At 59.3% G+C, this 230,686-nt stretch carries 200 protein-coding genes, 1 tRNA gene, 7 pseudogenes and 1 riboswitch (2 of these 209 only partly in view); of the genes and pseudogenes, 88 read left to right on the top strand and 120 right to left on the bottom strand.

Annotated features, from left to right (window positions below; translation table 11 throughout):
* The 13 genes from QE432_RS06870 to QE432_RS06810 form a co-directional block, all read right to left on the bottom strand.
* Positions 1-408: the start of an ABC transporter ATP-binding protein gene (locus tag QE432_RS06870; RefSeq protein WP_025595614.1), read on the bottom strand. It extends 1,227 nt beyond the left edge of the window; 408 of the gene's 1,635 nt are visible here — the first part of the coding sequence; its start codon is at positions 406-408; the stop codon falls past the left edge of the window.
* Positions 405-1,223, bottom strand: a complete 819-nt coding sequence (locus tag QE432_RS06865; RefSeq protein WP_003511004.1) for an ABC transporter permease — start codon at positions 1,221-1,223, stop codon at positions 405-407. Before QE432_RS06865 ends, QE432_RS06870 begins: the two co-directional genes overlap by 4 nt.
* Positions 1,220-2,164, bottom strand: coding sequence for an ABC transporter permease (locus tag QE432_RS06860; protein ID WP_003511005.1), 945 nt, complete (start codon positions 2,162-2,164; stop codon positions 1,220-1,222). The genes QE432_RS06865 and QE432_RS06860 overlap by 4 nt, the downstream gene beginning before the upstream one ends.
* A 180-nt stretch (positions 2,165-2,344) precedes the next feature.
* Positions 2,345-3,250, bottom strand: a complete 906-nt coding sequence (locus QE432_RS06855) for a LysR family transcriptional regulator (RefSeq protein ID WP_003511007.1) — start codon at positions 3,248-3,250, stop codon at positions 2,345-2,347.
* A gap of 117 nt (positions 3,251-3,367) precedes the next feature.
* Positions 3,368-4,312, bottom strand: a complete 945-nt coding sequence (locus QE432_RS06850) for an isoaspartyl peptidase/L-asparaginase family protein (RefSeq protein WP_065687770.1) — start codon at positions 4,310-4,312, stop codon at positions 3,368-3,370.
* A gap of 45 nt (positions 4,313-4,357) precedes the next feature.
* Positions 4,358-5,896: a hydantoinase/oxoprolinase N-terminal domain-containing protein gene (locus QE432_RS06845; RefSeq protein WP_065687771.1), complete on the bottom strand. Its 1,539-nt coding sequence runs from the start codon at positions 5,894-5,896 to the stop codon at positions 4,358-4,360.
* A complete protein-coding gene (locus tag QE432_RS06840) occupies positions 5,893-6,969 on the bottom strand; it encodes a DUF917 domain-containing protein (protein WP_065687772.1) in 1,077 nt (358 codons plus the stop codon). Before QE432_RS06840 ends, QE432_RS06845 begins: the two co-directional genes overlap by 4 nt.
* A gap of 115 nt (positions 6,970-7,084) precedes the next feature.
* Positions 7,085-8,680 (bottom strand): ABC transporter substrate-binding protein, encoded by a 1,596-nt coding sequence (locus QE432_RS06835; RefSeq protein ID WP_065687773.1) that lies wholly within the window; start codon positions 8,678-8,680, stop codon positions 7,085-7,087.
* Between the two features lie 43 nt (positions 8,681-8,723).
* Complete coding sequence (locus QE432_RS06830; RefSeq protein WP_013761623.1) at positions 8,724-9,857, bottom strand: DUF917 domain-containing protein; 1,134 nt, start codon at positions 9,855-9,857, stop codon at positions 8,724-8,726.
* Positions 9,850-11,406 (bottom strand): hydantoinase/oxoprolinase N-terminal domain-containing protein, encoded by a 1,557-nt coding sequence (locus tag QE432_RS06825; RefSeq protein ID WP_065688002.1) that lies wholly within the window; start codon positions 11,404-11,406, stop codon positions 9,850-9,852. The genes QE432_RS06830 and QE432_RS06825 overlap by 8 nt, the downstream gene beginning before the upstream one ends.
* Before the next feature lie 17 nt (positions 11,407-11,423).
* The gene (locus QE432_RS06820; RefSeq protein WP_035199488.1) at positions 11,424-13,070 is read right to left on the bottom strand and encodes an ATP-binding cassette domain-containing protein; all 1,647 of its coding nucleotides are present in this window, start codon (positions 13,068-13,070) and stop codon (positions 11,424-11,426) included.
* 4 nt (positions 13,071-13,074) lie between these two features.
* Positions 13,075-13,956, bottom strand: a complete 882-nt coding sequence (locus QE432_RS06815) for an ABC transporter permease (RefSeq protein ID WP_019564714.1) — start codon at positions 13,954-13,956, stop codon at positions 13,075-13,077.
* Entirely contained in the window at positions 13,956-14,984 is a 1,029-nt protein-coding gene (locus QE432_RS06810; RefSeq protein WP_111782960.1) for an ABC transporter permease, read from the bottom strand. The genes QE432_RS06815 and QE432_RS06810 overlap by 1 nt, the downstream gene beginning before the upstream one ends.
* A gap of 136 nt (positions 14,985-15,120) precedes the next feature.
* On the opposite strand from QE432_RS06810, the gene QE432_RS06805 reads away from it, so the two are divergent.
* Positions 15,121-17,472 (top strand): helix-turn-helix transcriptional regulator, encoded by a 2,352-nt coding sequence (locus QE432_RS06805; RefSeq protein WP_161986913.1) that lies wholly within the window; start codon positions 15,121-15,123, stop codon positions 17,470-17,472.
* A gap of 33 nt (positions 17,473-17,505) precedes the next feature.
* On the opposite strand, the gene QE432_RS06800 is transcribed toward QE432_RS06805, so the two are convergent.
* From QE432_RS06800 to QE432_RS06755, 10 genes and pseudogenes are all read right to left on the bottom strand, one after another.
* On the bottom strand, positions 17,506-18,819 hold the full coding sequence (locus tag QE432_RS06800) for an HlyD family type I secretion periplasmic adaptor subunit (protein ID WP_065687776.1): 1,314 nt from the start codon (positions 18,817-18,819) through the stop codon (positions 17,506-17,508).
* A pseudogene (locus QE432_RS06795) lies at positions 18,806-20,654 on the bottom strand (type I secretion system permease/ATPase). The gene QE432_RS06800 and the pseudogene QE432_RS06795 overlap by 14 nt, the downstream one beginning before the upstream one ends.
* 14 nt (positions 20,655-20,668) lie before the next feature.
* Positions 20,669-21,424, bottom strand: a complete 756-nt coding sequence (locus QE432_RS06790; protein WP_065687778.1) for a hypothetical protein — start codon at positions 21,422-21,424, stop codon at positions 20,669-20,671.
* Positions 21,425-21,529: 105 nt separating this feature from the next.
* Complete coding sequence (locus QE432_RS06785; RefSeq protein WP_065687779.1) at positions 21,530-24,301, bottom strand: TonB-dependent receptor; 2,772 nt, start codon at positions 24,299-24,301, stop codon at positions 21,530-21,532.
* A gap of 148 nt (positions 24,302-24,449) precedes the next feature.
* Positions 24,450-25,445, bottom strand: coding sequence for a FecR family protein (locus QE432_RS06780; RefSeq protein WP_065687780.1), 996 nt, complete (start codon positions 25,443-25,445; stop codon positions 24,450-24,452).
* A gap of 111 nt (positions 25,446-25,556) precedes the next feature.
* On the bottom strand, positions 25,557-26,057 hold the full coding sequence (locus tag QE432_RS06775; RefSeq protein WP_065687781.1) for an RNA polymerase sigma factor: 501 nt from the start codon (positions 26,055-26,057) through the stop codon (positions 25,557-25,559).
* A gap of 209 nt (positions 26,058-26,266) precedes the next feature.
* On the bottom strand, positions 26,267-27,019 hold the full coding sequence (locus tag QE432_RS06770; RefSeq protein WP_003511038.1) for an ABC transporter ATP-binding protein: 753 nt from the start codon (positions 27,017-27,019) through the stop codon (positions 26,267-26,269).
* Positions 27,013-28,080, bottom strand: coding sequence for a FecCD family ABC transporter permease (locus tag QE432_RS06765; protein WP_065687782.1), 1,068 nt, complete (start codon positions 28,078-28,080; stop codon positions 27,013-27,015). Before QE432_RS06765 ends, QE432_RS06770 begins: the two co-directional genes overlap by 7 nt.
* On the bottom strand, positions 28,077-29,216 hold the full coding sequence (locus tag QE432_RS06760; protein WP_065688003.1) for an ABC transporter substrate-binding protein: 1,140 nt from the start codon (positions 29,214-29,216) through the stop codon (positions 28,077-28,079). The genes QE432_RS06765 and QE432_RS06760 overlap by 4 nt, the downstream gene beginning before the upstream one ends.
* A gap of 94 nt (positions 29,217-29,310) precedes the next feature.
* Complete coding sequence (locus QE432_RS06755) at positions 29,311-30,444, bottom strand: ABC transporter substrate-binding protein (RefSeq protein WP_003511043.1); 1,134 nt, start codon at positions 30,442-30,444, stop codon at positions 29,311-29,313.
* Between the two features lie 113 nt (positions 30,445-30,557).
* Between QE432_RS06755 and QE432_RS06750 the strand changes: the two genes are divergently transcribed.
* Positions 30,558-31,382: a class I SAM-dependent methyltransferase gene (locus QE432_RS06750; protein WP_065687783.1), complete on the top strand. Its 825-nt coding sequence runs from the start codon at positions 30,558-30,560 to the stop codon at positions 31,380-31,382.
* Between the two features lie 173 nt (positions 31,383-31,555).
* Here QE432_RS06750 and QE432_RS06745 read toward each other — a convergent pair whose 3' ends face one another.
* From QE432_RS06745 to QE432_RS06725, 5 genes are all read right to left on the bottom strand, one after another.
* Positions 31,556-32,038 carry a pseudoazurin gene (locus tag QE432_RS06745; protein WP_065687784.1) on the bottom strand — a complete coding sequence of 161 codons (483 nt, stop codon included), beginning with the start codon at positions 32,036-32,038 and terminating at the stop codon, positions 31,556-31,558.
* Positions 32,035-32,835, bottom strand: a complete 801-nt coding sequence (locus tag QE432_RS06740) for an ABC transporter ATP-binding protein (RefSeq protein WP_013761639.1) — start codon at positions 32,833-32,835, stop codon at positions 32,035-32,037. The genes QE432_RS06745 and QE432_RS06740 overlap by 4 nt, the downstream gene beginning before the upstream one ends.
* Positions 32,832-33,860, bottom strand: coding sequence for a FecCD family ABC transporter permease (locus QE432_RS06735; RefSeq protein WP_025595575.1), 1,029 nt, complete (start codon positions 33,858-33,860; stop codon positions 32,832-32,834). The genes QE432_RS06740 and QE432_RS06735 overlap by 4 nt, the downstream gene beginning before the upstream one ends.
* Entirely contained in the window at positions 33,857-34,888 is a 1,032-nt protein-coding gene (locus tag QE432_RS06730; RefSeq protein WP_013761640.1) for an ABC transporter substrate-binding protein, read from the bottom strand. The genes QE432_RS06735 and QE432_RS06730 overlap by 4 nt, the downstream gene beginning before the upstream one ends.
* Positions 34,889-35,053: 165 nt before the next feature.
* Positions 35,054-35,289, bottom strand: a riboswitch (cobalamin riboswitch).
* A gap of 39 nt (positions 35,290-35,328) precedes the next feature.
* Entirely contained in the window at positions 35,329-36,207 is an 879-nt protein-coding gene (locus tag QE432_RS06725) for a GNAT family N-acetyltransferase (protein WP_065687785.1), read from the bottom strand.
* A gap of 211 nt (positions 36,208-36,418) precedes the next feature.
* Between QE432_RS06725 and argE the strand changes: the two genes are divergently transcribed.
* The 6 genes from argE to QE432_RS06695 all read left to right on the top strand — a co-directional run bounded on the left by argE (position 36,419) and on the right by QE432_RS06695 (position 43,175).
* Entirely contained in the window at positions 36,419-37,543 is a 1,125-nt protein-coding gene (gene argE / locus QE432_RS06720) for an acetylornithine deacetylase (RefSeq protein ID WP_065687786.1), read from the top strand.
* A 24-nt stretch (positions 37,544-37,567) separates the two neighbouring features.
* On the top strand, positions 37,568-38,491 hold the full coding sequence (locus QE432_RS06715) for a 2-hydroxyacid dehydrogenase (protein ID WP_065687787.1): 924 nt from the start codon (positions 37,568-37,570) through the stop codon (positions 38,489-38,491).
* Positions 38,492-38,517: 26 nt separating this feature from the next.
* Positions 38,518-38,874 carry a cupin domain-containing protein gene (locus QE432_RS06710; protein WP_013761644.1) on the top strand — a complete coding sequence of 119 codons (357 nt, stop codon included), beginning with the start codon at positions 38,518-38,520 and terminating at the stop codon, positions 38,872-38,874.
* 307 nt (positions 38,875-39,181) lie between these two features.
* Positions 39,182-40,645, top strand: coding sequence for an aldehyde dehydrogenase family protein (locus QE432_RS06705; protein ID WP_065687788.1), 1,464 nt, complete (start codon positions 39,182-39,184; stop codon positions 40,643-40,645).
* A 13-nt stretch (positions 40,646-40,658) separates the two neighbouring features.
* Entirely contained in the window at positions 40,659-41,702 is a 1,044-nt protein-coding gene (locus QE432_RS06700) for a tartrate dehydrogenase (protein ID WP_065687789.1), read from the top strand.
* A 15-nt stretch (positions 41,703-41,717) separates the two neighbouring features.
* Entirely contained in the window at positions 41,718-43,175 is a 1,458-nt protein-coding gene (locus QE432_RS06695; protein WP_065687790.1) for an NAD-dependent succinate-semialdehyde dehydrogenase, read from the top strand.
* A 269-nt stretch (positions 43,176-43,444) separates the two neighbouring features.
* Here the strand turns inward: QE432_RS06695 and QE432_RS06690 are convergent, their stop codons facing one another.
* Together QE432_RS06690 and QE432_RS06685 are read right to left on the bottom strand one after the other, a co-directional pair.
* Positions 43,445-44,719, bottom strand: a complete 1,275-nt coding sequence (locus tag QE432_RS06690; protein ID WP_065687791.1) for an NAD(P)/FAD-dependent oxidoreductase — start codon at positions 44,717-44,719, stop codon at positions 43,445-43,447.
* Between the two features lie 14 nt (positions 44,720-44,733).
* Positions 44,734-45,402 (bottom strand): haloacid dehalogenase type II, encoded by a 669-nt coding sequence (locus QE432_RS06685; RefSeq protein ID WP_003511068.1) that lies wholly within the window; start codon positions 45,400-45,402, stop codon positions 44,734-44,736.
* 324 nt (positions 45,403-45,726) lie between these two features.
* Here QE432_RS06685 and QE432_RS06680 point away from each other — a divergent pair, with 324 nt between their 5' ends.
* From QE432_RS06680 to QE432_RS06650, 7 genes are all read left to right on the top strand, one after another.
* A complete protein-coding gene (locus QE432_RS06680; protein ID WP_065687792.1) occupies positions 45,727-46,563 on the top strand; it encodes a GNAT family N-acetyltransferase in 837 nt (278 codons plus the stop codon).
* Positions 46,564-46,577: 14 nt separating this feature from the next.
* A complete protein-coding gene (locus QE432_RS06675; RefSeq protein WP_025595551.1) occupies positions 46,578-47,951 on the top strand; it encodes an aspartate aminotransferase family protein in 1,374 nt (457 codons plus the stop codon).
* A 256-nt stretch (positions 47,952-48,207) separates the two neighbouring features.
* Positions 48,208-48,921: an HAD-IA family hydrolase gene (locus tag QE432_RS06670; protein ID WP_065687793.1), complete on the top strand. Its 714-nt coding sequence runs from the start codon at positions 48,208-48,210 to the stop codon at positions 48,919-48,921.
* 88 nt (positions 48,922-49,009) lie between these two features.
* A complete protein-coding gene (locus tag QE432_RS06665; protein ID WP_013761652.1) occupies positions 49,010-50,620 on the top strand; it encodes an ABC transporter substrate-binding protein in 1,611 nt (536 codons plus the stop codon).
* Between the two features lie 198 nt (positions 50,621-50,818).
* Positions 50,819-51,769, top strand: coding sequence for an ABC transporter permease (locus tag QE432_RS06660; protein ID WP_003511075.1), 951 nt, complete (start codon positions 50,819-50,821; stop codon positions 51,767-51,769).
* Positions 51,769-52,620, top strand: a complete 852-nt coding sequence (locus QE432_RS06655; protein ID WP_013761653.1) for an ABC transporter permease — start codon at positions 51,769-51,771, stop codon at positions 52,618-52,620. The genes QE432_RS06660 and QE432_RS06655 overlap by 1 nt, the downstream gene beginning before the upstream one ends.
* Entirely contained in the window at positions 52,620-54,275 is a 1,656-nt protein-coding gene (locus QE432_RS06650) for an ABC transporter ATP-binding protein (protein ID WP_065659592.1), read from the top strand. The genes QE432_RS06655 and QE432_RS06650 overlap by 1 nt, the downstream gene beginning before the upstream one ends.
* Positions 54,276-54,378: 103 nt before the next feature.
* Here QE432_RS06650 and QE432_RS06645 read toward each other — a convergent pair whose 3' ends face one another.
* Entirely contained in the window at positions 54,379-54,855 is a 477-nt protein-coding gene (locus QE432_RS06645; protein WP_013761655.1) for an Lrp/AsnC family transcriptional regulator, read from the bottom strand.
* Positions 54,856-55,086: 231 nt separating this feature from the next.
* Here QE432_RS06645 and QE432_RS06640 point away from each other — a divergent pair, with 231 nt between their 5' ends.
* Positions 55,087-56,412, top strand: a complete 1,326-nt coding sequence (locus QE432_RS06640) for an NAD(P)/FAD-dependent oxidoreductase (RefSeq protein ID WP_060642327.1) — start codon at positions 55,087-55,089, stop codon at positions 56,410-56,412.
* Positions 56,413-56,499: 87 nt separating this feature from the next.
* Here the strand turns inward: QE432_RS06640 and QE432_RS06635 are convergent, their stop codons facing one another.
* The 8 genes from QE432_RS06635 to QE432_RS06605 all read right to left on the bottom strand — a co-directional run bounded on the left by QE432_RS06635 (position 56,500) and on the right by QE432_RS06605 (position 64,575).
* Positions 56,500-57,435, bottom strand: coding sequence for an ABC transporter substrate-binding protein (locus tag QE432_RS06635; protein ID WP_035199520.1), 936 nt, complete (start codon positions 57,433-57,435; stop codon positions 56,500-56,502).
* 133 nt (positions 57,436-57,568) lie between these two features.
* A complete protein-coding gene (locus QE432_RS06630; protein ID WP_065662550.1) occupies positions 57,569-58,507 on the bottom strand; it encodes an ABC transporter substrate-binding protein in 939 nt (312 codons plus the stop codon).
* 25 nt (positions 58,508-58,532) lie between these two features.
* Positions 58,533-58,727 carry a hypothetical protein gene (locus QE432_RS26615; protein ID WP_373465108.1) on the bottom strand — a complete coding sequence of 65 codons (195 nt, stop codon included), beginning with the start codon at positions 58,725-58,727 and terminating at the stop codon, positions 58,533-58,535.
* Positions 58,672-60,339 carry an amino acid ABC transporter permease/ATP-binding protein gene (locus QE432_RS06625; protein ID WP_373465107.1) on the bottom strand — a complete coding sequence of 556 codons (1,668 nt, stop codon included), beginning with the start codon at positions 60,337-60,339 and terminating at the stop codon, positions 58,672-58,674. Before QE432_RS06625 ends, QE432_RS26615 begins: the two co-directional genes overlap by 56 nt.
* Positions 60,340-60,352: 13 nt before the next feature.
* A complete protein-coding gene (locus tag QE432_RS06620) occupies positions 60,353-60,910 on the bottom strand; it encodes a GNAT family N-acetyltransferase (RefSeq protein ID WP_003511088.1) in 558 nt (185 codons plus the stop codon).
* A gap of 23 nt (positions 60,911-60,933) precedes the next feature.
* The gene (locus QE432_RS06615; RefSeq protein WP_013761660.1) at positions 60,934-62,121 is read right to left on the bottom strand and encodes a M20 aminoacylase family protein; all 1,188 of its coding nucleotides are present in this window, start codon (positions 62,119-62,121) and stop codon (positions 60,934-60,936) included.
* Positions 62,122-62,206: 85 nt separating this feature from the next.
* Positions 62,207-63,547: an LLM class flavin-dependent oxidoreductase gene (locus tag QE432_RS06610; protein WP_065687795.1), complete on the bottom strand. Its 1,341-nt coding sequence runs from the start codon at positions 63,545-63,547 to the stop codon at positions 62,207-62,209.
* 23 nt (positions 63,548-63,570) lie between these two features.
* Positions 63,571-64,575: an LLM class flavin-dependent oxidoreductase gene (locus QE432_RS06605; protein WP_065687796.1), complete on the bottom strand. Its 1,005-nt coding sequence runs from the start codon at positions 64,573-64,575 to the stop codon at positions 63,571-63,573.
* 304 nt (positions 64,576-64,879) lie between these two features.
* Between QE432_RS06605 and QE432_RS06600 the strand changes: the two genes are divergently transcribed.
* Positions 64,880-65,329, top strand: a complete 450-nt coding sequence (locus QE432_RS06600; protein WP_003511094.1) for an RrF2 family transcriptional regulator — start codon at positions 64,880-64,882, stop codon at positions 65,327-65,329.
* Between the two features lie 7 nt (positions 65,330-65,336).
* Here QE432_RS06600 and QE432_RS06595 read toward each other — a convergent pair whose 3' ends face one another.
* The 5 genes from QE432_RS06595 to QE432_RS06575 form a co-directional block, all read right to left on the bottom strand.
* A complete protein-coding gene (locus QE432_RS06595) occupies positions 65,337-66,281 on the bottom strand; it encodes an acyl-CoA dehydrogenase family protein (protein WP_065687797.1) in 945 nt (314 codons plus the stop codon).
* A gap of 51 nt (positions 66,282-66,332) precedes the next feature.
* Positions 66,333-66,878 (bottom strand): flavin reductase family protein, encoded by a 546-nt coding sequence (locus tag QE432_RS06590; RefSeq protein WP_003511097.1) that lies wholly within the window; start codon positions 66,876-66,878, stop codon positions 66,333-66,335.
* A gap of 195 nt (positions 66,879-67,073) precedes the next feature.
* Positions 67,074-68,243 carry an FMNH2-dependent alkanesulfonate monooxygenase gene (gene ssuD / locus QE432_RS06585; protein ID WP_003511099.1) on the bottom strand — a complete coding sequence of 390 codons (1,170 nt, stop codon included), beginning with the start codon at positions 68,241-68,243 and terminating at the stop codon, positions 67,074-67,076.
* A 171-nt stretch (positions 68,244-68,414) separates the two neighbouring features.
* Positions 68,415-68,612 (bottom strand): hypothetical protein, encoded by a 198-nt coding sequence (locus QE432_RS06580; protein ID WP_003511101.1) that lies wholly within the window; start codon positions 68,610-68,612, stop codon positions 68,415-68,417.
* A gap of 217 nt (positions 68,613-68,829) precedes the next feature.
* Positions 68,830-69,447, bottom strand: coding sequence for an alpha/beta hydrolase (locus QE432_RS06575; RefSeq protein WP_065687798.1), 618 nt, complete (start codon positions 69,445-69,447; stop codon positions 68,830-68,832).
* A 400-nt stretch (positions 69,448-69,847) separates the two neighbouring features.
* Between QE432_RS06575 and QE432_RS06570 the strand changes: the two genes are divergently transcribed.
* Entirely contained in the window at positions 69,848-70,918 is a 1,071-nt protein-coding gene (locus QE432_RS06570) for an LLM class flavin-dependent oxidoreductase (RefSeq protein ID WP_065688004.1), read from the top strand.
* Positions 70,919-70,975: 57 nt separating this feature from the next.
* On the opposite strand, the gene QE432_RS06565 is transcribed toward QE432_RS06570, so the two are convergent.
* From QE432_RS06565 to QE432_RS06555, 3 genes are all read right to left on the bottom strand, one after another.
* Positions 70,976-72,151, bottom strand: coding sequence for an acyl-CoA dehydrogenase family protein (locus tag QE432_RS06565; RefSeq protein WP_065687799.1), 1,176 nt, complete (start codon positions 72,149-72,151; stop codon positions 70,976-70,978).
* Positions 72,148-73,179, bottom strand: a complete 1,032-nt coding sequence (locus QE432_RS06560) for an ABC transporter substrate-binding protein (protein ID WP_065688005.1) — start codon at positions 73,177-73,179, stop codon at positions 72,148-72,150. The genes QE432_RS06565 and QE432_RS06560 overlap by 4 nt, the downstream gene beginning before the upstream one ends.
* Before the next feature lie 112 nt (positions 73,180-73,291).
* A complete protein-coding gene (locus tag QE432_RS06555) occupies positions 73,292-74,899 on the bottom strand; it encodes an ABC transporter substrate-binding protein (protein ID WP_065687800.1) in 1,608 nt (535 codons plus the stop codon).
* A 269-nt stretch (positions 74,900-75,168) separates the two neighbouring features.
* On the opposite strand from QE432_RS06555, the gene QE432_RS06550 reads away from it, so the two are divergent.
* From QE432_RS06550 to QE432_RS06520, 7 genes are all read left to right on the top strand, one after another.
* Positions 75,169-76,158, top strand: coding sequence for an ABC transporter permease (locus tag QE432_RS06550; protein ID WP_065687801.1), 990 nt, complete (start codon positions 75,169-75,171; stop codon positions 76,156-76,158).
* Positions 76,155-77,150: an ABC transporter permease gene (locus tag QE432_RS06545; RefSeq protein WP_003511114.1), complete on the top strand. Its 996-nt coding sequence runs from the start codon at positions 76,155-76,157 to the stop codon at positions 77,148-77,150. Before QE432_RS06550 ends, QE432_RS06545 begins: the two co-directional genes overlap by 4 nt.
* Complete coding sequence (locus QE432_RS06540; protein ID WP_003511115.1) at positions 77,147-78,145, top strand: ABC transporter ATP-binding protein; 999 nt, start codon at positions 77,147-77,149, stop codon at positions 78,143-78,145. Before QE432_RS06545 ends, QE432_RS06540 begins: the two co-directional genes overlap by 4 nt.
* On the top strand, positions 78,123-79,058 hold the full coding sequence (locus QE432_RS06535) for an ABC transporter ATP-binding protein (RefSeq protein ID WP_065687802.1): 936 nt from the start codon (positions 78,123-78,125) through the stop codon (positions 79,056-79,058). Before QE432_RS06540 ends, QE432_RS06535 begins: the two co-directional genes overlap by 23 nt.
* 18 nt (positions 79,059-79,076) lie before the next feature.
* Complete coding sequence (locus QE432_RS06530; RefSeq protein WP_003511118.1) at positions 79,077-80,132, top strand: aldo/keto reductase; 1,056 nt, start codon at positions 79,077-79,079, stop codon at positions 80,130-80,132.
* 70 nt (positions 80,133-80,202) lie between these two features.
* Positions 80,203-81,441 carry an acyl-CoA dehydrogenase family protein gene (locus tag QE432_RS06525; protein ID WP_065687803.1) on the top strand — a complete coding sequence of 413 codons (1,239 nt, stop codon included), beginning with the start codon at positions 80,203-80,205 and terminating at the stop codon, positions 81,439-81,441.
* A gap of 19 nt (positions 81,442-81,460) precedes the next feature.
* Positions 81,461-82,432: a LysR substrate-binding domain-containing protein gene (locus QE432_RS06520; RefSeq protein WP_065687804.1), complete on the top strand. Its 972-nt coding sequence runs from the start codon at positions 81,461-81,463 to the stop codon at positions 82,430-82,432.
* Positions 82,433-82,448: 16 nt separating this feature from the next.
* On the opposite strand, the gene QE432_RS06515 is transcribed toward QE432_RS06520, so the two are convergent.
* The 8 genes from QE432_RS06515 to QE432_RS06480 form a co-directional block, all read right to left on the bottom strand.
* Positions 82,449-83,801, bottom strand: coding sequence for an LLM class flavin-dependent oxidoreductase (locus QE432_RS06515; protein ID WP_065687805.1), 1,353 nt, complete (start codon positions 83,799-83,801; stop codon positions 82,449-82,451).
* A 55-nt stretch (positions 83,802-83,856) separates the two neighbouring features.
* Entirely contained in the window at positions 83,857-85,452 is a 1,596-nt protein-coding gene (locus QE432_RS06510) for an ABC transporter substrate-binding protein (RefSeq protein WP_111788629.1), read from the bottom strand.
* A 41-nt stretch (positions 85,453-85,493) separates the two neighbouring features.
* A complete protein-coding gene (locus tag QE432_RS06505; RefSeq protein ID WP_026330699.1) occupies positions 85,494-85,832 on the bottom strand; it encodes a DUF3088 domain-containing protein in 339 nt (112 codons plus the stop codon).
* A 296-nt stretch (positions 85,833-86,128) separates the two neighbouring features.
* Positions 86,129-87,718 (bottom strand): ABC transporter substrate-binding protein, encoded by a 1,590-nt coding sequence (locus QE432_RS06500; protein ID WP_065687807.1) that lies wholly within the window; start codon positions 87,716-87,718, stop codon positions 86,129-86,131.
* Between the two features lie 34 nt (positions 87,719-87,752).
* On the bottom strand, positions 87,753-88,952 hold the full coding sequence (locus QE432_RS06495) for a M20 aminoacylase family protein (protein ID WP_111782964.1): 1,200 nt from the start codon (positions 88,950-88,952) through the stop codon (positions 87,753-87,755).
* A 93-nt stretch (positions 88,953-89,045) separates the two neighbouring features.
* On the bottom strand, positions 89,046-90,215 hold the full coding sequence (locus tag QE432_RS06490) for an LLM class flavin-dependent oxidoreductase (protein ID WP_111782965.1): 1,170 nt from the start codon (positions 90,213-90,215) through the stop codon (positions 89,046-89,048).
* Positions 90,206-91,102 (bottom strand): NmrA family NAD(P)-binding protein, encoded by an 897-nt coding sequence (locus QE432_RS06485; RefSeq protein WP_065687809.1) that lies wholly within the window; start codon positions 91,100-91,102, stop codon positions 90,206-90,208. The genes QE432_RS06490 and QE432_RS06485 overlap by 10 nt, the downstream gene beginning before the upstream one ends.
* Before the next feature lie 7 nt (positions 91,103-91,109).
* Complete coding sequence (locus QE432_RS06480; protein WP_065687810.1) at positions 91,110-92,165, bottom strand: ABC transporter substrate-binding protein; 1,056 nt, start codon at positions 92,163-92,165, stop codon at positions 91,110-91,112.
* 359 nt (positions 92,166-92,524) lie between these two features.
* Between QE432_RS06480 and QE432_RS06475 the strand changes: the two genes are divergently transcribed.
* Positions 92,525-93,832, top strand: coding sequence for an NtaA/DmoA family FMN-dependent monooxygenase (locus tag QE432_RS06475; protein WP_065687811.1), 1,308 nt, complete (start codon positions 92,525-92,527; stop codon positions 93,830-93,832).
* A gap of 61 nt (positions 93,833-93,893) precedes the next feature.
* Here the strand turns inward: QE432_RS06475 and QE432_RS06470 are convergent, their stop codons facing one another.
* The gene (locus QE432_RS06470; RefSeq protein ID WP_065688006.1) at positions 93,894-94,922 is read right to left on the bottom strand and encodes an LLM class flavin-dependent oxidoreductase; all 1,029 of its coding nucleotides are present in this window, start codon (positions 94,920-94,922) and stop codon (positions 93,894-93,896) included.
* Between the two features lie 385 nt (positions 94,923-95,307).
* Here QE432_RS06470 and QE432_RS06465 point away from each other — a divergent pair, with 385 nt between their 5' ends.
* The 3 genes from QE432_RS06465 to QE432_RS06455 all read left to right on the top strand — a co-directional run bounded on the left by QE432_RS06465 (position 95,308) and on the right by QE432_RS06455 (position 98,767).
* Positions 95,308-96,456 carry a mandelate racemase family protein gene (locus tag QE432_RS06465; RefSeq protein ID WP_065687812.1) on the top strand — a complete coding sequence of 383 codons (1,149 nt, stop codon included), beginning with the start codon at positions 95,308-95,310 and terminating at the stop codon, positions 96,454-96,456.
* Between the two features lie 4 nt (positions 96,457-96,460).
* Entirely contained in the window at positions 96,461-97,090 is a 630-nt protein-coding gene (locus QE432_RS06460; protein ID WP_065687813.1) for an SGNH/GDSL hydrolase family protein, read from the top strand.
* Between the two features lie 78 nt (positions 97,091-97,168).
* Entirely contained in the window at positions 97,169-98,767 is a 1,599-nt protein-coding gene (locus tag QE432_RS06455) for an ABC transporter substrate-binding protein (RefSeq protein ID WP_003511152.1), read from the top strand.
* Between the two features lie 276 nt (positions 98,768-99,043).
* On the opposite strand, the gene QE432_RS06450 is transcribed toward QE432_RS06455, so the two are convergent.
* Genes QE432_RS06450 through QE432_RS06435 form a run of 4 tightly spaced genes read right to left on the bottom strand, consistent with a single transcriptional unit; the run spans position 99,044 to position 102,552 of the window.
* A complete protein-coding gene (locus QE432_RS06450) occupies positions 99,044-99,802 on the bottom strand; it encodes an ABC transporter ATP-binding protein (protein WP_003511153.1) in 759 nt (252 codons plus the stop codon).
* Positions 99,802-100,638, bottom strand: coding sequence for an ABC transporter ATP-binding protein (locus QE432_RS06445; RefSeq protein ID WP_013761686.1), 837 nt, complete (start codon positions 100,636-100,638; stop codon positions 99,802-99,804). The genes QE432_RS06450 and QE432_RS06445 overlap by 1 nt, the downstream gene beginning before the upstream one ends.
* Positions 100,639-100,642: 4 nt before the next feature.
* Positions 100,643-101,530 (bottom strand): ABC transporter permease, encoded by an 888-nt coding sequence (locus QE432_RS06440; RefSeq protein WP_003511156.1) that lies wholly within the window; start codon positions 101,528-101,530, stop codon positions 100,643-100,645.
* Positions 101,530-102,552, bottom strand: coding sequence for an ABC transporter permease (locus tag QE432_RS06435; RefSeq protein ID WP_065687814.1), 1,023 nt, complete (start codon positions 102,550-102,552; stop codon positions 101,530-101,532). Before QE432_RS06435 ends, QE432_RS06440 begins: the two co-directional genes overlap by 1 nt.
* A 331-nt stretch (positions 102,553-102,883) precedes the next feature.
* On the opposite strand from QE432_RS06435, the gene QE432_RS06430 reads away from it, so the two are divergent.
* The gene (locus QE432_RS06430; RefSeq protein ID WP_111783010.1) at positions 102,884-103,519 is read left to right on the top strand and encodes a LysE family translocator; all 636 of its coding nucleotides are present in this window, start codon (positions 102,884-102,886) and stop codon (positions 103,517-103,519) included.
* A gap of 27 nt (positions 103,520-103,546) precedes the next feature.
* Here the strand turns inward: QE432_RS06430 and QE432_RS06425 are convergent, their stop codons facing one another.
* Complete coding sequence (locus QE432_RS06425) at positions 103,547-104,278, bottom strand: FadR/GntR family transcriptional regulator (RefSeq protein WP_003511162.1); 732 nt, start codon at positions 104,276-104,278, stop codon at positions 103,547-103,549.
* A gap of 120 nt (positions 104,279-104,398) precedes the next feature.
* Complete coding sequence (locus QE432_RS06420) at positions 104,399-105,385, bottom strand: GlxA family transcriptional regulator (RefSeq protein ID WP_113291652.1); 987 nt, start codon at positions 105,383-105,385, stop codon at positions 104,399-104,401.
* A gap of 129 nt (positions 105,386-105,514) precedes the next feature.
* Between QE432_RS06420 and QE432_RS06415 the strand changes: the two are divergent.
* From QE432_RS06415 to QE432_RS06385, 7 genes and pseudogenes are all read left to right on the top strand, one after another.
* Positions 105,515-106,342 (top strand): annotated as a pseudogene (locus tag QE432_RS06415) (alpha/beta fold hydrolase).
* A 27-nt stretch (positions 106,343-106,369) separates the two neighbouring features.
* A complete protein-coding gene (locus QE432_RS06410; protein WP_113291588.1) occupies positions 106,370-107,161 on the top strand; it encodes an SDR family NAD(P)-dependent oxidoreductase in 792 nt (263 codons plus the stop codon).
* A gap of 13 nt (positions 107,162-107,174) precedes the next feature.
* On the top strand, positions 107,175-107,660 hold the full coding sequence (locus tag QE432_RS06405) for a hypothetical protein (protein WP_003511169.1): 486 nt from the start codon (positions 107,175-107,177) through the stop codon (positions 107,658-107,660).
* Between the two features lie 193 nt (positions 107,661-107,853).
* Positions 107,854-109,149 (top strand): bifunctional sulfur transferase/dioxygenase Blh, encoded by a 1,296-nt coding sequence (blh, locus tag QE432_RS06400; protein ID WP_065687816.1) that lies wholly within the window; start codon positions 107,854-107,856, stop codon positions 109,147-109,149.
* Positions 109,143-109,496, top strand: a complete 354-nt coding sequence (gene bigR / locus QE432_RS06395; protein WP_065687817.1) for a sulfite-sensing transcriptional repressor BigR — start codon at positions 109,143-109,145, stop codon at positions 109,494-109,496. Before blh ends, bigR begins: the two co-directional genes overlap by 7 nt.
* Positions 109,493-109,900, top strand: a complete 408-nt coding sequence (locus QE432_RS06390; RefSeq protein ID WP_142851168.1) for a YeeE/YedE family protein — start codon at positions 109,493-109,495, stop codon at positions 109,898-109,900. The genes bigR and QE432_RS06390 overlap by 4 nt, the downstream gene beginning before the upstream one ends.
* Positions 109,897-110,331 (top strand): YeeE/YedE family protein, encoded by a 435-nt coding sequence (locus QE432_RS06385; protein ID WP_065687818.1) that lies wholly within the window; start codon positions 109,897-109,899, stop codon positions 110,329-110,331. Before QE432_RS06390 ends, QE432_RS06385 begins: the two co-directional genes overlap by 4 nt.
* A gap of 60 nt (positions 110,332-110,391) precedes the next feature.
* Here QE432_RS06385 and gpmI read toward each other — a convergent pair whose 3' ends face one another.
* The 6 genes from gpmI to QE432_RS06355 all read right to left on the bottom strand — a co-directional run bounded on the left by gpmI (position 110,392) and on the right by QE432_RS06355 (position 117,981).
* Entirely contained in the window at positions 110,392-111,909 is a 1,518-nt protein-coding gene (gpmI, locus tag QE432_RS06380) for a 2,3-bisphosphoglycerate-independent phosphoglycerate mutase (RefSeq protein WP_065687819.1), read from the bottom strand.
* Positions 111,910-112,121: 212 nt separating this feature from the next.
* On the bottom strand, positions 112,122-113,375 hold the full coding sequence (locus QE432_RS06375) for a dihydrolipoamide acetyltransferase family protein (RefSeq protein ID WP_065687820.1): 1,254 nt from the start codon (positions 113,373-113,375) through the stop codon (positions 112,122-112,124).
* A gap of 2 nt (positions 113,376-113,377) precedes the next feature.
* Positions 113,378-114,391, bottom strand: coding sequence for an alpha-ketoacid dehydrogenase subunit beta (locus tag QE432_RS06370; RefSeq protein ID WP_013761697.1), 1,014 nt, complete (start codon positions 114,389-114,391; stop codon positions 113,378-113,380).
* 3 nt (positions 114,392-114,394) lie between these two features.
* Positions 114,395-115,633: a 3-methyl-2-oxobutanoate dehydrogenase (2-methylpropanoyl-transferring) subunit alpha gene (locus QE432_RS06365; protein WP_003511177.1), complete on the bottom strand. Its 1,239-nt coding sequence runs from the start codon at positions 115,631-115,633 to the stop codon at positions 114,395-114,397.
* A 44-nt stretch (positions 115,634-115,677) separates the two neighbouring features.
* A complete protein-coding gene (locus QE432_RS06360; protein WP_060642351.1) occupies positions 115,678-116,805 on the bottom strand; it encodes an acyl-CoA dehydrogenase family protein in 1,128 nt (375 codons plus the stop codon).
* Positions 116,806-116,817: 12 nt separating this feature from the next.
* Complete coding sequence (locus QE432_RS06355) at positions 116,818-117,981, bottom strand: acetyl-CoA C-acyltransferase (RefSeq protein WP_081308483.1); 1,164 nt, start codon at positions 117,979-117,981, stop codon at positions 116,818-116,820.
* A 182-nt stretch (positions 117,982-118,163) separates the two neighbouring features.
* Here QE432_RS06355 and QE432_RS06350 point away from each other — a divergent pair, with 182 nt between their 5' ends.
* From QE432_RS06350 to panB, 8 genes are all read left to right on the top strand, one after another.
* Entirely contained in the window at positions 118,164-118,637 is a 474-nt protein-coding gene (locus tag QE432_RS06350) for an Lrp/AsnC family transcriptional regulator (RefSeq protein ID WP_003500312.1), read from the top strand.
* Positions 118,638-118,718: 81 nt separating this feature from the next.
* Entirely contained in the window at positions 118,719-119,891 is a 1,173-nt protein-coding gene (locus tag QE432_RS06345; RefSeq protein ID WP_035199562.1) for an isovaleryl-CoA dehydrogenase, read from the top strand.
* 8 nt (positions 119,892-119,899) lie between these two features.
* Positions 119,900-121,501, top strand: coding sequence for a carboxyl transferase domain-containing protein (locus QE432_RS06340; protein WP_035199563.1), 1,602 nt, complete (start codon positions 119,900-119,902; stop codon positions 121,499-121,501).
* Between the two features lie 7 nt (positions 121,502-121,508).
* The gene (locus QE432_RS06335; protein ID WP_112674735.1) at positions 121,509-123,494 is read left to right on the top strand and encodes an acetyl/propionyl/methylcrotonyl-CoA carboxylase subunit alpha; all 1,986 of its coding nucleotides are present in this window, start codon (positions 121,509-121,511) and stop codon (positions 123,492-123,494) included.
* Position 123,495: 1 nt separating this feature from the next.
* Positions 123,496-124,422: a hydroxymethylglutaryl-CoA lyase gene (locus QE432_RS06330; protein WP_306623645.1), complete on the top strand. Its 927-nt coding sequence runs from the start codon at positions 123,496-123,498 to the stop codon at positions 124,420-124,422.
* Entirely contained in the window at positions 124,412-125,188 is a 777-nt protein-coding gene (locus QE432_RS06325) for an enoyl-CoA hydratase-related protein (RefSeq protein ID WP_113291591.1), read from the top strand. The genes QE432_RS06330 and QE432_RS06325 overlap by 11 nt, the downstream gene beginning before the upstream one ends.
* A 118-nt stretch (positions 125,189-125,306) precedes the next feature.
* Positions 125,307-126,185, top strand: a complete 879-nt coding sequence (panC, locus tag QE432_RS06320; RefSeq protein ID WP_065687824.1) for a pantoate--beta-alanine ligase — start codon at positions 125,307-125,309, stop codon at positions 126,183-126,185.
* Entirely contained in the window at positions 126,182-127,021 is an 840-nt protein-coding gene (gene panB / locus QE432_RS06315) for a 3-methyl-2-oxobutanoate hydroxymethyltransferase (protein ID WP_065687825.1), read from the top strand. The genes panC and panB overlap by 4 nt, the downstream gene beginning before the upstream one ends.
* Positions 127,022-127,222: 201 nt before the next feature.
* Here the strand turns inward: panB and rhaI are convergent, their stop codons facing one another.
* Positions 127,223-128,515, bottom strand: coding sequence for an L-rhamnose catabolism isomerase (gene rhaI / locus QE432_RS06310; RefSeq protein ID WP_003511194.1), 1,293 nt, complete (start codon positions 128,513-128,515; stop codon positions 127,223-127,225).
* Between the two features lie 100 nt (positions 128,516-128,615).
* The gene (locus QE432_RS06305) at positions 128,616-130,712 is read right to left on the bottom strand and encodes a bifunctional rhamnulose-1-phosphate aldolase/short-chain dehydrogenase (protein ID WP_065687826.1); all 2,097 of its coding nucleotides are present in this window, start codon (positions 130,710-130,712) and stop codon (positions 128,616-128,618) included.
* 201 nt (positions 130,713-130,913) lie between these two features.
* On the opposite strand from QE432_RS06305, the gene QE432_RS06300 reads away from it, so the two are divergent.
* From QE432_RS06300 to QE432_RS06270, 7 genes are all read left to right on the top strand, one after another.
* Positions 130,914-131,744, top strand: a complete 831-nt coding sequence (locus tag QE432_RS06300) for a DeoR/GlpR family DNA-binding transcription regulator (protein ID WP_003511198.1) — start codon at positions 130,914-130,916, stop codon at positions 131,742-131,744.
* A 48-nt stretch (positions 131,745-131,792) separates the two neighbouring features.
* Complete coding sequence (rhaS, locus tag QE432_RS06295) at positions 131,793-132,803, top strand: rhamnose ABC transporter substrate-binding protein (protein WP_003511200.1); 1,011 nt, start codon at positions 131,793-131,795, stop codon at positions 132,801-132,803.
* 208 nt (positions 132,804-133,011) lie between these two features.
* Entirely contained in the window at positions 133,012-134,547 is a 1,536-nt protein-coding gene (locus QE432_RS06290; RefSeq protein WP_161986914.1) for a sugar ABC transporter ATP-binding protein, read from the top strand.
* A 13-nt stretch (positions 134,548-134,560) separates the two neighbouring features.
* The gene (locus tag QE432_RS06285) at positions 134,561-135,562 is read left to right on the top strand and encodes an ABC transporter permease (protein WP_065687828.1); all 1,002 of its coding nucleotides are present in this window, start codon (positions 134,561-134,563) and stop codon (positions 135,560-135,562) included.
* Positions 135,559-136,569: an ABC transporter permease gene (locus QE432_RS06280; protein ID WP_142851170.1), complete on the top strand. Its 1,011-nt coding sequence runs from the start codon at positions 135,559-135,561 to the stop codon at positions 136,567-136,569. The genes QE432_RS06285 and QE432_RS06280 overlap by 4 nt, the downstream gene beginning before the upstream one ends.
* Before the next feature lie 3 nt (positions 136,570-136,572).
* On the top strand, positions 136,573-136,896 hold the full coding sequence (rhaM, locus tag QE432_RS06275) for an L-rhamnose mutarotase (protein ID WP_065687829.1): 324 nt from the start codon (positions 136,573-136,575) through the stop codon (positions 136,894-136,896).
* On the top strand, positions 136,893-138,275 hold the full coding sequence (locus QE432_RS06270; protein ID WP_065687830.1) for an FGGY-family carbohydrate kinase: 1,383 nt from the start codon (positions 136,893-136,895) through the stop codon (positions 138,273-138,275). Before rhaM ends, QE432_RS06270 begins: the two co-directional genes overlap by 4 nt.
* 55 nt (positions 138,276-138,330) lie before the next feature.
* Here QE432_RS06270 and QE432_RS06265 read toward each other — a convergent pair whose 3' ends face one another.
* The 4 genes from QE432_RS06265 to QE432_RS06250 all read right to left on the bottom strand — a co-directional run bounded on the left by QE432_RS06265 (position 138,331) and on the right by QE432_RS06250 (position 142,813).
* On the bottom strand, positions 138,331-139,167 hold the full coding sequence (locus tag QE432_RS06265; RefSeq protein ID WP_112674739.1) for an alpha/beta fold hydrolase: 837 nt from the start codon (positions 139,165-139,167) through the stop codon (positions 138,331-138,333).
* 335 nt (positions 139,168-139,502) lie between these two features.
* Positions 139,503-140,198, bottom strand: coding sequence for an FkbM family methyltransferase (locus QE432_RS06260; protein WP_065687832.1), 696 nt, complete (start codon positions 140,196-140,198; stop codon positions 139,503-139,505).
* 164 nt (positions 140,199-140,362) lie between these two features.
* On the bottom strand, positions 140,363-142,297 hold the full coding sequence (locus QE432_RS06255) for a putative bifunctional diguanylate cyclase/phosphodiesterase (protein ID WP_003511211.1): 1,935 nt from the start codon (positions 142,295-142,297) through the stop codon (positions 140,363-140,365).
* A gap of 9 nt (positions 142,298-142,306) precedes the next feature.
* On the bottom strand, positions 142,307-142,813 hold the full coding sequence (locus QE432_RS06250) for a molybdopterin-dependent oxidoreductase (RefSeq protein ID WP_003511212.1): 507 nt from the start codon (positions 142,811-142,813) through the stop codon (positions 142,307-142,309).
* Positions 142,814-143,438: 625 nt separating this feature from the next.
* On the opposite strand from QE432_RS06250, the gene QE432_RS06245 reads away from it, so the two are divergent.
* On the top strand, positions 143,439-144,875 hold the full coding sequence (locus QE432_RS06245; RefSeq protein WP_003511213.1) for an NAD-dependent succinate-semialdehyde dehydrogenase: 1,437 nt from the start codon (positions 143,439-143,441) through the stop codon (positions 144,873-144,875).
* Positions 144,876-145,200: 325 nt separating this feature from the next.
* Positions 145,201-146,298 (top strand): DNA alkylation repair protein, encoded by a 1,098-nt coding sequence (locus QE432_RS06240; RefSeq protein WP_142851172.1) that lies wholly within the window; start codon positions 145,201-145,203, stop codon positions 146,296-146,298.
* 18 nt (positions 146,299-146,316) lie between these two features.
* On the opposite strand, the gene QE432_RS06235 is transcribed toward QE432_RS06240, so the two are convergent.
* From QE432_RS06235 to QE432_RS06215, 5 genes are all read right to left on the bottom strand, one after another.
* On the bottom strand, positions 146,317-147,342 hold the full coding sequence (locus QE432_RS06235; protein ID WP_013761716.1) for a sulfate/molybdate ABC transporter ATP-binding protein: 1,026 nt from the start codon (positions 147,340-147,342) through the stop codon (positions 146,317-146,319).
* 5 nt (positions 147,343-147,347) lie between these two features.
* Positions 147,348-148,235, bottom strand: coding sequence for a sulfate ABC transporter permease subunit CysW (gene cysW / locus QE432_RS06230; protein WP_065687834.1), 888 nt, complete (start codon positions 148,233-148,235; stop codon positions 147,348-147,350).
* 3 nt (positions 148,236-148,238) lie between these two features.
* Positions 148,239-149,081 carry a sulfate ABC transporter permease subunit CysT gene (gene cysT, locus QE432_RS06225; protein WP_013761717.1) on the bottom strand — a complete coding sequence of 281 codons (843 nt, stop codon included), beginning with the start codon at positions 149,079-149,081 and terminating at the stop codon, positions 148,239-148,241.
* A gap of 54 nt (positions 149,082-149,135) precedes the next feature.
* Positions 149,136-150,122: a thiosulfate ABC transporter substrate-binding protein CysP gene (gene cysP / locus QE432_RS06220; protein ID WP_065659633.1), complete on the bottom strand. Its 987-nt coding sequence runs from the start codon at positions 150,120-150,122 to the stop codon at positions 149,136-149,138.
* Positions 150,123-150,295: 173 nt separating this feature from the next.
* Complete coding sequence (locus tag QE432_RS06215) at positions 150,296-151,366, bottom strand: enoyl-CoA hydratase/isomerase family protein (protein ID WP_142851173.1); 1,071 nt, start codon at positions 151,364-151,366, stop codon at positions 150,296-150,298.
* 281 nt (positions 151,367-151,647) lie between these two features.
* Here QE432_RS06215 and QE432_RS06210 point away from each other — a divergent pair, with 281 nt between their 5' ends.
* Positions 151,648-151,899 (top strand): DUF2934 domain-containing protein, encoded by a 252-nt coding sequence (locus QE432_RS06210; RefSeq protein WP_065687836.1) that lies wholly within the window; start codon positions 151,648-151,650, stop codon positions 151,897-151,899.
* A 68-nt stretch (positions 151,900-151,967) separates the two neighbouring features.
* On the opposite strand, the gene QE432_RS06205 is transcribed toward QE432_RS06210, so the two are convergent.
* Together QE432_RS06205 and QE432_RS06200 are read right to left on the bottom strand one after the other, a co-directional pair.
* Entirely contained in the window at positions 151,968-152,771 is an 804-nt protein-coding gene (locus tag QE432_RS06205) for an SH3 domain-containing protein (RefSeq protein WP_003511225.1), read from the bottom strand.
* Entirely contained in the window at positions 152,772-152,990 is a 219-nt protein-coding gene (locus tag QE432_RS06200; protein WP_139104343.1) for a hypothetical protein, read from the bottom strand.
* A gap of 39 nt (positions 152,991-153,029) precedes the next feature.
* On the opposite strand from QE432_RS06200, the gene ubiG reads away from it, so the two are divergent.
* Positions 153,030-153,776, top strand: a complete 747-nt coding sequence (gene ubiG / locus QE432_RS06195; RefSeq protein ID WP_026330704.1) for a bifunctional 2-polyprenyl-6-hydroxyphenol methylase/3-demethylubiquinol 3-O-methyltransferase UbiG — start codon at positions 153,030-153,032, stop codon at positions 153,774-153,776.
* Positions 153,777-153,858: 82 nt separating this feature from the next.
* Here the strand turns inward: ubiG and QE432_RS06190 are convergent, their stop codons facing one another.
* From QE432_RS06190 to QE432_RS06175, 4 genes are read right to left on the bottom strand one after another with little or no spacing between them, the layout of a single operon-like run.
* Entirely contained in the window at positions 153,859-154,287 is a 429-nt protein-coding gene (locus QE432_RS06190; protein ID WP_003511227.1) for a DUF1178 family protein, read from the bottom strand.
* A complete protein-coding gene (locus QE432_RS06185; RefSeq protein WP_003511228.1) occupies positions 154,284-155,135 on the bottom strand; it encodes a carbon-nitrogen hydrolase family protein in 852 nt (283 codons plus the stop codon). Before QE432_RS06185 ends, QE432_RS06190 begins: the two co-directional genes overlap by 4 nt.
* Positions 155,136-155,164: 29 nt before the next feature.
* Positions 155,165-155,419, bottom strand: coding sequence for a glutaredoxin 3 (grxC, locus tag QE432_RS06180; RefSeq protein ID WP_003511229.1), 255 nt, complete (start codon positions 155,417-155,419; stop codon positions 155,165-155,167).
* A gap of 60 nt (positions 155,420-155,479) precedes the next feature.
* Positions 155,480-156,271 carry a ComF family protein gene (locus QE432_RS06175; protein WP_065662512.1) on the bottom strand — a complete coding sequence of 264 codons (792 nt, stop codon included), beginning with the start codon at positions 156,269-156,271 and terminating at the stop codon, positions 155,480-155,482.
* Positions 156,272-156,415: 144 nt separating this feature from the next.
* Between QE432_RS06175 and QE432_RS06170 the strand changes: the two genes are divergently transcribed.
* Positions 156,416-157,297, top strand: a complete 882-nt coding sequence (locus QE432_RS06170; protein ID WP_003511231.1) for a methyltransferase domain-containing protein — start codon at positions 156,416-156,418, stop codon at positions 157,295-157,297.
* 17 nt (positions 157,298-157,314) lie between these two features.
* Here QE432_RS06170 and QE432_RS06165 read toward each other — a convergent pair whose 3' ends face one another.
* From QE432_RS06165 to QE432_RS06140, 6 genes are all read right to left on the bottom strand, one after another.
* Positions 157,315-157,506 (bottom strand): Flp family type IVb pilin, encoded by a 192-nt coding sequence (locus tag QE432_RS06165; protein ID WP_026330706.1) that lies wholly within the window; start codon positions 157,504-157,506, stop codon positions 157,315-157,317.
* A gap of 94 nt (positions 157,507-157,600) precedes the next feature.
* Entirely contained in the window at positions 157,601-157,915 is a 315-nt protein-coding gene (locus QE432_RS06160) for a hypothetical protein (RefSeq protein ID WP_003511234.1), read from the bottom strand.
* A 162-nt stretch (positions 157,916-158,077) separates the two neighbouring features.
* Complete coding sequence (gene mutT / locus QE432_RS06155; protein WP_003511235.1) at positions 158,078-158,491, bottom strand: 8-oxo-dGTP diphosphatase MutT; 414 nt, start codon at positions 158,489-158,491, stop codon at positions 158,078-158,080.
* Positions 158,488-159,264: a GNAT family N-acetyltransferase gene (locus QE432_RS06150; RefSeq protein ID WP_013761724.1), complete on the bottom strand. Its 777-nt coding sequence runs from the start codon at positions 159,262-159,264 to the stop codon at positions 158,488-158,490. Before QE432_RS06150 ends, mutT begins: the two co-directional genes overlap by 4 nt.
* An 18-nt stretch (positions 159,265-159,282) precedes the next feature.
* Positions 159,283-160,524: a bifunctional glutamate N-acetyltransferase/amino-acid acetyltransferase ArgJ gene (gene argJ / locus QE432_RS06145; RefSeq protein WP_065687837.1), complete on the bottom strand. Its 1,242-nt coding sequence runs from the start codon at positions 160,522-160,524 to the stop codon at positions 159,283-159,285.
* Positions 160,525-160,616: 92 nt separating this feature from the next.
* Positions 160,617-161,480 (bottom strand): peptidylprolyl isomerase, encoded by an 864-nt coding sequence (locus QE432_RS06140; RefSeq protein WP_013761725.1) that lies wholly within the window; start codon positions 161,478-161,480, stop codon positions 160,617-160,619.
* A gap of 243 nt (positions 161,481-161,723) precedes the next feature.
* On the opposite strand from QE432_RS06140, the gene secA reads away from it, so the two are divergent.
* From secA to QE432_RS06115, 5 genes and pseudogenes are all read left to right on the top strand, one after another.
* Positions 161,724-164,432 (top strand): preprotein translocase subunit SecA, encoded by a 2,709-nt coding sequence (gene secA / locus QE432_RS06135; protein ID WP_065688010.1) that lies wholly within the window; start codon positions 161,724-161,726, stop codon positions 164,430-164,432.
* A 149-nt stretch (positions 164,433-164,581) separates the two neighbouring features.
* Positions 164,582-165,477 (top strand): annotated as a pseudogene (locus QE432_RS06130) (DMT family transporter).
* Positions 165,478-165,558: 81 nt separating this feature from the next.
* A complete protein-coding gene (locus tag QE432_RS06125; protein ID WP_081308484.1) occupies positions 165,559-166,761 on the top strand; it encodes an acyltransferase family protein in 1,203 nt (400 codons plus the stop codon).
* 57 nt (positions 166,762-166,818) lie between these two features.
* A pseudogene (gene uppV, locus QE432_RS06120) lies at positions 166,819-168,236 on the top strand (Wzx-type polysaccharide biosynthesis protein UppV).
* An 8-nt stretch (positions 168,237-168,244) separates the two neighbouring features.
* Positions 168,245-169,516 carry a GNAT family N-acetyltransferase gene (locus QE432_RS06115; protein ID WP_003511245.1) on the top strand — a complete coding sequence of 424 codons (1,272 nt, stop codon included), beginning with the start codon at positions 168,245-168,247 and terminating at the stop codon, positions 169,514-169,516.
* 63 nt (positions 169,517-169,579) lie between these two features.
* On the opposite strand, the gene uppQ is transcribed toward QE432_RS06115, so the two are convergent.
* Positions 169,580-170,221: a polysaccharide biosynthesis GNAT family N-acetyltransferase UppQ gene (gene uppQ / locus QE432_RS06110; protein ID WP_003511246.1), complete on the bottom strand. Its 642-nt coding sequence runs from the start codon at positions 170,219-170,221 to the stop codon at positions 169,580-169,582.
* A gap of 296 nt (positions 170,222-170,517) precedes the next feature.
* On the opposite strand from uppQ, the gene QE432_RS06105 reads away from it, so the two are divergent.
* Positions 170,518-170,602 (top strand) — tRNA-Leu (locus tag QE432_RS06105).
* A 266-nt stretch (positions 170,603-170,868) separates the two neighbouring features.
* Positions 170,869-171,384 (top strand): disulfide bond formation protein B, encoded by a 516-nt coding sequence (locus QE432_RS06100; protein WP_013761732.1) that lies wholly within the window; start codon positions 170,869-170,871, stop codon positions 171,382-171,384.
* A 29-nt stretch (positions 171,385-171,413) separates the two neighbouring features.
* On the opposite strand, the gene QE432_RS06095 is transcribed toward QE432_RS06100, so the two are convergent.
* Positions 171,414-171,971 carry an HNH endonuclease gene (locus QE432_RS06095; RefSeq protein WP_003511248.1) on the bottom strand — a complete coding sequence of 186 codons (558 nt, stop codon included), beginning with the start codon at positions 171,969-171,971 and terminating at the stop codon, positions 171,414-171,416.
* Positions 171,972-172,292: 321 nt separating this feature from the next.
* Between QE432_RS06095 and QE432_RS06090 the strand changes: the two genes are divergently transcribed.
* The 3 genes from QE432_RS06090 to QE432_RS06080 all read left to right on the top strand — a co-directional run bounded on the left by QE432_RS06090 (position 172,293) and on the right by QE432_RS06080 (position 174,381).
* Positions 172,293-172,595, top strand: coding sequence for a hypothetical protein (locus QE432_RS06090; RefSeq protein WP_065687882.1), 303 nt, complete (start codon positions 172,293-172,295; stop codon positions 172,593-172,595).
* 148 nt (positions 172,596-172,743) lie between these two features.
* Positions 172,744-173,349: a transglutaminase-like cysteine peptidase gene (locus QE432_RS06085; protein WP_025595463.1), complete on the top strand. Its 606-nt coding sequence runs from the start codon at positions 172,744-172,746 to the stop codon at positions 173,347-173,349.
* A 240-nt stretch (positions 173,350-173,589) separates the two neighbouring features.
* Positions 173,590-174,381: a metallophosphoesterase family protein gene (locus QE432_RS06080; RefSeq protein ID WP_003511251.1), complete on the top strand. Its 792-nt coding sequence runs from the start codon at positions 173,590-173,592 to the stop codon at positions 174,379-174,381.
* 54 nt (positions 174,382-174,435) lie between these two features.
* Here QE432_RS06080 and QE432_RS06075 read toward each other — a convergent pair whose 3' ends face one another.
* From QE432_RS06075 to QE432_RS06060, 4 genes are all read right to left on the bottom strand, one after another.
* Positions 174,436-175,653 carry a glycosyltransferase family 4 protein gene (locus QE432_RS06075; RefSeq protein WP_065687883.1) on the bottom strand — a complete coding sequence of 406 codons (1,218 nt, stop codon included), beginning with the start codon at positions 175,651-175,653 and terminating at the stop codon, positions 174,436-174,438.
* 9 nt (positions 175,654-175,662) lie between these two features.
* Positions 175,663-176,988: a polysaccharide pyruvyl transferase family protein gene (locus QE432_RS06070; protein WP_035199577.1), complete on the bottom strand. Its 1,326-nt coding sequence runs from the start codon at positions 176,986-176,988 to the stop codon at positions 175,663-175,665.
* Positions 176,973-178,460, bottom strand: a complete 1,488-nt coding sequence (locus QE432_RS06065; protein ID WP_065687884.1) for a lipopolysaccharide biosynthesis protein — start codon at positions 178,458-178,460, stop codon at positions 176,973-176,975. Before QE432_RS06065 ends, QE432_RS06070 begins: the two co-directional genes overlap by 16 nt.
* Positions 178,461-178,621: 161 nt before the next feature.
* Positions 178,622-179,857 carry a glycosyltransferase family 4 protein gene (locus tag QE432_RS06060; RefSeq protein WP_019564824.1) on the bottom strand — a complete coding sequence of 412 codons (1,236 nt, stop codon included), beginning with the start codon at positions 179,855-179,857 and terminating at the stop codon, positions 178,622-178,624.
* Between the two features lie 470 nt (positions 179,858-180,327).
* On the opposite strand from QE432_RS06060, the gene QE432_RS06055 reads away from it, so the two are divergent.
* From QE432_RS06055 to QE432_RS06025, 7 genes are all read left to right on the top strand, one after another.
* Complete coding sequence (locus QE432_RS06055; RefSeq protein ID WP_065687886.1) at positions 180,328-181,656, top strand: hypothetical protein; 1,329 nt, start codon at positions 180,328-180,330, stop codon at positions 181,654-181,656.
* A gap of 132 nt (positions 181,657-181,788) precedes the next feature.
* The gene (locus QE432_RS06050; RefSeq protein WP_035199581.1) at positions 181,789-182,907 is read left to right on the top strand and encodes an acyltransferase family protein; all 1,119 of its coding nucleotides are present in this window, start codon (positions 181,789-181,791) and stop codon (positions 182,905-182,907) included.
* Between the two features lie 186 nt (positions 182,908-183,093).
* Entirely contained in the window at positions 183,094-184,002 is a 909-nt protein-coding gene (locus QE432_RS06045) for a hypothetical protein (RefSeq protein ID WP_065687887.1), read from the top strand.
* A 130-nt stretch (positions 184,003-184,132) separates the two neighbouring features.
* Entirely contained in the window at positions 184,133-186,388 is a 2,256-nt protein-coding gene (locus QE432_RS06040; protein ID WP_003511263.1) for a polysaccharide biosynthesis tyrosine autokinase, read from the top strand.
* A 10-nt stretch (positions 186,389-186,398) separates the two neighbouring features.
* Positions 186,399-187,058 (top strand): hypothetical protein, encoded by a 660-nt coding sequence (locus QE432_RS06035; protein ID WP_065687888.1) that lies wholly within the window; start codon positions 186,399-186,401, stop codon positions 187,056-187,058.
* A gap of 70 nt (positions 187,059-187,128) precedes the next feature.
* On the top strand, positions 187,129-188,652 hold the full coding sequence (locus QE432_RS06030) for an O-antigen ligase family protein (protein WP_142851174.1): 1,524 nt from the start codon (positions 187,129-187,131) through the stop codon (positions 188,650-188,652).
* Between the two features lie 89 nt (positions 188,653-188,741).
* On the top strand, positions 188,742-189,947 hold the full coding sequence (locus QE432_RS06025; RefSeq protein WP_065687890.1) for a glycosyltransferase family 4 protein: 1,206 nt from the start codon (positions 188,742-188,744) through the stop codon (positions 189,945-189,947).
* A 37-nt stretch (positions 189,948-189,984) separates the two neighbouring features.
* Here the strand turns inward: QE432_RS06025 and QE432_RS06020 are convergent.
* Both QE432_RS06020 and QE432_RS06015 read right to left on the bottom strand, forming a co-directional pair.
* Positions 189,985-191,080, bottom strand: a pseudogene (locus QE432_RS06020) (glycosyltransferase family 4 protein).
* 55 nt (positions 191,081-191,135) lie between these two features.
* A complete protein-coding gene (locus QE432_RS06015) occupies positions 191,136-192,284 on the bottom strand; it encodes a glycosyltransferase family 4 protein (protein ID WP_026330708.1) in 1,149 nt (382 codons plus the stop codon).
* A 420-nt stretch (positions 192,285-192,704) separates the two neighbouring features.
* Between QE432_RS06015 and QE432_RS06010 the strand changes: the two genes are divergently transcribed.
* Positions 192,705-194,042 (top strand): SGNH/GDSL hydrolase family protein, encoded by a 1,338-nt coding sequence (locus QE432_RS06010; RefSeq protein ID WP_065704386.1) that lies wholly within the window; start codon positions 192,705-192,707, stop codon positions 194,040-194,042.
* 136 nt (positions 194,043-194,178) lie between these two features.
* A complete protein-coding gene (locus QE432_RS06005) occupies positions 194,179-195,561 on the top strand; it encodes an O-antigen ligase family protein (protein WP_065662497.1) in 1,383 nt (460 codons plus the stop codon).
* A gap of 74 nt (positions 195,562-195,635) precedes the next feature.
* Here the strand turns inward: QE432_RS06005 and greA are convergent, their stop codons facing one another.
* Positions 195,636-196,118, bottom strand: coding sequence for a transcription elongation factor GreA (gene greA / locus QE432_RS06000; RefSeq protein ID WP_065687892.1), 483 nt, complete (start codon positions 196,116-196,118; stop codon positions 195,636-195,638).
* A 209-nt stretch (positions 196,119-196,327) separates the two neighbouring features.
* On the opposite strand from greA, the gene QE432_RS05995 reads away from it, so the two are divergent.
* Complete coding sequence (locus QE432_RS05995; RefSeq protein ID WP_065687893.1) at positions 196,328-197,725, top strand: family 16 glycosylhydrolase; 1,398 nt, start codon at positions 196,328-196,330, stop codon at positions 197,723-197,725.
* 78 nt (positions 197,726-197,803) lie between these two features.
* Here QE432_RS05995 and QE432_RS05990 read toward each other — a convergent pair whose 3' ends face one another.
* From QE432_RS05990 to QE432_RS05965, 6 genes and pseudogenes are all read right to left on the bottom strand, one after another.
* A complete protein-coding gene (locus QE432_RS05990) occupies positions 197,804-198,718 on the bottom strand; it encodes a TIM barrel protein (RefSeq protein WP_065687894.1) in 915 nt (304 codons plus the stop codon).
* 26 nt (positions 198,719-198,744) lie between these two features.
* Complete coding sequence (locus tag QE432_RS05985; protein ID WP_065687895.1) at positions 198,745-199,470, bottom strand: glycerophosphodiester phosphodiesterase family protein; 726 nt, start codon at positions 199,468-199,470, stop codon at positions 198,745-198,747.
* An 11-nt stretch (positions 199,471-199,481) separates the two neighbouring features.
* A pseudogene (locus QE432_RS05980) lies at positions 199,482-200,595 on the bottom strand (ABC transporter ATP-binding protein).
* 5 nt (positions 200,596-200,600) lie between these two features.
* Positions 200,601-201,689, bottom strand: coding sequence for a carbohydrate ABC transporter permease (locus tag QE432_RS05975; protein WP_065687896.1), 1,089 nt, complete (start codon positions 201,687-201,689; stop codon positions 200,601-200,603).
* Positions 201,689-202,600 (bottom strand): carbohydrate ABC transporter permease, encoded by a 912-nt coding sequence (locus tag QE432_RS05970; RefSeq protein WP_003511283.1) that lies wholly within the window; start codon positions 202,598-202,600, stop codon positions 201,689-201,691. Before QE432_RS05970 ends, QE432_RS05975 begins: the two co-directional genes overlap by 1 nt.
* Positions 202,601-202,667: 67 nt before the next feature.
* On the bottom strand, positions 202,668-204,041 hold the full coding sequence (locus QE432_RS05965; RefSeq protein WP_065687897.1) for an ABC transporter substrate-binding protein: 1,374 nt from the start codon (positions 204,039-204,041) through the stop codon (positions 202,668-202,670).
* A gap of 94 nt (positions 204,042-204,135) precedes the next feature.
* Here QE432_RS05965 and QE432_RS05960 point away from each other — a divergent pair, with 94 nt between their 5' ends.
* Complete coding sequence (locus QE432_RS05960) at positions 204,136-205,275, top strand: ROK family transcriptional regulator (protein WP_112191711.1); 1,140 nt, start codon at positions 204,136-204,138, stop codon at positions 205,273-205,275.
* 28 nt (positions 205,276-205,303) lie between these two features.
* Here the strand turns inward: QE432_RS05960 and QE432_RS05955 are convergent, their stop codons facing one another.
* Positions 205,304-205,627 (bottom strand): hypothetical protein, encoded by a 324-nt coding sequence (locus QE432_RS05955; RefSeq protein ID WP_162540191.1) that lies wholly within the window; start codon positions 205,625-205,627, stop codon positions 205,304-205,306.
* Positions 205,628-205,815: 188 nt separating this feature from the next.
* Entirely contained in the window at positions 205,816-206,301 is a 486-nt protein-coding gene (locus tag QE432_RS05950; RefSeq protein ID WP_065662490.1) for a hypothetical protein, read from the bottom strand.
* 173 nt (positions 206,302-206,474) lie between these two features.
* Between QE432_RS05950 and QE432_RS05945 the strand changes: the two genes are divergently transcribed.
* The 7 genes from QE432_RS05945 to QE432_RS05915 all read left to right on the top strand — a co-directional run bounded on the left by QE432_RS05945 (position 206,475) and on the right by QE432_RS05915 (position 212,848).
* Entirely contained in the window at positions 206,475-208,427 is a 1,953-nt protein-coding gene (locus tag QE432_RS05945; RefSeq protein WP_161986916.1) for a BTAD domain-containing putative transcriptional regulator, read from the top strand.
* A gap of 8 nt (positions 208,428-208,435) precedes the next feature.
* A complete protein-coding gene (locus tag QE432_RS05940; RefSeq protein ID WP_003511290.1) occupies positions 208,436-208,864 on the top strand; it encodes a hypothetical protein in 429 nt (142 codons plus the stop codon).
* Positions 208,865-208,991: 127 nt separating this feature from the next.
* Positions 208,992-210,098, top strand: coding sequence for a YcaO-like family protein (locus QE432_RS05935; RefSeq protein ID WP_236736221.1), 1,107 nt, complete (start codon positions 208,992-208,994; stop codon positions 210,096-210,098).
* Entirely contained in the window at positions 210,098-210,811 is a 714-nt protein-coding gene (locus tag QE432_RS05930; protein ID WP_142851177.1) for a TfuA-like protein, read from the top strand. The genes QE432_RS05935 and QE432_RS05930 overlap by 1 nt, the downstream gene beginning before the upstream one ends.
* Positions 210,808-212,013 carry a hypothetical protein gene (locus QE432_RS05925; RefSeq protein WP_306623633.1) on the top strand — a complete coding sequence of 402 codons (1,206 nt, stop codon included), beginning with the start codon at positions 210,808-210,810 and terminating at the stop codon, positions 212,011-212,013. Before QE432_RS05930 ends, QE432_RS05925 begins: the two co-directional genes overlap by 4 nt.
* A 69-nt stretch (positions 212,014-212,082) precedes the next feature.
* Positions 212,083-212,520 carry a helix-turn-helix domain-containing protein gene (locus QE432_RS05920; RefSeq protein ID WP_025595440.1) on the top strand — a complete coding sequence of 146 codons (438 nt, stop codon included), beginning with the start codon at positions 212,083-212,085 and terminating at the stop codon, positions 212,518-212,520.
* 94 nt (positions 212,521-212,614) lie between these two features.
* Positions 212,615-212,848, top strand: coding sequence for a hypothetical protein (locus QE432_RS05915; RefSeq protein WP_013761765.1), 234 nt, complete (start codon positions 212,615-212,617; stop codon positions 212,846-212,848).
* A gap of 200 nt (positions 212,849-213,048) precedes the next feature.
* Here the strand turns inward: QE432_RS05915 and QE432_RS05910 are convergent, their stop codons facing one another.
* The 3 genes from QE432_RS05910 to xylF form a co-directional block, all read right to left on the bottom strand.
* Entirely contained in the window at positions 213,049-213,831 is a 783-nt protein-coding gene (locus QE432_RS05910; protein ID WP_003511297.1) for an ATP-binding cassette domain-containing protein, read from the bottom strand.
* A gap of 18 nt (positions 213,832-213,849) precedes the next feature.
* Complete coding sequence (locus QE432_RS05905; protein ID WP_065662488.1) at positions 213,850-215,163, bottom strand: sugar ABC transporter permease; 1,314 nt, start codon at positions 215,161-215,163, stop codon at positions 213,850-213,852.
* Between the two features lie 80 nt (positions 215,164-215,243).
* The gene (xylF, locus tag QE432_RS05900) at positions 215,244-216,284 is read right to left on the bottom strand and encodes a D-xylose ABC transporter substrate-binding protein (protein ID WP_003511300.1); all 1,041 of its coding nucleotides are present in this window, start codon (positions 216,282-216,284) and stop codon (positions 215,244-215,246) included.
* Between the two features lie 242 nt (positions 216,285-216,526).
* Here xylF and QE432_RS05895 point away from each other — a divergent pair, with 242 nt between their 5' ends.
* Positions 216,527-217,759 carry an ROK family transcriptional regulator gene (locus QE432_RS05895; protein WP_065704405.1) on the top strand — a complete coding sequence of 411 codons (1,233 nt, stop codon included), beginning with the start codon at positions 216,527-216,529 and terminating at the stop codon, positions 217,757-217,759.
* A gap of 19 nt (positions 217,760-217,778) precedes the next feature.
* Here the strand turns inward: QE432_RS05895 and QE432_RS05890 are convergent, their stop codons facing one another.
* From QE432_RS05890 to QE432_RS05860, 7 genes and pseudogenes are all read right to left on the bottom strand, one after another.
* Complete coding sequence (locus tag QE432_RS05890; RefSeq protein WP_306623630.1) at positions 217,779-219,323, bottom strand: glycerol-3-phosphate dehydrogenase; 1,545 nt, start codon at positions 219,321-219,323, stop codon at positions 217,779-217,781.
* Positions 219,324-219,512: 189 nt separating this feature from the next.
* Positions 219,513-219,929 (bottom strand): methylmalonyl-CoA epimerase, encoded by a 417-nt coding sequence (gene mce / locus QE432_RS05885; protein ID WP_111782974.1) that lies wholly within the window; start codon positions 219,927-219,929, stop codon positions 219,513-219,515.
* Between the two features lie 13 nt (positions 219,930-219,942).
* Positions 219,943-222,084: a methylmalonyl-CoA mutase gene (gene scpA / locus QE432_RS05880; protein ID WP_065704407.1), complete on the bottom strand. Its 2,142-nt coding sequence runs from the start codon at positions 222,082-222,084 to the stop codon at positions 219,943-219,945.
* Between the two features lie 118 nt (positions 222,085-222,202).
* Positions 222,203-224,207 (bottom strand): annotated as a pseudogene (locus tag QE432_RS05875) (acetyl-CoA carboxylase biotin carboxylase subunit).
* 48 nt (positions 224,208-224,255) lie between these two features.
* Entirely contained in the window at positions 224,256-224,633 is a 378-nt protein-coding gene (locus QE432_RS05870) for a hypothetical protein (RefSeq protein WP_013761770.1), read from the bottom strand.
* Between the two features lie 125 nt (positions 224,634-224,758).
* Complete coding sequence (yghU, locus tag QE432_RS05865; RefSeq protein WP_003511310.1) at positions 224,759-225,655, bottom strand: glutathione-dependent disulfide-bond oxidoreductase; 897 nt, start codon at positions 225,653-225,655, stop codon at positions 224,759-224,761.
* 100 nt (positions 225,656-225,755) lie between these two features.
* Positions 225,756-227,288 (bottom strand): acyl-CoA carboxylase subunit beta, encoded by a 1,533-nt coding sequence (locus tag QE432_RS05860; RefSeq protein ID WP_035199610.1) that lies wholly within the window; start codon positions 227,286-227,288, stop codon positions 225,756-225,758.
* A gap of 117 nt (positions 227,289-227,405) precedes the next feature.
* Here QE432_RS05860 and QE432_RS05855 point away from each other — a divergent pair, with 117 nt between their 5' ends.
* Positions 227,406-228,824, top strand: a complete 1,419-nt coding sequence (locus tag QE432_RS05855; RefSeq protein ID WP_065704413.1) for a helix-turn-helix domain-containing protein — start codon at positions 227,406-227,408, stop codon at positions 228,822-228,824.
* A 15-nt stretch (positions 228,825-228,839) separates the two neighbouring features.
* On the opposite strand, the gene QE432_RS05850 is transcribed toward QE432_RS05855, so the two are convergent.
* Positions 228,840-229,487: a DNA-3-methyladenine glycosylase family protein gene (locus QE432_RS05850; RefSeq protein ID WP_013761773.1), complete on the bottom strand. Its 648-nt coding sequence runs from the start codon at positions 229,485-229,487 to the stop codon at positions 228,840-228,842.
* A gap of 72 nt (positions 229,488-229,559) precedes the next feature.
* Between QE432_RS05850 and gluQRS the strand changes: the two genes are divergently transcribed.
* Entirely contained in the window at positions 229,560-230,444 is an 885-nt protein-coding gene (gene gluQRS / locus QE432_RS05845) for a tRNA glutamyl-Q(34) synthetase GluQRS (protein ID WP_162632826.1), read from the top strand.
* Here gluQRS and QE432_RS05840 read toward each other — a convergent pair.
* Positions 230,412-230,686: the final stretch of a YihY/virulence factor BrkB family protein gene (locus QE432_RS05840; RefSeq protein ID WP_013761775.1), read on the bottom strand. It continues 643 nt past the right edge of the window; 275 of the gene's 918 nt are visible here — the last part of the coding sequence; its start codon lies beyond the right edge, outside the window; it ends in the stop codon at positions 230,412-230,414. The genes gluQRS and QE432_RS05840 overlap by 33 nt on opposite strands.

Genomic DNA, 230,686 nt, shown 5'->3' with positions numbered 1-230,686 from the left:
CAGCATCTCGAGAATTTTCTCGCGGCGCTCTTCCGGCAATAACTTGGTGTGAAGGATCAGGCCTTCTTCCAGCTGCCGGCCAATCGTCATCGACGGATTGAGGGAGGTCATCGGCTCCTGGAAAACGACGCCGATTTCCGCGCCGCGCAGGCGGCGAAGTTCCCTTGCCGGCAGGGACATCACGTCCCTTCCCTTGTAGATGACCGATCCGCCGGTGACGGCAATTGCCGGGGGCAGAAGCGAGATGAGCGCGCGGGTGGCCAGCGTCTTTCCCGATCCGCTTTCGCCGACGATGCCGAAGATTTCGCCAGGCGCAATATCGAAGGAAACATCCTTGACTACCCGGTGGCCGCTTCCCGCGACCTCCAGCGAAAGGCCGCGCACGGTAAGAAGAGTATTGTCCGTCATTTGAGACCTCTCATGCGCGGGTCAAGCCTGTCGCGAAGGGCATCGCCCAGAAGATTGATGCCGAGCAGTGTCAGCGCGATGCAGAGACCGGGGAAAAGCCCGAGCCAGACGGCCTGCTGGATGAAGGGCCGGCCAGCGGCCAGCATGTTGCCCCAAGTGGGGGCCGGCGGCGGCACGCCAAGGCCCAGGAAGGACAGTGCGCTTTCCGAGAGGATTGCCCAGCCGAACATGGACGTGGCAAGCACCGTGATCGGCGCGATGCAATTGGGCAGGATGTGGCGGAACATGGTGTAGATCTCGCCATTGCCCATCACCAGCGATGCCTCGATGAACTCGCGCTCACGCAGCGACAATACCGCGCCACGCACCACGCGGGCCATGGACGGCGTGTAGGCGATGCCGAGCGCAAAGATGATGCCGTACTGGTTGGCACCAAAGACCGCGAGAAGGCCAAGCGCCAGGAGAATGCCGGGAAAAGCGAGAAGCGCATTGTTGATGGCCATGATGACGCCATCAACCCAGCCGCGCGCATAACCACTGACAAGACCGATCAGAGTGCCGCAGATCGTCGCGAAGCTGACCGTCAGGAAGCCGATCCAGACGCTGGCACGCGCGCCGACCATCAGGCGGCTGAGAACATCGCGCCCGAATTCGTCGGTGCCGAGAAGATGGCTGGGACCGGGCGCGGCCAGCCGCGAGGCGAAACCGAGCTTCATCGGATCATAGGGCGTCCAGAACAGGCCGGTAATGGCGGTGATGAGCAGGAGGCCGATGAGAACGCCGCCGATAAGCCCGTTGAGTGTGAACTTTTTCATTCGGCAACCACACGCGGATCGAAGAGGGGATAAAGAAGGTCGACGAAGAGATTGACCAGCACGTAGGACAGGGAAACGAACAGCAGGCAGCCCTGTATGACGGGGTAGTCACGCGCAAAGATACTGTCGACCATCAGCCGCCCGAGCCCCGGAATGGTAAAGACCGTCTCGATGACGGCGATGCCGCCGAGAAGATTGCCGAGGATGAGGCCGATCATCGTCCATGTCGGACCAAAGGCATTCTTGAAGGCGTGCCGCCAGAGGACGGCGCTCTCCGAAAGTCCCTTGGCGCGGGCATGGGTAATGTAATCCAGCCGCAGCACTTCAAGCGTGGAGGCGCGGGCCATGCGGATCAGAACACCCATTTCGTGGATCACCAGCGTCATGACAGGCAGGACGAGATAGAGCATGCCGCCAACGAGATTGTCGCTGATCGACACGTATCCCAGCACCGGCAGCCAGCCGAGCTTTAGGCCGAAGAACAGCAGAAGCAGAAGCCCGAGCCAGAATGTCGGTATGGACAAAAGCAGGGTTGCCGTTCCAACCAGTGCAAGATCGGTCAGGCTGTTCTGTTTCCAGGCGGCGATCACACCCGCCGGAACCGCAATCAGGCTGGCCAGCAGAACGGCGACGACGACGATCTCAGCACTGACGAGGAACCGCGACACGACCAGCGGCAATACTGCCTCGTCGTTGACGATGGACCGGCCGAAATCGCCCTGCACCACATTGCCCGCCCAGATGACGAACTGTTGCGGCATGGACTTGTCGAGACCAAGCTCTGTTCTCATCGCCTCGATCTGTTCCGGTTGCGCCATGTCGCCCAGCATCAGGGCGGCCGGATCACCCGGAATGAAGCGGATGAGCGCAAAGACCGTGATCGACACAAAGGCGATCGTCGGCAGCGCCATCAAAAGACGGCTCAGTATGAATCTTATCATCGGTTCCCCACGATTGATGGCCGGGAACGTGCTCCCGCCTCTATCGGTTTCGTTGCGAATGACTATGACGGATTGATAAATAACGCGCAATATTATGCATAAACGTCATATGCCTATGCAGAATGGTGGCACGTTTCATCCTGACAGGGACAATGAGATTTCTCGTGAAAAACCCTGTTTTCAGTCGATTTTTTGCGAAAGCTGGATTTGCTGCTTCAAGGCGTCGCTGAGTGCCTGCGCCGCGATGGACAGCGGTGCGCCCGATGCCCGGGCAAGACCGAACTCCTGCGTTGATTGCGGAATGAAGGGCAGCGCCACGACGGGGAGGTGCCTGTAGAGGTTAGCATAAAAACTGCTGATGATCGTAACGCCCAGACCATGCGCGACATATGCACATGCGGAACTGTTGGTGTGGGTCTCGATCTTCACCATGGGCTTGACGCCCGCCTTCTTGAAGACCTGCTCGAGCGCCATGCGGTTCGGCCGCTGCCGGCCGATCAGAATGAGCGGAATGTTGCGCAGGTCCTTCACCGTTATCTCGGTAAGCTCGGCTAAAGGGTGATCCTGACGGACCACGCAGACGCTTTTGCCTGTGGCGACACGCTCGACATCAATGCCCGGTCCAATCTCACCTTCCATGCGCAGGAAACCGAGGTCGATCACCCGCTCGCCAACCAGCCTGTTGATGGCGGTGGTCGTTTCAAAAAAAGTCTCGATGCGCACGCCGGGGAAATCCCTGACATAGTCTATCAGCATGGCGGGCGCGAAGTTCTCCCACATGCTGCTCGGCAGGCCGATGCGGACGATTTCCGGACCGGCAGCACCATTGCGCAGATCTTCGGCGTGGCCGGACATGCGATCGACAGCAAGCAGCACATTTTCCGCGTCACGCGCGAGAAGCGCTGCCTCCGGCGTCGGGATCAGCCGCCCCTTGTCACGGGCAAACAGCGTCAGCGACAGGTCCGCCTCGAGCTGAGCCAGAAGCCGGCTGATACCGGACTGGCTTAGCCCCATGGCCTTGGCGGTGGCGATGGTCGAGCCGGTGGAAAGAAGCGTGCGAAGGACTTCGAGCTGCTTGATATTCATGAGGCCAGCACCATGGGATGAAAAGACGAGCCGGTTTCGGTTCAGACCTTTTGCCGCCGATAGGCCTTCATGTCACCGGTTTTTTTAGCATTGTCATTCGGCCCGGTCGGTCGCCGGTTACAATTCCACGTCATAGACCCTGTCGTGGGTGGCAACACGGGCCTCTCCTGTTGGAGTCACCCAGCCCCGGAACATGCCGGGCGTATTATAGGGTGCGGCAATGCCGCCTTCGGCATCGATGGCGACAAGACCCGCACCGATATCGTAGGGCGCCAGATCCTTGTGGACGAGGTTGCCGGCGGCGGTTTCCAGATCCTGCCCGAGATAGGCGACACGGGACGCGATCTCATGGCCGACGACGTAACGGATGAAAAATTCACCCTTGCCGGTGCCGGAAACGGCGCAGGCGCCGTCGCGTGCATAGGTGCCCGCCCCGATCACAGGGCTGTCACCCACCCGGCCGTCAGGCTTGTTGGTGTAGCCGCCGGTGGATGTCGCGGCTGCGAGATGCCCAGCAGCATCGAGTGCCACGGCACCGACGGTTCCGTGTTTTTCGTTTTCCGTCGCTTCCGTACCTGCCGTGGCATGGGCCTTCATGGCCGCCAGCGCCTCGACACGCTTTTGCGTGGTGAAGTAGGATTGAGGCTCCGTGGCAAGCCCCTTCTCCTGCGCAAACCGGTCAGCCGCTTCACCGGTGAGATAGACTGCGCGTTCGTCCTCCATTAGCACCCGGGCCGCCTTCACCGGGTTGCGGATGGCGCGGGAGGCGCTGATTGCGCCTGCCGCAAGGGTCTTGCCATCCATGATCGACGCGTCGAGTTCGTGAATGCCATTCTCGTTGAGCGCCGCCCCATGGCCTGCGTTGAAATGCGGGCTGTCCTCCATAACGACGACTGCCGCCTCAACCGCTTCCAGCGCAGTTCCGCCAGCCTTGAGCACACCATAACCGGCGCGCAGTGCCCCCGCCAGATCGTGGCGCGCCGCTTCCCATTCCTCCGGAGTCATGCTGTCTTCCGGCATAACCCCGCAACCACCGTGAATGGCCAGTGCGATCTTCGTCATATCCTCACTCCACTGTTGCCCCGCCGCAGGCAGGGCCTCTTACCATCAATGAAAGGCTATATCGCCGATAACACGCACGCGGACCCTGCGAGCGCCGCCTGGCAAATAGGCGATGGGAATATCCTCCACCTCAAGCGTCTTGAGGCTCGCGCGCTCCGCTCCCGAAGCGACCGCTGCGTTCTGCGCTTCGGTCTCGGCTTTCGCAAGGGCCTCGTCGCGGCTCAACCCGGAAAAGACCTGATCCACCTCACCGGACACCTGCGCCATCGCTGCGCCGAGCGCATTGGCAACGCCTGCATTTTCCACACGCAGCACCTCGGATGCGCCCGGCACCTGCTCCGGTATCAGGAATGCGCCGCCGCCGACCGCAACCAGCGGCACGTCTTCGGCTGATGTCTTCATCTGGTCGAAACTGTCGGCCACCATGTCGCGGATACGGCCGAGCGTCGCCTGCACGAATGCCGGATCGAGGCCCTTCACACGATCCCTGTCGCCCATCTCGATCAGGCCTGCCGCAACGGCGATATCCGATGCCGTCAGTGTCTCGCCGCCGAAAACGCGGGCTTCGGTCAGGATGCGATACCCAACCGAGCGTGGGCCGATCTTGCCTGTCTGCGGGTCGACAATGGTGCCGCCGCCCAGTGCTACAGGTAGAAGATCGGGCATGCGGAACAGGGTGCGGACCCCGCCAATATGGACAATATTATTTGCCTCACGCGGAAAACCACCGACAAGGCAACCAATATCGGAGGTAGTGCCGCCGACATCCACCACCATGGCATCGGAAAGCCCGGTGAGAAAAGCCGCACCACGCATCGAATTGGTCGGGCCGGAAGCGAAGCTGTGCACGGGGTTTGCGGCAGCCACATCCGCAAGCGCCACGGTGCCGTCATTCTGTGTAAGATAAAACGGCGCCTTCACACCTGCTTCGCGCAGCGCATCCGAAAATGCCTGTACCGTGGTCCTGCCAAGGGTCTGCAAGGCGGCATTCAGAAGTGCAACGTTTTCGCGCTCCAGAAGCCCGATACGGCCCAGCGTATGGGAAAGCGTGATGCGTGCATCGGGGATCACCGAACGGACAATCTCCGCCGCCCTCACCTCGCACTCCGTGGTCAGCGGCGAAAAGGTTGCCGAAATGGCGATCGAGGTAATGCCTGCATCGCGGATTTTCATCGCCGCTTCACGGATTTCATCCGGGATCATCGGCACCAGCGGACTGCCATCGTATTCATGGCCACCATGAACCATGAAGATCAGCGGATCGACAGCCTCGTAGAGATCCTTCGGCCAGTCGCACATGGGCGGCAGTGAAGAGCCGGTCGGCAACGCGATGCGGATGGCCGCAACTCGCTCCAGCCGGGCGCGCTCCACGACAGCATTGGTGAAATGGGTGGTGCCGATCATAACCGCATCGATCGGGCGATCTGCCGTGCCGACATGGCCAGACATGTGAGCGAGGGCCGCCTTCACGCCGGACAGGACATCCTGCGTGGTCGGAACCTTGATCGAGGCAACGATGGCGTCTCCATCGATCAGAACGGCATCCGTATTGGTGCCGCCAACGTCAATACCGATGCGTTTCATGGGAATACCGATCTGAAATCAATGTCATAACCGAAGGCACGCGGGCCAACGGCAGCAATGCCGGCAGGCGTCGTCAAGAGTTCCGGCGCCCGCAGGGCGATAACCGTGACACGCTGGCCATAGCGCACCGATTCCGTGCCGATGGCGCTGCCCGAAACAGTGTCGAGAAGGCAGATCAAATCCGGCGTCATGGCGACCGGCTGGCCGTCGCGGAAGGCGACCGCCCACTCGTTCTGGAAGGCAAGTTCCATGCGTGAGCCGCGATCGGCGTCGATGCCTTCAATGGTCGTACTGCCGCGCAGAAAGCCACCGGTGGTCTCGCGGGCGACATCCACCACCTTGCCGCGGAACAACTGTTTGCCACCCTCATGGTTGAGAACCGCCTGAACCGGGTCATCATGGCGTGCACGCGCCTCCATCACCGCGCGCCCGAGTTCGGTCGCCTTTGTGACGGTGTAATGAATGCCCCATTCCTTCACTTCCTTGCCGGTGCGCGGCGCCTTGCAGGTGGCGGCGGTGGAACCAACTTCGGTGCAGACCTTGCGCGAGATGCGCTCCATCCATTTCCACGATGCAGCGCGTGTCACGATCACCTCATTGTCTCGTACATCGACCAGCGATAATGGAAACATCGGCAGATTGCCGATGGCGAATGAGGTCATCTGCGCTTCGGGATAAGCACGTCCCATGGCATCGGCATTGACGACGGGACGGTCGAGCATGGCGGCGGCGAGGAAGGACGATAACGCATTCGAACCGCCGATTTCCACGCTCATGATCGCCCGGAAAGGCTTGCCGAGATAATCCTCCATGACCTCGACCGCGCGGGCAAGATGAACGGGGTCTCCCAGCCGTTCCTGACCAACAAGCGGTGCACCCATCTTGGAGACGACCGCAACCATGTCGTCATCAGCAAGCGCCATGGGGTCCATGACCTTCACCCGTCTGCCTTCGGCATAAAGACGGCGCAGATTGAGCGTCGAGATATAGGGATTGCCTCCACCGCCCGTTCCCAGAATCCAGGCGCCGGTGGCAAGAGGTTCGATGTCGTCTTCGGAAAATTCCTGGATCATGCGTCATCCTCGGGCATGCCGCAGCCTTTCCGGCGCAAGCGATGCTCCTTCCCTTTATCGTTCCAAGTCTCATCGGCCCCGCCATGCGGCGGGACCGCTTTTCATGGGACGGAGATCACTCCGCCTTGCAGTCCCAATGGAAGTTGGAGAAGTTCAGGTCCCAGCTCTGCATGGGAATGAACTCGTAACCCTGAAGGCACTTGTTCGCCGCATAACGGCGGTTCGGCGCAACCGCCCACACATCCGGTTGAAGATCGGCGATCTTGGTCTGCAGTTCCTTGTAGGTTGCGTTCTGTTCGCTGGTATCGGTCGTGGCACGGACCTTGTCGACCAACCCGTCGATTTCCGCGTTCTGCAGCCATTCCATCGACATCCATGTGCCTGATGCCTTGGAGTGATACTGGTTGTAGAACATCGCATCCGGAGACGGATAGGTCGGCGAGATATTCACCTGCGTCGACGCAGGCGTCGTTTCAGGCTTGGAGGAAAGCTCAACGATACGGTTCCACGGCTCTGGCTTGATATCGAGCGTAATACCGATTTGCTCGAGGCTGGATTGCAAAAGCAGCGCCACTTCCGCCTCGAAGGCCAGCGAAGCGACATAGCTGTTGACCAGCGTGATTTTCTGGCCGGCATATTTCGACTTCGCCAGTTCTTCCTTCGCCTTTTCCAGATCGTAGACGCCGGGCTGAATATCGCCGTTATGCGCGTCCTTGAAAGCGTCGGATAGCGGCCCCTGCATGTCGAAACCGGGATAGATCACTTCCTGGATCGTCTTGTAATCCGTCGCATAGGCAATGGCGCGACGAACGTGAACGTCGTCGGTCGGGTAAACCTTGGTGTTGAGCTTGATGACGAAACCGCCGGCGGTGCGGGTCTGGATGAGCTTGTAACCCTTCATCCGGCCGATGGATTCATAGGTGTCGTTGCCAAGGCCGTGCGAGGAAAGGCCAAGTTCGCCCTTTTCAGCCAGCGCCTTGACGGTAGCGTCGTCGCTCGTCTGGACGAAGCGTACTTCGTCGATCGGCTTGCCCTTGGTCCAGCCAAGGAAATAGTCCGCATTGCGGGCAATGACCATATCGGCAGAACGGTTGTAGCTGACGAGCTTGTATGGGCCGGAACCGGCGGAATGTTCGCCCACATAGGACTCGCCCCACTTGTCTTCGGGCTTGGCATTGGCTTCGATCAACGTCTTGTTCAACGCCATCATCAGCGGCGTGGAGGCCATGAAGGGCGAAAACTGACGCTCGATCTTCATGACGAGCGTCGCATCATCAGGCGCGCTGACGTTTTCGGGCTTCAGCACGCCGACGATGAGGTTCGACGGACCCTTGTTGATGCCGAGCAGGCGCTGCACCGACCAGACGAGATCGGCAGCCTTGACCGCCGTGCCATCCTGGAACTTCGCATCGTCGCGCAGATGGAAGGTATAGGTCAGGCCGTCTTCAGAAATATCCCAGGACTTTGCCAGATGCGGCACGATTTCGCCCTTGGCATTCACCGTGGTCAGGCCGTCATACATGTTCACGATGGCCATGTAGCCGGTATAGTCAGTCACTTTCGCCGGGTCGAGCGAGCTGAATATCTGCATGGTGTTGACCGCGACCGAAACCTTGTCCTCCGCAAAAGCAGCGGAAGAAACAAGCGGCAACGCGATTGCCGTGCCGAGCGCAAGCACGGCAAGGCGGGAAGGAAGTCCTGGCATTTTCATTGTCGTTCTCCTCTTTATTGCGGGTCATTTGCCCCGCTTATGGTTAGGCAGCCTTGCCGACCGGGACGGGCAGCGGTGAGAAAGGAATGTCCGGGTAACCGAAAGCCGCCGGTCCAACGACTTCGAGCGCGCGGGCGCTGCGCAGCAGATCGTGGCAGGGGATCGCGACCACGGCCACGCGCTGGCCGTAACGCAGGACTTCGGTGGTGATCGGGTAACCGGTATCGACATCGAGCAAAACGATCAGATCAGGAACGGTCACTTCCACCTTGCCGTCACGGCGGAACAGCAGGAATTCGTTCTGGATCGCCACGCTCGCCGTCTGACCCGAGCAATCGTCGAAGCCGGAAAGCTCGACATCGCCCACGGCGAAACCGCCGCGCAGATGGCGTTTCAGATCGGTGATCTTGCCGTTGAAGATGCGCCGTCCGCCTTCAAGCGCGCAGACTGCCGCAATCGGGTCTTCCTGCTGCTTGCGGGCACGGATCACCGCCTCGCCGAGCGCGATCGCCTTGGTGTAGGTTTTCGGAATACCATACTGGTGCACGTAGTGCGCCTGCATCGGCGCGGTCGCCAGCATTGCGCCGCCGCCCTGAGAAACGACGCAGGCACGGGCCATGCGCTCGTGCCAGACTTCGGAAACGGCGTGGCTGAAGATCACGGCATTGCCGTGCAGGTCGCACATCACCGATGGCGTCGAACTGTGGCCGTAGATGGAGAAGGTCGTCATCTGCATCTCTGGGAAAGCCCGGCCCATGCCGTCGCAATCGAGGATCGGCAGGCCACCAAGCGCCGCCGTCACCAGCGGGTTCATGGAGTTCGAGCCACCGATTTCCTCGCAGACGATGGCGTCTACCGGCGTGCGGATCAGCTCTTCCATGGCGCGCAGGCAACGCAGACCCTCACGGCCCTCGCGAATGCGCTCCACGCCGACAACGGGGGCGCCAATGCCGCCGATGGACATGCAAAGCGCGTCCGGCTCGATGGCGTCTGTCGCAAGGATCTTCATCTCGTAACCGGCCTTCATGGCCTCGAGTGCAAGCAGCTTGCCCAGATAGGGATTGCCGCCGCCGCCAGTGCCGAGAATGCCCGCACCGATTTCCAGCGCGTCGAGATCTTCCCTCGTCAGCGTACGCAATGCCGCTTCGTCATATTTCAGCTTGCGCGTCTCAGCCATGATTGGCTCCCATTTCTCCAACGACTTTCACATGAATGCGGGTGGCATTGCCGGGCAGATAGGCAAGCGGCATATCCTCGCGCTCGATGACTTCCAGCGTTTCGGCCACTGCACCAGCCGCAATCGCCTTTTCGCGTGCCTCGGCCTCCGCCTCCGCAAGCGCGCTTTCACGCGTGCGCCCCTCGATCAGCGAGAAGACGCGGTCCGTCTCGCCGCTAATCTGCGCGATCGCTGCACCCACGGCATTCGCCACCGCGAAATTCTCGGGGCGGATGACGTCCAGATCACCGATACGGTCAGGCATGAGAATGGAGCCGCCGCCAACGGCGATCACCGGCACCGGTGATGACGAGATGCGGCTGCGTTCCACACAGGACTCGAGCATGTCGTTGATCTTTTTGACTGCGGCATCCACCAGCCGCTTGTCCAGAGTGGAAACCAGAGCCTTCTCGCCCACGTCCGCCTTGCCGGAGGCGACAGCGATATCGGTTGCAGTCAGGGTCGTGCCGCCGAAGCAGAGCGCCTCACGGCGGACGCGGTAACCGACTGATTTCGGGCCAACGGTGAGGCCATGTTCGCCATTGACCACCAGCGAGCCGCCACCGAGACCGATCGAGAACACATCCGGCATGCGGAAATTGGTGCGCACGCCACCAATATCCACCGTCGTGGACGCCTGGCGCGGAAAGCCGTGCGACAGCGAGCCGACATCGGAGGTGGTGCCGCCGACATCCACGACCACGGCATCCTTGAGGCCGGTGAGGAAAGCAGCGCCGCGCATGGAATTCGTCGGGCCGGAGGCGAAGGTGAGCACAGGGAAGCCGCGCACCACATCCGCCGCCATCAGCGTGCCGTCGTTCTGGGTGATGTAGAACGGGCAGGTTATGCCCGCTGCCTTCAGCGCCTCGCCGAAAGCGGCAACGGTGCGGTCCGCAAGCGAAAGAAGGCTGGCATTCATGATCGCAGCACTTTCGCGGGCGAGCAGACCATGCCGTCCGATATCCTTGGACATAACCACCGGCAGGCCGGGGCAGCGCTCCTGCAGGATATCCTTCGCCCGCACTTCCATCGCATCATTGATGCCGCTGAAGACGCAGGTGACGGCCGCGGCCTTCAGGCCCTTTGCGCGGATATCGGCGGCGATGCGGAAGATTTCGTCCTCATCGAGGGCTGAGATTTCGCGACCGTCGAATTCATATCCGCCGCGGACCTGATAACCGTGGTTACCAACGATTTCCCGGAGGTCATCCGGCCAGTCGACCATCGGCGGCAGGCCGGCGCCGGACGGCAGGCCGATCCGGATGGCGGCGACCTCGTCCATATGCCGCCGCTCGATCACCGCATTGGTGAAATGCGTGGTGCCTATCATCACGGCACCGATGTGTGCCCTGTCGATGCCCGACGCCTCGATCACCTTTTCAAGGGCTTCGATGACACCGGACGTCACATCTTCGGTGGTGGAGGCTTTCACCCCCGCCAGAACAGTCTTTTCCTGTAACACAACGGCATCGGTATTTGTGCCGCCGACGTCAATTCCAACGCGATACACGTCAGGCTCCTCTTTTATCAATCGGTCGTTTTTACGAGGAAGCGCATACGCTCTTCCTCTGTCACGGTGGGTTTCAGGCGCTCTTCCTCGTCGGTGACGACGGGGATCGCCGCGATAAGGGCGCGGGTGTAGGGATGCTTCGGCTCGGCGAAAACCGCAGACGTCACCCCTTCCTCGACGATCTCGCCACGCAGCATGATAGCGATGCGCGAACAGAAATTGCGCATCAGCGAGAGGTCGTGCGAGATCATCAGATAGGTCAGGCCAAGCTCTTCCCGCAGCTGCAGCAGAAGGTCGATAACGGTCTTCTGCACGGAGACATCAAGCGCCGCCGTCGGCTCGTCGAGGATGAGGATCTTCGGTTCAGCCGCGAGTGCACGGGCAATGGCGACACGCTGCTTCTGTCCGCCGGAAAGTTCATGCGGATATTTACCGAGATAGGATTGCGGCAATCGCACCAGCCCCATCAGTTCCTGCATCCGGCGTTCGCGCGCCTCACCGTCCATACCGATGGATTTCAACGGCAGGTTAAGCGTCTGCCTGACCGTGCGCTTCGGATTAAGGGAAGTGCCCGGATTTTGATAGACGATCTGCGTCAGCCGCTTGCCACGCCCGGGAGATGGGGCGTCGATGACAAGATTGCCGGAGGTCGGGCGAGAAAGTCCCATGATCATCCGGGCGACCGAGGTTTTTCCAGAACCGGACTCGCCCGCAAGACCGAAAATTTCGCCGTCCTTCAGCGTCAGGTTCACGTCGCGCACGGCGTGGTAACCGTTGCGTCTGCCGTAAATCTTGTTCAGGCCCTCGATGGTAACGATCGGCGAGCGTGTGCTCTGCGCCAGATCGGCGACACGCGGACCGTAGAGCGGCGGCACCGCATCCAGCAGCGAACGCGTGTAGTCCGCAGCGGGAGCGTGCAGGATTTGCGTGCAGGGACCGGTCTCGACGATGTCGCCATGGTGCATAACCACGACCCGATCCGCCACCTTACGTACGACACCGAGATTATGGGTGATCATCAGCAGCGCCATATTTTCTTCGGCAACCAGCTGGTTGATGAGATTGAGAATTTCGTCCTGCGTGGTGACGTCGAGCGCGGTGCCGGGCTCATCCGCGATGAGGAGCTTCGGCTGATGCAGCAACGCAAGCCCGATCAACACGCGCTGGCGCATGCCGCCCGAAAGCTCGGACGGATAGGCATTCATGACCCGCTCGGTATCGCCAAGCTGCACGCGGCGCAGAACCGCTGCGATACGGGTGCGGCGCTCTGCCTTGGACGAGTTGATGCCGTTGCGCTTGTCGGCAAAGCGCATGACATCATCGAGATGCGTGCCGATCTTGAAGACCGGATTGAAGGAAGACAGCGGGTCCTGCATGATCAGCGAAAACGCCGTTCCCTTCAGCGCCTCGCGTTCCCTTCGCGGCATGGCGAGCACATCCCGCCCGTCGATGACAATGGCGCCGGAGGCAATAGTGGCATTCTTCGGCAAAGTGCCGATGATCGCCTTGGCGGTGACCGATTTACCCGATCCGGTTTCGCCGATCAGCGCCACCCGCTCGCCGGCTGAGACTGTGAAGGCGACATCGCGCAGCACCTGGCGCGTGCGACCGTAGTTGGTGAAGGTGACGTTGAGGTTTTCGACTTTAAGAAGCGGTTCAGTCATGGCTTTAGCTTTCCACGTCGAACATGTCACGCAGGCCGTCGCCCAGCAGATTGAAACCCAGCGTCACGTAAAGCACGGCCGCGCCGGGGCAGAGGACTTCCCACCAGAAATCCGGCATGAACTGGCGCCCATCGGCAACCATTGAGCCGAGATCGGGAGTTGGCGGTTTGACGCCGAAACCGAGGAAACTCAGCGTCGCGCCAAAGAGGATGACGAATGCCGCATCCAGCGTCGTCTTGACTGATATGACCGAGACGCAATTGGGCAGAATTTCGCGAAAGAGAATGTGCAGCGGACCCGCACCTGCAAGACGTGCCGCTTCGATGTAGTCCTCGGATGCGATGGATTTCGACACCGAATAGATCAGCCGCGCATGCCAGGTCCACCATAGAAGCGTGATCGCGATCATGGCGTTCATCAAGGTGGGTTCCAGCAGGTTGGAGACCGCCAGCGCCATGACGAGGGGCGGCATGGCCAGCATCACATTCGTCAGGCCACTGATGATTTTCTCGGTCCAGCCGCCGAAATAACCGGCGACCAGGCCAAGCACAGTGCCGACCGGGACCGAGATGCCGAGCACGCCGATGACGAGAAGAAGCGAGACCCTGAGCCCGAAGACAGTACGGGAAAAGATGTCGCGTCCGGCCTTGTCGGTTCCGAACCAGTGCTCCAGATCCGGCGGCATGTGGCGGGCACGGAAATCGACGACCGCGCCGATATGTTTGGGATAGGGTGTAAGCCAGGGCGCAAAGATCGCCAGAACCAGCACCGACAACAGGATCAGCGAACCGATGACCGCTGCCGGATTGCGGCTGAAGCGGTACCACATCATGTAACCGGCGCTTAAGCCCCGATCGGTGGGTTCGAGCATTTTCATATCAGCCATCAGCGAGCCTCCTTGCGGCGCAGGCGCGGGTCGATGATCGAGATCAGGACATCAACGATCAGGTTCGCAACGATGAAGAACAGGCCGGCCACCAGCACCACGGCAGTCACGGCATTGAGGTCTTTCTGAAGGATGGCGTTCAGCCCGTAGGACGCGAATCCGCCCCAGGCGAAGACCATTTCGATCACGAAGGCATTGCCGATCAGCGAGGCGAATTCGAGCCCCATGATCGTCAGCGGCGCGATGGAGGAAAGCTTCAGCAGATAACGGAAGATGATGACCCGCTCCGGCACGCCGAAGCTTTGCAGGGTGAGCACGTGATCCTTGCGCTGGTTCTCGATCATCGAGGAACGCGTGATGCGGGTGATCTGGCCGATACCGGCCATGGAGAGCGCAAAGGCCGGCAGCGCAAGGTGCTTCAGCGCATCCAGCACTACATCGAACCGTCCGGCAAGCGTACCGTCGATCAGGATGAAGCCCGTCGGGCCACCCTGCCAGCCAAGTGAGTGATCGATCCTACCGATGATCGGCCAGCCGGAGAGAAAGCGAGCGGCCAGCAATTGCAGCGTGATGGCAAACAAAAAGCTCGGGATCGTCACGCCGGTGAGCGAGAGGATACGGCCGATATGGTCGAGCGGACGGTCGCGGTAATGCGCCGTGATGACGCCGAGCGGGATGGCGACGGCAAACATGAAGATGACTGAGACCAGAACCAGTTCGACGGTCGCAGGAACGGTCTGGGCCAGATCGGTGGTGACGGGGCGCTGGGAAACCAGCGAGAAGCCCAGGTCACCGTGCAGGGCGTTGCCGATGTAGTCGAGGTATTGGGCGGAGAGCGGCTTATCGAGACCCATCTCGCCGCGCAGCGCATCAACTTGTTCCTGTGTTGCCGCAGGGCCGAGCGCCATGCGGGCGGGATCACCCGGCACCACACGGGCTAGAGCAAAAATCATGATGGACAGGGCGATCATGACCAGTACGAAAGCGCCGAGCCTGTTCAAAATCGCGACCAGCGGATGTTGCTGCATCGGTGGACCGTTCCTTGTGCATCAGTTTCCTGAGCACAAGTTTTCACCACATGTCCTTTTGAACAATCTCAGAAAGGTATAGTTTTTTGATAAATGAGTATAGGTTTTTGAATTAAGATCTCCTATCCCTGTCTGAATGACGCTTCTGCCGCGCACCACACTCTGCCGCCGTATCGCCAGCGAAACCGCAGGCGTGATCTTTCTGCGCGCGCCGGCGGGCGCCGGGAAAAGCGTTCTTATGGACTTGCTGGCACAAGAGCTGGGGACCGAGGTATGCCGGACGCACCAGCCCAGAAGTGATGAGGCGGCAAAAGGCTGTCTGCTATGGGATGTGCCGGTCTTCGCACGCGCGGTCCGCATGCCCGCCCCTATTCTGGAAACCGTGCGTTTCGTGGTCATCGCCTGCCGTCCGGATCAACGTATCAGCGGGCTGGCGCGGCAAATATTGCATCGTGGTTCGCTGACGATCGGAGCAAATGAACTGGCCTTTGGCCAAGATGAGACCGCGGGCCTTCCAACAGAACAGAAGCGTCTGGCGCTCGATGATTATGCGGGGTGGCCGGCCTTTCTGTCTCTCGCTCGCCTCGCCGACGAAAAACTATGCGTTGACTATCTGCGGGAAAATTATCTGCCGCATCTGTCACCGGCCCAGACGGTCGCGCTTTCGCTCTGGCTGGAAAATCCCTCGGCAGAACCCGACGCTGAATGGGCAGAACTTCTGCCGCCCTTCCTGATCGCAAACCCGGAAAAACACGGCACACTGATAAGGCTTCTGACCGTGGCAGCGGGAGAACGTCTCGCCACATTACAGGCTGGCAGGGCAGTGGTAGAGGTCGCTTCCGCATTCGAGAAGGAAGGGCGGGCGCTTGCGGCAATGGCCATGTTGCTTGACCGCGGTTATGAGACCCACGCCGCGCAAATCCTAGAACGCGCCCATGGGCGCGAACTGATCTACCGAAGCAGCGTCGACAGATTTCGCGAGATCATCATGCGGTTTTCGCAGGACATGATCGCGGCGAATGAAACAGTCCTCTTCGCCGTCACCCGCGCATTGCTGAAACAGGGCGAATTGCAACGCGTGCGCCATCTGCTTGGCAAGAGCCTGGGTTCGGATTATCTCGATCCACTCAAGGTGCTTGCCCGCGGTTCGCGTTTTTCCTTTGCCGCCCGCACCTTCCGGCTGAACCTGATGATTGCCGAGGACCTGACCCCCAATGACGCTGTGATAACGCGCCTCGGGGAATTCATGGCCGATTACCCCATGGACGATCACGGCAAATGGGCGGCCTATTACAATGCGTTGCTGGAATTCGAAATCCGCCGCCGTAATTTTCGCGAGGCCGAGGCCGCTGCCGCCCGCGCGCTTATCTATCTGCGCAAGATGGGCGGGCAGCCGCTGCTCGAATTCTTCATCCATCTGCACCAGATCGTCCTGCGACTGATGAGCGGTGATGTGCTCTTGGCCCGTCGCGCGGCACAGGATGCGCGCACGAGGTTGGAACAGGTGCCACACGACGCCGCGCAGGAGTTCCGAATGCTGCGGCTGGCGGAAGCCTGCCTTGCCTATGAGGCGGGAAAACCGCGCGACCTGTTGCACTTCGTCGAGCATGAATTCGACCACTTCGCCGCCTCCGAGATATGGCCGAGCCTGATGCAGTTTGCCCTGCATTATGCCTCGCAGGTGCTGATCGATCATTTTCCGATGACCGTTCGTCCGGGCTTTCTCGACGGCCTGTGGATTCACCTTTCGGAAGGGCTGCAATTCCATGCGATGATGGAGATCAGAACGGCCATCGCCTACCAGAACGCCAACCGCTGGGCGGATGCGGCAGCAACGCTATCGGCAATTCGCATGCCGATGGGTCGCAACTGGGTGGAGAGCGCAAATGAGGACCTTGCCCGGCTCACGCGGCGCGACGAAATCGCCTATGTGATGGCCTGGCTCCGCGACGCGGTACATCTTTTCACGCCGCGCGCCTATCTCGCCCGGCAGATGGATGCAATGATCGCCAACCCCAAGGTCACCAACCGCGAAAAGGTCGCGCTCAGAATATGGCAGAGCTATGCCGCACACCAGCGTCGTGACAGTGCCGGCGCCCGCGCCCATATCCTCAACGCACTTGAATCGGCGACGCGCCTTGGCTGCAACGGCGTCCTGTCGGAGGAGCGCATATTCCTGTCGCCGCTTCTGAACAATCGCCGTATCCGCGGTTTCATCGAAACCTCTTCCGATGTCCGGAACGCGCTGTCGATTTTCGCCGCCTCGGTCAACTCGCCGCAGGCACGCGCCCTGCATGGCGGGCTTTCACAGCGGGAAGCACAGATGCTGCAATTGCTGGCCAGCGGCATGTCGAACAAGAAGATCGCGCAGACCCTCAACATCTCGGAAGTGACGGTAAAATTCCATCTCGGAAACCTGTTCCGCAAGCTGGATTGCAAACGCCGCGCGGAAGCGATCCGCGCAGCGAAAGCGCTGGGCTGGCTTTGATCTCAAGTCGTGACTGCCGATCAGAAAAGCCAGCTACTCTTCCCGGAAGGCGCGGTTGATCTGGTCCGTCAGCGGCTTGGCGATATAGGACAGCGCGGTGCGCTCGCTGGTCTGGATGAAGGCCTCGGCGGGCATGCCCGGCATCAGCGGCGCATTGTTCAGCTTTTCCCGCTCGGCAACCGGTATGGAAATCCGCGCCAGATAATAGGAGAGGCCGGTCCTCTGGTCGGTGGTGATATCGGCGGCGATGCGGCTGACATGGCCTTCCAGTTCCGGCGTGACGCGCTGGTTGAACGCGGTCATCCGCAGCATCGCTTTTTGCCCTACCTGCAACTGGTCTATATCCTTCGGCACAATCTGCACCTCGAGCGCCAGTTCGTCCCCATCAGGCACGATGAGCATGATCGGGTCGGCCGGCGTCACCACGCCGCCCACTGTATGCACCGCCATTTCATGCACCATGCCGGATTGCGGCGCGATGATATCGATGCGCTTCAGCTCGTCCTCCGCAGCGACCTTCCGCTCAACATATTCACCCGTCTGCGCCTGTATCTCGCGCATTTCCCGGCCCACTTCGGTGCGCAATTCCTGATCGATCTGCAGGATCTGCAGTTTCGTTTCGGTGATCCTGCCCGCCGTCTGCGCCTGATAGGCGATTTTTTCGCCACGCTCACCGCCAAATGTCGCGGCCTGGGTCTGCAGGCTGTTCAGCCGCTGCACGGACACGATGCCCTGCTCCCGTAAGGACTTCTGCGAGGTTATCTCAGCCTGCAAAACCGCAAGCCCGTTGTCGTAGGCGACTTCCTGTGCCCTCAACCCTTCGATTTCATGTTCGAACTGGGTGATACGCTCCACAAGCTGCGCTTTGCGCCCCTCACGGTAGGATTTGCGGAATTCGAACAGCCTGGTTTCGCTGCGCATTGCGGAAGCGACATCGGGATCGTCCTTGCGCGCCACCAGAGCCTGTGGAAAAACGAGTTCCGGCAGATCGTCCCGTTCGGCCTCCAGCCTTGCCATGCGCGCGCTCAGCTCATCCAGCCGCTTGGTCACTATGGCGAGATTAGCGCGGGTCTGGGTGGCGTCGAGACGCATGACGACGTCGCCGGCCTTTACCCTGCCACCTTCGCTCACCAGAATTTCACCGACGACGCCACCCTTGGGGTGCTGTACCTTCTTGATATAGGAATCGACCACAAGATGACCGGACGCGACGACCGCGCCAGCAAGATTTGTCGTCGCTGCCCATCCGCCGACGCCGGCCAGCAGTGCGGCGCTTGCGGCAAGACCGGCAAGAAGATGTTTGCGGATAGAGCGGGACACCTGCGTGCGCTGGTCAATTTTTGACATCCGTATCTCCTTCCTGCCTGTTCTCCTCGCCGCTCTCTTCCACCGCCACCGTCTTAGGTTGGGTATTCGCGACGACACGCAATGGTGAAACCGTGTGCGCGGATGCGGTGAAACCTTTCGCCGCTTGAGCATTCGGAGTGCGCAGCACTTTCGAGAGAACCTCGTCGCGCGGACCGAAGGCCTTCATCCGCCCCTCCTCCATCATCAGAATGAAATCGACGGCACCGATCGCGCTGGGCCGATGCGCGACGACGATGGCGATACCGTTGCGCGCCTTGACCGACGCGATCGCCCTGACGACGGCGGCCTCGCCCTCTGCATCGAGATTGGCATTCGGCTCGTCCAGCACGACGATGAAGGGATCGCCATAAAGCGCACGCGCGAGACCGATACGCTGGCGTTGTCCTGCCGAAAGCGCGGAACCGGCCTCACCTATATCGCTGTCATACCCCTTTTCGAAGCGCAGGATCAGGTCGTGCGCACCGGCGGCTTTCGCAGCGGCAATGATTGCGTCGGGATCGGGATTGTCCTCGAAACGGGAAATGTTTTCGCCGATCGTGCCGTCGAAAAGCTCCACGCCCTGCGGCAGATAACCGATATGGCGGCCGAGGGCTTCGCGATCCCATTGATCGAAGCTCGCACCATCAAGCCGCACCTTGCCGGCGGCGGGCGTCCAGGCTCCGGTGAGAATGCGCGAGAGGGTGGATTTTCCCGAGCCGGACGGGCCGATGACACCGAGCGCATTCCCGGCGGTCATGACGAAACCAAGGCCCGCGACGGTCGGTTTTCTCTCTCCCGGCGGAATGATGGTGACGTTTTCGACTTTCAACTCTCTCTCAGGCTTCGGCAGTGCCATTGCGGTCGCCGTTACCGGCATCTGCGCAAAAAAGCTCCCTTAGCCGCGCCCAACTCTGGCGGGCGGCAACAAAGGACTTCCAGTTGGATATTGCAAGATCGACGGGCGCCAAAGCCCGACCCATCATGATCGAACTGGCGATCATCACGCCGCCTGAGGCCTCCTGCTGAATGACCAGCCATGCGCCGACCGCCAAAATGGCCGATTGCAGCACGATCCGCAGGGATTTTGCGATATTGCCGAGGCCGCCGGCCACGTCGCCCGCCTTGCGGTTGGCGGCGAGATAAGCCTCGTTGGAGATTTGCCAGCGTTTGCCAAGCCGGCCGCCGAGCCCCATGGCCTGCACGACTTCGGCGTTGCGGCGCGAGGCTTCCAGCTGCCGGTTGCGCGCCATGTTTTCGACCATGGTGTCGCGGATCGGCTTCTGAGAGAACATATTCGTCAAGATGGTCAGGGATATAAGCAGAACGGCACCGGCAAGAGCCGTCACGCCGATCCAGAAATGGAACAGAAAACATATGCCAAGGTAGAGCGGCATCCAAGGCAGATCGAAAAAGGCGGTGGGCCCCGTGCCGGAAAGAAAACCGCGCACGTTGTCGAGATCGCGCAGCGGCTGCAGGCCGTCCCCCGGCATACGGTTGACGAGCGGCAGGCGCACCACCGCATCATGCACCTTGCCGGAATAGCGCATGTCGAAGTCCTCGCCGATACGGATCAGGACCCGGGCGCGGATGATGTCGAGCAGGCACTGGAAGCCATAGAGGCCGAGCGCAAGAATGGCGATCCCGACAAGTGTCGGCAAACTGCCGCTGGCCAGCACCCGGTCGTAAACCTGAAGCATGAACAGGGGCGACGTCAGCGCCAGGATGTTGACCACACCGCTGACGAGCGCCACACCGAAAAACGTGCTTTTAAGGGGCGAAACAACCGCCGCAGTGAGGGACTGCGGCGGTGTCTGCTGGTGGTTTTGAAAGCCCACAGCCTGATTTTCCTTTAAGCGGCAAGCGCCGATGCGCTGGCGAAAATGAAGTCCGATGCGTCCAGTACGCTTGCATCGACACCGTTGAGCGTGATGGATACGGACGTGTCTGCTGCCGAAAGGATAACGGCATTTCCGTTATCGTTATACCACAACAAATCATTCACCGAAGTTGCACCCCAAGCGGAAACATCAAGCGTATCCGTACCATCCTGATAACCGTAGGTTCCGGTCGGGCCGGCGTTCACGACGTCATTGCCGCCGGAGAATAGGAAGGTGTCCGCGCCGGCAAAGCCCGTCAGGGTATTGGAAGCGGCCGTATCCTCGATCACCGTGCCGGTGGCCGCGAAGTAGTCATAGAAGCCGGACAGAGAGCCGAAACGGGCAAGCTGGTAAACGGCGAGATCGAGAAGATCGCGAGCGCCTGCGAGCGAGTAGGAGCCGTCGGGATCGATCAACAGTTCCTGCTGGCTGACGGCGATGCCGCTAGTGGACTGGCTGTAGCCGGTGCCGAGAACGATGCTGTCGACCGAACCTGTCAGGTTGCCCTGGGAGTATTGCAGGGCACCGCTCATGACAATGCCCTTGCCACCGTTGCTGCCATCGCCCCACGCCTCATAGGTCGTGTTCGGATCGATAGTGGTAGTGGCGAGAGAGCTGGTCTGAGCGTCGTAGAACGCACCATAGGTCGAACCGAAACCGCTCGTCCAACCGTTGAGGTAACCGATCAGGTCGGAGGAAGACTGCGTCAGTTGAATTGTGGTAGCCATAGGTGTACTCCTTTGCTGGCCAATAGGGATACCTTTGTCATGTGACGAAGGCGTTTCATCTCCGGGACGGGCTGCAACCCCAGCCCGGAGAATTTCTTCCGCGCATCAGAACTTCACGTTCATCGTTGCGATAAATGTGCGGCCCGGCGCGGTATAGGCACTGGCTGCCGGGATGTATTTGCGGTCGGTCAGGTTGTTGACCGCGAAACGAAGCGTCGCCTTTTCGTTGAAGGTATAGGAGCCGTATAGGTCCACCGTCGTGTAGGGATCGGTTACCTCCCGCAGATTACCCTCCGTATCGAGCGTCCGCGATTGCGTCGGCGTGACATGGTTGAGCCGTGCGCCCATAGAGAATTTTTCCTCGAAGAAACGCATGCCGCCATCGAGCGTCAGCTTCACCTTGGGTGCAACGTCACCCGGCCATGCGACGATCTCGCCGCTTGTCGTGGTCGTGCCGTTAGAGAAAACCTGGGTTTTGTCCGGCCAATCGGTCTTCAGCAGCGTCGCTGAGCCACCAAGCCAGAAGCTTCGCGCATCGTAATTGCCCTCGAATTCAAGGCCGCGCATATAGGTCGTGCCATCGAGATTGACGAAGCTGGTATAGGTCCGATCCGCCACCTGATCCGTGACGAGATAACCGAGAGCGATGTAATCCTTCACCTCACGGCGAAAGGCGGCCATTTTGATGCGGACGGAATCGTTGTCCAGCAGCACGCCGTCAAAGCTCATATTCGCGCCGATTTCGTAAGTGGTGGCTTTTTCGGCCCGCAGGGATGTGTTCGGGGCATATTCATATCCGGGGCTGTCCCCCGGACGGGCACCGGCAAAGAGAGCCTCGAGAATTGTCGGCGGACGCAGGCTTTGGGAATAGCTCACATAGGGACGGAACCAGTCGACGGGTTTCAGTTCAATCGTGGCGGAGGGTAGCCAGGCACTGTAGGTGCGATCGATATCGACATTGTGCTCCGGGTAGTCGGTAACGGGTATCGGTGGCGTAATTGTGCCAGTTCCAGGCATGCAACCTGCCGAAGCATTAGGCCAGGCACGCGCCAGATAAAGCGCGTAGCGCGCAGTCCAGGACGGGTTGGCGGGAAGGAACACCTGATTGAAATAGTCGAGAGGTGTGTAATGGTTGCCGACTGGATCGCAGGGGACAGAGGTGTCTACGAGATAGCTGCGGGTACTGTAATAAGTCGCCGATCCCTTCAGGCGTGACCAGTCGTAACGCACGCCGCCACTTAGCGTGATCCAATCCGCCGGCTCCAGCTCACCGTTTAAAAACAGGCTCGCGACATCGCGCCGCCCGGCGGGGCTGAAAGCCGTGTAGCTGGTAGCAAAGGAGGGGTTTTCCTTGATCTTGGAGCTCATAGCAACGGATGTGGCTATATCCCGGAAGGCTTCGGCCCCATAATTTAGGCTGAGCGCACCCGCCTTGGTGTCGAAACGACTGGTATTTTCCAAGTTGCCACCGAAGCTGCGCAGGCCCATATCTAGATTGGTCTCCACCGCATAAGTGCGCGCCGATCGCAACTCGTGCGTCATATTGTCGTTCAGCCACAACGACGATTTGAAATCGATGAGTTCGCTTTCGGGGTCCCAGTCCAGCTTCGCGACGACGCTGTCGTTGCGTACACTTTCCCTGTCGACCACGGTGGACGCACCCTGAACAAAATCATTCTGCTGATGCATCCATGACAACGAAGTCTGCACATCCCCGAAGTCACCTTCGCCCTTGAAAAAGGTCGACCAACCGTCCCTGCCGAGCAGATCCTTCATCGTCAAAGCGGTGCTTTGGGCCTCACCCTTGGTTCCGATCTTGTATTCATCCATGATCGTGCGGCTGTAACCGGCAACAAAGGAGAGAGGGCCATTCGGCTCACGAACTGCGGCCAGAACCGAACCCTGAAAATCGTAACCATTGGTGCCACGGGAGACATTCACCTCAGCCCCCTTGTTCGCACCCTCGGGGATCAGATCGGCGGCGCTGACGGTACGGAACTCGACCTTCCCGCCAAGCGAACCCGCGTTACCCGACCTCGCATTGGTTATTTTCTCGATCTCGACAGCACGGATAAAGGCAACATCGACGTAACCCTGCCCGGCGCTCGCGGTGTAACTCGTGGCCCCGCCGAAAGCTGCGCCACGCTGCGCATTCTGCCGCGCACCATCAATGGAGACGACCACGCGGCCGCTTTCCTGCAAGCCACGTATATTGGGCGAAACGGTAGGGAAGCTGCCGTTGCCCTCACCGGCATAGACGCCGGAGACGCGGTTGAAGACATCGCGCGTGTTGCGCACGCCAGCGGACTGGATCGCCTCGCGACTGACGACGCTGACACTGGCGGGTGTTTCATAAACCCAGTCGGGCGTTCCCTGATAACCGGTGCCAGCAATGGAATTGCGTCCGGTTTTTCCGGTCACTGTAATTTCTTCCAGAACGGTAGTGCCTTCCGCCCCGGAAAGATCGGCAGCGGCCTGCCCCGAGCCGATGACGACGGTTCTGCCACTTCCGGTAAACCGGAAATTCACGCCCGTGCCGGCCAGAAGCCGGGACAGCGCATCCCGCACCGTAAAACTGCCGGTAACGGCATTGGTGCGCACATTGCCGGCGGACGGCGTGGCAAGCGTAACCTGCAGACCGGATTGCCGCCCGAAAACGCCGACAACGGAGGACAGCGGCTGGGCGGGAATATTAAAAGGCCGCGTTGCACCCTGCTCGCCACCGGAGCGCTGACCATTGGCGGCATTCGGTCCGCTCTGCGCAAAAGCCGGTACCGACATAGAAACGACCACCGCCGTTGTCGCCAAAAGCACGGTCATACGTGCCGGCTTTGCCGCGTTTTTCCCTGAACCGTTCATACGTATCTGGAGGCGCATACTGCTTTTGTCTTCCTGTCTTCGCTCCGGCTATATCTTGACCGGATTACTCAACAAAAAGACGATTGCCTCGGCAGTTTTTTTCAGGGTTTCGGAGAATTTTTTATAAACGACTGAAAATAAATACGATTTTTTGTTTTATGGCGCTTCAGAAACGGGTGATGATGCGGGCGGTATTGGCAATTGCATGCACCTTGCCCTTATAGGGTTCCACCAATGCTTCCAGCGCACGGTCCGGATCGCGAAGATTGTAGAAGCCAGTCACACGCTGCTCTGCAAGCGTCTTGTCCGCCATCGTCAGCCATGCGGGATGATACCGCTGGATTTGCTCGACGACAGAACCGATCGTCGCATCCACAACGTAAAGCTCGCCGTTGCGCCAGCCACCAATATCCTCGACGGGAACGGTCTCTTTCCGGATTGTACCGGAGGCGTCGACAACCAGCATCTCACCCGGCACCAGCCGCGTTGGTGGCGCGTTGCGGAAGGAAGCTTCCACGGAACCATGCGCAAGCGCGACTTGCGTCACGCCATCCGTCATGTCGACATCGAAAGCCGTGCCAAGCACTTGGACGGTCAGGTTTTTCGCCTCCACGACAAAGGGACGGTCGCTATCCGGCACGACATCAAAAAAAGCTTCGCCCTTCAGCACCTTCACATTACGGCGGCCATTGGCAAAATCAGTGGTAAGCGCACTTGCCGCGGCAAGCTGCACCCTGCTGCCGTCTTCAAGGGTTATGGTGCGGCTCTCTGCGGTACTGGTCTGATATTCGGCCTTGATATGGACGAAAAGCGTGGGAACGAACAGCACCGCAAGACAGAGAGACACTGCTGCCACCGCCATGCCGGCATAATGCCGCAAGGACCAGCGCCGTCGCGATGCCTGTTTTCCGGCAACGCCAGGCAGGTGCTCCGCGTCTTCCCAGAGGCTCTTTAAACCCGGCTCGACCAGACCGAGATTGCGCCAAGTCTTGCATGTCCGCTCCCAGGCCAGACGATTTGCCGGCGAAGCAGCCAACCATCGATCAAATTCCGCCTTCAGCCGCGGTTCCGCCGAACCCGTCTGCAGGCGTATCAGCCAGTCGGCAGCCTCTTCCGCCTTCCCGGTCGGCAATGTTATTTTTTTATCGGGATCAATTGTCATTGAGCCGGTCAGTTCCTTTGACTGGGCGGAGGAGATGCCTCGTCTTCCGTGTTGCTTTAAAGACGTTTGAGGGAGAACTTTTTTTCACAAGATGAAACAATAAAGGCTATTTTACTGCATTTCTTTGGTAATGGCGGCAATACTACTCTTAATCAGACGGTGGGCGCTAGCCACGGATACGCCGAGGTGACGGGCGATCTCTTCCATATTGTAGCCGCCAAATCTATGCATTTCCAATGCCACACGCGCCTGGACCGGCAGAGAGGCCAAAATAGTCTGCATCTGCCGGACCTCGTCGCAGAACAGGGCATGCTCTTCTGGTGTGCCGTGACCCTGCGGTACGCCCCAGAACGGGGTATCGTCGGGCCGCTCCCGCAGGTCCTGCCGGTTGCGGCGGCGATTATCGAGGGCGAGGTTGCGGACGATGCGGAAAAGATAGGATTTGAGGTTGGAAGGATTGCCGGAACCTTCGGGAACGAATTTCAGGAATGCCTCCTGAACCACGTCCTCCGCGTCCGCCCGCGACCCTAAAATAAGCGCGGCGTATTTGATCAGGTCAACCCTGTGCGCGACGTAAGCGTTATAACGCTTGTCATCTTCCCGTATGCCCATGTCTCAACCGAGAGAAATTTCAAGGATAAACGAAACTGCAAGCCCCCAAACGACAAAGCAGTTTTCCCGTCTAAACCTCTAGCACCCAAACTCTCGACCGAACAGCTATTTCATGACTATTATTATCAAGAATTTGTGCGGTCGCGGGCCCTGCAACAGCCAGAGACTCGCAGACCCGGCGGCAGGCGCGGCCGGGTCCTGTGATAGCGTCAGATTGCGCCGTCGACTATTACCATCGGCCTGCCCTGCGAACAGGGTTCGATGCGCGCATCGATGCGGTAGATATCGCGCAGCATGGCCGGGGTTATCACCGTCTCGGTGCTGCCGCTCACCACCATTTCGCCGCGCGCGATCACCATCGTATTCTCGCAATAACGAAGCGCATGATTGAGGTCGTGCAGGGCGATCAGCACGATCATGCCAGTCTTCTGGGCAAGGTCGGTCACAAACCCCAGAACCTCGACCTGCCGGTGGAGGTCGAGAGCAGATGTCGGCTCGTCCATCAACAGCACCTCCGGCTTGCGGGCCAGCGCCTGCGCCAGGGACACAAGCTGCCGCTGACCGCCAGACAATTCGCCGAGCCCCCGGAAGGCGAGATCGTGGATTTTCAGCGCCTTGAGAATGGCGTCGATCTCAAACAGCTCATCGTCGTGAACACGCCACCCGCCGCCCTGCTTGGCGGACAGAAGCACGGATTCGTAAACCGTCAGCACGGCGTTGGCGCCGGTGTCCTGCGGCATGTAGCAGATGGCCCGGTTGCCGCGTGCCGTATCTGACAACTCGACAAGCCCGGGACCGGAGATCAGGCTGGCGATGCGCTTGAAAAGCGTGGACTTGCCGGCAGCGTTCGGGCCAATGACCGCCGTGACACTGCCGCTTTCCAGCGTATCGATGCCGACCTTGGAGAGAACAGTCGTGCGGCCGTAGGCAGCGCCGACATCCTTCAATGCGAGCGCTACCATGCGCGTCTCCTGTTGCCGAAAATGAGCGCGAAAAAGAACGGTACGCCAACCAGCGCCGTGATGACGCCGATTGGCAGAATTGCGCCGGGAATGAGTATCTTGCTGATGACAGAGGTTGCCGACAGCAGCAGCGCCCCGCAGATCACCGAGCCCGGCAGGAAGAACCGCTGATCTTCGCCCACCACCATGCGGGCTATGTGCGGGCCGACAAGCCCGACGAAACCGATGGTACCAACGAAAGAAACCGGAATCGCGGCCAGAAGGCTGACCGTCAGCATGGTCTGCAGCCGCAGCCGACGCACATTGATGCCCATGCTGGCTGCCTTGTCGTCACCCAGCCGAAGCGCAGTCAGCGCCCATGCGTTGCGCATGAACATCGGCACCGTAACGAGAAGAATACCACCGGTGATATAGACCTTTTCCCACGTGGCCTTGGTCAGGCTGCCCATGGTCCAGAAAACGACGGCGGCGAGCGCCTGTTCGGAAGCCAGATATTCAAGCAGCGACAATGCGGCATTGAAGGTGAACACCAGCGCGATGCCGAGAAGGACGATAGTCTCCACGGTTACGCCGCGCATCGTCGAGGCAAAATGAATGAACAGGGCGGCAATCATCGCCATGATGAAGGCGTTGATCGGCACCATGTACTGGACGGCACCGGGAAAGATCGCAACGCCGCCAACAAGGGCCAGCGCGGCGCCGAAACTGGCAGCGGCCGAAATGCCGAGCGTAAACGGGCTGGCGAGAGGATTGGACAGGATGGTCTGCATCTGTGCGCCCGCAACCGAAAGCGACGCGCCGACGGTGACCGCCATCAGCGCAATCGGCATGCGGATATCCCATATCACCACCCGAAGCTGGTTTGCAGCAGCAGCCGGATCGGCAATCGTCGCCAGAACTTCTGATATCGTGTAGCGCGCCGGACCAAGTGCCATGTCGGCAGCCATAGTGAAACAAAGGGCGATGAAAAGCCCGAAGAGAATAACGATCCTTCGTGCGGCAAGGGCGCGATATTGATCGCGCCCACTTACGCCAACGGCGCTTTCATTCAACGAACTCATTCATTCGAACCTTTTTCGAGGGATGCGAAGTATCCCGGCTTGTAGGTGACGGGCAGGAATTTCCGGTGAAATTCCTCAAAATTCTTCTCGGGATCGAGATCGGCGAAGAGCTCGGGATGGAACCACTTGGCGAATTGCTGAATCGGAAAGAACTCGTAGGGCGCGCCGTAGAACTGGTGCCACACGGCATGGACATTGCCCTGTTTGACAGCCTTCAGTTCCGGAAACGGCGTGCGCCTCATCAGGTTTGTCAGTCTTTTCCGGGAAAGAGCCATGTCGGCTCCGCGTCCAACGGGAACGAACTGGTTGATATCGGATTCAGCCGCCCAGTTTGAGCCGGTTACGATGACATGATCCGGATCGGCAACGACGAGCTGCTCGGGATTGAGATCGCCGAACGTCGTCTTGATGATGCCGTCGGCAATATTATCGCCGCCAGCGAGATCGACCATTGCGCCGAAATTGACCGGGCCGAAGGTGCGGCAGCAATTGTCCTCACCGGAAATGCCGGGCGCGCGCTCGATGAAGACGCCGGGACGCTTCAGGTCTTTGACGCTGGCGAGCCGGTCGGTCACGCGGGCGATTTCTGCACGGCGATAGGCGATGAATTCCTTTGCGCGCTCTTGCGCGCCAAACATTTTCCCGAGAATTTCAATCGAGGCTTCGCTGTTCTTTTCGGGATTGATGCGAAAATCGAGATAGACGATCTTGATTCCGGCGGCGGCGGCCTTCTCTTCGAAACCACTTTCCTTGGCGGATTTTTCCGCTTCCAGATTGAGGGTGATCACGTCAGGCGAAAGGGTAATGGCCGTTTCCAGACTGAAATCGCCCTGCGGCACATAACCGAAGCGCGGCAGTTTTTCGATCTGCGGAAAGCGCTCGACATAGGCGGCGTAGCTGTCAGGGTCCTTCTTGAGGAGATCGTCACGCCAGCCGACGATGGTGTCGAAGGTCTGGTCGCCCTTGAGCGCCGCGATGACGTGGATCTGGCGCGCCTCACCGACTATGACACGTTTGACAGGCAGGTCCAGCTCGACCTTGCGTCCGGTGACATCGGTGATTTCTCCGGCATAAGCCGGCAAAGCGAGAAGAGACAAAGCCAGCACCGCAAGATGCCTGAGAGCGTTAAGCCGCATGAGAAGTCCTCTTAGTTCCAAAAGAAAATGATGAAGCCGCATGGCTGCGGCTTCATCCATCGATCGGACGGCGCTCCCCTTCACCGTCCCTGTATTATTTCGTGTCCTTCAGCGACACAAAGTAACCGGGCTTGTAGTCGAGCGGCAGGAAGCGGGCATGCAGCTCCTTGAAGGTCGCCTCGGGGTCGAGATCCTTAAAGAGGTCCGGGTGCAGCCACTTGGCGATTTCCTGAATGGCCACGAACTGATACGGGTTGTTGTAGAACTGGTGCCAGATGGCGTGGACATTGCCGTTCTTGACCGCCTGTACCCCGGTGAAAGCCGGGCGCTTGGTCAGGTTTTCAAGCTTGCGGTGGGCTTCCTTCATATCCGCGCCATAACCGACACCGACCCAGTTACCGCCGGGAACATAACCGTTCCAGTTGCCACCCGTGATGATGATCTGTTCCGGATTGGAGGCGATGATCTGTTCCGGATTGACGTTGCCGAACGTGCCGGGAATGATGTCCTTGGCCATGTTGATGCCGCCGGCGAGTTCGACCATCTTGCCGAAATTCTCGTTGCCGAAGGACATGCAGCAATCGTCGGAATAACCGCCGGCGCGTTCGACGAACACGACGGGCTTCTTCGGATTGGCCTTTTCGAGCGTATCGGTGACCTTGGCGATGGAGTCCGCGCGGAACTTTATGAAGTCCTCGGCGATCTTTTCCTTGCCGGTCAGCTGGCCCATCAGACGCATGCTCGGCTCGGTGTTTTCCATCGGCTTTTCGCGGAAGTCGACGTAAACAAGCGGGATGCCGACCTTTTCGAGCTTCTCGATGTAACCGGCCTCCTGCGTCGCGGTCTTCGCGTCGATGTTCATCAGGATCACGTCTGGCTTCAGCGAAATGGCCTGCTCGATGTCGAAGGTGCCGTCTTTCATGCCGCCAAAGGTCGGCAGCTTGGCAATATCAGGGTACTTGGCAAGATAGGCCGCATAGGTTTCCGGGTCGGCTTTCGCCAGGTCGTCGCGCCAGCCGACAACGTGCTGGAAAGGGTTTTCCTTGTCGAGCGCCGCCAGGAAATAGATCTGACGGCCTTCGCCGAGGATCACATGCGAAACGGGCACATTGACTTCCACGTCGCGGCCGGTCACATCCTTGACGGTGACCTTTTCGGCCAATGCAGGCCACGCTGCGGATACGAGAAGGCCAAGGGCAAGTGCCGCGGATTTGGCTGAGATGCGCATCGGATATTGCTCTCCAGTGTTGACTGGCGCGGCTGTATTATTTTCTGACTATACTAGTCAAGTTTTATGTTTTAGAGCCATTCTTAACTGACCGGTATGTGAGCTGAAGACCGATGATCGACACTATCCACTATGGCAAAAACGACAGTCTGAGAGACGAAATCAAAACCTATTGGTCCGGCCGCGCCGCGACTTTCGACCTTTCCCCGGGTCATGAGATTTTCTCCGAAGAAGAGCGCGAGGCCTGGCACGCGCTGGTTTTGAAGCATCTGGGCCAGGGAGAAGGCCGCAAGGCGCTGGATCTGGCCAGCGGCACCGGCGTTATCTCGCACCTGATGGACGATCTCGGTTTTCAGGTCACCGGCATGGATTGGTCGGAAACCATGCTGGAGCTTGCAAGGGCGAAGGCGAAAACCCGCGGGCGCAATATCCGCTTTTTTGTCGGCGACGCCGAAAACACGATGGAGCCGGACGAAAGCGCCGACGTCATCATCACCCGCCATCTGGTCTGGACGCTGGTTGACCCGAAGGCAAGCTTTGCCGAATGGTTCCGTGTCTTGAAACCCGGCGGACGCCTGCTGATCGTCGATGGCGATTTCGTCAACACCGGCTGGCGCGAAAGACTGGTCAAGAAGCTGGCGGCGGGTCTGGAAAGCATCGGCCTTGTGAAGCCGGACCAGCCGCACAAGCCGGCGGATCCGGAAAACACCTTCAACAGCATTCTATCGCGGGTCTATTTTTCACAGGGTGCAAGAGCTGGTGACGTTGCGGCGCTGTTGCGTGAAACCGGCTTCGAGCCCGTTGCCATCGATCAGGAACTTCAGGCCATTCATCGTGCCCAGGCAAAAAATTTCAGTCTGCTGAAAGGCATCTTGCGGGGATTGCAGCACCGTTATGCAGTATGCGCTGTGAAGCCGCACACGTCCGGCAAGGGATAGGGCGACCAAAGCCACCAAGCTGCCGCCCAGCTCTCCGTCACCCCGGATGTGATCCGGGGTCCAGTGCGACCAAGTCCTTGATCGCTTAATAATAGTTTCTCACGGTGCAGACGCGCCGTGGCTGGATGCCGGATCTAGTCCGGCATGACGCATGAAAACGCGATGCAGGGACCTCATTTTTCCGCCCGCTCGAATAGCTCCTCAAAGCGCGGCTTCGCCCGGCCTGGGACCTCTACCGTCCTGTAGCTCTGCGGCAAAACCGCGTCCCCCACCTTAATCAGCATGACCATGCCCATGCCGTAATGCGGCGAGCATTTGATGCCGTAAAAGCCTGGCTTTTCGAAGCCGGTCTCGAATTCGTCGTTGATCCGGCTTTTGAAACCTTCAATACCTTCGGGAACCATACCATCGATCGTCGCGGCATTATGGCTCTTGTGGCTCGGCACGAAGCGCACGCGGTCGCCGGGAGCGATCTCCAGAAAATCGGGTTCGAACACCATTGAGCCCTTTTCGCCACGGTTCAGCATCTTCACCTCGAAGGTCTCGGCTCCGGCTTGAATGGAAAACCCTGTGGCCACAACCATGGCAAGTCCCGCGGAAACGCAAAGCTGTCGGGCGCAAAAGCGGAGATTTGCAAGTCTTTTCAATTTCATCATCGTGCCGTTGCTTTCCTTGCGTGATCGGCCGCACCGTGGGCCGGCAGAAAACGAATATGTGAAAATCCGCTTTCATCCGTGGTGACGACGGATTGCACCCCGAACACATCGGCGATGGTCGAAGAGGTGAGGACCTCGCGCGGTGGGCCGACAGCGATCATTTCACCGCGATGCATGATGGCGACGCGGTCGCAGAACATGGCGGCATGATTGAGATCATGCAGCGCCGCCACAACCGTCAGTCCCTGCCTGCGCACCAGATCGAGCAGGCCGATCTGGTGGCCGATATCGAGATGGTTGGTCGGTTCGTCCAGCAGCAGAATATGCGGCTCCTGCGCCAATGCGCGGGCAATGTGCAGGCGCTGGCGTTCGCCGCCGGAAAGGTGATGCCAGTTTCGCTCGGCCTTGTCCGCCATATCGACATTTCCGAGCGCCGCATCGACGATGGCGTCGTCCTTTGGCGACCATGCGGAAAGCGGGCCGAGATAGGGCGTGCGCCCCAGTTCCACGGCCTGTCGCGCGCTGATGCGCTCGGTGGTTTCGGCCTGCTGCTCCACAAAGGCCAGCCTGCGGGCAAGTTCGCGCCGCCCGAATGTGGCAAGCCGTTCCTCACCAAGCATGACATGACCCCGACGCGGCATGCGAATGCCGGCCAGCATGGAAAGCAGCGTGCTTTTGCCCGAACCGTTCGGCCCGATGATACCCAGAAACTCGCCCGGGGCGACCTCCAGCGAAACCCCGCGCACGATGTCGAGATTGCCGGCATGAAAATGCAGATCGTGGGCGGATAATTTCATGACCGGCCTCTCTTCTGCCCGAGAATGAAGGCGAAGGCGGGCGCGCCGACCAGCGCAGTGATCACGCCGATCGGCAGCACCTGCCCCGGAATGACGGTGCGCGAGAGGATATCTGCGATGATCATGAAAATTGCACCGGTCAGGGCCGTCACCGGCAGCAACATGCCGTGGCGAACGCCAACGAAGATGCGCGCCGCATGCGGGATGACGAGACCGACGAAGCCGATGGAACCGACCAGCGACACCATGACTGCCGTCATGACCGCCGAAACCGAGATCAGCACCGCATAGACCCGGCGCACCGGAATACCGAGCGAAGCTGCTGCCTGACCGCCGAAAGCGAAAGCATCAAGCGCGCGTGCGTACCAGAGGCACACCCCAAGACCCGCAATACTGACGGGCAAAGCCAGCCAGACATCCGGCCAGCGCACGCCCGAAAGATTGCCCAGCAGCCAGAACATGATGCCGCGCGCCTGTTCGGCATTGGCGGATTTGGTGACGATGAACGACGTCATGGCGTTGAACAGTTGCGAACCGGCGACCCCCGCCAGGATGATGGCGCTGTTGCCGTGCCCTGCCCGCACCGCCAGAAGGCTGACAAGCGAAAAAGCCACAAAAGCCCCGATCAGGGCGCCGGCCGGCATCGTCAGGAACCCCGCCCCTAAGCCCAGAAGCGCCACGGCCACGGCCCCGGTTGAGGCGCCTGCGGAAATACCGAGGATATAGGGATCGGCGAGCGGGTTGCGCAGAAGTGATTGAAGCACCGCACCGGCCAGCGCCAGCGAGGCGCCACAGCACGCGGCAACAACGGCGCGGCTGAGGCGGTAACTCCAGACGATGCCCTCATCCAGCGGCTCCAGCGGATAACCCGCATGGAAGACACGATTGGCAATGGTCTTTGCCACCACGTCGAACGGAATGGCAGTCTCGCCGATGGCCGCACCGGCCATCAGCGCGACGAGCAGCAGGGCGAGTGCGGCAAAAGCCAGACCCGCCCTGCCAAGATTGACGGAAAGACCGTTCACTTGGCGAGACCGGCTGTGGAAATCGCCTCGGCCAGCGTTTCAATGCCTTCGATCGTGCGGATGGTCGGGTTCATCGCCTGCGCGTCCATTTCGAAGACATGGGCCGCCTTGACGGCGGGCATGATGCTGGCAACCGGATCGGTAGCGAGGAACTTGAGCTTGACGGCGACGTCATCGGCGGGGAAACGCCGGCGGTCCATCTTGCCGGCAACGATCACGGACGGATTGGCCTTGGCGATGGTTTCCCAGCCAACAGTCGGCCATTCCTCATCGCTTTCGATAACGTTCTTCAGCCCGAGCGCGGACATGATGTAACCCGGCGCACCATTGCGGCCCGCCACGTAAGGATCGATATCCAGCTCAGCGCTGGAGAACCAGAAGACTGCTGAAATCTTGCCATTCGCCGAAGCGATCTTGGCGCGGGCGGCTTCCTCACGCTTTTTCAGGTCGGCAACGACTTCCTCGCCGCGATCCTGCACGTTGAAAATTTTCGCAAGGTCGCGGACCTCCTGGTAGATCAGGTCCATGGTGAAAACGGACTTGCGCACGCCGTCGCCGCCGCCGGAATTGTCCTTGCCCATGCAATCGGCAGGCGAAGTATAAACGGGAATACCGAGTTCGGCGAATTGCTCCGGTGTTCCGACAACGCCTTCGGGACCGATCTGCCACTGGAACTGCGTCGTCACGAGGTCCGGCCTCTTGCCAACCACCGCCTCGAAGCTCGGATCATTGTCGGCAAGCCGCTCCACCTTGGCATTGGCGTCTTCGTAACCCTTCAGAACCGGGCCGATCCACAGCGCCGTGCCTACCACCTTGTCGGCCACGCCGAGCAGATAGAGAACCTCGGTCGTGCTCTGGCCGACCGATACTGTGCGGGCGGGCGCCTGCTTGAAGGTGATTTCGTGGCCGCAGCTATTGATCGTCAGCGGATAGGCGGTTTCGGCAGCCTGAGCGGCACCGGCGGGCAAGGCCGCTAATGCGACAGCCAGAAGACCGGCGGAAACCGGCAGGCGTTTGAAATGAAACATATGTTCTCCAGTCTAAATAAAGTGGCGTGATCCGCAGGCCGCGCGTCAAAACGCGTAGTGACAGAGCGACAACAAGTGTGGAGATGGAGAACGGGACTCTAAATACGTTTCCGCGGACGGAAAGGTCATAATAAGCTCCTCTTCCGGGCATCCCCGCCCGTAACGATGGTCAATATTATGACGGCAGGTCTCCTGGCTCACGAATATACGCCGTTCATCTGCCTTCCCGCACCTTGAAGGGTGCAGTGGCATGACGCTTTTCAGGCGTCACGAGGATGAACGGCAATCCGCTTACAGTTGCGGGGGCAGCCACGGCATTGGGCGATAGAAATCACCCGCACCATGTTCCCTATTAATCCCTTTGCCCTTCGGCTTCAGGAACCGTCGCTTTCTGACATAAGGGGCAAGCGCCGGGGCGTCAATTGCGATAGTGCTGCAGCTCAACACAAAGACGGACCCGCCAACGCGAAAATTTTTGTAGCGCCGGAAGGCGCCGGTTGCGGCGCGTCTTTGGACATGGTGGTAAGGGTTTCAATCACCACCAAGCCGGATTGCGCAATAAAATCAATAAAGAGATTGTTGTCGCTGATGGTGTCGAGACGCACCAGCTCATCGTCCAGATCGGTAAAATGCCGCCTTACGAGCGCAATCGCATCGATGTCCGCACCCGCAACGACCGGACCGATAATGTGGCCCCGCCCCGCCGCACGGCGCAGCGCAAAAGCGGTAAGACGGTCCGCCTCAAACACACCGTAACCCGCATTCTGCGTCAAAAGTCGCTGCAAAACGTTCCGGCGCGAAACGCCAAAAGCCGCCCGGTCTAGTTCCACCACATCAGTCAGATGACCTGCGGATAACGGCTCTATTCGTTGTTTTCTGCCGGGCGGCGGTATCTCGAAAAGGCAATTCGCCCTTCCCCGGAACAGATATACTTTTTCCGTATCACCGGCAAAACCCAACCTTGAAAACAACCGCCGCGACGCTCCCGTCGCGTTCAACCGCAGGGAGACAGTGGGGAATTTTGCGACAAGTTTCTGCACAAGCCATGGTGCTACGCCATGCCCCTGCAAACGGGGCGAAACAATGACCATGCCGAGCGTCGCAAACCCCTGATCATAGGGAAAGAGCATCGCGGTTGCGACAACACGGTCGATCTCATCGAGCGCGGCGAGACCCACGCCGCATTGCCGCAGAAAACACCATTCATTCGCGTGATATCGCCATCCGACGGCCATGGAGAGTGCATGCAGATGATCGGCATCCACGTCCGCGATATCCACGGTCCGCAGCTCGAAACTATCGACTTTGAGCAGGTCCATAACCAACGGCCCTCATCCCCTACGGCTCACAACCTTCATCCGGTCCCGGCCTAGCCCACGACATCCGACGGTAGCCGGTTACGCCAGCACGAATTTTCTGAAAGCACTGGAAGGTCACAACAATCTACCGAAATCATTCGCATTTCAGCAGATAAACGTCGCAGTCCATTCTAAGCTTTCGGGATGACAATCCGGTCAGCGGAGACGACCATTGAACGCAATCGAAATCCTTGAGCGTCTCGTCGGTTTCCCGTCGGTCGTTGGAACCGCCAATGGCGATATTGCCGGCTGGATCGCCGATTATCTTGAAAGCCACGGCGCGAAAGTATCGCTGCTTGCGGGACCGGAGGGCGACCGCGCCAATCTCTTCGCCACCTTCGGCCCGGCCGATCGCGCCGGCTATGTTTTGTCCGGCCATATGGATGTCGTACCCGCCAGCGAGCCGGAATGGTCTTCCGATCCCTTTACACTGCGGGCGGAAGATGATCGTCTCTACGGGCGCGGAACCACCGACATGAAGGGTTTTCTGGCCACGGTTCTCGCCGCGGCGCCTGCATTTTCGCGCAGGGCGCTGAAACGTCCCGTGCATATCGCCTTTTCCTATGACGAGGAGGCGGGTTGCCGTGGCGTTCCACATCTTCTCGCCAGATTGCCTGAACTTTGCGCCGCACCGGCGGGCGCAATCATCGGCGAGCCCAGCAATTTGCGGGCGGTTCGTGCACACAAGGGCAAAGCAGCAGCTCGCATTACCATCCGTGGCCGTTCCGGCCATTCGTCCCGGCCTGATCAGGGGGTTAATGCCATTCACCTGATGACCGGTATCATGGCAAAGGCCGTGGAGACGGCACATGAGCTGACGAAAGGCCCCTTTGAAGCGACTTTCGAGCCACCCTACTCCTCGCTGCAGATCGGCACGATGAAGGGCGGCCAGGCGATCAACATCATCCCCGATTTCTCGGCCATCGAGCTGGAAGCACGGGCGATTTCCGGCATATCGCCGCTTGAACTGCTCGGGCCGGTTCGCGCAAGCGTCGAGGCTCTTGCAGCAAAGGGTGTCGATATCGAATGGACGCCTATGAGCGATTATCCGGCGCTTTCGCTAGCAGCTAATGCTCCGCTTGTTCTGCTTCTGGAGGAATTGACCGGCACCCCCTGTCTCGCCGCCGTCAGCTACGGCACGGAGGCGGGGCTGTTCCAGGCGGCGGGCATCGACGCCATCATCTGCGGACCAGGGGATATCGGCCGCGCCCACAAGCCGGACGAGTTCATAACGACGGGCGAACTTTCGGCCTGCCAGTCGATGCTGGAAACACTCGCAAGCCGCTGTGCGGCTTGAACCTTCGGGAAGCATAGATTTCAGATGACTTTTCTCTTCAATTCCGACGCCAAGCGCGGCGAGATTTTCCGGCAGGCTCTAGCTGCAGAACTGCCTGATCTGCCGTTTTCGATGGATGCGTCAACTGTCGATCCCGACGCAGTCCGTTACCTCATCACCTGGACGGCACCGCAGGACATTGCCCGGTATCGCAATCTCGAAGTCCTGTTTTCGATCGGCGCGGGTGTCGACCAGTTTCACATCGAGGCGATCCCTGAGACGGTAAAGGTCGTACGCATGGTGGATGAGGGCATCATCCGCATGATGCAGGAATATATCTGCCTCGGCGTACTTTCCCTCCACCGCAACCTGCCGGTCTATTTAAACCAGCAGCGCCAGCAACTGTGGAATGCCCTGCCCCAGCGTCAGGCGGAAGAGTGCCGGGTGGGCGTTCTCGGCCTCGGCATGCTGGGCGTTGCGGCGCTGGAGCGGCTGAAACCCTTCGGCTTTCCGCTTTCCGGCTGGAGCCGCTCACAGCGTCAGATTGATGGCGTCACCTGCCATCATGGCGACGACGGCCTCAAATCCCTTCTCTCCACCAGCGATATTCTCGTCTGCCTGCTGCCTCTCACCGACGAGACCACGGGGCTTCTGAACGCCGAGCGTCTAGGGATGCTTCCCGACGGGGCTGCTCTGGTTCACGCCGGGCGCGGCAAACAGCTCGATCATGACGCTTTGCTCGATGCACTCAACAGCGACAGGCTTTCAGGTGCGGTGATTGACGTTACCGATCCGGAGCCCCTGCCCAAAGACCACCGCTTCTGGACCCATCCGAAAATTCTCCTGACGCCGCATATTGCCAGCGTCACCCAGCCCCATTCCGCTGCCCGCACCGTCGTCGAAAATATCAAACGATACGAATCCGGTCTCGAACCGCTCGGCCTCGTTGACCGTAGCCGCGGATATTGATCCTACCGTTCCAAGAAAGGACACCCATGTCTCTCCTCAAGACCATCGACACCAATCCCGCCTTTGAACCGAAAGCCTCCAAGGCCCTGCCCGAACGCCTCATAGCGGGCGACCCGTCGTTCAAAACCTGGCCTCTAGATGAAGCCCGTGATGGCACCGTACATACTGGCATCTGGGAAGCGACCCCCGGGGAAAGCCGCTCGATCAAAGGCGAGACATTCGAGTTCTGCCACATTCTCGAAGGCGTTATCGAGATCACACCGGAAGGCGGCGCGCCGCTGCGTTACACCGCGGGCGACAGCTTCGTCATGAAGCCCGGTTTCGTTGGCGTCTGGAAGACAATCGAAACCGTGCGCAAGATCTATGTGACCGTGAACGGATGATTTGCCGAACAGCATGCCTGGCATCCCGGCTGATGCAGAGGCATTTTTGAGAACAGCGATGGCTGGCAATCCGCAGGTGGATGCCAGCCATGGTTTACATGGGTATCCTGCCCGGATGCCTTTCGACCGGATTTACGGCCCTCGATCGGACCCGTCGCAAGGTTTTCGGCGCGGTCTTCATGCCCGCCGAAGATTGCGCTGTGGGCCACCAGCAAAACAGGATTTTCGTTCACCGCCCCCGCCGCAGTCGGTCGATGCTGCTTGCCATCAGGGAGTAGCTTTGGCGCATATCCACAGAGGATCATCCATGACGCTCAGCTTCGATCCAGACAGCCTGTCCCTGCCGATCGGCCATTTCATCGGCGACCGGCTGATCCCGGCTAAAAACGGCATTGACATGCATCGTCCTTCGGACGGCATCGAATATGCCGGTTGCCCGAAGGCGGATGCGGCACTTGTCGATGAGGCGGTGCAAACCGCCAAAGCCGCACTGAAGAGCAGTAACTGGGGCGGCGTGCGCCCGCGTGAGCGCACCAGGGTACTGCAACGCTGGGCAGACCTGATCGAGCAGGAAGCCGAGACGCTGGCGAAAATCGAGGCGCTCTCCTCAACCCGGCCCGTGGGCCACCTGATTGCCGGCGATATCGCCGTCACTGCCGAACAGATCCGCTTCTTTGCCGAATTTGCGGACAAGGAGGGCGGTGATCTCGTGCCGACCGACGACACAAGCGTCGGCATGATCATGACCGAGCCCTATGGCGTCGTGGGCGCCATTACGCCTTGGAATTTTCCGGTGTCCATGGCGGGCTGGAAGCTTGGCCCGGCACTCGCAGCCGGCAATGCCGTGGTGCTCAAGCCATCGGAGATGACGCCCTTCTCCAGCATTTTCATGGCGCAACTGGCCATCAAGGCAGGGCTGCCCGCCGGGCTCATCAACATCGTGCTGGGTGACGGGCCTGTGACAGGCAATGCCATCACCGGCCATCCCGAAATTTCAAAGGTCAGCTTCACCGGATCGACGGCAGCAGGTTCGGCCATCATGGCAAATATCGCGCGTACCGGCGTCAAGCCCATGACGCTGGAACTGGGCGGCAAAAGTCCGCAGCTGGTTTTTGCAGACGCCGATATCGAAAAAGCCGCCGCCGCGATCGCCGGCAATATTCTGTCCAATGCCGGGCAAGCCTGCGTTGCCGGCTCGCGCATCATCGTTGAAGAGAGTGTCGCAGAGGCGCTTTCCGCCGCAATTATCGCTCGCATGAAGACAGTGAAGCCCGGCCCGACCTGGGACGAAGCAACACAGTATTCGCCGATCATCTCCGAAGTGCAGCGCCAGCGCATTGACGGCATCGTGCAGGCGGCTGTCGCGCATGGCGGCGAATGCCTGACGGGCGGCGCGATCATGGACGGTCCGGGTTATTTCTACCAGCCGACCTTGATCGCAAATGTCGACCAGACCTCCCCTGCTGTCACAGAGGAGATATTCGGGCCGGTGCTGACCCTGCAAAGCTTCAAGACGGAAGAAGAGGCACTGGCGCTCGCCGATCATCCGACCTACGGTCTTGCCGCGGGTCTTTTCAGCCGCGATATCTCGCGCGTCATGCGCCTGTCTCGCGCCATCCAGGCAGGAACGATCTGGGTCAACCGGTATGGCCGCTCCCGCGACCATATCCTGCCGACCGGCGGTTACAAACGCTCCGGCATCGGCAAGGATCTCGGGCGGGAGGCCTATCTCGCCAACCGCAAGAGCAAAAGCGTCCTGATCGGACTGTAACAGGGGAAACATCTTGAAAACGCATCGCATCGCACTCATTCCCGGAGACGGCATCGGCAAAAGCGTGACTGATGCCGCCTGGCAGGTTCTCAACACCGCAGCAAAAAGCTCCGGTTTTGCGCTTGAAGGCACCGAATTCCCCTGGTCCTGCGCCTTCTACAAGGAGACCGGCGCGATGATGCCGAAGGATGGCATCGAGACCCTGCGCGGCTTCGACGCCATTCTGCTGGGCGCGGTCGGCTGGCCAGCGGAGGTGCCGGATTCGGTATCGTTGCACGGCCTGCTTCTGCCGATCCGCAAGGCATTTGTGCAATACGCCAATATCCGCCCGCACCGGCTTCTGCCCGGCGTGCAGGGACCGTTGAAAGCGGATGGATTCGACATTCTCTGCATCCGCGAAAATACCGAAGGTGAATATTCCGGTGCCGGCGGACGAGTCCATCAGGGCACCGAAGACGAGGTCGCTGTCGAAACCTCCATCTTCACCCGCAAGGGCGTGGAACGCATCCTGCGCTTCGGCTTCGAGCAGGCGCAAAAGCGTCGCGGCAAGTTGGCTTCCGTCACCAAATCCAACGCCCAGAAATATTCGATGGTGTTCTGGGACGAGGTGACGCAAAAGCTCGCCGCCGAATATCCGGATGTTGAAGTTTCCAGTTATCATATCGACGCCATGGCGGCGCGCATGGTGATGGCACCGGAAAGCCTTGATGTCGTGGTCGCCTCAAACCTCTTCGGCGATATCCTGACCGATCTCGGCGCAGCCATTCAGGGCGGCCTCGGTTTTGCCGCCTCCGCCAATATCAATCCCAACCGCACGGCACCCTCCATGTTCGAGCCGGTGCACGGTTCGGCCCCTGACATCGCCCATCTCGGCATTGCCAACCCCATCGCCGCCATCTGGTCCGGCGCCATGATGCTGGAGCATCTGGGTGAGGCGGATACGGCCAGGCGGGTCATGGCGGCGCTGGAAAAGGCGACCGGCCAGGGCATTGGCACCGTGCCGGGCAAGGACAAGACAGACGTAATAACTGCCGCAGTTCTTGCGGCTCTCGACTGATTTCGGAGACAGATAATGCAGGGCTTGAAGGACAAGGAACTCTTTCGCCAAATGGGTTTGATTGGCGGGGAATGGAAAGCGGCCGCATCAGGCAAGACGGTCGACGTGATCGACCCGGCGACGCAGGCGGTGATCGGCACCGTGCCGGATATGGGCAGCGTGGAAACCCGCGCGGCCATCGAAGCCGCCAACGCTGCCTTCGGGCCGTGGAAAAAGAAAACGCACGCGGAGCGCGCGACGCTTCTGGAAAAATGGTTCGCGTTGATGATCGAACACATCGACGATCTCGGCCTGATGTTGACCATCGAACAGGGCAAGCCATTCGAAGAGGCCAAGGGGGAAATCCGTTACGGAGCATCCTTCGTCAAGTGGTTTGCGGAAGAAGGCCGACGCATCAGCGGCGGCACCATTCCCTCCCCGACGCCGGATCGCCGTATCGTAGTGCTGAAGGAGCCAGTCGGTGTCTGCGGCATCATCACACCGTGGAATTTCCCGAACGCCATGATCACCCGCAAGGTCGCACCTGCATTGGCGGCTGGCTGCACCGTGGTCATCAAGCCCTCGGAATTCACGCCCTATTCGGCCCTAGCGCTCGGAGTTCTCGCCGAACGTGCAGGCATTCCGGCTGGCGTCATCAACATCGTCACCGGCATGCCGACGGAGATCGGCAACGAGATCATGGCCAATGAGACGGTGCGGAAAATTTCCTTCACAGGCTCTACCCGTGTCGGTTCGCTGTTGATGCGCGGTGCGGCCGACAGTGTAAAACGACTGTCGCTGGAACTCGGCGGCAATGCCCCTTTCATCGTATTCGACGATGCAGATCTCGATCTCGCCATCGAAGGCGCGCTCGTTTCGAAATTCCGCAATGGCGGTCAGACCTGCGTCTGCGCCAACCGCATTCTCGTTCAGGCGAGCGTTTACGATGCGTTTGCGAAAAAACTGGCTGATCGCGTCGATGCCATGCGTGTCGGACCCGGAACGGAGCTAGGTGTTTCCATCGGTCCGATGATCAACGAGCCGGCAATCGCCAAAATCCGCGCGCATATCGATGACGCCGTTTCCAAGGGCGCCGAGATCATTACCAAGCCTCATGATCTGCCTGAAGGTTCGCAATATACCGCACCGGTGGTGCTGACGGGCGCAACAACCGCCATGCGGCTGGCGAGCGAAGAGACCTTCGGGCCAGTCGCCCCGCTCTTCCGCTTCGAGACGGAAGAGGAGGCGATTGCGATCGCCAACGGTACGCCCTTCGGCCTTGCCGCCTACTTCTACACTGAAAGCCTCAAACGCGCCTGGCGCGTGGGCGAGGCGCTGGAGTTCGGCATGGTCGGCCTCAATACCGGCGCGATCTCCACCGAAGTCGCCCCCTTCGGCGGCGTCAAGCAATCCGGCCTCGGCCGCGAAGGCGCACAGGTCGGCATCGAGGAATATCTGGAAATGAAGACGTTCCACATCGGTGGACTTGCCTGAAGACTGTTTCTTTCTCCCCGCCTAAAGGGCCGCTCTGCGGCCCTTCTTTTTTGGTGCTAAATTGAAAAGCAGCATTCCCAGGGGTGGAAGAAAAATCCGGAGGCATGAATTGGTTTGGCAAAGCCACGGCATTCACGTGTCGCGACCTCCGAATAGATCCGGGGTCCAGCGCGATCACGTCATTGATCGTAAAAGACTATTCACCGTGCAGGAGCGCAGTGGCTGGATGCCAGATCAAGTCCGGCATGATGAAGAAATGAACTAACGCGCTACTGAATCTTATCCAGCATCTTGTAATAAAGCCCCACCAAGGGAAGAAACCAGGGCTTGCCGAAATGGCCAGGCACCGCCGGCCAGTCCATCCCCTTCAGCGGGTTGTTGTCCGGGCGGCCCAGAATGGCGTCAGCCATGATCATGCCCAGATGGGTGGAAAGCTGGGCGCCGTGGCCGGAATAGCCCATGGCGTACCAGACGCCATCATGGAAACCGGCGCGGGGATAACGGTCCTTGGTCATATCAACCAGTCCGCCCCAGCAATAATCGATAGGCACATGCGCAAGCTGCGGGAATATGCGGTGCAGGCTATCCATCAGGATCGCGCCACTTTTGGCATCCGAACGCTGGTCCGATGTCGTGGAAAAGCGCGCGCGGCCGCCGAAGATCAACCGGTTGTCCGGTGCAAGGCGGAAATAATTGCCGATATTCATGGTGTTGACGTAGGTGCGGTTACCCGGGACGGACGCCTTGATCTCGGCATCCGTCAACGGCCGCGTGGCGATGATGAAACTGCCGACCGCGATGATGCGGCGGCGGAAATAGCCGAAACCGGAGGGCGTGTAGGCGCCGGTTGCCACCAGAACATTATCGGCAGTGACCTTGCCGCGCGTCGTTTCCAGCGTGTGTGTCTTGCCGTTCTGAGAATGTTTCGTCACCGCCGCATTTTCGAAGATGACCGCACCATGGCGGCTGGCGGCCTGCGCAAGGCCGGCCACATAGCGGCCCATATGCATCATGGCGCTCTTCTTGGACAGCATGGCGCCATAAAAGGGAGAGCCGATTTCCGCCTTGAGATCGTCAACCGACAGAAGCGCCGTGTCGGGATCCACCTCGGCATGAACAGCCTCGAAATTCTTCGCCAGACTTTCGAAATGCTGCGGTTTCGAAGCCATTTTCAGCTTGCCGGCGCGGCGGAAATTACAGTCGATCCCTTCCACGGCGATCAGGCTTTCCAGCGTGTCGATCGAGGCATCCAGCGCCTTGTAGAGCGCGATGGCGCGCTCCTTGCCGAGTTCCGCCTTGGCGGAGAGGTAGGAGTGGGCCAGCCCGTTGTTGAGGTGGCCGCCATTGCGCCCGGAAGCACCCCAGCCGACGCGCTGTCCTTCAAGAACAACCACGCGCGCGCCCGCTTTTGCCAGCTGGCGCGCAGCACCCAGACCCGTGAAGCCGCCACCAATGACGGCCACATCGTAATGGCCTTCGACAGGACCTTGCGCCGCCCCCGCAAACAGGGGCGCCGTGTCGTGCCAATAGGAGACGAGCTTCATGATCCGGTCCTTCCTTACAGTCCAACGACGCCCGCGAGACCGGAAATATCGGAGATCTCCGTATAACCGTAATAGGGGTTTGCCGGTTCGTGGCCGCGGTTGACCCAGACCTTGTTCTTGATGCCGAGATCGTGCGCGGACATCAGGTCGTAGCGGAAGGAGGACGACACGTGCAGAATATCTTCCGGGCCGCAGCCGAGCATGTCGAACAAATATTCGAAAGCCTTGAAATGCGGCTTGTAGGCCTGCGCCTGTTCGGCGGTATAGACAGCATGGAACGGCGCGCCAAGCTTTGCCACATTCGACATGATCTGCGAATTCATGGCGTTAGACAGAATGACCAGCGGAATTTCCTTGGCAACCTTCGCCAGACCGGCCGGAACGTCCGCATGCGGACCCCATGTCGGAACGCGCTCATACACCATTACCGCATCTTCGTCCTTGAAGGCCACACCGTTGCGCTTGCAGGTGCGCGACAGGGCGTTATGGACAACTTCGGCGTAAGGCTTCCAGTCATGCATGACCTCGTCCAGGCGATAGGCAGAGAAGTCCTTGATGAATTGCTGCATCTCGGCCTCGCCCAGACGATCACCATAGAGATCGCGGGCAGCTTCTGCCATCTGGAAATGAATCAGCGTACCGTGGCAATCGAAAGTGATGTATTTCGGGCGGAAGATGGTCATGTCGTCGTCGTCCTTGCTTGGGGATGGGTGGTGGCTGCAATAACAAGATCATAGAGGCCTTTGCCCGGTCGACGCACTGCAATTGCTATTCGCGAAAGCAGATTGTTGCGTATGCGGCCGCCAGTTTGGCAGAGAGTTGCGTGCGACAAAACCGGAAGCCGCCGCCCACCCCCGTTCTGCGGATGGAAGCAGATGATGTGCGGCATAAGATGCGGCGGCGGGTAAAAGCAACAGTGAAACATATCGAACCTTGCCATTCGTCGGGACAATGTTCTTTTGCCGCCGGTCTATCAATGAACATGAAGAATAAAACGGAGTTGGGCCATGCAAGCCAGCCTCATCGATATCCAGAAATTTGAGCCGCAACACCTCGATGCCGCCGTCGAGCTTTCCCGCCAGGCCGGTTGGCCACACCGCCGGGAAGACTGGGCGCTCGTCCTTTCACTGAGCAAGGGTTTCGTCGCTATCGAAAACGGTCGCGTCGTCGGAACCGCAATGGCCACGCTTCTCGGAGACACCTGCGCCACCGTCAACATGGTGATCGTGGACGAGGCCATGCGCGGCCGTGGTCTCGGACGCAAGCTGATGCAGGCGGTCGTCGATGCTGCGGAAAATCGCGAGTGCCGTCTGACCGCCACCGCTGAAGGCCTCCCCCTATATGAGAAGATGGGGTTCGTCGCATGCGGCGAGGTGCGTCAGCACCAGGGAATTCCTACGGCCGCCGATAAGCCCGATAACGTGGCATGGGCAGAAACGATTGTACCGGCCGAGCTTGCCGCACTCGACGCGCAGGCATTCGGTGCGGATCGTACGGCACTCTTTACCGAGCTTGCGGATAGGGCACGGTTTGCGGTGGTTCAACAGCATGGCGCCATCATGGGCTTTGCAGGCCTTCGCGCCTTTGGCCGTGGTGAAGTCATCGGCCCGATTGTCGCGGAAACTGCTGAAATCGCAAAGGATTTGATTGCCTTCGTCGTTTCCGAGCGCCCCGGCGCATTCCTGCGCGTAGACACCACCACCGAGACGGGCCTCGGTCCCTGGCTTGCCGAATACGGTCTTGCCCATGTCGGTGGCGGCATCGCCATGCGCCGGCCGAAGGCGGAAACCTCTGCCGACAAAAAACTGAAAACATTCGCGTTGACCAGCCAGGCGCTGGGCTGAATCCGGAGAGACCCATGTTAAGCAATTCACTGATCGAGCTCGACCGCGCCCATCTGGTGCACCCTGTCTCTTCCTTCCGCGGCCATGAAAAGCTTGGCGTTCGCGTGCTGAAATCGGCAAAGGGTGCCACGATTACCGACATGACCGGCCACCAGCTGATCGACGGTTTTGCCGGCCTCTGGTGCGTCAATGCAGGCTATGGCCATGACAGCATCGTGGAAGCGGCGGCAAAGCAGATGCGTGAACTGCCCTATGCCACTGCCTATTTCGACATTGGCAGCGAACCCGCCATTCGCCTGGCCTCCGAACTCGCCGACCGCGCGCCCGGCGAACTCAACCACGTCTATTTCACGCTTGGCGGATCCGACGCGGTGGACAGCACCATCCGCTTCATCCGCTATTACTGGCACGCCAAAGGCCAGCCGCAGCGCGACCAGTTCATTTCCATCGAACAGGGTTATCACGGCTCCACCACCGCCGGTTCAGGCCTGACTGCGCTGCCTGCCTTCCATGCAGGTTTCGGCGTGCCTTACGACTGGCAGCACAAAATTCCGTCTCACTATGCCTATCGCAATCCGGTCGGCAGCGACCCCGCCGCCATCATCGCCTCTTCCCTGCAAATCCTGAAGGACAAGATCGAGGCTATCGGCCCGGAGCGGGTCGCCGCCTTTTATGCAGAGCCCATTCAGGGCTCCGGTGGCGTTCTGGTGCCGCCGCCTGGCTGGATCAAGGCCATGCGAGAACTCTGCCGTTCCTACGGCATTCTCTTCGTTGCCGACGAAGTTATTACCGGCTTCGGCCGCACGGGACCACTGTTTGCCTGTGCCGACGAAGATATCGTGCCGGACTTCATCACGGCCGCCAAGGGTCTGACTTCGGGCTATGTGCCGATGGGCGCCGTCTTCATGGCCGACCATGTTTATGATACAATAGCCGACTTCGCTGGCGATGCCGCGGTCGGGCACGGTTATACCTATTCCGCCCATCCCGTCAGTGCCGCCGTTGGTCTCGAAGTGCTGAAACTTTACGAGGGCGGGCTGCTGGAAAACGGCCGGCGCGCCGGTCAGCGGCTGATGGCCGGGCTGGAAGGATTGAGAAGCCATCCGCTGGTTGGCGATGTGCGCGGCCGGGGTATGCTCGCCGCTATCGAACTCGTGACCGACAAAGAGAAGAAAACTCCGCTGCCGGCTGCAGCGGCCCCTGCACGCAAGGTTTTTGACCGCGCCTGGGAAAACGGCCTCATCGTGCGCGCCTTCGCCAACGGCATCCTCGGCTACGCGCCGCCGCTGTGTTGCACCGATGACGAGATCGACGCCATTATAGAGCGGACGCGGAAAACCCTCGACCAGACGCTCGAGGACCCGGCAGTGCGGGCCGCCATGGCCTGAGGCGAACAGTGGATGGCGTTGCGGCACCTTCTCGAAATGTCGCAACGCCGCACATATTCGCAATATTCTGCCGAAGACCCGATCCTTTTCGGAGAATCCGGCGCGCTGGAACTGCCAAACTATCAACAGAAAAAGCACTAAACGCCATAAAAAAGGGCGTTAGCAAGAATGGGAACGGGGCAAGGATCCCGTCCGGGAACAGAATAAAATGCCGCAGCCTTCCCAATGGCTCTGCGCGGCAAAGCGGAGACCGACATTGCCCAAGAAACTGAGCGACTTCAAATATATGAGCTTCGACGTGGTGGGAACTCTCATCGATTTCGAAGGTGGCTTGAAATCGACCCTGATCCAGATCGGCGCTGAAAACGGCGTTGAGGTCGACGGTGAAAAGGCGCTCGGCCTTTACCGCGCGGCGCGTTACTCCGACGCCACCGATCTGTTTCCGGACGATCTCGTCCGCGTCTACCTGATCATCGCTCCGGAACTCGGTTTGCCGGCGGAGCGCGCTCTGGGTGAGCGCCTGCGCGACGCGGCAAAAAACTGGAAAGGCTTTGAAGACAGTCGCGCCGCGATGGCCGAGCTTGCAAAGACGCATCGTCTCATTGCCATGACCAACGCCCAGCGCTGGGCCTTCGAGTATTTCTCGAAGGAACTCGGTAGTCCCTTTTACGCCGCTTTCACAGCGGATGATACCGGCACGGAAAAGCCGGATCCCGCATTCTTCGAGAAGGTTTTCGCCTTCGTTGAAAGCGAAGGCGCATCGAAGGACGACATTCTGCACGTTGCGCAGAGCCAGTACCACGATATCGGCATTTCACGGAAACTCGGGATGACCAATTGCTGGATAGAGCGCCGCCACGCCCAGAAGGGATATGGCGGCACCATCGAGCCGGAGAACTTTACCGAACCGGACTACCACTTCACCTCGATGGCCGGCCTTGCCGAGGCCACGAGACACTCGGGCCGCTGAAGCGCCTGCGGCATGACGCGCACTCGGGCGTGGATGCCGAAAATTACTGCAGATGCCATTTCAACAAATCATACAAAAGGGGAAGACCATGAGTGACAGGATTACAAATTGGACCCGCTCTGACGATGCCGCCGTTGAACAGGCTATCCGTCGCGGCGCGACGCGGCGAGAGCTGCTTCACATGATGCTGGCCGGCGGCGTAGCACTTTCCGCCGGTTCGGCCATTCTCGGCCGCGCCTCGCAGGCTCTGGCGGCCACTCCCGTTTCCGGCGGCACGCTGAAGGCGGCCGGATGGTCCTCCTCCACGGCCGACACGCTCGACCCCGCAAAAGCCTCGCTTTCGACGGATTACGTTCGTTGCTGCGCGCTCTATAACCGGCTGAGCTTCCTCGATGTTTCCGGCACGCCCCAGATGGAGCTGGCCGAATCCATCGAAACGAAGGACGCCAAGACCTGGACCGTGAAGCTGCGTTCCGGCGTCACCTTCCATGACGGCAAGGCACTGACCGCCGATGACGTGGTCTATTCGCTGAAGCGTCACCTTGACCCGGCCGTCGGTTCGAAGGTCGCCAAGATCGCCGCCCAGATGACCGGCTTCAAGGCGATCGACAAGAGCACCGTCGAGATCACGCTGGCAAACGCGAATGCAGACCTGCCGGCCATCCTGGCATTGCATCACTTCATGATCGTTGCCGATGGCGCGACCGATTTCTCCAAGGGGAACGGCACCGGTGCCTTCAAGCTGGAGAAATTCGAACCCGGCGTCCGCTCGATCATGTCGAAAAACACCAATTACTGGAAACAGGGTGGTCCGCACGTCGATAGCTTCGAATTTTTCGCGATTGCCGAAGACAATGCCCGCGTTAACGCCCTCATTTCGGGCGATATCCACCTCGCAGCGGCTATCAATCCGCGTTCGCTGCGCCTGCTCGACAAGCAGGAAGGCATCGTTCTGTCAAAGGGAACGTCCGGCAACTACACCAACCTCAATATGCGGCTGGACCAGACGCCCGGCAACAATGCCGATTTCATCGCCGGCATGAAGTCGATCGTCAACCGCGAGCAGATCGTGAAGGCGGCTTTGCGTGGCCTCGGCGAAGTCGGTAACGACCAGCCCGTGCCGCCAATGAGTCCCTACCACAATCCGGACCTCAAGCCGAAGGCCTTCGATCCTGATAAGGCGAAGTTCCACTTTGAAAAAGCGGGTCTTATCGGTCAGTCCATCCCGGTCATCACCTCAGATGCTGCAAATTCTGCCGTGGACATGGCGATGATCATCCAGGCGTCGGCCGCAGAAATCGGTGTAAAGCTGGATGTGCAGCGCGTTCCCTCGGACGGTTACTGGAGCAATTACTGGCTCAAGGCGCCTATTCACTTCGGCAACATCAACCCGCGCCCGACCCCGGATATTCTGTTCTCGCTGCTTTACGCCTCCGACGCGCCGTGGAACGAAAGCCAGTACAAGTCGCCGAAGTTCGACAAGATGATGCTCGAAGCACGCGGCATGCTGGACATGGACAAGCGCAAGCAGATCTACTTCGAAATGGAAAAGATGATCGCCGACGAAGCCGGCACCATCATTCCCGCCTATATCACCAATGTCGACGCCATCACCTCCAAGCTGAAGGGTCTGGAAGCCAATCCGCTCGGCGGCATGATGGGTTACGCGTTTGCTGAATACGTCTGGCTCGAAGCCTGATAGACCAAGGGGCCGGGCGCCGACGCGCCCGGCAACCTTTCCGCCGGTGCGGGAAGCCTCCACAGCTGGAGCGACACTTTGAAAAACAAGCGGTTTTCGCCTGATATCTCGCTCCAGCCATATAATTTGGATCATGACGATTTCAGGTCGATCGGGCCTGAAATCATCATGATCCAGGCAGGTCGCAGGAGCATGTAAATGAACAGCCGGATACTCTCCCTTATCGCCAGGCGGCTGGTCGTCATGCTGACGACGCTGCTTATCGTATCGTTTATCGTCTTTTCCGCCACCAGCCTGCTGCCCGGCGACACGGCAACGATCCTTCTTGGCCAGTCGGCAACGCCGGAGGCCGTGGCCGGTCTGCGCACCGCCATGCATCTCGACGACCCGGCCCTTCTGCGTTTTGTCCGCTGGCTTTTTGGCCTGCTGCACGGCGAACTTGGCACGTCCTACGCCAACAATATGGCGATCGCCGACCTCATAGGCCCACGTTTCGTCAACTCCATGAAGCTTGCCGGCATCACCACTGTTATCGCCGTGCCGCTGGCCCTGACGCTCGGCATCAGCTCCGCCATGCTGCGTGGAACGCTTTATGATCGCGCCGTCACCATCCTGACCATCGGTGTCATTTCCGTGCCGGAATTCATGATCGCGACGCTCGCGGTTCTGCTGTTCGCCGTATATCTGAAGTGGCTGCCAGCCCTGTCGCTGGTCAGCGAGGTGCATACCGTGTTCGATGTGCTGCGGGTTTACGCCATGCCGGTCATCACGCTCACCTTCGTCGTGTCGGCACAGATGATCCGCATGAGCCGCGCCGCCGTCATCGAGACGCTCGATACGCCTTATGTGGAAATGGCGCTCCTGAAGGGCGCACCGCGCATGCGCATCGTCCTGCGCCACGCACTTCCCAATGCGCTTGGCCCCATCGTCAATGCGGTTGCTTTGTCGCTTTCCTATCTCGTCGGCGGCGTCATCATCGTTGAGACTATCTTCAATTATCCAGGCATCGCCAAGCTGATGGTTGATGGCGTCGCGACCCGTGATCTGCCACTGATCCAGAGCTGCGCAATGATTTTCTGCGTCGGTTATCTCCTCCTCATCACAACCGCCGATATCATCGCCATCATGTCCAATCCGAGGCTGCGCTGATGACCGACAATATCAAAACAACTTCGGGGACCTCGCGTTTGGGTTACAAAATCAACGTCGTCGGCGTTTTCGGCTTTCTCGTCATTTTTCTCTGGGCCATGGTTGCGATCTTTGCGCCCTATCTCATCCCGCATCCCGTCGGTGAAATCGTCGATCTCGATTATTTCGGTCCGATGACCTCCGATCTCTGGCTCGGCTCCGACTATCTCGGCCGCGACGTGTTTTCCCGCATTCTCATGGGCGCGCGTTTCACGGTCGGCATCTCGCTTGCCGCCGTAACGATCGCCTGCGTGTCGGGCGTCGTTCTCGGCATGAGCGCTGCCGTGGTCGGCGGCTGGTTCGATGCGGCACTCAGCCGTTTTCTCGATGCGGTGAACTCCATTCCAAGCAAGCTTTTCGGACTTGTGGTTGTCGCTGCCGTTGGCTCCTCCATTCCTGTGCTGATCGTCACCCTGTCGGTTATCTATACGCCCGGCGCCTATCGCTTTGCCCGGGCGCTCGCCGTCAATGTCAACACCATGGATTTCGTCACCGTGGCCCGCGTGCGCGGCGAGAGCCTCTTGCACCTTATCAGCTCCGAAATCCTGCCCAACATCATCCGTCCCGTGCTGGCCGATCTCGGCGTGCGCTTTGTGTTCATCGTGCTGCTTCTGTCGGGCCTTTCCTTTCTCGGTCTTGGCCTGCAGCCGCCGAATGCAGACTGGGGTGCGCTGGTGCGTGAAAACATCGGCGGCCTGCCCTTTGCCGCGCCAGCCGTGATCTTTCCGTCGTTGGCGATTGCCAGCCTGACGATCAGCGTCAATCTGCTGATCGACAATCTGCCGCAGAAAATCCGCGACAGGAGCGAATAATGACAAATCTTGTTGAAATCCGTGGACTTAAAGTCGAGGCGACTACCGATTCCGGCCGCCGCATCCAAATCATCAGGGGTGTAGACATCGATATCGCCGATGGCGAGATTGTCGCATTGATCGGCGAAAGCGGCTCCGGCAAGACGACCATTGCACTGACATTGATGGGATATGCCCGTCCAGGCTGCCGTATTTCCGGCGGCAGCGTCACGGTGGCAGGCCGCGACATGGTACAGCTTTCCGAAATGGAACGGGCGAAGATCCGCGGTACGAAAATCTCCTACGTCCCTCAAAGCGCCGCAGCCGCCTTCAATCCGGCGCAAAAGATTATCGACCAGGTCATAGAGGTCACCCGCATCCACGATCTGATGCCGCCGCAGGAGGCGCGCCAAAGAGCGGTGGAACTGTTCAAGGCATTGTCGCTGCCCAATCCCGAAACCATCGGCGACCGTTATCCGCACCAGGTTTCCGGCGGCCAGCTTCAGCGTCTCTCCGCCGCCATGGCGCTGATCGGCAACCCGGACCTGGTCATTTTCGACGAACCGACCACAGCACTCGACGTGACGACACAGATCGAGGTTCTCCGCGCTTTCAAATCAGCGATGCGCAAGGGCGGTATCGGCGGCGTTTATGTTTCGCACGATCTCGCAGTCGTCGCCCAGATTGCCGATCGGATCGTGGTGCTGAAAGGCGGCGAGATACAGGAAACCGGCACGACCACGGATATTCTCGAGAATGCACAGCATCCTTATACGCGGGAGTTGCTCACCGCGTTTAACGACAAGGTACGCACCGTAGCGCCGCTAAAACAAAGTGACGCGAAGCCGCTGCTGGATATCGAGAAGCTGATCGCCGGATATGGAACGAAAGGCGAAGACCATATGCCGCTGGTGCGTGCGGTCGATTCCGTCAGCCTTGCAGTCTATCCCGGACGCAATCTCGGCATCATCGGCGAATCCGGTTGCGGAAAATCGACGCTGGCGCGCGCCATTGCCGGCATTCTGCCCGCCGCCAGCGGTCATGTCATCTTCGAAGGTCGGCAGTTGGACGCCGATGCCCGCCAACGCACCAGCGATCAATTGCGCCGCATGCAGATCGTCTTCCAATATGCCGATACGGCGCTCAACCCGGCCAAATCCATCGAGGATATTCTCGGCCGGCCGCTGACCTTTTATCACGGCATGAGAGGCAAGGCGCGCGACGCCCGGATCGACCAGTTGCTGGATATGGTGAAGCTGCCGCGCTCGGTTCGCCACCGCCATCCTTCCGGCCTATCGGGCGGACAGAAGCAACGCGTCAACTTCGCCCGCGCGCTCGCAGCAGAACCGTCGCTCATCATTTGCGATGAAATTACCTCGGCGCTTGATACGGTCGTCGCAGCCGCGATCATCGACCTGCTCGGCGAACTCCAGCGAGAGCTGAACCTCTCCTACATCTTCATCAGCCACGATCTCTCTGTGGTGGAAACCATCTGCGACGAAATCGTCGTGATGTATGGCGGGCAGAAAGTGGAGCATCTGGCAACGGAAGCGATCAAGTCGCCGACCCATCCCTATTCGAAGCTCCTGTTCTCCTCGGTACCGAAGCTCGACCCGAAATGGCTCGACAATCTTCAGCAGGATGCAGAGTTGGTGCGGGCATTTTCCAAGAGGTGACAACATCAGTTTCGTCATCCTCGGGCTCGTCCCCAGGATGACGTTGAGTATGAAGCGACGCGTCTCGACATTCTGGCGCCCCTGCAAAGGGACGTCTTCCACCTCAAAGCGGAAACAGGCTGGTCAGCGGCATATGCGATTTGATGATCGGAGATTTCAGCACAACGAAGCTGAAATATTTGTCGATACCGACATCCATGTCCGTCAGCCGCTCCATGATCGACTGATATTCGACGATGCCGGAGGTGACGAATTTCAGGAGGTAATCGTAACCGCCTGAAACGAGGTGGCATTCTACCACCTGATCGATCTTTTCTATAACGCCGAGAAAACGGGCGAAGTCGATCTGGCGGTGGTTCTTGAGCGTGATCTCGGTGAATACCGTCAGCGTCTGGCCGAGCTTGTTGATGTTGATCTGTGCCGAATAACCTTCGATATAGCCCTCGGCCTGAAGCTTCTTGACGCGCATCAGGCAGGGGCTTGGCGAGAGATTGACAAGCTCCGCCAGCTCGACATTGGTGATGCGACCATTTTTCTGGAGTTCGTAAAGGATCTTGATGTCGATCCGGTCAAGTTTCATCACGTGCGGAACCCCTTTTATATTTTTTCGTGCACGCGGCATAAAATTCTGACGCGGCCATGGAAATCTTATCACATGAGCGTGCCCTGTCGACGCGGGGATGTTTTTTTCATCCAGCATAAAGAGTTGCAGACATGGCTACGAACAGCAGGAGATTCCGGCAATCGGCGCAGTCTGGCAGCGTTTACCCGGCGACCACGGTAAATTAGGACGAATACAAGGAGCCCCACCATGCCTGCGCCGCTGCAACAGATCACGACATCACCGGAACTGCCGAAATCGGCGGACGCCGTCATTATTGGCGGCGGTATCGTCGGCGTGTTCGCAGCCTATTACCTCGCCCGGCGTGGCCTGAAAGTGGCTCTTGTCGAAAAAGGTCTTGTTGGCGCGGAGCAATCCAGCCGCAACTGGGGTTGGTGCCGGCAGCAGAACCGAGACGCCCGCGAATTGCCGATTTCAACGCAGAGCCTGACGCTCTGGGAACGGTTTGCCGCAGAAAGCGGCGAAGACACCGGTTTCCGCCGCTGCGGATTGTTCTACCTGAGCGACAACGAAGCTGAAATTGCCGGCTGGGCGCGCTGGCGCGACTTTGCCATCACCGCAGGCGTGACGACGCATATGTTGAGCGCGGATGAGGCGAGCAACCGCGGACGCGCGACTGGGAAACGCTGGAAAGGTGGCGTCTTTTCGCCAACGGACGGCACCGCCGATCCCTCGATGGCGGCGCCGGCCGTCGCGCGTGCCCTCATGAAACTGGGCGGAACGGTGCACCAGAATTGCGCCGCGCGCGGTCTGGAAACGGAAGGTGGTCGCGTTAGCGCCGTCGTTACCGAAAAAGGCACGATCCGCACCAAAACCGCCATCATGTCCGGCGGCGCCTGGGCCTCGTCCTTCTGCCGCCAGCTCGGAATTCGTTTTCCGCAAGCCGCTGTCCGCTCCTCAATCCTGTCCGTCACAGCAGGTGCGGAAGGACTGCCGGATGCGCTGCATACAAAAGCCGTTTCTGTAACACGCCGGAGCAACGGTGGTTACACGCTCGCCATCAGCGGCCTCGGTCGCATCGACCCGACCGCGCAGCAAATGCGGTTTGCACGCGAATTCGTTCCGATGTTCCTCAAGCGCTGGCGCAGCCTGCGACCGGGTGGATTGGAAGGGATTCGCGGTGGGCACGAAACGCTGAAACACTGGCGGCTCGATGCGCCGACGCCGATGGAGCGGGTTCGTATTCTCGATCCGAAACCGAATGCCGCCGCCATCCGTGAGACCCACAAAAGGGCGCTGGAACTTCTGCCTGCACTCCGCAAAACCCAGATATCCGCTGCCTGGGCCGGCTTCATCGACAGCACGCCGGATGGTGTGCCCGCCATCGGCGAGACCAGCGAATTGCCCGGCTTCATCCTCGCCGCCGGTTTCAGCGGCCACGGTTTCGGCATCGGCCCCGGCGCTGGCCACCTGATCGCCGATATCGTGACGGGTTCAACCCCGATCGTTGACCCGGCCCCGTATCATCCCAGCCGTTTCCTTGACTCGTCATGGGGCAAGGTCGCGGATTTCTGATTGTTCTGCGCAGGCCAACAGACAAATAAAACAGCACCCGCAGGCATGACCTGCAGGTGCTGCCGTCCACCGCATTTATTCGACCGGTCAGCTTTTCGGCAGGCCGGGTGGGTTGGTTCTCGATTCCGGCAAGGCCTCTTCCGAAAGCTGCCAGCGTTCCAGTATCTTCGCGTAAGCGCCGCTCTTGATCAGATCGTTGGTGGCGAGCGTCAGCGCATCGGCCAATCCCGAACCCTTGCGGGTGGTGATGGCGACATCCGAACGTTCCGGCCAGCCGGCGGAGAGTGTTCCGACACGTTTGATGGTCTTGTCACGCGCGGCGATGAAGACCAGCTGCGCATGCGGCTGGACGATCACATCGGCCCGCCCGGCAGAAAGCGCGACAAGCCGGGTGGCCTCGTCGTCATAATATTGCAGCTCGAGCGGCTTTAAACCGGCGGCTACATTCTCGTCATTCCATTTCAGCAGAATACGCTCCTGATTGGTGCCAGCGCCGACGATGATCTTCAGGCCCGCCGCATCCTTCGGCTCATTTATGGCGGTGATGCCGCTGTCGGACTTCACGAAAAAGCCGTGCAGGCCCTGACGATAGGTGGAGAAGTCGAACTTCTCCTTGCGCTGCTCGGTCACCCCGACATTGGAGATGACAGCATCGTATTTGCCGGAGGCAAGCCCCAGCGGCCAGTCGGCCCAGGCGACAGCAACCAGCTCAAGCTCAAGGCCGAGACTATCAGCCACCGCAAGCGCATAGTCCGGATCGGCACCCACCACGGTCTTGGCGTCCGTCGCATAGGTCGCGAGCGGTGGTCCGCCAGGTGCAACCGCGACCGTGAGTTTGCCCGGGGTGATGAACTTGAAATCTTTCGGGATGGCGGCAATCGCTGCGGGGTCTTTTTCTACCCTGATCCGGCCAGGCTGGTCTGGCGAAAGATCGAAGACATCAGTTGCGAAAGCCGACCCGAAAGCGGCGATAGAGAGAAAAACGCCGAACGTGACTGTGGCAAGACGAGAGGTGAGTGCCATTCTGGCTCCCCGATAAAATGGATTGCGGGACGGAGGTAGCGCGGACGGGAGGAGGCCCGCGCTACCGGCTGAGTGATGTCCCACCTTCAACTCAGCTTTGTGGAAACTCAGCTTTCTGGCAGCAAACCAGCACTCAGCTCTTGGGCAGACCGGGCGGATTGGTCCGGGATTCGGTGATGGCTTCCGAACCGAGGTTCCAGCGGGCGAGAACCTTGCCGTAATTGCCGTTCTTGATCTGGGCGTTCAGTGCCGCCGTGATGGCTGCGGCAATTCCGGCATCCTTTTTGGAGGCAACGGCGATTTCCGCCGCTTCGGGCCAACCGCCGGAGAAGGTGCCAACGAGCTTGGTCTTCTTCTGGCTTGCTGCCTGGAAGGCTGACGTCGCATTGGGGCCAAGATAGGCGTCCGCGCGGCCGGATTGCAGGGCGACATCGAGCACGGCCTGATCGTCGTAATATTGCACATCGGTGTCGGCCAGACCCTTGGCCTTGTTGTCCTTGATCCATTTCAGCAGGATCTGCTCCTGATTGGTGGCAGCGCCGACGATAACCTTCAACCCGGCAACATCCTCGGGCTTGCTGATGCTCGTCACCTTGCTGTTGCTGCCCACGTAAAAGCCGAGCAGGTCGTTGCGGTAGCTGGAGAAGTCGAATTTTTCCTTACGGGCTTCCGTCACCGTGATGTTGGAGGTGACGGCATCATATTTGCCGGAGGTGAGGCCCAGCGGCCAATCGGCCCAGGCGATGGGAACTAGCTGAAGTTCAAGGCCAAGACTGTCAGCAACCAGCTGGGCGATATCCGGCTCCACGCCAATAGGCGTTTTTGTATCGCTGGCATAATCGACCAGCGGCAGCCGAAACGGCACGGTCGCGACCGTCAACTTTCCATCCGCGACGAACTTGTGGCCAGCGGGCAGAAGCTTGATCGCTTCTTCCACCTTCTCGGCGCGCACTCGCCCCTTCTGCTCCGGCGACAGGTCGATTTCCTGCGCATGCGCAGCCGGTATCAGCGCGGTGGTAGCGGTGAAAAGACCGCCTGCAAGCAACGACAATAATTTCGATGAAAAAGCCATGCGAGTGTTTCCTTTGTTGTTTTGATTAGAGAACTTTTGCGAGGAATTCGGCGGTGCGGGGATGTTCCGGGCTGTTGAACACCTGGTCCGGCGTGCCTGTTTCGATGATGCGGCCCTGTTCCATGAAGACGACCCTGTCGGAGACTTCACGGGCAAAACCGATTTCATGGGTAACGATGATGAGCGTGACGCCGGAGCGCGGAAAGCTCCTTGATAACATCAAGCACTTCGTTGACGAGTTCAGGATCGAGCGCGGATGTCGGCTCATCGAACAGCAACACCTTCGGCCGCAACGCCAGCGCCCGGGCGATCGCCACGCGTTGCTGCTGACCGCCGGAAAGCTGACGGGGATAAGCGCCAGCTTTTTCGGCAAGGCCGACGCGAGCCAGAAGATCGCGCGCCTCGGTCTGCGCCTGCTCTTTCGATATGCCACGAACGGCTATGGGTGCTTCGATGATGTTTTCAAGCGCGGTCAGATGCGGGAACAGGTTGAAGCTCTGAAACACCATGCCCACTTCGGCGCGGCGCTTGAGGATTTCCCGTTCCTTCAGCTCATAAAGCGTATCGCCCTTTTGACGATAACCGACCAATTCACCGTCTATGGCGATAAAACCGTCATCGACACGCTCGAGATGGTTGATGGAGCGCAGCAATGTGGACTTGCCGGAGCCGGATTGGCCGAGAATGGTGGTAACACTGCCTGCCGGAATGGAAAGGCTGATATCATCAAGCACCTTCAGCGACCCGAAGGATTTCGAAACGCCATGAATATTGACCGACCCGCCACGATTTCCGAGCTGAAAGCTCACGGCACGGGCAGGCACCGAACGCTCGGGCCTTACGGCTGTCGTGGCCACCGTTTCCACGGCTTCAGGCAAGGGTTTGCGCGGCAGGAAGGTGCGGTAAATCGTGGCGAACAGTGACGACGGCGGATTGCGCAGTGCACCGCGTGAAAAATGCCGCTCGATATGGTGCTGCACGATCGAAAGCGCCGTCAGTATCACCAGATACCAGACGGTCGCGACCATCAGCAGCGGGATCACTTCCAGATTTCGGCGATAGATGATCTGGATCGTGTAGAACAGCTCCGGCAGGGCAAGGATATAGACCTGCGAAGTCCCCTTGGCGAGGCCGATGATGTCGTTGAAGGCGGTGGGCAAGATGGAGCGCATCGCCTGCGGCAGAACAATGCGGGACGCCTGCCGCCGCCGGGGAAGGCCGAGTGCTGCGGCAGCCTCAAGCTGCCCCTGATCAACCGAGAGAATGCCGCCACGGACGATTTCGGATGCGAAGGCGGCCTGATTGAGCGTCAGCCCCAGAACGGCGGCCGCAAACGGCGTCATCAGCTGCGTGGTATTCCAGCTGAAGAAGTTGATGCCCGTATAGGGCACACCGATCGTCACGGTCTCATAGAGATAACCGAGGTTGTTGAGGATCAGCAAAAGCACGATCAGCGGAATGGATCGAAAAATCCAGATATAGGTCCAGGATACGGCAACCAGCAGTGGCGAGCGTGAAACGCGGGCAAGCGCCAGCAGCGTTCCCAGCGCGAAGCCGAGCACCGCACCGAGCGCGGTCAGCAGCAGCGTCCGTCCTAAGCCGACCAACACCGGTTCAGCGAAAAACCATTCCGCAAAGACATCCCAGCCCCAGCGCGGATTGCCGAAAACGGAATGCAGAACGGCCGCAATGATGAGTACGGAGAAGACTGTTCCCACGGTCCGCAAGGGGTAGCGGGCCGGCACGATGCGGAAATGGGAATACCCACCCTTGATCGGTTCACCCTTCTGGTCGTTCAATGCAACATGCGGAAAATCAGAGGCTATCGTCATCTGAAAAAGCCTTTCACGGGTGGGCCGGGGAAGAATGCGGCCGGGCCGCCGGTATCGAAGCGCCTTCCGCAACGGAGGCGGAGGCGCTATCGGCAAGCCATTTTTCGAAAGGCAGCGACCTGATCGTTTCAGGATCGGCCGACGTATCGAACAACGCGCGATAACCGTTGGTGAGATATAGGCCGACCGCTTCCGGCTGGCGGAAGCCCGTGGTCAGATAGACACGGGCGTAACCCTGCCGGATCGCCTGCCGCTCCAGCTCCTGAAGAACTATTTTGGCAAGCCCCTGCCGGCGGTGGGCCGAATGGGTCCAGACCCGCTTGAACTCGGCGGTTTCCTCGTCGTAGCGCATGAAAGCACCGCCGGCGATCGCCTTGCCGCCACGCAAGAGCAGCAGGAAATTGCCCGACGGCGGGCTGAAAGCCTCCGGCGGATATTTGTTAAGTTCCGCCTTGGCGCCTTCCGCGTTGAAATATGTGCCGTAGCGGCTGTCATATTCGAACAGCAACTCCTCCAGAAGCGGGGTTGCGAGCGGATCCTTGACCGATGTGTAGAGAAAACTGTCGCTCATCTCATTGTCCTAAACTCGTTGCATCAGGAGAGGTATGCTTCGGCCAGACGCACCCAGAAGCGTGCCGCAGGCGCAATGATCGCATCGTTGAAATCGTAGTGAGGGCTGTGCAGTGGCGCGCTGTCGCCATTGCCGACGAAGAGATAGGAGCCCGGCCGCTCCAGAAGCATGAAGGCGAAATCCTCGCTCGCCGTTCGCGGCTGAAAGCCTTCGGCAACCTGTTCGGCTGGAAAATGCCGTTTGGCGACGTCGCGGGCAAAAGCTGTCTGCCTGATGTGATTGATGACGGGCGGGAAGCCACGGGAGTAGGTGACATCGGCGCTTGCGCCGAAGCTTTCCGCCTGTGCTTTGGCAAGGGCGGGAAGCCGCTCCTCCAGTCTGTCGCGCACGGCGGGCGAAAAGGCCCGCGCGGTAATCTGCAGTTCGACACTCTCGGGAATGACGTTGGAAGCAGTTCCGCCATGGATGGAGCCTACCGTCAGCACCGCCATGTCTCGCGGGTCGACATTGCGCGAGACGATGCTCTGCAAGGCGGTGACGAAGCTTGCCGAGGCAAGAACCGGATCAACCGTTTCATGCGGCGCCGCCCCGTGCCCGCCCTTGCCGATGATCCGAACCTTCGCCTTGTCGACGGAGGCCATGGCAGGCCCTTCGACAAAGCCGAATTGTCCGGTTTCGACACCCGGCCAATTGTGCAGTCCGAACACGGCATCGACGGGAAACCGCTCGAAAAGCCTGTCCTTTATCATCGCTCTAGCACCCGCACCGATTTCCTCGGCTGGCTGGAAAATCAGCGTCAGCGTGCCGGAAAAACTCGATGTTTCAGCTAGATAACGGGCAGCGGCGAGCAGGATAGTCGTGTGACCGTCATGACCGCAGGCATGCATGACGCCCTGTGTCTGGCTGGCATAGGCAAGACCGGTTTCCTCGACGATGGGCAGGGCGTCGATATCGGCGCGGATACCCAGACGCTTGTCACCATGACCACGTTTCAACGTGGCGACGACGCCATGGCCCCCGACACCCTCGGTTACCTCATATCCGAAGGAGAGGAGGTAACGGGCAACGAGCGCCGCCGTGCGCTTTTCCCCAAGAGAAAGCTCCGGATGTCGGTGAAGATCGTGCCGGATGGCGATGCTTTCCTCGATGAAGGCAAGGATTCCCCGTTCGGCGTCGTCCTGCGGACGCGCACCGTCAATGCGGATATTCATGGTTCTGGTCTCCTGCGCTGCGCTTTACCCGCACAGCACCTTGAAATTCTCTCCGGGCGGCAATGGCTGCCGCCCGACCCCGCTTTTATGCGATCGCCTTGCTGGAACCGCTTTCAGCGTGGGAATAGATGCTGTCCTTGAAAGGCAGGCCGAGATGCTCACGCAGCGTCCTGCCTTCCAGATGCGGTTCGAAATATCCGCGCCGTTGCAGCACCGGTATGACGAGGCGGATGAAATCATCCAGCCCTTCGGCAATCACCGGGAAGCCCAGAATGAAACCGTCGGCCGCATCGTGCTCCACCCAGCGGATGATCTCGTCCGCCACCTTGTCCGGAGTTCCGATGAAACCTTCGCGCGGGGTCGCCGCCTCCAGTGCCGCTTCGCGCAACGTCTGGTTTTTTTCCTTCGCACGGCGCTTGATGCGGTCGGTCGTCGAACGGAAGCTGTTCTTGCCGATCTCGCCAAGTTCGGGGAAAGGCTCATCCAGCGGATAGACACTGAAGTCGTGGTGGTCGAAGAAACGGCCGAGATAGGCGAGCGCATCCTCGATGGTGATGAGGTTGCGGATGATGTTGTATTTCGCTTCCGCCTCCTCCTGCGTCTCGCCCACAATCGGCCCGATGCCAGGGAAAATCTTCACGTCGGCTGCGGATCTGCCCTGCGCGACAGCACTCTGCTTCACGCGCTTGAGGAATGTTTGGTTTTCCTCGAGCGATGCAGAATTAGTAAAAACGGCGTCGGCATGTTTGCCCGCAAGCCCGATACCGGCATCCGAAGACCCCGCCTGGAAAATCACCGGCTGCCCCTGCGGCGAACGCTGGATGTTCAGCGGACCTTCCACCTGGAAGAAGCGACCCTTGTGGCCGAGCGTGTGGAGTTTTTGCCTGTCGAAGAACTGTCCCGTCTCGCGGTTACGCACGAAGGCATCGTCGTCCCAGCTGTCCCACAGGCCCTTGATCACCTCCAGATATTCATCGGCGATCTCGTAACGCAGCGCATGTTCGGGATGGTTGCGGCTGTAGTTCCTCGCCGTACCTTCGAGTGGCGTCGTTACTGCATTCCAGCCGGCCCTGCCACCGCTCAAAAGATCAAGCGAGGCGAACTGGCGCGCAATGGTGAAGGGCTCGCTGTAGGAGGTCGAAACCGTGCCGGCAAGACCGATCTTCGAGGTGACGGAGGCGAGCGCCGAAAGGATGGTCAAAGGCTCGAACCGGTTGAGGAAATGCGGAATGGACTTGTCGTTGATGTAAAGCCCGTCGGCAACGAAGGCGAAGGCGATGCCGGCGGCTTCTGCCTTCAGCGCGTTCTTCCTGAAGAAATCGAAGTTGACGCTGGCATCAACAAGGCTTTTCGGGTGCCGCCAGGCGTTCATGTGCCCGCCGGGGCCCTGGAGCATGATGCCGAAACGGATTGTCTTTTTCGTCATGTCATTTCCTCCTGAGGACAAGTTCACGCGGCCCTGGAAAGGCGGTGTGTGGCCAGCAATTCGATCGAGGCGAGCCTCTGATCGGCCCCCACATGCGGCGGCTCCACGATGAATTCCTCGATACCGTGCTCATCGGAAAGCGCACGCAGCGCCTTGTGAATATCGTCCGGCCCGCCATGCAGGACGTTGGGCTTACGCTCCTCGATGCGATAATCGGTATCGCCGGACTGGCGGGCGAATTCTTCCGCCTGTTCACGGCGGCCAAGGTTGAACGCCTTGCCGTCGCTGAGGAACACCCGGTAGATGCGCTGACCTTCCACCTGACGCGCCGCATGGTCGGGATCACTGGCGGCAAAGACGGAGAGGGCAAGGATCGGCGCCCTGCCGCCGCTCTCCTCACGGAAAGCCGAGAGGCTGCTGCGAAGAACCTCCGGATCACCATTGAGGTGGCCGGCAAAGACGAAATTCCATCCTTTGGAAGCTGCAAGCCTTGCGCTTTCCGGGCTGGCACCGAGCAGAAACCGTTCCACCGCAACCGGCGGCACCGGTGTTGCCTGCAACCCGGCCTGCGCATGCCCCTGCGGCGCGGCACCGGAGAGAAACGTGGTAAGTTCACCAAAAGCCGTTTCGAAATCCGGCTTGCGGGCGGGATCATAGGCCTGCTGTAGGGCAGACGTCGCAAGCGGCAGCCCGCCCGGTGTCTTGCCGACGCCGAGATCGACCCGACCGGGGGCGAGCGACGACAACACGTTGAAAACCTCGGCGACCTTGTAGGGGCTGTAATGCTGCAGCATCACGCCGCCCGAGCCGACGCGGATACGAGAGGTCTTCGCCAGAATCCATGCAACCAGCGCTTCCGGCGCGGAACCGGCAAGCTCCGGCGAATTGTGATGTTCTGCCACCCAGAATCGACGATAGCCCAGTTCTTCGGCGCGTTTGGCGAGATTGATCGTGTCGCGGAACGCGCTTGCCGCGTTCTCACCCGTTGGAACAGGGCTCTTGTCCAGCAAACTGAGAGTATACATCATCACCTCGCACGTCTTTTGATGCATACTTTGTCTACTGTTTTTATATAGTAATAAAGGACGTTCGTTCCACGTTGCGACGCGATCAGAGAAAATATTATTTCCCGCTATGGTTTCGGCAGGCGTCTTTGGCAAAGCAATCCGAAACGATGAGGAAACAGGGCGAAAAACGATGGTGTAAAGCCGCTTTGTGCATCGAGCCGGGACGAAACGGACTTGCGCGGGAATTCGGTAAAAACTACTTAGTAAGTTGAGAACACCATAACCCGGCACTCAGAAGGTGCTGGCCCTCTTTGCGGATCATGCGATGTTGACCAAAAAAGGCAAATACGGACTGAAGGCTCTTGTCGATCTGGCGCGGTTGCCCCAGGGCGAGACCGCCTTTGTGACCGAGATTGCAACCCGCAACAATATTCCGAAAAAATTTCTGGATACTATTCTTCTGGAACTGCGCAACAGCGGCATTCTGCGTTCCAAGAAGGGACCGAATGGCGGTTATTCGCTGTCGAAAATGCCATCGGAAATCATGATCGGGCAGGTCATCCGCACGCTGGACGGGCCCTTGGCACCCATCCGCTGTGCCAGCCGCACCGCTTTTGAAGCCTGCGACGACTGCGACGATCCCGAGACCTGTCAGGTCAGGGTTTCGATGACGGACGTGCGGGACGCCATCGCAACAATCCTGGACAATATGACGCTCGCACAATTCGTGGCAAAAGGCGGACAAGACGCGCAATTTATTCCGGCAGGCGAATAAGCGCGGTTTACTGCCGGCGCAGATCGTCTCCCAGGGTCGCAATCAGCCCGGATTCGCTTGCACCATCGATAAGTCCGAGACGGGCCATTAGAATTTCCAGCGTGATGGCATTGTTGCGGACAGAGCGAAAGGTCACGCTTTCCGCCCCCACCTGCGCCGCATCGATATTGGCCGCGAGGCGGGAAATCTGTGCCTTCAGCAATTCGATTGCGAGAAATATTTCGCCGATAAGGGGGCGCGCATCACCTTCCTCGGCCAATCTGTCAATCAGCAACGCTGAAAGCTCACGCTGTTTCTCACCCAGAGCCACGGCGGCCTTCAGAAGGATGAAAACGGAGGCTGCCAGATTTCCAGCGCCCTGCGCAAGAAACGCGACCTGATCGGCGCGCAGCAGGCCGTCCCATGATGTATCCGGGCGATTGCGAAGAACAACGAGCACGGCCTGCCCTGCCGCGTTGACTGCCGGGACAACGATCCAGTCTGCATCTGAGGTAACAGATCGGGCAATGTCATCGGGCAGCCGCAAGCCATAGTCGTCGCCAGTCAACAGAACCGCCTGATCCACGCCGGCGTCAGATGAGGCAAGCGCAAAAGTCTCACCAAGATCGAGGCGGGCGAAGAGGGTTTTGCGCTGCTCTTCGCTACCGGCGTTCCTGATGAATTCGAGCGCCGTGAAGTGTTCGGCAAGCGCATGCGCCGCCTCCGCATCCGCCGCGGAAATAATCGAGAGAGCTTGCGAGAGAACGTCGTTAGTGATGTCCGCCCCGCCCAGATCGTTTGGAACGGAGAGGGCGAGAAGGCCGGAACGGGCAATCCGCGCGTGGATTTGTGCGGCACTTTCCACCGCGCATTTTTCGGCAATCGTCCGGGCAACGGTCAGTACATCCCCATCCGCGCCGAGACGCGGGGACACGAAACGAATTCTTTCGCCGAGCGGCGTGACAGATCCCATGCTCAACTCCCTCAAAGAATGACCCAGTGAAAGCGCCGGAAAGGCCGGAGCTCAGTCCAGCGAATGATAACGGCCGTTTTGATAGACCAGCGAGTGACCCGATCCGATGCGGATCGCCTCCACCTTGCCGATAATGATGACGTGGCTGTGGCGCTCGATCGCCTCCTCGATGGTGCAATCGATCGCGGCAACGGCGTCCTCGAGGATGGGCGCGCCGCTCGCCAGACGGGTCCATTCCGCGCCGCGATAACGGTCCACACCTTTCAGACCGCCAACACCGGCAAACTGGTTGGCGATGAACTGATGGTTCGGGCCGATAATATTCACCGCCAGATGGCCGAAGCGCTGCACCACAGGCCATGTGGAGGAGGAGCGGTTGAGCGCAACCAGAATTCTTGGCGGATCGACCGACAGGGCGGTGGCGGATGTTACCGTAGCACCCGTGCGCGCATCACCCTCGCCCGCCGTAATGACGCTGACACCGCCGCCCAGCGTCCTGAGCGCCGCCTTAAGGCTATCGGCATCCGGCGCCTTGCCAGAGACGGGATCGCGGAGATTGATGAATTGTTGATCCTTGGCCGCATATTGCAATGTCATCGATCGCTCCTGAAAACAGCTTGTTGCTCAATAGTTAGCAGCGGCGGCGGGGCGTGAAATAGACATCGTTTTCCATAATACTTATATTCTATGGAAATAATGTTTTATATGCCGCTCTCCCGTGAACGCTCCGCCGAATGACGCCCATAGGAAAGGCTAACCGGAAGACAGGGCCGCCTGCCTTCCGGCGATTGATCACGAGCCGGATACCAGCTTGACGTTACCGCCGTGGCCGCCGCCGCCGAAAACCTGTTTCGTGCCGAAAGACGAACGGATCTGATTACGTGGCCCATCAAGCCCGATTTCCGGAAACAGCAATTCGGATAGACGGTAGGCTTCCTCCAGATGCGGATAGCCCGATGCGATGACGGTATCGATGCCCAGCGCCTGATACTCCCGCAGCCGCGCCGCAACTGTCTTCGGCGAACCCACCAGCGCGGTGCCGGCGCCAGAGCGGACAAGACCGATTCCCGCCCACAAGTTCGGAGAGACTTCAAGCTGGTCACGCCGGCCATTATGCAGCGCCCGCATCCTTGCCTGACCGACCGAATCCGACGCCTTTAAGAAGGCCTCCTGAGCGGAAGCGATGGTTTCGTCGGAAAGCTTGGAAATCAGTTTGTCCGCATCGGCCCAGGCCTCCTCATCGGTTTCGCGCACGATGAAATGCAGGCGAATGCCGAATGTCACTTCTCGCCCTTTTTTCGCTGCGGCGGCGCGAACCTTGGCGATTTTTTCCGCCACCTGTGCCGGCGGCTCACCCCAGGTCAGATACTTGTCGGTGATACCGGCCGAGAACTCGATCCCGGCATCGGAGGAGCCGCCGAAATAAAGCGGCGGACGCGGTTCCTGCACCGGTGGCAGGCCGAGCCTGGCACCCTGTGCCTTGATATATTTGCCGTCGAGATCTCCCTTGCCAGTTTCGATCAACGAATTGAACACCTGGAAGAACTCGTCAGCGTGGTCGTAACGCTCGTCGTGCGGCAGGAAGATGCCATCACCAGCCAGCTCCTGCGCGCTGCCGCCAACGACGATGTTGAGAAGCAGCCGACCATGGGAAACACGGTCCAGCGTGGAGGCCAGCCGCGCATAATAGGCCGGCGAGGCAACGCCCGGACGGATAGCGACGAGGAATTTCAGTTTCTCGGTATAGGCGGCGAGATTGGCCGCGAGGATGAAGGATTCCTCGCAGGCGACGCCGGTGGGAATAAGCACCCCGGAATAACCGAGCCGATCCGCAGCCTGCGCTATTTCCCGAAAATAGCCGGGATCGGCGGGACGTGACAGATCGTCGGAGCCAAGATAGCTGCCGTCGCCTGAGGTGGGTATGAACCACAGAAAATCGAGTGGTTTGTCAGCTGTACTCATCGACAGGTCCTTTGCAATCCGCCCATCGGGCAATTCGGCTGGGTACTAAAAGGGTAGCCAATTCCCCGCCGCGTTTAAGAAATTTTGTTCCAATTTCCGTGCCGCAAGGAGAGTTTATCTCCGCTGGGAAATGGGTCTGGGAAGCGAAAACAAACCTTTCGCCTCCCTGTGTCAGAGGACCGGATAAAGTCCGAGCATCGCGAAATTCATTTCGTAAATCTCTTCCCGCTCAAGGTCGAGATCGCTCTTTTCCCGCTTGATACGACCGGAATGATCCAGCGGCTGGAGCCTGCCCTGATCATCCCCTCGCGGCCTACGCCTGGCCAGACCGAACAGATCGACAGTAAACGCATGAAGTCCCTGCGGCATGTGCGCCTCCTTTGGTCAATTCGCTCTATCCTCCGGCGAGCGCCCAAATTGGTCAATATTTTCCATAAAATTACTATTCTATAATTGGCGGATTGCCGGCAAACGTGGACTAAGGTTGCGGCAGCGGGAAAAATTCCGTTTCGAACCGCCAATAAAGGGGTCATCGCAATGGCACCGACACGATGGCCGCTCAAAGCACGGACTTGGGACGAAAAGACTATAGAGCGCCGGCATCACCCTGCAGCAGCGCACCGTGCAGAACGGGTGATCCGCGCTTCTTCGATCTGCTGGCCTTGATTTCGGACGCCGCTTTCAGGCGTGCGAAAAGAGCATAGCCCTCGGACCACCGGCCGAAACCGGCGGCAATATTGATGTGTCCAACCGAGCCGAGATTGACGATATCGCTTCCCCAGTAAGCAGCGGTGCGGGCTAACTCGTCCGGGTTCATATAGGGGTCGTTCATGCTACCTACGACGAGACTGGGGAAGGCGAGCGGCGACCGAGGAAATGCGCCGAAGCGGACGATGCATGGATGCATTGCCTCCACTCTGTCGAGATGGGCGGGCGCCACCAGAAGCGCACCCCTGATTTTGCTGGCCACGGGTCGTGTCGCCATATTGGCGACAAGCAGGCAACCCAGGCTGTGGGCGACAATATAGGCGCTTTCGGTTGCGGCGAGCGCCGCTTCCAGACGCTCAAGCCAGTCTTCAAGAACCGGGCATTCCCAATTCTGCTGATCGACCAGCTGCGCCTCCGAATCTTCCAGCAGCCAGTGCCGCTGCCAATGCCCCTCATCCGAACCGTTGAGGCCGGGGACAATCAAGGTGGTACACATGCCTACTCCGTGGTTTGCGGGCGGGGTGTGCCAAGAATGGTGAATTTCGCAATTTTAGTCGACTATTGCCTTGCTCAGCTTTTCCGAACTCGAGAAAAATCGATCCATACAATTCCGCTCTGGCAAAAAATACGTCCTCGGCAGCGGGCCTCAAAACTGCGCATGTGGAATCATTGCCTAAAATATTTTCCATAGAAAATATGTTCTAATTGAGCAAAAGACGCGGAAAGCTTTTCCTCTGCCGCATCCGAAAAGAAACGCCGCTGCTTGGCCGTGCCGCCGCCGGTTTGTCATTCTCGCACTATCGGAGACCTCAACCTCCCGAACCCCAAAATGGCAGATGCCGAGCCTCGGCAGGGCCATTCCACCGCGACATAAAGCGAAAATTCAGGCGGATAATGTGAGCAGCACGAGCGAATTTCTCTGGTACATCCCCAATGACGTCAAACCCGGACATCGGGGCGACGCCGTCAGCGAAAACCACAACAGCCTCGATACTTTAACTACCCATGCCAGGGCGCTGGAAAACCATGGCTGGAAGGGCGCGTTGATCGGCACCGGCTGGGGGCGTCCGGATACCTTTACGGTTGCGGCGTCGCTTACCGCGCGTACCACCACTTTCGAGCCACTGATCGCTATCCGCCCCGGCTACTGGAAGCCGGCCAATCTCGCATCGGCCGCCGCCACGCTCGATCAGCTTTCTGGTGGCCGGGTACGAATCAATGTCGTTTCCGGCCGGGACGAGCTTGCGGCCTATGGCGACGAAGAAGGCGATCAGGCGCAGCGTTATGCGCGCACGAAGGAGTTCATGCGGCTGGTGCGGCGGCTCTGGACTGAGGAAAACGTCACTTTCAATGGCGACCATTTCCGGGTCAAGAACTCCACCGTCTCGCCGCGTATCAGCGAGAGTGCCGGACGGCCACATCCCAAACTTTATTTCGGCGGCGCGTCCGAGGCCGCCGAACAGGTTGCCGCAACTGAAGCCGATGTCCAGCTCTTCTGGGGCGAACCGCTCGCCGGCGTGCGCGAAAGGATCGAACGTCTCAGACATTTCAGTGAGACCCTCGGCCGTGACCTGCCGCCGCTGCAATTCGGTCTGCGGATCACCACGCTGGTGCGCGAAACCACGGCTGAGGCTTGGCGCGATGCGGAAACAAAGGTGGCGGAGATGGCTGCGAACAATGGCGTGCGCTGGAACGATCATCTGCAAGGTGTCGCAGTCGGCCAGCGCCGCCTGCTGGATCTGCACACGCAGAGCGATGTGCTGGACGACAATCTTTATACCGCACCCGGCAAATTTGGCGGAGGCGGTGCCGCAACGACATGGCTCGTCGGTTCGGCGGAAGACGTCGCCGCGTCGCTGCGCAAATACCGCGCGCTTGGCATCACCCATTTCGTGCTTTCCGACACGCCCTATCTTCAGGAAATTGAACGGCAGGGCGACAAGCTGTTGCCGCTACTCCGGGACTGATGCGGGCGGCGTCAACATGGGCGGTCTGCCAAACAAAGCCGCCCATGTCTTCTACGGTCAGCCGCCAACAGCCTTGATGCTCTGACGGCCGAGGATAGTTCGGATCATGTGGCTTTGCGGCGCATGCGCCCTTGCCGTTATGGCGTCGCGGTGATGCCGCTCGAGATTATAGTCCCGGCGAAGGCCGCGATTGCCGCCAAGCTCCAGCGCCAGATCCGTCACCGCCACCGCATTGTCGATCACCACATGACGAACGGCGAGCGCATCCGTGCCTACCCTCTCACCCGCATCGACATCACGCGCGACGGAGCGGAGCAGACGCCTGTTGGCCGCAAGAAGCACCTCGATCTCGCCCAGACCTTCCTGAATACGGGGAATGGATGACAGCGGCGCGCCGAGGCTTGCCGGAACATGGCCTGTCAGATGGCGCAAGAGGGCGTCACGCGCCGAAAGCGCGACACCGTGATAGACGGAGGCCAGCAGCACGAAGAAATTGTAACCGTCCGCCTCATCCCGCCGCAACGGCTCGTCCGCCGGCTGTTCGGCAACGATATCGGCGAGCGGCACCCTCACATTCTCAAGCAGGAGATCGTCGCTGGCGGTGGCATACATTCCGGTCGCTTCCCATGCCTTTTCCCGGCCGATGCCCGGCGCATCGAGCGGGACCAGAAGCTGGATCAGGCGCGGCACCTCTTCCGTCGTGACGGCAAGTACAATCGCCCATTTCAGACCCGGCAGGCCGGTGACGAAGCTCTTGCGGCCATTGACCACCCAGAAATCGCCCTCGATCCGCGCCGTCGTTTCCGGCAGGCCGCCATGGGCCGGGGAACCGATCCCCGGCTCTGCCTGTGCATTGTTCAGAAGCGCCCGCTCCCTGTTATTGGCGGCCAGCACCTTTGCCGCGAGATCTGCCGGCCACCTGCCGCGCCGGATGGCAGCATGAACGCTGTAATGCATGGCAAGGATGAGGGCGGTTGACGGATCACCCTTGGCAATGGCGGCGATGACGGCATGCGCGGTTTCCATGCCCTCCCCCCAGCCACCGTCCTTTTCAGCCGTCACGAGACCAAGCAGGCCAGACTTGAAAAGCGCCTCGAAATTACCGGCGGCGAATTCGCCGCTTTTGTCATACTCCGCCGCAGTCAGGCTGAAATCTTCGGCGAGCGCGGTTGCGATGGCGACGGGATTCAAGTGCTGCTCCGGGCTCGGAACGGCGGATAAAGCGCCGCTCATGCCACCGCCCTTTCACTGGTCGTGACGAAACGGTCATCGATCCACGCAGCGAGATCGAAGTCGTTTTCAAGGAAACCCCATTGATGCAGGAAATCCTTGTAATGGCCGACGGCGGCGACGAGGTCCGCATCGAGGCTAAGACCTAGATGGCGGTGGACATCCGGGCCGTTGGCGGCCAGAACCTGCTCTTCGGTCGCACCCGCCTCGCGCGCGATAAAACGGCGGGTCTCTTCCGGATGCTGCTCCGCCCAGAGCGAGGCTTTGGCAATGGCGGCAACCAGCCGCTCCACTAGATCGGGGCGCTCATCGGCAAGCCGACCGTCGACTGTCAGCACGCGGGGAGAGCCGGAGTTGATACGTATCTTCGGGTCGGGGTGAAAACCGAATTCCGCCACCTGCACGGCGCCGATCAGGTTCGCGGCGGCGATACCGGCAGTACCCTTGACGAAAATCGCATCGACCTCACCTCGCAACAGCGCGATGATCTCCTCACCGAACGATTGTCGCCGCTTCAGGCCGAAAAGGGATGGTCCCTCCTGTGTCGCCAGCACGGAATCCTTGATCACGATATCCTTCAGCTCGACATCCTCGACCTTACGGCCCTCCAGCGAAAGCGCCGAAACGATTCCCTTCAATGCTGTCGCTCGCATGAAATCGACAATCCCATCAGGTCTGCGCGGCACACCGAAACGGCGGCCGACGAGATCGGCAAGCGAGCGGATACCGGTTTCCGGAAGGGTGATGATCGCCTGGAACTCATCGGTCCAGGTAATGCCGATAAGACGCGTATTGCGCCCTTCCGAGCGGGCGCGGATAGGGGGCACATTACCGCCGTGGCGGAAGGACCATTCCAGCGTGTGGTTGAAGTGGCTCTGCCGCACAGAACGATCCGGTGAATCGATGATGGATTTCAGCGATATTCCGACATCCTCGAAGGTCTGTGCGAGATAACCGAGCTGCGCCGCAAGCCCCACGGGCGTGGGCACCGGGCAACGTGTGTACCAGATTTCAGAAAGTGTCGTGCTCATGGCTTTGGCCTCGATGAAAACGATGACACCAGAAAGCGATGCTGCGGTGCCCGTCGACGAAAGGGAGATATCCCTACCCGCCGCAAACGGCGGGCAGGGGCTGGCGAGACGATCAGGATGCCGCGATATGCGCGAAGGCCAGGCTGCCCGCGACGCCTTCGGCACCGATCGTGTGATCGGCAATGCGCTTGTTGAAGATGGTGATTTCAGGTGCCGCAACGATGTCGATGGCAGGAACGTCATCGACGAGGATCTGCTGTATTTCCTTCCATTGCGCGACGCGCTTGTCCGGATCGATCTCGACAGCGGCAGCTTCCAGCAGCGCATCCACCTTGGGGTTGCTGTAGGCGGCGCCATTTGAGAAGGGCACGCCCTTCTTGAAGTTTTTCGACCAGTATAGCCGCTGCACACCGACGGTCGGGTCGAAGAGATTGCTCATGCCCTCATAGGCAAAATCGAAATCGCGATCCGTGTAGATGCGCTTGGTATAGGTGGCGAAATCCTGCGTCCGCACCGTCACATCCACACCGACCTTCGCCAGCGCCTGGCGAATATAGTCCGCGCCACGCGGATAGGCCTCGGTGCTCGGCACATAGTCCAGATTGAGCTTGAAACGGATGCCATCCGCACCGCGCTTGTATCCCGCCTCGTCCAGCAGCGCTTCGGCCGCCTTCAGATCGATCGGATAGGTCTTCAGATCGTCCACGAACCATTTCGTCAGCTTCGGATTGATCGGTCCGGTAATCGTCGCACCATAGCCATAATTGACCGTGTTGAAAATGACGTTACGGTCAATGACATGCGCGAAGGCGCGGCGGACGCGGACATCCTTGAACACGTCCTTCTCGAGGTTGAACTCCACGCGGCTGATCGAATTGGTATATTGATAGCCATTGGTCTCGAAGCCGAGGCTCGGTAGTTCCTTCAGGCGGTCGAGATCGCTATAGGCGACCGGGGTGCTCGGAGCGAGATCGATTTCACCGGTTTCGATGGCAATCGCCCGGGCCGAAGCATCAGGAATGAAGCGAACAATCAGCTTGTCGAGATAGGGGCGCGGCGCATCCCAGTAATCGGCATTGCGCTCAAAAACGATATGGCTGCCCCGCACCCACTCCTTGAACTTGAACGGGCCGGTGCCAACAGGCGCGAGATTGATGGGATTTTCGGTAACTTTCGTGCCTTCATAAAGATGCTTGGGCACGATAGGCGTTTCAGCAGCGGCAAGCGCTGTTATCAGATACGGCGCAGGCTTGGAAAGAACCAGCACGGCCGTCAGATCATCCGGGGTCTCGACACTGGTGAGGTTCAGGAAGGTATTGCGCCCGCGCGGATGCACTTCCTTGATGGTGTTGATGGAGAACGCCACATCGGCAGATGTGAAAGGCTTGCCGTCATGCCATTTTACACCGGGTCTCAGATTGAAGGTGTAACGCAGGCCATCGCCGCTGACATCCCATGATTTGGCCAGCAGCGGCTTGGGATTGAGGTCGAAATCATAGGTCAGCAGCCCTTCCGTGACCTTGGGCGATATGTAGACGGAATTATAGGCCGTGTGCGCGATCGTCGTCAGAACCGGCGGCTCCGATGAGATGAGCAAAGTGGCCGTTCCGCCGCTTGCCGGCTCTGCTGCGTTGAGCTTCAGCCCCGGCAACGACACCACGCCAAGCGCCACCGACGCCAGCAGAAATCCGCGGCGCGTCGTCTGGTTGAAAACAGTCATGCGATACCTCTCCTTAATTGAACCGGCGAAAAACCGGCAAAACTGAACGGCCGCGCTTGGGAAGAAGTTTGTTCCGCAGACGAGAGTGAGATTGGCATGAAGCACCAACCATTCTCATAAATAGGAATTATCTTTTCTTTATGGCGCATTTTTCCGTAAATTTCAGAAAATAATTCTATTACTCTTTGACAAATTCCATAAAATTAGTCAACTAATACCAACGCCTTTACGGGCCGATTTCATGTTTTCAAGCGAATGGACTGGAGCCGATGTCGAATTCGAAACGGATTTTATCGCAGGCAAGGCGGGTGGCCATTCAGGCCGTCCCGACGGTTCTCGGTATCGTCATCCTGAACTTCTTCCTGCTGCAGCTGGCGCCTGGTGATGCGGCTGACGTGCTGGCCGCGGAAGCGGGTTCGGCGACCGTCGAGACCATGGCCGAAATTCGCTCACGCTTCGGGCTCGACCTGCCGGTCGTCCATCAGCTCATGAACTATCTCGGCAATCTGGCCCAGTTCAGCCTCGGCTTTTCACCCCGCTACGGCATGCCGGTCGCCGATCTTATCGGCCAGCGATTGCCCGGCACGCTGGCGCTGATGGGAGCAGCACTTGGCATTGCGATTTTCGTCGGCGTTTTCCTCGGCTCCATCATGGCGCTCTTTTCCGGCAAGCTGCCGGACCGGATCATTTCGATTGGCTCGCTAATCTTTTATTCCGTGCCGGGCTTCTGGATCGGCCTGATGCTTATCCTCACCTTCTCGGTCAAGCTCGGCTGGCTTCCGTCTGGCGGCGACAGCACCATCGGCAGCAGCCTCACCGGCCTCGACGCCCTTCTGGACAGGCTGCGCTATATCGTTCTCCCCGCCCTTTCGCTGGCGCTTTATTTTCTGGCGATTTATGCCCGCCTCACGCGCGCGGCGATGCTGGAAGTCAAATCCCAGGACTATGTGCGCACGGCACGGGCAAAAGGCGTTTCACCCTTCCGGCTCACCACACGCCATATTCTGCGCAACGCGCTCATCCCGATCACCACCATGGCCGGCATGCATATTGGCGGCCTGCTGGGCGGTGCGGTCGTGGTCGAGACCGTCTTCAGCTGGCCAGGCCTTGGCCGTCTTGCTTTCGAGGCCGTCATGGCCCGCGATTTCAGCGTGCTGCTCGGCATTCTGCTTCTGTCTTCCCTTGTCGTCATCATTGTCAATGCCGCCGTGGACCTGTTGCAGGCATGGCTCGACCCCCGCATCGGAGAAAGCCGATGAATTCCTCCCAGACATCAGCAGTTCTCGACGCGGCCGAACTCAGTGCCGAAGAGAGCAATCCCAAACCTAAAAAACCTGAAGAAAAAGTCTGGCCCTATATCCATGCGCCGGACGCGCTTTCAGCCCGCTCCGTCTCCGTGCCGCGGCGCGGCTTGCGGCGGGAACTGAAGATTTTCCTGACCAATCCCAACGCTATCGTTGGGCTGCTGTTCCTTGCCACCGTCCTCATCGCCGCTGTCACGGCCCCGCTGATCTATCCGGGCGATCCGCTGGAAATGGTGGCCCGCCCCTTCCTCTGGCCCGGCCAGAATCCAGCCTATCCGCTCGGCACCGATTCCATGGGGCGTGATGTGCTGGCGGGCATTGTGCACGGCGCACGCATCTCGCTCACCGTCGGTGTCGTTGCCACCCTGATCGGGCTGACGATCGGCATAACAATTGGTGCTTTCGCCGGTTATTTCGGTGGCGTCATCGACGATATTCTCGTGAAGATCATCGAAATCTTCCAGACATTGCCGAACTTCGTGCTGCTGGTGGTGCTCGTCGCCATCGCCCAGCCTTCGGTCACCACGGTAACCTCGGCAATCGGCATCATTACCTGGCCACTTGTTGCGCGCCTGACCCGCGCCGAATTCCGCGCCATCCGCGAGAAGGACTATGTGCTTGCCGCACGAAGCCTCGGTTATGGCCATGCGCGTATCGTGTTTCAGGAAATTCTGCCCAACGCCCTGCCGCCGATCATCGTCACCTCCTCCGTCATGGTGGCGGGTGCGATCCTCATGGAAGCAGCCCTTTCCTTCATGGGACTTGGCGACCCCAACCGTGTTTCCTGGGGTTCGATGATCGGGTCGGGACGCGACGTCATTCGCACCGCCTGGTATCTGACCGCCCTTCCCGGCCTCGCCATCGTCTTCACCGTCATTTCGCTGAACCTCATCAGCGACGGTCTCAACGATGCGCTAAACCCCCGTTTTTCGGAGGAACGCCGATGAGCAAACTTATCGAAGTCCACGATCTCTCCGTCAGCTTCGGCTCAGCCCAACCGGTCAAGGGCGTCAGCTTCGATGTGGAGTCCGGCGAAATGCTGGCAATCGTCGGCGAAAGCGGCTCGGGAAAATCGCTGACTGCGCTCGGCCTGATCGGCCTGTTGCCGTCGCATGCAAAAACCGGCGGGCGTGTTCTGCTCGAAGGCCGCGATCTCCTGCCGCTTTCCGAGCGGCAATGGCGCGGCATTCGCGGCCGCGATATCGGCATGATCTTTCAGGAACCGATGACATCGCTGAACCCCGTCCTGACGGTGGGCGAACAGATCGTCGAGGTGCTGCGCATCCATGAAAGGATCGACAGGCACCAGGCGCGCAAACGCGCCATCGAGCTTCTGGACCTCGTCAATATTCCCGACGCTCAGCGCCGCGTGGACGATTATCCGCACCAGCTTTCCGGCGGCATGCGCCAGCGCGTCATGATCGCCATCGGCGTTGCCTGCAATCCCAAACTGCTGATCGCCGACGAGGCGACGACCGCGCTCGACGTGACGATACAGGCGCAGATCCTGCAGCTGCTCGACAATCTGCGCCGCGATCTCAACATGGCCGTCATCCTCATCACCCACGATCTTGGCATTGTGGCGCAATGGGCCGATCGGGTCATGGTCATGTATGCCGGCCGCAAGGTGGAAGAAGGATTGCCTGAACCGGTTTTCTCCAATCCTTACCACCCCTATACGCGCGGCCTGCTGGCTGCCTCTCCGCGCGCTGAAGACGGCCAGCATTATCGCGACGGGCCACTCATCGAAATTCCGGGTTCAATCGTTTCCGCTACGGGCGAGCGCGGCTGCGCCTTCCGGCCACGCTGTCCGAGCGCCCGCGGTTTCTGCGGGCAGTTCGTACCGCCGCTGAGGCTCGTCTCGGAAGGCCGCTACGCCGCCTGCCCCTTCGTATCCCCCACATCCCAAGAGGTATCCGATGACGCTCTTGTCAGTGCATAGTCTTTCCACCCACTATTCGGGAGGACGCGGAACAGTCCGCGCCGTCGACGATGTGTCGCTCGACATCGAGGCGGGCGAGACCGTGGCGCTGGTGGGTGAATCAGGCTGCGGCAAATCCTCGCTCGGCAAGTCGCTGATGCGGCTGGTGGAGCCCACTTCCGGCAGGATCACCTTCAAGGGCGCCGATGTCACGGCGATGTCGTCGTCGCAGCTGCGCGGCATCCGCCGCCGCATCCAGATGATCTTTCAGGACCCATTCGCGTCGCTCAATCCACGCCAGACGGTGCGAACCATCCTTACCGGGCCGTTGAAGGTGCACGGCATTGGCGACAGGGAGCAACAGCGGGAGATCGTCGAGGCGATCGTCGCGCAGGTGGGTCTGCCGCCTGATGCACTCGACCGCTATCCGCACGAGTTTTCCGGCGGCCAGCGCCAGCGCATCGGCATTGCCCGGGCGCTCGTTCTCGAGCCGGAACTGGTCGTCTGCGACGAGCCTGTCTCGGCGCTCGATCTTTCCATCCAGGCGCAGATCCTCAACCTTCTGGTGGAGATGAAGAAACGGCTTTCGTTGTCCTATCTCTTCGTATCCCACGACCTTTCGGTCGTACGCTATTTTTCCGATCGCGTTCTGGTCATGTATCTCGGCAAGATCGTGGAAAGCGCGCCGACCGCGGAGCTTTGGGCCTCGCCGAAACACCCCTATACCCGTGCGCTTCTCGCAGCCGTTCCCGATCCCGCGCGCCGCAAGCAGGCAGCGCCCATTTCCGGCGACCTGCCGAGCCCCCACAACCCGCCATCCGGCTGCCGGTTTCACACCCGCTGCCCGCTCGCCACCGATCTCTGTCGCGAAAAAGCGCCGGATTACACCCTTTTCGGCAAGAACCACGCCGTGGCTTGCCACCATGCCCAATAAACTGAAGGAGCAACCATAATGGTCGACTATCGCTATCTCGGACGCAGCGCGCTGAAAGTTTCACCGCTGAGCCTCGGCACGATGATGTTCGGAGGCCCGACGCCGGATGACGTGGCCTTCCGCATCATCGACAAGGCACGCGAGCAGGGCATCAACTTCATCGACACTGCCGATGTCTATCACGACGGCAAGTCGGAAGAAGTCGTTGGTCGCGGTATCAAGGCCAGTCGCGATCACTGGGTTCTGGCAACGAAATTCGTCAATTCCCACACCAAGGGTCCGAACCTTGGCGGCCATTCGCGCAAATGGGTGATCGAGACCGTCGAGAATTCGCTTCGCCGTCTCAACACCGACTACATCGATATCCTCTATTTCCACCGCGCCGTCTTCGACGCGCCGCTGGAAGAGCCGGTACGCGCCATTGCCGATCTCATCCGTGCGGGCAAGCTGCGCTATTTCGGCGTTTCCAACTTCCGGGGCTGGCGCATCGCCGAAATTTCGCATCTGGCCGATCAGCTCGGCATCGACCGGCCTATCGCCAGCCAGCCGCTCTACAACATCGTCAACCGCACAGCCGAAGCCGAGCAGCTGCCCGCGGCACATAATTACGGGCTGGGCGTCGTTTCCTATTCGCCGCTGGCACGTGGCGTGCTGACCGGGAAATATCAGCCGGGTGAGCAGCCGGGCGCAGATACCCGTGTCGGCCGTGGCGACAAGCGGGTTCTGGAAACCGAATGGCGCCCCGAGTCGGTCGAAATCGCCCAGAAGGTTGCGGCGCACGCCGCATCAAAGGGTGTTTCGGCAGCGGATTTTGCGCTCGCCTGGGTGCTGAACAACAAGTTCGTCACCGCCGCGATCACCGGCCCGCGTACTGAAGACCATTGGGACGGTTACGTCCGCGCCCTCGATGTGAAGATCGATGCGGAAGACGAGGCGCTGGTCGACAGCCTTGTGACGACAGGCCATCCCTCGACACCCGGCTTCAACGATCCGAGCCATCCCGTCGAAGGCCGCGTGCCGCGCAATATCGAACCGGCTCCCCGCCCGGTCGTCAAGCCGCGCGCGGTCGCCTGATCGTCCAGAAGAAAATGCCTGCGGCGCGACCGTGCCGCAGGTCATCACATCCGCTCAGGGAAAATCCGCAATGTCCAATCCTAAAATACAGACCGCAACCACCGATAATTCCGGCGTGCCGAGCCGAGACGACATTCTGGCCCGCACCAGGGACATTGCGGCTGTTGCCGCCAAGGATGCCGCTCGCCGTGAGCGTCAGCGGGAACTTCCCTTCGAAATCTTCGGCCTGATCAAAGAAGCCAGGATCGGCACGCTGCGCATCCCCGAGGCCAAGGGTGGGCCGGGAGGCTCGATTGCGGACTATATAGAAGTGCTGATGATCCTCGGGGAAGCCGACAGCAATATTCCGCACGCACTCCGCAGCCATTTCAATTTCACCGAAAACCTCGCTCTCACACCGATCGAGCTCGAGGATCGGCGGCACCTGGAAAATGTCCTCACCGGCAAGCTCTTTGCGGGCGCCAGCACGGAACAGGGCACCAAACGCCCCGGCGAAATCACCACGCGCCTCAGCGCCGATGGCGACCGTTATCGTCTGAACGGCCGCAAATGGTATGCGACCGGCACCGCCTTCGCAGATTTCGGCACCTTTAGCGCTGTCGGCGACGACGAACAGCCGATCGGCGTCCTCATTCCGCTTGATCGGCCCGGGATCACCATTCTCGACGACTGGGACAGCATGGGCCAGCGCATGACGGCAAGCGGCGGCGTTTTGCTTGAAAATGTCGAGGTTCTCCCGCATGAACTGACGACCCGCAAGCTCGGCAGCCAGATCGGGCGCCACAGCTCGGCCATGCGACAGTTGCATCTCGCTGCCTCTGCCGCCGGTGCCGTTCAGGGTGCACTCAACGATGGCATCGACTATGTTCTGCGCCAGGCGCGCACCACGCTCCACAGCAGCGCCGAAACCGCCAATCAGGACCCCTTTGTGCAGAAGATGCTCGGAGAGATCAGCGCCGGTGCCTTCGCCGTCAAGACGCTGATCCGCGAGGCGGCAAGAACGCTCGACAGGACCGCCGCCGCCTTTTCCAGCGGCGACGAAGAGGCGATAGAAGCGGCTTTGCTGGAAGGTTCTCTCGCCACCGCCCGTACCCAGATCATCGCATCGCAGCTTTCGCTGACGGTCGCCACCAACCTTTACGAACTGGGCGGCGGATCGGCGACGTCCAGCGAGCGGAATTTCGACCGCCACTGGCGCAACATCCGCACGGTCTACAACCACAATCCGCTTGCCCACAAGGCGCGTGTCATCGGCGACTACTATCTCAACGGCACCACGACGCACCTTAGGGAAGGCCGTGTATTCTAGCCATGAAGGGAAAACGGCCATGAGAACGGAATTCATCCCTCCTTCGGTCGCAAGAGCGGCTTTCCGGTTGCCGACGCTTTCCCGGCTGCCGCCGCTGACGGCCCTGCGCGCATTTGTCGTGGCCGCGCGTCACGCCAGCTTCTCGCGGGCGGCGGAAGAACTGCATGTCTCGACTGCCGCAATCGGCCAGCAGGTGCGCATTCTCGAAACCCATCTCGGGCAAACACTCTTCAGCCGCCAGCGCGGCGAACTGGTGCTGACCGAGGCCGGCAGCACGCTTTACCCCGGCCTTGCGGACGCTTTCGAGACGATGATTGGCAGCCTTTCCGATCTCATGGCCTCCGGCGGCCGGCGGCAGATGAAGGTTCTGGCGGAAGGCTGTTTTGCGGCCCGATGGCTGGCGCCGCGGTTGGGAACCATCGTTCCAGCCCTTGGAGACGTAGATATCTCGATTGAATCTCTCGAGGGCGATACCATCGACCTCACCCATTTCGATGCCGATTGCGCGATCGTAGCGACCCACGGACAAATCCCCGGTTTCATCCACGAACCGCTTTTTACCGACACCGTCAGTGCCGTCTGCACTCCGGATTTTGCGACCCGCTACCAGCTTGGTGGTGAACCCGAGCGGCTTCGGGATATCTCTTTTGCGATGTTGCGCGGCAACGGCACCGATGCTGCCTTCGAATGGGCAAACTGGCTGCGCGCCTGCCGCATTCCGCTTCGGCTTTCCGCAGCAGGACCGCGCTTTTCGCGTCAGACCGCGCTGATAGAGGCACTCTTGTCCAGCCACGGCATCGGCCTTGCGCGCCACTCGCTCATTTCCGAAGAGCTTCGAACCGGCCGTCTGATCGCACCTTTCGGTGTGCCTCAGCCGACCGCCAGCCGGTATCATCTTCTGACCAGTCCTGACAGGCGGCGGCTGCCGGAAATCGCATCTCTACTCGCCTTGTTGCGCGAGGATACACGCTCTCTCGAAGCCGCCGCCTGAACACGCCCGTCCCACATCAGGCGCGTTCCCTTTGCAACTCCCTGGTCGTATGGATGTTTTCCGGCCGGGGCAGGCCGTAATGATCACGCAGCGTGTCGCCCTCGTAATCCTCGCGGAACAGCCCGCGCTGTTTGAGGATCGGCACGACCTCGTCGACGAAAATATCGAACCCGCCATTCAGCCATGGCGGCATGATGTTGAAGCCGTCGGCAGCACCTTCACGGAACCAGGTCTCTATCCAGTCTGCCACCTGTTCCGGCGTTCCCGAAATCACCTTGTGCCCGCGCCCGCCGGCAAGCCGGTGCAGCAATTGCCGGATCGTCGGATTTTCCCGGTCGATGACATCGAGAACCAATTGATGCCGGCTGCTGTCCGCCTGCGCGCGCGTCGCTTCCACCGCCTCCTTCGGCAACGGCTGATCGAGATCGGCCGATGAGAGATCAATGCCTGTAATGCGCTGCAACTGCCCAAGCGAAAAGGCCGGCTGGATGAGATCGTTGAAACTCGCCTCGAGCTTTCGCGCCTCCTCTTCGGTGGAGGCGATGAAGGGGCTGATCCCCGGCAGGATTTTCACATGGGCGGGATTGCGCCCCGTGGCCGCCACGCGCCTCTTTATGTCGGAATAAAAAGACCGCGCACTCTCCAGAGTTTGATGCGCGGTAAAGATTGCCTCGGCATACCGGGCAGCAAAGCCACGGCCGTCCTCCGAAGAGCCGGCCTGCACATAGACCGGCCTGCCCTGCGGCGAGCGTGGCAGGTTGAGCGCGCCCCGCACCCGGTAGAACTCGCCCTCGTGACTGGCGGGATGGATGCGGTCGGTATCGGCGAAAAGACCGCTCTCCTTGTCGGCGACGATGGCATCGTCTTCCCAGCTGTCCCAGAGCTTCGTCACCACATCGACGAACTCAGTCGCCTGCCGGTAACGGTCGGCATGCGGCGGATGCTGCTGGAGATTGAAGTTTCCGGCAGCCGCATCGGCCGAGGTCGTCACGATGTTCCAGCCCACCCGGCCGCGGCTGATATGATCGACCGAGGCGAACAGCCGCGCGAGATTGTAGGGCTCGTAATAGGTAGTGGAGGCCGTCGCAATGAAGCCGATCTTTTCGGTGACGGCCGCCAAGGCCGCCAGCATGGTGATCGGTTCCAGCCGGTGCCGGGCGGCATAGCGGATATTGGCGTCCAGCACCGGCGCATCGGCAAAGAAAATGGCATCCAGCTTTGCCGCCTCGGCCTTGAGGGCGATATCCTGGTAGAGCCTTATATCCGTGACGCGCAGTGGCTCCGACTCGGGGTGGCGCCAGGCTGCTTCATGGTGCCCACCCGGATAGATGAACGCATTGAGGACCAGCTTCTCGGATTTTCTGCTCATGGCGATGAACCCTTTTCAACTTTGACGCGGCTTTAAACGAGAGGTGAGGATGCGCTTACGCCTCCTTCGTCACCCAGGCTTTGGCGAGATTGCCGCTGAGCCCCTCCGCCCCTGTCGCGTAATCCTTGATGCGGACGCTGCCGACGACCGGCTGGATTGGCGAAACGAGATTGATGACGGGAAGATCCTTGGCGACGACGGCCTGAAACTCCTTGAAGAAGGCTGCGCGCTTTTCGATATCCGGCTCCACCGCGGCCGCTTCCAGCAGCCGGTCCACTTCCGGATTGGCGTAGTGGCTGGCATTTGAGAATGGCAGGCCGATCTTGAAGTTCTTGCTCCAGTAGACACGCTGCACGCCAGCCGTCGGATCGAAGGTATTGGAGAGGGATTCGACTGAAAGGTCCCAGGCGCGATCGGTATAAACGACCTTCACATAGGTGCCGAAATCGAATTTCTGGATATCCGCCTCGATGCCGATCTTGGAGAGCGCCTGCGCTATGAAATCCGAATAGGTCTGCGGGTTGAACGGGTTGGTGGTGACCCTGAGCTTGAAGCGCTTGCCGCCATCCTTGCGCGGAAAGCCCGCCTCATCCAGCAGCTTTTCCGCCAGCGCGACGTCGAATTTCGCAAAACCGATATCCGGATTGTGGAACTTCGCAAGGCCGGGGCTGATCGGCGTGGGCGATGGCACGGCGTAACCGTAAAGCACGGTATCGATCAGCGCCGGAACGTCGATCGCGTGGGCAATGGCCTGCCTCACCTTCAATTCCTTGAGATATTCGTTCTCAAGGTTGATGACGAGCTGGTTCTGCTGGCCGGCATAGGCGTAGATGCGGTCATCCACCTTCAGCGTCGGGATGGATTTCAGCCGTTCCAGATCGGCAAGCGCCACCGGGTTCGGGCCAATGTCGCCCTCTCCGGTTTCCAGCGCCGCCGCGCGAGCGCCCGCATCATTGATGAGGCGAATGATGACGCGGTCGAGATAAGGACCTGACGCGTCCCAGTAGTCGGCATTCTTTTCCAGAAGAATATGGCTGCCCGGCACCCATTCCTTCAGGACGAAGGGGCCGCTGCCGATGATCTGGGCGGGTTTTGGATTGTCAGTCGGCTTGAAGGTCTCGAAGATGTGCTTTGGCACAACAGGCGATTCCGACGAGGCGAGCGCGGTTATCAATCCCGGCGCCGGCTTGGAAAGCTTCACCTTCGCGACCAGCGGATCGGAAGTATCGACGCTTTCAACATGCGAGAAAGTCGCCCGGCCGCGCGGATGGGCTTCCTTCAGCCGCAGGATCGAGAACTCCACATCCGCCGATGTCACCGGCTTGCCGTCATGGAACTTCGCATTCGGCTGCAGATGAAAGACATATTCCAGCCCGTCGGCGGAAACGCTCCATTCTTTGGCAAGGCTCGGCTTAGGCGAAAGTTCGTAATCGTACGTCAAAAGCCCGTCATAAATCTTCGAGCCAATGAACTGCGGACCGCCCGCGCTGGTATTGATTGCCACGAGCTGCGTCGGCTCGGGAAAATAGACGATCTTGAGCGTACCGCCCGAAACGGGCTCTTCAGCAGCAGCGAAAGAACCGCCGGGAAGCGCCACGAAAGCGCCAGCGGCGAGTGCAATTTTATGAAACTGGCGTCTGGAAAAGGTCATGTCTATCTCCGATAAAAATCCGATGTGCGGGGTGCGGCATCTCAGTGCAGTTGCGGGAACCCGTGACGCTCGGCGAGGATTTGCAAAATGCGTTTCGTGTCCTGAATGAAGTGCGTGTCGCCTTTGGTCGTCGCATCGGCTGGTGCATCGCCGGTAAAGACGAACAGCGGCAACGACTGGTTTTCCTCACCCACGACGGCGATGACCGCTTCGCGCGGACGCTGAAAACCGACCCGGTGGATATCGATCCCGGCGGCAAGGTCCGGAAAGGCGGCAAGCAGGCCTTCGATCTGGTTACAATGCGGGCAGACGAACCGGACACCGGGGTGCTTGGGGTCTTCAAAACCGGGGGCGATCAAAAAAAGCGTATCCTTGGCCATGGCATCCATCGTGTGCGGGTGAGATTTCATGGACACAGTGCAGGCAGAGAAATCAGAGGTCCAGAAAGCTATTCTTCCCGCAAAACGAAGAATTCCTTCGCCCTAAATTATTGAAGAAATTGATTTTTTTAGAGTTCCGATAATTGGCATCACCGTTCCTGCCGGCCTGTTCCAAAGGCAACGTTTTTCCCGAAAACGCCGTTATCCCGCGATAGTGAAAAAAGGCCGGAGGGCCGTTTTCAGCAATAAAAAACCCGGCAAAATTGCCGGGTTTTTTATTGCCATATGCAAAACGCTCACTCGTTCTTCCAGGCCGTCGACAGATCGCCATAGGCAATGTCGATGGTGGTGACGAGAGACTGCAGGCTGGTGTTGCGCAGAATGACGGTCGGCAGGGCGACGATAGAGAAATTCGGCAATTCGTCACCGGTGATTTTCTGGATATCGTGGAACTGCCCCGCCCGTTTCGTTTCATCCACTTCAATCGCAGCGGCGCGGAAAAGATCATCCACCCTGGGATTGTTGTAGTGGGCGGCATTGACGTATGGCGCGGGTTTCTTGATGCCATCGGACCAGTAGAGCCGCTGCACGCCCGCTGTCGGATCAAACAACCGGCTGATGCCGTTCACCGTCAGGTCAAAACCGCGCTCCGTATAGACGCGCTTGATGAAGGTCGCGAGATCGCCTTCGACGATATCCACCTTCACGCCGAGCTTGCCGAAGGACGAGCGTAGATATTCGGAGGTTTTGCGGAAAACGTCGGAGGGCAGGAAGGCCAGCCGCAGCGAAAAACGCGTGCCATCCGCACCCCTCGGATACCCCGCCTTGTCCAGCAGCTCATTCGCTTTGGCCAGATCGAAGGGATAGGTAAAGGGCTTCTCGTCATTATAGGCGGTGAATACCGCTGGAATGTTCGAACCGGCGGGTTTCGCCGTGCCGAAAAAGATCGCGTCGTTGATGAAATTGCGGTCGATGGCATGTGCCAGCGCGTGCCGCACCTCCTTTTTCGCGAGGATCGGGTTCTCCAGATTGAACTCGAATATGGCGGCGTTATTGAGATAGGAGTCGGTATAGACCTCCACCGAAAGCTTGGGATTCTGCCGCAAACGCTCCAGATCGCTGTAGGAGACATCGGCGGTATAATCCGCCTCGCCCGTTTCCACCGAGATGGTGGTGGAGGCCGCGTCAGCGACGAACCTCGCCACGAAGCCATCTAGATAGGGAAGATCGGCCTGCCAGTAGTTCGGGTTTTTCCTGAGCTTCACATAGCTGCCGCGTTTCCATTCCTCAAACACAAAGGGGCCAGTACCAACGGGCGCGTTGCCATTCGGGCTTTCATTGTAGTTTTCCGAAGCATAGGCATGGGCCGGCAAAATGGGCGTTTCGCCACCGGTCAGCGCCCGCAGAAGATAAGGCGCAGGTTTGGAAAGCACCACCACCGCCGTCAGCGGATCGGGCGTTTCGATATCGGCAACATTGGCGAAAGTGATACGGCCGCGTGGGCCCACCTTCTTGAAGGCAAGCAGGGAAAATTTCACATCCTGTGCAGTGAAATCCTTGCCATCATGCCATTTGACGCCCTTGCGCAGCTTGAAGGTGTAGCGCAGCCCGTCGGCGGAGGTTTCCCAGCTTTCTGCGAGAACCGGATGCGGCTTGAACTCGCTGTCGAAGCGCACCAATCCTTCCAGGATTTTGGTGGAAATCGCGCGCGTGCGCGTATTGGAATCGGAAAGCGGCACAAGCGTCGTCGGCTCACCGAGGCCCGCAAGGGTAACAATGCCGCCCTTTTTCGGCGTCTCCGCCGCCAGCACCGGCGCGGATGGCAGCAGCATGGCCGCACCTAGCGCAGCACTCAAAAGCAATGTCTTACGTCTTGTAATATCCATGGATGTTTCCTCTTGCAGGCTTGTTTTCAAATTTTCAGGCAGGCGTCAGCCGGGTTTCGACCAGCCGGGCAAACAAGGTGGCGCCGACCGGCAGGATGGCATCGTCGACAATGAAACCGGGATTATGGGCCGGCACGGTGCCGGAATGACCGAGGGTGAAAAACGCACCGGGCGCATGTTTCAGGAGGTCGGCGAAATCCTCGCTGCCCATGAAGCGGCTGGGCTCGGTGGAAACGCGCTCGTCTCCGAGAACTTCGCGCGCCACCCCGGCCACAATCTCCACCGACGCGTCGTCATTGGTCAGAACCGAGAATATGTCGCGAATATCCACCTCGGCGGTGAGCCCATAAGCGGCGGCAATGTGATCGGAAATCGTGCGGATTCGGCCCCTTATGGTCTCGCGCACGCTGTCGGAGAAGGCCCGCACCGTGCCTGCAATCGAGGCCGTTTCGGGGATGACGTTATAGGCAGATCCCGCCTCGATGCGGGTGATCGACAAGACGGCCGGATCGGTCGGCGGCACATTGCGGCTGACGATGGTCTGCAAGGCCTGGATGAGTTCACCCGTCGCCGGCACCGGATCACGCGAGACATCCGGGTGAGCCGCATGCGCGCCCCTGCCCTTCAGCCGGATATCGAAGAAATCGGCGCCTGCCAGAATGGTGCCGGGCGAAACCTTCAGATGGTTGGGTGCTGCATGGGAGGAATTGTGCAGCCCGTAAATTTCATCAACGGGGAAATCCTTGAACAACCCATCGGCGATCATGGCGCGCGCGCCACCCAGTCCTTCTTCGGCGGGCTGAAAAATGAAAATCACCGTGCCGGCGAAATCACGGGTTTCCGCCAGATAACGGGCGGTGCCAAGCAATATGGTGGTGTGCACATCATGCCCGCAGCCGTGGAACTTACCGGGATAGACCGATGCATAAGGCAGCCCTGTTTCTTCCGGCATCGGCAGGGCATCCATATCCGCCCTCAACCCGATTGAACGGTTGCCAGCATGACGGCCACGCAGCACGCCGACCACGCCGGTCTTGCCATAACCGCGATGCACCTCGATGCCCCAGGAGGTGAGCTTCTCGGCGACGATGCCGGAGGTGCGCACCTCTTCGAAACCGATTTCAGGATGCTGGTGCAGATCGTGGCGGATGGAGACGAGTTCGGGAACATAGGTCCCGATCCGGTCTATGACTTTCGGCGCGGGCGTTTTGACGGGATCGACGGCAATATTCACGGTATCTCCTCAGGGCAAAAAAGATCGTTCTCGCAATCTCTGTGATTGCGAAGTGCTAAGCTTCAGAACTGGAAATCTGAGGCCGGAGAGGCGTCAGAGCCTCAGGCCAGCCTCCTTCATCAAGGGCAGAATGCGCTCAGCGAAATATTCGAGATCTTCGCGGAAATCGTAGAAATTCAGCTGCACGCCATCGATGCCAGCCTTTTTCAAGCCGACAAGCTGCTCGACCACCTGCTCCGGCGAGCCGATGATTTCGATATTGCCGCCGAGATTGCGCCCCTGCTTGTGGCGCGCATCGCCGCGACCCCGCCAGGCATGGGCGTCGCTGTCGTAATTGTTGGTCGCAAAGGCACGGGTGCCGGACTGCGGTTTTCCCGCCTCGATGGCGTCGGCATAGGCGATCGCTTGCCTCTCCGTATCGCGGCTGACGATGATCGGATTGATGAGCGTCTTCACCTGACGGCCATAGGCCTTGGCGCGGTTCTTGATGGTGGCGATATGATCGGGAAGCGTTTCCAGCGCGCTGTCGATATGCGCGCCGCCGGGCGAGGTAACGAAAACCAGATCGGAATGGCGGGCGGCGAAATCGATACCGGCCGGCGAGCCGGTCGCCGTCACCAGCGGCGGGCGGCCAAAGGCGGGCTTCGGCGTTATCCAGCCGTTGTTGATGGCCCAGGGGTTAAGCTTGCCCTCGTAGGAGAAGTTTTCGGTTTCTCCCCACAGGCGATGCAGCACATCGAACAACTCGTCCGCCATGTCGTAGCGCTTGTCATGGTCGATCCGCTGCCAGCCGAACATTTCATGCTCTATGGCGCGATGGCCGGTGACGATGTTGATGCCCCATCGTCCCCTGGCGATATGATCCAGCGTTGCGCCATATTTGGCGAGATGAAGCGGATGCAGGGGACCGTAAAGCACATGAATGGTGGAGATCAGAAGAATGCTCTTGGTGACCGCCGCCATGGCGCCCAGCGCAATGAAACTGTCGAGCGAGGATTCGCCGTCATAACCGCCCTTGGGCAGCCATTGCGTGCGGCTGAAGGCGATTTCGAAACCAAGCTCCTCCGCGCGCTTCACCAGTTCCGCATTGTAGTCGAAGGTCCAGCTATTGCTGGTTGGCAGGCTGGAGAAGTTGATGTCCTGCAGATTGAGGAACAGCCCCAGCATCAGTGGCTGCTTCACCGCGCGGCTGAGCGGGCTGTCTTCGAAATCAGTGGGGCTTTTCAGTTCGGGACATTCAGGCAGTGAAACAGTCAGCGCCATGTCTTTTCTCCCTCGGAATGATTACCCTGCGGGGTGGTCGCTGCCAGCCGGGCGCGCAAATAGGCCTCCACGCTGCGGGGCTGACGACCGGTAATCCGTTCGATGTTGTCGTTGACGGGGGCCGCGAGGCCCTCGCGGATAAGTTGGCCGAATTCACCAATCGCCTTCTGTTCGAAAGCTCCGATATGCGGTGGAAAAACCGAAGCGGAATGATGCGATATCCCCACGGGGCGATGCAGGATACGGGCCGCGATGCGGGCGATTTCCAGTGCCGTCAAGGCTTCACCGCCGGTTAGCACCAAGGTGCCGGAAACAGACGTGCTCGCAGTCAAGGCGTGAACCGCCACATCGGCTATATCGTCGGCATCAATGAAGGAAACTGCCGCATCGCCGAAACGGGCGGGCACATCCTCCCCCTGGCGTAGTGCTGCGACGACGGGTTCCAGCGCCACCTGCATCCAGGCATTCGGCCGCAGCACCGTATGCGCAATGCCGCTCCCGGCTAGATGTTTTTCGACCTCGGCATGGGCGGCACCCGAGATGGAGCGTGCGGCATTGGCGATGGTCCAGTCGGAACCGGATATTTTCACGATCCGCGATACGCTGGCGGAGAGAGCGGCATCGATGACCGCTTTCTGGTCCGCCGCCAGCGTTTCACCGATTGGGGAAAGCAGGAACACCGTGTCTGTTGCGCGTGAGGCCTCTTTCAGGCTGGCCGGATCGGAGAAATTCCCCTCCGAAATATCCACCCTGTCGCCCCAAAGCTTGAGCGCGTCCTCACCCCGGCGGGTCAGCACCCTAACCTTCGCCTCTTTCTGCAAAAGGCGGCTGACGACGCGTTGGCCGAGCTTGCCGGTTGCACCCGTTACAAGAATGGTTGCTGTCATGACGCCCTCACTTCGCCGCAGCCTGTTGCAGTAAAGAAAGCGCGCGCGGATCGGCCCAGTCGTTCACATCGAAATCGTCAGGGATGAATTTCCATTCCAGCAGGAAATCCTTGAAGTGGCTGAGCGCATCCAGCTCCGCCGGATCGAGATCGAGCCTCAGGTTACGGTACACATCCGCCCCGTTGGCGGCGATAACCGCTTCCTCGCTGACACCGATCTCGCGGGCGATGAAACGCACCGCTTCCGCCGGATTGGCGTTCGCCCAGCCGGCAACCCGCTGTACCGTGGCCACGAGGTCGGCGACGAGATCGGGCCTTTCATCGGCAAAGGTGGCATCTACAGTCAAAGGACGTGGCGTGCCGTTATTGATGCGGATTTTCGGATCGGGGTGAAACCCGGTCGACACGACGACGTGCGCGCCAATGAGATTGGCGACGGTGACGCCCTCCGCTCCTTTGACAAAAAACGCATCGATCTTTCCGCGATGCAATGCCGCGATCTCCTCCCCATAGGGCAGCCGTCGGCGCAGGCCATGGAACCTGTCGTCAGCCGGTCCGAGCAGCACCGGCTCGGTTGCGGTGAGATCGACCAGCTCGACCTCCGCCACGGAAAGGCCGGAAACGGTCAGTGCCGACACGATGCCCTTGAGCGATGTGGCGCGCTGGAAGTCGATGGTTTCGTTCGGTCGTTTCGGCAGCCCGATGCGCCGGCCCTTCAGTTCGCCGCCCTTTGTTATACCACTGGCTGGCAGCGCTATGACCGCCTGAAACTCGTCGGTCCTGGTCAAACCGACAAGACGCGTCTGGCGTCCGCCGGATTTTGCCCAGATAGGCGGAATATTACCGCCCTGACGGAATGACCAGTCCAGACGGTGATCGAAATGGCTTTGGCGAATGGCCGGATCCGCCGCATCGCGAATGGAAGAAACAGTAATGCCGTGGCCGGCGAAACTCTCCTCGATCCAGCCAAGCTGCGCCGCGATGGAAAGCGGCGTTGGCGCCGGGCAGCGCGTGTACCAGACGGTTTCAGGGTGGGTTATCTGGCGAAGGGCCGCATCAGCCATGGCGTTCGTCCTCTCAATTGCGATCTCTACGACACGCTACACGCCATAAAATATTTTCTATAGATAAAGTGTACTATTTGAGAGGCCATTGAGGAAATTCGTTTCCATATCATCATGGCTTCGTACTTCCGGTAAAATATCCTTTCGGAAACGGCGTCATTCGCAAGCGATACTTCGGCGAAGAGCGGCACGCGATGTGAGCCTTTCCTTGGGAGCGTCGGCCATGGCTGGGAAGTTTTTCTTCTCCTGACAGCAAGGATTTTTAACTCGCGACCGGAACCCCGGCTGTTACGCTTCCCCGCAATTGTGTCGGAACCGCAAGCCGGCAATCCAACAGACCTGAAAGAAAAAGTGGCAGCATGAGCACGAACAAACGCCGGCTCAATCTCAATGTCGGCATCAATACCACCGGATACCTCGCCAATGCCTGGAAATACAGGAGCGGAGACCGGCACGATATCAACGATATCGGCTATTACCGGCGACTGACGGAACTGGCTCACAAAGGCCGGTTCGACGCCGTTTTCCTTTCGGATCACCCGGCATTGCTGACCGACCCGACAAGCCGGCCGTTTCACACCATCGATCCGCTCATCCTTTCCACATCGCTTGCCGCACAGGTGCCGGACATCGGATTCGTGGCGACGGTGTCCTCCACCTATAACTCGCCCTATAATTTTGCGAGACGAACGCAATCCATCGATATCGTCACGGGCGGTCGGTTGATCGTCAACATCGTCTCCTCCTTCAATCCGAACGTCGCCGCCAATTTCGGCAACGACCCGCTGCCGCCGCGCAATGAGCGATATGCCAAGGCCACGGAATTTCTCGATGTCGCGAAAAAGCTCTGGTCGAGCTGGGATCCGCGCCGCGAAGGCGAGATACCGGAAGACCGCTTCTGGGATGCGGCGACGGCCGAGACCATCGATCACGAGGGGCAATATTTTCATGTCAAAGGCCCGCTCAACGTCCCTCGTGGACCGCAGGGGCACCCCGTCATCGCCCAGGCGGGCGCTTCCGAGGGCGGCATCGATCTGGCGGCACGTCATGGCGAGATCATCTATTGCAACATATTGTCCCGTCCCGCCGGCCAGGCCTTTGGCAAAAAGGTCCGTGACCGCGCAGTGTCTTTCGGCCGCGATCCCTCCCGCATCCGCATCGTTCCCGGCCTCGTCGTCATTCTCGGCGAGACGCGCGAGGAAGCGCTGCGCAAACACGAACTCTACAGCGGAACCGGCTCGGAAGACGGTCTTCTGGCACGCTTCGCCAAGGAAAACGGTATCGATCCCCGCGATTTCGATCCCGATGCGAAACTGGATGGCGAGCGCTTCATTCCCGACCAGAACCGACAATGGGCTGTCGGCATGGGGCTTGGCCTTTCCGAACTGCTGACCCATGAAAAGCTCACCGCCCGCGAGGCCGTGCGGCGCTCGGAGGGGCATCACCGGCTGCTGCTCGGCACAGCAGAAGAGGTGGCGGACGGCATCATCGATCTCTGGCAGGACGGAACGGTTGACGGCTACACATTGCAGCCGCCCCGTGCCCCTGACGATATCGCCGAATTCGTCGAACAAGTCGTGCCGGTGCTGCAAGACCGCGGCGTTTATCCGCGCGAATACGAAGGCACGACCATACGCGAGAGATACGACCTGCCTCAACCGGACTGACGCTGTTCGCCTCGTTCGCCATTCCCACGCTCGGCGAAGGAATGGCGACGTTGTGAACGCACTATTGAGCTGTTGCCACTTTCAAAACCGGCCTTTCGCCGGAAAGCTGCGGCAGCACAGAGGCGAAATCCGTCACGATCTGGCGATAATCTTCCGGCTGGAATTCATAGGGAAGTTCGAGGCGGAATTCCGAGACAAACGGCAGAACGGGGTCGCGCGACAGCTTCTCCAGAATTTCATCCGTCGTCCCGACAATATCAGGCAGAAAAAGCGTGCGGCGCGCACCATGCGGCGTATGCGTGCGCTTGTCGCGCTCGGCCGCAAACTCCGCATAACGGCGGCGTGTCGCCGGGCTGGCACTGTCCGTCGGTAAAATCACGCGGCCAAGGGCGACGCGCGGCTGGCGCTCATGCGCCCATTCCTGCCGGAACCGGGCAACGAGGGCCGCCTGCGCCGTCAGAAAATCATCGGTATTTTCACCGCTGACGATATTGCCGGTCAGCAGATTGAATCCCGCCTTCCCCGCCCAGCGAGCGGAATTCTGCGATCCGCCGCCATACCACAGCCGGTCGGTCAACCCCTTGGCGAAGGGCCGAAGGCGCGGCACCTGCGCGCCCGCTGCATTGCCCGCCTCCGTTTCGCTGGACAGCGGTTCTGATCTCAAGGCCCTGGTGAGCTTCTCGGCGCGGGCATGGCTGTAATCCGCATCGGGCGCCGTATCGACATAATCCGAAATCAGATGGGCGAAGGGCGGCGCGCCGACAGAGACGCCGACATTCAACCGTCCGTGTGACAGCACATCCACGGTGGCGAGATCTTCCGCCAGCCTGAAAGGGTTTTCATAACCCAGTTGAATGACGGCGGTGCCGAGGCCAATCCGCTTGGTGCGCTGCGACGCCGCCGCGAGAAAGGTGGCGGCCGAGGACACACCGCGTTCCAGATGACGCTGGCGGACCCAGGCGCTATCATAACCCAGCGCCTCGCCGGCTTCGAAAAGCTGCAGAGTTTCCTCCAGCCCCTGCGCAGGATCATCATCGTGATAGTTGCCGGGAACCAGAAAAGCAAAATGCGAGATATGGGAAATAGGCATGGTGTGCATCCGGGAATGTTTGTTGAGGCATGATGAAGCTCAGACAGCGCAGGTGCGGCCATCATCCTGTACCGCGCATACCCAAGCAGAATGCACGATGACCGGCATCGCTGGCGCGGCATGGTCTTTTATAGTCCCGGCGATTTTTGAAAGATCGTTGCGCGATTCAGTAGTCTACTAAAATTATAGATTAATCCTCAAGGAGCGGTCGCTTTGTCCCCTCTCCATCCTTTTAAATACGCCGACGTATCGAGCGCCGCGCGAATGCCCTTGATTTTCCTCCACAACATGTAATACAGATTATCATACATGTTGACAAATAATGCATACATGTATGACATTGCAGCCACCACGAACGCTGCGATACCTGCATGAGGGAGGAATTATGATCATCACCGACGTCGAGGTCCGTGTTTTCCGCACGACGACCCGTCGGCACTCGGACAGTGCCGGTCACGCACATCCGGGTCCGGCGCATCAGGTGGAACAGGCCATGCTGACCATCCGCACGGAAGACGGGCAAGAAGGCCATTCCTTCACAGCGCCGGAAATCGTTCGCCCGCATGTCATCGAAAAATTCGTCAAGAAGGTGCTGATCGGCGAGGATCATCGCGACCGGGAACGCCTTTGGCAGGACCTTGCTCACTGGCAACGCGGCTCGGCGGCGCAGCTGACTGACCGCACGCTGGCGGTGGTGGACTGCGCGCTCTGGGACCTTGCCGGCCGCAGCCTCGGACAACCTGTATACAAGTTGATCGGCGGTTATCGCGACAAGGTGCTCGCCTATGGCTCGATCATGTGCGGGGACGAGCTGGAAGGCGGCCTAGCAACGCCTGAAGACTATGGCCGGTTTGCCGAAACGCTGGTGAAGCGCGGTTACAAGGGCATCAAGCTTCACACCTGGATGCCGCCCGTCAGCTGGGCGCCGGATGTGAAGATGGACCTCAAGGCCTGCGCGGCCGTGCGCGAAGCGGTCGGGCCCGATATCCGCCTGATGATCGACGCCTTTCACTGGTATTCCCGCATCGATGCGCTGGCATTGGGACGTGGCCTTGAAAAGCTCGGCTTCGACTGGATCGAAGAGCCGATGGATGAGCAGTCGCTCTCCTCCTACAAGTGGCTCGCCGACAATCTCGATATTCCCGTCGTCGGCCCGGAAAGTGCAGCTGGCAAGCACTGGCACCGCGCAGAATGGATCAAGGCCGGCGCCTGCGATATTCTTCGCACCGGCGTCAACGATGTCGGCGGCATCACGCCGGCGCTCAAGACCATGCACCTGGCCGAAGCCTTCGGTATGGAATGCGAGGTGCATGGCAATACGGCCATGAACCTGCATGTGGTCGCCGCCACCAAGAATTGCCGCTGGTACGAGCGTGGCCTCCTGCATCCCTTCCTCGAATATGATGACGGCCACGACTATCTGAAGTCTTTGTCCGACCCGATGGACCGCGATGGGTTCGTTCACGTTCCCGACCGGCCGGGCCTTGGCGAGGATATCGATTTCGATTTCATCGACAACAACCGGGTGAGATAAGGCTATGAAAACCGTGCTCGCCTTTGGAGACAGCCTCACCTGGGGCGCAGACCCGGCAACGGGTCTCCGCCACCGGCCTGAGCATCGCTGGCCGGAGGTGCTGGAGGCCGAGCTTTCCGGAATGGCGAAGGTTCATGCCGAAGGACTTGGCGGGCGCACCACCTGTTATGACGACCATGCCGGCCCGGCCTGCCGCAATGGCGCGCGAGCTCTTGAAGTCGCGCTTTCGTGCCACATGCCGCTTGATCTCGTCATCGTCATGCTGGGCACCAACGACATCAAGCCGGTGCATGGCGGTCGCGCGGAAGCCGCCGTTTCGGGCATGCGGCGGCTGGCGCAAATCGTCGAGACCTTCATCTACAAGCCGCGAGATGCAGTGCCTAAGCTTCTTATCGTCGCGCCACCGCCCTGCGTCGCAGGCCCCGCTGGAGAACCGGCGGGCGGCCGCGATATCGGACAATCACTACGGCTTGCGCCGCTCTATCACAAACTCGCCGCCGAACTTGGGCATCACTTCTTTGATGCCGGATCGGTCGCCAGCGCCTCGCCAGTGGATGGCGTGCATCTGGAAGCGCCGGCAACGGCCGCAATCGGCCGGGCGCTCGCCGCTCCGGTCAGAGACATTCTTGGCTGATCACACGAAGCCTGTGGAGGAACAGGCGCGCGGATCGAAACGTGGAAGGCCGTATGAACCGGCCGTATGGGAGGAAAAATGAGACATTTTCTTGCAACCGCAGCCCTCGGTGCACTGCTGATCGGCGCCGTGCCGCTCAGCGTCTTTGCAGAAACGCCGAAGGACCAGCTCATCGTCGCCACGACCATGAGCAATATCCTGACCCTTGATCCAGCCGCCATTACCGGCCGCGAGACGGTGCAGGTTCTGAATAATATCTACGACACGCTGGTCGTGCTTTCGCCCAAAGATCGCAGCGTCCAGCCCCGCCTTGCCGAACGTTGGGAAATCGGCGAGGACCGGAAATCGATCCGCTTCCACCTGCGCGCCGACGCCAAGTTCGCGTCCGGTAACGCCGTGACGGCCAAGGACGTGGCTTGGAGCCTGAAACGTCTGCTCGCCCGCAATCTGGCGCAATCGTCTTTCCTCAAAACGCGCGGTTTCAAGCTGGAGGATGCCGACAAGCTTTTCGTCGCCGAAAACGACCAGACCTTCGTGCTTAATATTCCGAAGCCTGATGATCCCAACCTGCTGCTGATGATCCTTGCACAGAATGGGCCCGGCTCGATCATCGACAGCCAGACGGCGCTTGCCAACGAAAAGGACGGCGATCTCGGTGGCGCGTGGCTGACGCTCAATTCGGCGGGCTCCGGCCCGTTCAAGCTGACCCAGTGGAAATCCAACGAATATATCATTCTCACCCGCAACGACGATTACTGGGGTGAAAAGGCCAAGATGAAGCGCGTCCTGATGCGCCATCTGCCGGAATCGCAATCGCAGCGGCTGATGCTGGAAAAGGGCGACATCGATGTCGCCTACTCCCTGCAGGCGCCGGACCTGAAGTCGCTCGAAGCCGACAAGACCATCGCCATCGAATCCACACCCGGCTCCGGTTTTTATTACCTCAGCGTTTCGATGAAGGACGAGCGCTTCGCGAACAAGAAAGTGCGCGAAGCCCTGCGTTACCTGATCGACTACGACGGTCTCGACAAGGCGGTCATGCCCTATTACGGCAAGCTGCATCAGCGCTCTCTCAGCACCGGTGTGATGGGCGCGCTGCCGGATCAGGGCTACAAGCTCGATATCGCAAAAGCCAAGGCGCTTCTGGCTGAAGCCGGTTATCCAAACGGTTTCAAGACGACGTTGCGCGTGCTCTCGGAAGACCCCTTCATGAAAGCGGCAACGGCAATCCAGAACACACTGGCCCAGGCCGGCATCCAGGCCGAACTTATCAGCGGTTCCGGCGACCAGATTTACGGCGCCATGCGCGAGCGCAACTTCGAACTGCTTCTCGGCCGCGGCGGCGGCGGTCAGCAGCCGCATCCGGACAACAACCTGCGCTCCATCGCCTATAATCCGAACAATGCGGACGACGCCAAGCTCACCAACTATCAGAGCTGGCGCACGAGCTTCTTCGATGAAAAGCTGAACAAGATGATCGAGGAAGCCCTTGTCGAGCGCGACGTGGCGAAACAGACGAAGCTCTACGAGGACCTTCAGGCCTATATGGACGAGATCGTCATGTCCATTCAGCCATTCTCCGAAGTTGTCGACACCGCCGCTTTCCGCAGCGACATCAAGGGTATGATCGTCAGCCCATGGCTCTCGCGCTTTGAAGAGGTGAGCAAGGAGCGGTGATCGGCTGCCATATCTGCGAGTAGGAGAAGGCGCGGCTAACCCCGCGCCTTTTTGCTGTAATGAAGCTCCATTCACCCAATGTGTTAGGCGAAGCCTCCGCACTCCGTAACGCCGGACGAGATCCGGGGTCTTGTGTGAGCAGCCTAAGCGCAGTTGGCGGCCCGCCATCCCGCCGTAGCCATCCAAAAAAATTGCCCGGCACTGAAGGCCGGGCAAGGAAGGAGGATTTTATTATTCGTGATGCCCCGGAGGAGGACGATCACGCTTTGGGAGGTGTCATGCGCCTTCATATTCCAGCGAGGCGCCGATCAGTTCGCGCGCATAAGGATGTGTCGCACCATTGCCGGCGATGGCCTCACGCGGCAGGATTTCGGTGATTTCGCCGCGCAGCATCACGGCGAAGCGATCGCACATGTGGTCGACCACTGCGAGATCGTGCGTCACCATGATATAGGTGAAGCCGCGCTCTTCGCGCAGGCGCTGCAACAGGTTGAGGATTTCGGCCTGCACCGAAACATCGAGTGCCGAGGTCGGCTCGTCGAGCAGAAGCAGCGACGGTTCAAGGATCAGCGCACGCGCAATCGCTACGCGCTGCCGCTGGCCGCCGGAAAGCTGATGCGGGAAGCGGTCCAGGAACGACACGGGCAGACCGACATCCGTAATTACCTTGCGCATGCGCTCTTCACGATCGCCCAGTTTATGGATGGCAAGCGATTCTCCGAGAACGGTGCGCACCGACTGGCGCGGATGCAGCGAACCATAGGGATCCTGAAACACCATCTGCAACGTGCGGCATCGCTCGATCAGCGGCATGTCGCGAACCGACTTTCCATTGATGAGGATTTCGCCGCTCCAGAAATCATTCAGCATCGACACGCAGCGCAACACTGTTGATTTGCCCGAACCGCTTTCACCGACCAGACCGAAACACTCGCCCGGCTCGACGCGAAAGGACACCGAAGGCAGCACTTTAAGCGCCGTGTGGCCGCTGCCGAAGGTGATGGAGAGATCGCGGGTTTCAACGGAAACGGCCATTATACTTTCTCCTCCAGCCATTCGGGGCGGCGATCCAGCACCGCAAGTGGCGCACGCGTGCCGCCAATCCGCGGCTGCGCCGCGAGCAGGCCGCGCGTGTAGGGGTGCTGCGCTTGATCGAGGTCGCGCGCGGCAAGCGTTTCCACCACCCGGCCGGCATACATGATGAGTACCCGGTCGCAGAAATTGCGCACGAGATTGAGGTCGTGGCTGATCATGATGAGACCGATGCCTCTATCCCGAACGAGGCCATCGAGAATATTCAGAACCTGCAGCCGTACCGTCACATCCAGCGCGGAGGTCGGCTCGTCGGCAATGACCAGATCAGGATCGGCAAGCAGCATCATCGCAATCATGACGCGCTGGCCCATGCCACCGGAAATCTCGTGCGGATATTGCTCGTAGACGCGCGCGGCGTCGCGGATTTTGACCGCATCGAGCATGGCGAGCGCCTTTTCGCGGGCTTCCGATTTCGACGCCTTGAAATGGCGCAGATAGGTCTCCGTCACCTGATCGCCGACACGGCGGATGGGATTGAGAGAGAATTTTGGATCCTGAAGGATCATCGACATGCGCCGTCCGCGAACCTTCAGCATCTCCTTCTCACTGAGCGACAGAAGATCGAGGCCATCAAAATCAAGCTTGTCGGCCGTTATCGTCGCCGATGGAAGGAGGCGCAGCAAGGCCCGGCCGACGGTGGACTTGCCCGAGCCGCTTTCGCCGACAATGCCGAGACGCTCCCGGCCAAGGGTGAAGGAGATGCCGCGCACGGCCTCGGTGGGCGAACCGCCATAACGGATGCGAAGATTCTCGACGTCGAGGATTGGTTTTTCCATGGCCCTATTTCCGGTTCATCTGCTTCGGATCGAGCGCATCCCGCAGGCCGTCACCCAGAAGGTTGAAGGCAAGGCTGACGGAAAGGATCGCAACGCCGGGGAAAGTGACGAGCCACCAGCTGTCGAGCATGTAACGGCGTCCGGTCGCGATCATCGCGCCCCATTCAGGCAGGGGCGGCTGCGCGCCAAGGCCGAGGAAGCCGAGGCCTGCGGCGGTCAGAATGACGGTCGCCATATTCAGCGTCAGACGGATCAGGACCGAAGGCAGGCACATGGGCATGATCGATTTTATGATGATACGCAGCGGCGAAGCACCCTGAAGCCTTGCGGCGGCAATGTAGTCCGCCTTGCGGAATGTCATCGCTTCGGCGCGTGCGAGCCGCGCGATCGGCGGCCATGAGGTGAGCGCGATCGCGATGATCGCATTGTTGAGGCTGGGTCCGAGCGCGGCCACGAAGGCGAGCGACAGGATGAGGCTCGGGAACGACAGGAAAATATCCGTGATGCGCATCATCACCGTATCGAACTTGCCGCCGAGATAACCGGAGGCCGTGCCGACCAGCAGACCGACCGGACCGACGATGATCGACACCAGCGAGATGATGGTGAGAGTGATGCGCGCGCCCCACAGAAGGCGACTGTAAATATCGCGTCCAAGCTCGTCCGTGCCGAAGAAATGGCCGTTACCGGGCGGCTGCAGCGTCTTGGCGAGATCCTGCACGTAAGGATCATGCGTCGCAAGCCAGGGCGCGAAAATCGCCGCGATGACGAGAAGCAGCAATATCACCAGGCCGAAGGCCGATGTCGGGCTTTTCAGCAGGAAGACAATGATGTTCTTCAGCGCGTTCAAAGGCACGGGAAGACGCAAGGAAGTTTCTGCACGAGCCGTCATCAGCGGGTCCTCGGATCGAAAAAGCGGTACATAATGTCGGACAGGAGATTGAGCCCGATGAAGATGACGCCGACGATAAGCACGCAGGTCATCACGGCATTCATGTCGCCGATGATAAGATTGCTGGTGAGATATTGGCCGAAGCCCGGCCAGGCGAAGACGGTCTCGATAAGGACAGCGCCTTCCAGCAGTGAGCCGTAAGCAAGGGCAATGATGGTGACGAGCTGCACACGAATATTGCCGAAGGCATGCAGCCACACCGTCTGGCGTTGCGACAGGCCTTTGACGCGCGCAGTCGTCACATATTCCTGGCCCAGCTGGTCGAGCATGAAGCTGCGCGTCATGCGGGTGATATAGGCCGACGATGAATAACCAAGCAGAGCGGCGGGCAGGATGAGGTGATTGATGGCCGACCAGAAGACTTCCATATCGCCCGCCAGCAGGCTGTCGATGAGCAAGAAGCCCGTTCGTTCCTCCACGAGACCGATATAGAACTGGTCCATGCGGCCACCGCCGCCGACAAGCCCGAGATGAGCGTAAAAAACGATCAGCGCAATCATACCGGTCCAGAAAATCGGCATGGAATGGCCGAACAGGCTGAGCACCCGCACCAAATGGTCCTGCCAGCGGTCTTTCTTGACGGCGGCATAAACCCCCATGGGAATTCCGAGGCCGGCACCGATCAGGATCGCGAAGGTCGCAAGCTCCATCGTCGCCGGCATGACGCGTATGATATCCTGGATGACAGGCTGGCCCGTGCGGATCGAGGTTCCGAAATCGCCGGTGAACACATCGCCGAGATAATAGATGAATTGTTGCCAGAGCGGACGGTCGAAACCGAGCGCATGGTAAACCTGCTCATAGGTTTCGCGGGTCGCGTCCTCGCCGACGATGGCCCGCACCGGATCAGCGGGCATCAGGCGGCCGATGAAAAAGGTCAGCAGCAGCAATCCGAGCAGCGTGACCGCAATACTTCCGATCTGGCCGGACAGGCCATACAGCGAAAGGCGTCTTTTTGGCATGGTTCCTCCCTTGCCAGAAGTCGATTGCACAAAATAACAAAGGCGCAATCCTGTCTGACAACTATTCGCAAGTTGTCACAGGTGTGGAGAGCTGTCAAGCATATGCCGATAAAATTGGTCCTGCGGCAGGCTTGGAAAATGACTGAAGCAGGCAACAACGCTGCCTTTCAAGACCGAGATTTCATCCGAAAACCAGCGGTTCTTTGCTTTGCCGGAGAAAGGAATCACACATATTGCCGCGATGACAAAAGCCTGTATTCTTCGCTTCGAACTGCCTGTGGAGATGCCGGTCCGGCACCGGCACATCTCCTGCTTCAAGGGGGAGGAAGACATGGCGGAAATGACACTTCTGGCATTTGCGATAGTTGCCTTTATCGGTATTGCCACACCTGGCCCGACGGTTTTGCTGGCGCTTGCGAATGGCTCGCGTTTCGGGGTTCGCCGCGCCTTTACAGGTATGGCCGGCGCGGTCCTCTCCGATTTCGTCCTGATCGGCGCGGTTGCACTGGGATTGGGAGCATTGCTCGCCGCCTCGGAGTTCTGGTTCGGCGTCGTCAAATGGGTCGGCGTTTGTTATCTTGCCTTCCTGGGCGCCATGCTTTTGCGCTCGAGAGGCTCGCTTGATGGCGCTCTTCAATCGGCAGACACTTCCGGGGCCACTTCCGCCCGCTCGATTTTCCTCAAAAGCTTCCTTGTAGCCGTGACCAACCCCAAGGGATATCTGTTCTTTTCGGCTTTCCTGCCGCAATTTATCGATCCGGCAGCACCGCAGATCCAGCAATATGCGGTGCTTGCGCTGGTTTCTGCCGGCATCGATTTCATCGTCATGTTCGGATATGCCCTGCTGGGCTCGCAGGCCGTCAGACTGTTGCGGAAGTCAGGGGCGTTATGGCTCGACCGCATTTGCGGCGGCGCACTTTTGACGCTTGCCGCCTCTCTGGCTTTCTACCGACGGGCGAGCGCTTAACCTGCTGAGAAAGCTGAAATTTCCGAGTTATTCGGCGGCTGTGCGGGAGCGCAAAAGCACCTTGTAGCGCTCAAGACTACCGCGCAGATGCGCCGCCATATATTGGCGGGCAGCATCGGCATCGCCTTCGATGATGGCGTCAACGATCTTCGCATGCTCCTCCTGGAGATGAAGATTGTAGTCCTTCGGACGGGAACCGGGCGCCGCCCCCTGTAATTCGCCACGCGGGATGATGCCGGAGCGGATGAGTTGAAGAAACTCGGGGAATCGCCTGTTCTGCGTCGCCTGTGCAATGGCCAGATGGAACTCGAAATCGGCATCCCGCGTCGGCAACCCGGCGGCGAGACAGTCGCCAACGCGCCGATGCGCATCGACAATCGACTCCACCTGCACGGCGGATCGGCGCGATGCCGCAAGCCCTGCGGATTCGACCTCGAAGACGGTGCGCAATTCCAGTAGTTCGATAACCGAGGAGATCCGTCCCACGGCGAGATCATTGAAAGGCACTTCCTTGGCCGGCTTCACCTCAATGGCAAAAACGCCCGCTCCCTTGCGGGCCTCTACGAGACCATCCGCGCGTAGAATGGCGATGGCCTCCCGCACCACGGTGCGGCTGACGGAATATTCGCGTGTCAGCGCGCTCTCACTCGGGAGACGGTCGCCGGGACGGAACACGCCTTCAGACAAATCTCGCCGCAATGCGGAGCTGATTTTCGCCGCGAGCGATATTCCCGGCTTCGTGCTGCTCTCAACGTCCATTCCGGCCCACCTGTTTTAAACTTGTCTGGCATGTTAGCAAACACCCGCCACATTGCAAGGGCCGCGCTCTCGCACCAACCTCGTTGCAAAGCGGCAATGTCGCAACTGCGGGATTTGCCCTCAGGCGGCCACCATGGCCGAACCGCTGGAAAAGCGGTTTCTGTACTCGCCCGGCGAGAGGCCGAGAATACGGTGAAACACACGACGGAAGGCAGCGGCATCCTCGTATCCCACCGACCAGGCGATCTGGTCTACCGAACGACGGGTGAATTCCAGCAGTTCCCGCGCCTTGCCGACACGAAGATGCTGGACATATTCGATAGGCTTCATACCGGTGGCGGCCTTGAAGCGGCGAAGGAAGGTTCGCTCCTCAAGCCCGGCATGTGCGGCCATATCGGAGACACTGGTCGCCCGCCCGGCGCGCGCCTGCAGCCAATGCTGCACCTTCAGGATCGGCTCGTCGCCATGCGTCAGCCGCGGCGCGAAACTGCTGTAATGTCGCTGCTCCCGACCGGAGGGGTCGATCAGAAGGAACTTACCGGTCTCGATCATCACCGAAGGCCCAAGCAGCCGGTCAACAATGCGCAGACCAAGATCAGTCCATGCCATCAGCCCACCCGCCGTGATGATATCGCCGTCTTCGATGACGATCTTGTCTATCTCCAGGCGGATATCGGGAAAGCGCTCGCGAAACCGTTCCGCAAACAGCCAGTGGGTAGTGGCCGGGCGGCCGGCCAAAAGACCTGTCGCAGCGACGATGAAGGAACCTCCGCAACTGGCGGCCAGCGTCGCGCCCTGCGCATGCCGGTCCAGCAGCCAGCGGGCATAGGGCCCGGCCTCGTCGATTTCGGCTGGCCCGGTCAGCCTGCCGGGTACGACGAAGATATTGGGATGCCCCGCCCTGCCCGGCTCGGTGTCATGACAACGGGAAAACTCACCGCCCTCACCCATGCTCCAGTGGCTGACCCGCAGTTTCGGCCCACCACGATCCTCTGAGAAGACCGACGCGATGGCAAAAAGATCGGTGATGCCGTGCACCATGGCGACCTGACAGTCCCGGTAGAGAACCAGACCGACTTCCAGCGCACTTCCCGCAACACCCGCCATGCCCCACATCCCCGTTTTGTCAGTTTCGGCTCGTTTTCTGTCAGAAGCGCCAATCCAGCCCCGGCTGTCTCCAGAGTATCTCTATTCCCACAGGACGCAAGCAAACCACCCGCAACAGGAGAGAGAGCCATGACAACGATAGTCACCAGAGACGGAACGCACATCTTCTACTAGGACTGGGGTTCGAAAGACGGCCAGCCCATCATCTTTTCCCACGGCTGGCCGCTCAGTGCCGATGCATGGGACGCGCAGATGGTATTCTTTGCCAATAACGGTTTCCGCACCATCGCCCATGATCGCCGCAGCCACGGCCGCTCCGACCAAGTCTGGCACAACAACACCATGGATCAATATGCTGACGATCTGGCCGAGCTGATCGAACAGCTCGATCTTCACGACATCATTCTCGTCGGCCATTCCACCGGCGGCGGCGAGGTAACGCGCTATATTGGCCGCCATGGTACGGCCCGCGTCGCCAGGATCGCCCTCATCGGCGCAGTACCGCCACTGATGCTGAAGACGGAAAGCAATGCCATCGGCCTGCCGATCGATGTTTTCGACGGCATCCGCAAGGGTACCTACGACAATCGTAGCCAGTTCTTCAGGGATCTGACCATTCCTTTCTACGGCTACAACCGTGAAGGTGCTGTGATTTCTGAAGGTATTCGCGACGAGTTCTGGCGGCAGGGCATGATGGGCGGCCTCAAGGGCCAGCTAGACAGCATCCGCGCCTTTTCGGAAAGCGATTTTCATCAGGACCTGAAGGCTTTCGACAAGCCAACGCTCGTACTGCACGGCGACGACGACCAGATCGTGCCGATCGGCGCTTCTGCGCTCTCCACGGTCAAGATCGTCAAACATGCGACCCTCAAGGTCTATGAGGGCGCCGACCATGGACTGACACAGACCCATCAGGACCGGTTCAACGCCGACCTTCTTGCTTTCATCAACGCCTGAAACCATCAGACAAAGGAAACACGTGACATGACACAGAATACGTTTCTCATCACCGGCGCGTCCGATGGCATTGGCGCTGTTTATGCCGAGCGCCTGGCAAAACGCGGCCACGATCTTATCCTCGTGGCGCGACGCGCCGAAAAGCTTAAGACGCTGGCCGAGCGGCTGGAAAAGGATCACCAGATCGCTGTCAAGGTTCTGGCAGCAGACCTTTCACGGGCGGAAGACCTCGAAAGGGTAGAGGCACGGCTGCGCGAGGACCGGCGGATCATCGGTCTCGTCAACAATGCCGGTATTGCCGGAGACGGCGCTATCACGGAACTGGACCCGGCCCATGTCGCGACGATGATCAATCTCAATATCCTTGCCGTCACCCGGCTTGCAGCGGCGATCGCACCGCGTCTTGCAGCAGATGGAAAGGGCACGATCATCAATATCACCTCGGTCACGGCCTTGATGCCGGCTGCATTTACCGCCGTTTATCCGGCGACCAAAGCCTTTGTGCTTGCCTTCACCGAGGCGCTGCACGCGCAGCTTTCCCCTTCCGGCGTTCGGGTTCAGGGTGTCCTGCCGGGCATCACCCGCACGGCCATCTGGGACGAGGAACGTCTCGACGCCATTCCCGCCGCCATGGTCATGGATGCCCACGAGATGGTGGATGCAGCCCTGGCCGGTCTTGATCTGGGCGAGACGCTGACCATTCCTTCCCTGCCGGATACGGCAGACCTTGAAAATTTCCTTGCGGCCCGCGCTGCATTGAGGCCCAATCTATCGCATGCACATGCCGCCAGCCGGTATGGTGCAACCCAAACTGAATAGAGGGAGACGCATCATGATCCTCGGACTGACCATTCCCCAATTCACGACATTGCACGTTGCCTTGAGCCTCATAGGCATCGTAACCGGATTGATCGCCCTGCCCGCTTATGCGGCAGGGCGATGGATGCCGCGCATGATGGCGCTGTTTCTCGTCACCACGCTCGCCACAACGCTCACCGGCTTCCTGTTTCCAATCGGCAACTTCACACCGGCACTCGGCGTTGGCATCATCTCGACCATCATTCTGGCGGTCGCGCTGGTCGCGCTTTACGGATACGGTCTCAATGGCAGGGCGCGAACTGTTTATTCGATCACCGCCACGATGGGCCTTTATCTGAATATGTTCGTGCTGATCGTTCAGTCCTTTCTCAAGGTCGAGGCACTGAACGCACTTGCTCCGAACGGCAACGAACCACCATTCCTTGTCGCTCAACTCGCCCTGCTTGTTGCGGCAATCTGTCTTGGCTGGAAAGCGACGCGCCGCAAGCTTTTAGCCTGAAGCCAGCCCCCGCCCACACTCACCTGCGGGCTTCCCGGAAAAGCACACTTGCTCGATCCCCTTCGGGCAAGCTTGTGATTTCGTCGCGAACACAGGAAATCGCCACCTCTGAAATTTTCTCTTCCGTCTGTTGCCGCCGAACAATATACATTATATGATAACGTATATTAATTTAGAACAACAGGAGAAACCGATGAGTGCCGTGAGGATCAACGAACGTCTGACGGTCGCAGGCCAGCCGGATATCTCCGACTTTTCATCGCTTTCCGATCAGGGCTACAAAAGCATCATCAATGCCCGGCCGGATGGCGAAGAGCCCGGCCAGCCGGGCAATGAACATGAAAAAAGCGCCGCCAATGCTGCGGGTCTTGCCTACAGTTTCATTCCGGTCAATGGCCCGACTATTACCGAAGCCGATATTCGTGCCTTTCAGCAGACGATGACCGAGGCAAAAGGCCCCGTATTTGCCCATTGCAAGGGTGGAGCGCGAGCGCTGACCCTCTATGTGCTTGGCGAAGCGCTGGACGGGCGCATGAAACAAAGCGAGATCGCGACTTTCGGCCAACAGCATGGTTTCGATCTTTCCGGCGCCGTCCGCTGGCTGGAGCGGCAGGCTGCGGCAAAGCCGCACGTCAAGGCTTTCTTCGATCCGAGCACATCGAGCGTGCAATATGTCGTTTCCGACCCCGCAACCCGGCGCTGCGCCATCATCGATCCGGTCTACGATTTCGACGAGAAATCGGGGGCGACCGGCACGGTGAATGCCGATGCCATTCTGGCCTATGTCAAGGAGCAAGGCCTGGCGGTGGAATGGGTTCTGGACACGCATCCGCATGCCGACCATTTTTCCGCCGCCCACTATCTCAGCCAAAGAACCGGCGCGAAAACGGCAATCGGCGCCAAGGTCACCGGTGTGCAGCGGCTGTGGCAGGAGAAATATAACTGGCCCGATCTTGAAACAGACGGCTCGCAATGGGACCGGCTGTTTGAAGCGGGAGACCGGTTCACCATCGGCTCGCTGGAAGCTCGCGTGCTGTTTTCACCCGGACATACGCTTGCCTCCGTAACCTACGTGGTGGGCGACGCCGCATTCGTGCATGACACTCTTTTCATGCCTGATTCCGGCACGGCGCGCGCCGATTTTCCAGGCGGCAGCGCCAGAGAGCTCTGGGCATCCATTCAGGACATCCTCGCCCTCCCCGACGAAACGCGGCTTTTCACCGGCCACGACTATCAACCCGGTGGCCGCGCGCCCAAATGGGAAAGCACTGTTGGAGAACAGAAACGCGGCAATCCGCATCTGGTTGGCATGACAGAGGAAGGCTTTATTCAACTGCGCGAGGCGCGGGATCGCACCTTGCCGATGCCGAAGCTCATTCTGCACGCCTTGCAGGTGAATATCCGTGGCGGCCGCCTGCCGGAGCCGGAGGCCAATGGCAAACGTTATCTGAAATTCCCGCTCGACGTGCTGGAGGGCAGCACATGGTAAAGGAAAACATGCGGAAACAGATACCTGATATCACCGAAATCCCGCTTGTCGAGATGGAGGAACGCGCAGTCGAGGTCGCCATACTCTTGAAGACGCTTGCCCATCCCGCGCGGCTGATGCTCGCCTGCACGCTGGCGCAGGGGGAGTTTTCCGTTGGCGAGCTGGAAGCCAAGCTGGATATCCGCCAGCCTACACTTTCCCAGCAGCTTGGGGTTTTGCGTGAGGCGGGCGTTGTTGAAACGCGGCGCGAGGCCAAACAGATCTTCTACCGGTTAACCGAGGAAAAAGCGGCGCAGCTGATCGAGGCTCTCTATACCATCTTCTGTGCGCCGGAGGAAAACCCGTGACAGCCTATTGGCCCTCTCTATTCGGCGGTATGCTGCTCGGCCTCGCGAGTATTCTTCTGTTTCTCTTTAACGGCCGCATCGCCGGTATCAGCGGCATCCTGGGCAATGTACTCGGCAAGGAACGGCGCTTGACGGATGTGGCTTTCGTCGCAGGTTTGCTCACAGGCCCCTATCTTTACGCCGCCGCATTCGACCGCTTTCCCGCGCTCACCATATCTGCACCCTGGCCGCTGATCGTCATTGCTGGGCTGCTGGTGGGGTTCGGTACGCGCATGGGATCCGGCTGCACATCCGGCCATGGCATCATGGGTCTTGCACGATTTTCCCGGCGCTCCATCACCGCCACTGCCATCTTCCTGATCACCGGTATCCTTGCCGCGACGATAACCGGAGCGCTGTCATGAAAAATCAGGTCATGGCGCGTTTCGTGGTGGCACTTGCGGCCGGGGCACTGTTCGGATTTGGCCTCTCCCTGTCCGGCATGATCGATCCTGCCCGCGTTTCAGGCTTTCTCGACGTGGCGAGCGGCCATTGGGATCCGAGCCTGATGTTCGTTCTCGGCGGTGCGGTTTTGGTCGCCGTGCCGGGCGTTCTGTTGTGCCGTTTCCTTGCCAAACCAGTTCTCAGTGCGGAATTTCACCTTGCCGCCAAAACTCGGGTCGACGCGCCGTTGGTTGTGGGCTCGGCTATTTTCGGCGCAGGCTGGGGGTTTGCCGGTTTCTGCCCCGGCCCGGCGATATCGGCGCTTGCTCTCGGCCTAATGCCGGTCATTCTCCTCGTTTGCGCCATGATCGCCGGCATGCTCGTTCACGACCGAATCTACGCCAAACGGTAGGCATTTCCGCCTTGCCTGGACATGCGCGAGAGCAGCAGGCTCTCGCGCATCGTCGCTGGATTACAGGTCGATCAGGCTTTTGCCCGTCATTTCCGCAGGCAGCGGCACATTCATCAATTGCAGCAGCGTGGGAGCGACATCGGCGAGGATACCGTCATGCAGCTTCGCGCCTTCAGGTCCACCGAACAGGATCACCGGCACCGGATTGGTGGTGTGCGCGGTGTGCGGGCCACCGGTTACCGGGTCGACCATGGTTTCACAATTACCGTGGTCGGCAATCACCAGCATGGCGCCGCCAACCTTTTCCAGAGCGGCAACGACTGCGGCGAGCCCCCGGTCCACGGCTTCGCAAGCCTTGATCGCGGCTTGCAGATCGCCGGTATGGCCCACCATGTCGGGATTGGCGTAATTGGTGACGATGAGATCGTAACCCTTGCCGATCGCCTCGACGAATTTCTCCGTCACCTCAGGCGCGCTCATTTCCGGCTGCAGATCGTAGGTCGCAACCTTCGGAGACTTCGGCATGAAGCGGTCTTCGCCCACTTCAGGTTCTTCCTTGCCACCATTCAGGAAGAAAGTGACATGCGGATATTTTTCCGTCTCGGCCAGACGGAACTGCCGCAGACCCTGCTTGGCAACCCAGGCACCCAAAGTATTTTCGATATCGCGCTTAGGGTAAGCCGTCGTCATGAAGGTCGCATGTTTGGTCGAATATTCCACCATGCCAAGCAGCGCCGAAAGCACTGGCTTTTCACGGACAAACCCGTCGAAATCATCCGCACCGATGGCAAGCAGGATTTCACGAGCGCGGTCGGCACGGAAATTCAGGCAGAAGAGACCGTCGCCGGATTTGAAGCCTTCGTAACCACCGATGACCGTTGGCAGGATGAATTCGTCCGTAACATCATTTTTGTAGCTTGCGGCAACCGCGCTCACCGCGTCCGGCGCATGTTCGCCCCGGCCGAGAACCATGGCGTCATAGGCCTTTTCAACACGCTCCCAGCGATTATCGCGGTCCATCGCATAATAACGGCCGATCACCGTGCCGATGCTGGCGCCTTGCGGCAGGCTTGCCGCAAATGCGGGGACGAAGCCCTCTGCGGACTGCGGCGCGACATCGCGACCATCGGTGATGGCGTGCACGACGACCTTCAAACCCAGATCGGTCAGCAGCTTCACCGCCGCCCGACCGTGGACGATGTGGCCGTGAACGCCGCCATCGGAAACGACGCACATCACATGCGCCACGCCGCCCGCAGCCTTCACCTTGGCGGCGAAATCGAGCATCGCAGCATTCCTGAAAAAGCTGCCGTCTTCGATAGCCAGATCGATCTGGCCAAGATCCATGGCGACGATGCGACCGGCGCCGATATTGGTGTGTCCAACTTCCGAATTGCCCATTTGCCCGGTGGGCAGACCGACATTCGGGCCGAAGGTGGTCAGCCGCGCATTCGGGCAGGTGGCGAAAAGCCTATCCATGGTGGGCGTGTTTGCCAGTACCGGCGCATTGCTGGACGTGTCCTCGCTCAGTCCCCAGCCATCGAGAATAGTCAGGACAACGGGTTTGGGAGTGCTCATGAAAGGACCTTCTTCTTCATTCGGTTGCCGACGAACAGCGAAGCGCTGGGCACCGGAGCGCCCCCGTCCGCCACTATGATCATGATGAGAAAACACGCTTCTCGTTCTTTCTCTTCTATACTCGAAGATCGCGAACGCAAGCCTATACCGACACCGAAACAGTTCCGTGAAGCTGAAGTGCTTCACGGAAGAAAATCCTTTTCGAACGAAGCTCAGCCGTCGATGAAGATCAGCGCCGGCTTTTCCAGCAGCGCCTTGATAGCCTGAATGAAGACGGCGGCATCCCAGCCGTCTACGACCCGGTGATCGAAGCTGGAGGAGAGGTTCATCATTTTGCGCGGCACGAAACCGCTGCCATCCCAGACCGGTCGCGTCACGATCTTGTTCACGCCGATGATCGCCACCTCCGGGTGATTGATGATGGGCGTCGAAACGATACCGCCAAGGGGGCCGAGCGAGCTGATGGTGATGGTGGACCCCGTCAACTCGTCCCGTTGCGCGGCGCCGGTGCGCGACGCCTCGGCCACGCGCATAACTTCAGCAGCACAATCCCAAAGGCCGAGCGCTTCCGTGTGGCGAACGACCGGGACCATCAGCCCCGTAGGTGTCTGCGTGGCTATGCCGATATGCACCGCTTCGTAGTGACTGACGACCCCTTTTTCGTCATCGAAGGTGGCATTCATGCCGGGATGATCGGCGACCGTTTTCACAAGTGCGCGCATCAGGAACGGCAGGATCGTCAGTTTCGGCTGTCCTGACCGGCGGTTGCCATTCATGGTCGTGCGCAAATCCTCCAGATCGGTCACGTCGATTTCCTCGACGTAGGTGATGTGGGGAATGCGGGAGACGGACAGCGTCATCTTCTCGGCGATCTTGCGCCTCAGCCCTGTCACCTTCACCTCTTCGACAGCGCTATCGCGGGAAGCTATCGGCGCAGCGGGCCGCTCAGATTGCGACCGTGCGGTCAGAAATGTATCGAGATCGGCGTGGGTGATATGCCCGTCCGGCCCTGTTCCCCTCACTTGTCCGAGATCGATATCGAGATCGTCGGCGCGCTGGCGAACGGCTGGCGACGCCAGAGGTTTATGGTGTTCCACCTCAGAGGAAGGCGGCGCATCCTGTATTTCGCGGGCGGGCTGGATTTCAGCCGCTGGCGGCTCTTCCGTCATGTCGGATGGCGCTTCCGGCTCGGTCACATCCGCGGGGGCAGCAGCAACAGCGGAGGCATTGGTTTCGATGCGCACCAGCGGTGCCTTAACCGCCACCGTATCACCCACCTCCGCTGCCAACCATGTGACGACGCCCGCAACCGGCGAGGGGATTTCAACCGTCGCCTTGTCGGTCATCACAGCGGCCAGCACCATATCCTCGTGCACGGGATCGCCGGGTTTGACGTTCCATTCCACCAGTTCGGCTTCCGCCACACCTTCGCCGACATCGGGCATAGTGATAACAAATTCCGCCATCTTCAGGCCTCCATGACTTCGACGAGGGCGCGCCCGACGCGGGCCGGCCCCGGAAAATAATCCCACTCCTGCGCGTGGGGATAAGGCGTATCCCAACCAGCCACACGGACGACGGGTGCTTCCAGATGATAGAAGCAGTGTTCCTGTACCAGCGAAACGACCTCCGCACCGAAGCCTGACGTGAGCGTTGCCTCATGCACCATGACGCAGCGACCGGTCTTGGCAACGGACTTTACAATGGTGTCCAGATCGAGTGGCAAAAGGCTGCGCAGATCGATGATCTCGGCATCCACGCCCGTTTCTTCCGCTGCGGCGAGCGCAACATGCACCATGGTGCCGTAAGCGATGACAGTGACATCCTGCCCGGCGCGGCGGATTTCGGCCTTGCCGATCGGAATGGTGTAATGTCCTTCCGGCACCTCGCCCATCTCGTGCTTCGACCATGGCGTTACCGGCCGGTCGTGATGGCCGTCGAAGGGGCCGTTATAAAGCCGCTTCGGCTCCAGAAACATCACCGGATCCGGGTCTTCGATCGAGGCGATCAGCAACCCCTTGGCGTCGTAAGGATTGGAGGGAACCACCACCTTTAGCCCGCAGACATGGGTAAAAAGCGCCTCCGGGCTCTGACTATGCGTCTGCCCGCCAAAAATGCCGCCGCCGGTCGGCATGCGCAGGACTATGGGGCAGGTGAAATCGCCATTGGAGCGATAACGAATGCGCGCCGCTTCCTGGGTGATCTGGTCATAGGCCGGGTACATGTAATCCGCGAACTGGATTTCGACGCAGGGGCGCAGGCCATAAGCGGCCATGCCGATGGCCGTGCCGACAATACCGGATTCGCTGATCGGCGCGTCGAAACAGCGTGTCTTGCCATATTTGCCCTGCAAGCCCTGCGTCGCACGAAACACGCCGCCGAAATAGCCAACATCCTCGCCGAATACCACCACATCGTCGCTGCGCTCCATGGACACATCCATGGCGCTGCGGACGGCTTCGATCATCGTCATTCTTGTCATGTCTCACCACCCTGCCTTCTGGCGCTGGCGGGCGAGATGCGGCGGCATCTCGGCGTAAACGCCCTCGAAAATATCCTTCTTTGGCGGCTTGCGGCCCTCATGCAGCGTACCGTGGCTTTCCGCCTCACGCTGCGCCTCAAGCACCTCGTCGGCAATTTCCGCTTCCGCCTGCCGGTGCCGCTCCTCCGACCAGACGCCGCGCAGGATGAGATGTTTCTTCAACCGCAGAACCGGGTCACCCAGTGGCCATGCCTCGGACTCGGTCTTGGGGCGATAAGCGCTCGGATCGTCGGAAGTGGAATGCGCGCCGACACGGTAGGTCACATATTCGATCAGCGTCGGTCCGAGATTGCGCCGCGCCCGCTCCACCGCCCAGCGAGCCACGGCATAAACGGCGAGATAATCGTTGCCGTCGACCCGGAGCGCCGGAATGCCGAAGCCCAGGCCTCTGGCCGCAAAGGTGCCGGAACCGCCGCGCGCGATACCCTGAAAGGTGGAAATGGCCCATTGGTTGTTGACGATATTGAGGATGACCGGCGCCTTGTAGGTGGAGGCGAAGACCAGCGCCGAGTGGAAATCCGATTCCGCCGTTGAGCCGTCACCGATCCATGCTGCCGCGATCTTCGTATCGCCCTTGATGGCAGATGCCATCGCCCAGCCGACCGCCTGCACATATTGCGTGGCAAGATTGCCCGACACGGTGAAGAAGCCATGCTCCTTCGAGGAGTAAAGAACCGGCAATTGCCGCCCATGCAGCGGGTCCAGTTCGTTGGAATAGATCTGGTTCATCATGGTGACGAGCGGGTAATCGTCGGCGATCAACAGACCGGCCTGCCGGTAGGTCGGGAAATTCATGTCGCCTTTGGAGAGCGCCTTGCGGAAGGCGCAACTGACCGCTTCCTCGCCCAGATGTTGCATGTAAAAGGAGGTCTTGCCCTGCCGCTGTGCCATCAGCATGCGGGCATCGAAAGCCCGCAGCCGCATCATGTTCTTCAGGCCGACGAGCAAATCCTCATCCGAAAGCAGCCCGGCCCACGGGCCGACAGCCTCACCTTGATGATTGAGGACGCGGATGATGGAATAGGCCAGATCGCGCATGTCTTCAGGTGCTGCGTCCACCTCCGGGCGTGGCACGGAGCCGGCCTTGGGTATCTTCACATTGGAGAAATCCGGTTGGTCGCCTGGCCGCACCGCTGGTTCGGGAACATGCAGGCTGAGATGCGTGGTTTCGGTAATATCCATTCTACTCCTCCCATCGCCATCTCCTCCAGACGACGAAACAATTTTCAGAGGTTTCGCGCGATGACCATGCGCTGGACATCGCTGGTTCCCTCGTAAATCTGGCAGATGCGTACATCGCGATAGATCCGCTCCACCGGATAATCCGCCATGTAGCCGTAACCGCCGTGAATCTGGATGGCGTCCGAGCAGACACGCTCCGCCATTTCCGAGGCAAAGAGCTTTGCCATCGAGGCCTCCGAAAGGCAGGGCTCGCCCGCTTCCTTCAGCGCCGCCGCATGCAGCACCAGTTGCCGCGCCGCCGTTATGCGCGTTGCCATATCCGCAAGCCTAAACGCAACGGCCTGATGCTCGATGATGGCTTGCCCGAAGGCCTTGCGCTCGCGGGCATAATCCCGCGCCGCCTCGAAAGCCGCCTGCGCCATGCCAACCGCCTGTGCGGCAATGCCGATACGACCGCCTTCCAGATTGGCGAGCGCGATGCGATACCCCTGCCCCTCTTCACCGAGCCGCAATTCGGCTGGGACCGCCATATCGGTAAAGGCAATCTGGCAGGTATCCGAAGAATGCAGACCGAGTTTTTCCTCGATCCTGATTACCTCGTAACCGGGCGTATCTGTCGGCACGATGAAGGCCGTGATACCTTTTTTGCCAGCAGCAGGATCGGTGACGGCGAAGACGATGACGACATCGCCATTCTTGCCCGACGTGATGAACTGTTTTGCGCCGTCGATGATATAGCGGTCGCCATCGCGCCGCGCTTTTGTCTTCAGATTGGAGGCGTCGGAACCGGCCTGCGGTTCGGTCAGCGCAAAACCGCCGATCCATTCGCCGGAGGCGAGCTTGGGGAGGAAACGCTGCTTCTGCTCTGCCGTGCCGAATTTCAGGATCGGCACGCAGCCAACCGAATTGTGGACGCTCATGATGGTGGAACAGGCGCCGTCACCGGCAGCGATTTCCTCCAGCGCCAGGGCGTAAGCGACAGCACCGGTTTCCGACCCGCCATAATCCTCCGAGACCAGCATGCCGAGAAAGCCGAGCTCACCCATTTCTTTCAGCTCGTCTTTCGGGAACCGGCTTTCCCGGTCGCGCGCGGCAGCACCGGGGGCAAGCCGCTCGCGGGCGAAATCGCGGGCCATGTCCCTGATCTGTTGCTGGGCTTCGTTCAGGATCATCTCCGCCTCCCTTCAGTGCCGCTCGACCGCAAGCGCAGTCGCCTCGCCGCCGCCGATGCAGACGGCGGCAACGCCGCGTTTCAGTCCGTGACGCTGCAAAGCGGCCAGCAACGTGACGACGATGCGTGCACCGGAAGCCCCGATGGGATGGCCGAGCGCGCAGGCGCCGCCATGCACATTCACCTTCTCATGTGGCAGATCGAGATCACGCATGGCCGCCATCACCACAACCGCGAAAGCCTCGTTGATTTCGAACAGATCGACATCCTTTGCCGACCAGCCGGTTTTTTCGAACAGCTTTGTCATCGCGCCGTTGGGGGCCGTCGGATATCTGGCGGGTGCATCCGCATGGGATGCCTGACCGATAATGGTCGCCAGCGGTGAAAGGCCTCGTCTTTCCGCTTCGGAACGGCGCGTGAGAACGAGAGCGGCTGCACCATCCGAGATAGAACTGGAATTCGCCGCCGTCACCGTTCCGCCGTCGCGAAAGGCGGGCTTCAGCTGCGGTATCTTTTCCGGCTTTGCCTTCCCCGGCAACTCGTCCACGCCATCATCGCCAACAGGCGCGATTTCCGCTTCGAACGCACCTTCCTCTACGGCGCGTCGTGCCCGTTCCAGTGAGGCGAGCGCAAAATCATCCTGCATCGCACGAGTGAATTGATACTCTTGCGCGCAATCTTCAGCAAAAGTCCCCATCAGCCTGCCCTTGTCATAGGCGTCTTCGAGACCGTCGAGAAACATGTGGTCGGTGAGCTTTCCGTGGCCGAGACGATAGCCGTTGCGGGCGCGGTCCAGCAGATAGGGGGCGTTGCTCATGCTTTCCATGCCACCGGCAAGCACGATGGAAGAGCTTCCCGCCGCAAGCTGGTCATGTGCCAGCATGATCGCTTTCATGCCCGAGCCACACATCTTGTTGATTGTTGTTGCGCCAACCGAGTTGGGAATGGCGGCGGCAATCGCTGCCTGTCTGGCAGGAGCCTGTCCCTGCCCGGCTGAGAGCACGCAGCCCATCAGCACATCGTCGATGTCAGCGGAAGAAATTGCAGCCCGTTCGACGGCCGCGCGGATCGCCGCCGCCCCGAGATCGGAAGCCGCCACCGATTTGAATTCGCCCTGGAACCCACCCATAGCAGTACGGGCGGCCCCGACGATAACGACAGGGTCATGCACAGCCAAATTCACCTCCCTTGGTCATCCTCCCACCGAGAGAACGACCGTCATCGCTATCTCCTCCAGACCGCGACTGACGTGAACGCTATCACTATCTCGAATTCATTTCAAAGCTATTTTGATTGACAGTTTTTTGATTGGCGATATCTTTGATCCAACAATTAGTCATATCATAGAGCAAATGATCCATGATTGAGCTCGACAGTTTCGACCAGAAGATTCTCCATGTGCTTGGCGATGACGGGCGTGTGAGCTGGCGCGATCTGGCGGCCCGGATCGGGCTTTCCTTCACGCCGACACTGCGCCGCGTGCGCAAGCTGGAAGAAGAAGGCATCATTCGCGGTTATACCGCCGTGTTCGATGAGAACCGGCTGCTCGGCAATATGGGCGTCTTCATTTCCGTCACGCTGGAACGGCAGATCAAGGAAGCGCTGACGACGTTCGAGCACCATGTCGCCTCCATTCCGGAAGTGGTGGGCGGCTACCAGACGAGCGGCAGTTCCGACTATCTCATTCATGCAATGGTGCGGGATCTACCGCATTATCAGCAGCTTCTGGATTTCCTGACCACGGTTCCCGGTGTGTCGCGCATCCAGTCCAATTTCGCCATCAAGACATTCGTGCGCCGTTCCGCCGCCTTCACCGGAGGTGACGCGCCATAAATGAGAGTTGCCAGCACGGAGGAGGTGCTGGCCGCTGACGAGAGGGACGGAGATAAAAGGCCGTCCGGAGGAGGAGACGCGATGAGTTTGAACCTCGCCGCCATTTTCGATGCCGATCTCGGCCCGGAAATCGCAGCATTGCGCGACAGCGCAAGAGCATTCGCAGACGATGAAATAGCGCCGCTCGCCGCAGAAATCGATCGCAACGATCAGTTTCCGCGCCAGCTCTGGCCGCGGATGGGTGAACTCGGTCTGCACGGTATTACCGTTTCGGAGGAATTCGGCGGTGCTGACATGGGCTATCTCGCTCATTGCGTGGCGATGGAGGAGATAAGCCGCGCTTCCGCGTCCATCGGCCTGTCCTATGGCGCACATTCCAACCTCTGCATCAACCAGATTCATCGCTGGGGAACGGAAGAGCAGAAGCGGCGATATCTGCCGAAGCTGGTGTCGGGCGAGCATGTCGGTTCGCTCGCCATGAGCGAGACGGAAGCCGGCTCGGATGTCGTCTCGATGCGGCTGAAGGCGGAACGTAAGGGCGACGTCTATGTGCTGAACGGCACAAAGATGTGGATCACCAACGGTCACGAGGCAGACACGCTGGTTGTATACGCCAAGACGGACATGTCCGCCGGTGCGCGTGGCATCACGGCCTTTCTGATCGAAAAAGGCTTCAAGGGTTTTCGCCCCGCACAAAAACTCGACAAGCTTGGCATGCGCGGCTCACCCACCTCCGAACTGGTGTTTACGGATTGCGAGGTCCCGGAGGAAAACCTCCTCGGGCGCTTGAACGACGGCGTGACGGTGCTGATGAGCGGGCTTGATTACGAGCGCGCGGTGCTGGCTGCCGGCCCTGTTGGCATCATGCAGGCGGCTATCGATCTGGTGCTACCCTATGCGCGCGAGCGCAAGCAATTCGGCAAGCCGATCGGCGAATTCCAGCTGGTGCAGGGAAAGCTTGCCGATATCTATTCGGCCATGAACGCCTCCCGCGCCTATGTCTATGCCGTGGCGCGCGCCTGCGACAATGGCCGCATCACAAGGCAGGATGCGGCAGGTGCGATCCTGTTTGCCGCCGAGCGGGCGACGCGAGTTGCACTGGATGCAATCCAGCTTCTCGGCGGTTCCGGCTATGTCAATGAAAGCCCGGCGGGTCGCTTGCTTCGGGACGCCAAGCTTTATGAAATCGGCGCGGGCACCAGCGAAATCCGCCGGATGCTGATCGGCCGCGAACTGGTCAAAGGCAACGGGTGAGGAATGCGATGAAGCTTACATCCAGTCTGAACCGCGATCCCACCTTTTCCGCCAACGTCACCTTCATGTCGGGCCTGGTGGATGACCTGCGGCAGCATGTCGAAAAAATCTCCAAGGGCGGCGGCGACAAGGCGCGCGAACGGCATCTGTCACGCGGCAAATTGCTTGCGCGCGACCGGATAGAGGCACTGCTCGATCCCGGCAGTCCGTTTCTCGAATTCTCGCAATTCGCAGCATACGAGGTCTACGACGAACCCGTTCCGGCCGCCGGCATCGTCACCGGCATCGGTCGGGTCGCAGGCCGTGAATGCGTCATCGTGGCCAATGACGCGACGGTGAAAGGCGGCACCTATTATCCGCTGACGGTCAAGAAACATCTGCGCGCGCAGGAGATCGCTGCCGAAAACCACCTGCCCTGCATTTATCTGGTCGATTCCGGCGGTGCGAACCTTCCCAATCAGGACGAGGTTTTTCCCGACCGCGATCATTTCGGCCGCATCTTTTACAATCAGGCCAATATGTCGGCGGCAGGCATCGCCCAGATCGCCGTGGTGATGGGAAGCTGTACGGCTGGCGGGGCCTATGTGCCTGCTATGAGCGACCAGTCCGTGATCGTCAAAAATCAGGGCACGATCTTCCTCGGCGGCCCGCCGCTGGTGAAGGCCGCAACGGGCGAAGTGGTGAGTGCGGAAGAACTGGGTGGCGCGGATGTGCATTCGCGGCAATCCGGCGTGACTGATCACTATGCCCACGATGACCGCCACGCGCTTTCGCTGACCCGAAGGATCGTCTCCACCCTCAATCGCCGCAAACGCGTGGAGCTGGATATTCGCGAACCCGCAGAACCGCTTTATCCATCGGAGGAGCTTTACGGCATCGTGCCCACCGATACGCGCAAGCCTTTCGAGGTGCGCGAGATCATCGCGCGTCTGGTGGATGGTTCCGAATTCGACGAGTTCAAGGCGCTTTACGGCACGACGCTGGTCTGTGGTTTCGCCCATATCCACGGTTATCCCGTCGGCATCGTCGCCAATAACGGCATTCTGTTTTCGGAATCGGCGCTGAAGGGCACGCATTTCATTGAACTCTGCTGCCAGCGCGGCATTCCCCTGGTTTTCCTGCAGAACATCACCGGCTTCATGGTCGGCAAGGCCTATGAGGCTGATGGTATCGCGAAGGATGGCGCCAAGCTCGTTACGGCCGTTGCATCGGCTAAAGTGCCGAAATTCACCGTCATTATCGGCGGCTCCTTCGGTGCGGGCAATTACGGCATGTGCGGGCGCGCCTATTCGCCGCGCTTCTTGTGGATGTGGCCGAATGCGCGCATTTCCGTCATGGGCGGCGAGCAGGCGGCATCCGTTCTGGCGCAAATCCGGCGCGACGGCATCGAGGCGGATGGCCGCCACTGGTCCAAGGAGGGCGAGGAGGCGTTCAAACAGCCGATCCGGGAAAAATACGAGCGGGAAGGTCACCCCTATTATGCCAGTGCAAGGCTGTGGGACGATGGCATCATCGACCCGAAGGACACCCGCCTCGTGCTCGGCCTTGGCCTGTCGGCCGCGCTGAACGCGCCGATTGAACCCACCCGTTTCGGCATATTCAGGATGTGAGGCGACGATGTTCTCAAAAATACTGATCGCCAACCGCGGCGAAATCGCCTGCCGGATCATCCGCACCGCCCGCAAGATGGGCATCCGCACCGTCGCGGTCTATTCGGATGCCGACCGCGACGCCATGCATGTGGCGCTGGCCGACGAGGCCATTGCGATCGGTCCTGCACCTGCCCGCTCGTCGTATCTCGATGCTGAAAAGATCATCGCCGCCGCACAGGCAAGCGGCGCGCAAGCCATTCATCCCGGTTACGGTTTTCTCTCGGAGAATGCCGGTTTCGCCGAAGCCTGCGCCTCTGCCGGCATCATTTTCATCGGCCCGACACCCGATGCCATCCGCGCCATGGGCGGAAAAAGCGAGGCGAAGGCGCTTATGGCGAAGGCGGGCGTTCCCGTGGTGCCCGGCTATCACGGCGAGGATCAGGCCGACGAAAAGCTTGCCGGCGAGGCAGAAGCCATCGGCTATCCGGTTTTACTCAAGGCTTCAGCTGGCGGCGGTGGCAAGGGCATGCGCGTTGTCCGTGAAAAGCGTGAATTTGCGGCAGAACTCGCCGGCGCAAAACGCGAAGCGCTCGCCGCCTTCGGCAATGACCGTATGCTGATCGAGAAATATCTGGAACGGCCGCGACATGTGGAGGTGCAGGTCTTTGCCGATGGCCATGGCAATTGTCTTTCGCTTTTCGAGCGCGATTGCTCGATCCAGCGCCGGCACCAGAAAGTCATAGAGGAGGCCCCTGCCCCCGGCCTGCCCGATACGCTCAGGCAACGCATGTACGACGCGGCGGTCGCCGCCGCCCGCGCCATCGACTATCGCGGGGCTGGAACGGTGGAGTTCCTGCTCGACCCGTCCGGCGCGTTCTATTTCATGGAAATGAACACGAGGCTTCAGGTCGAGCATCCGGTCACGGAATATATTACCGGGCTCGATCTGGTAGAATGGCAGATCCGTGTTGCGAATGGAGAGGCGCTGCCGGACGACTGGGGCAATCTGCGCATCAACGGCCATGCCATCGAGGCACGGATTTACGCCGAAGACCCGACGCATGATTTTCTGCCGTCAATCGGCACGGTCAGCCACCTCGCCTTTCCGGAAGAAGGACCTCACCTTAGGATAGATAGCGGCATACGCACCGGCGACGCCATCAGCGTGCACTATGATCCGATGATCGCCAAGCTGATCGTCTGGGATTACGACCGTCTGTCTGCCGTGCGGCGTCTGCGTCTTGCACTCGAAAAACTGGCGATTTGCGGCGTCACCAGCAATGCCGCCTTTTTAACACGGCTTGCAGGGCTGGATGCTTTCGCCGCCGCCGAACTCGATACCGGCTTCATAGCCCGCAACGAAGCGGCGCTCTTTGCCCCCGGAGCCACGGGCGAGAACGAAATAGCTTTGGCCACGCTCGGCCTGCTTCTCTCACGCCGGAACGGGGCCAAGCCGCAGGCCGATCCTTATAGCCCTTGGAACAATACGAACTCTTTCCGCCTCAATGCGCCAGCGCGGGAAACCCTGCGTTTCGTCCTGGATCAACAGCCGGTCGATGTCGCCGTTAAACATGAGCCAGATGGTTTTTCACTGGAGATCGGCACGCGGGCAATCCGCGCTCATGGCAGCATCTCACAAGACGGCGCACTGCGGGCGACCGTCGATGGCAGGCAAAGGCAGTGCCGTTTCTTTGCCAGCGATAACGGCCACGCGCTTTTTCTGGATGGCGAGCACTATCGCATCAGCCAGCCCGACCCGGTCGATGTAGCGGATACCTCCACCCATACCGGCGGTCTGGAAGCCCCGATGCCCGGCGTCATCCGCGCCATTCTAAGCAAGCAGGGCGCAGCGGTTGAGGCCGGTGACGCGCTTGTGGTGATGGAGGCGATGAAAATGGAGCACACTATCCGTGCGCCAGCAAAAGGCACCGTCACCGCCATCAACTGCGCCGAAGGTAATATGGTCGAAGCCGGCGCCATGCTGGTGGATTTCGAACCGGAGGGCGCATGAGATGGCCTTGCCCAAAACCGTCAAGATCGTCGAGGTCGGCGCACGTGATGGCCTGCAAAACGAAACTGCTGAGGTTCCCACCGCCATCAAGATCAGGTTGATCGAGCGGCTGGCTGCGGCCGGATTGGCAGCGGTGGAGGCGGGAGCCTTCGTTTCGCCAAAAAAAGTTCCGCAAATGGCAGGGTCGAAGGAGGTGCTTCTAGGCCTCAAACGACACCCCAATACCGCCTATCCGGCGCTCGTTCCAAATATCAAGGGTTTCGAGGCCGCCGTTGAAGCCGGTGTGACGGAGATAGCCGTTTTCGTGTCCGCATCCGAAGGCTTCAGCCAGCACAATATCGCCTGTTCGCGCGCCGAAAGCCTCGAGCGCCTGCGCGATGTTTCGGAGGCAGCTGCCAGCCGTAACATCCGCATGCGCGGCTATGTCTCCTGCATCGCCGGTTGCCCCTATGACGGCGCGGTCGCACCCGAAGATGTGGCGGCGATGGCCGAAGCGCTTGTCGCCATGGGATGCTACGAAATCTCGCTCGGCGATACGATTGGTGTCGGCACGGCCGGGCAAATCCGCAAGCTCATCCAACATGTATCGACCCGCATCCCGCGCGAAAAACTCGCCATGCATTTCCACGACACCTATGGGCAGGGCGTCGCCAATGTGCTGGCTTCGCTTGAGGAAGGTATTTGTGTGTTCGACAGTTCCGTGGCCGGGCTCGGCGGTTGCCCCTTTGCGCCGGGCGCAAGCGGCAATGTCGCCACCGAAGACGTTGTTTATCTCCTGCACGGGCTTGGCATCAAAACCGGCATCGACCTGATGACGTTGGCGAGAACGGGAGACTGGATAAGTCGCCATCTCGGCAGGGCGAATGCGGCACGCGCAGGTAAAGCACTGCTTGCCGCAAAGATGGAGGATAATGCACATGGTGGGTGAGCTGTTGAGCGAGAAGCGCAAGGACGTTCTGTGGCTGACGCTTAACCGGCCGGACGTCCACAACGCCATGAACGCCGCGATGACGGACGCCTTGACGCATGCGATCCGGACGGCCTCCAGCGACGGCGACCTGCGTGCCGTTGTGATAACGGCGGCGGGCGACCGTAGCTTCTGCTCAGGGGCCGATCTGAAGGAAAGCGCTGGTGGCATGTTCCTCTCGCGAGACGGAACGAACCCCATCGCCAATGTGATGCGCGCTATCGAGACCTGCAACAAAATCGTCATCGCCCGCGTCAATGGCCGGGTGCTGGCGGGTGGGCTAGGCCTTATCGCGGCCTGCGATCTCGCTTATGCCGCCGATCATGCTGAGTTCGGCCTGCCGGAAGTTCGCGTCGGGCTTTTCCCGGCCATGGTGGCGGCGAAACTTCTGGCCAAAATACCGCTGAGCCGCCTCCACGAAATGGCCTATCTGGGGCAACCGGTCACCGCCGCAGAGGCCGAAGGCATCGGCCTCATCAACCGCACGGCGCCACGTGCCGAACTCGATGGCGTGATCGAGGGAGTAATCGCCCGCTTGCGGCAGAACGCGCCGGGCGCAGTCGCCGCCGGAAAGGCAGCGCTGCTGAGGATGCGCGACATGCCGGCCAGTGAACGGCTCGCCTTTGCCGAAAGCGTCATCGCGAAGATCAGCAGCAGCGAGGAGGCGCGCGAAGGCAGAGACGCCTTCGCTGGAAAACGCCCGCCGATCTGGGCTGGCGGGTCCTGAACCACCGCTCAAGGTCTTAATCGATATAATGCCCAAAGTCGCGTTGACCCCGTTCGGCAAATCGAGTTCTATCCACCACCTTTCGCCGGAGGGCGATCGGGGAGCCGGAGGAGAACCTATGCGCCTTGTAAAAACCGTCGCCGAGTTGCGCGGTCTGACCGCCAAGTTTCGTCGCGATGGCAAGACCGTCGGCTTCGTGCCGACCATGGGTTTTTTGCATATCGGCCATCTGACGCTGGTTGCCAGGGCGAAAGCGGAGAACGACGTGACGGTGGTCTCGATCTTCGTCAATCCGCTGCAATTTGGAGCCAATGAGGATCTTGCCCGTTACCCCCGCGATCTCGCCCGCGATAGCGCGCTGCTGGAAGAGGCAGGTGTCGACATTCTTTTCGCACCCGAGGTTACGGAGATGTATCCGCGCCCGATGCAGACCGTGGTGGATGTGCCGGAACTGGGAAGCCAGTTGGAAGGTGCGGTACGGCCGGGGCATTTTGCCGGGGTTACGACTGTTGTCACTAAGCTTTTTAATCTCGTGCAGCCGGGTGCCGCCTATTTCGGTGAAAAGGACTACCAGCAGGTAACGCTGATCCGGCGCATGGTGGACGATCTCGCCCAGCCAGTCCGCGTCGTTCCCGTCGCCACCGTACGTGAGGCGGATGGGCTCGCCTGCTCCTCGCGCAATGTCTACCTGAGCCTTGAAGAGCGTGCCGCCGCCGTAATTGTGCCGCGCGCGCTTGATGAGGCCGAGCGGCTGTACGATGAGGGCTGCGACGACCCGGCCACTTTAGAAGCGGCGATAGAAAAATTCATCGCCAAGGAGAAGCTGGCGTTGCCCGAAGTCGTGGCGGTGCGCGATCCCGACACGCTGGCCCCCGTGGTTTCGCTGCAGGCGGGGCCTGTGCTGGTGGCACTGTTCGTGCGGGTCGGCAACACCCGCCTTCTCGACAACCGCGTCATCGGACGTGATAAAACCGGCAAACAGGAGGCTGCACGATGAGCACGCACGCGAAACAGAAGCGGCTGACGACAGCCTCCATCAAGCAAATGAAAGGCGGTGCGCGCATCGTCTGCCTCACCGCCTATACGACGCCGATTGCCCGCCTGCTCGATCCGCATTGCGACCTGCTGCTGGTTGGCGATTCAGTCGGCATGGTACTTTATGGCATGGACACGACGGTCGGCGTCACCCTGGATATGATGATCGCCCACGGCCGCGCCGTCATGCGTGGTGTGGAACACGCCTGCGTCATCGTCGATCTCCCCTTCGGGACCTATCAGGAATCAAAGGAACAGGCGTTCCGCAACGCAGTGCGACTGATGCAGGAAACCGGCTGTGATGGCGTGAAGCTGGAAGGCGGTGAGGAAATGGCCGAAACCATCGCCTTTCTCGTGGCGCGCGGCATTCCGGTGTTCGGCCATGTCGGGCTGATGCCGCAGCTGGTCCACACCGCCGGAGGTTTTCGCTCTCTTGGGCATTCAGATGCGGAAACGCAGAAAATCTGGCGCGATGCGATTGCGGTCGATCAGGCCGGTGCTTTCGCCATTGTCGTGGAAGGTACCGTCGAGCCGCTTGCGCGCGAATTGACCGAAAAACTCTCCGTCCCGACTGTCGGCATCGGCGCATCACCGGCCTGCGATGGGCAGGTGCTGGTTTCCGACGACATGCTCGGTCTCTTCACCGATTTCAAACCGAAATTCGTCAAACGTTTCGCCGATCTGGGTGCGACCGTTTCACAGGCAGCGGCAGGTTATGCCGAAGAGGTGCGCTCCGGTGCGTTTCCGGGGCCGGAGCATACGTTTCAGGTCCGCAGGCAATCGCCTTCCGGGGAGTGAGGGAACGGCGCAGAGGAGTTGGTGAGGTGGTGACGGACACCTTCACCTTCGTCACGCTCGGGCTTGTCCCGAGCATCTGCTACCTATCTATTTTGTGAAATGTCGGCAGATCCTCGGCACAAGGCCGAGGATGACGTCGCGTTTGCGGCAAGGTTTGTAAGTAGGCTCGGCTTCTCCGCCTGTCCCCTCAAACCCCAACCCCTAAACAATCCCGCCGCTGCCGCCGACCGAAGCCGGGCGTTCCGCCGCAACCCGTTTGCGATAACCACTCGCCCGGTAGGTGGCAACAGGATCGATCGCGCCGCCCGCCAACTGCCTTGCTTTAGCGAGAACCGGCTCGACATCGGTGCGATAGGCCCGTTTCAGCGTATCGGAGGCCATCAACGCATCGTTGTCTTGCTGGTAGCCATCCAAAGCCGCGCGATCCACCAGCAGCGCCTGCGCATAGGCGCGGCGGATTTCGTTGGCACTGGAAATCAGGCTTTCGATTGGGTCGGTCACATTGTGCGACTGGTCGATCATATGGGCGGGATGGAAGCCCTTCACGCCACGATGTTCGGCATCTACCAGCTCGTTGAAGACGAGGAACAGGCGGTAAGGCTCGATGGAGCCGGCATCCAGATCGTCATCGCCATATTTCGAATCGTTGAAGTGGAAGCCACCGAGCTTGCCGAACTGGATGAGCCGGGAGACGATCATCTCGATATTGGTGTTCGGCGCATGGTGACCGAGATCAACGAGGCAGAACGCCTTTTCACCGAGCGTATTGGCGATGAGGTAGTTGGTGCCCCAATCCTGCACGACGGTGGAATAGAAAGCAGGCTCGAACATCTTGTGTTCGGAAAAGATGCGCCAGTCATCCGGCAGCGCCTTGTAGATATCGGCCATGGCCGCGAGATAGCGCTCGAAACTTCTGGTGAAATTGCTCTGGCCGGGGAAGTTGGAACCATCGCCCACCCACACCGTCAGCGCCTTGGAACCAATGGCTTTACCGATCTCGATACATTCGATGTTGTGCTCCACGGCTTGGCCCCGCGTTGCGGCATCGGTGTGGCTGAGCGAACCGTATTTGTAGGAATGGCTCTGATCCGGTGCATCCGAGAAGGTATTGGAATTCATGGCGTCGAAGCCGAGACCTAGCGTGTCGGCATGGTCCTTCAAACGCTTCGGGTCCTGCTTGTCCCACGGAATATGCAGGGAGACATTCGGGGTCGCCCGTGTCAGCTGGTTGATGACGGCGCAATCATCCAGCTTGTCAAAAATGCCGCGGGGCTCACCTTCGCCCGGAAAGCGGGCGAAACGGGTGCCGCCGGTGCCGACACCCCAGGATGGAACAGCGACGAAGAATTCCGCGACCTTGGCGGTGACAGCATCGATATCGATGTTGCGGCGCGCAAGCTGGTTGCCCAGCGCATCGTAGTCGTCCTTCAGCGCGGCGGCGCGCTTGTCGTTTTCGGCCGCGATCACATCGGCGGCGATTTTGGTGTCGGTCATCTCTTCCTCCCCGGAATCGGTCCAGTGCATGCTCGATCATCGCCCCCTCCGTCATTCCGGCATTCAGCCGGGATGACGGAGGTGAGACGTGCCGAAATTCCTACCGCGTAAAGCTCTGCGCATTGCCGGCATCGACATTGATGATATTGCCGGTTGATTTGGCCGACGCGTCGGACGCCAGGAAGTAGATCGCTTCGGCGATGTCTTCCGGGAACACATTGAGCTTCAGCATAGAACGCTTGCGGTAATGTTCCTCCAGATCGGTCACCTCGATCTTCGACGAGGCCGCGCGCTGCTCGCGCCACTCGCCGTTCCAGATCTTCGAACCGCGCAGAACGGCATCGGGATTGACGGTGTTGACGCGAATGCCGGCTTCCGCCCCTTCCAGAGCAAGGCAACGGGCAAGATGGATTTCAGCCGCCTTGGCCGTGCAATAGGCAGAAGCATTGGGCGAAGAGGCAAGACCGTTTTTAGAGGCGACGAACACCACGTTACCGCCGAGATTTTGACGCCTGAGTAGCCGGAATGCTTCCCGCGACACGAGGAAATAACCCGTCGCGAGAATATCGATATTCTTGTTCCACATGGCAAGCGTCGTGTCTTCCACCGGTGCAGACGAGGCGATGCCGGCATTGGAGACGAGAATATCCACGCCGCCAAATTCCACGCTCGCTTCCGCAAAGGCGGAAATGACCGCGTCTTCCTGCGTCACATCCAGCTTGACGCTGCGCACCGCATCAGCACTGTAGCGCTTCGCGAAATCGCCCTTGGCCGCCTCCAGCGCCGCCTCGTCAATATCGGCGAGAACAACGCAGGCGCCCTCCGCTGCCAGCCTTTCCGCCGTCGCCCGGCCGATGCCGCCGGCGCCACCGGTGACAAAGGCCACGCGTCCGGCAAGGCTTTTCGGCTTCGGCATGCGCTGCAGCTTTGCCTCTTCCAGCAGCCAATATTCGATATCGAAGGCTTCCTGTTCGGGTAGGCCCTGATATTCGGACACGGTGGAAGCGCCGCGCATGACGTTGATGGCGTTGACGTAAAATTCACCGGCGATACGGGCGGTCGCCTTGTCCTTGGCGAAGGACAGCATGCCGACACCGGGGATCAGGAAAATCACCGGGTTCGGGTCGCGTATATCAGGCGAATTATCATGGCGGCACGCCTCATAATATCTGACGTAGTCGGCGCGGTAGGCCTCAAGCGCCTTGTCGAGACCGGCTGTCAGCGCATCCACATCGGGATTTGCCGTATCGAGATCGAGGATCAGCGGGCGGATTTTCGTGCGCAGGAAATGATCCGGGCAGGAGGTGCCGAGATTTCCGAGCGGCTTCAGATCCTTCGAATTGACGAACTCCAGAACCGCGTCCTGATCATCGAAATGGCCGAGCTTGCGCTCCTCGCGGCCGATCCGACCACGGATTTCCGGCATCAACCGCGCAGCAATCGCGCGGCGTTCGGCAAGTGGCAGGCTCCTGGCAACGGCACCGCCGAAAATCGTCCTGCCTTCGGTCTTTGCCGCAAACCATTCGATCGCCTTGTTGATGATGGCGAGCGTCAGCTCGTAACATGTCTTGGCGTCGTTATCCCAGGTAAACAGACCGTGGCTTTCCAGCACAACGCCCTTGGCCTCGGGGTTGGCTTTTACGAAAGCCTCGAGATCGAGACCTAGCTGGAAACCGGGACGGCGCCAGGGAAGCCAGCCGATGTCATCGCCAAAGATCTGCTGCGTCAGTTCTTTCGAATTTTTGGAGGCGGCAATCGCGATGATCGCATCCGGATGCATATGATCGACATGATCAAAAGGCACGAAGCCGTGCAGCGGCGTATCGATGGAGGCGGCGCGTGGGTTGAGGTTGAAAGTGCAATGCGGCAGGAAGCCGACCATGCGGTCCTCATCCTCGACACCCTTGTAAATGCCCTTTAGCGCTTCCAGCTTGTCGAGATAAAGCGTCGCAAAGCCATCGAGCTTGATGGTCCCGACATCGCCGCCGGACCCTTTAACCCACATGACGCGGACTTTCTCGCCCGTCAGCGGATCGGTTTCGAGCACCTTCGCGGATGTGTTTCCGCCGCCGTAATTGGTGATGCGCTTGTCGGCGCCAAGCAGATTGGAGCGATAAAGCAGCTTGCCAGGCTCATCGAGCGTTTTGGCATAGGCATCGTCCCAACGGCTTTCGAGAAGGCGGGATTTTCCCGTCATGTCTTCCTCCCAAGTCAAGTCTGCATTCGCGGGTGCCGATATCGGCCCGCCTCCGTTGACGGCAGATATCGCGCATACAAAAGCATAATGTCAATCAAAAACGATCATAAATTTTCATGTTGCAGCGCGATATTGATTAATTTGATCGTTCTTGATTGACAACGTAAAGAGATTGCGAATAATCACAATCAGGAGGACCACATGCACGAACGCGAACGCCATCGCATCATCTTGAGCGCCACACAGGAAAAAGCTGTCGTGACGGTGCAGGATATTGCCGAACTGACGGATGCGTCGGAAGCAACGATCCGCCGGGATATCGCGTCCCTGCATGTTCAGGGAAAGTTGCGACGCGTGCGTGGCGGTGCCGAAGCGGTGCATCCACCGCAGTTGGGTAATCTGGCCGCGCGACCGTTCCGCGTGTCCGAATCGGTCAACATCGACAAGAAACGCGCAATTGCGCGCAAGGCGGTTGATCTCTGTAATGACGGTGATGCGATCATCCTGAATGGTGGGACGACCACATTCCAGATGGTGCACTACATGGCGGCGCGCCGGCTGCAGGTGATGACCAATTCCTTCGCGATTGCGGAGCATCTGGTCAAACATTCCAAATGCAATGTCAGCGTGCCGGGTGGCGCGATCTATCGCGATCAAAGCCTCATCCTGTCGCCCTTCGAAAACGATGCCATCCGCAATTTTTACGCAAGACGAATTTTTCTCGGCGCGCAGGGCATCGGCGCACTCGGCATCATGGAATCGGACGCGCTGGTGATCCAGAGCGAGCAGAAGCTGATGCGGCAGGCGGAAGAGCTGATCGTGATGGTCGATTCCTCGAAATTCAAAAAACGATCCAGCCTGATTTTATGCCCACTCGAAAACGTCTCGACCATCATCACCGATGACGGGATTTCGGATGAGGCGGCGCGGATGGTTGAAAACGCCGGCGTCGAATTGCTGATCGCCGGCGCAGCGGGGGATGGCAAGATAGCCAACCCGCCTGATGAGGAGGATTCCTCTTCGGTCGCTTGAGGAAGCACCGAAGAGAGGAACAGGTTCAAAAACGGGAGGAAAAGGAACATGAAACTTACACGCAGAACATTGACGAGCGTCCTGGCACTTAGCGCGGCGCTTTCCGTCGCGGGTCTTGGCGGCGTTGCCCAGGCAGCCGATGTGAAGATCGCGCTGGTGGTCAAATCACTTGGCAACGGCTTTTTCGAAGCCGCCAACAAGGGCGCGCAGGAGGCTGCAAAAGACCTCGGTGGCGTCGAGATCATCTATACGGGCCCGACCAGCACCACCGCGGAAGGCCAGATCGAGGTCATCAATTCGCTGATCGCGCAGGGCGTGGATGCCATCGCCATTTCCGCCAATGACCCGGACGCCGTAGTTCCGGCGCTGAAAAAGGCGGCGCAGCGCGGCATCAAGGTCATCTCCTGGGATTCCGGCGTGGCACCTGAAGGCCGCATTCTGCAGCTCAACCCCTCGTCCAACGCGCTGATCGGCAAGATGTGCCTGCAGCTTGCCGCATCGCACCTGGAAGGCGGCAAGGGCGATTTCGCCATCCTTTCTGCCACCACCACCTCCACGAACCAGAATATCTGGATCGATGAGATGAAGAAGCAGTTGAAGGACTTCCCCGGCCTCAACCTCGTTACCACCGTTTATGGTGACGACCTTGCCGACAAGAGCTACCGCGAAGCACAGGGCCTGCTTTCCTCCCATCCTGATGTAAAGGTCATCGTCGCACCGACGACGGTTGGCGTTCTTGCGGCCTCTCAGGCCGTGAAGGATGCGGGCAAGATCGGCAAGGTCTTTGTGACGGGCCTTGGCCTGCCCTCGGAGATGGCTGGCGCCATCAAATCAGGCGCAACCAAGGAATTCGCCATCTGGAACCCGATCGACCTCGGTTATTCCGCCACCCAGATTGCCTACCGCCTTGTGAAGGGTGAAGCAGACGGCAAGCCGGGCTCGGAAATCGAAGCCGGCCGCATGGGCAAGATCAAGGTTGGCGAAAATAGCGAAGCGGCCATGGCCGATCCCTTCATTTATGACGCCAAAAACATCGATCAGTTCTCGAAGATTTTCTGATCTGAATAATTTCCGGCAGTGCGAAGGCTACCCCCCTTTGTCCTGCCGGACATCTCCCCTCAAGGGGGGAGATCGATATGCCGCACCCGCTCGTTCCATAGGCAGGGTGTATCCGCTTGCCGATCTCCCCCCCTTGTGGGGGAGATGCCCGGCAGGGCAGAGGGGGGTGCCTCTCGCCGCTTCACTCAAAACCAACCGGTAAGACGGAATGATGCGTGCTGAAACCAAAATCTTAGACGTTACCGAGACTTCCAGCGCGACGCCCATTCTGGAAATGCGCGGCATCAGCCAGATATTCCCCGGCGTGAAGGCGCTGGATGGCGTCGATATCGCGCTTTATCCCGGCAAGGTCACGGCGCTGATCGGCGAGAACGGTGCTGGAAAATCCACGCTCGTCAAAATTCTCACCGGAATCTACCGCCCGAATGAAGGGGAAATCCTTCTCGATGGCCGGCCTGTCACCTTTCACGGCGCACAGGATGCCATCGATGCCGGCGTGACCGCCATTCATCAGGAAACCGTGCTGTTCGACGAGCTTTCCGTGGGCGAAAACATCTTCCTCGGTCATGCGCCCAAAGGCCGTTTCGGCCTCATTGACTGGAAGACCATCAATGCGCGCGCCGGGGTCCTGCTTGAACAGCTCGAAAGCGCCATCGATCCGTCCATTCGGCTGAAGGACCTTTCCATCGCGCAGCGCCACCTCGTGGCAATCGCCAGAGCGCTTTCCGTCGAGGCACGTATCGTCATCATGGACGAACCGACAGCCGCCCTTTCCCGCAAGGAAATCGATGATCTGTTCCGCATCGTTGAAAACCTGAAGCGGCAGGGCAAGGCCATCCTGTTCATCAGCCACAAGTTCGATGAAGTATATGAAATCGCTGAAAATTACGCCGTATTCCGGGACGGAAAGATGGTCGGCGCGGGTAATCTCGCCGCCACCACGCAGGACGAGATCGTGCGCCTGATGGTTGGCCGCGACGTCACGAACGCCTTTCCGAAACAGGAGGTCACACTCGGCCCGACGGTTCTTTCGGTGCAAAATTATTCACACCAGACGGAATTTCGCGATATTTCTCTCGATCTGCGCAAAGGCGAAATTCTTGGCCTTTATGGGCTGATCGGCGCCGGGCGGTCGGAACTGTGCCAGTCGCTTTTCGGCATCACGCGCCCAGCCTCAGGACAGATTACCCTCAACGGCGAACCGCTCGTCATCCGTTCGCCGGAGGATGCGATCCGCGCCGGGATCGTTTATGTGCCGGAAGAGCGTGGACGGCATGGGCTGGCGCTGGACATGCCGATCTACCAGAACATGTCGCTCCCCTCTCTTGCCCGCACCTCTCGCAAGGGCTTTCTCGCCGCCGCAAACGAATTTGCTCTGGCGCGCAAATATGCCTCACGCCTCGACCTGCGCGCCGCCGCCCTGTCCGTGCCCGTCGGCACGCTTTCCGGCGGCAACCAGCAGAAGGTGGTGATCGGCAAATGGCTCGCCACGCAGCCGAAAGTCATTATTCTCGATGAACCCACCAAGGGCATCGATATCGGCTCCAAGGCCGCCGTGCACGGCTTCATCAGCGAGCTGGCGGCCGAAGGTCTCTCCATCATCATGATTTCATCTGAACTTCCCGAAATTCTCGGCATGTCCGACCGCGCCATCGTCATGCGCGAAGGCCTGATGGCAGGTCAGTTCGAACGCGCCGATTTTTCTCCGGAAAAGCTGGTGCGCGCCGCCACCGGCAACGCCTGAGAGGGGCAAAACCATGCAACGTTTTCTCAAAAATCGCGAATGGCTGCTGGCGGGCATCATCGTCATCATGATCGCAGGCTTTGCGCTGCGAGCGCCCGGTTTCGGTAAGCCGGCCAATCTCGTCAATATCTTCAACGATACCTCCATCCTCATCATCCTGGCGCTTGGCCAGATGGCGGTCATTCTCACCAAATCCATCGATCTTTCGGTTGCCGCCAACCTCGCCTTCACCGGCATGGCAGTGGCGATGACCAATGCCGCCTTCCCGGGAATTCCACTGCCGCTTCTCATCGCCATGGCGGTCGGCATCGGCGCGTTTCTGGGATCGATCAACGGCATTCTCGTCTGGTGGCTCGGCATTCCGCCCATCGTCGTCACGCTCGGCACGCTCACCATCTATCGCGGCATGGCCTTCGTGCTGTCGGGCGGCGGCTGGGTGAATGCGCACCAGCTTTCGCCGACCTTCCTCAACGTGCCGCGCACCATGATCCTCGGCATGCCGGTTCTGTCCTGGGTCGCCATCCTCATCATCGCCGGTGCCTGGCTGGTGCTCAGCCGGACTTCTTTCGGCCGCTCCGCCTACGCTTCCGGCGGTAATCCGGGCGCTGCGGTCTATGCCGGCATCGATGTCGGCCGCACGCGCTTTCTGGCTTTCGTTCTGTCGGGTGCACTGGCAGGACTTGCCAGCTATCTCTGGGTGTCGCGTTATGCCGTTGCCTATGTGGATATCGCCGCCGGTTTCGAACTCGATAGCGTGGCGGCAAATGTGATTGGCGGCATCTCCATTGCCGGCGGCATTGGCTCGGTGGCAGGCGCTGTGCTCGGCGCACTGTTTCTCGGCGTCATCAAGAACGCCCTGCCCGTCATCGGCATTTCTCCCTTCGCGCAAATGGCGATTTCCGGCGTGGTTATCGTGCTCGCCGTCGTCTTCAACGCCCGCGCCGAAGCTCGAAAAGGGCGCTTCATCCTGCGCGACCGGGCGGCAAGCGATCAGGCCAAGGAGGCCGCAGCATGAGTACGAATTCTCAACCGGCGCAGAAGCCGCGCATCATTCCAGACAAGCTTGGCACGCCGTTGCGCCGTCTCCTGGCAAGCTGGGAAGTGCTGCTGCTCGGCGTCGCGATCCTCATCTTCATCGCCAATTCGTTTGCCTCGCCCTATTTTCTCAATGCCTGGAACCTGTCCGACGCGACGTTCAACTTCACCGAAAAGGCGATCATCGCCTTTGCGATGGCGCTTCTGATCATCGCTGGCGAGATTGATCTCTCAGTCGCCGCCATCATCGCTCTCGCCTCCACCGCAATGGGTGCGGCGGCGCAGATGGGTGTCGGCACGCCGGGGCTCGTCGCCATCGGCATCGGAACCGGGCTACTCTGCGGGGCGTTCAACGGCTTTCTCGTCGCTGGCCTCAAACTGCCATCCATCGTCGTCACCATCGGTACGATGAGCCTGTTTCGCGGTATTTCCTATATGGTGCTGGGTGATCAGGCCTATGGCAAATATCCGGCGGATTTCGCCTATTTCGGTCAGGGTTACGTGTACTCGGTCATCTCCTTCGAATTCGTACTGTTCCTCGCCATGGCCGTCATCTTCGCCATTCTGCTGCACGCCACCAATTTCGGCCGGCAGGTCTACGTGATCGGCAACAATCCGTTTGCCGCCCGTTTTTCCGGTATTCCCGTCGAGCGGGTCAAATTCATCCTCTTCCTTTTGACCGGCCTGATGAGCGGCATCGCCGCCGTCTGCCTCACCTCGCGGCTCGGTTCCACCCGTCCCTCGATTGCTCAAGGCTGGGAGCTTGAAGTCGTGACCATGGTGGTGCTCGGCGGCGTGTCCATTCTCGGCGGCTCCGGCACCATTGCAGGTGTCGTCATCGCTGCCTTCGTCATGGGCCTCGTCACCTTCGGCCTCGGTCTTCTGAACGTGCCTGGCATCGTCATGTCGATCTTCGTCGGCCTGCTTTTGATCATCACCATCGCCATACCCATCGTTGTGCGCCGCCTTCGCGCCATCAGAGGCTAAGCCATGCCGGAATTAGAAAAACACGCTTTCAAGATGAAACTCTTCGCCGGCAAGCAAGCCGAATATAGACGGCGCCATGACGAGATATGGCCGGAACTGGTTGCTCTACTGCATGAAGCGGGTGTGAGCGACTATTCAATCCACCTCGACCCGAAAACCGACATCCTGTTCGGCGTGCTGACCCGCCCGAAGAACCACGGCATGGCAGCATTGCCCGAGCATCCCGTGATGAAGAAATGGTGGGCGCATATGGCTGACATCATGGAAAGCAACCCCGATAATTCGCCTGTCGCGACTGACCTTGTGACGGTGTTCCACCTGCCATGAATGACATGACAAAGCCACGCCGCGTCGCGGTCATCGATATAGGCAAGACCAATGCCAAGGTCGTTGTCATCGACACCCGAAACGGCGAAGAGATAACCGGTGACAGACGTTCCAACCCTGTCCTTCGTGACGGCATTTATCCGCATTACGATGTGGAGATGCTCTGGAGCTTCATTCTCGCCTCTCTGCGGCGGTTCGCGGAAGAGCCGGGTTTCGACGCGATTTCCATCACGACCCATGGCGCGTCTGCCGCACTTCTTGACGAAAACGGCGATCTTGCCATGCCTGTGCTGGATTACGAGCACAGCTACCCCGCAAGCGTTGCGGAAGCCTATCTCCGCATCAGGCCGGATTTTGCTGAAACCGGCTCGCCCTCGCTTCCAGCCGGATTGAACCTTGGCGCACAAATCCATTTCCAGAAAACCGCCTTTCCGCAGGAATTCGCTGGGGTGCGCAGCATCGTCACCTACGCGCAATATTGGGCGGGGCGGCTGACCGGCGTTCAGGCCACCGAGACGACCTCGCTCGGTTGCCATACGGATTTGTGGAATCCGCGGCTGAAGGCGTTTTCATCGCTGGTCGAGCGCTTGGGCATTGCGCACTTGATGGCACCGGTGCGCTCCGCCTTCGATGTACTCGGGCCAGTCCGCGAATCGGTGGCGCTGGAAACCGGGCTTTCGGCGGATATATCGGTCTATTGCGGCATCCACGATTCCAACGCCTCGCTACTGCCGCATCTGCTGCGGCGGCAGGGTGATTTTTCGGTCGTCTCCACCGGCACCTGGGTGGTGAATTTCGCCATCGGCGGTACGGCGGAGACGCTGGATCCCGCCCGTGATACGCTTTTGAATGTCGATGCCCTCGGGCGTCCCGTTCCCTCCTCCCGCTTCATGGGCGGCAGGGAATATGAAACGCTGACGCAACAATTCGGGCCTGCTCCGGACGAAGAAACCAAAGCCGCTCTCGGCGGCGTGCTCACAAGAGGCATGATGCTGTTGCCCAGCGTCGTCAGCGGTTCCGGCCCCTTCCCCGGCAAAACAGCGCGCTGGATTGCCGACGACAATGCCACGGTTGCTGAACGGCACGCGGCAGCGGCGCTTTATCTCGCCCTGATGACGGAGTTCAGTCTATCGCTCATCGGGCAGAAAGGCCCGATACTGGTCGAAGGGCCATTCGCCAGCAATGCGCTTTATCTCAAGGCGCTGGCAGGTGTTGCCGAAACTGAGGTCATCGCCGTCAGCGGTTCCACAGGCACCAGTGCCGGGGCAGCACTCCTCACCGGTATCAAACCACTTGCCGGCCGCGAGCGTCATTTCGCTCCCGATGCCATTGCAGGGCTTCCCGCCTATCGCAGCGAATGGCAGGCCCGTCTGGCTTGACGCAAGACGACAAAATGCGGCCGGGTATCCAGCCGCATTCCGTTTTGCAAAAGGATCAAGCCTTGATGAAGGCCAAGAGATCGGCGTTGAGCACGTCTGCATTGATGGTCAGCATGCCGTGCGAGAAGCCGGGATAGGTCTTCAGCGTACCGTTTTTCAGGAGCTTCACCGATTTCAGCGCAGAGTCCGCAATCGGCACGATCTGGTCATCTTCACCGTGCAGCACGAGTGTGGGCACGCTGATGGCCTTCAGGTCTTCGGTCTGGTCGGTTTCCGAGAATGCCTTGATGCCATCGTAATGCGCCTTGGCACTGCCCATCATACCCTGCCGCCACCAGTTCTGGATCACGCCTTCCTGAACGGTCGCTCCATTGCGGTTGAAGCCGTAGAACGGGCCGGAGGGCACATCGCGGAAGAACTGCGCGCGGTTTGCGGCAAGTGCTGAACGGAAGCCATCAAAAACCTCCATCGGAAGGCCCTCGGGGTTGGCCTCGGTCTTGAGCATCAGCGGCGGCACGGCGGAAACCAGAACGGCCTTCGCGACGCGGCCTGCGGGTTCACCGTGTCTGGCAACATAACGCGCCACTTCGCCACCGCCGGTGGAATGGCCGATATGCACGGCATTTTTCAGGTCCAGCGTTTCTGCAACGGCAAAGGCGTCTGCGGCATAATGGTCCATATCGTGACCTTCGGAAACCTGCGCGGAGCGACCGTGACCACGGCGATCATGGGCGACGACACGATACCCTTTCGAGAGGAAAAACAGCATCTGTCCATCCCAGTCGTCGGAGCTGAGTGGCCAGCCGTGGTGAAACACGATGGGCTGAGCATCCTTCGGGCCCCAGTCCTTGTAGAAGATGTCCGTTCCATCTGTCGTCTTAACAAAGCCCATGATCGTTTCTCCTTCGGTTGCGTTGGCATCTTCCGGTGCGATCTATGTTGTGCGCCGGTTTGATGGAGGGATGATGACGCAGGAAAATATCCGCAACAATTGCAACAATAATTCTGAATGAATTGCTGATCTGGCAATAATGGCCGTGCCGCCCGTTGTCTTACGCCCGGGTACCGGCGCTAAACGGCACCGCGACCGAAAAGTTGCGACAGAAGACGCAAACGGATTGAAATAACCAACCGGATAAGTTGCGGTTTAAATTGTAATCAACGGCGCACGGGCGCGGTCGCGACTGCACACCGCCGGAAACGAAACTCGCTAAGTTATTCGAACTCTCAATCCACGTCGGGATCGTATTCCCTCGGGCTGTCGTCCTTGGAAAACAACACGCAAGGGCCGCGTGAACCGCGCGGATCATAGGCGTATCCCTTGGCGGTCAGTGCCTGCATGATGTCGCGAACACCTTCGAGGCCATAAAGGTGATCGTGCAGCTCGACGAATATCCGCTCCACGCCAGCAAGCTCGGCATTGCCGAGCAGATCGCGTTCCGCGCCCTCGATATCCATCACGAGCGCCGTGATGCCCCGGCTGGCGACAAACGCATCGATATTCTCGGACGAGATTTCGATGCGCCTTTCATAAGGACCCTGATTTTCGTCCATGGACGACATCCAGAGATCCTTGCGGACATAGAAGGGATAGGTACGCGGCTGGTCGGCCGTGAGAAGTCCTTGGGAAAACACGACATTGCCACGGCAATTTGCCTTGATCACCCGTTCCGCCAGTGCCGCTGTGGACGGATTGGCCTCGAATGCCCAAACGGAAACATCCTGAATACCGGCAATGATCGAGGTTATGATGCCGATGCCGGACCCCAGTTCCAATACGCGATCGCCGGGCTTGATGGCTTTCAGGACGCTGCGGGCCTCTTTCGCCTCATAGCTGCCGTCGGTCAGCGCCTGCCATATGACGGGCGATACCTCATCGGAAGAAAGAGGCAGGGCTACGCCATGCACATCCAGAATTTCCATATTTCCCAAGCCCTTTCTCAAAACCCGGTCTCGTCAACAGAACGATCCCGCATAGACCGCGAATGCTCTACAGTATCGGTGCGACAAACGGTATTGGTTTTCGCCGTCAACGATGTATCCCACTGAAATTTAACATGGCTTGCCCTGTTCGAAAGCAAACCCGTTCAAACAGAACTCCAGGCCACAAGCTCCTTGGCCGGCAACGGCCTGCTGATCAGATAGCCCTGTACCAGATCGCATCCCAGACGTTTGACCAGCTCATATTGCTCCTCCGTCTCGATGCCTTCGGCGATGGTGGTCATTCTAAGGCTGCGCCCGACGCCGACCACGAATTCGACGATCGCCAGCGCGTCGCGGTCGCTGGTGATATCGCGCAGGAATGACCGGTCGATCTTGATCTTGTCGAACGGCACGCCGCGCAAATTCGCAAGCGAGGAGTAACCGGTGCCGAAATCGTCCATGGCGATCTGGATGCCGACGGCCTTCAGCCGCGTTAGCGTGTTGATCGTCTGGTCGCTCTTGTTCAGCAGGATCGATTCGGTGATCTCAAGCTCGAGCCGGCTCGGCTCCAGCCCGCTTTTATCAAGGGCACCCATCACGTTCTGAATGAGGTTGGTACTGTGGAACTGAACCGGCGAGAGATTGACCGCCACCTTCATGTCCTCATCCCATCGCATCGCCTCGCGGCAGGCAGTCTCCATCACCCATTTTCCGAGCGAATGGATAAGGCCGGTTCGTTCCGCAACGGGAATGAACACGCTGGGCGGAACATCGCCGCGCACTGGATGTTTCCAGCGCAAAAGTGCCTCGAAGCCACAAAGCTTGCGGGTCTGCGTCGCCACCTGCGGCTGGTAATAGACCTCCATCTCGTCGTTCTGCAGCGCAGTCTGCAGATCAGCCTCGAAGGATTTCTTTTCGGTCAGCTGCTTTTGCATGCGGACTTTGAAAACACTCGCCCGGCCAGGGCCGATGGCCTTGGCTTCATAAAGCGCCAGATCCGCGCGCTTGAACAATTCATCCGCATCGACGGTACCATGCGATATGGCGATGCCGATGCAGGTGCCGATTTTCACCTCCTGCTCGCCGAGCTGGTAGGTCCGGCTGATCTGCTCGATAAGCTTGGAGGCGAGACGGCGCGCCGTGTCCTCATTGAGATCATCTGACACGACAGCGAATTCATCACCGCCAAGGCGGCAAACCATGTCGTAATCACCGCCGATCCCCGAAAGGCGCTGTGCCACGGCCTGAAGCAAGGCGTCGCCCGAATCGTGGCCAAGCGTGTCGTTGACGTCCTTGAACCCATCGAGATCAAGCAGAAGAATGGCCGTCGTTCCATTGCCGCCGAAAGAGCGGCGCAACCGCTCGATAAGTTCCTGCCGGAACAGCGAGCGGTTCGGAAGGCCCGTCAGCGCATCATGATAGGCATCATGCTCCAGCCGGACATTCTTGGCCTGCAATTCAAGCGTGGCGGCGCGCAGGTCGTCCGTCAGCCCGCGCATGCTTTTCTGCGCGCGGTTCAACAGATCGTTCTGGCGAAGCAGCAATATCACCAGCGCGATGCCGCACAGGATCAATCCGCCCGCAAGCGCGGTGTAGACGATATGCAGCTTGCGCACGTCCTCATGGGCCGTATCGATCAGATTGACGTCATAGGCGACCGACGACGAAGCCAGCGTCGTCATCGGCGCATCGAGCGAGCTCATCTCGGAGAGCAGATCCGGAACATCCCTTGGCTCCAAGGTGTTCATCTGCTGTTCCAGGCGGGCCAGAACCGCGTCAAGGCGGGTTACGAGATCCCGCCATTGCTGTTTTTCATTGATGAAAGCGCCGAGGTTACCCTGCTTCAAGAGCTCCAGGCGGCTTAGCATGATGTCCATGCGCAGCTGCAATTCGTCCCGGTCTATGACACCGGGACTGAGCGCAAAAACGGCCAATTTGTTCTGAAGGCGGAGATACTCCGCCACGGTCTGACTGACCGCCCACGAATCGTTATAGCGGGCAAATTTCTGCAGAGCGGTCTGACGCTCGGCAATGACGAAAGCGATATAGCCCGTTGCCAGGACGAAGCAACAGATGATCACCGCCACAAGTTTTCGCAAACGGCACCTTTATTCCACTATCAATTTGGCAACTTGCCATGCGGACCGCGAATAATAGGTCTGCTTCTGCAATTCCGGGTCGCTATCATAGGGATAGATGACAAACAGCGGACCCTTTTCGCGAACTGTCATGTAGTTGCCATCCAGCTTGATCGCGAGGATAACGTTAAATTTCTTAAAATCCTCAACCGGTATGGTGCTCACATAATCGTTGAGTGCAACTGCCGTTACGCTGGTGCCTTTTGCACCGACGAGATCCATCAACTTTGCCAGTGACACGCCGTCAAAACGAACGCGGCCATCGTGCCAGGGCGTCGTGGTCTCCACCGTCACCATGCCCAATCCCTCCAGCATGTCGCGATCGAATACCGCAGCGCCATCGGCATTGGTGTTGGTGATGTTTCCGGAGATGGTCAATATCGGCTTGCCTTGCGGCTTGGCGATCGTCCCGGCCTCGGCACAGGAAAGCCACATGAGCGACAGAAACGCACTGAGAAGTACCCGGGCGAAACTCATACTCTTTCTCCATCTAGCGTTCAGGTCGAGGGGTTTTCGCCAACCTCTGAGGGTCAAGGGAACCGACGCTCGCAATATATATCAGGAATGAGTGTTATATCCTTAGTGAGATTTTATCCGTATTTTCTCTAGGTTTTGAGTAAACCGTTTGGATAATTTTTCCGTCTTATTGTACTTTTTTACACTTCACGCCCTGTTATGACGCAAGCAACACTACAAGTTACGTCTTCGTATCAATCCGTCTGGTGCGACAAAGGCCAAATTGCGGCATATGCGTGATTGCTTAACAACAGCAACACATGATTCGCGCGTATCGGACAAGACCAATGCGCGTTCGGCATCCGCCTGCCTGTCAGGCAGGAAAGCCGAGAGACAAGTTTCGCATCACAGAAAAATCATGGCGATTGCCAGAGCGAACGGTTGAAACATACCGTACGCAACTTAATATAAGAGCTGTCATTTCCGTTTCCGGCATTTTCAGCTTCCTCTTGCCGGAAATGCCCAGACGCCCGTTCCGCGCAGCGCAAGCGGCGATACCGGATATAGTCCGGTCAGGAAAATTCTGTTCACGTCTCCGGGCTGGACGGCACCCTGCCGTATCGGCCGCATCATGAAGGTAGTCCCTATGCACACCTATCCCGACATCAAACTTCTCATTGATGGCGAATGGCGAGACGCCGTTTCCGGCAAGACGATCGCCGTATCCGACCCTGCGACCGACGAAATCATCGGCGCGATCGCTCATGCCGAAAAGGCGGACCTCGATCTGGCACTTGCCGCCGCCGAGCGTGGCTTCAAGGTCTGGCGCGACACCTCGCCCTTCGAGCGTTCCAAGATCATGCGCAGGGCAGCCGATATCCTGCGCGAGCGCAAGGACAAGATCGCCTATATAATGACCCGCGAGCAGGGCAAGCCGCTGTCGCAATCGGCAACCGAAATCATGGGCGCCGCCGATACCATCGACTGGTTCGCCGAAGAAGCACGTCGCACCTACGGCCAGGTCATCCCGGCGCGCGCAACCGGCGTTTCCCAGCTTGCCATCAAGCTGCCGGTTGGTCCCGTCGCGGCGTTTACGCCATGGAACTTCCCGATCAACCAGATCGTCCGCAAGCTTTCGGCTGCCCTTGCCACGGGCTGCTCCATCATCGTCAAGGCCCCGGAAGAAACACCGGCATCGCCGGCGGAACTGATCCGAGCGTTTGTGGATGCGGGCGTGCCGGCGGGTGTCATCGGTCTCGTTTACGGCGTGCCATCCGAGATTTCGGAATATCTGATCCCGCATCCGGTCATCCGCAAGATTTCCTTCACCGGCTCCACGCCGATCGGCAAACATCTGGCAGCGCTTGCCGGCAAGCACATGAAGCGCGCCACGATGGAACTCGGCGGTCATGCGCCAGTGATGATCTTTGACGATGCCGATATCGAAAAAGCGATCGAGGTGACCTCGCTTGCCAAGTTCCGCAATGCCGGTCAGGTCTGCGTCGCTCCCACCCGCTTCCTCGTGCAGGACGGTGTGGCGGATCGCTTCCTTGAAGGTTTCGTGGAAGCCACGAAGGCGATCAAGGTCGGCAACGGCCTGGAAGAAGGTGTCGTCATGGGGCCGCTCGCCAATGAGCGCCGCATCCCAGCGCTGGAAGGCCTGATCAACGACGCCGTTTCCCATGGCGCGGAACTGAAGACCGGTGGCCGCCGCATCGGCAACAAGGGCAACTTCTTCGAGCCCACGGTGCTCGCCAACGTGCCAGTGACAGCCAAGATCATGAACGACGAGCCCTTCGGTCCCGTCGCCATCATCAACCGCTTCTCGACGTTCGATGATGCCATCAACGAAGCGAACCGCCTGCCTTTTGGCCTCGCATCCTACGCCTTTACCAGCTCGGTCAAGACAGCGCATGCGCTCGGCCACCAGGTCGAGGCGGGCATGCTGACCATCAACCACAACGGCCTTGCGCTTCCCGAAGTCCCCTTCGGCGGCGTCAAGGATTCCGGTTATGGCACGGAGGGCGGTTCGGAGGCGGTTCAGGCCTATCTGGAGACGAAATTCGTCAGCCAGATGAGCTGAAGCTTTGGATGCAAGCTCAGGGCGGATGACAATATCCGCCCTGAACCTGAATTTGGCGAACCCGGAATCTCCACGCATCGTCACTCCGGACTAGATCCGGGGTCCAGCGCGGTCAAGTCACTGATCGCAAAAGACTATTCGCCGCGCAGGCGCCCAGTGGCCGGATTCCGGATGCCGGATCAAGCCCGGAATGACGGAGTGAAAGGCCTTCGTCAATCTGTGAAGAAGCAAGATCTGCTATGTCTTTTCTTCGGTAGTAGCGCCTTCCCTTGCCTCCGTCCTCATCATGTCCTAAAAGAACAAAAAGTGAACTTTGAGAGGCCCTATGAGCGAGACAGCGGCACCCGCGTTGAAGGAAATCTTCAACCACGAAAAACTGCGACACATCGCCGATCAGACCAAAGCCGTTCATGCGCCTTTCGATGTTCCCGCCTTCATGGCGCTTGCCACGACAAATCTCGAAGCGCTGGGCATCATGCAGCGCATGCGGCAGGTGGCGACCAGCCTGCACGCCACGCTTCCCGGCGACTTTGCCCGCAACATCGAAATTCTGACAGCCGCAGCACCCGGGATAGGCAACGGTTTCGCGTCCATTTCGCTGCCAGAATATGTGGCGCTTTACGGTCTCGACGATTTCGATCTTTCCATGCAGGCGCTGCAATATTTCACCCGTTTCGGCTCCTCGGAATTTGCCATCCGCCATTTCCTGCAAAGGGATCTGGCCCGAACACTTGCCGTGATGGAAACATGGTCGCGACATGACAACGAACATGTGCGAAGGCTGGCGAGCGAAGGCTGCCGGCCGCGCCTGCCTTGGTCGTTTCAGCTCAAAGCCCTGATCGATGATCCCTCACCGGTCACCGCGATCCTCGATGCCATGAAAGCTGACGAGGCGCTTTACGTGCGCAAATCCGTCGCCAATCATCTGAACGACATCACCAAGGACAATGCCGCTTTCGTGCTGGCGTTCATCGACACATGGCCGAAGGAAAACCCGCATACACGCTGGATCGTGCGGCAGGCCTTGCGCACTCTGGTCAAGAAAGGCGACGCTGCCGCACTCGCCCATTTGGGCGCCCATAAGGAGGCTCAGATCGCACTTTCGGCGTTTCAGGTTTCTCCTGAAAAGGTCGCTCTTGGTAATCCAGTGCGGATTTCAGCTTCTTTCACCTCGACGGCAGAAAGCCCGCAGAAACTGGTGATCGATTATGCCGTGCATTACGTGAAAAAGAGCGGTGACGCCTCCGCGAAAGTCTTCAAGTGGAAAGAAATCGAGTTGCAGCCGGGCGAAACGTGCGCGCTCTCGATAAGCCGCGCCATGCGCGATTTCACCACCCGCAAGCACTATGCGGGTGTTCACAAGGTTGACCTGATGGTCAATGGCAGGCTGGCGGCCGAGGCCTTTTTCGAACTGCTGATATGAGGCTGGCGAGAGCGTCCCTCAAGCCGCCGGGAAAATCTTCGCACGGCGGATGATGACGGAACCGCGATCGCCTGCCGCGACATCATTTTCCGGCGGCACGTCGAATTCCAGGAGATCGCCGCCATCTGTGCTGGCAATCACCCGCCGCTCGCCTGCCCTGTCGAGAACCCGCGAAACCGAGGCTGGAATGCCCTCGTGCAGATCTTCCCATTCCAGGTCGGAGGGACGGGCATAGATCTCAACGGCGCCATCCGCCTGACCGTAGGAGAAGGGCAGTTCGTTGTCACCGACATAGACCTTGCCGCCGCGCGCCACGCCGGACACACGGTTGGCATCGCCGAGAAAGCGCATGACGAAGGCGCTGTTCGGCTGGCGGCACACTTCCTTCGGCGTGCCCTGTTGCACGATCTCGCCCTGATTGAGGATGACGACGCGGTCAGCGAGATCCAGTGCCTCTTCCTGATCATGTGTCACGAAAATCGTGGTAATGCCCAGCGCGCCGTGAATTTCACGCAGCCAGCGGCGCAGGTCGCGGCGCACATTGGCATCCAGCGCGCCGAAGGGCTCATCCAGTAGAAGCACTTTGGGATCGACCGAAAGCGCACGGGCCAGCGCCACACGCTGCCGCTGCCCACCGGAAATCTGCGCCGGGAACCGGTCGCCCAGACCGTCAAGCTTGACCAGGTTCAACAGTTCCCCGACCCGCGCATCGATCGCCGCTTTGTCGCGCTTCACCTTCGACACCTTCATGCCGAACGCGATGTTTTCATGCAGCGTCATATGCGGAAAAAGTGCGTAGTGCTGGAACACGAAACCGACGCCGCGATCGCGCACCGGAATATTGGTGGCGTCTTCGTCTCCAAAAAAGATGCGGCCGCCATCGCTATATTCGAGACCGGCGACCATGCGCAAAATCGTGGTTTTGCCTGAACCCGAGGGGCCGAGCAGCGCCAGAAGCTCGCCACTTTCAATATCGAGCGAAACATCGCGCACCGCGCGGAATGTATCGAAGGTCTTCACCACATTTTCGAGGCGGATTTTCATGGGTATCAGGTCTCCGTGGCGATGGCGGCACCGCCGTTGGTCTTCTTGGCCCCGCGCCCCGCACCGCGCCCTTCCAGCGCCACCTTGGCGATGATGGTGATGACGGCGAGCAGAGCGAGGATGGAGGCCGACGCAAAGGCGCCGGCCGTCTGGTAATCATGGTAGAGCAGCTCGATATGCAGCGGCAGCGTGTTGGTCTGGCCGCGAATATTACCTGACACGACCGACACCGCGCCAAATTCACCCATGACGCGGGCGTTGCACAGAACGACGCCGTAGAGCAGCGCCCATTTGATATTCGGTAGCGTCACCGAAAAGAAGGTGCGCCAGCCGGATGCGCCAAGCGAGGTGGCCGCCTCCTCCAGATCGCGGCCCTGCGCCTGCATCAATGGGATCAGCTCGCGCGCCACGAAGGGTGCCGTGACGAACATCGACGCGATGACGATGCCGGGTAGTGCAAAGAGTATCTTGATATTATGCGCATCGAGGAACGGCCCAAACAGCCCCTGCAGCCCATAAACGAAGAGATAGGCGACACCGGCGACGATCGGCGAGATGGAGAAGGGTATCTCGATCAGCACCAGCAGGAAGCGCCGGCCGGGAAAATCGAATTTGGTGATCGCCCATGCGGCCGCGACGCCGAAGGCCGTGTTGATCGGCACCGCAATCAGCGCCGTCAGCACCGTCAGCATGATGGCGTGGCGGGTATCGGGGTGGGTGATGGTGGCTGAGTAAACCTTCCAGCCCTGCGAAAAAGCCTCGACACCGATGATGGTCAGAGGAGCGACAACCAGGAACGCGCCGATGACGAGCACAAAAGCAATCAGGCTGCGGCGAACCCAGGGTGCATCACCAACGCGTGGCGGCTTGCGGCGGGAAGAAAACGCGCTCATGTCTCAGCTCCTCACCGTATAACGAAGCGCACGCGCCTGGAGGTAATTGGTCACCGCCAGCATCACGAAGGCCGCGATGAGCAGCACCGAGGCGATGGCGGCGGCGGCCTGATAATCATATTCCTCAAGCCGGATGAAGATCAGCAGTGCGGTGATTTCCGTCGAGAACGGCTGGTTGCCGGCAATAAAGATGATTGCCCCAAACTCGCCGAGGCTGCGTGCGAAGGACAGCGAAAGACCAGCCAGCAGAGCGGGTGTCAAAAGCGGCAGGATGACCTTGCGGAAGATTTCGAGATCGGAACCGCCGAGCGATTGCGCCGCCTCCTCCAATGCCGGATCGAGGTCTTCGAGCACCGGCTGCACGGTGCGCACGATGAAGGGTAGACTGGTAAAGGCCATCGCCACCATGATGCCGAGCGGCGTATAGGCAACCTTGATGCCGAATTGCGCAAGCACCGAGCCGAACCAGCCGTTACCCGCAAACAGCGTCGTCAGCGCAATGCCGGCAACGGCGGTGGGAAGCGCAAAAGGCAGATCGACAATGGCATCGACAAGGCGCCAGCCGGGGAAACGGTAACGCGTCAGCACCCAGGCGAGCGCCAGTCCGAAAACGACGTTGAACAAGGTCGCGGCGAGAGCGCAGAGCACCGTGACGCGATAGCTCGCAACAGCGCGCGGCGAAGAGATAATGGCCCAATATTCGGCTGGCCCGAGGCTCGCCGCCTTGAACACCAGCGCCGAGAGCGGCAGAAGCACGATGATGGCGACGTAAGTGAGGGTAACGCCGAGGGACAATTTAAGCCCCGGCAGAACATTCCGCTTCAAACCCCGCCCCCATTTCATCATAAAGCGACCCGGCAGTTTCCCGCCGGGTCTTTTACCTGTTGCATATCGTCGTGATTAACGGCTGCCGTAGAGCGTATCAAGCGTCGCGCCGGACGCAAAATGCTCTTTCTGGATTTTATTCCAGCCGCCGAAGACGTCATTGACGTTGACGAGGCGAATGGCCGGGAACTTGTCCTTGAACTCGCCGACAACCTTTTCGTTGTGAACGCGATGGCCGAATTCGGCAGCAATGCGCTGGCCCTCTTCGGTGTAGAGGAAATCGAGGTAGCTCTTCGCCAGATCGCGCGAGCCGCGCTTGTCGACCACCTTGTCCACCACAGCGACCGGGAATTCGGCGAGCAGGCTGACGGAAGGCACCACGCCCTCAACCTTGTCGGCGCCATATTGCTTGGCAATGCCGCGGGTCTCAGCTTCGAAGGTGATCAGCACGTCGCCGATTTCACGTTCCACAAAGGTGGTGGTGGCGGCGCGGCCTCCGGTGTCGAAAACAGGGGTGTTGTCGAAGATTTTCTTGACGAATTCCTGAACCTTCTTCTCGTCGCCGTTGAACTTCTCCTTGGCATAGGCCGTGGCGGCGAGATAGGTGTAACGGGCGTTACCCGAGGTCTTCGGATTGGGGAAAACCACCTTCACGTCGTCACGGGCAAGATCGTCCCAGTCTTTGATGTGCTTGGGATTACCGGCACGCACGAGAAAGGACGGGAAAGAATAGAACGGCGAGGCGTCGTTCGCAAAATCCTTCTGCCAGTCGGCGGAAACGAAACCCTGCTTCACCAGAAAATCGACATCCGTTACCTGGTTGAAGGTGACGACATCGGCTTCCAGACCCTCAACGATGGCACGCGCCTGCTTGGAGGTGCCGGCGTGCGACTGATCAACCGTGATACCCGGATGCAGCTTGATGAAAGCCTCGTTCTCGGCTGCGAAAACCTCACGGGCAACATCGTAGGAGGCGTTGAGAATGGTGGTCGGAGACTGCGCCTGCGCCGCACCTGCAAAAAGAGCGGCAATGGCAGTGCCGATGATGAGAAGACGTTTCATGAATACCCCCGGAAAATCGAATGGTCGTCAACATAACGGGGGGCGACAACGCCTGCGAGCAACAGCCGTGCGTTAAGCAGAAGCGTATTAGAAATTTCACCCAAGCAACATCAATTCGAAAGGTGATGATTTCATATATGTCCGCAAGCCGGATTTCTTTTGCGTTGCGCAATCTAAAGGCGGTGCTCGGGAAAGAGATTACCGGAATGTTTGGTAAAATATGGCAGAAGGTCTTCTTCACGCACCTCTTCCAGCTGTGCCGGTCGCCAGCGCGGATTGCGGTCCTTGTCGACCAGGGCCGCACGCACGCCCTCATAAAAATCATGACCCCGCAATATCTCCGTGCCGGCGGCAAATTCCCGTTCGAGGCATTCGATGAGGCTGGCGCTTTCCCGCCCCAGGCGCAGCAGCTTCAGGGTTAGTTTGAGACTGGTAGGGGAGCGTTTTTTGAGAATTTCCAGAGTCTCGCGCGAAAACGTATCGTCACGCTCCGAAAGTGCTGCGAAAATCTCCTCGACCGTGTCGAAACGGAATGCCGCGTCGATGATCTCACGGTGTGCCGACAGGACCCCCTCACCAGCTTCGACGGCATAAGTTCCGATTACCGCCTCGACACCATCAGGATCGAGCGCTTGTGATAGATTCTGCACCAAATCTGTAAGGCGCGCAGAAGGGACGAAATAATCGGCAAAACCGGCATAGATCGCATCGGCAGCAGTGACCGCATTGCCTGTCAGCCCCAGCCAGGTGCCACATTCGCCCGGCGCTCTGGGCAAAAGCCAGGAACCGCCGACGTCAGGGAAATAGCCGATACCGGTTTCCGGCATGGCAAGCTTCGTCCGCTCGGTGACGATGCGGTGGCTGGCATGGGCGGAAATGCCGACGCCGCCACCCATGACGATGCCGTCCATCAACGCGACATAAGGTTTACCAAAGCGGGCAATGTGATAATTCAGCGGAAACTCTTCGCGCCAGAAATCCAGCACCTGCGGATCGCCCGCTTTGCCGAGATCGTGAATGATCCGAACGTCACCCCCCGCACAGAGCCCCCTGTCGCCTTCTCCTGTCAGCACCACGCAGGAAACGTCAGGATCATCCTCGAAACGGTGAAGCGCCTGAAGCATGGCACGAACCATCGGCAGCGTCAGGCTGTTGATGGCTTTCGGACGGTTCAGGTGGATGACACCGGCCCCTACCCGTCTCTCGATGACGACCTGCGTCTCCGCTTCCGTTGCAACTTCCAAGGTCGCCTCCTCCGCTACCGTTCACCAGCCCATCTTGGAGGTCCGGGCGCGATCACGCAACGTTGATCTTGTCCTTCAGGAACGTCTTTCGCTCAAACCGCTTTCACCCGCGTAAAATGCCTGAAATCCGCTTTCGCAATGCAGCATGTTTGCTTGACGCCCGGAAAATCATGGCATGTAATGGAGTTTGAAATGCCGGCATTGATTCCTGTCGAGCGTGTGCCGGACCAAGCGGAATGTCGCCTTGTCAAAGGCGTTGTCAACAGCAACGGGAGACGAGCATGCAGGTTTCGGAACAAGAGTGGATCAGCAAACGGGCCTATACACTTTGGGAAAAGGAAGGCCATCCTCATGGCCGTGACGCGGACCATTGGGAACAGGCAAAGCATGAATTTTCGCTGCTGAAGACGTCGGAGGCGACAAAGCCTGCCCAGCGCAAGAAAGCAGTGCCGAAGACCGCTGCTGCGGAGCCGGAGGCAGAAGCCCCCGCAAAACCCAAGGCCCGTGCACGCAAGGCAGCAACCGCGAAATAAAAGTACTCTCGTGATAATATGAACCGGCAAATGAAAAGCCCGACGAAATCTCGCCGGGCTTTGTCTGTTTATCGCGGATCGCAACCGGGATCACCGACCCGGCAACCGCCCTGAAAGTTTTCCGAGGCGGGCGCGCGGCGTGGATCATCCCACTGGCGGCGCTCCGGACGACGCTGGCCTTCGTCCTGATTCGGCTGGCGATCGCGATTGCGGTCGCGATTTTCTTCCTCGAACCGCGGGCGGTCACCATCTCGACGCGGCCTGTCCTGATTTCCATCGCCCCGGTTTCTGTCACCCTGGTTCCAGTCGCCGTAACGGCGCTCCCAGCGGCCATCATTCGGTCCACCGCCCTGACGCGGATCGCGCCATTCATCCCGGCGGCCATCACGCCATTCGTCGCGCGGACGCGGGCGTTCCCAGTCACCGCGCGGCGGCGGAGGCGCAGCATTCCAGTAACCGCCTGATGGCGGCGGACGACGCCAGCGGTCACGCTCGCGGTAGAAGTCACGGTCACGATAATAACGGTCCCAATAACGACCGGCTTCGAAGGTGATCACGGGAACGCCGAGATCGCGGTAATAACGCGGCTCAACGTAGACCCGGTTCTGCCTGAACGTCGTCTGGATGTAACGACCGGCGACCCAACCACGACCGCTGACGAAAGAGACGTCGCACCACGGCGTATCGGACAGGCAGCCATGAACCGTCAATGGTGCGCCGACCGGGATCACGACCACGGCCGGATAGGCTGTGCTCGGACCGGAGCGCATATTCACATTCGCGGTGGCAAAGCCGCGAGTCGCAGCTTCGGCAAGGGCCGGCGCGGCGAGCATGGCCACCAGCGCAATTGCGCCAAACAGTTTTTTCTTCACTTACTTCTCCTCAAGCAAAAGCCCGCTTTGCCCTTGTCGGCGTCCATCGATTTCGATGGACGAGCATGCGTTCCACATACTGCCATGGCTGGAAAATACGCCGTGTTCCATGAACGCAGCATGAAACAAATCGCAGCCCGTTTCAGTTCCACCTGCGGCAATGAAGCACCCGGGAATTTGCCGACGGAATGTGCCGCCGGTCTTGACTTCGGGGATCAATCATCCGACTTCAATGCAACAGCAATATGGAGCAGAACCATGAGCGAAACCGCACAGACGACCGTCGACCAGAGCGAAGTGGATCGCTTCTCCGCGATGGCTGCGGAATGGTGGAGCCCGACGGGCAAGTTCCGGCCGCTGCACAAATTCAACCCGGTGCGGCTTGAATATATCCGCAACCGCATCTGCGATAATTTCGGCCGCGACCCGAAGGCGCACCGCCCGCTTGAAGGGCTGCGTGTGCTAGATATCGGCTGCGGCGGCGGCCTGCTTTCCGAACCCGTGGCGCGCATGGGCGCGGACGTGGTGGGCGCCGACCCTTCAGAAAAGAATATCGGCATCGCCTCCACCCACGCCCGTGAAAGCGGTGTCAGCGTCGACTACCGCGCCGTGACCGCCGAACAGTTGCTGGAGGCGGGCGAAACCTTCGACGTCGTCCTCAACATGGAAGTTGTCGAGCATGTGGCCAATGTCGATCTCTTCGTCACCACCTGCGCGAAAATGGTGCGTCCCGGCGGGCTGATGTTCGCCGCCACCATCAACCGCACGCTGAAAGCCCGCGCGCTCGCGATCTTCGCCGCCGAAAACGTATTGCGCTGGCTGCCGCGCGGCACCCACCAATATGAGAAGCTGGTTCGCCCGGATGAGCTTGAACGACCGCTGGTGGCCAGCGGCATGGATATCGTCCACCGTACCGGCGTCTTCTACAACGTATTGCAGGACCGCTGGAACCTCTCGCCGGACATGGAAGTCAACTACATGATGCTGGCGAAAAGACCCGCGTGAAGCCAGCGTACCCAACTCTCCGGTCATGAACGACGGATGACGTCACCCTGAGTGGTGGACGTCATCAGAATCGCAAGCAAACTCAATTCACATCATCGGGCAGCACTGGCAACGGTGCAATCTCGATGCCCTCGTCAATCAGGGCCTTCGCGTCCTGGGCAGACGCGTGGCCGATGATGCCGCGTTCGTCGGCCTCGCCATAGTGGATCTTGCGGGCTTCTTCAGGAAATTTATCGCCGACATCTTCCGCATTCGCGCGGATATTTGCGACCGCCTCGCGGATTTTTGCGATAGCCTCTTTTCTGGCCGTGTCCATGGCGAGCGACTGGCGTTCGTCTTTTTTGCGGGCGGTGGAGACCGAAGGCGCCATCAGAAGTTTGGAAACCTGCGGGGAATTGCACATCGGGCAGGACAGGAAGCCGCGCTGCAACTGATTGTCGAAATCGTCGCTCCCGGAAAACCAGCCTTCGAACTCATGGCCCTTTTCACAGGCCAGCGCATAACGGATCACGCCGCCTCACCTCCAGCAGGAATAACCGTGTCCAGTCCGAACTCGCGGGCATTGCGCAGATTGGGGATTTTCCCGCGCGCGGCAGCCACGAGAGACGTGTCGATCTCTGCGAAAATGATCTCTTCCCCGGCGCCACCGGCCATTGCCAGCACCTTGCCCCAGGGATCGATGATGATGGAATGGCCGAACGTGACCCGCCCGTCCTCATGCAGGCCGGCCTGTGCGGCGGCAATGACGAAAGCGCCGTTTTCAATGGCGCGGGCACGCAGCAGAATTTCCCAGTGGGCTTCCCCTGTCTGGCGGGTAAAGGCGGCCGGAACCGTCAGAACCTCGGCGCCGGCGAGTGCCTCCGCCCGGAAAAGCTGCGGGAAGCGCACATCGTAGCAGATCGCAAAGCCGAATTTCCCCAGCGGCAGTTCGGCAACGCGAGCGACAGCGCCGGGTTCGTAAGCCGCACTTTCGCGCCAGCTTTCGCCATTGTCGAGATCGACATCGAACATATGGATCTTGTCATAGCTGCAGATACGCGAACCGTCAGGCGCAAACAGAAAACCGCGATTGGCAATCTTGCCATCCGGGCGGGCAATCGCTGTCGAGCCGACATGGACATGGATGCCGAGTTCGCGTGCCAGCCGCGCGGCGGTCGCAACGATGATATCGCCATCGTCGTCACGCAGCTGGGCGCGAAGCGCCTGCCTGTCCTTCTGGAGAGCGCCGGTCATTTCCGGCGTCTGAACATAGACAGCGCCCGCAGCCGCAGCAACACGTACCAGGCGCTCCATATCGGCGGCGTTTTTCACCGTATCGACACCCGAGCGCATCTGAATGGCGGCAGCCTTGAAAATCATCACGTCCTCCGTATCGAAAATCGAGCCGATTAAGCGGCCAGCATAACGTCGAGTTTGCCAGCACGCTCCAGTGCATGCAGATCGTCGCAACCGCCGATATGCTGGCCGTTGATGAAGATTTGCGGGAAGGTCGTTCCGCCGGATTTCTCGATCATTTCCTGCCGGTATTCCGGCGTCGTCGTCGCGTTATATTCGGCGTAATCGACGCCCTTGCTGTCCAGCAACGCCTTGGCGCGCGCGCAATAACCACAAAAATCCCGTGTATAGATCGTTACCGGTGCCATGTATTTCGAAGCCTCGCAAACGTGTGCTGAAACGCACGATATCCTCGTTTCATTCAGGCTTCATATAGGGCCGGAAATGGCCATTGCAAAGGTCAAAACGGTCACATCCGTGGCACCCGCCTTCCGCAAGACGCGACTTGCCGCGCCCACCGTTGCACCAGTGGTATAAACATCATCCACCAGCACCACTCGCTTGCCATAAACATCGGTTTTTCGGCCGGGCGCTATTGCAAAAGCACCCCGCACATTGTCCTGCCGGGCAAGCGCGGAAAGCCCCACCTGCCGCTCGGTCGGCTTCACGCGCAACAGCGTGCCGGCAAACAGCGGTTTGCCGGTGGCCTTGGCCAGATGCCGTGCGAGCTCAGCGGACTGGTTGAAACGGCGACGCCAGAAGCGGTGGCGATGCAGCGGAACCGGCACGATACAGTCGCAGCTATCAACCGTTCCGTCGCTTGCCCGCAGCATCCACAGCGCCATGAAACGCACAAGATCGGTCCGGTCCTGATATTTCAGCCGGTGTACGAGTTTACGCGCGGTTCCCTCATGGCTGGCAACAGCACGCAGACGGTCGAAAGGCGGTGGGTCGGCGATGGCTTGTGCGCTTACAACACCCGCGCCGTGATCCCGGGCGAAGGGAATGCCCAGAACCTCACAAAAAGGTCGATCGATAAAGGCCACATCCCGCCAGCAATCCGCACACAGGGCACCCTCGCCGCCGGTCATGCGGGAACACCCTGCGCAAGTGGGCGGATAGACCATGCGGAAGGCCGAGTGCAACACGCTGCGTGCCGCCACCGACACCGTCGCGGACCTCGACAGCAATCCCGAAAACAGATCTTCACCAGCGCCCATGAGGTTGACTTTAGCGCCGAACGGGTGCCTTTGCGAGAGAGATATGTTTCGGCCTCTGACCGGAAAAACAATGCCCGAAGCGGCATGACAGCAACGATGCGGCCCGCCAATCCCAAAGGCGCTACAGGCCGAGCAGGCACGACGATGGATATTCTCTTTGACCAGGCCCTGATCGAACAAAATCGCCGCCGGGCGTGGAACCGGCGTGACGACAAGGCCCTGTTTCTTCTCGACATGGCCGCCGACGAGTTTGCCGACAGGCTCGCCATCGTCGAGCGCCGTTTCGAGACCGCAATCGAACTGCACGGCGGGACGGGCATCACCGCCCGGCGCTTGACCGAGACGGGCAAGGTGGATGCTATCCGTCGTATCGAGACGGATACCTCCTTTGCGACGGATGGGAATCTGCCGCAGGTGGCCTCCATGGAGCATCTGCCGCTCGAAGAAGCCTCCGCCAATCTCATTGTTTCCCCGCTTGCCCTCCACCTCACCAACGACACCCCCGGTGCGTTGATCCAGATAAGGCGGGCGTTAAAGCCGGACGGACTGTTTCTCGGAGCCATTCCCGGCAGCGGCACATTGCAGGAACTGCGCGATGTGCTGTTGACTGCAGAAGCCGAGTTGACCGGCGGCGCCAGCCCGCGCGTCATTCCCTTTGCCGATGTGCGCGATGTTGGCGCACTGTTGCAGCGTGCCGGTTTTGCGCTTCCCGTCACCGACGCGGAAACTTATACGGTGCGTTACGACTCGATTTTTCCGCTGATGCGCGATCTGCGCGCCATGGGCATGGCCAATCCGCTGGCAAGCCGCAGCAGAAAACCGCTCAACCGCGCTTTTTTCCTGCGGGCAGCGGAGCTTTACGCCGAACGTTATTCCGATCCGGACGGGCGGATCAGAGCCACGTTTTCCATCATCTATGTCTCAGGCTGGGCACCGCACGAGAGCCAGCAGAAACCGCTGAAACCTGGTTCCGCCAAAATGCGCCTTGCCGATGCCTTGAAGACGACCGAAGTCAAGCTTTCCTGATAGGCGTAGCGCAGGCCTCAGATGTTGGCAAAAGTATCGGCGAGGAACTGGAATACAGCATTGATGGTGCTGCCGATGGTGGTTCCGCCACCGATGATGGCGGCGGAAATAACGCCGACGATCAGGCCGTATTCGACTGCGGTCGCGCCGTTTTCGTCTTTAAAGAAACGAATAAAACAATGCAGCACGGGATATTCTCCATCCGCCATCCGGTGCTTACGCTAACCGGCATTATATATTGCTAAAATCGAATTTATACTATGCCACGGGCATGAGTAATCCGTTACCGATGATGGTAAACGATCAGCAACCGCTCTCGCTGCTATAGCCCGTCACGACACAGGGCATCTCGGGCATCGGCTGGGTTATGCTGCGGCGGATGGAATACGTCTTGCCAGCATCGGTCTTCTTGATGGAGCCGGTGCTTATCATGTCGTAATTGTCGGAGAACTGCGCGACGCGCGTTGATGATTTTCCGGCAAGCATGGGGGTGACGATCAAGGAAAGAGCAATCACAGCCGTCCCGAAAAGCAGCGCGACATTAAGAACGCCGGTGCGACGGGATTTATTGGAGTAAGACTGACGACCTTCCACCGTCTTCCAGAAATCCTCGTTCATAGCCAACCTCATACGCGCAGTTTACCGCTTCTTTAGCTTAACAATCTGCCAGAGGGTGCTGAACGATCTGTTAACACAGCCTCGTTTTGGCACGGTAAAGCGGAGTTACGGGATGTTTTCAACAGGCTGCGCGAGGGGATCGAACCCGCCAGGAAGTTCGCTTTAAAGCAAATCCTGAAGGAAGGGGATGAGCGGCTCGTCGGCCGGCGGCATCGGATAATCACGCAGAGCCTGCGGCTTTACCCATTTAATTGCCTGTCCTTCGCGCCCATGGGCCATGCCTTCATAACGACGGCACACGTAAAGCGGCATCAGCAGGTGAAAAGTCTCGTAGGTATGGCTGGCGAACGTCAGCGGCGCGAGGCAGGCTATCTTGGTCTTGATACCCAACTCCTCGTCCAACTCGCGGACGAGGGTCTCCTCCGGTGTTTCGCCTTGTTCCACCTTGCCGCCTGGAAATTCCCACAGGCCGGCAAGCGACTTGCCCTCAGGTCGTTGCGCCAGAAGAATACGGCCGTCCTGATCGAGAAGGGCGCAGGCGGCAACCAGCAGGATTTTTTTGCCGGCTTCGCTCATTCTTCACCAGCCTTGCGCCAGTAGCGATAGGAATAGGCCTCGGTGAAGCCGAATTTTTCATAAAGTGCAATCGCGGGCGCATTTGTGGAGACGACCTGCAACCAGGCGCTTTTGGCGCCGCTGATGCGGGCCCAGCGCAGTGCTGACGCCAGCAGCTGCGTGCCGAGGCCCTTTTTCCGCTGCGACTTCTCGACATCGAGGGAAAGAATGCCGGCAAGATCGTTATCCTGCACGCAGATAACGGTGGCAAGTGCGCTGCCCCCTGCTTCTTCGTTGATGAACAGGCCAAGGGTCGGCTTGATCGAACTGAGGATTTCAGCGATCGCCGGGCGCAGGGTCGGGTCGCCATCGCTGACCTTGATGCTCGCCTCGACAAAACGGCCAATATCGTGGCTCGGCAGGCTGACCAGCGTTTCCGGCAGTTCCATGCCAGCGAGATCGGCCGTCATGACCTTGACCTCCTCAACCATGGACCAGCCGTCCTTTACCAGAAAATCCTTGAGCTGCGGCGGCATCAGCGTCGTTTCGCGCACCACCAGCGGACGGCCGAAATCCTCGAAGCGCTTGCGCGCCTTTTCCAGCCGCACCGCGCAGTTTCCATAATCGGAAGGATCGAGCGGCACCACGCAATTGATGCGTTTTGATGGATGCGACCCCGTCAGGCGGATTTGCCAGCTACCGTCATAAATCACCGACGAGGCCGGCCAAGCCCGAAAGCTGACTGCTTCCAGACGGCGAACCAGCGGCAGATTGACGATTTTATTGTCCTGCATTCTCTTCGGCTCCAACGGTCAGCTCCGGTAGTCGCCGTTGATCGCAACATATTCCTTGGTCAGGTCGCACGTCCATACGGTGGCCTTGCCCTCACCGAGACCGATGTCAACCTTCACCGGAATGTCTTCCAGCCGCATCACGGCGGTGGTCTCCGCTTCCGAATAATCCGGATCGCGTTCGCCATTGACGGCAACGCGCACGCCGCCGAACCAGATGGCAAGGCGATCACGGTCGGCCATTTCACCGGATTTGCCCACAGCCATCACGACGCGACCCCAATTAGCATCTTCGCCGGCAACCGCAGTCTTCACCAGCGGTGAATTGGCAATCGAAAGGGCGATCTTCTTGGCAGCGACATCGTTTTCCGCGCCGGTAACGGTGACTTCGACCATCTTGCGTGCGCCTTCGCCATCGCGAACCACCTGCAGGGCCAGATCTTTCAGGAGATCGTTCAAGGCGGCGCGGAAGGAGGAAAGCCGCTCGTCATCGGCGCGCGTCACCTTGACCTGACCGTCCTCAGCCGCCGCACCTGTCGCAAACAACATCAGCGTATCGGAGGTGGAGGTGTCGCTGTCAACAGTCACGGAATTGAAGGTCGAGCCGACACCGGCGGAAAGCAGTGATTGCAGCGCGGCCGGATCAATATCTGCATCCGTCACCACGAAGGAAAGCATCGTCGCCATATCGGGAGCGATCATGCCGGCACCCTTGGCGATACCGTTGATGGTGACCACGACACCGCCGATTTCGGCCGTGCGGGTCGCGACCTTGGGATAAGTGTCGGTCGTCATGATTGCCTTGGCGGCTTCCTGCCAGAAATCGGCTTCAGCCATGCCCTGCATGTCGCCCAGAACCCCGGCGAACTTGGTGGCATCGAGCGGTTCGCCGATTACGCCGGTCGATGCCAGAAACACTTCATTTTCAGAGCAGCCGACTGCAGCGGCTGCGGATTTCGCCGTCAATTCGGTCGCGGCCTTGCCTTTGACGCCGGTAAAGGCGTTTGCGTTACCGGAATTGACCACCACGGCGCGCGCCACGCCACCGCCGAGATTGGCGCGGCAGAAATCAACGGGGGCCGAGGGGCATTTCGATTTTGTGAAAACGCCGGCCACGCTTGCCGGCTTGTCGAACACCATCAACAGAACGTCGGTCCGGTTCTTGTACTTGATGCCGGCGGCAGCCGTCGCCATGCGAACACCACGCAGCGCGGGCATGTCGGGATAGGATTTCGGAGCGAGCGGGGAAACGGCAACGGACATGGGAAAGCGCCTGAGATTCTGGAAACGGGGAAGGTTTGAAAGTGCCTGAGATGAAGCTGGGCGGCCTGTGGCCGCCCCGTAACATGGTTTTATTACTGCTGCGGCTGTGCCTGCTGTTCCTTCGTGGCTTCGTCGTAGCCCTTCTTCAGCGTCTCATCCATGATTTCGATCTTCTGGTCAGCCTTTGCCTTCTCGATGAGGGCAACGTACTTGTCACGCATGACAAGCTGACGAACCTGCGGCTCGACCTGCTCGAAAGCCGGCGGCGGTGCGATGCGCTTGTCTTCCAGCTTGATGACGTGGAAGCCGAACTGCGTCTTGACAGGCGTCTTGGTGTAGGCGCCCTTTTCGAGACCGAAAGCGGCCTCTTCGAATTCCGGAACCATGCGGCCCTTGCCGAACCAGCCGAGATCGCCGCCATCATCCTTGTTGGAGTCGGTCGACTTTTCCTTGGCAAGTGCTGCGAAATCCTTGCCCGCATCAAGCTGCTTGATGACGTCCTTGGCTTCGTCTTCGCTTGCAACCAGAATATGGGCTGCCTTGATTTCTTCTTCCTTCGGCAAGGCTGCTACTTCCTTGTCGTAGCGCGCCTTCACCTCTTCATTGGTGACAGCGTCAACCACATGCTTGCGGAAATAGGCGTTGTGCAGCTCACGGTCCTGAATGAACTCCATGCGCTTCTTGAAGTCTTCGGTCTTTTCCAGACCTTCGGCGCTGGCATTCTTCACGAGAAGCTTGACGTCGATCGCGCCGGAAAGGGCTGCGACCTTCTTCTGCTCGTCGGGAAGCTGTGCGAGCTGCGGATCGAGATTGCCCATGGCAAGGTCGAGTTCGGACTGGTGGATTTCCAGATCGCCAACCTTGGCGACAACCTTGTCTTCCTGTGCAAAGGCAGGAAACTGGAGGCCGAGCGTGGCCACAATCACCGCAGCCGCAATTTTATTATAGCGCAACATTTTGAACCTTTCGGGGACAATGCCGGCTCCAGACATGGTTTCCGGCTCTGAAAAAACTTCCAAACACCGGATTGTGGCCATTCTGTAACGGGCAGAACCGTTGACATCATTTGCCCCCCCTCTTATCTGTCACGCAACCTCGCGTCCAGATACGTTGAAGGGCGAAGTCCGTCATTTGTTGCCGAAATCGGCGTGATGGAAAAAACCGCCTGCGAAAACGGAATTTCAGAAAGGGCCAGTAAGATGGTCAGCCTCGGCGGAATAGCCCGCAAATTGTTCGGTTCGGCAAATGAACGCCGCGTCCGCTCCTATAAAAGCAAGATCGCAGCCATCAATGCGCTGGAGGAAGCCACCAAGGCTCTTTCCGACGACGCGCTGGCGGCAAAGACGGCGGAGTTCCGCCAGCAGCTTGCGGACGGCAAATCGCTGGACGATCTGCTGATCCCGGCTTTTGCCGTCGCCCGCGAGGCGTCGCGCCGTGTTCTGCACATGCGACCCTTTGATGTGCAGCTGACCGGTGCCATGATCCTGCACCAGGGCGCCATCGCCGAAATGAAGACCGGTGAAGGCAAGACGCTGGTGGCGACCCTTGCGGTCTACCTCAATGCGCTGGCCGGCAAGGGCGTGCATGTCGTTACCGTCAACGACTACCTCGCCCAGCGCGACGCGGCCACGATGAGCAAGCTCTACCGTTTCCTCGGTCTGACGACCGGTGTGATCGTGCACGGGCTTGATGACGACCAGCGCCGCGAGGCCTATGGCTGCGACATCACCTACGCCACGAATAACGAGCTTGGCTTCGATTATCTGCGCGACAACATGAAATATGATCGCGCCCAGATGGTGCAGCGCGGCCACAACTACGCAATCGTCGACGAAGTGGACAGCATTCTGGTCGATGAGGCGCGCACGCCGCTTATCATCTCCGGCCCGCTGGACGACCGCTCCGATCTCTATAACACCATCGACACCTTCATTCCGCTTCTGTCGCCGGAAGATTACGAAATCGATGAGAAGCAGCGTTCGGCCAACTTCTCCGAAGACGGCACCGAGAAGCTCGAAAACCTGCTGCGGCAGGCGGGCCTGCTCAAGGGCGAATCGCTTTACGACATCGAAAACGTCGCCATAGTTCACCACATCAACAATGCGCTGAAGGCCCACAAGCTCTTCACCCGCGACAAGGACTACATCGTCCGCAACGACGAGATCGTCATCATCGACGAATTCACCGGCCGCATGATGCCGGGCCGCCGTTATTCCGAAGGCCAGCACCAGGCGCTGGAAGCCAAGGAAAAGGTGCAGATCCAGCCGGAAAACCAGACGCTGTCTTCCGTCACCTTCCAGAACTACTTCCGCATGTATGCAAAGCTTGCCGGCATGACCGGTACGGCGTCGACGGAAGCGGAAGAGTTCGGCAACATCTACGGTCTCGACGTCATCGAGGTGCCGACCAACCTGCCGATCCAGCGTATCGACGAGGACGACGAGGTTTATCGTACCGGCGAAGAGAAGTTCCTTGCCATCATCGCCGAGATCAAGGCGGCGCATGATCGTGGTCAGCCGGTTCTCGTCGGCACGACCTCCATCGAGAAATCCGAGCTTCTGGCCCACATGCTGCGCCAGTCCGGCTTTACCGATTTCCAGGTTCTGAACGCCCGTTACCACGAGCAGGAGGCCTATATCGTTTCGCAGGCCGGTGTTCCCGGTGCGGTCACCATCGCCACCAACATGGCCGGTCGTGGTACGGACATCCAGCTCGGCGGCAACGTCGAGATGCGTCTGGAGCGCGAGCTGGAAGGCATGGAGCCGGGTCCGGAGCGTGATGCGAAGGAAGCGGCCATCCGCGCCGAGATCAAGGTTCTCAAGGAAAAGGCGCTTGCCGCCGGCGGTCTCTACGTCATCGCGACCGAGCGCCACGAAAGCCGCCGTATCGACAACCAGCTGCGTGGCCGTTCCGGCCGTCAGGGCGACCCCGGCCGCTCCAAGTTCTATCTGTCGCTTCAGGACGACCTGATGCGCATCTTCGGTTCCGAGCGCATGGACAGCATGCTGCAGAAGCTCGGCCTGAAGGACGGCGAGGCCATCGTCCATCCGTGGATCAACAAGGCGCTGGAACGTGCCCAGAAGAAGGTCGAAGCCCGTAACTTCGAGACCCGCAAGAACCTGCTGAAATATGACGACGTGCTGAACGATCAGCGCAAGGTCATCTTCGAGCAGCGCCTTGAGCTGATGGAATCCGACAATATCGGTGAAACCGCAGCCGACATGCGCCACGAAGTGATCGAAGCGCTCGTCACCAAGCATATTCCTGAAAATGCCTATGCCGAACAGTGGGATATCGCCGGTCTCAAGGCCGGTATCGCCCAGTTCCTGAACCTCGACCTGCCGGTGGAGGAATGGGCGAAGGAAGAAGGCATCGCCGAGGACGACATTCTTCAGCGCGTTACCGAGGCCGCGGACAAATACGCCGCTGAACGTGCGGAACGTTTCGGCCCGGAGATCATGACCTATGTCGAGCGCTCGGTCGTGCTTCAGACAATCGACCATCTGTGGCGCGAACACATCGTCAACCTCGATCACCTTCGTTCCGTCGTCGGTTTCCGCGGTTACGCCCAGCGCGATCCATTGCAGGAATACAAGGCGGAAGCCTTCGAGCTGTTCCAGTCGCTGCTTACCAACCTGCGTGAAGCCGTCACCGCCCAGCTGATGCGCGTGGAACTGGTGCAGCAGGAACCGCAGCAGCCGGAGCTGCCGGAAATGACCGCGCATCACCTCGACCCCGTCACCGGGGAAGACGAGATGGCGCAGGGCGTGCCGGTCGCTTTCGTACCGGCCGAGGAGCGCGACCCGAACAACCCCGCCACCTGGGGCCGTATCGGCCGCAACGAAATGTGCCCCTGCGGCTCGGGCAAGAAGTACAAGCACTGCCACGGCGTTTACGAACAGGCGTAAAAGGCCAGGGCTTTATGCCAGCAATCGATCGCCCGTAACCTGCGTTACGGGCGATTTTGTTTGGGCAGGATCATTGCTGCTGGTCGGGGTGTTGACTGGTATCGGCACTTTCCCTATGGGAGCCGGATCATCTTGCGGAAACTGCTTTCATGGCCCCTCGCGATCTTGCCGCCTATATTTTTCTCGCGATTACGTGGGGCGTGTCTTTCCTGCTGCTTCTACATGTCGTCGCAGCCTTCGGCTGGATTGGCGCAGTCACGCTTCGCTCGCTCTCATAACCGCTGTAGCACTCTTTCTCATTGCGCGTGCGGCACGCCGGAAGCTGGCATTCTCCGCAAGCTGGCGCGCTTTCGCAATCGTCGGCGCAACGACGGTCGCCGGGCAACTGATCGGCCTGTCCTACGCGACGCCTCAGATCGGCACTGCGATGGCAGCCATATTGGTGGCGACCATCCCGCTTTTTTCAATGCTGATCTCGCAGATTTGGGGTCTGGAACGCCTGACGCGGCAGGGTATTGCCGGTCTCGTCATCGGCTTTGCCGGCATCGTCCTGCTCGTTGGTTTTCCCGCTGTTCCTGTCACATCCGGCTTTGTCATTGGCTGTGCTGCCGCTGTCGCCGCCTGCATCTGTGCCGCCTATGGCAGCAATTTTGCGAGCCTGCACCTCAAGGGGGTTGGATCCTGGGAAATAACCATCGGTTCCTTCCTGACAGGCGGCCTGATGACCTTGCCGCTTCTTTTCGCTGTGCCCTTGCCCGGAACGCCCGATCTCGTCGATTACGGTTATCTTCTGATACAGGCGGTCGTCATGAGCGGCCTGACCTACATCACCTATTTCAAGCTGGTCTCCTCGATCGGCGCAACGAAGGCGATCAGCGTGGAATTTGCCGTCACCGTCGTGGCGGTGCTTGTTGGCGCCCTGGTGCTCGACGAACCCCTGTCGCTTCCCCAGCTGTTCGGTGCCGGTATCATCATTCTGGGCTGCGCACTGGTGCTTGACCTCATGCCCAAGAAAAAGGCCCCGCCCACCCCGTCGGGTGCATGAAGGGTTTATTAGCGTTTTCCACCAATAGTCGTGTTGATCGTTACGGATCAGGCGGGATCGCGTTCGTCACGCGAGGGGAAAATGCAACCGGGCAAATCAGACTATGAGCATTATTGGGACCCGTTGCGGGCACTCCTCATGCTGCTCGGCATACCCTATCACGCCTCCCTGCTCTACAGCTATGCTTTGCCCTGGGACATCAAGGATTTCGAGACCAGCCCAGTCCTGACCGCGCTTGGGGCAGCGCTCGTCACCTTCCGCATGCCTTCGTTTTTTCTGGTGGCCGGCTATTTTTCCACCATGGTCATCGGCAGGAAGGGCAAGATGCCATGGCTCAGACAGCGCTTCCTTCGCCTTGGCGTCCCTTTCATCGTGGCCGTGCTCCTGCTTGGGCCATCGCAGCTTTTCCTGCTGAAACTGGCAGGTATCGCCAAAGGTGATATTCCCGCCGACCGGCTGCTCGCGAACCTGCCGGATTTGCTGTTTCCGGGTGAGCAATGGATCATGCATCTATGGTTCCTACCCGCCCTTATCGCGTATTCGGGTCTGCTTGCCGGCCTGCTATTTCTGGCGGGGCGCCCGCCCCTCGCCTATGCAAGAGACTGGTTCGGCAGGATGCGGGGTCAATATCCAGCCGCGTTTTTCGCAGCGCTCTGCGCCTTCCCTGTTTTATGGGAGCTGACGGTTTACGGTTCGGGCCTGCTTGCTGGCAAAAATGGGAACAGCCTTCTCGTTCTCTATGAACGGGCCTCCGACCCTTACGCGCGTTACGTACCGTTCTTCCTTATCGGGGCTTTGCTTCATCGCGACCGGGCTCTTTTTCACCGCTTCCGCCAGACGGGCATCCTCACGGGCGTCATCGCGTTTGCCGGGATCGCGACAGCGGTTACGCTGCGGTTGGAATATCCTTTTTCGAACTCGGCCCTGCTGATACTCGTCTCCACAATCGCCGCCGTGGCGGCAAGCCGCCTGCTGATCGATATCGCCTGCCGCTTTTTCGACCGGCCAAGCCGGCTTGCCAGGAGAATGACCGACGCTTCCTTCACCATCTACCTGGTTCACCACCCGCTGATTTATGCCTTCGGCACCCTCTTCATCCTGATCTCGCTGCCGCCGATCCTGGAATTCGCCATCATCGTCGTCGCCACCACGATAACGGCCTATCTGCTGCATCAGGCGATACGCCGTAGTCCGCTTGCCCTTTTTCTCTTCAACGGGATCCGCAAACCGAGGCAGGTGGCCAATATCGGCACACAGGTGCCTGTCTCCCAAACCCTTCGTTAATGATAAGGTGCTTATAATCCAGTTGCCTACTCAACTGGAAATGATGGCGTGTGGATTATGGCTATCCTCAACACGGCGGAAAAAGCCTTACCCGCAGGCCTGCGCGCTAAACTGGCGCCGCTGGGGGCAAAAATCGCCGTCGTCGTTTCCGGCAGAGACGATGTCTCCCGGGCCCAGCGCATGGCGCTCGTCGCCTTTGCGGTGCGCATCATCAGCGCCGGTATCGCTTTCATCTCCCAGATCATCCTTGCCCGCCTGATGGGCGAATTCGAATATGGCCTGTTCGCCTTTGTCTGGGTTCTGGTCATCCTGTTCGGCAACCTCTCCTGTCTCGGCTTTCACACCACCGTCATCCGCTTTTTGCCCGGCTACCGCCTGGAGGATGCCCATGACAAGATCATGGGTCTAACCTCGACAGCGCGTCTCTTCGCCATGCTTTCGGCCAGCGCGCTTGCATTTTTCGGTTTCGTCTTCCTGTATTTCTTCGGCGAGCGCATCTCCGCCTATTACCTCATTCCGGTTTCGCTGGCGCTTTTCACCCTGCCGATGGTGGCGCTTGGCGATGTGCTGAACGGGACAGCTCGTGCCAACGGCTGGGCGGTTTCAGCCCTCAGCCCCACCTATATCATCCGCCCGGTGCTGATCCTGCTGTTCATGCTGGTGGCGATCCTTCTCGGCGCGGAAAAAACCGCGACGACAGCGATGCTTGCGGCCCTTTTGGCCACCTATGTCACCACGCTTTTCCACTTCGTGTTCATGAACCGCCGGCTCAACCGGCATTTCCGCAGCGTTGCCCGCAGGGTGCATTTCCGTCCGTGGATACGGTTTGCCTTTCCGATGTTCCTGATCGACGGCATCGGTTTTTTGATGACCAACTCAGATGTGGTAATCGTCGGTCTATATCTGCCGCCGGATCAGGTCGGCATCTATTTTGCCGCGGCAAAAAACCATCGTGCTGATGCAATTCGTGTTTTTTTCCGTGCAGGCGGCTGCGGCCCCACGTCTGGCCGCGCTCATTGCTGCCAATGACAGGCAGGGGCTGGCCGGGTTCGCCAGCCAGGCGGCGCGCTGGGCCTTCTGGCCATCGCTTGCCGTTGGCTGTCTCGTGCTTCTGGCAGGGCCGTTTCTGCTGTCCCTGTTCGGTCCCGGCTTCGTACAGGGTTACAAGCTGATGTTCTTCCTCTTTGCCGGCTTCCTCGCAAAAGCACTGATCGGCCCGGGAGAAACGCTGCTGAATATGGCCGGCAAACAAAAATTGTGCGTAGCTCTTTATATTATTATCTTCGGTTGTAACATTATACTCAACATGGTGTTGATTCCGGTCTATGGTCTGACAGGCGCTGCGGCAGCTGTCGCGATAGCAATGTGTATAGAAGCTGTGCTATTGCATATTGCCATTCGCCGCACACTCGGGATCGTCCTTTTTGCCTTCAACGATCCCCGGGGCGGGTCAAGACACTGGGAAGGCGGTGTAACGATAAGCATGTCCAGCGACCCAAAGAATCCGGATTTTCAGGACCCGCGCATCGCTGCGCTGATGGCGTCTACGGAGCGTGACCGCCCCGTGGCCGACAGCAGCCGGCGCGTGGGACGCGACGGCCGCGAATTCTGCATCTATCCTGGCCGGCTCGGTTACGACATGCAGGAAGAACTCGACTTCCTGTCCAACCGCGTCATGGAGGCAAATGTCTTCTTCACAGGGCGGCTTCTTGCACCCGCCATGCCGCGTATCGATGACAAGTCCGTGCGCTTCGCCCTTATTCGCGACGAGAACGGCGCTAGAAGCCGCATGCGCTTTCTGATGCCCTTCACCGTGGAAAAGCCAGGTTTTTCCATCGGTCCCTCCATCATCCGTGGCTGGGCCAACCCCTTCGGCCCTCTCGGCACGCCGCTGGTCGATACCGAAGGTGCCGCAGAAACGCTCGACAATCTTTTCGATGCCCTTTCCGACCGGGAAATGCGCCTGCCGAATGTTCTGGTACTGCCGGATGTACGGCTTGAAGGGCCTTTTGCCCGGATGTTCAAGGCCATAGCAATCAGCCGCAACCTGCCGGTGACGACGACTGGTAACTATCAGCGGCCGATGCTGGAGAGCCTTCTGGACGGCGAAGCCTATCTGCGCAATTCACTTGCGCCACATCATTTGCGGGAAATGCGCAGGCAGTGGCGACAGCTCGAAAAACTCGGGGCCCTTTCCTACACCGTTACCCGGCAACCGAAGGACATACGCTACCGCATGGAGGAATTCCTGGCGCTGGAAGCGAGTGGCTGGAAAGGCCGCAAACGCAGCGCGCTGGTGAATGACCGCTATCGCGCCGCCTTCGCCCGCGAGGCAATCACCAATCTGGCCGAAGCGGATGCGGTGCGCATTCACACCATCGATCTCAATGGCAGCGCCATCGCCTCCATGATCGTCTTCATGACGGCTGGCGAGGCCTATACGTGGAAGACCGCCTTTGACGAATCCTATTCGCGGTTTTCACCCGGCAAACTTTTGGTGCAGAAACTGACCGACTGGCAGCTGGACGACGCCAATATTCTGCGCAGCGACAGCTGCGCAGTGCCCGATCATCCGATCATGAGCCGCTTCTGGCAGGAACGGCAGGAAATGGGCACTCTGGTCGTCGGGCTTGCGCAGAACAGCGACCGTGACGTGCGACAGGTTTCCACGCAGGTGGACATGTATCGCAACACCCGCAACCTCGCCCGCAGCCTGCGCCAGAAAATCCTCTCCTTCGGGCGCAAGAACAGTTAATCCCGAAGGATGCCGCAGCATCCTTCGGTTTGGTATCTGACTATCCACAGGGCTGACGCTGCGTCAGCGCGAGGCCGTCCGGATCATCTTGCACAATTGGGTCAGTGCGGCGTCATATCCGCCGCCGAGAATATCGACACAACGACGGGCAAGCTTGATCTGCTCGTTTCGCGACATGTCGTTATAGGCCTGTATGGCATTGCGCATGCCACCGGGCGATACCGGCCCCGTGTTGCCGGGGTTTCCAGGATTGCCCGGATTACCGGGGTTCCCCGGATTGCCTGGCGAGCTGGAGCCGCCGATGCCAAGCCCGACACCAAGGCCAAGACCGCTCGATCCGCCCACATTCGCACCAACATTGGCATTGATGCCGCTGGAGCCGCCAACCGAAGCATTGGCGCCCGCACTGACACCGCTCGAGCCGCCGACGGATGCGTTGACATCCGCATTAACCCCGCTGCTGCCACCGACCGACGCGTTGACATCCGCGCCCAGTCCGCCACTGCTCCTGCCGCCGACATCAGCGCTGGCATTGACGCCATTGCTGCCACCCACGGAAGCATCGACACCGAGCCCACCGCTGCCATTGCCGCCCACACTGGCATTCACCCCGTTCTCACCGCCAATCCCGATATCCAGCGCGTGGGCGTTGACCGGTAAAATCAGACAGGCAGACAGTAACAAATTGCGAGAAAGCGCCCTCATAATTTCCTCCTATGAGTTCTGGCTTCTCCCGCCCCGCGTGGAAACTCCACGCAAACATCATAATTCAATTAGCAATTGTGTATATTCTAATTTATTAGTGGTATCTAATATTGCTTTAACGCCACAACCGTCGGTGTACCGATACGGGACGGACAAACGCGACTCTCCTTTCATTCCCCGCCCGGTAAAAGCTCTGAAATGAAGGCTGCAAACGCACGTCATTAGACAGGAAAAATCAGCTTTGGGGTTGCACGCATGCCATTGGCCGTGATAGACGCCGTGGCATTACCACCGTTGCCCCAATGGCGGAATTGGTAGACGCGCCGCACTCAAAATGCGGTTCCGCAAGGAGTGCTGGTTCGATCCCGGCTTGGGGTACCATTTCCAAAATCGCATTGATTTTCTTCGTTTTATTCCGGTCTTTCAAAAAGACCGGTCGATTGCTTCGCGGCCATCGAGACACTCACGAAACTTTGCTCATTCGCCCCTCGAATATTACCGGGCTTTCATTTGCCAGATGCAAAGGACTGGATTAGACGAATCCGGGAATACACCGTTGAACCGGCGACTTAATTTCGCCATCACGCCCGCCTTTTTGAAAGCCCGTTCGGGATATCTGCTTCTTCGTGAAGTTTGGGGAAAACATCATGGCCACTGCAACAACCGCCGACAACAGCCGCACGCTCGCCGCTCTTGGCGTAACGGCGGGAATGATCTTTACTGTCGGCTCCGCCCTCGGTTTCCAGCATATTGGCGGTTATACGCCCTGCGCATTGTGCCTTTTGCAGCGCGATCCCTATTACTACGCCATTCCGTTGGGTATTCTGGCCATAGCGACCAGCATCTTCAAGCTGCCGGTTCAGATCACGCGGCTGCTTCTCGCCCTCATTGGCGTGGCGATGCTGATCGGCGCCGGGCTTGGTGTTTATCACGCTGGTGTGGAATGGGGTTTCTGGGCAGGGCCTATCACCTGCGCCACGGGTGCGCCATCCATCACCACCAATGCCGGTGACCTGCTTGGCAATCTGAATGCCATCAAGGCACCCTCCTGCAACGACGCTGCACTTCGGGTGCTCGGCCTTTCGTTTGCCGGTTGGAATGTCATTGCAAGCGTTGCGCTTGCGGCCGTTGCCTTTTTTGGCGCGAGCCGGAAAAGCCGTTAAACGGAAAAGCCGCGTTGCAGTCCTCAGGATCAAGGCTGCAGCTCGGTATCCCAGTAAAGATAGTCCATCCAGCTTTCGTGCAGGTAGTTGGGCGGGAACAGCCGCCCGTTATTGTGCAAGTCCTGAACCGTCGGCTGGAAGGGCTTCTGCGCCGGGAACATGCCCGCCTGCTTGGGAAGCTTGCTGCCTTTTCTAAGATTGCAGGGAGAGCAGGCCGCCACGACATTGTGCCACGTGGTTTCGCCGCCATGGGCGCGGGGAATCACGTGATCGAAGGTCAGGTCGTCCCGCGTGCCACAATATTGGCATTCGAACTTGTCCCGAAGGAACACGTTGAAGCGCGTGAAGGCGGGGTTGCGGGTGGGCTGGACATAGGTCTTGAGGCTGACGACGCTCGGCAACCGCATGGAAAAGCTGGGTGACGACACCGCGTGATCATATTCTGCAATGATGTTCACACGGTCTAGAAAGACGGCCTTGATCGCGTCCTGCCAGGACCATAACGACAAGGGATAATAACTCAGTGGCCTGTAGTCTGCGTTCAGAACGAGCGCCGGCAGGGCCTGTGGTGAAACTGCAATCGTCAAGGGCTTCTCCTGATCGATTCGGCATCTGCACTTGTATATTAGGTCCGTTGTTACAGGATTGTGAAGCCCATAAATGCAGCGGAGAAGAGCTTAATTTTTCAGCTCTAAAAACGTCTTTTTTGCGTTCCGGACAATCGTGCGGCGAGATAGTCGTCTGGCCACTATCTGGTGATGCGCCCAGCGGTACCGAAGCGATTCGCCTGCCGACGAAGGCTATATTCGTTCTCACCCTCAATGCGGGATCAGTGATATAGTCAACGCGACGAACGATTGGGAAAGCAGAATGCGTATCTGTCGTTCTGTTGAGGGAAGGAAACGGCCATGATCTTGCGCAGGCACCAAACGGCAGCGTTATGGAAGGGCCTGGCGGCTGGCGCCTTTGGCGTGCTGATGGGCCTGCCCGCTTCCGCTTCTGCCCAGCAATATCAGAATTTCGAAGTCACGCCGAATGGCCGTGGCGGTGCGCAGGGAACGATCGGCGGGCGCAATTTCGAGGTCTACCGCAATTACGACCGGCCGCCGGCAAGTCGCAGCAACTCAACCGATACGCGGCGTGAGTACCGAAACGCTGTGCCACAGCAGACATGTATCATAGATGCCGAGGGCCGCACCCGCTGCAAGTAAGCGCCATCGCACCGGTTTCCCCGCTGTTCTATCTCGCTTTAATAAAATTGGATTTCGCTAAAAAGCAATCTATCGACTTAAACGGCCCGCAACGAAGGGTCGCTATGTTGCCATGCACAAGAGACAACAATCGGGCAGAGGCAGAGACATGGCGAAGAGACAAATCCGTCTGGCAAAGACTTTGGCAGTTGCCGTCAGTGTGGCGGCAAGCATCGCGACAATGGCATCGGCCGCCCCGCTTGCGGGCCTGGCGCAGAACCCGACCGCATCGCGTCCCGGCCTGTTCATGACGACAAGCCGCCCGACAATTGCACCCATCGCCTTCGCAAAATTTTGCGACGACGCCGCCGACCAATGTGTCCGGATTGGCGATCGCGACACGGTCGAACTGACCAAGCAGAAGCGCACGGAACTCCAGCGCATCAACGCCGAGATCAACACATCGATAATCTACACAAGCGAAGCGGACGGACAGGACGAATGGAATCTGAACCCCGCAAGCGGTGACTGTGACGACTACGCGGTGACCAAGCGGCAACGCCTTCTGCGCGCCGGCTGGCCCTCGGGCGCCCTGCGCATTGCCACCGCCCGCACCCCTACCGGCATAGGCCACGCCGTTCTGGTCGTCAGCACCAGCCAGGGCGATCTGGTGCTGGACAACCGCACCAACGTCGTCAAACCTTGGAAAGCGGTTGACCTGAAATGGATCAAGATCCAGTCACACGAAAACCCGCGTGTCTGGCTGAAACTCTAGGTCTATCTCGCACAGGATAGTCATCTTCGAACAGGAAGGGGGCGCTCCGTTCCTCTTCAATCGCCGCGGCGCGCCTTGCGAAAATCGACACCGGCTTTCGCAATTCCCTGCCCCGGATAGCTTTGTCCGACGGGGCTTTGGCTGATGCTGTAGCCGTTGCATGGACCCAGGTTTTACGGGCTCTGTGGCGTTGGCTTTCAACACTCTTGACCTCGTGCAAGAGAGACAGTATCGGCATCTATGCCTAAAGTGCTCAACTGGATTCGCGGTCGTAAACAGCCAGCCCCCCGCGACGACCGGAGGCGGCGCAGAATAGACCTCGGCGACAAATCTCCGTCTTTTCCGATCTATGCCATTGGCGACGTCCATGGCAGCCTCGATCTGCTTTTGCAGGCGGAACAGAAAATCCTTGCCGATCTCGCAAGCAATCCATCCCCCGCTCTGGTTATTCTTCTGGGCGACTATGTCGATCGTGGCCGGGATTCCTGCGGTGTTCTCCAGCATCTGCTGCAACCACCGCCGGCGCCCCTGCGCCGCATCTCGCTTTGCGGCAATCACGAACAGCTCTTCAGCGATTTCCTCGAAAATCCGCAAGACAACATGCACTGGCTGGATTTCGGCGGCCGCCAGACGCTTCTGTCCTACGGGGTCGATATCAGCTACTTCATGAACAACGGCCGTCTGCGGCTTCAGCCGTTCAGGGATGCGCTGATTGGCGCGATCCCGCAGGCCCATCGGCAACTTCTAGTCAGCCTGCCTATCTGCGTCCGCATGGGACCCTATTTTTTCGTTCATGCTGGCCTCAAACCCGGGGTGCCGCTTGAGGCGCAGACCGATGAGGACATGTTGTGGATCAGGGAACCCTTCCTGTCGGAAGGGGCGGGACTGGACCTTCTCATCATCCACGGCCATACGCCGGCGCCGGAGCCACAGACAGGTCCGCAACGGATCGGCATCGACACCGGCGCGTTTACGACGGGCAGGCTTACCATTTTAAAGCTCACGGATGCGGGGCCGCGACTTATTGCCTGATGGCTTGCCATCGTTGGATCAGGTTGCACCAGCCAGACGCATCACAATCGCGATTTATTTGCCCTTCAGAATATTGCCGAGCACCGTCATTTGCCGGCGGTTCCATTCGACAGCGTCAAGGAACGCATTGTTTCCCAATTCCTGCCGCTGCTCCCGACTGGAAGAGAGCCTCATAATGGCATTGGCAAAGGCCTGATGATCTCCATCTTCAACGACAATCACGCCACCACGATATCCTTCTGAAAGCCCCCTCACACCCGTCTGGGTGCTGATCGTTGGGACACCCGCAGCCAGAGCGTCAAGCAGTTTTATATTGATGCCCGTGCCAAGCGTGATGGGATTGATGGAAAGTGGCGCGCGCGTGAACGCATCCTTCAAGTTCTCCACCCGGCCAAGCTTGAGAACCCCCTCCATGTCCTCGACCTTTCCACATATGCTGCCTGCCAGCACCAGGCGAATGTCCGGACGGGCCGCCCTGACCAAAGGCAGGACATTGTGAAGGAAACTATTGAGAGAAATGACGTTCGCGTCGTTGCCTGAACCGAGAAACAGAAAATCAGCGGAAGTGAAGTCTTCCACTCTCTGGCCGAGATCCAGAATATGGCTCACCGTTTCAACCACCGGCGGCTCTCCTGCCAGCCGCTGCTTGAACGAACGTTCCTCTTCTTCCTGTATGGCGACAACGACATCGGCGCGGCGGAATGCCTTGCATTCCACGTCCGGCGGAACCGAGAACCAGTACCCAAATCTGTTGGCCGTGTTCACGAACGCCTTGTGACGATCGGCGAAGGAATCGTGCGTGTCGAGAATGCGAAGCACATCATCCGGCAGCCCAAGAAAAGCTCTCGAATGAAAGGCATATTCGACGATAACGGCGTTAATCCCGAGTCGACGCTGAAGATCCAGGACCTGCCTGCCTATTTCCGGATAATAGAACTCGTCGAGGTAATTGTAGAAACCGCTGTCGCGGCCAAGGAGCCGTTGAATTTTCCGACGGGTTCGAAATGCGGTCAACCCAATCTCGAACCTGAAGTCGTCGATGAGCCGTGCTGCAAACCCGCATCTTTCCCTGGACACGACGTGCATATGTCCGGCCCCAAACTCGACCTCATGGGCCGCGGGATCGAAATCAGCTATCATCGGAGTATCGACATAGACGAAATGCACTTCATGTCCGAGGCTACGCACGGCGCGTGTCAGCTGGAGAATCCTGTTCCGCGCACCCTCGTTGGCGGGAACGGCAGGGAATACGGAAACAAAAGCGACTTTCATGAAAATGACTCAAGGCTGCTTGGCGAAGGTTTCGAACACCTGAAAATTCCTTTTGGAAAGGTCCAGAATTTCAGGCAGCTTCTTCCCGACTTTTTCGCGAATCTCATCGGCCTGATCCACAAAATTGATCAAGGCATTCTTGATGCCATCATCCGTATGGAACTTGGCGGGCGAAAGCAGCTCAGCCGCGGAGAGACCGAAATGCTGGTACAACCCTTCGAACTTGCCTTGATACGCAATGCATATCACAGGAACGCCCTTGCCCAGCGCAGCGATCGCAAGATGCATGCGTCCGCTGACGAGGCCATCAAGTTTACCGGCAACGCCTTTTAAAACCGGGGCTGGCCATCTGCCATCCAGATATCGAACCCTGTCTGTCTGTGAAGATGGAGCAAGCTCGGTAATGGCCTTGAGGCAGGCTTGATCGCCCACGTCTTTCCGGTAGTCATGCGGAATGACCAGCCAGCAGACCGGTCTTGCATCGGCAACGAACTCCAGTGCTTCGGCCCCGCGCCTGATGATCGCCGCGATCTGCGCGCTATCCGCATTCTTGAACAGCATGGGATGCAGATTGAAGCCCATGACCCTGTATCCCTCGGCGCGCTTTCGCGCGATCCACGAGATCGTATCTTCATCGGGTTCCGATGGGACAAGGCTAAATGCAGAATCGGAAACCAGTGCCGCCTTGGCCGTGGCAAAGGCGTTCAGACGCTCGAGGGAAACAACGTCACGCACATTGAGCGACACCCCCGGATGAAGGGAGCTGTAGAACTTCGCCAAAGCGGGGTGCGGCGTTTCATTAAAACTGAAACCGAGGATAACGTTTTTGATCCCGGCAGCGGCAGCCAGATCAGCGCTTGCCAGGAGTTTTGCGCTGACCAGCGGATGATAATAGCCATCCATCACGTCGGCACCCACAACGACGATGCAATCGTACTTCCGCACCGAAAATTGCTGGGCAAGGGCCTGGATGAAGTCAGGCTTTCCAAAGATATCGACGGTAACAAAGCCTCTCTGCAAAGCAGAGTCGCCAAAATTCGTTCCGTCGACGAGGATGTCTATCTCGACATCGGGATTGCTCGCACGGGCATTCTGCACGGTCGCCGTGATCATCGCGTCATCGCCGGCGGAACCGAACAGGGTGATGGGATCACCAGCCACGATCAAAAGCCGGTTCAGCCGATCTCCGACATTGATAGGCTTGATACTGTGCTTCAGCTCTTGCAGATCATTGAAGAGTTGCTGGACCGCATTATCCAGATTGCGCCGCTCGTTATATTGCACCAGCTTCCGACGCAGTGGTGCAGGGAGTATTTTTTTCACGAGCTTGCGCATTTTCTTTCCTTTCGAGAACCGATTTTGCTCATGATGAGGGCGATGGCGGACCGGGCCTCGCTTCTCGCGGTCAGAGCCAAAAGCAACAGATATGCGACGCCAAACATACCACCGAGCAGGATGCCGGATACGAGGTCGCCCGCACCCAGCATTTTAACTTCAGGTCGCATCCACTGAACGAGCAGGAAGCAGAGACCGCTGGAACCGAAGCTTGGCAAAAGCAGGAGGAAAATTCTCCACAGCTTGATGCCGAGTTCCCGGGCGACAAAATAAAATGTGAAAGGCGTCGAAGTGAGCTGCCCGAAGACAAACACGATGACGATTTCCCGGATGTTTTCCGTCGGGACAAGCAATATCAACAGGATGGTAGAGATTGCCTTGACCGTCCCGGCAATCAGCACCTTATCCGGCCTGCCGCGTGCGGACAGAAACGGGCCGTTTTGAAACTGGACGCATTGCAATGCACCCAGCAGCAGCAGCGGCCGCGCAACCGCGTCGGCACCCTGCCATTGCGCGCCGAACAGGACGTTGCAGATCTCTGGCGCCAACGCAGCCGAGAGCACGAAGATCGGTGTCGAAAAGATCGACGATATGGTGATGGATTGCTTGTACAGTTCCGCCATGCGCTCCCGCTCGTGCGATATGCGGGACAGCACCGTCAACGAAACATCATATAGCGCCGCCTGAAGCAGCTGCATGAGAAGCTGATAGAGCCTGCTGCCGACGGTGTAGAGCCCAAAGAGGGCAACCCCGTAACGCCCCAGGATCATGACGTCGATCAGCCGCGTGGCTCCGAAATCCACGATGCGCAAACCGAGAGCCGACGAGCCGAAGCGAAGCAATTCGAAAAAAGTGTCGGGCTTGAGCGTGGTGCCCGGAAGCCAGTGCGGTTTGCGCCAGAGCCAGATCAGCGTCACAATGGTTGCAACATAAGTCTGAACGACGAGGCTCCAGACGCCCAGGCCCATGATGGCGAAAGCAATCGCAACGCCACCGCCGATAATATTCGAAATGAAGGTTCTTATTGCCAGCGGCTTGAACGCGAGCGCACGCCGATAATTGACTTCCTGAAAAAGCGAGGCGGTATTCAGCGGCAGCAATATACAGATTGCCACGATGATCGGTGCCAGCCCTTCCACCTCGAACCAGCTTTCCAGTCTGGGCGACAGCAGACAAACAACGATGACAAACACCGTTGCCAGCGCAACGGACACATAAAATGGCAGATTGACGTCGCTTGGCTCCAGATTTCGTTTCTGCACGATCGCATCTGCGAAACCGAACTCCGACAGCATCTGGATGAGCATCAGAACCAGGCCCGCCGTGGCGACCATGCCGTAGTCGGTGGGGCTGAGGAACCGGGCAAGAACGATGAAAAGAATGGAGGTAAAAAGCTTTCCACCCCAGTTCTGGACGATGGACCAGAAAACGCCTGTTATCGCGGCGCTGCCTATCGAACTTTGCTCCGCCATCAACCTGCCGCCTGCAAAGCCGGTCGTGACAGCCCGACCACCGCAGCGGCCAGAAAACGATCGAAGTCCAGCTTGGGGAAACGGACTTTGCCGATATTGCTTTCTACCATGTGCTCTTTCCTTGGAAGAAACGCTTGCAACGGACCCGGTCCGTTGCCGGTCTAAGATGCGCGTAAGGTTCGGCTTTCCCTGCTTTTCGCCAGCACGTCCTCGTAGAGCTTCACATAGTTCTCACCCACCCGGCGCGAGGTGGATTCCTCGACGATATTTCCGAAATCGGCCTCCGTCGGCAATTGCTCGCGCGAAAGCGTCAACACCCGGCGAATGCGTGCGGCAAGGTCCGTGGCGTTGCCCGGTTCGAACAGCCAGTCGTGGTTGGTCTCGCCGATCAGTTCCGGAATGCCGCCCGAGGCAGCGCCGATGACCGGAACCCCCATCGCGTAAGCCTCGTAGATGGTGCGCGGCGAAGGTTCAGCCCAGAAGGAGGGAACGATGAGCACATCGATCTCTTCGAAGAATTCCTTCGGCTTTGCCCAGCCGACGAACTCGATCGGCAGGTCGCCGGCCTGGGCCTTGAAGCGTTCGATGGAATCGTCCATCGCGTGGCCGGCAACAAGACAGCGCCAGTTGCCGTGGCCGATTTCCCTGAAGGCATCGACCATGTTGCCGACACCCTTTTCCGTGTTGATGCGGCCGATATAGCCGAAGGTCATCGGCTTGCCGGTTCGGTCGATCTGCCTGCGTGCGACCGGGTCGCCCTCCGGAACCGTGCAGGAATAAAAGATCACACGGCGCATGCTTTCCGGCAGGTGATGGAAAAGCCCGTGATCGACATGGGTTTTAAGGATTTCCGTGCCAACGCTTGCCACCGCGCCGATGTAGCGCTGCGTGAATTTCTTGGTGAAATTCACCACCTGACAGCCGAGATGGATGTGTTCGCAGGGCTTGCCGCCCTTGAACATGGCGGCGTTACCGCACAGAAGATCATATTCGCAGATCGTGTGGACGATCGGAATGTTGCGTTTATGCGCCGCCCGCCACACCAGCGTCGTCACATCCAGCAGCGAGTGCGTATTGAGAACATCCGGCTTGAAATCGTCAAGAACGGCTTCGAACTGCTTCTCGACGTTGAAATTCCATTGCTGCTTGATCTTCTGCATACGCCTTTGCTGCGGCGTATATTGTGGCCAGTCCTCGAGCCAGAAATCGTTATTGTGGAACATGCGGTAGACGCTGACGCCATTGCGCACCGTTTTGGGTTCGGCCTGCCGCTCTATGCAGGCGGCACCGACCTCATGTCCCATGGAGACGAGTTCCTCGGCAAGATGTTCGACCGAGCGTTCGCACCCGCCAACGATATGCGGCGGATAAAGGCTGCTGAGATGGAGAATTCGCATACGGATACGCTCTATTTCCTTATCGAAAATTTATGACTTCCGCTTGGCCTCGCCCATGTTGCCGGATACTCCGGGACCAATGAGACATGTGCAAAAAACACAAAAGGCAGAGCAGATTTAACGCTTGAAAATATGAATAACCAAAAATCCACTTTCAAAAAGCACGGGAACTGACGGCATTTCAAGTGCTTTTTTTTCGCGGCGCGACAAAAGTCATGCCGTGTTGCGAAAAGAACCTGTCCCGTGTTAGCTTCATTCTCATATGGAAAAACGTACGGGCGGAAGCGGTGAATTCTGTTTCGTCCGCATATAATATCATTAATTTATATATTTATTTCATTTCAGAAACATGGATTTGATGGCGAATGAAGATGCCAAAAACTTCCAGGACAATCTGACATATTGAGAGGCGCCGCCGATATGATCGCGGCTGCTTTTTATAATCTCGCCGGAATGACCAGGAGACGCAGATGAACGGAAAACAGCCGATCACCATGGGCCACCTGACACGGCGCGGCCTGCTTTCAGCTGCACCTTTCGCACTGGTTGCCGCCACGGGTGTGCGCCCCGCTTTCGCGCAGACTCAATCCGTTTTTTCGGCCAGCACGGAAGTCTTTTTGGACAGTGTGGGCGTGTGTGGCCATTTCGCCCGGACAAACGGCATTTATCCGGAAAGCTTCGAGCGCATCCTGCCTGAACTGGAAGCGCTTGGTGTGGGCCACCTGCGTGACGAGGGACTGATTACCGCAAGGGACAGCCGCAACAGCCCGGCTTTCCAGCGCCTGCGCAGGATTGTGGCGGCCAACGTTCGCCTCACGATCATCTGTTACGACAATCTCAACCCCTACGTCTCAACGCCACTGAACAGGATTGCCGATTTCTACAACTGGTGCGACGGCGGCATCGAAGTTTTCGAAGGCAGCAATGAACCGACGCTGACGAAAGACCCGGCCAATGCGCCGCGCATTTCGGCAGAGCATCAGGCTGCACTTTTTGCAACGATCCGCTCAACTCCGGCCGTGAGCAACGTACCGCTTGTCGCGCCAAGCTATATCCAGGCGAATACGGCGCTGGCGCTAAACCTGCAGAACGTGTGCGACTTCGGCAATATTCACCCCTACGCCGGAATGGAACATCCCGAAACGACTGGGCCGGGGGCGCTCTCCAAATCTGTCGCGGCCTCGGCGCATATAGCAGCCGGCCGGCCGGTGATCGCCACGGAGATTGGGTACCACACCTCACTGCAACCGAAGACCTTCCATTTTCCCGTCACCGAAGGCATCAAGGCGCGCTACATGCCGCGCACGCTCCTGTGGTCCTTCATCAGCGGCATCCGCCGGGCTTACATCTATGAAATGGTCTCCAGCTTTGCCGAAGACGAGACAAATCCGGAATCGTCCTTTGGCCTGCTGCGCCACGATCTGAGCCGGACCCCTGCGTACGGGGCCGTTCGTGCCCTTCTTGCGCTTTGCAAGGCAAGTCGACAAACAGAGCCAGCGGAACGCAGCCTCGCTTTCCTCAACGATGATTCCGAAAGGTTTTCCCTGCGCCTGACAAGACCAGACGGCGCGCTGCTCGCCCCGGTGTGGCTTGGCATACGCGGCTGGCAATGGCCGGCGCGGATCGAAAATCCGCCAACCGAACGTGCAACGGCCTTTTCGGTAACCGGCCCGCATAGCCAAGTCATCGCGCACCGGTTCGGCGATGACGGTTCCGTAAGCCAGCGGGTGATCGCAAAGGAAGGTGGGCAATACCGGCTTTCCGTCAGCGACCAGCTTACGGTGCTGGAGGTTTTCTGAACGCGTGCGGGCGAAAGCCGACAAATTTTATATATCGTGTCAGCCTATTGCATGATAGCCTTCTGAAATAGAGGACTTTTGCTCGCTGCTACGAGCGCACAATATTACTGTATAAATTTTTTCTTTTTATAGATGATGACGATGCAAAAAATTGAAAAAGCGCCTGTTTCCGGGGCGCAGCGTCTCGATATTCTTCAAATGATGCGTGCGCTGGCGGCAATCATGATTGTTGCGCTGCACGCGCAGGTGAACTGGGAGTTCTCGCTCGTCAACCTCCATCTCCTGAGGCTGGGTGCGGGCGTCGATCTGTTTTTCGTCATTTCCGGCTTTGTCATCGTTTATGCCTCCCGGCCGTATTTCGCAGCGGAGGGAGGGCGCTCGGCCTTTCTTGTGCGCCGGCTTCTCCGCATCCTTCCTCTTTACTGGTTCGTGTTGACCATGCGGCTCGCCATGGCCGCGGTCGCCGTTCTTCTCAGCGCCAAGGCCTTCCCGTCCTTGCAGGCCGTCCTAACCTCCTACCTCTTCATTCCCTATGACAGCATGGGTTATGGTGACGCTTATCCGTTTCCAATCATCGATCTGGGCTGGACGCTGAATTACGAGATGTTTTTTTATGTCGTATTCGCGGTTTTCATCTTCCTGCCGCTGGAACGCGCCGTGCTGACAACAGCGGCTGTGCTGCTCGCCGCAGTGCTCATCGGCTCCAACTTCAGTCTCGCCTTGCCGTTTAGTTTCTGGTTTCAGCCCATCATTCTGGAGTTCGTGGCGGGAATGTTGCTCGCCGTGCTTTTCCTGCGCGGCGTGCGCCTACCGCCCTTGCTGGGGATTGCGGTGGCCCTTTGCGGCGTGGCGATTTGGACGCTTATCGATCTGAAAAGGTTCGAATTCCAATGCAATCCGGGCTGTTATTCCTATACCCGGCTGCTCGTTTTTGGCGGTGGCGCGATTTTCCTGATGGCCGCGGCAACCCTGACCAGGGGCATCTCCCTGCCCCGTTTTGCGCAGCCGCTGGCGAAACTGGGCGATTCCTCCTACGCGCTTTACCTTCTGCACCCATTCATCTTTCGGGCATTCCTAGTTGCTTCCGGCGGCATCACCTGGCCGCAGGAGTGGAAAAATGTCGTCTATCTCATCGTCGTCGCCAGCACCATCGCCATCGCCCACGCATTTCACGTCCTTGTCGAAACGCCCGCAAATATCTGGCTTCGAGACCGGCTGATAACACCCCGGCGAAAAGTCGCCGTGTCCTGACGCCCAGAGAAAAGTCCTCGTTTCTGCTGTTAAGTATACCCCGAAGTTCCGTTCACAAGTTTATTTTAGCACTTGATCGTTAGCTAGGGCTGTGCGATTTAAAAAGAAAATTTTAGATGTTGGATAACCATATTCAGCATTTCAGCTTACTTAAAATCGTATTTTTTAAAAATTTGGAGAGTTGTGATGTCCCGCCTTCGTATTGGCTCGACGCTCACTGGTGCGGTATTGATCACCAGCCTCGGTCTTTTTTCCGCAGTCGCCAACGCCCAGAACGTGGAATCAGCGCCGCCAGCTGCCGGGCAGCAGACGCCGCCGGTACAGACTGCGACAACTGGCGCACCCGTAAAGGCCGCCGACGAAACCAACGCCGCATTTCTGGCTCGCGTTAACAGCTCCAATCCGGACACGGTTTCCCTTGCTGCCGCGGAACTGTTCAAGCAGTCTCCGACGCAGGCAACGGTCAAGGATCTGGCCGGCATCGCTTCCAGCACCGATGCGGCAAACGCCGAAATCACTGGAAAGGTGACGAACGGCTTTCCGATCATTGCCGTTTCCACCAGCGCGGCGCAGTTCTCCGAACAGCTTTCTGGCCTGATCCTGAGCGACTCCAGCCAGTTGCCCACCATCGTCGCACTGGCCCAGAAGGTCGGCAACAAGGACTTCTCCGAAGTTGTCGGCGAAGGTCTGGCGCTCGCCTATTCTACGGCGATGCAGAGGGGCAACACGATACTTGCCGCCGCAATCCAGTTGCAGACCAAGGGTGTCGGCGTGCCCTCCGATCTTCTGATCGCCTTTAGCGAAAATGTTCAGGGAACGGCGGCCGGTCCGGCAGCGCCTGCGGCAGCTGCAGCTGCTGCCTCACCGATTGGTGGCGCCGGCTCTTCACCTGCAAGCGGCAACAGCATTGGCGGCTCGGGAGCGGCGGGCTCACCAGCCGGTACGGCACAGGCCGGCGGCGGAGCCGCACCGGTTGGCGGTGGCGGCAGCGGTGGCAGCACCGGCAGCGGCGGAACCACCACAACCAACAACTTCTTTGCCGCGCCCCTTTCAACCGGCAGCACCAGCACGCCAGTCAGCACAAGTCCCGTTTGAACCCGGTTTTGCCGCCCGTCCTGCGGGAATGGCGGCCGCCTGTCCTACCATGCAACCGAGACTTGGCGGGTGCCACGCCCGCCAAAAAGAGCGAGGCTGACAGTTGTTGCAAAGGCACGATCCCTTGACTATGGCCGATATCGACAAAAGCGGATTTACAGCCGACTTTATCGATATAGACGCCGTTCTTGCCACGGTCCGCCGACAGTGGCGCGTCGTCCTCGCGGCAGTCGCCATTGCCGGGACAATCGGTCTCGCTTATGCCGCGACGGCCGTTCCGATCTATTCAGCTTCGGCTACCCTTTTGATCGACCGCAACAACAGCCAGGTCGTCGAGCAGCTTTCGACGATCGGCGGCGTCGTGGAGGACGAGGCTTCCATTCTCAGCCAGGTCGAGGTCCTGCAATCGGAAACCATCGGGATTGCCGTCGTCGACAGTTTGAACCTGACGGAAAATCAGGAATTCAGGGCAAACCGTGCCTCGCTTCTGAGTTCGATATTCGGCACGATCCGTTCGCTCGTCAACGTTTCGCAATGGTTCTCACCGGCAAAAGAGACCGTCATCGACGACGGCACGCTGAAGCGGGCGCTGTCGGACCGGCTACTGGACGGTCTCAGCGTCAAGCGTATCGGCCGTACCTACGCGCTGGAACTGACCTACAACTCGACATCACCGGTTCTCGCCGCCCAGATCGTCAACGCGGTGGCGTCGGCTTATCTGGTGGACAAGCTGAACTCCAAATACGAGGCGACGAAGCGGGCCAGCGACTGGCTGTCCGACCGTATTGCCGAGTTGCGTCAGCGGGCACTCGACACCGACCTTGCCGTACAGAAATTTCGCGCCGAACACGGCTTGATCGAGACCGGCAATAACGGCCTGCTTTCCGATCAGCAACTGGCCGAGTCCAACAGCGCGCTTATTCTGGCGCAGTCGGAAACGGCCAGGTCGCGAGCGCGGGTACAACGCATCGAACATATCCTTGCCACGGATGATGTCGACGCCGTCGTCACCGACATTCTCGAGAGCTCGGTTGCAAACGATCTGCGCAAGAAATATCTCGAATCCTCGAAGATCGAAACGGAAATCACCCGCAGGCTTGGCAGCAACCATGTTCAGGCGGTGCGTCTGCGCAACGAAATGCAGGAATACCGCCGGCTGATGTTCCAGGAAATCAGCCGTATTGCGCAAAGTTACAAGAGCGATCTGGAGGTTTCAGAAGCAAGAGAGAAATCACTTGCGGAGAGCGTTGCCAAGGCTACCAGCGTCAGCAACTCGGCCAGCCAGACCCAGGTTCAGCTTCGCGAATTGCAGCGTGAAGCGGAAACTTACAAGAACATGTATCAGACCTTCCTGCAGCGTTATCAGGAAGCGATGCAGCAGCAATCCTTCCCCGTAACGGAAGCACGCGTGATTTCGAGGGCAGTTCCGCCCAACATTCCAAGCAAACCGAACAAACCGCTACTTTTGGCGCTGTTCATGATCATGGGCGCCGCGGCCGGCGGTGGCATCGCCATGTTTCGCGAGTTCCGCGACCGTTTCTTCCGCACCGGAGAACAGGTTCGCGACGTTCTCGGGCTGGAATTTCTGGGCAACACCCCGCTCGTCCAGAACAAGCCGGGCACGGATGTGTTGCCAAAGGGACAGGAGGGGCCGCCTACCGCCACACGCCCGTCCAGCGTTGCCCGCTACACTGTCGATCACCCGCTATCATCCTTCGCCGAAACGCTGCGCAGCACACGGCTTGCGATAGATCTCGGCATTCCCCCGAAAACCGGCGCGCGGGTGGTGGGCGTCGTATCGGCGTTGCCGAGCGAGGGCAAATCGACGATCTCCATCAATCTGGCTCAGCTTCTGGCCGGACAGGGAGCAAGGGTTCTTCTGCTGGATGCGGATATTCGCAACCCGGGCGCCACGCGCGCTTTGGGGCGTCATGCTGCAGAAGGCCTGCTCGAAGTGCTGCTGGAAGGCCGCAATATGCGCGATGTGCTGCTGCACGACGAAAAGACGCGGCTCGCTTTCCTGCCAACGGTCGTCAAGCAGCGCGTACCGCACTCCTCCGAGCTGCTGACATCGGCGCAAATGTACAAATTGCTGGCCGAAGCGAGCGGTCTCTTCGACTACATCATCGTCGACCTGCCGCCTCTCGGGCCGGTGGTGGATGCCCGCGCGATGGCCGGCCGGATCGACGGTTTCGTCTTCGTCACAGAATGGGGCAAAACCGCCCGCAGGGCGGTACGCAATACGATTGAAAACGAAGTCCAGATCCGCAAGAAGTGTCTCGGTGTCATCCTCAACAAGGTGGACACGGAAAAGCTGAAGCTTTACCGAGCTTACGGTTCAAGCGAATATTATCACGCGCGCTACACGCGATATTACCATGATTAGGCGGGACGGAATGGCGGGCCTGCGTAAATTCTTCGCGGTCGTGCCGGTTCTCATCCTTTCCGTGTTTGTTTTATCCGTCGCCGCACAGGCGTTTTCCGAAACCCGGCGGTTTTCCGATGTCGTCGCCTTGGCAAGAATTGCCGACGACAAAAGCGGCCTGGCGCACGATCTTCTGGCGAAGACGGTCGATGGGCTGCACCCCGTCGTTGCGGAGAAAATCTGCCGTTCGGATATCGTCAAGGCCGGGTTACGGCTCGTTCTCGCAGATCTCGATGCAAATGGCCAAGATGCGACGTCGGAGGCCGGTGTGGCGCGTCTCGGCTTTGCCGAAAGCTATATTCGTCACGCGCTCTCCTGTTTGCCTGCAAATGGCGATGTGTGGCTGCGTCTTGCCATGGTTCGTTCGCTGCGTAACGCCTCGCCAATGGAAATCGCCGTTCTGATGAATTTTTCCCAACTTTACGGGCCTGCAGACGCCAACCTGATACGCGGGCGCTTCGTGATGTGGCAGCAATTTCCAAAAGACACACTGCCTCAGGCCGATGCGGCCCGCAATGCGGACACGGCAGTCGTCTGCGGTAAGGAGGGGGAAATCCTGCGATGGACCCTGCGGAAGATCTGTCCGCAGCAGCCGCAGGCCGGCATGAAACGCACCGTGCCGCTTCCGTGAAATAGCGGCCCGCCTCGTCCTTCTACCTTAGACATCGTCGCAGCAACAGTTATTGCAAAGCCGAAAGCCAATGTCGTCCATCGAAGCCCAATCAGAACCGCTATCCTCATCGCCACCGCGACCGGTTGCGTTTCCAGACTATTTTCGGACGGCCGCCATAGTCATCTTCTGGGCTATCTTCCTGCTTGCGCTTCTCAATCGCGGCGCAACTGAAATCGAGAGCCGTATCGTCGTCACCGTTGCAATTTATTTGTTGCTCGTGCCCGCCATCCTGTTGTTCGGGCCGCCCCGGGCTGGTTCAAGCTTGGCACTTGTGGCGACCTGCCTTTTGCTGGGGGCACTCATCATCCAGCTGTGGCTGCAATCATCTGTGCCGGGTATTGCTCCACCCAATCCCGCCTGGTCGACCGCCGCCATGTTCATGCAGTTCGCGCCCGACGCCACGGTTTCGCTCACCCCGGCGGATGATCGGCTCGGCCTGTTAAGCGCCGCCCTGCCCTTCGGCGCCTTCATGGCCGGCCTCGTCATTTTCGATACCGACGAGCGCGCGGCAAAAGCGCTGCGATGGTTCGCAATTGCCGGCGGATGGCTGGCACTGTTGTCAATCGTGCAGTTTCTGCTTTTTCCAGAAACACTCGGCTTCATTCAGAAGCGCTTCTATCTCGGCAGCCTGACCGGCCTTTTCGTCAACCGTAATACCGCCGCCACCTTCTTCGGTCTCATTCTCCTGACCCTCGTCGTGATGCTGCACAAACGGCTGACGGCTCCAGACTGGGGAATGGTCAGGGTGCTGGTGGCAAATCGCCTGACCGTTCCAGTCGGCCAGAAACGCCTCATCCGCAAGGCCGCCTTCATCGGCGTGCTCACTGCCTTTTGCTTCATCGCCCTGATGCTGACCGGATCGCGCGCCGGCATCGCATCAAGCTTTGCGGCACTGAGTTTCCTCATTCTTCTGACCGTCTTCAACTCACCCATCAAAACAGGCCGCAACGCGGCTGCCCTGCGGCGCAAGCGGCGCGGCACGAAGCGCCGCGCGGCGATCGTGCTCGCCATTACGCTTGGCCTGTTCCTGCTCTTCGCTAATCGCGTGGCGCTTCGCATGGAAACGCGATTGGAAGACGACATGCGCTTCTGCTACATGCCGGGCATCGCGCGTGCCATTTCTGACAGCTGGCCTTGGGGAACCGGCCTTGCAAGTTTTACGGAAACCTACGCGCCCTATCATGCGGCGCAATGCGGGGTGGACGCCATCGTCACCCACGCCCACAATGTCTATGCCGAGGGACTGCTGACGCTCGGCCTCGCATTTCCATTTTATGCGGCTTTTTTTGTGCTCGTCCAACTCGCCATTTTTATTCGCGGGGCGCGCAAACGCAAAAACTACCGGTACGCCTCCCATCTCGGCCTCGCCGGGCTGCTGCTCGTCGCATTGCATTCGACACTTGATTTTTCCCTGCAGATCCCCGGCTTCGCAATGGCTTACGCCGTATTCCTTGCGCCCGTCGTCACGCTTTGTCTCAACCCACCAGGTGTTGGACGGGACCGTTCGCGGCGGCGCGAACCATCTCCAACCGATCCCGCAATGCCGGCCTAGATCAGTCCGGATGGACAGCAGCCTTCATTTCGCTGATGCGAAATAGTTGTAACGATTATAAAACCACACAAAGACGCGAGAATTTGGGCATGCGGATATTGCAAATAACGTCGCTGTTTTCTCCGGACCGGGTCGGCGGCGCGGAGATATTCGTGGAAGACCTCGCGCGCGGGCTGGCGGAGAAGGGCCACACGGTAGCGGTGGCGGCGATCTCCCGCAAACAACAGGCCGTGGAGCTGCGCGACGATTTCGCCGTTTACCGCCTCGGACATACCACGCCGTTTTTTATCGGGGACTGGGAACAGCAACCCGGATGGAAGCGAAAATACTACAAGATCGCCGTGCAGCTGGATCCGGGTCTCGTGCGCCGGCTTGCCCGCGTCATCGATGATTTCCGGCCTGATGTCGTCAACACCCATTCGCTGTCGGAGCTGACACCGCTGGTCTGGCCGATGATCCGCAAGCGCGGCATTCCGCTCGTACATTCCCTGCACGATTTCACCAGCATGTGCACCAACGGCTCCCTGTTTCATGACGGTCACATCTGCGACGGCACCAGCAAAAAATGCCGCGCCTTCTCTTACCTGCACTGGCGTTGCCAATGCGCCGTCGACGCTGTCGCCGGTGTCGGCCACGATATTGTCGAGCGCCATGTGCAGGCCGGCTTTTTCACCCATGTACCGGAAAGCCGCCGCACGGTCATCTGGAATGCCATCGCGCCGCCAGCTTCACAGACACAGCGCATTCCACGCGCGCCTGGGGACCCGCTTGTTTTCGGCTATCTGGGCCGCATCGAGGCGCCCAAGGGTGCAGATCTCCTGATCGAGTCGCTGCCGCTCCTGCCGCCGAAGGGCTGGCGACTGGTCATGGCGGGTCGCGCGCCGGGCGGCATCGAAGCCTACGAGCAAAAAACCGCCAACCTTCCGGTCGAATTTCCCGGCTACGTGGACGCCGATAGTTTCTTCGCCGGTATAGATTGTCTGATCGTTCCACCACTCTGGCCAGAGGCTTTCGGGCGCACGGTCGCTGAAGCTATTCTACGCGGTGTGCCGGTTCTCGGCGCCAATCTCGCCGGTGTCGCCGAACAGATCGGTCGGGACCGGCCGGAACGCCTTTTCGCGCCGGGCAACGCCGCCGAGCTTGCCGCCCGCATGACTGACGCGATGCGCAACCCCGCCATTCTCGCGGAAACACCGGAAACCAAAGCGCGCATTTCGCAGGGCGTCGCGCCCGAACGGGTAATCGGGGCATACGAAACGCTTTATTCGGAGCTGCGCAGCGGCATCAGGGCATGAGCCGCAAGATTTCACCCGGGGACATGACTCCTAGACGTCAGGTCTGTTCATGGAAAACCTGCGCATAGCTTTCCGCCGCCTTCTGCCATGAATACAGCTTGCGGTTTTCATAACCCGCCTGGCGAAGATCGCTTGCCAGATGCGGCTCCCGAAAAAGCCGCTCAAGTGCCGCGACAAGGCTGTCAGAGTCCGCGGGATCGAAGGTGAGTGCGCCCTTTCCGGCGATCTCCGGCGTTGCGGAACGGTTGGAGCAGACGACCGGACACCCCAGTTGCTGCGCCTCCAGCACCGGCAGGCAGAACCCTTCATATGTGGAAGGCACGCAAAGGCAGGCGGCGTGGCGGTAAAGGTCTGCCAGTTGATGGTCGTCTATGCCGGAAAGCCGGATCAGTCGCGCCTTCAGCTCCGGATCATCTAGTACGCTGCCGATTTCCTCGGCATCGTCGCGGCCAACATGCACGACGTGCAAATCCGGCCTAACTTTGCCAATCACGGCAAAAGCCTTGCCCAGAAGCGAAAAGTTCTTATTCGACGTCGCGTTTCCGACCGCCAGTATGTAGGGCGCGGCAACTGGCGGCGGGCCGTTTAAACTCGCTAGATCGACATTCAGGGTGCTGTCAGAATGGATAGTCAGGCTTTTCCCGGCAGCCGATGGATAAAACTGCGCCAGATCCTTACGCGTCGCTTCCGATACGCAGGTGATCCGGTTCGAACCAGCCATCATCAGTCGAAAGATCAAATCCGTCGTCAACGTCGCGCCGCCAGCCGATCTGTTCGGGAATGGTCCTGAAATAAAGATCGTGAACCAGGGTGACGCGCCGTTTGCCGCCGCTGGGACTTCCGAAGGGATCGGCGTTGAACAGCACATCGATGCCGAGCTTGCGGCAAAGTGCCGGTAGCGTCATGGCCTGACGCAGCACATCAAACACCATGATACGCGGCCGCGGCGTCTCAATCAGCTGAAGGCGGCTTTCGCGCAGGTTTTCGGGCAGCTGTGCCCGCGTCCAGGGAGAGCGCAGGATGTAGTCGTCCCGCGTCTGATCCAGCAGCCGCTCCAGCAGGCTGAAGGTCACGCGGCCGACGCCGGAAGGTTTGCCGCCATACTGGCTCGGCATGTTTACGAGAATACGCATCCTGACCCTTCCGCTTGCCTGCACTTTCTGTCCGAATTGATCGCCAAGAGGCCCCTCACACTGCTTCCGACAGCAAAGCGGAAACAGACCGGCAGGTCTCCTCCAGCGAAAAACGCCGGCTCACATCCTCGCGGCCCTGCTGCGCCAGCCTTTCCGCCAGAGCTGGCTGCGACAGGATGCAGCCTAGTGCTGCCGCAAGCGCCGATGCGTCGCCCGGCGGCACCAGAAGACCCGTTTCGCCGTCCCTAATGATTTCGGTAACCCCACCACCGCGTGTAGCGACAACTGGCCGCCCGCACATCATGGCCTCCACCACCACCCGCCCGAACGGTTCGGCGACAACAGAGGTGTGGGCAACGGCATCCATCGATGCCATCAGCTCTGGTACATCCGACCGGAAACCGAGGAAGCGGACACGACCATCCAGACCGAGACGGGATGCCTGCTCGCGGATGCGCGTCTCATAGGCGTCCTGCCCGAATAGCGCTCCGCCAACGATGACGGCCTGAACGCCATCCATCGCCGCGATCGCGTCCAGAAAGACGTGCTGCCCCTTCCATTCGCTCAGCCGGCCGAACAATCCGACAAGCGGTTCAGGACCAAGGCCCAATTCCGTACGCAACCGCGCAGCTCTGCCGGGATCGTGGGCCACAGCCTTTGCGGGGTCGAAGCCGTTATAAACGATGCGGACCTTTTCTGCCTGCCCGCCAGCTTCAACGAAAGCCCGGCCGGTTTCCTGCGAATTGACGGCCACCAGCCTTGCGAAAAGGCGCGCGAATGCCAGCGAGGCATGGCGATTGGCGGAGCTGAATGCGGGATCGGTGACTATATCGTGCAAAACCCAGACAAGTGGGCGGCGGCTGAGTTTCGCGGCAAGCGCGCAAACGAACAGCGCCTTCTGCGAATTGGCGCAGATTACGTCGTAATGTCTCGCCTGCTGGCTCAATTGCCAAGCGACGGCGACAACATCGGCCGCGCCACGCAGCATTGCGCCAAACGGTGAGTCACGGCGGATCGACAGCATTTTTTCGCCAGCGGATAACATGACCGGAGGCCTCCCGGCCGCTGCCAGATCATCAGCAGCACCACCGCCACTGAGAAAACAAGCTCGCCAGGAATGCGGTCCGGCCTTGACGAGGTCCGTCAGAAAAAGCTCGGCGCCACCCTTCTCTCCTGTGTGACTGACAAATAGAGCGGATGTCATGACATCACCTGTGAAGTACCAGAGCACCCAAGTTGCCATTGCCCTAAATTGCGGGCATGAATGGACAGCCCGTGAAAATGACGAGTGCACTTGCCAACGGCAGGGATATTTTCACCGGCAATTTCAGTATAAGAACAACAATGCTTGATTGTGGTTAGAAAAAATAACATTCAAACCTTTATGCGGATAAGAATCCGATATACGTAAATTAAAAGAAAAATATTCTATCTATATATTTTAAAAGAGATCGAAGAAAAATTCGTGACGTATAATTTTACTGCTTTTCGCCGTCCCGTTTCCTGCGTTTTGTCCCCCGGCCTTTCGGCGGAGTTATCCTAGGGCCAGACGAGGAGAACGAACGATGACACCGCTCAAACGCAACATATGCATATATATGACCGGAACGGAAGAGGTGCCGGCATGATCGGCGTATCGCTCGGCATCACCTCCCGAAACATCCCCACCATGGTCCCTTCCCTGAACGCGCTCTCACCCTTGCGCGCGCGTTTGACTGCGGGTCAGAATGCCACGATCTTCGTGAATGGTGACAGCACCGCCTATGCCGATGCCGGACCATTCCAGCAGTTCGCCATGATGCTTGGCGATCTGCACGACACAAGGGTTGTGCTGCACCGCTGGGCAGAATGGCAGACAAACGCCCCCACCGGGCCAAAGGCCTATGCGGATTCGGTTACGCTGCGCGCAGGCATGGGGCCAACGCTCACGGTCTATCTTGCGGCACTGCCCGGCGGCATGGCCGGTTACATGCTCGCGGACCAGCGCGCGGCGGCGTTGAAGATTCCGCGTCCCGACCTGTGCATCACGCATCATGGGCATAATATGCAGAGTTTCGAGACGCCGGGTGGTATCCTAAGCTCCGGACGAGCCGCCCTGCTCGGACCGCTTGGCATGATCGAATGGCAATGGCCGGGTGCCCCCCAACTCATCACCACCCAGAACCCCTGGCGCGATAGCACCGGTTACGACAAGGTCTATAATGCGATCCTTGACCTTGCCCGAGCGCACCCGGGCCTCACGCTGGTGGATACACACGCGTCATTTGTAGCGAGAGGCAAGGACCATGCGCTTTACCGCGACAACGTCCATCCGAACGATGCCGGATCTCAGCTCATCGCCCGAACCTTGTTCAGTTGTTATCTGGGATCGGCGCCCGATAACGTCTTTCAGACACCTTGTTGGCCAAAACTTCCCGCCGCCAATCTTATCGTCAACGGCGATTTCACCGATTGGACGGGGTCCGCTCCATCGGGTTGGAGCCTGGCGGCGTCGGGTTCCGCCATAAAAGCCGCAGAAGTCACCTTTTCTCCGGCTTTCGCTCACAGCCTCGGTTTGCGTGCGAATGGCAACCAGTCGGCCGCACTGGTTCGTTATTTTCGCAATGCGGAGGCCGCCGCGATGATCGGCAAAACCGTTTCATTTGCAGTGCTTTATAAAAATACCGAGGGACAGCGTGCGCCCTATGTCACACTGGTTTCAAAAAGCGGCGGCGCAGTCCGGACGATCAGTTGCTCCGCGCTTCAATTTGGTGGTGCGAACGCCCTCGACAATAGCGGCTGGATGTGGGCGACAGCCAACGACATCGCGATCGATCCTGATATCAGCCCCAGCGGATATGGTTTCTATGTGAGGATCATGCCGGCATTCGGCATGAGCGCGCCGGTTTCCAACGAACCGCTTTACATACAGCGGGTGATCGCCGTTGAGGGCGCTCTGCCAAAAGGCAATCTGAGCGACTGAAAACCATAGAAAATTGTCTTGCGCGGCAACGTCATCAAGACCACTATTCATCGTCATCACCCTGTCGCCTCATGGTGATGACGTCCTCTCCCACAGGGCCGCACCAAGGTCCGCCAGTGAAGGATACAGGCCGGGAATGACCAGAAGCACAAATATGGCGGCATCGCATCAATCGCCGTTGCCGGGTTTCGTTTTGGCGATGCCTCTTTATCCTTCAAAAACCATACAGGTGCCCGGTCTCTTTCTGGCGATCTTCGTTTTTTCCATTGGCTTTTTCATTCAATGCAATGTGCTGACCAGCAATCTGGGCCTGCGCTTCCTCAACATCACCGACATGCTTGTCCTGATGACGCTACCCGTTATTGCCCTGCTTTACATTCGCTGTCTGACGCCCTCGATCATCCTGCTTTATCTCGTTCCGCTAACCATTTTTTTTGCACTTTCGGCTGTCTTTGCCGACGAACGTGGCGAAGGTGAATTTTACACCACCGCGATGGCATATTTTTACGCGGTCTATTTTCTGTTTTTTGCCTATATGCTGTTTAAGGAGAACCTTCTCGAGCTGTTCTGCTGGGGCATCTTCGCCGGCTTCATCGCGGTGACGATCCTGCTTTTTCTGGACATCGTCATTCACGACCAGCTCGCCTCCCTTGGCCTCTCTTTCATGTTCGATGAAACCGCCGTGCTGGCAGCTGCGGCAAAAGGCGAATTGAGCCCGTTGCTTTTGCGTGTCGAAAAAGCGGGTGGCATCTGGCCGGTGGGCAACACAGCCGGACCTGCCTTTGCGTTGGCGGGTGCGGCAGTCGCCTATCTTGCCGAAAGGCAAAAACGTCCCGCGCTGTTTGCCGTATTTCTGCTGGTCTATCTGGCGAGCTTCACACTTACTCTCAACCGGTCCGGAGTATTTGCCGTTCTTGCGATCGGGGTCTATTTCTACATCAGAAATTTTTCCATCAAAATGCTGCTCAGCACCTATTTTGGTTTTGCCTTGTCCGCCCTTGTCATCGCGGCGGTTTTGCCATTGGGTGCTTTCGATTTTGCGGAACAGATATTTTCAAAACGGTTTCTCGAGGACAGCAACAGCAGCAACAATGCGCAGGAGCGCTGGGATACGCTCACTGGCGGCTTTCAGGTGATGCTCCATCATCCTTTCGGCATCGGTTTTACCGCTCGATATGAAGAACTGTCGCGAATATCGAGAATCGGAACACCGCATAGTGGCTTTCTCGCCACGGCCTATGCGTCCGGCATAGGATTTGGCCTTCTCAGCGCCTTTGCGCTTGTTTACGCGATCCTCCGGAAACGAAAAGTCGGTTTCTTCGCCTATTCGGCGATCGCAATCGTTATCGTCTATCAATTTGAAGAGCTGAATTTCAATCCCGTTTTCATGGCCTATATGGGGCTCGTACTCGCCTATACTTTCATTGATCTGGATTTCAGGTTCTTTCTGAAAAATACGATGATGCGGATGGCTGGAATGGCAGAAGAGGACGCTTTGGCGACGGCACGACCGGCGTAAATTGCGGCGAGGTTCTCTCGCTCCAAACCGCACATCCTTGCTGGCAAAATTTGTTCCGTTTTCAAGTGGGCGCTTTAGGTCACTTCGATGATTTCAATCTCTTTGCCGCCCAGGCTGACAACATCACCGGCAGATTTTCCCATCAACACTCCTGCGACCGGGGAGACATAAGACATCGATCCATTGGCCGGATCGGCTTCATCCTCGCCTACGATCCGGAACCGTTGCGTCCTCCCGTCATCACGGCTGAATGTTACCACGCTGCCGAAGGCAACGGTGCCATCAGCAGGCGGGCTCGGCATCAGCTGGGCGGTGCGAACGCGCTCCGCGAAATACCGAATGTCCCGCAGAGGATTGGCTGAAAGCCGACGTCTTTCATTGACGTCTTCGACGGCATTGGCCGTTTCGCAGGCTTCGCGCGCCAATTGCAGCTGCTGCTCCAGCGCTTTCAGCCCAGCCTCCGTCACCAGATTGGGATGAGGCGAAATCACCCGGTCCGGCAGAACCGTTTCGGCTGCGGTTTCGGCACTATCTTCCTTGGTAAAGGCTACACTCAACTCTCGCACTCCATCCCCGTGAGATGCCACTTTGAGCATCTCCCTTGCCGTCCAATCCTGCCACCGCCCATCGCAATGCTGCAATAGCGTGCACCACGGAAACCGCCCATGTACCCCTCATTTCTGGCTCTAACAGGAGGCTTTTCGCCCTGTTAGGGTATTGCCCAAGAGGAGTGAGAAAGCCAACGCTAACGGACAGGAGACGGTCAATGGCCCGGACAGTATTGAATGCGCTTGGAGACACACTCTACTACAGCGACAATTCCACCGGATTTTTTTCCGCCACGGGTTCCGGACCGCTGCTGACAGGCACTGGCCTCAATGATTCCATGTGGGGCGACAGTTCCGTCAATGTGACAATGGCGGGCGGCACGGGCGACGATATTTATTACCTCTATTCCAGTATCAACCGTGCCGTCGAAAATGCCGGGGAGGGTATCGACACCATCGACACCTGGATGAGTTATACCTTGCCCGACAATTTCGAAAACCTGCGGGTAACCGGAGATGGTCGTTATGCCTTCGGAAATGAGCTGGACAACATCATAACCGGCGGATCGGGCAGCCAGACCATTGATGGCGGGGGCGGTAACGACGTGCTGATCGGCGGTGGCGGTGCGGATACATTCGTTTTTACGAGCGGCAACGGCACCGATCTCATCATGGATTTCAGCGCCAACGACACGATCCGGCTTAACGGTTACGGCATCACATCCTTCGAGCAGCTCGTCAGCAATGCCACCCAACAGGGCGATAATCTCTGGCTGAACTTCGCCAACGGCGAGGCCGTCGTTCTTGCCGGAACGACCATCGACGATCTTCAGGCCGACCAGTTCGAGCTCAGCCTCGACCGATCATCCCTCACCCAGACCTTTGCCGACGAATTCGATGCACTTTCACTTCGCAGCGGCGATCAGGGGACTTGGGATGCCAAATATTGGTGGGCACCGGAAAAGGGAAGCTCGCTGACGACGAATGGCGAGGCGCAATGGTACATCAACCCCGCTTATGCCGGCACATCAGAGGTCAATCCCTTCAGCATCAACAACGGTGTCCTGACCATCACCGCTGCGGAAACCCCGCAATCGATCGCCAACGAGGTTGAGGGCTATGATTATACCTCGGGTATGCTGAACACCTATTCGTCGTTCAGCCAGACCTATGGTTATTTCGAAATGCGCGCCGACATGCCGACCGACCGGGGCGCTTGGCCGGCCTTCTGGCTTTTGCCTGAGGACGGCTCCTGGCCACCGGAACTCGATGTCGTGGAGATGCGTGGGCAAAACCCCAATACGTTGATCATGTCCACCCACTCCAATGCAACGGGAGAACAGACATCAGTCATAAACAATGTCAGCGTGCCAAGCACGGAAGGTTTCCACACATATGGCGTTTTGTGGGATGCGGAGCATATTACCTGGTATTTCGACGACGTCGCCGTGGCGCAGACGGATACGCCTGATGACATGCACGACCCCATGTATATGGTCGTCAATCTTGCTGTCGGCGGCATGGCAGGAACGCCGTCGGCGGTTGATTTCAGCGACGGTTCGCAAATGATGATCGATTACATCAAAGCCTATTCGCTTTCCGACTGGGCCGCGTAACGAAAAACGCCGGCAGTTGCGTTCAGAACTGCCGGCGCTTCAGACCTCAGCCTGTCGGCTGGGCCTTGTTCAGTTCAGTCATTCAGCCGCGATCTGCATCCGCTCAGTGTAGAGCGACATGAGATGACGCGCCGTTTCAAGACTCGCGGGCTGTTCGGCACGGTAGCGGCGGCCGATTTCCATCATCAGCACGGTATCCGGCAGGAAGGTCAGCTCCGAGAAGATGCCCTGCCAGTCGATATCTCCCCAGCCGAGCGGCATATGCAGATCGCCGATGCCGAGAGCGGTATTTTCCTGGTCGAAATACGGTTGATAAAAGCCCTGCGGCCGGCCGAAGGAATCGTGGACATGCAAATGGCCGGCAACCGGCGCCATGGCACGAAGCTGTTCGCGAAAATCGAGCCCGCGAAAGGTGGATTCGAGATAGGCGTGGCTGAAGTCGATCAGCGCAACGACGTTATCATGGCCGATGGCCTTAACTGTCTGGGCCACCTCGGCAGGCGTCTGGCGATATTGGCCGGGTTCGGTGGAGAAGATATTCTCAAGCGCGACCCGCACGCCATAGGGCTTGCAGAATTCCGCCAGCTCGAAAAGCGCCTCCCGCTCACGGGCATCGGCATCGGCCCGCTCGGCGATCTGGTCGGCACGCAGGGCACCACCGTGTTGAACGAGGATGCCCGCGCCGATGCGATCGCACAGGACGGCCAGCGCCTTGGCTGCATCTATCTGGTAGCGGCACGTTACCGGGTCCATGAAATTGGACGAAACAAGACCGTGCACCGTGTAGCGGAAGTCGAATTCTTTGGCGAGCGCCACGAACCGTTGAGCGCGCTCCTCGATGATGCGACCGCCTGCGATCAGATCAAGGCTCGTTGCGGCGATTTCAACGGTGTCGCAGCCAATTTCGGCAAGCGCACGAAGATCGCTTTCGAGTGTGGCCAGTTCACCGTCGTCCGAGCTGGCGTTGAAGCCGGTTCCAATAAGATTGCTCATGTCATCATCTCCAGGGGTAAGGAAGGTCATGCGAGTTCAGGCTGCCGTACGGCGCGGCGCGCCGTATCGAACAGGTCCGGGCGGTCGATATTGACGTAGTCTACCCCGGCCAATGCGATCTCATTATGAAGGTTGGCATCATCGCCGCCATAATAAATCATGATTTCCAGACCCGCCTTGCGGCATGCCGCGACAAGGCCGGGCTTGCGCATCTGCGCAGGTGTGATCTCGATGATCGAGGCATGGTGAACAGCCGCAGCCAGCGAAGGCGACTTGGCGATATCGAGCGTCATCATCTTGCGGAATTCCGGCGCGGCGGCGGCCAGGCCCCGGCGCATTTCTTCGGAGAAAGAGAAAAAGAAGGTGTCGCGCACCATGCCGAGGCTCCGTACCAGTGCCGCCACCTTGACGGGATCGCAATATTTCAGCTCGACATAGACGCCGCAGCGGCCGCGCAAATGGCTGAGATAGGCATCGAGCCGCGGTACAGCCGCACCCTTGAAGTTTTCGCCGAACCAGCTGCCGGCGTCCAGTGCATCGATCTCCCTCGACATTATGTGGCCGATGGGACCCGTGCCATTGGTGGTACGATCCAGCGTTTCGTCGTGAAAGACATAAAGCACGCCGTCCGCGCTCTCGCGCACGTCGAGCTCGATGTAATCCGCTCCCTGCTGCAAGGCGAGGTCGGCGGCGGCGAAGGTGTTTTCGGGCGCAAAATGGTTGGCACCGCGATGGGAGACGATTTTAGGCATGGAAATTCCTGTCAGTTTACGGCTTCCGGTTCACGCGCCGGAATAGTCGAATGGTGGGAAAGATCGGCATGCAGCCCGGCGATGCGGTTACCGGCGGCATCGAACACGAGCGTCAGCGCCGATTTGCAGCTGATCCCGACACGATCTCCCGGCGCGTGGCGTATCGTCTCGCCATATTCGAGCGCGTGGATCATCCCTGCAGGCGTATCGATCGTGTAGAACACCTCGCGCCCCATGGGCTCGACGGTGGTAACCTGCCCCTCAAGCCGCGCCTCGGACGATGTGACGAGGGCGATATCTTCCGGGCGCAGGCCAAAGGTGACTTCGCCGTCACAGCGGCCATTGAGGTCGAGCAGGGCATCGCCAATCTGCAACTGCCCGCCCTGCGCCCATCCTTTCAAGAGATTCATTGGCGGCGTGCCGATGAAACCGGCCACGAACAGATTGTCGGGCCTGCGATAAAGATCATCGGGCGTGCCGATCTGGGCAATGGCGCCGTTGTTCATGCAAATGATCCTGTCCGCCATGGTGATCGCCTCGATCTGGTCATGGGTGACGATCAGCGTGGTGATCTTCAGGCGCTTCTGCAGGCTTTTCAGCTCGGCGCGCATGGTGATGCGCAGGGTCGCATCGAGATTGGAAAGCGGCTCGTCCAGTAGCAGGATGTTCGGTTCCTTGACCAGCGCGCGGGCAAGCGCCACACGCTGCTGCTGGCCGCCGGAAAGCTGCGAGGGGCCGTCGGTCGAGCAACGCGCTGATCTGCACGAGGCTTGCTGCCTCCTCCACCCGCCGCGCTGCTTCTTCACGCGGAACATTCTTGAAACGCAGCGGAAAGGCGATGTTCTGCCGCACCGTCAGGTTGGGATAAAGTGCATAGGACTGGAAGACGATGCCGACATTGCGGTCGCGCGCATCGATGCGATTGACGTTGTGGCCGTCGAAAGAAATCTGACCCGCGGTCGGCGCGTAGAGCCCGGCGAGCAGGAAAAGCGTGGTCGACTTTCCGCATCCGGACGGCCCGAGAACGGCGACGAATTCGCCGTCTTCGATGGAGAGGGTCATCGGTTGCAGAACGCGGGTGTCGCCCCAGCTTTTGGTGACATTGTCGAGGGTGATCCTGGCCATGGCGATTATCCTTTGATCCCGCCGAAACTCATCTGGGTGATGTATTTCTGCGTGAAGATGTAAATGATCAGCACAGGCAACAGATAGATGATGCCTACGGCAGCGATCATGCCGTAATTCACGCCGGCGCTGTCCTGTGCCACGAAGAAGAGATAGAGGCTCATCGTCATCTGGCTTTTTTCGATGAGCAGGGTCTGGACGAAAACATATTCTTCCCAGCCACGCAGAAAGGTGAAGGTGGCAACCGCGATCAGCCCGCTTCTTACCTGCGGCAGAACCACCATGCGAAAGGCTTGGAAGCGGCTCGCGCCATCGGTGACGGCACTCATTTCGATGTCCCAGGGAACGTTGTCGAAAAAGCCCTTGAGAACAAAAATTGCAAACGGCAGCTCAAGCGCACTCATGACCAGCACGACGCCGAAGAGATTGTTGAGCAGGCCCATGTAATGCAACTGCACGAAGATCGCGACGGTGAGCGCGAGCGCCGGAAAGGCATGCAGCAGCAAAAGCCCGCGCAGCACATTTTCACGCCCGGCGAAGGTGAAGCGCGACAGCGCATAGGCGGCCGGCGTGGCGACCAGCGCGACGATCAGCGTCTGGGAAGCGGCAAACAGCAGTGAACTGCGCATGGCGGTCCAGATGGATGGCATCAGCGCCATGCGCGTGGTGCCGGTTTTCTCGATATCGCGGCTCCAGAGGAAACTGTAGTTGTCGATAGTCAGATGCGGCAGCACCAGCACGAAGACGAGCGCCGCAACCACGGCACCAAATGCCAGCCATAGCAGCGCGGGATTGCGCAGGCGCTCGGAAAGAAGCGCAACTGCTATCGCCCCGCCATAGGCAAAAGCGGCGATTGCGCCGCTGCGCCACAGCACAAGTCGGCTGAGATTGTCGTCGGAAGTCGTGAGCGACTTCACCAGCAGCCACAGGTAGGGCAGGAGAACCGGAACCGAAACCACCGTCAGGAACACAAGAATGACGGGAACGAAACCGGCGCGATGGGCAAGGCTGCGCCTTTCAAGACGCGTCCAGTCCGGCTTCAGATCAAGCGCACGCCTGCTGTGGGCAGGCGAGTGGGTGTGGGCGAGCGTCATCACAGCACCTCGATTTTGGCGGGAGCAAAAGTCGAGCGCATATTGCTGATGCGCCATTGAATGAGGGTGATGGCAACGCCTATCGCCATCAGGCCAAGCGCAAGTGCAGCACCATAGGCATAGGCGCCGTTTTCGAAGGCGCGCCGGTAGATATAAAGCGGATAGGTCGTGGAATCGTAGACAGGCCCACCGCCGGTGATGAGCAGGATATATTCATAGGTCGTCATCAGTGAGAGCGCCTGATAGAGCGTGATGAAACGGATCGGTGACGAGAGCGCGGGTGCGACGACATGGCGAAGCACACCCCATTCGCTGGCGCCATCGACGCGCGCCGCATTGGCCAGATGCGACGGTATGGAGCGGATGGCCGATGTGAGGATGACCATGGCGAAAGACGCGCCGACGACACCGTTCGCCACCACCACCAGAAACAGCGGAAAGTCGTTGCGCAGGTTGAGAGCGGGTGCGCCGAGCGCGCCAAGAAACTGGTTGAGCAGGCCGGAAGACGTCGGATCGGCGATCCATATCCACAGCACGCCGTAAAGCACGGCGGGGCTCATGCGCGGCAGCAGCCAGAGGCCGCGAAAGAAGTTGCCTAGCCGGTCCGGTATCGCCGTGGTCGTAACGGCCAGAAGCGCGCCAAGCCCGATATTGAAGATGAACAGCGTTGCGCCGACATAGATCAGCGTCGTCAGCAACACCATCGGCAGGCGCACGTCGCGCTGAAACATGCGCTGGAAATTCTCGACCGTGAATTTGCCCACCCTCAGGTTTGCGCCCATATCGGTAAAGGCGATCACCAGATTGACGACGATCGGGGCAAGAAAGAACAGGCCAAGCAAGGCGAGAGCCGGAGCCAGATAAAAGATCGGCCGGGCCGGGCGGCGCGCCCGAAGCTGAAATTGAGACATTACGATATACCGGTGGGAACGCGGAAAAGCCGCCCGGCAGAACCGGGCGGCATGGTTTCGGGCAAACTCAGTTGCTTGCGGCGTCGCGGATTTCGATCTCCGCGCCAAATTGCAGCTCAAGCTCGTCGGCGATGAAATCGACCGCCTGCGCGGCCGTCATCTTGCCGGTCTCAACCGCTTGCAGACCGCTGAACAGCACCTTGTTGTAGCTGCCGAACTTGGTGTGGTTGGGCACGAACTGCGCGTATTTCATCATCGGCGAAGCAGCGGAGAGTACCCAGTTATCGCGGTATTTCGGCATGGCCGTCTGGGCGTTGCTGATGGCCGTATGATAGGATGTCACGGCGTGTTCGTTGTTGAAATAGGGCAATGTCGCAAGCGCCACGAGATCGGCGGCGATATCGGCATTGGCACTCTTCGGATTGAGGGTGTAGAGCAGCGGGTGCGACAGGTTGGCCGGCTTGCCGCCTTTTTCGGCTGCCGGAGCGGAAATCCAGCCGATCTTGTTGAAGTATCCCTTGCCATCTGTCGGCCAGGTCGCGCCGTTCTTGTCACCCACCTGCCAGGCAACCGCCCAGACACCCTGATGGAAGATGAAGGCCTTTTCCTGCTTGAAGGCCGTCTGGATCGCCTCCCAGCTCATGGCGGTATTGTCGACGGGCGTCACGCCTTCCTTGGCATTGCGCTCATACCAGCCGAGCGCCTTGGCCATTTCGGCCTTGGGGAACATCAGCTTGCCGGTCTTTTCGTCCATGAACTTCACGCCATAGGACTGGAACACCATCAGATAGTCGATACCGACATTCGGGCGGTGCAGCATGCCGTATTGTGCGGCCTTGCCGTCTACCACTTCCTTCGACAGGGCCGTCAGATCGTCGAGCGTGAATTCGCCGGCGTCGACCTTGGCCGGAAGGCCTTCGATGAAGGCTTCGTCCTTGCCGATCTTGCGCAGCATGTCCTTGTTGTAGAAGAACATGCGGATTTCCGCGTCCTGCGGAATGCCGTAAATCTTTCCGTCCGTCGCCTTGGCCGAATTCCACAGAACCGGCAGGATATCGCCATAGACCCAGGGAGCAGCGGCAATCTTGTCTTCCATCGGCATGGCATAGCCGTCCTGCGCGAACTGGCCGATCCATTCATGCGGCAGGATGTAGATATCCGGCCCCTGCCCCACCGAAAACGCCTTCAGCGTGTCGAGCGCGAAGGAGTCCCAGCCCTGCACGGCGCTGTTGTTGATTTCGATGACGACGCGTTTGTCGACGCCTGCTGCCTTGAACTGTGCGTTCATGATGCCGGCGGCGGCTTCGATGTTGGTGACGCGGCCCGGCGCATTCTTGTCGGCGAGCGTCCAGAGCTTGATGTTGATGTCTTCGGCAAAGGCGACAGCCGGCAAAAGCGCGCCGAGGGCAACCGTGGCCATCAGGGTGAGAGACTTGAACATGTGATCCATTCCCGTTGAAACTGATTATTTAATTAAGTTGCTTAATTAACAGCTTCATGACATTTCCCTAGGTAAAGCGCGGGAGAGTGAAACTTTGACTGAGAGACGGCAGGGCGGGCTGGCAGGCATTGGCGCAACACAGGGCGCGCTTCTGGGATATATCAGGCGCAAGGGTTCGGCCTCGCGGGTCGAGCTTGCCGACTATTGCAGCATAACGCCGGCTGCCGTGAGCATGATGACGCGAAATCTGCTTGAGCGCGGTATCATCGAGGAAGGTGCACGCCGGCAGGAAGGCCGTGGCGCACCCCATATCGACCTCACGCTCAAAAAAACCGTCGGTTACGCCCTTGGTGCGCACGCCAACCGTTATTCGGTGATGTTAACGCTGTTGAATTTTGGCGGAGAGATCGTTGGAGAATTGCAGATGCGCGGCTCCTACGACGCGTTTTCCGATGTCCAACGGGCGCTTCAGGACGGATCCGAAGAACTACTGACGAAAAATGCGATCAACAGGAGCCAACTGATCGGCGCGGCCATTGCCATGCCGACCCGCTTTCGCAAGGAAGCCATGTCGCTCGATCTTGCCGAAGAGGTTATTTCCTGGGCCGGGTCTGACCTTTCCGCCATGCTGCGCGAGGCGCTGCGTTGTCCGGTGATCATAGAAAATGATGCCAATGCCGCAGCCATGGGTGAACTGACGCTTGGCAATGCGGACGGACACGAAAATTTCGCTTATCTCTATCTCTCCGAGGGGATCGGCGGCGGCATCATTATCAAAAATGAGCTTTATCGCGGTTATCTCGGCAATGCCGGCGAGATAGGCGCCTTGCGCGGCCGCAGCACTTCGCGACCCTCCTTCGAAGACCTGGCGGCATGGTGCGTGGAGCATGTGGGAGAAAAACCCTCGGGGCGCGCACCCGATATCTGGACGGATTACCTCTTGCGCAACTCCGCCGTGTTTGAGGCGTGGCTGGAACGGGCGGGACCGGAGGTTGCGCGCCTCGCCTTCGCTGTGAGCGCCGTTCTGGCGCCCACGGCAATCTTTGTCGGCGGCACCTTACCAAGGATCGTACGACAGCGGCTGGCGGAATGGCTGGATTACGAACGCTCGGACCCGTTCGACGGCGCAAAGGTGATACAGCCGAAAATCCAGCTGCCGGATGTGGTTGCGACAGACCCCGTGGCCTTCGGTGCGGCGGCGATGATCCTGCACGGCGTCGGAGAAGTGCGTTAAAGGCCGGAGCGCATGTCCGGGGGAGGCCTCAGCCGAGATTGGTCACCATGAAATAGATCAGCCAGCAATGCCCGATCACCAGCACGGCCCAGGCCCATTTTGCAAGCCTGATATCGACATCGATGACGGTATTGCTGATTTCCGCCACGCGAAAAGCCTCTTCCTCAACCCGGTTCTCCGGCGGGCGAGATCTCAGCACCTTCCTGGAAACCGGCTCGCCCACGACATAAAGCCTGTCGTTCGCAACTGATGGACGCGGGTCGCCGTTGGCGCTCCCGTCAAGGGAAAGCACGTCGTCACCCGAGGCGCAACTCACCGCTAATAGCTGTGATGACACCCGCCTGTTACGCATGTTACCTCCATTGGGCATCACAAATCTTCCACACAATAAAAATAAAAAAATTCACCTGCTGCTCCCGACAAAGCCTTGGCTTTACCGGGCATATTTGCGATGCGCGCAATACGCGCCGCGCCAGTTGAACCCCTTCTCGCCCCACGCTCTTGCGCTCCCCCGGAAACGCATCGGCATCAGCCCCGCCATTAACGTGCCGGGCTTCCCGGCAAATCGTGCCTTCCCGCGTAAGGCTTTACCTCCCGCTGGATCAGGAAGACGGATTTCTCCACCGGCAGCGGTTCGGCTGTCCGGTAGCGATGAGACCGCTTGGAATATTCAAACCGGATCCGCCTGTCTTCGAACTTCCCCGCCAGAACGCGATAGCCGTTGACGACCTCGTTCAGTATTTCCAGCTCTTCTCCCCACAGCCAGCCACCGTAAGAAGTGCCTTCGTTGGAGCGCAGCACGATCTCGAAAAAATGCCCGCCGGCCGCAAATGGCATGCGGAAAATAATATCGAGATTGTCCTCATCTTCGTCGTCGCATGCCGACAGTCTGGCATGGGCAACCTTCGCATGGGCCAGCGCCGAGACCGGATAGAACGGGCGCCCTTTGAACCACATGAACTCGCACACCGCATAACCGACGTCGTCGGCACGCTGGTAAGGTTCAGTACGCGGCTCGAACGCCATGTAGCTTCCGTTAAACGCTATCAATTTCGAAAATTCCCGATGCCTGCCTGATGCATGATTGCTGTTTTCCGCCCGTCATCCGCGCCTCTGTTCACGACAATAGGCAAGCGGCGTCACACCAGCGTCAAATGGAACGCCAATGATGACTTTCAATTTCCCGGACACATTGTTAGATGGTGATTCATGAGGGAACGAAAGTGGCTGGGAACGCTGAACTGATACCGATCCGGCTTTTTGGCACTCCGCGCTGCGATGCGGTGCGGCAAGCGTTTTTCCCGTCCAAGGGCTTTGCCCTCACTGCCGCTCTGATCCTTGCTCCCAACCAGTCCCTTTCCCGCCAGCAGGCCGCATCGCTGTTGTGGGAAAACGTCGAGCAAAAAAGGGCACTCGGCAATTTGCGGCAGCTGATCCTGCGCCTCCAGAAGCTGTCGAGCGATGACGATGCCATCCTTCTGACAGAAGGGAACGACCTGAAGGCCGGAAAGCTGGCGCAGCGGACCGACCTTGCGATCTTTCTTGCCGGCGCGAGAGCAGAAGACCCGATGCAGAGGCTGCAAGCCCTGCTCGAATTCGGCGGCGATCTGCTGGAGGGGCTGGAGGCTGGGCAGGACCACCTTTATCTCTGGCTGCTGTCTGAGCGACGCCGTCTCAAGGACCTGTTCTTTTCAAGCTATACACCGCTTCTGGAGGAGTTGACGCGGTTCGGCCGCGCCAGTTCGAACAACATCGCATCGCTTGCCGAATGCGCGCTGAAGATCGAGCCGGAGCGCGAGGAAACCTACCGCGCCGCCATGGCGGCCTATGCGCGGGTGGGAAACACCAGCGCCTGCGAGGGAATTTTCCAGCTTCTGATGGAACAGCTCCGCCAGGAGGACCGACCTCCGGAGGCCGAGACAGTGGCGCTTCGACGGCGGATACAAAGTCTGGCCTCGACGATAGTAGCCCCCGCCGAACCGGATGAGGGTAGCCGCCGAAAACCGATGGCAAAACCACGCGTCGCCTTCAGCCGTCCGGTGCGGGTGGACGGGCTTGCGGTATCGCCGGTGATGAGTGCCTTTGTCGAGGATGTCGCCAATAGTCTCGTTCGATACCGGACCTTCACCGTTCTTTCGACGCACAGCACCTTTGTAGCGACACACGACCGGACCGACGACAGTTATGCAATGTTGCGGGCGGATTACCGCATCGTCTCCACGGTTTTCGACGATGCCCGCATGTCGGTAGCGCTGATCGAGGAAGCGACCGGAGAAATCGTCTGGTCGCTGGAGGTTGTGCTGACCGCGCGGCATATTCACGCCGCTTTTCGACTGCTGTCCAAACAGGTGGCCGCGGGGCTTGCCCGCGAGATCGAGCGGCTTCAGGTGGAACCAGACCGCAACCACAGCGGCGAGGCCTACCGGCAATTGCTGGAGGGCCAGCAGCTTCTGCGCGGCAAGTGCGACCTGCCGCTTCTTCGAAGAGCCCGCTCGATGTTCCGCAAGGCGGTCGATCTGGATAACAGCATGGCGGTTGCCCGCGCCCGCGTGGCGCAGAGCCTGCAGCTGGAATGGCTGATGCTGGGCGGCAACGACCCCCACCTGCTGCACCGCGCCAAGGCGGAGGCAGACGCCTCAGTCGAAATCGATCCCGCTCTTGGCGTCGGCCACTGGATGTGCGCCGTCGTGGCGCTCTACCAGCGGGATTTCGACATATCCGCCGAAAGGTTCTTCGAAGCCGAGGCGCTTGCGCCCAACTCCGCCGACCTTTTGCTCCAGCATGCCGATGCGCTCGCCCATTTCGGCGATGCCGAAACCGCATGGGAAAAGTTTCAGCAAGCCATCGACCTCAATCCGCTCGCACCCGACATCTACTGGTGGGCGGGCGCCAGCATCGCGTTCAAGCGTGAGGATTACGGCACGGCAGTAGAACTGTGCGCGCGCATGGAAAATGACGAGCCGGCATTGCGCGTCTTGACCGCGAGCCACGCGCTCCACGGTGATTTGGACGCTGCCAGGGAAACCGGCAGCAGGCTTCAGGAAAACTATCCGGGTATGACGGCGAGGGAAATCAGCAGCCTGTCCCCAGACCGAGACCCGGTAGCGAATGAAAAATTCTATAACGCACTTCGATTAGCTGGGATCAAATAGGAGTTATTATGTCCTCGCACTTCTTTATTGTCGGAAAAAAGGGTTTCGGCGTTCTCTTCATTCGCACGGCGCCGCTCAGGGTTGCGTCCGTCTCGCATGAGACGATTGCCGCCTATGAAGCCAGCCATCCCGGTGTGGACGGTTACGCGCGCGTTGCTGCGGCGGCAAAATCCATGCTCGTTCGTCAGGACGGCCAGCCCGAAAACGAGCTGGATCAGGTACAGATCCAGGGCATCGAAGCCCTCGTCGCCGGCGGCGCTGTCGTTTCCGAGGCCGATTTCGCCTTTGTCGGCGAAGTGATCGACGCCGGCTGGGATTTCAACCGCATGGTGCAGGCACCGATCGAATCGGCCCTGAAGGCTGTTGGTCCGGCGGGTTCCGTCACCGGCGAGCTGTTCGACGCCATCCTTGCCGACGACACCAACGCGGCGCCTTGATTGCGGCCCCGCAGCCTTGACCGCTGACGGCGCACATATACCAGCGACAGCGGCTTTAGGGCATCCGGACGCTTCGTTCTTTGATCCCGAACTGCTTCGGCGGTTCGGGATTACCCGCGTCGGAGACGTGACCGGTCTCGATATTATCGGCATACCCGTCTGGTTCGCGACGCGGCCCAATTCACGCGGACTGTCTGTCTCCCAGGGCAAGGGGCTTGTCGCGGAGCAGGCACGGCTTTCCGCGATCATGGAAGCGATCGAAGGTGCCGTCGCCGAAGACACCCGCAAACATATCACCACTTTCGGCTCCATTCGTGAGATGCGGGACAAGGGCGCCCCTCTCGTTCCTTTCGAAACAATCGGCCGGGTCGACCCGGACACTCTTGATCTGCGAAACCAACGCGCCTGGGTGAAGGGAACATCCATACGCCAGCAGCTGGAGGTTTTTGCCCCCTATGAACTGGTGGGCATGGATTTTCGCACGGATTTCCCCTGGGACCGGCAGGCCTTTCTCATGAGTTCGCAAGGTCTTGCGGCGGGTTTCGACCATGACCACGCGGTTCTGCACGCCCTGCTCGAACTCATCGAAAACGACGCCTGCTTTCTCGTCGATACCTTCGAAACCCGCAATATCGCGCCGGAACCGGTCGTGTTGCCGATGGGTGTCGACGCATCCTTCGATGCTCTTGCTCAACACCTTTCACATATCGGACTGCCGCCCCGCTTCTTTGATCTCACCAATACGCTCGGCGTGCCTGTAGTCATGGCAAGCCTGCCACGGTCAATCCACGCGCAGGACGGACTTGCCACCCGCAGCGCTGCCGGCGCAGCGTGCCGGTTTGGCACCTATGACGCGGCAATTGCCGCGCTGCTGGAGGCGATCCAGTCGCGACTGACTGACATCAGCGGCGCAAGGGACGATCTCTCTCCTTTGCGCTACCAGCGGGATATGTTTGCGGCGGGACCGGCGGCATCCGAGGTGCGGCCGATGGACCGGATCCCGGCCAGTCTCGATTTTGCGATTAGCGATCCGGCTCTACCCCCGTGGCGTCAGCTTGCAGAGCATCTATTTGCCGCCGGGATCGACGACATCTATGTCTTTGCGCTGGAAACGGGCGTATCCGGTCTGCATGTCGTCCGGGTTCTGGCAAGCGGCCTCACCCCTGCCGGTGGTGGCCTTCAACGTATATCGCAGCGGACGCTCGACCGGTTCCTGAACCTCGGAGGCCTTTGATGAAGCCGGTGGTTTTTGCGGGCCCGTCCATCCACGGCATCACACCCGCGCAGATTTCCGGCCTCGATCTTCGTGGCCCGGCTGCCTGCGGCGATATTTTCGACGCGGTAAAGCAGGGTGCCCGGACAATCGGGCTGATCGACGGCCTCTACGGTGACTGCGCCGCCGTGTGGCACAAGGAAATCCTGTTTGCACTGACAGGCGGCGTCACTGTTCTTGGTGCCGCCAGCATGGGCGCGCTAAGAGCGGCGGAATGCGCGGCCTTCGGCATGATCGGCATCGGCGAAATCTTTGAAGCCTATCGGGACGGGCTGCGTTTTTCCGACGCCGATGTGGCAGTCAGCCACGCGCCCGGCGAACTCGACTACCGCCCGCTGACAATCGCGCTTGTCGATGCCGAAGCGACGCTCGAAGCGTGTCGCGCCGCTATCGCCCCAGAGGAACACGACGCCTTGCTGAACGCCGCCCGCAAGCTGCATTTTAACCGCAGGACATGGCGTGCAATGGCAACTGAGGCAAACCTCAACCTCGAGACCGCAAATTTTCTAGCCGGAAACGCGGTTTCCGCCAAACGCAACGATGCGGCCCGGCTTTTAGGCCTGCTCGGCAGCGGGGAATTGCCATCCCCGCCGTCGCAATCGTGGAAATTACAGAACACGGTATTTTTCCAGCAATTGGCCACGCGGCAGACGGCGGGAGAAAAAGCGTCTTGACCGCTGCCCCGCACCCGTCTCTGCTGCCCGACTGCGGAGGACTGATCCGGACAATCGCGCTTGCCTTGCCCGCCGCGTTTTTTGCGGGTGACAGGGCTGAAGGGGGCGGCTCTCCGCTCATCCCGATCGGAAACCTGCTTTCGGCTCTGCCTTCCGACGTCACGGCCCTTGTTCTTATCGATGGCCCCTGTCTCGCCTCCGCTGAAAGCTGGCTCAGCAGGCTGGCAGCCACCTGCACCGCAGAACTGTTACCGCTCGATGCAACCAGCAGCGTTTCGCACCCGTGGATACAGGACGTGTTCCACGTTCGGACTGCTGATGGGATCGCAACCGAACTGCTTTGTGCATCGGAAAGCGCCGTCACTGGCGAGCTCGCCAATCGTCTCGGGCTTGCCGCCAACGCTTCGCATGTCACTTTGCCGGGCGGTAACCAGCTGGTCGGGCCGGACTTTCGATTGGTGGGCCATTCCAGCCTGCAGGACGACAGGGGTATGGCAAACAATGCGGCAACCGAACGGCCGCAACAATGGCAGCGGGTTCAGGCACTCGACTACAGAACCCTGGGCAGTTTCGGATATCGGCCGGAAGACCTCGGCAATGCCTCGGCCTCAATCGCTCTTACCTCGGCAAACACGTCGCCTCCGGCGATCACCTTCGGAAAAATCCACCAATGCGGTTTCCACGTCGACCAGTTCGTTTCGGTCACAGGTCTAAGACGCGATGGCCACCCGCTATTGCTGGTTGCCGATCCGGTGGCCCATGAATGCAACGCCCGTAATGCGATGGATTTGAAACGTAAACTGGATGCCTCCGTTCTATTGCTGGCACAGCAGGGCTTCGCAATCCTGCGAAATCCCATTCCGGTTTTACCCACCATCGACACCAACAAATGCCTGCCTCGGCTTTATAACAACGTGCTTGTTGAAAATATCGTGCGCTCCGACCAAGAGAAGCCATTCGTCTGGGTTCCCCATTTCGGTGATGCGGAAACGCTCGACGGTTTCGACCGAGAGAACAGGAAAATTTGGGAAAGACTGGGCTTTCACGCCATCGGCGTGGCCGGCTGGAGCCATTTTGCCAGCAGAAACGGGGCATTGCGATGTGCAACAAAGGTGATAAACCGTCAACCAGCACAGCATACCGACGGAAAACAGCCTTACTTTATCAGTAACACCTCACAATACCCGTGGAAATTGTGTTGAATGTCTACCTTCAACAATATTAATTGATAAATATCCAATTTAAGAACCTCACAACTGGAGGAGTTCATGATGCAGGCCAAACTACCCAGCCCGATCGATGTGCATGTGGGTACACAAATCCGAATGCGCCGCAAGTCGCTCGGCATGAGTCAAAGCGCGCTGGCGGGCCGGTTGGGCATTACCTTCCAGCAGGTCCAGAAATACGAAAAGGGTGCCAATCGCGTCGGCGCGTCCCGTTTGCAAGCCATTGCATCGGTTCTCGGCGTCGATGTCAGCTCTTTGTTCGCCAATGCGACGCCGGATGTCGGAAACGCCAATCCCGCCCTTGGCACGATCAATGCCATGCAGTCTTTCGTTGCGTCGAATGAAGGATTTTCGCTCAATCAGGCCTTTGCCCGAATCAAGAGCGCAACCGTGCGCAAGAGCATCGTTGCCCTCGTGACATCGCTTGCGGCTACCGAAGCGGCGGAAAATAACGGCGCGCCGGAAAACAAGAGCGACGATTGACGCAGGTGTGACGCTCGCGTGACGCTCGATGTGGTCGAAAATGAACAACGCGGGATCAACGCGTTTTCATACTGTCGACTGTCGAGAGGGAATCATGGTGGCGTCTACCGCAGCAATACTTGAACAGGACAATGCAGACGAGATTCTGGCGCTCGGGCGGATGGTTTCCTATCTTTGCCAGCGCTCCAAATCTCTGGAACTGGGGATGTCGACCTATTTCCTGGAAATGGCATTGCTGTCGCTGGCCCAGGACATCAATCAGCATGGCTCGCTACCGGCCGGCGCAGAAATGAACGGCAGCGGTTTCGCACACGCCGAACTCCATTAAAACACCGCTTTTTAACGACCGCGTCTGCAATTGCGCAGAGCCGCAGACATTTTTCGTCTGCGGTTCCGGCTGGGCTGAAACACACCGGACGCATATATTTTTTAGTCAACTCCAAGAACTTTTGTTCCCAGCATTTGTCGAGGCCCGGTTTTTACCGGGCCTCGATTTGTAGTGGAAGTAAAGACGACAGAATTCTGTCGTCAGGCAACGACCGCGCCCGGACCCGCCACAGCACCCGGCGGCACCTTGCCCAGAATAATCATGCCGAGGACCTCGTCCTTCGTCACATCTTCCGTGCGGGCATGGCCGACCACCTTGCCGTTTTTCATGACGAACACCCGGTCGGCGAGATCGAAGACGTCATGGATATCGTGGCTGATGAGGAAGATGCCGATGCCCTGCCGTTTCAGTTCCTTGACGAGATCGCCGACCTGTGCCGTTTCCTGCGGCCCGAGTGCTGCCGTCGGTTCGTCCATGATGAGGATGCGGGCATCGAACAGAATGGCGCGGGCGATTGCCACGGACTGCCGCTGGCCACCGGAAAGCGCCTTCACCGGCTCCTTGAACCGCCGGAAATTGGGGTTGAGACGCCCCATGACCTCGCGGGCCGAAGCTTCCATGGCGACATCATCCAATGTTCCCCATTTCGTCTTCAGCTCGCGGCCGAGATAAAGATTGGCCGCCGCATCGACATTATCCGCCACCGCCAGCGTCTGGTAGATGGTTTCGATGCCGTATTTCTTGGCGTCGCGGGGATTGCGGATATCCGCATCCTCGCCGTTGATGAGGATGTCGCCCCCATCCCGCCGGTATGCACCGGACAATATCTTGATGAGCGTCGATTTGCCGGCGCCGTTGTGGCCAAGAAGGGCCACAACCTCACCTGGGAAAAGATCGACAGAGGCGTTTTCCACCGCATGGATACCACCGAAGGAAATGGAAATATTGCGCATTTCCACGAGGGGCGTGACTTGTTCCGTCATTGGGGTTCTCCTCGGTTCTTACTTGGCGCGGGCGCGGTAGATGGTGTCGAGCCAGACGGCGACGACCAGAACCACACCGACGACGATGCGCTGAAAGGGCGTATCGATGCCCACAAGCACCATGCCGGATTGCAGCGATTGCATGACGAGCGCGCCGAGCATCGCGCCCGCTATGGTGCCGACGCCGCCGGCGAGCGACGTGCCGCCGATGACCGCCGCGGCGATCGTATAAAGTTCATCCAGTTCACCCTGGGCATTGGTGGCCGCGTTGAGGCGGGCAGTCGAGATTGCCGCAGCGATGGCGCATAGAACGCCCATCAGCGTGAATATCTTGACCGTGACCCAGCGGGTCTTGATGCCGGCGAGTTCCGCCGCCTCCGGGTTGCCGCCGATTGCGAACACATAGCGTCCGAAGCGCAGCCGCGTCGCGATGAAGGTCATGACAGCACCGACGGCAAGCGCCATCAGCACCGGAATGGCAATGCCGTGCGGAATGAACAGACCACCATCCGGCCAGGTAATGCCATTGGCATCGGCATAGTTGCGGGCAATGTTGACCGGCCAGGGATAGCTGTTGACGACAGCTACGAAACCGACGACGACGACGCAGCCAAGTGCCACCAGGAAATATTCCGCCCAGACGGGCCGCAGCGGAAAACCGAAACGGCGACGCTGGTGGCGGGAATTCAGGATTGCCGCGACAATGGCGACGCAGGCGGCAATGGCTGCGATCCAGCTCCATGTCGCGCCGATCGAGCCGCTGGTGCCGCCACCCATCAGGCGGAAGGTGGAATCCATCGGCGCCACGGTGCGGCCGCTGGTGACGAACCATGTGCCACCGCGCCAGACCAGCAGACCGCCAAGCGTGACGATGAAGGACGGCACGTTCAGGAAGGCGATGATCGAGCCCTGCAGCATGCCGATCGCTCCGCCGACGAAAATGCCGACCAGAAGCGTGACGATCCATGTCGCCCAATGTTCAAAGCCGAGGAGCTGCGGCAGGATTTCCGCCTGCATGACACCCATGATCATGCCGGAAAAACCGAGGATCGACCCGACCGACAGATCGATGTTGCGGGTAACGATGACAAGCACCATGCCTGTCGCCATCACCGCGACAGAAGCGGTCTGGACGGAGAGGTTCCAGAGGTTTCTCGGCGTCAGGAACAGCCCGCCCGAAAGAATATGGAAACCGATCCAGATCAGAAGAAGCGCGCCGACCATGCCGAGCAGCCGGGTATCAAGCTCCGTGGCACTGATGAAACGCGAAATCGAGCCCGTCTTTTCCGTCTTGGGGGACGCTGTGGAATTGGATTGTGTCATGTCGGCCATGGACTGCCGGTCCTCCTTACATCTGAAAGGCGCCGCGCCACGTATCAGTGGCGCGGCGCCCAAACATCAACCTAGCGGTCTCAGTTGCAGGCCTTGACGGATCCGGCCTTTACACCCTGGCAGGCCGTTTCCTTCTTGATCCAGCCGGCGTCGATGACGACGTTCAGATTGTCCTTGGTAATGGCGATGGGCTTGAGGAAGACTGACTGCATCGTCACTTTTTTCGGACCGCCATCAAAAGCGGCAACGCCCTTGATTTCCGTCATCTTCTTGCCGCCCGCAAGTTCCAGCGCGATGCCGGCAGCTTCCTTGCCGAGTTCGCGGCTATCCTTCCAGACAGATACCGTCTGCGTGCCGAGCGCTACGCGGTTGAGCGCGGCGAAGTCCGCATCCTGACCGGATACAGGAACAGAACCTGCGAGGCCCTGCGCGGCAAGAGCGGCAATTGCGCCACCGGCCGTTCCGTCGTTCGAGGCGACGACCGCATCGACCTTGTTGTTATTCTTGGTCAGGAACTGCTCCATGTTCTTCTGGGCATTTTCCGGCTTCCAGCCATCGGTATAGGCTTCGCCGACATTCTTGATCTTGCCCGCGTCGACAGCGGCCTTCAGAACTTCCTGCTGTCCGGCAAAAAGAAAGTCCGCATTCGGATCGGAAGACGAACCCTTGATGAAGACGTAGTTGCCTTCCGGCTTGACCTTGAAGACTTCGGCGGCCTGAAGGCGACCGACTTCCTTGTTGTCGAAAGTGATGTAGAAGGCGTTCTTGTTTTCGATCAGGCGGTCGTAACCCACCACCGGAATACCTTCAGCGACGGCCTTTTCAACGGCCGGGCCAATCGCGTCGCTGTCCTGCGCAAGAATGATCAACGCATTGGCGCCCTGGGAAATCAGCGATTCCACGTCAGTCAGCTGTTTTGCGGCGGACGACTGCGCATCGGCGGAAATATACTTCGCACCGGCCTTGTCGAGAGCTGCCTTGATTGCCGCCTCATCCGTCTTCCAGCGCTCTTCCTGGAAATTGGACCAGGAAACGCCAACGACGAGATCAGCAGCAATGGCTGCGGTGTGCAGGGAAACGAGTACAGCTGTACCCGCCAAAAGCTTGGCAAACGAATTCATGATGTCCTCCCGGTAAGGGCGAAGCCTGCACCTCCATGCAGGGAAAACGCCCGGAAAAAGCTGTCGGGCTCTGTGATTTCACAATTTTCTCGACAGTCGAGAAAATTAATGTCAGAGATTCCCCATGCTGTCAACAACGGCTGCGGGCAGCATCCGGGTGCCTTGATCTTGCTCGTGGCGTGCGCCATCAGAGGGGATAAGCACGACAGGAAAAAAGCCGTTCAGGGAGCATACCCCAGCCCATGTCCGCCATTGCAAGCACGGAACTGGTGCGCCAGAAAAACAGCCTGTCGGTGATGGCAGCGCTGCGCCTTCATGGCAGCCTATCCCATACGGACATGTCCTCCTTCACCGGGCTTGCCTCCGCCACCGTTTCCGCAATCACCATGGAACTCGAGCGGGCCGGCCTCATCCTGCGCAAAGAGCAGCTAGCCGCCGCCGGGCGCGGGCGGCCGCGCATCCTCTTTGGGCCTGATGGTGCTTTCTGCCACGTCGCCATCGTCATCATTTCGTCCGACAGCGTGCAATATTCGTTGGTCGACTATGCCGGCAAGCTGGTGGACCGCTTCACCGAGCAGAGGATCACGGCTGAAAAAGGGTCGTTCGGCGACTCGATCCTCTCCGGCCTTGCACGGCTTGCGGACCGTTCGCGCATCGACCGGCACGACATTCTCCAGGTGTCGATCAGCAGCAAGGGGCTTGTGGACGCGGCAGCGGCGGTGCTCGTCTGGTCGCCGGTGCTCGGCACCGAAAAGATAGATTTCCAGCAGCTCATTTCTCAGGACGGCCGCATCCGCGTGACGCTGAACAACGAAACGCTGCTGGCCGCAAAAGCCATCTGGATGCAGGAGCAGGCAAAGGACGGCCCGAAACCGGAGGCACTTGTCACCCTATCGCTCGGCCACAGCATTGGCCTCGGCATTGCCCGCGCCGCGGGTGGAGGGATAGAGGTTAGCGCCCCCAATTTCGGACATATGCTGCATCTGGCCGATGGCGCCCTTTGCCGCTGCGGCACCAGAGGCTGTATCGAGGCCTATTCAGGGTTTTATGCAATCCTGCGTTCGGCATTCGAGGCCCCGCCGCAGGCGGAACCGGCAAAATTCGTGCCGATTGCCGAAGTGGACAAGATCGCCGCTTCCGCCCGCGCCGGCGGGCGCATGGCGCGGCTTGCCTTCCGCACAGCCGGGCTTGCACTCGGCAACGGCCTTTCACGTCTGTTCAGCCTGCACGGCCATATGCCGGTCTTCATCACTGGCCCCGGCACACGCTATTTCGATCTTCTGGAAATCGGCCTTCACGATGGCCTTGCGCAATCGCAGTCGGTCCGCTTCGGCGGAATGCCAAAAATCGGCATCGCGCCCAACGAACCGGAACTGGTGTTCGAAGGGCATATGGAACACGCTCTGTCCGCCGCCGACGACTATATATTGAGCGCCGATGGCCCTGAAAGAGCGGCAAGGAACTCGGGGAACTGACGGGACAACTCGTAAAAGCTCAGGCCTGCTCCGTCACGGCTTCGCCCTTTTCCTTGACACCAGTCAGCGTGGAAACGAATTCATCCAGAGCGGCAGCCTCGTCCCTGCTCAACCGCAGGCCCTGTTTAGTGCGCCGCCAGAGAATATCCTCTGCTGCAAAGGCCCATTCGTGTTCCACCAGCCAGCGCACTTCGCATTCGTAAAGTGTGCCGCCGAAATGCCGACCGAGGCCGGAAACATCGGTGGCGACACCGAGCAGTTCCGCAGCCTTCGTGCCGTAGTTTCTGATGAGCCGCTCGGCATGGCGTCCATCAAGGAATGGGTAACGGGAGACAAGCGCCCTCACCTGGGCGTCATATCTCTCCACCCCGAAGTCACCGCCCGGCAGATACGATCCCGCCGTCCAGGGCTTGCCCTTTTCTCCGATGGCTGCGCCGATCTTTTCCAGAGCATGTTCCGCCAGCCGCCGGTAGGTGGTCAGCTTGCCGCCGAAGATATTGAGTAGCGGCGCTTCGCCCTCTGCCTCTTCAACCTTCAGCACATAGTCGCGTGTGGCTTCCTGCGCCTTTGAAGCGCCATCATCGAAAAGCGGGCGCACGCCGGAATAGGTCCAGACGATATCATCCGGCTTCACCGGCTCGCTGAAATATTCGCTGGCGGCATTGCAGAGATAGGAAATCTCTTCCTCAGAGATGCGCACCTTGGCCGGATCGCCCTTATAGTCGCGGTCCGTGGTGCCGATCAGCGTAAAATCTTGCTCATAGGGAATGGCGAAGATGATGCGGTTGTCCGGGTTCTGGAAGAAATAGGCGCGCGGATCGGAAAACGTCCTGCGCACGATGATGTGGCTGCCCTGCACGAGACGAACATTGTGCACATCGTTGCGGCCGAACACGCCGGACAGCACGTTATCCACCCACGGGCCAGCGGCATTCACCAGCATGCGCGCTCTGTGCGTGGCTGAACGGCCGGTCTTTTCGTCCAGCGTCTCGATAAGCCACACGCCGCCTTCGCGCCGTGCGGAAACGACCCGCGTGCGGTTCATGATCGTCGCACCGCGATCCGCCGCGTCACGCGCATTCAGAACTACGAAACGGGCATCGTCCACCCAGCCGTCGGAATATTCGAAAGCCTTGGCAAAGACCGGCTTCAGAGGTTTGCCTGCCGGGTCCTGCCGAAGATCGACCGTGCGCGTCGGCGGCAAAAGCTTGCGGCCGCCGAGGTTGTCGTAAAGAAAGAGGCCAAGCCGGACCATCCATGCCGGACGCACGCCGCCTTTCTGGAGCGGCAGGACGAAGCGCATGGGCCAGATGACGTGCGGGGCCATGGACCACAGAATTTCACGCTCCATCAAGGCTTCGCGCACCAGACGAAACTCATAATGTTCGAGATAGCGCAGGCCGCCATGAATGAGCTTGGTGGCTGCCGAAGACGTACCGGAGGCAAAATCGCCCTTTTCCGCAAGCGCCACGGAATAGCCCCTACCCACGGCATCGCGGGCAATGCCGCAACCATTAACGCCACCGCCGATGACAAAAAGATCGAATATGTTTTCGCCGGACATAGGGCCTCCCAAAACAGCGCCGGGGACCATTTTCCCCTACGTTGAAAGATTATCGTCATAAAAACGAAAACAAAACGAATGTCAAAAGAAAACAAACGAAACCCATGTTTTCAGCACAAGCGAACGGCAACTGCCGCCGGTGAATCACGTCGCCAGCGTGTTTCGGGATGTCGGTACGGGGTCTGTGTTTCAGACGTGTGTCGGAGTGACCTGCTCAAGCTCGTAAAGCACGCCGCCCATATCCTTTGGATGCAGGAAGAGAACGGGATTGCCATGCGCGCCGATCTTCGGCTCGCCATCACCTAAAATGCGGATGCCTTTTTGGACGAGATCGTCTCGCACGGCCAGAATATCCGGCACCTCAAAGCACAGATGATGCGTGCCGCCACCCGGATTTCTTTCGAGGAAGGCGGTAATCGGGGAGTTCTCTCCAAGCGGATGAAGAAGTTCGATCTTGGTATTGTCAGCCTGAACGAAAACCACTGTCACGCCGTGTTCGGGCAGGGTTTGCGGCTCGGAAACTTGAGCGCCAAGCGCCCTGTATCGCGAAACCGCGGCATTAAGATCGGGCACGGCAAGGGCGACGTGGTTCAATCTTCCGAACATGGCCGTATTCCTCTCACGCGTTGCGCCGGATGCCTTCGAGCAGATCGAGAACCTTGTTGGCCGCATCCATGACATTGGTGCCGGGTCCGAAAATCGCCGAAACGCCGTGGTCCAGCAGGAACTGGTAATCCTGGCGTGGGATGACGCCGCCGACGACGACGATGATGTCCTGGGCACCCTTCTGCTTGAGCGCCTCCACAAGCTGCGGTGCGAGCGTCTTGTGGCCTGCGGCAAGCGACGACATGCCGACCACATGCACCTTGTTCTGAACCGCAAGATCGGCTGCCTCGGCAGGCGTCTGGAACAGCGGCCCGGCCAGCACATCGAAACCGATATCACCAAAGGCCGACGCGATAACCTTCGCGCCGCGATCATGCCCGTCCTGCCCGAGCTTTGCGACCATGATGCGCGGTTTGACGCCGAGTCGTTCTGCCACGCCGGAAAGCCGCGTAGCGAGCGTGGCAAGCTCCGGCTCGTCCTTGTAGGCTTCTCCGTAAATATCCTCCACCACTTCCGGCACGGCAACGTAATCGCCGAAGACGGCACGCAGCGCATCGGAAATCTCGCCGACGGTAGCGCGGGCGCGGGCGGCGACGACTGCCGCCTCGAGAATATTACCCTTGCCGCTGCGGGCAATTTCAGACAACGCCGCCAGCGCCTTCGAGAGGTCCCCGCCGTCGCGGCGACGTTTGGTGTCCTCAAGGCGGCGGATTTGCGCGGCGCGTACGGCGGCGTTGTCGATATCGAGAACGTCGATATCCTCCTCGGTTTCCAGACGGTAGCGGTTGACGCCGACGATGACTTCCTCGCCCTTGTCCACGGCCGCCTGCCGACGCGTGGCCGCCTCCTCGATCAATCGCTTGGGCAGGCCTTCGGCCACCGCTTTGGTCATGCCACCAAGCGCCTCCACCTCCTCAATCAGCGCCCAGGCTTTTTGCGCCAGTTCATCCGTCAGGCTTTCGACGTAGTAGGAACCGGCCAGCGGATCGACGACCTTGGTGACGCCGGTTTCATGCTGGAGAATAAGCTGGGTGTTGCGGGCGATGCGGGCGGAAAATTCTGTCGGGAGGGCAATGGCTTCATCAAAGGAATTGGTGTGCAGCGATTGTGTGCCGCCCAGCACGGCGGACATGGCCTCGAAAGCGGTGCGGACAATGTTATTGTAAGGGTCCTGTTCCTGAAGAGACACACCGGATGTCTGGCAATGGGTGCGCAGCATGAGCGACGACGCCTTTTGCGGCTTGAACTCTTCCATGATGCGCGACCAGAGGAAGCGGGCGGCGCGCAGCTTTGCGGCCTCCATGAAGAAATTCATGCCGATGGCAAAAAAGAACGACAGGCGGCCGGCGAAATCATCGACATTCAGTCCCTTGGCAAGGGCGGCCCGCACATATTCCCGCCCATCCGCCAGCGTGAAGGCAAGCTCCTGCACCAGCGTGGCACCTGCCTCCTGCATGTGATAGCCGGATATCGAAATGGAGTTGAATTTCGGCATCTCCTTCGCCGTATATTCAATGATATCAGCAATGATACGCATCGAAGGCTCGGGCGGGTAGATATAGGTGTTGCGGACCATGAACTCCTTGAGAATGTCGTTCTGGATGGTGCCGGAAAGTGCGGCACGCGAGACACCCTGCTCTTCCCCCGCAACGATGAAATTGGCGAGCACCGGAATGACGGCCCCATTCATGGTCATGGAGACGGAGACCTTTTCGAGCGGTATGCCATCGAACAGGATTTTCATGTCCTCGACGCTGTCGATCGCTACGCCTGCCTTACCGACATCGCCTTCAACGCGCGAGTGGTCGCTGTCATATCCGCGATGAGTGGCAAGATCGAAGGCGACCGAAACACCCTGTTGGCCGGCGGCGAGCGCCTTGCGGTAAAAGGCGTTGGAAGCTTCGGCAGTCGAAAACCCGGCATATTGGCGGATCGTCCATGGCCGCCCGGCATACATGGTGGCGCGCGGGCCGCGCGTGAAGGGTGCAAAGCCCGGCAGGCCATCGAGATGTGAAGCCTTTTTCAGGTCATCGGCCGTGTAAAGCGGTTTGACGTCAATGCCTTCGGGCGTATGCCAGACGAGTGCATCCGGTGAACGCTTCAGCTCCTTTTCGGCAAGCTGCAGCCAATCCCGCACCGTTTTTTCACCCGACATGCATATCTCCCCTTCTGCATTTCATTTTCAGTACTGTGACTGGTGATCGTGACCGAAATCCAGCCTACCCCGTAACCCGCTCCGCCCCTCATCCGTTCCTCAAAAACGGTATCAAGCCCTATTCAAATTCGATGATAACCTCATCCACGGCGAGGCTATCGCCCGGCTTTGCCGACACTTTGGCGACCCGGCCGCGTTTTTCCGCACGCAGGATGTTCTCCATCTTCATTGCCTCCACCGTCGCCAGCGCCTGACCGGCTTCCACCTCGTCCCCCTCGCCAACCGAGATCCCGGTGATGACGCCCGGCATCGGGCAGAGCAACAGTTTCGACGTATCGGGCGGCAGCTTTTCCGGCATCAGCAGCGCCAGTTCCGCCACGCGCGGGCTGCGCACATGGGCGAGAACATCCATGCCGCGCCAGCGCAGACGAACCGCCGCACCGGCAAGATCGACCTTGGCGGCGATCACCTCGCCCGCCACCGTGAACAGGCCAAGGCTGCGGCCGGGAAGCCAGCCGGTAGCGACCGTCAGCGCAGCACCATCCTCAAAACGGATTGCCATGCCTTCAGCACCGGTTTCCACGCTGACGCTTCGACGGGATTGACCAAGCGAAACCACCCCAGTCCTGACCGACAATGCGACGATGATTGCCAATGGTACCGGAAATTTCGACCGCACGGTTTTGAAGCCGCTGGTGGATAACGGTGGCGATGGCTGCGAGCTTGCGCGCGGAGGCCTCATCGGGCTCGACCCCGGAAAAGCCCTCCGGAAATTCCTCGGCGATAAAACCCGTCGTCAGACGGCCGGCCCGAAAACGCTCGTGCTGCATGACAGCCGAGAGGAACGGCAGATTGTGGCCGATGCCCTCCACTTCGAAACGATCCAGCGCCTGCCCCATGGCATCGATGGCGGTTTCACGATCCTTTGCCCAGCTACAAAGCTTGGCGATCATCGGATCGTAATACATCGAGATTTCACCGCCTTCGAAGACGCCGGTATCGTTGCGGATCACGGTGCCGTTTTCCTGCTCGCCCTCTTGCGGCGGGCGATACCGTGTCAACCGGCCGATGGAGGGCAAGAAATTACGATACGGGTCTTCAGCATAAAGCCGGCTTTCGATTGCCCAGCCGTTCAACCTTATATCGGTCTGCCCGAAGGACAGCTTTTCGCCTGATGCCACGCGGATCATCTGCTCGACCAGATCAATGCCTGTGACGAGTTCCGTTACCGGATGTTCCACCTGCAGGCGCGTATTCATTTCCAGAAAGTAGAAATTGCGCTCGCCATCAACGATGAATTCCACCGTTCCGGCCGAATGGTAACCAACTGCTCTCGACAGAGCCACGGCCTGCTCGCCCATGGCCTTGCGCGTTGCCTCATCAAGAAAGGGCGATGGCGCTTCCTCAATGACCTTCTGGTTGCGGCGCTGGATCGAGCACTCTCGCTCGCCAAGGTAAAGAATATTGCCGTGTTGATCGCCCAGCACCTGAATTTCGATATGGCGCGGCTGGGTGACGAATTTCTCGATGAAGATGCGGTCGTCCCCAAAGGAAGATTTCGCCTCGTTTTTTGACGACTGGAAACCCTCGCGCGCCTCCGCATCGTTAAAGGCGATGCGCATGCCCTTTCCGCCGCCGCCGGCCGAGGCCTTGATCATCACGGGATAACCGATCTCGGAGGCGATCCTCACCGCCTCATCTGCATCCCCAATCAGCCCCATATGGCCGGGCACGGTGGAAACACCGGCTTCCGCCGCGAGCTTCTTGGAGGTGATCTTGTCGCCCATGGCCTGGATAGCGCCGACCGGCGGGCCGATGAAGATCACACCCGCCTTCTCCAGCGCCTCGGCAAAGGCAGCGTTCTCCGACAGGAAGCCATAGCCGGGATGCACCGCATCAGCCCCGGTCTTCTCGATCGCAGCAAGGATTTTATCGATGACGATATAGGACTGCGACGAGGGCGCCGGACCGATATGAACGGCCTCATCCGCCATCTTTACATGCAAAGCATTGGCATCAGCATCCGAATAGACGGCAACCGTCGCAATGCCCATCTTCTTCGCCGTCTTGATGACCCGGCAGGCGATCTCGCCGCGATTGGCGATGAGGATTTTCTTGATCACGCGGTTATTCTCCCCTCTTCCCCTCACGACAAATGCCGTATGCCGTCCTCAAATCTCGAAAAAGTTCTCGAAGGATTCCGGGAAATTCTGCCGGGCGACGCGCTCGTCGATGACAAGCATCGCCTGGTAGGAAAGCGGATCGAAATTCTTTTCCGCCGGCAAGACCTCGCGGCCGAACAGCAGGCTGAGGCGGGCCGCGTCGAGATTACCACGCTCGAACGGCTCGGGACCAAAATGGTGCCAGAGCGAGTGCAGGAAGGCCGCATCGATGCGGTGTTCCTTGGAATCGTCCCGCGCCCTTCGGGGTATCATCTTGATGGGCGTTACCCCTTTTGGATTGGCGCGGCGGATGGTGAACTGGATGCCCGTGCTCGGCATGCCGGAGGGAAATCCCTTGTGTTTGGTCATTTCGGGCAGGTTCGCCATCTTTTGTCCTTCCAGAAGCATTTCCATTAAAAGCAGGTCCGCTTTTACGTCCGGATATGCGTAAATTCAAATAATTAGAGCGCTTTCATGGTCCTATTAAAACCAGAAGCGCTCTAGTCTTTTCGTTATGCCTTGCCGATTTTGTCCTGCGTCTTCTGCTCGAAGTCGGAGGCATCGTGGCGTTCATGCAATTGTTCGGACGGATCGCCCGAGGTTTTGTTGACGATCACGCCGCGCTTGACCGCAGGGCGTTCGCCAATTTCAAGCGTCCAGCGCATAAGGTTCTTATAACCGGCCGCTTCAAGGAAAGCACCGGCATCGCCATAAGCTTGGCCGAGCGCTATCTTGCCATACCAGGGCCAGACGGCCATGTCGGCAATCGTATATTCCGAGCCCGCCAGATAACGGTTGTCGGCCAGATGACGGTCAAGCACGTCAAGCTGGCGTTTAACCTCCATGGCGTAACGGTCGATAGCATATTTGATCTTGATCGGGGCGTAGGCGTAGAAATGGCCGAAACCGCCGCCGAGGAAGGGGGCGGAACCCATCTGCCAGAACAGCCAGTTCAGCGCCTGCGTGCGGGCATTGCCCTCTTTCGGCAGGAAAGCGCCGAATTTTTCCGCGAGATAGACGAGGATCGAGCCGCTCTCGAAAACCCGGGTCGGCTCGGGCGTCGAATGATCCATCAGCGCCGGGATCTTGGAGTTCGGATTGACGCCGACAAAACCGGAGCCGAACTGGTCGCCTTCGCCGATCTTGATCAGCCAGGCATCATATTCGGCGCCCTTGTGGCCAGCGGCCAGCAATTCTTCCAGCATGATCGAGACCTTCTGGCCATTCGGCGTTGCCAGCGAATAAAGCTGCAACGGATGTTTGCCGACCGGCAATTCCTTGTCATGGGTGGGACCGGCGATCGGGCGATTGATATTGGCGAACTGGCCGCCATTACCCTTGTCCCAGGTCCAGACCTTGGGCACTTCATATCCGGCGGGAAAATTATCTGCGGAGGAGTTCTCGGCCATAAAAATCAGTCCTTGTGCGTTTCGGGAGGGCACCGAAGGTCGGGCGCCTGAACATCATTATAGTAAGGTGGCCAAAGTATTTTTCCAGCCCCAGAGCAGGTCAGAGCGGAATGGTATCGTGCTTTTTCCAGCGGGTTTCGACGTTCTTGCCCCGCAGCGAAGCAAAGGCACGGGCGATGCGGCGGCGCGAGGAATGCGGCATGATGACCTCATCGATGAAACCACGCTCTGCCGCCACGAAGGGATTGGCGAAACGCTCCTCATATTCCCTTGTGCGCGCGGCGATCTTGTCCGGATCGGAAAGCTCCGAGCGATAGAGGATTTCCGCGGCCCCTTTTGCGCCCATGACAGCGATTTCCGCAGTCGGCCAGGCATAGTTCACATCAGCGCCGATATGTTTCGAGGCCATCACGTCATAAGCGCCACCATAGGCCTTGCGGGTAATTAGCGTCACCATCGGAACCGTCGCCTCAGAATAGGCAAACAGCAGTTTCGCGCCGTGCTTGATGACGCCGCCATATTCCTGCGCCGTTCCCGGCAGGAAACCGGGCACATCCACCAGTGTCAGCAGGGGAATGTTGAAGGCATCGCAGAAGCGCACGAAGCGGGCGGCCTTGCGTGAGCTGTCAATATCCAGACACCCGGCCAGCACCATCGGCTGGTTTGCGACGACGCCTACCGTCTGGCCTTCCAGACGCATGAAACCGGTGATGATGTTTCTGGCAAACGCCTCCTGCAACTCGAAGAAATCGCCCTCGTCGGCGAGCGCATGGATCAGTTCCTTCATATCGTATGGCTTGTTGGAACTGTCGGGGATCAGCGTATCGAGGCGCGCTTCCAACCGTGCGGGATCGTCATGAAAAGGCCGGACTGGCGGTTTTTCCCGATTATTCAGCGGCAGGAAATCGAAAAGCAGGCGCACATGCTCAAGTGTCTCGATGTCGTTTTCATAGGCGCCATCGGCAACGGAGGATTTTTTGGTGTGTGTGGAGGCGCCGCCCAGCTCTTCCGCCGTGACGATCTCGTTGGTCACGGTCTTCACCACATCCGGCCCGGTTACGAACATGTAGGAGGTATCGCGCACCATGAAGATGAAGTCGGTCATGGCAGGCGAATAAACGGCACCACCGGCACACGGCCCCATGATGACAGAGATTTGAGGCACGACACCGGAGGCGATGACGTTGCGCTTGAAAACGTCGGCATAACCGCCGAGCGAAGCAACACCTTCCTGAATGCGCGCGCCGCCACTGTCGTTGAGGCCAATCACGGGCGCGCCGTTGCGCACGGCCATATCCATGATCTTGCAGATTTTCTGGGCATGGGTTTCCGACAGCGAACCGCCGAGCACGGTAAAATCCTGGCTGAAAACATAGACCTGCCGGCCGTTGATGGTGCCCCAGCCGGTAACGACGCCATCGCCCGCCACCTTCTGTTCGGCCATGCCGAAATCCACCGCCCGGTGGGTAACGTACATGTCGTACTCTTCGAAGGAACCTTCATCCAGCAACACATCGATGCGCTCGCGCGCCGTCAGCTTGCCCTTGGCATGCTGCGCCTCAATGCGCTTGACGCCGCCGCCGAGCCGCGCTTCGTCGCGGCGCGTCTGCAATTGCTCCAGAATGCTGGGCATGTTTCCTCCATGCGTTTCCTCAAATCAATAGCTTAGAAAACATTCGCCTAGAAGCCTTGATCGTGCGCGTATGCGTGGCATAAATATTTGCAATATTTACTTTTGCAAAGTTGCAACATGGCTATGGAAAAGCTCTTCATCGGCCGCAAGGTCCGCGGCCTTCGCGAAAACGCCCGCGCCACGCAGGCACAGTTTGCCGAACGGCTCGGCATTTCGGCCAGTTATCTGAACCAGATCGAAAACAATCAGCGACCCGTTTCCGCCAGCGTTCTGGTGACGCTGGTGGAAAAATTCCAGCTCGACGTGACGGAGCTGGCAACCGGCGAAAACGACCGGCTGGTTTCCGCTGTGCGCGAGGCCCTGAAAGACCCGCTGTTCCTGAATTACGAGCCCGGGCTGCAGGAGCTGAAGCTGATTGCGCAGAACGCACCGGGTTTTGCCCATGCGCTTTTGCGCGCCCACCAGGCCTACCGGCAAAATAGCGAGCAGCTGGTGCAGCTGGATGACAGGCTGGGGCGGGGAACCGCGCAGGTGGAAAGAACACCTTACGAAGAGGTCCGCGATTTCTTCCACTTCGTCGACAATTACGTTGCCGAGATCGATCTTCTGGCGGAAGAACTTGCATACGAACTGGAGATAGAGGGCGGCGAGACCTACGGCATTCTCGCGGCCCATCTACGCAGCCGCTTCGGTGTCCATATCACCAGAACGGAGGCGGCGGGCGGATTGATCCGGCATTTCGATCCGGCCGGCAAAACGCTGGCGCTCAGTTCCTACATGGCAGTACCGACCCGCTGTTTTCAGCTTGCGCTTCAGATCGCCCAGCTTCATGCGGGAGCAACCGTGGACAGAGTGCTGGCCGGCGCCGGTTTCCGTAGCGCCGAAGCCGCGGAAATCTGTCGCATCGGCCTTCACAACTATTTCGCCGCCGCGCTGATCCTGCCATATGGGCAATTTCACCGGGCCGCGCAGGAATTGCGCCACGATCTGGAACTTCTGGCCGTGCGCTTCGGCGCGAGCCTTGAACAGGTGGCCCACAGGCTCAGCACTTTGCAACGCCCTGGTCAGAAAGGCGTACCGATCTTTTTCGCCAAGATCGACCGGGCTGGCAACATCACCAAACGCCACAGCGCCACAAGGCTGCAATTTGCCCGTTTCGGCGCGGCCTGTCCGCTCTGGAACATTCATCAGGCCTTCGAAAGCTCCGACAGGATAGTACGCCAGCTGGCGGAAACACCTGACGGCGTGCGCTATCTTTCCATCGCCACACAGATCGAAAAAGCCGGCGCCGGTTTCAACACGGACAGGCCACGCTATGCCATCGCGCTCGGCTGCGAAATTTCCCATGCGCAGAATTTCGTCTATGCCGATACACTCGATCTCGCCAATGCCGCCTCCTTCAAGCCCATCGGCGTTTCCTGCCGGGTTTGCGAAAGGGTCGACTGCGTGCAGCGCGCCGTACCGCCGCTAAAACGCAAACTACATGTCGATCATCTCTCACGTGGGGCCTTGCCCTACCGGATCGCAGACTTCTAGCGCCGCGCGGCCATATCAGGGTAGCGGCACCATCGCGCGCCGCATGATATTTGCATAGTAGCCCCAGAACAGCCGGGCGGCGACGGAGCGCCAGGGCGTCCAGAGTTCCGCCCGCGCCGCCAACCATTTCGCATCCGGCCGTGCCTCGAGCGAAAGCGCGTGGCCCACCGCAGCCCGCAGCGCCACATCGCCAACCGGAAAAATGTCGGGGTGGCCGCCGCAGAACATCAGATATACTTCCGCCGTCCACGGACCAATGCCGCGAAGCGCCACCAGCTCAGAAAGGGCCACATCCGCTTCCTTGCGACTGACGGCATCAAGATCGATGCGGCCATCCGCAACCGCGTGCGCCAACCCTTCCAGCGTTGTTGCCTTGGCCCGGGAAAGGCCGAATGTGGCGCGCAATTCTTCCGGCACCGCCAGATAGTTTTCCGCCGTCACCGCCCCGCCCGTGCCGGCAAGGATACGGACCCATATGGCGTTGGCGCTGGCGCGCGACACCATCTGCGACACGACGATATGGGCAAGGCCCGCAAAGCCGGGCTCGTGAATACGCAACTCCAACGGACCGGCTTTTTCGATAATAAGGCTAAGAGCCGGATCGAGGCGGGCAAGATGCGCCAGACCTTCGCTGATATCGTCGAGGCCCCTGATGATTTTCATGTCTGCACAGCCCATATTCACGTTGGCCCGGCACCGGGTGGCGAGGCGCTTCAAAACATGGCAGAAGAAACCATGCCTTCGCCCGTCCGTCAAAAACCGGTTTATCGTTTTGCGCCCAGCCCCAATGGCGCCCTGCATCTGGGCCATGCGCTTTCCGCTTTTCTGAACCACGACATGATGCGGGAAAACAGTGGCCATTTTCTGCTGCGCATCGAAGATATCGACCAGACGCGCTGCACTCCGGAGCTGGAGCAGGCGATCTATGATGATCTTGGCTGGCTGGGACTGGAATGGGAAAAGCCGGTGCGGCGGCAATCGGAGCACTTCGATGAGTATCGCACAGCACTCGACAGGCTGGTCGAGGCCGACCTCGCCTATCCCGCCTTCTTAAGCCGGGGTGAGACGAAAGCCGTTGTCAGGGCCTTTGAGGCAGAGGGAAGGCTCTGGCCGCGCGATCCCGACGGCGCGCCGCTTTACCCCGCAATAGATCGGCAAAGGCCGCAGGCGGAACGGGCCGAACTTCTGGCATCAGGCAGGCAACACGCCTGGCGGCTCGACATGGAAAAGGCGGTCCGCACCTTGCACAGCAAGCTGTTCTGGCGCGAGAGCGGCGACGGGCAGACCGGGGAAATCGAAGCTTTGCCGGCGCTGTGGGGCGATGTGGTGCTGTCGCGCTCCGACGCCCCCTCGAGCTATCATCTTTCCGTGGTGTTGGATGACGCGCTGCAAGGCATCACCCATGTGGTGCGCGGCATGGATCTGTTTAACGCAACCGCCATTCACCGGCTGCTGCAACAATTGCTGGACCTGCCGCCACCCGCCTATCACCACCACCGACTGATTTTGGGTGCTGATGGGCGCAAGCTCTCGAAAAGCGAAGGCAGCACCGGCCTTTCAGCGCTTCGGGCGGAAGGAAAAACGCCGTCAGATATCCGCCGGCTTGTCGGGCTCCTCTAGCACCTGCTCGCGGCGCGCACTGTTGCCGGAGATATTGCGGCGGATGATCTGCCGGACCTTGTATTTCATCAGAGCGGCATTCACTTCCGCACCCAGCATGAAGATGACACCCACCATGTAAAGAAACACCAGAACCACCATCACCGAGGCCAGACCGGCGTAGGTGGCGGCATAATTGGCGAAGGTGGAGAGGTAATAGGCAAAGATCGCCGCGCCGATGACCCAGAAGATCATTGTCAGCA

It is taken from the genome of Agrobacterium sp. SORGH_AS_0745, assembly GCF_030818995.1.
GTDB classification, from domain to species: domain Bacteria; phylum Pseudomonadota; class Alphaproteobacteria; order Rhizobiales; family Rhizobiaceae; genus Agrobacterium; species Agrobacterium tumefaciens.
Note: the sequence above shows the minus strand (reverse complement) of the source record. Positions and strands in the feature narration are given on the sequence as shown.

What these genes read in the sequence shown, in the direction of transcription:
- QE432_RS06865 (WP_003511004.1), bottom strand. Translation starts at nt 1,223, where the DNA reads ATGAAAAAGTTCACACTCAACGGGCTTATCGGCGGCGTTCTCATCGGC.
- QE432_RS06860 (WP_003511005.1), bottom strand. Translation starts at nt 2,164, where the DNA reads ATGATAAGATTCATACTGAGCCGTCTTTTGATGGCGCTGCCGACGATC.
- QE432_RS06855 (WP_003511007.1), bottom strand. Translation starts at nt 3,250, where the DNA reads ATGAATATCAAGCAGCTCGAAGTCCTTCGCACGCTTCTTTCCACCGGC.
- QE432_RS06850 (WP_065687770.1), bottom strand. Translation starts at nt 4,312, where the DNA reads ATGACGAAGATCGCACTGGCCATTCACGGTGGTTGCGGGGTTATGCCG.
- QE432_RS06845 (WP_065687771.1), bottom strand. Translation starts at nt 5,896, where the DNA reads ATGAAACGCATCGGTATTGACGTTGGCGGCACCAATACGGATGCCGTT.
- QE432_RS06840 (WP_065687772.1), bottom strand. Translation starts at nt 6,969, where the DNA reads ATGATCCAGGAATTTTCCGAAGACGACATCGAACCTCTTGCCACCGGC.
- QE432_RS06835 (WP_065687773.1), bottom strand. Translation starts at nt 8,680, where the DNA reads ATGAAAATGCCAGGACTTCCTTCCCGCCTTGCCGTGCTTGCGCTCGGC.
- QE432_RS06830 (WP_013761623.1), bottom strand. Translation starts at nt 9,857, where the DNA reads ATGGCTGAGACGCGCAAGCTGAAATATGACGAAGCGGCATTGCGTACG.
- QE432_RS06820 (WP_035199488.1), bottom strand. Translation starts at nt 13,070, where the DNA reads ATGACTGAACCGCTTCTTAAAGTCGAAAACCTCAACGTCACCTTCACC.
- QE432_RS06815 (WP_019564714.1), bottom strand. Translation starts at nt 13,956, where the DNA reads ATGGCTGATATGAAAATGCTCGAACCCACCGATCGGGGCTTAAGCGCC.
- QE432_RS06810 (WP_111782960.1), bottom strand. Translation starts at nt 14,984, where the DNA reads ATGCAGCAACATCCGCTGGTCGCGATTTTGAACAGGCTCGGCGCTTTC.
- QE432_RS06805 (WP_161986913.1), top strand. Translation starts at nt 15,121, where the DNA reads ATGACGCTTCTGCCGCGCACCACACTCTGCCGCCGTATCGCCAGCGAA.
- QE432_RS06800 (WP_065687776.1), bottom strand. Translation starts at nt 18,819, where the DNA reads ATGTCAAAAATTGACCAGCGCACGCAGGTGTCCCGCTCTATCCGCAAA.
- QE432_RS06790 (WP_065687778.1), bottom strand. Translation starts at nt 21,424, where the DNA reads ATGGCTACCACAATTCAACTGACGCAGTCTTCCTCCGACCTGATCGGT.
- QE432_RS06785 (WP_065687779.1), bottom strand. Translation starts at nt 24,301, where the DNA reads ATGCGCCTCCAGATACGTATGAACGGTTCAGGGAAAAACGCGGCAAAG.
- QE432_RS06780 (WP_065687780.1), bottom strand. Translation starts at nt 25,445, where the DNA reads ATGACAATTGATCCCGATAAAAAAATAACATTGCCGACCGGGAAGGCG.
- QE432_RS06775 (WP_065687781.1), bottom strand. Translation starts at nt 26,057, where the DNA reads ATGGGCATACGGGAAGATGACAAGCGTTATAACGCTTACGTCGCGCAC.
- QE432_RS06770 (WP_003511038.1), bottom strand. Translation starts at nt 27,019, where the DNA reads ATGGTAGCGCTCGCATTGAAGGATGTCGGCGCTGCCTACGGCCGCACG.
- QE432_RS06765 (WP_065687782.1), bottom strand. Translation starts at nt 28,080, where the DNA reads ATGAGTTCGTTGAATGAAAGCGCCGTTGGCGTAAGTGGGCGCGATCAA.
- QE432_RS06760 (WP_065688003.1), bottom strand. Translation starts at nt 29,216, where the DNA reads ATGCGGCTTAACGCTCTCAGGCATCTTGCGGTGCTGGCTTTGTCTCTT.
- QE432_RS06755 (WP_003511043.1), bottom strand. Translation starts at nt 30,444, where the DNA reads ATGCGCATCTCAGCCAAATCCGCGGCACTTGCCCTTGGCCTTCTCGTA.
- QE432_RS06750 (WP_065687783.1), top strand. Translation starts at nt 30,558, where the DNA reads ATGATCGACACTATCCACTATGGCAAAAACGACAGTCTGAGAGACGAA.
- QE432_RS06745 (WP_065687784.1), bottom strand. Translation starts at nt 32,038, where the DNA reads ATGATGAAATTGAAAAGACTTGCAAATCTCCGCTTTTGCGCCCGACAG.
- QE432_RS06740 (WP_013761639.1), bottom strand. Translation starts at nt 32,835, where the DNA reads ATGAAATTATCCGCCCACGATCTGCATTTTCATGCCGGCAATCTCGAC.
- QE432_RS06730 (WP_013761640.1), bottom strand. Translation starts at nt 34,888, where the DNA reads ATGTTTCATTTCAAACGCCTGCCGGTTTCCGCCGGTCTTCTGGCTGTC.
- QE432_RS06725 (WP_065687785.1), bottom strand. Translation starts at nt 36,207, where the DNA reads ATGGACCTGCTCAAAGTCGATAGTTTCGAGCTGCGGACCGTGGATATC.
- QE432_RS06715 (WP_065687787.1), top strand. Translation starts at nt 37,568, where the DNA reads ATGACTTTTCTCTTCAATTCCGACGCCAAGCGCGGCGAGATTTTCCGG.
- QE432_RS06710 (WP_013761644.1), top strand. Translation starts at nt 38,518, where the DNA reads ATGTCTCTCCTCAAGACCATCGACACCAATCCCGCCTTTGAACCGAAA.
- QE432_RS06705 (WP_065687788.1), top strand. Translation starts at nt 39,182, where the DNA reads ATGACGCTCAGCTTCGATCCAGACAGCCTGTCCCTGCCGATCGGCCAT.
- QE432_RS06695 (WP_065687790.1), top strand. Translation starts at nt 41,718, where the DNA reads ATGCAGGGCTTGAAGGACAAGGAACTCTTTCGCCAAATGGGTTTGATT.
- QE432_RS06690 (WP_065687791.1), bottom strand. Translation starts at nt 44,719, where the DNA reads ATGAAGCTCGTCTCCTATTGGCACGACACGGCGCCCCTGTTTGCGGGG.
- QE432_RS06685 (WP_003511068.1), bottom strand. Translation starts at nt 45,402, where the DNA reads ATGACCATCTTCCGCCCGAAATACATCACTTTCGATTGCCACGGTACG.
- QE432_RS06680 (WP_065687792.1), top strand. Translation starts at nt 45,727, where the DNA reads ATGCAAGCCAGCCTCATCGATATCCAGAAATTTGAGCCGCAACACCTC.
- QE432_RS06675 (WP_025595551.1), top strand. Translation starts at nt 46,578, where the DNA reads ATGTTAAGCAATTCACTGATCGAGCTCGACCGCGCCCATCTGGTGCAC.
- QE432_RS06665 (WP_013761652.1), top strand. Translation starts at nt 49,010, where the DNA reads ATGAGTGACAGGATTACAAATTGGACCCGCTCTGACGATGCCGCCGTT.
- QE432_RS06660 (WP_003511075.1), top strand. Translation starts at nt 50,819, where the DNA reads ATGAACAGCCGGATACTCTCCCTTATCGCCAGGCGGCTGGTCGTCATG.
- QE432_RS06655 (WP_013761653.1), top strand. Translation starts at nt 51,769, where the DNA reads ATGACCGACAATATCAAAACAACTTCGGGGACCTCGCGTTTGGGTTAC.
- QE432_RS06650 (WP_065659592.1), top strand. Translation starts at nt 52,620, where the DNA reads ATGACAAATCTTGTTGAAATCCGTGGACTTAAAGTCGAGGCGACTACC.
- QE432_RS06645 (WP_013761655.1), bottom strand. Translation starts at nt 54,855, where the DNA reads ATGAAACTTGACCGGATCGACATCAAGATCCTTTACGAACTCCAGAAA.
- QE432_RS06640 (WP_060642327.1), top strand. Translation starts at nt 55,087, where the DNA reads ATGCCTGCGCCGCTGCAACAGATCACGACATCACCGGAACTGCCGAAA.
- QE432_RS06635 (WP_035199520.1), bottom strand. Translation starts at nt 57,435, where the DNA reads ATGGCACTCACCTCTCGTCTTGCCACAGTCACGTTCGGCGTTTTTCTC.
- QE432_RS06630 (WP_065662550.1), bottom strand. Translation starts at nt 58,507, where the DNA reads ATGGCTTTTTCATCGAAATTATTGTCGTTGCTTGCAGGCGGTCTTTTC.
- QE432_RS26615 (WP_373465108.1), bottom strand. Translation starts at nt 58,727, where the DNA reads ATGTTATCAAGGAGCTTTCCGCGCTCCGGCGTCACGCTCATCATCGTT.
- QE432_RS06625 (WP_373465107.1), bottom strand. Translation starts at nt 60,339, where the DNA reads ATGACGATAGCCTCTGATTTTCCGCATGTTGCATTGAACGACCAGAAG.
- QE432_RS06620 (WP_003511088.1), bottom strand. Translation starts at nt 60,910, where the DNA reads ATGAGCGACAGTTTTCTCTACACATCGGTCAAGGATCCGCTCGCAACC.
- QE432_RS06615 (WP_013761660.1), bottom strand. Translation starts at nt 62,121, where the DNA reads ATGAATATCCGCATTGACGGTGCGCGTCCGCAGGACGACGCCGAACGG.
- QE432_RS06610 (WP_065687795.1), bottom strand. Translation starts at nt 63,547, where the DNA reads ATGACGAAAAAGACAATCCGTTTCGGCATCATGCTCCAGGGCCCCGGC.
- QE432_RS06605 (WP_065687796.1), bottom strand. Translation starts at nt 64,575, where the DNA reads ATGATGTATACTCTCAGTTTGCTGGACAAGAGCCCTGTTCCAACGGGT.
- QE432_RS06600 (WP_003511094.1), top strand. Translation starts at nt 64,880, where the DNA reads ATGTTGACCAAAAAAGGCAAATACGGACTGAAGGCTCTTGTCGATCTG.
- QE432_RS06595 (WP_065687797.1), bottom strand. Translation starts at nt 66,281, where the DNA reads ATGGGATCTGTCACGCCGCTCGGCGAAAGAATTCGTTTCGTGTCCCCG.
- QE432_RS06590 (WP_003511097.1), bottom strand. Translation starts at nt 66,878, where the DNA reads ATGACATTGCAATATGCGGCCAAGGATCAACAATTCATCAATCTCCGC.
- ssuD (WP_003511099.1), bottom strand. Translation starts at nt 68,243, where the DNA reads ATGAGTACAGCTGACAAACCACTCGATTTTCTGTGGTTCATACCCACC.
- QE432_RS06580 (WP_003511101.1), bottom strand. Translation starts at nt 68,612, where the DNA reads ATGCCGCAGGGACTTCATGCGTTTACTGTCGATCTGTTCGGTCTGGCC.
- QE432_RS06575 (WP_065687798.1), bottom strand. Translation starts at nt 69,447, where the DNA reads ATGTGTACCACCTTGATTGTCCCCGGCCTCAACGGTTCGGATGAGGGG.
- QE432_RS06565 (WP_065687799.1), bottom strand. Translation starts at nt 72,151, where the DNA reads ATGAGCGGCGCTTTATCCGCCGTTCCGAGCCCGGAGCAGCACTTGAAT.
- QE432_RS06560 (WP_065688005.1), bottom strand. Translation starts at nt 73,179, where the DNA reads ATGAGCACGACACTTTCTGAAATCTGGTACACACGTTGCCCGGTGCCC.
- QE432_RS06555 (WP_065687800.1), bottom strand. Translation starts at nt 74,899, where the DNA reads ATGACTGTTTTCAACCAGACGACGCGCCGCGGATTTCTGCTGGCGTCG.
- QE432_RS06550 (WP_065687801.1), top strand. Translation starts at nt 75,169, where the DNA reads ATGTCGAATTCGAAACGGATTTTATCGCAGGCAAGGCGGGTGGCCATT.
- QE432_RS06545 (WP_003511114.1), top strand. Translation starts at nt 76,155, where the DNA reads ATGAATTCCTCCCAGACATCAGCAGTTCTCGACGCGGCCGAACTCAGT.
- QE432_RS06540 (WP_003511115.1), top strand. Translation starts at nt 77,147, where the DNA reads ATGAGCAAACTTATCGAAGTCCACGATCTCTCCGTCAGCTTCGGCTCA.
- QE432_RS06535 (WP_065687802.1), top strand. Translation starts at nt 78,123, where the DNA reads ATGACGCTCTTGTCAGTGCATAGTCTTTCCACCCACTATTCGGGAGGA.
- QE432_RS06530 (WP_003511118.1), top strand. Translation starts at nt 79,077, where the DNA reads ATGGTCGACTATCGCTATCTCGGACGCAGCGCGCTGAAAGTTTCACCG.
- QE432_RS06525 (WP_065687803.1), top strand. Translation starts at nt 80,203, where the DNA reads ATGTCCAATCCTAAAATACAGACCGCAACCACCGATAATTCCGGCGTG.
- QE432_RS06520 (WP_065687804.1), top strand. Translation starts at nt 81,461, where the DNA reads ATGAGAACGGAATTCATCCCTCCTTCGGTCGCAAGAGCGGCTTTCCGG.
- QE432_RS06515 (WP_065687805.1), bottom strand. Translation starts at nt 83,801, where the DNA reads ATGAGCAGAAAATCCGAGAAGCTGGTCCTCAATGCGTTCATCTATCCG.
- QE432_RS06510 (WP_111788629.1), bottom strand. Translation starts at nt 85,452, where the DNA reads ATGACCTTTTCCAGACGCCAGTTTCATAAAATTGCACTCGCCGCTGGC.
- QE432_RS06505 (WP_026330699.1), bottom strand. Translation starts at nt 85,832, where the DNA reads ATGGCCAAGGATACGCTTTTTTTGATCGCCCCCGGTTTTGAAGACCCC.
- QE432_RS06500 (WP_065687807.1), bottom strand. Translation starts at nt 87,718, where the DNA reads ATGGATATTACAAGACGTAAGACATTGCTTTTGAGTGCTGCGCTAGGT.
- QE432_RS06490 (WP_111782965.1), bottom strand. Translation starts at nt 90,215, where the DNA reads ATGGCGCTGACTGTTTCACTGCCTGAATGTCCCGAACTGAAAAGCCCC.
- QE432_RS06485 (WP_065687809.1), bottom strand. Translation starts at nt 91,102, where the DNA reads ATGACAGCAACCATTCTTGTAACGGGTGCAACCGGCAAGCTCGGCCAA.
- QE432_RS06480 (WP_065687810.1), bottom strand. Translation starts at nt 92,165, where the DNA reads ATGGCTGATGCGGCCCTTCGCCAGATAACCCACCCTGAAACCGTCTGG.
- QE432_RS06475 (WP_065687811.1), top strand. Translation starts at nt 92,525, where the DNA reads ATGAGCACGAACAAACGCCGGCTCAATCTCAATGTCGGCATCAATACC.
- QE432_RS06470 (WP_065688006.1), bottom strand. Translation starts at nt 94,922, where the DNA reads ATGCCTATTTCCCATATCTCGCATTTTGCTTTTCTGGTTCCCGGCAAC.
- QE432_RS06465 (WP_065687812.1), top strand. Translation starts at nt 95,308, where the DNA reads ATGATCATCACCGACGTCGAGGTCCGTGTTTTCCGCACGACGACCCGT.
- QE432_RS06460 (WP_065687813.1), top strand. Translation starts at nt 96,461, where the DNA reads ATGAAAACCGTGCTCGCCTTTGGAGACAGCCTCACCTGGGGCGCAGAC.
- QE432_RS06455 (WP_003511152.1), top strand. Translation starts at nt 97,169, where the DNA reads ATGAGACATTTTCTTGCAACCGCAGCCCTCGGTGCACTGCTGATCGGC.
- QE432_RS06450 (WP_003511153.1), bottom strand. Translation starts at nt 99,802, where the DNA reads ATGGCCGTTTCCGTTGAAACCCGCGATCTCTCCATCACCTTCGGCAGC.
- QE432_RS06445 (WP_013761686.1), bottom strand. Translation starts at nt 100,638, where the DNA reads ATGGAAAAACCAATCCTCGACGTCGAGAATCTTCGCATCCGTTATGGC.
- QE432_RS06440 (WP_003511156.1), bottom strand. Translation starts at nt 101,530, where the DNA reads ATGACGGCTCGTGCAGAAACTTCCTTGCGTCTTCCCGTGCCTTTGAAC.
- QE432_RS06435 (WP_065687814.1), bottom strand. Translation starts at nt 102,552, where the DNA reads ATGCCAAAAAGACGCCTTTCGCTGTATGGCCTGTCCGGCCAGATCGGA.
- QE432_RS06430 (WP_111783010.1), top strand. Translation starts at nt 102,884, where the DNA reads ATGGCGGAAATGACACTTCTGGCATTTGCGATAGTTGCCTTTATCGGT.
- QE432_RS06425 (WP_003511162.1), bottom strand. Translation starts at nt 104,278, where the DNA reads ATGGACGTTGAGAGCAGCACGAAGCCGGGAATATCGCTCGCGGCGAAA.
- QE432_RS06420 (WP_113291652.1), bottom strand. Translation starts at nt 105,385, where the DNA reads ATGGCGGGTGTTGCGGGAAGTGCGCTGGAAGTCGGTCTGGTTCTCTAC.
- QE432_RS06410 (WP_113291588.1), top strand. Translation starts at nt 106,370, where the DNA reads ATGACACAGAATACGTTTCTCATCACCGGCGCGTCCGATGGCATTGGC.
- QE432_RS06405 (WP_003511169.1), top strand. Translation starts at nt 107,175, where the DNA reads ATGATCCTCGGACTGACCATTCCCCAATTCACGACATTGCACGTTGCC.
- blh (WP_065687816.1), top strand. Translation starts at nt 107,854, where the DNA reads ATGAGTGCCGTGAGGATCAACGAACGTCTGACGGTCGCAGGCCAGCCG.
- bigR (WP_065687817.1), top strand. Translation starts at nt 109,143, where the DNA reads ATGGTAAAGGAAAACATGCGGAAACAGATACCTGATATCACCGAAATC.
- QE432_RS06385 (WP_065687818.1), top strand. Translation starts at nt 109,897, where the DNA reads ATGAAAAATCAGGTCATGGCGCGTTTCGTGGTGGCACTTGCGGCCGGG.
- gpmI (WP_065687819.1), bottom strand. Translation starts at nt 111,909, where the DNA reads ATGAGCACTCCCAAACCCGTTGTCCTGACTATTCTCGATGGCTGGGGA.
- QE432_RS06375 (WP_065687820.1), bottom strand. Translation starts at nt 113,375, where the DNA reads ATGGCGGAATTTGTTATCACTATGCCCGATGTCGGCGAAGGTGTGGCG.
- QE432_RS06370 (WP_013761697.1), bottom strand. Translation starts at nt 114,391, where the DNA reads ATGACAAGAATGACGATGATCGAAGCCGTCCGCAGCGCCATGGATGTG.
- QE432_RS06365 (WP_003511177.1), bottom strand. Translation starts at nt 115,633, where the DNA reads ATGGATATTACCGAAACCACGCATCTCAGCCTGCATGTTCCCGAACCA.
- QE432_RS06360 (WP_060642351.1), bottom strand. Translation starts at nt 116,805, where the DNA reads ATGATCCTGAACGAAGCCCAGCAACAGATCAGGGACATGGCCCGCGAT.
- QE432_RS06350 (WP_003500312.1), top strand. Translation starts at nt 118,164, where the DNA reads ATGATTGAGCTCGACAGTTTCGACCAGAAGATTCTCCATGTGCTTGGC.
- QE432_RS06345 (WP_035199562.1), top strand. Translation starts at nt 118,719, where the DNA reads ATGAGTTTGAACCTCGCCGCCATTTTCGATGCCGATCTCGGCCCGGAA.
- QE432_RS06340 (WP_035199563.1), top strand. Translation starts at nt 119,900, where the DNA reads ATGAAGCTTACATCCAGTCTGAACCGCGATCCCACCTTTTCCGCCAAC.
- QE432_RS06335 (WP_112674735.1), top strand. Translation starts at nt 121,509, where the DNA reads ATGTTCTCAAAAATACTGATCGCCAACCGCGGCGAAATCGCCTGCCGG.
- QE432_RS06330 (WP_306623645.1), top strand. Translation starts at nt 123,496, where the DNA reads ATGGCCTTGCCCAAAACCGTCAAGATCGTCGAGGTCGGCGCACGTGAT.
- QE432_RS06325 (WP_113291591.1), top strand. Translation starts at nt 124,412, where the DNA reads ATGGTGGGTGAGCTGTTGAGCGAGAAGCGCAAGGACGTTCTGTGGCTG.
- panC (WP_065687824.1), top strand. Translation starts at nt 125,307, where the DNA reads ATGCGCCTTGTAAAAACCGTCGCCGAGTTGCGCGGTCTGACCGCCAAG.
- panB (WP_065687825.1), top strand. Translation starts at nt 126,182, where the DNA reads ATGAGCACGCACGCGAAACAGAAGCGGCTGACGACAGCCTCCATCAAG.
- rhaI (WP_003511194.1), bottom strand. Translation starts at nt 128,515, where the DNA reads ATGACCGACACCAAAATCGCCGCCGATGTGATCGCGGCCGAAAACGAC.
- QE432_RS06305 (WP_065687826.1), bottom strand. Translation starts at nt 130,712, where the DNA reads ATGACGGGAAAATCCCGCCTTCTCGAAAGCCGTTGGGACGATGCCTAT.
- QE432_RS06300 (WP_003511198.1), top strand. Translation starts at nt 130,914, where the DNA reads ATGCACGAACGCGAACGCCATCGCATCATCTTGAGCGCCACACAGGAA.
- rhaS (WP_003511200.1), top strand. Translation starts at nt 131,793, where the DNA reads ATGAAACTTACACGCAGAACATTGACGAGCGTCCTGGCACTTAGCGCG.
- QE432_RS06290 (WP_161986914.1), top strand. Translation starts at nt 133,012, where the DNA reads ATGATGCGTGCTGAAACCAAAATCTTAGACGTTACCGAGACTTCCAGC.
- QE432_RS06285 (WP_065687828.1), top strand. Translation starts at nt 134,561, where the DNA reads ATGCAACGTTTTCTCAAAAATCGCGAATGGCTGCTGGCGGGCATCATC.
- QE432_RS06280 (WP_142851170.1), top strand. Translation starts at nt 135,559, where the DNA reads ATGAGTACGAATTCTCAACCGGCGCAGAAGCCGCGCATCATTCCAGAC.
- rhaM (WP_065687829.1), top strand. Translation starts at nt 136,573, where the DNA reads ATGCCGGAATTAGAAAAACACGCTTTCAAGATGAAACTCTTCGCCGGC.
- QE432_RS06270 (WP_065687830.1), top strand. Translation starts at nt 136,893, where the DNA reads ATGAATGACATGACAAAGCCACGCCGCGTCGCGGTCATCGATATAGGC.
- QE432_RS06265 (WP_112674739.1), bottom strand. Translation starts at nt 139,167, where the DNA reads ATGGGCTTTGTTAAGACGACAGATGGAACGGACATCTTCTACAAGGAC.
- QE432_RS06260 (WP_065687832.1), bottom strand. Translation starts at nt 140,198, where the DNA reads ATGGAAATTCTGGATGTGCATGGCGTAGCCCTGCCTCTTTCTTCCGAT.
- QE432_RS06250 (WP_003511212.1), bottom strand. Translation starts at nt 142,813, where the DNA reads ATGAGTTTCGCCCGGGTACTTCTCAGTGCGTTTCTGTCGCTCATGTGG.
- QE432_RS06245 (WP_003511213.1), top strand. Translation starts at nt 143,439, where the DNA reads ATGCACACCTATCCCGACATCAAACTTCTCATTGATGGCGAATGGCGA.
- QE432_RS06240 (WP_142851172.1), top strand. Translation starts at nt 145,201, where the DNA reads ATGAGCGAGACAGCGGCACCCGCGTTGAAGGAAATCTTCAACCACGAA.
- QE432_RS06235 (WP_013761716.1), bottom strand. Translation starts at nt 147,342, where the DNA reads ATGAAAATCCGCCTCGAAAATGTGGTGAAGACCTTCGATACATTCCGC.
- cysW (WP_065687834.1), bottom strand. Translation starts at nt 148,235, where the DNA reads ATGAGCGCGTTTTCTTCCCGCCGCAAGCCGCCACGCGTTGGTGATGCA.
- cysT (WP_013761717.1), bottom strand. Translation starts at nt 149,081, where the DNA reads ATGATGAAATGGGGGCGGGGTTTGAAGCGGAATGTTCTGCCGGGGCTT.
- cysP (WP_065659633.1), bottom strand. Translation starts at nt 150,122, where the DNA reads ATGAAACGTCTTCTCATCATCGGCACTGCCATTGCCGCTCTTTTTGCA.
- QE432_RS06210 (WP_065687836.1), top strand. Translation starts at nt 151,648, where the DNA reads ATGCAGGTTTCGGAACAAGAGTGGATCAGCAAACGGGCCTATACACTT.
- ubiG (WP_026330704.1), top strand. Translation starts at nt 153,030, where the DNA reads ATGAGCGAAACCGCACAGACGACCGTCGACCAGAGCGAAGTGGATCGC.
- QE432_RS06185 (WP_003511228.1), bottom strand. Translation starts at nt 155,135, where the DNA reads ATGATTTTCAAGGCTGCCGCCATTCAGATGCGCTCGGGTGTCGATACG.
- grxC (WP_003511229.1), bottom strand. Translation starts at nt 155,419, where the DNA reads ATGGCACCGGTAACGATCTATACACGGGATTTTTGTGGTTATTGCGCG.
- QE432_RS06175 (WP_065662512.1), bottom strand. Translation starts at nt 156,271, where the DNA reads ATGGGCGCTGGTGAAGATCTGTTTTCGGGATTGCTGTCGAGGTCCGCG.
- QE432_RS06170 (WP_003511231.1), top strand. Translation starts at nt 156,416, where the DNA reads ATGGATATTCTCTTTGACCAGGCCCTGATCGAACAAAATCGCCGCCGG.
- QE432_RS06165 (WP_026330706.1), bottom strand. Translation starts at nt 157,506, where the DNA reads ATGGCGGATGGAGAATATCCCGTGCTGCATTGTTTTATTCGTTTCTTT.
- QE432_RS06160 (WP_003511234.1), bottom strand. Translation starts at nt 157,915, where the DNA reads ATGAACGAGGATTTCTGGAAGACGGTGGAAGGTCGTCAGTCTTACTCC.
- mutT (WP_003511235.1), bottom strand. Translation starts at nt 158,491, where the DNA reads ATGAGCGAAGCCGGCAAAAAAATCCTGCTGGTTGCCGCCTGCGCCCTT.
- QE432_RS06150 (WP_013761724.1), bottom strand. Translation starts at nt 159,264, where the DNA reads ATGCAGGACAATAAAATCGTCAATCTGCCGCTGGTTCGCCGTCTGGAA.
- argJ (WP_065687837.1), bottom strand. Translation starts at nt 160,524, where the DNA reads ATGTCCGTTGCCGTTTCCCCGCTCGCTCCGAAATCCTATCCCGACATG.
- QE432_RS06140 (WP_013761725.1), bottom strand. Translation starts at nt 161,480, where the DNA reads ATGTTGCGCTATAATAAAATTGCGGCTGCGGTGATTGTGGCCACGCTC.
- secA (WP_065688010.1), top strand. Translation starts at nt 161,724, where the DNA reads ATGGTCAGCCTCGGCGGAATAGCCCGCAAATTGTTCGGTTCGGCAAAT.
- QE432_RS06125 (WP_081308484.1), top strand. Translation starts at nt 165,559, where the DNA reads ATGCAACCGGGCAAATCAGACTATGAGCATTATTGGGACCCGTTGCGG.
- QE432_RS06115 (WP_003511245.1), top strand. Translation starts at nt 168,245, where the DNA reads ATGTCCAGCGACCCAAAGAATCCGGATTTTCAGGACCCGCGCATCGCT.
- uppQ (WP_003511246.1), bottom strand. Translation starts at nt 170,221, where the DNA reads ATGAGGGCGCTTTCTCGCAATTTGTTACTGTCTGCCTGTCTGATTTTA.
- QE432_RS06100 (WP_013761732.1), top strand. Translation starts at nt 170,869, where the DNA reads ATGGCCACTGCAACAACCGCCGACAACAGCCGCACGCTCGCCGCTCTT.
- QE432_RS06090 (WP_065687882.1), top strand. Translation starts at nt 172,293, where the DNA reads ATGATCTTGCGCAGGCACCAAACGGCAGCGTTATGGAAGGGCCTGGCG.
- QE432_RS06085 (WP_025595463.1), top strand. Translation starts at nt 172,744, where the DNA reads ATGGCGAAGAGACAAATCCGTCTGGCAAAGACTTTGGCAGTTGCCGTC.
- QE432_RS06080 (WP_003511251.1), top strand. Translation starts at nt 173,590, where the DNA reads ATGCCTAAAGTGCTCAACTGGATTCGCGGTCGTAAACAGCCAGCCCCC.
- QE432_RS06075 (WP_065687883.1), bottom strand. Translation starts at nt 175,653, where the DNA reads ATGAAAGTCGCTTTTGTTTCCGTATTCCCTGCCGTTCCCGCCAACGAG.
- QE432_RS06070 (WP_035199577.1), bottom strand. Translation starts at nt 176,988, where the DNA reads ATGCGCAAGCTCGTGAAAAAAATACTCCCTGCACCACTGCGTCGGAAG.
- QE432_RS06065 (WP_065687884.1), bottom strand. Translation starts at nt 178,460, where the DNA reads ATGGCGGAGCAAAGTTCGATAGGCAGCGCCGCGATAACAGGCGTTTTC.
- QE432_RS06060 (WP_019564824.1), bottom strand. Translation starts at nt 179,857, where the DNA reads ATGCGAATTCTCCATCTCAGCAGCCTTTATCCGCCGCATATCGTTGGC.
- QE432_RS06055 (WP_065687886.1), top strand. Translation starts at nt 180,328, where the DNA reads ATGAACGGAAAACAGCCGATCACCATGGGCCACCTGACACGGCGCGGC.
- QE432_RS06050 (WP_035199581.1), top strand. Translation starts at nt 181,789, where the DNA reads ATGATGACGATGCAAAAAATTGAAAAAGCGCCTGTTTCCGGGGCGCAG.
- QE432_RS06045 (WP_065687887.1), top strand. Translation starts at nt 183,094, where the DNA reads ATGTCCCGCCTTCGTATTGGCTCGACGCTCACTGGTGCGGTATTGATC.
- QE432_RS06040 (WP_003511263.1), top strand. Translation starts at nt 184,133, where the DNA reads ATGGCCGATATCGACAAAAGCGGATTTACAGCCGACTTTATCGATATA.
- QE432_RS06035 (WP_065687888.1), top strand. Translation starts at nt 186,399, where the DNA reads ATGGCGGGCCTGCGTAAATTCTTCGCGGTCGTGCCGGTTCTCATCCTT.
- QE432_RS06030 (WP_142851174.1), top strand. Translation starts at nt 187,129, where the DNA reads ATGTCGTCCATCGAAGCCCAATCAGAACCGCTATCCTCATCGCCACCG.
- QE432_RS06025 (WP_065687890.1), top strand. Translation starts at nt 188,742, where the DNA reads ATGCGGATATTGCAAATAACGTCGCTGTTTTCTCCGGACCGGGTCGGC.
- QE432_RS06015 (WP_026330708.1), bottom strand. Translation starts at nt 192,284, where the DNA reads ATGACATCCGCTCTATTTGTCAGTCACACAGGAGAGAAGGGTGGCGCC.
- QE432_RS06010 (WP_065704386.1), top strand. Translation starts at nt 192,705, where the DNA reads ATGATCGGCGTATCGCTCGGCATCACCTCCCGAAACATCCCCACCATG.
- QE432_RS06005 (WP_065662497.1), top strand. Translation starts at nt 194,179, where the DNA reads ATGACCAGAAGCACAAATATGGCGGCATCGCATCAATCGCCGTTGCCG.
- QE432_RS05995 (WP_065687893.1), top strand. Translation starts at nt 196,328, where the DNA reads ATGGCCCGGACAGTATTGAATGCGCTTGGAGACACACTCTACTACAGC.
- QE432_RS05990 (WP_065687894.1), bottom strand. Translation starts at nt 198,718, where the DNA reads ATGAGCAATCTTATTGGAACCGGCTTCAACGCCAGCTCGGACGACGGT.
- QE432_RS05985 (WP_065687895.1), bottom strand. Translation starts at nt 199,470, where the DNA reads ATGCCTAAAATCGTCTCCCATCGCGGTGCCAACCATTTTGCGCCCGAA.
- QE432_RS05975 (WP_065687896.1), bottom strand. Translation starts at nt 201,689, where the DNA reads ATGACGCTCGCCCACACCCACTCGCCTGCCCACAGCAGGCGTGCGCTT.
- QE432_RS05970 (WP_003511283.1), bottom strand. Translation starts at nt 202,600, where the DNA reads ATGTCTCAATTTCAGCTTCGGGCGCGCCGCCCGGCCCGGCCGATCTTT.
- QE432_RS05965 (WP_065687897.1), bottom strand. Translation starts at nt 204,041, where the DNA reads ATGTTCAAGTCTCTCACCCTGATGGCCACGGTTGCCCTCGGCGCGCTT.
- QE432_RS05955 (WP_162540191.1), bottom strand. Translation starts at nt 205,627, where the DNA reads ATGCGTAACAGGCGGGTGTCATCACAGCTATTAGCGGTGAGTTGCGCC.
- QE432_RS05950 (WP_065662490.1), bottom strand. Translation starts at nt 206,301, where the DNA reads ATGGCGTTCGAGCCGCGTACTGAACCTTACCAGCGTGCCGACGACGTC.
- QE432_RS05945 (WP_161986916.1), top strand. Translation starts at nt 206,475, where the DNA reads ATGGTGATTCATGAGGGAACGAAAGTGGCTGGGAACGCTGAACTGATA.
- QE432_RS05940 (WP_003511290.1), top strand. Translation starts at nt 208,436, where the DNA reads ATGTCCTCGCACTTCTTTATTGTCGGAAAAAAGGGTTTCGGCGTTCTC.
- QE432_RS05930 (WP_142851177.1), top strand. Translation starts at nt 210,098, where the DNA reads ATGAAGCCGGTGGTTTTTGCGGGCCCGTCCATCCACGGCATCACACCC.
- QE432_RS05920 (WP_025595440.1), top strand. Translation starts at nt 212,083, where the DNA reads ATGCAGGCCAAACTACCCAGCCCGATCGATGTGCATGTGGGTACACAA.
- QE432_RS05915 (WP_013761765.1), top strand. Translation starts at nt 212,615, where the DNA reads ATGGTGGCGTCTACCGCAGCAATACTTGAACAGGACAATGCAGACGAG.
- QE432_RS05910 (WP_003511297.1), bottom strand. Translation starts at nt 213,831, where the DNA reads ATGACGGAACAAGTCACGCCCCTCGTGGAAATGCGCAATATTTCCATT.
- QE432_RS05905 (WP_065662488.1), bottom strand. Translation starts at nt 215,163, where the DNA reads ATGGCCGACATGACACAATCCAATTCCACAGCGTCCCCCAAGACGGAA.
- xylF (WP_003511300.1), bottom strand. Translation starts at nt 216,284, where the DNA reads ATGAATTCGTTTGCCAAGCTTTTGGCGGGTACAGCTGTACTCGTTTCC.
- QE432_RS05895 (WP_065704405.1), top strand. Translation starts at nt 216,527, where the DNA reads ATGTCCGCCATTGCAAGCACGGAACTGGTGCGCCAGAAAAACAGCCTG.
- QE432_RS05890 (WP_306623630.1), bottom strand. Translation starts at nt 219,323, where the DNA reads ATGTCCGGCGAAAACATATTCGATCTTTTTGTCATCGGCGGTGGCGTT.
- mce (WP_111782974.1), bottom strand. Translation starts at nt 219,929, where the DNA reads ATGTTCGGAAGATTGAACCACGTCGCCCTTGCCGTGCCCGATCTTAAT.
- scpA (WP_065704407.1), bottom strand. Translation starts at nt 222,084, where the DNA reads ATGTCGGGTGAAAAAACGGTGCGGGATTGGCTGCAGCTTGCCGAAAAG.
- QE432_RS05870 (WP_013761770.1), bottom strand. Translation starts at nt 224,633, where the DNA reads ATGGCGAACCTGCCCGAAATGACCAAACACAAGGGATTTCCCTCCGGC.
- yghU (WP_003511310.1), bottom strand. Translation starts at nt 225,655, where the DNA reads ATGGCCGAGAACTCCTCCGCAGATAATTTTCCCGCCGGATATGAAGTG.
- QE432_RS05860 (WP_035199610.1), bottom strand. Translation starts at nt 227,288, where the DNA reads ATGCCCAGCATTCTGGAGCAATTGCAGACGCGCCGCGACGAAGCGCGG.
- QE432_RS05855 (WP_065704413.1), top strand. Translation starts at nt 227,406, where the DNA reads ATGGCTATGGAAAAGCTCTTCATCGGCCGCAAGGTCCGCGGCCTTCGC.
- QE432_RS05850 (WP_013761773.1), bottom strand. Translation starts at nt 229,487, where the DNA reads ATGAAAATCATCAGGGGCCTCGACGATATCAGCGAAGGTCTGGCGCAT.
- gluQRS (WP_162632826.1), top strand. Translation starts at nt 229,560, where the DNA reads ATGCCTTCGCCCGTCCGTCAAAAACCGGTTTATCGTTTTGCGCCCAGC.